The organism is Pseudomonas japonica (assembly GCF_900188455.1).
Classification (GTDB): Bacteria; Pseudomonadota; Gammaproteobacteria; order Pseudomonadales; family Pseudomonadaceae; genus Aquipseudomonas; species Aquipseudomonas japonica.
On the sequence record NZ_FZOL01000001.1, the window covers coordinates 344,479 to 532,373 of the forward strand.

Annotated in this window: 163 protein-coding genes, 1 tRNA gene and 1 pseudogene (1 of these 165 running past the window's edge); 76 read left to right on the forward strand and 89 right to left on the reverse strand. The window is 64.4% G+C overall.

Annotation, left to right across the window (positions count from 1 at the left end; genetic code table 11):
• The 9 genes from CHB99_RS01475 to CHB99_RS01515 form a co-directional block, all read right to left on the reverse strand.
• Window positions 1-50 carry the 5' end (the start) of a thiolase family protein gene (locus CHB99_RS01475; protein ID WP_212555900.1) on the reverse strand. Its footprint begins 1,120 nt before the window's first position, so the window shows 50 of its 1,170 coding nt (coding positions 1-50); its start codon is at window positions 48-50; its stop codon lies off the left edge, out of view.
• Window positions 51-108: 58 nt separating this feature from the next.
• Window positions 109-384 carry a hypothetical protein gene (locus CHB99_RS01480; RefSeq protein WP_042122608.1) on the reverse strand — a complete coding sequence of 92 codons (276 nt, stop codon included), beginning with the start codon at window positions 382-384 and terminating at the stop codon, window positions 109-111.
• Between the two features lie 48 nt (window positions 385-432).
• A complete protein-coding gene (locus CHB99_RS01485; protein ID WP_042122609.1) occupies window positions 433-1,218 on the reverse strand; it encodes an enoyl-CoA hydratase/isomerase family protein in 786 nt (261 codons plus the stop codon).
• Between the two features lie 636 nt (window positions 1,219-1,854).
• Window positions 1,855-4,590 (reverse strand): lipase-like domain-containing protein, encoded by a 2,736-nt coding sequence (locus CHB99_RS01490; protein ID WP_084702610.1) that lies wholly within the window; start codon window positions 4,588-4,590, stop codon window positions 1,855-1,857.
• 1,086 nt (window positions 4,591-5,676) lie between these two features.
• A tRNA-Gly gene (locus tag CHB99_RS01495) sits at window positions 5,677-5,750 on the reverse strand.
• Window positions 5,751-5,897: 147 nt separating this feature from the next.
• Entirely contained in the window at window positions 5,898-6,782 is an 885-nt protein-coding gene (locus CHB99_RS01500; protein ID WP_042122611.1) for an alpha/beta fold hydrolase, read from the reverse strand.
• A 324-nt stretch (window positions 6,783-7,106) separates the two neighbouring features.
• The gene (locus CHB99_RS01505) at window positions 7,107-7,799 is read right to left on the reverse strand and encodes a pseudouridine synthase (RefSeq protein ID WP_042122613.1); all 693 of its coding nucleotides are present in this window, start codon (window positions 7,797-7,799) and stop codon (window positions 7,107-7,109) included.
• 33 nt (window positions 7,800-7,832) lie between these two features.
• Window positions 7,833-8,054, reverse strand: a complete 222-nt coding sequence (locus tag CHB99_RS01510) for a cysteine-rich CWC family protein (protein WP_042122700.1) — start codon at window positions 8,052-8,054, stop codon at window positions 7,833-7,835.
• Window positions 8,047-9,531 (reverse strand): sensor domain-containing diguanylate cyclase, encoded by a 1,485-nt coding sequence (locus tag CHB99_RS01515; RefSeq protein WP_042122615.1) that lies wholly within the window; start codon window positions 9,529-9,531, stop codon window positions 8,047-8,049. The genes CHB99_RS01510 and CHB99_RS01515 overlap by 8 nt, the downstream gene beginning before the upstream one ends.
• A 214-nt stretch (window positions 9,532-9,745) precedes the next feature.
• Between CHB99_RS01515 and CHB99_RS01520 the strand changes: the two genes are divergently transcribed.
• Window positions 9,746-10,156, forward strand: a complete 411-nt coding sequence (locus CHB99_RS01520; protein WP_042122617.1) for a hypothetical protein — start codon at window positions 9,746-9,748, stop codon at window positions 10,154-10,156.
• An 81-nt stretch (window positions 10,157-10,237) separates the two neighbouring features.
• Here the strand turns inward: CHB99_RS01520 and CHB99_RS01525 are convergent, their stop codons facing one another.
• Window positions 10,238-11,344 carry an enoyl-CoA hydratase/isomerase family protein gene (locus CHB99_RS01525; RefSeq protein ID WP_042122618.1) on the reverse strand — a complete coding sequence of 369 codons (1,107 nt, stop codon included), beginning with the start codon at window positions 11,342-11,344 and terminating at the stop codon, window positions 10,238-10,240.
• A 128-nt stretch (window positions 11,345-11,472) separates the two neighbouring features.
• Between CHB99_RS01525 and ung the strand changes: the two genes are divergently transcribed.
• From ung to CHB99_RS01560, 6 genes are all read left to right on the forward strand, one after another.
• Complete coding sequence (gene ung / locus CHB99_RS01530; RefSeq protein ID WP_042122619.1) at window positions 11,473-12,165, forward strand: uracil-DNA glycosylase; 693 nt, start codon at window positions 11,473-11,475, stop codon at window positions 12,163-12,165.
• A 131-nt stretch (window positions 12,166-12,296) separates the two neighbouring features.
• Window positions 12,297-14,207, forward strand: coding sequence for a hypothetical protein (locus tag CHB99_RS01535; RefSeq protein WP_042122621.1), 1,911 nt, complete (start codon window positions 12,297-12,299; stop codon window positions 14,205-14,207).
• A 124-nt stretch (window positions 14,208-14,331) separates the two neighbouring features.
• Window positions 14,332-15,018, forward strand: coding sequence for a hypothetical protein (locus tag CHB99_RS01540; protein WP_042122623.1), 687 nt, complete (start codon window positions 14,332-14,334; stop codon window positions 15,016-15,018).
• 334 nt (window positions 15,019-15,352) lie between these two features.
• Window positions 15,353-16,177, forward strand: a complete 825-nt coding sequence (locus CHB99_RS01545; protein ID WP_042122625.1) for a hypothetical protein — start codon at window positions 15,353-15,355, stop codon at window positions 16,175-16,177.
• 330 nt (window positions 16,178-16,507) lie between these two features.
• Window positions 16,508-18,442 (forward strand): hypothetical protein, encoded by a 1,935-nt coding sequence (locus CHB99_RS01555; protein WP_141137231.1) that lies wholly within the window; start codon window positions 16,508-16,510, stop codon window positions 18,440-18,442.
• Between the two features lie 614 nt (window positions 18,443-19,056).
• Complete coding sequence (locus CHB99_RS01560) at window positions 19,057-20,937, forward strand: autotransporter outer membrane beta-barrel domain-containing protein (protein WP_245655586.1); 1,881 nt, start codon at window positions 19,057-19,059, stop codon at window positions 20,935-20,937.
• Window positions 20,938-21,151: 214 nt separating this feature from the next.
• Here CHB99_RS01560 and CHB99_RS01565 read toward each other — a convergent pair whose 3' ends face one another.
• The 5 genes from CHB99_RS01565 to CHB99_RS01585 form a co-directional block, all read right to left on the reverse strand.
• A complete protein-coding gene (locus CHB99_RS01565; protein WP_042122634.1) occupies window positions 21,152-22,198 on the reverse strand; it encodes an AbrB family transcriptional regulator in 1,047 nt (348 codons plus the stop codon).
• Window positions 22,191-23,705, reverse strand: a complete 1,515-nt coding sequence (locus CHB99_RS01570; protein WP_042122636.1) for a tripartite tricarboxylate transporter permease — start codon at window positions 23,703-23,705, stop codon at window positions 22,191-22,193. Before CHB99_RS01570 ends, CHB99_RS01565 begins: the two co-directional genes overlap by 8 nt.
• 1 nt (window position 23,706) lies before the next feature.
• A complete protein-coding gene (locus CHB99_RS01575) occupies window positions 23,707-24,165 on the reverse strand; it encodes a tripartite tricarboxylate transporter TctB family protein (RefSeq protein WP_042122638.1) in 459 nt (152 codons plus the stop codon).
• Window positions 24,166-24,301: 136 nt separating this feature from the next.
• A complete protein-coding gene (locus CHB99_RS01580; RefSeq protein WP_042122640.1) occupies window positions 24,302-25,282 on the reverse strand; it encodes a Bug family tripartite tricarboxylate transporter substrate binding protein in 981 nt (326 codons plus the stop codon).
• Window positions 25,283-25,317: 35 nt separating this feature from the next.
• Window positions 25,318-26,604 carry an OprD family porin gene (locus CHB99_RS01585; protein ID WP_042122642.1) on the reverse strand — a complete coding sequence of 429 codons (1,287 nt, stop codon included), beginning with the start codon at window positions 26,602-26,604 and terminating at the stop codon, window positions 25,318-25,320.
• Window positions 26,605-26,807: 203 nt separating this feature from the next.
• On the opposite strand from CHB99_RS01585, the gene CHB99_RS01590 reads away from it, so the two are divergent.
• Together CHB99_RS01590 and CHB99_RS01595 are read left to right on the forward strand one after the other, a co-directional pair.
• Window positions 26,808-27,479, forward strand: a complete 672-nt coding sequence (locus CHB99_RS01590) for a response regulator (RefSeq protein WP_042122643.1) — start codon at window positions 26,808-26,810, stop codon at window positions 27,477-27,479.
• Complete coding sequence (locus tag CHB99_RS01595; RefSeq protein ID WP_042122645.1) at window positions 27,472-28,854, forward strand: sensor histidine kinase; 1,383 nt, start codon at window positions 27,472-27,474, stop codon at window positions 28,852-28,854. Before CHB99_RS01590 ends, CHB99_RS01595 begins: the two co-directional genes overlap by 8 nt.
• 133 nt (window positions 28,855-28,987) lie before the next feature.
• Here the strand turns inward: CHB99_RS01595 and CHB99_RS01600 are convergent, their stop codons facing one another.
• Window positions 28,988-29,791: an HDOD domain-containing protein gene (locus CHB99_RS01600; protein WP_042122647.1), complete on the reverse strand. Its 804-nt coding sequence runs from the start codon at window positions 29,789-29,791 to the stop codon at window positions 28,988-28,990.
• Window positions 29,792-29,850: 59 nt separating this feature from the next.
• Window positions 29,851-30,780 carry a CAF17-like 4Fe-4S cluster assembly/insertion protein YgfZ gene (ygfZ, locus tag CHB99_RS01605; RefSeq protein WP_042122649.1) on the reverse strand — a complete coding sequence of 310 codons (930 nt, stop codon included), beginning with the start codon at window positions 30,778-30,780 and terminating at the stop codon, window positions 29,851-29,853.
• Between the two features lie 144 nt (window positions 30,781-30,924).
• On the opposite strand from ygfZ, the gene CHB99_RS01610 reads away from it, so the two are divergent.
• Together CHB99_RS01610 and CHB99_RS01615 are read left to right on the forward strand one after the other, a co-directional pair.
• On the forward strand, window positions 30,925-31,179 hold the full coding sequence (locus tag CHB99_RS01610) for an FAD assembly factor SdhE (protein ID WP_016498168.1): 255 nt from the start codon (window positions 30,925-30,927) through the stop codon (window positions 31,177-31,179).
• Window positions 31,163-31,615 (forward strand): protein YgfX, encoded by a 453-nt coding sequence (locus CHB99_RS01615; protein ID WP_042122651.1) that lies wholly within the window; start codon window positions 31,163-31,165, stop codon window positions 31,613-31,615. The genes CHB99_RS01610 and CHB99_RS01615 overlap by 17 nt, the downstream gene beginning before the upstream one ends.
• Here the strand turns inward: CHB99_RS01615 and nadB are convergent.
• Entirely contained in the window at window positions 31,584-33,200 is a 1,617-nt protein-coding gene (gene nadB, locus CHB99_RS01620) for an L-aspartate oxidase (RefSeq protein WP_042122653.1), read from the reverse strand. The two genes, CHB99_RS01615 and nadB, sit on opposite strands and share 32 nt — an antisense overlap.
• Before the next feature lie 456 nt (window positions 33,201-33,656).
• On the opposite strand from nadB, the gene rpoE reads away from it, so the two are divergent.
• The 14 genes from rpoE (at window position 33,657) to pdxJ (ending at window position 51,527) form a co-directional block, all read left to right on the forward strand.
• A complete protein-coding gene (gene rpoE / locus CHB99_RS01625) occupies window positions 33,657-34,238 on the forward strand; it encodes an RNA polymerase sigma factor RpoE/AlgU (protein ID WP_010220971.1) in 582 nt (193 codons plus the stop codon).
• Window positions 34,239-34,271: 33 nt separating this feature from the next.
• The gene (locus tag CHB99_RS01630) at window positions 34,272-34,865 is read left to right on the forward strand and encodes a sigma-E factor negative regulatory protein (RefSeq protein WP_042122657.1); all 594 of its coding nucleotides are present in this window, start codon (window positions 34,272-34,274) and stop codon (window positions 34,863-34,865) included.
• A 25-nt stretch (window positions 34,866-34,890) separates the two neighbouring features.
• Window positions 34,891-35,856: a MucB/RseB C-terminal domain-containing protein gene (locus tag CHB99_RS01635; RefSeq protein WP_042122659.1), complete on the forward strand. Its 966-nt coding sequence runs from the start codon at window positions 34,891-34,893 to the stop codon at window positions 35,854-35,856.
• A 312-nt stretch (window positions 35,857-36,168) separates the two neighbouring features.
• Window positions 36,169-37,548, forward strand: a complete 1,380-nt coding sequence (locus tag CHB99_RS01640) for a DegQ family serine endoprotease (RefSeq protein WP_245655587.1) — start codon at window positions 36,169-36,171, stop codon at window positions 37,546-37,548.
• A 200-nt stretch (window positions 37,549-37,748) separates the two neighbouring features.
• Window positions 37,749-41,774, forward strand: a complete 4,026-nt coding sequence (locus CHB99_RS01645; protein ID WP_141137232.1) for an RCC1 domain-containing protein — start codon at window positions 37,749-37,751, stop codon at window positions 41,772-41,774.
• Window positions 41,775-41,836: 62 nt separating this feature from the next.
• Entirely contained in the window at window positions 41,837-42,718 is an 882-nt protein-coding gene (locus CHB99_RS01650; RefSeq protein WP_052419388.1) for a hypothetical protein, read from the forward strand.
• A 62-nt stretch (window positions 42,719-42,780) separates the two neighbouring features.
• Window positions 42,781-44,088 (forward strand): hypothetical protein, encoded by a 1,308-nt coding sequence (locus tag CHB99_RS01655; RefSeq protein WP_042122665.1) that lies wholly within the window; start codon window positions 42,781-42,783, stop codon window positions 44,086-44,088.
• A 16-nt stretch (window positions 44,089-44,104) separates the two neighbouring features.
• Window positions 44,105-45,418 (forward strand): hypothetical protein, encoded by a 1,314-nt coding sequence (locus CHB99_RS01660; RefSeq protein ID WP_042122666.1) that lies wholly within the window; start codon window positions 44,105-44,107, stop codon window positions 45,416-45,418.
• Window positions 45,419-45,573: 155 nt separating this feature from the next.
• A complete protein-coding gene (gene lepA, locus CHB99_RS01665) occupies window positions 45,574-47,373 on the forward strand; it encodes a translation elongation factor 4 (RefSeq protein WP_042122667.1) in 1,800 nt (599 codons plus the stop codon).
• 5 nt (window positions 47,374-47,378) lie between these two features.
• Entirely contained in the window at window positions 47,379-48,233 is an 855-nt protein-coding gene (gene lepB, locus CHB99_RS01670) for a signal peptidase I (RefSeq protein ID WP_042122668.1), read from the forward strand.
• 180 nt (window positions 48,234-48,413) lie between these two features.
• A complete protein-coding gene (rnc, locus tag CHB99_RS01675) occupies window positions 48,414-49,103 on the forward strand; it encodes a ribonuclease III (protein ID WP_042122669.1) in 690 nt (229 codons plus the stop codon).
• Window positions 49,096-50,001: a GTPase Era gene (gene era, locus CHB99_RS01680; RefSeq protein ID WP_042122670.1), complete on the forward strand. Its 906-nt coding sequence runs from the start codon at window positions 49,096-49,098 to the stop codon at window positions 49,999-50,001. Before rnc ends, era begins: the two co-directional genes overlap by 8 nt.
• 54 nt (window positions 50,002-50,055) lie before the next feature.
• On the forward strand, window positions 50,056-50,739 hold the full coding sequence (gene recO, locus CHB99_RS01685; protein ID WP_042122671.1) for a DNA repair protein RecO: 684 nt from the start codon (window positions 50,056-50,058) through the stop codon (window positions 50,737-50,739).
• Window positions 50,740-50,783: 44 nt separating this feature from the next.
• Complete coding sequence (gene pdxJ / locus CHB99_RS01690; protein WP_042122672.1) at window positions 50,784-51,527, forward strand: pyridoxine 5'-phosphate synthase; 744 nt, start codon at window positions 50,784-50,786, stop codon at window positions 51,525-51,527.
• Between the two features lie 132 nt (window positions 51,528-51,659).
• On the opposite strand, the gene CHB99_RS01695 is transcribed toward pdxJ, so the two are convergent.
• The 6 genes from CHB99_RS01695 to lon all read right to left on the reverse strand — a co-directional run bounded on the left by CHB99_RS01695 (window position 51,660) and on the right by lon (window position 58,621).
• Window positions 51,660-53,039 carry a heavy metal sensor histidine kinase gene (locus tag CHB99_RS01695; protein ID WP_042122673.1) on the reverse strand — a complete coding sequence of 460 codons (1,380 nt, stop codon included), beginning with the start codon at window positions 53,037-53,039 and terminating at the stop codon, window positions 51,660-51,662.
• On the reverse strand, window positions 53,036-53,710 hold the full coding sequence (locus tag CHB99_RS01700) for a heavy metal response regulator transcription factor (RefSeq protein ID WP_042122674.1): 675 nt from the start codon (window positions 53,708-53,710) through the stop codon (window positions 53,036-53,038). Before CHB99_RS01700 ends, CHB99_RS01695 begins: the two co-directional genes overlap by 4 nt.
• Window positions 53,711-53,916: 206 nt before the next feature.
• The gene (gene cmoB, locus CHB99_RS01705; protein WP_042122675.1) at window positions 53,917-54,873 is read right to left on the reverse strand and encodes a tRNA 5-methoxyuridine(34)/uridine 5-oxyacetic acid(34) synthase CmoB; all 957 of its coding nucleotides are present in this window, start codon (window positions 54,871-54,873) and stop codon (window positions 53,917-53,919) included.
• Window positions 54,870-55,613: a carboxy-S-adenosyl-L-methionine synthase CmoA gene (cmoA, locus tag CHB99_RS01710; protein WP_042122676.1), complete on the reverse strand. Its 744-nt coding sequence runs from the start codon at window positions 55,611-55,613 to the stop codon at window positions 54,870-54,872. The genes cmoB and cmoA overlap by 4 nt, the downstream gene beginning before the upstream one ends.
• A 72-nt stretch (window positions 55,614-55,685) precedes the next feature.
• Window positions 55,686-56,084, reverse strand: a complete 399-nt coding sequence (locus tag CHB99_RS01715; RefSeq protein ID WP_042122677.1) for a protease inhibitor I42 family protein — start codon at window positions 56,082-56,084, stop codon at window positions 55,686-55,688.
• Window positions 56,085-56,194: 110 nt separating this feature from the next.
• Entirely contained in the window at window positions 56,195-58,621 is a 2,427-nt protein-coding gene (lon, locus tag CHB99_RS01720; RefSeq protein WP_042122678.1) for an endopeptidase La, read from the reverse strand.
• Window positions 58,622-58,801: 180 nt separating this feature from the next.
• On the opposite strand from lon, the gene CHB99_RS01725 reads away from it, so the two are divergent.
• Entirely contained in the window at window positions 58,802-59,251 is a 450-nt protein-coding gene (locus CHB99_RS01725; protein WP_042122679.1) for a ubiquitin-conjugating enzyme E2, read from the forward strand.
• Between the two features lie 126 nt (window positions 59,252-59,377).
• Here CHB99_RS01725 and CHB99_RS01730 read toward each other — a convergent pair whose 3' ends face one another.
• From CHB99_RS01730 to CHB99_RS01740, 3 genes are all read right to left on the reverse strand, one after another.
• The gene (locus CHB99_RS01730) at window positions 59,378-61,786 is read right to left on the reverse strand and encodes a glucose/quinate/shikimate family membrane-bound PQQ-dependent dehydrogenase (RefSeq protein ID WP_042122681.1); all 2,409 of its coding nucleotides are present in this window, start codon (window positions 61,784-61,786) and stop codon (window positions 59,378-59,380) included.
• 44 nt (window positions 61,787-61,830) lie between these two features.
• Window positions 61,831-63,168 carry a carbohydrate porin gene (locus CHB99_RS01735; protein WP_089266395.1) on the reverse strand — a complete coding sequence of 446 codons (1,338 nt, stop codon included), beginning with the start codon at window positions 63,166-63,168 and terminating at the stop codon, window positions 61,831-61,833.
• Between the two features lie 306 nt (window positions 63,169-63,474).
• Window positions 63,475-65,532 carry a TonB-dependent receptor gene (locus tag CHB99_RS01740; RefSeq protein WP_042122683.1) on the reverse strand — a complete coding sequence of 686 codons (2,058 nt, stop codon included), beginning with the start codon at window positions 65,530-65,532 and terminating at the stop codon, window positions 63,475-63,477.
• A 153-nt stretch (window positions 65,533-65,685) separates the two neighbouring features.
• On the opposite strand from CHB99_RS01740, the gene CHB99_RS01745 reads away from it, so the two are divergent.
• Window positions 65,686-65,919, forward strand: a complete 234-nt coding sequence (locus tag CHB99_RS01745) for a VF530 family protein (protein ID WP_042122684.1) — start codon at window positions 65,686-65,688, stop codon at window positions 65,917-65,919.
• A gap of 4 nt (window positions 65,920-65,923) precedes the next feature.
• On the forward strand, window positions 65,924-66,565 hold the full coding sequence (locus tag CHB99_RS01750) for a Pr6Pr family membrane protein (protein ID WP_042122685.1): 642 nt from the start codon (window positions 65,924-65,926) through the stop codon (window positions 66,563-66,565).
• A 9-nt stretch (window positions 66,566-66,574) separates the two neighbouring features.
• Here the strand turns inward: CHB99_RS01750 and CHB99_RS01755 are convergent, their stop codons facing one another.
• The 3 genes from CHB99_RS01755 to CHB99_RS01765 all read right to left on the reverse strand — a co-directional run bounded on the left by CHB99_RS01755 (window position 66,575) and on the right by CHB99_RS01765 (window position 71,295).
• Complete coding sequence (locus CHB99_RS01755) at window positions 66,575-67,342, reverse strand: siderophore-interacting protein (RefSeq protein ID WP_042122687.1); 768 nt, start codon at window positions 67,340-67,342, stop codon at window positions 66,575-66,577.
• On the reverse strand, window positions 67,339-67,905 hold the full coding sequence (locus CHB99_RS01760) for a PadR family transcriptional regulator (protein WP_042122688.1): 567 nt from the start codon (window positions 67,903-67,905) through the stop codon (window positions 67,339-67,341). Before CHB99_RS01760 ends, CHB99_RS01755 begins: the two co-directional genes overlap by 4 nt.
• A 225-nt stretch (window positions 67,906-68,130) precedes the next feature.
• Window positions 68,131-71,295 carry a transglycosylase domain-containing protein gene (locus tag CHB99_RS01765; RefSeq protein WP_042122690.1) on the reverse strand — a complete coding sequence of 1,055 codons (3,165 nt, stop codon included), beginning with the start codon at window positions 71,293-71,295 and terminating at the stop codon, window positions 68,131-68,133.
• Between the two features lie 429 nt (window positions 71,296-71,724).
• Here CHB99_RS01765 and CHB99_RS01770 point away from each other — a divergent pair, with 429 nt between their 5' ends.
• Complete coding sequence (locus CHB99_RS01770; protein WP_042122691.1) at window positions 71,725-73,146, forward strand: amino acid permease; 1,422 nt, start codon at window positions 71,725-71,727, stop codon at window positions 73,144-73,146.
• A 136-nt stretch (window positions 73,147-73,282) separates the two neighbouring features.
• On the opposite strand, the gene CHB99_RS01775 is transcribed toward CHB99_RS01770, so the two are convergent.
• The 3 genes from CHB99_RS01775 to CHB99_RS01785 form a co-directional block, all read right to left on the reverse strand.
• Window positions 73,283-74,407: an OpgC domain-containing protein gene (locus CHB99_RS01775; RefSeq protein WP_042122692.1), complete on the reverse strand. Its 1,125-nt coding sequence runs from the start codon at window positions 74,405-74,407 to the stop codon at window positions 73,283-73,285.
• Window positions 74,408-74,553: 146 nt separating this feature from the next.
• A complete protein-coding gene (locus tag CHB99_RS01780) occupies window positions 74,554-76,170 on the reverse strand; it encodes an FMN-binding glutamate synthase family protein (protein ID WP_042122693.1) in 1,617 nt (538 codons plus the stop codon).
• Between the two features lie 66 nt (window positions 76,171-76,236).
• Window positions 76,237-80,526, reverse strand: coding sequence for a DEAD/DEAH box helicase (locus CHB99_RS01785; protein ID WP_042122695.1), 4,290 nt, complete (start codon window positions 80,524-80,526; stop codon window positions 76,237-76,239).
• Window positions 80,527-80,629: 103 nt separating this feature from the next.
• On the opposite strand from CHB99_RS01785, the gene CHB99_RS01790 reads away from it, so the two are divergent.
• Window positions 80,630-81,028 carry an NUDIX hydrolase gene (locus CHB99_RS01790; RefSeq protein ID WP_042122696.1) on the forward strand — a complete coding sequence of 133 codons (399 nt, stop codon included), beginning with the start codon at window positions 80,630-80,632 and terminating at the stop codon, window positions 81,026-81,028.
• A 162-nt stretch (window positions 81,029-81,190) separates the two neighbouring features.
• Entirely contained in the window at window positions 81,191-81,829 is a 639-nt protein-coding gene (locus CHB99_RS01795) for a LysE family translocator (RefSeq protein ID WP_042122710.1), read from the forward strand.
• A gap of 3 nt (window positions 81,830-81,832) precedes the next feature.
• Here CHB99_RS01795 and metR read toward each other — a convergent pair whose 3' ends face one another.
• Window positions 81,833-82,750 carry a transcriptional regulator MetR gene (metR, locus tag CHB99_RS01800; protein ID WP_042122712.1) on the reverse strand — a complete coding sequence of 306 codons (918 nt, stop codon included), beginning with the start codon at window positions 82,748-82,750 and terminating at the stop codon, window positions 81,833-81,835.
• Window positions 82,751-82,786: 36 nt separating this feature from the next.
• Here metR and CHB99_RS30750 point away from each other — a divergent pair, with 36 nt between their 5' ends.
• Complete coding sequence (locus CHB99_RS30750; RefSeq protein WP_487379627.1) at window positions 82,787-83,074, forward strand: WhiB family transcriptional regulator; 288 nt, start codon at window positions 82,787-82,789, stop codon at window positions 83,072-83,074.
• Window positions 83,075-85,578: 2,504 nt separating this feature from the next.
• Here CHB99_RS30750 and CHB99_RS30755 read toward each other — a convergent pair.
• A pseudogene (locus CHB99_RS30755) lies at window positions 85,579-88,074 on the reverse strand (dermonecrotic toxin domain-containing protein); the annotation flags it as partial.
• Window positions 88,075-88,305: 231 nt separating this feature from the next.
• Here CHB99_RS30755 and CHB99_RS01810 point away from each other — a divergent pair.
• Window positions 88,306-89,301 carry an alpha/beta fold hydrolase gene (locus CHB99_RS01810; protein ID WP_042122829.1) on the forward strand — a complete coding sequence of 332 codons (996 nt, stop codon included), beginning with the start codon at window positions 88,306-88,308 and terminating at the stop codon, window positions 89,299-89,301.
• Here CHB99_RS01810 and CHB99_RS01815 read toward each other — a convergent pair.
• From CHB99_RS01815 to CHB99_RS01865, 11 genes are all read right to left on the reverse strand, one after another.
• Window positions 89,298-89,633 (reverse strand): GlpM family protein, encoded by a 336-nt coding sequence (locus tag CHB99_RS01815; RefSeq protein WP_042122714.1) that lies wholly within the window; start codon window positions 89,631-89,633, stop codon window positions 89,298-89,300. The genes CHB99_RS01810 and CHB99_RS01815 overlap by 4 nt on opposite strands.
• A 10-nt stretch (window positions 89,634-89,643) precedes the next feature.
• Entirely contained in the window at window positions 89,644-90,969 is a 1,326-nt protein-coding gene (gene aauR / locus CHB99_RS01820; protein WP_042122716.1) for a two-component response regulator AauR, read from the reverse strand.
• Window positions 90,966-92,873 (reverse strand): two-component sensor histidine kinase AauS, encoded by a 1,908-nt coding sequence (aauS, locus tag CHB99_RS01825; protein ID WP_042122718.1) that lies wholly within the window; start codon window positions 92,871-92,873, stop codon window positions 90,966-90,968. Before aauS ends, aauR begins: the two co-directional genes overlap by 4 nt.
• Before the next feature lie 63 nt (window positions 92,874-92,936).
• Window positions 92,937-93,671 (reverse strand): amino acid ABC transporter ATP-binding protein, encoded by a 735-nt coding sequence (locus CHB99_RS01830; protein ID WP_042122720.1) that lies wholly within the window; start codon window positions 93,669-93,671, stop codon window positions 92,937-92,939.
• Window positions 93,668-94,339, reverse strand: coding sequence for an amino acid ABC transporter permease (locus CHB99_RS01835; protein WP_042122722.1), 672 nt, complete (start codon window positions 94,337-94,339; stop codon window positions 93,668-93,670). Before CHB99_RS01835 ends, CHB99_RS01830 begins: the two co-directional genes overlap by 4 nt.
• The gene (locus CHB99_RS01840; protein ID WP_042122724.1) at window positions 94,339-95,085 is read right to left on the reverse strand and encodes an amino acid ABC transporter permease; all 747 of its coding nucleotides are present in this window, start codon (window positions 95,083-95,085) and stop codon (window positions 94,339-94,341) included. The genes CHB99_RS01835 and CHB99_RS01840 overlap by 1 nt, the downstream gene beginning before the upstream one ends.
• A gap of 98 nt (window positions 95,086-95,183) precedes the next feature.
• Window positions 95,184-96,104, reverse strand: coding sequence for a glutamate/aspartate ABC transporter substrate-binding protein (locus tag CHB99_RS01845; protein WP_042122726.1), 921 nt, complete (start codon window positions 96,102-96,104; stop codon window positions 95,184-95,186).
• A gap of 348 nt (window positions 96,105-96,452) precedes the next feature.
• Window positions 96,453-97,973, reverse strand: coding sequence for a glycerol-3-phosphate dehydrogenase (glpD, locus tag CHB99_RS01850; RefSeq protein ID WP_042122728.1), 1,521 nt, complete (start codon window positions 97,971-97,973; stop codon window positions 96,453-96,455).
• Between the two features lie 185 nt (window positions 97,974-98,158).
• Window positions 98,159-98,914 (reverse strand): DNA-binding transcriptional repressor GlpR, encoded by a 756-nt coding sequence (gene glpR, locus CHB99_RS01855; RefSeq protein ID WP_042122731.1) that lies wholly within the window; start codon window positions 98,912-98,914, stop codon window positions 98,159-98,161.
• Between the two features lie 139 nt (window positions 98,915-99,053).
• Window positions 99,054-100,553: a glycerol kinase GlpK gene (gene glpK / locus CHB99_RS01860; protein ID WP_042122732.1), complete on the reverse strand. Its 1,500-nt coding sequence runs from the start codon at window positions 100,551-100,553 to the stop codon at window positions 99,054-99,056.
• Window positions 100,554-100,610: 57 nt separating this feature from the next.
• Window positions 100,611-101,462: an MIP/aquaporin family protein gene (locus tag CHB99_RS01865; protein ID WP_042122734.1), complete on the reverse strand. Its 852-nt coding sequence runs from the start codon at window positions 101,460-101,462 to the stop codon at window positions 100,611-100,613.
• A 305-nt stretch (window positions 101,463-101,767) separates the two neighbouring features.
• Between CHB99_RS01865 and ybaK the strand changes: the two genes are divergently transcribed.
• The 3 genes from ybaK to CHB99_RS01880 all read left to right on the forward strand — a co-directional run bounded on the left by ybaK (window position 101,768) and on the right by CHB99_RS01880 (window position 102,833).
• On the forward strand, window positions 101,768-102,238 hold the full coding sequence (gene ybaK / locus CHB99_RS01870) for a Cys-tRNA(Pro) deacylase (RefSeq protein ID WP_042122736.1): 471 nt from the start codon (window positions 101,768-101,770) through the stop codon (window positions 102,236-102,238).
• A gap of 78 nt (window positions 102,239-102,316) precedes the next feature.
• A complete protein-coding gene (locus CHB99_RS01875; RefSeq protein WP_042122738.1) occupies window positions 102,317-102,559 on the forward strand; it encodes a CopG family ribbon-helix-helix protein in 243 nt (80 codons plus the stop codon).
• Window positions 102,549-102,833 carry a type II toxin-antitoxin system RelE/ParE family toxin gene (locus CHB99_RS01880; protein WP_042122740.1) on the forward strand — a complete coding sequence of 95 codons (285 nt, stop codon included), beginning with the start codon at window positions 102,549-102,551 and terminating at the stop codon, window positions 102,831-102,833. The genes CHB99_RS01875 and CHB99_RS01880 overlap by 11 nt, the downstream gene beginning before the upstream one ends.
• Window positions 102,834-102,898: 65 nt before the next feature.
• Here CHB99_RS01880 and CHB99_RS01885 read toward each other — a convergent pair whose 3' ends face one another.
• Window positions 102,899-104,008: an ABC transporter ATP-binding protein gene (locus CHB99_RS01885; RefSeq protein ID WP_042122742.1), complete on the reverse strand. Its 1,110-nt coding sequence runs from the start codon at window positions 104,006-104,008 to the stop codon at window positions 102,899-102,901.
• Window positions 104,005-104,925, reverse strand: a complete 921-nt coding sequence (argF, locus tag CHB99_RS01890) for an ornithine carbamoyltransferase (RefSeq protein WP_042122744.1) — start codon at window positions 104,923-104,925, stop codon at window positions 104,005-104,007. Before argF ends, CHB99_RS01885 begins: the two co-directional genes overlap by 4 nt.
• Window positions 104,926-105,370: 445 nt before the next feature.
• Between argF and CHB99_RS01895 the strand changes: the two genes are divergently transcribed.
• Both CHB99_RS01895 and grxD read left to right on the forward strand, forming a co-directional pair.
• A complete protein-coding gene (locus tag CHB99_RS01895; protein ID WP_042122745.1) occupies window positions 105,371-107,479 on the forward strand; it encodes a molybdopterin oxidoreductase family protein in 2,109 nt (702 codons plus the stop codon).
• 92 nt (window positions 107,480-107,571) lie between these two features.
• Window positions 107,572-107,901, forward strand: coding sequence for a Grx4 family monothiol glutaredoxin (gene grxD, locus CHB99_RS01900; RefSeq protein WP_042122747.1), 330 nt, complete (start codon window positions 107,572-107,574; stop codon window positions 107,899-107,901).
• 120 nt (window positions 107,902-108,021) lie between these two features.
• On the opposite strand, the gene bfr is transcribed toward grxD, so the two are convergent.
• Window positions 108,022-108,498: a bacterioferritin gene (gene bfr, locus CHB99_RS01905; RefSeq protein ID WP_042122749.1), complete on the reverse strand. Its 477-nt coding sequence runs from the start codon at window positions 108,496-108,498 to the stop codon at window positions 108,022-108,024.
• A 208-nt stretch (window positions 108,499-108,706) separates the two neighbouring features.
• Complete coding sequence (locus tag CHB99_RS01910) at window positions 108,707-108,928, reverse strand: bacterioferritin-associated ferredoxin (RefSeq protein ID WP_042122752.1); 222 nt, start codon at window positions 108,926-108,928, stop codon at window positions 108,707-108,709.
• 229 nt (window positions 108,929-109,157) lie between these two features.
• Between CHB99_RS01910 and CHB99_RS01915 the strand changes: the two genes are divergently transcribed.
• Window positions 109,158-109,760: a peroxiredoxin gene (locus CHB99_RS01915; protein WP_042122754.1), complete on the forward strand. Its 603-nt coding sequence runs from the start codon at window positions 109,158-109,160 to the stop codon at window positions 109,758-109,760.
• Between the two features lie 60 nt (window positions 109,761-109,820).
• On the opposite strand, the gene rnt is transcribed toward CHB99_RS01915, so the two are convergent.
• Both rnt and pyrC read right to left on the reverse strand, forming a co-directional pair.
• Entirely contained in the window at window positions 109,821-110,495 is a 675-nt protein-coding gene (gene rnt, locus CHB99_RS01920) for a ribonuclease T (protein ID WP_042122755.1), read from the reverse strand.
• Window positions 110,492-111,538: a dihydroorotase gene (pyrC, locus tag CHB99_RS01925; protein WP_042122756.1), complete on the reverse strand. Its 1,047-nt coding sequence runs from the start codon at window positions 111,536-111,538 to the stop codon at window positions 110,492-110,494. Before pyrC ends, rnt begins: the two co-directional genes overlap by 4 nt.
• Window positions 111,539-111,670: 132 nt before the next feature.
• Between pyrC and CHB99_RS01930 the strand changes: the two genes are divergently transcribed.
• Window positions 111,671-112,645 (forward strand): flagellar protein MotY, encoded by a 975-nt coding sequence (locus CHB99_RS01930; RefSeq protein WP_042122757.1) that lies wholly within the window; start codon window positions 111,671-111,673, stop codon window positions 112,643-112,645.
• A 128-nt stretch (window positions 112,646-112,773) separates the two neighbouring features.
• Window positions 112,774-113,991, forward strand: coding sequence for an argininosuccinate synthase (locus CHB99_RS01935; protein ID WP_042122758.1), 1,218 nt, complete (start codon window positions 112,774-112,776; stop codon window positions 113,989-113,991).
• A 45-nt stretch (window positions 113,992-114,036) separates the two neighbouring features.
• On the opposite strand, the gene CHB99_RS01940 is transcribed toward CHB99_RS01935, so the two are convergent.
• A complete protein-coding gene (locus CHB99_RS01940; RefSeq protein WP_084702612.1) occupies window positions 114,037-114,537 on the reverse strand; it encodes a hypothetical protein in 501 nt (166 codons plus the stop codon).
• Between the two features lie 472 nt (window positions 114,538-115,009).
• Between CHB99_RS01940 and CHB99_RS01945 the strand changes: the two genes are divergently transcribed.
• A complete protein-coding gene (locus tag CHB99_RS01945; protein ID WP_042122760.1) occupies window positions 115,010-115,636 on the forward strand; it encodes a response regulator transcription factor in 627 nt (208 codons plus the stop codon).
• Between the two features lie 65 nt (window positions 115,637-115,701).
• Here CHB99_RS01945 and CHB99_RS01950 read toward each other — a convergent pair whose 3' ends face one another.
• From CHB99_RS01950 to metG, 7 genes are all read right to left on the reverse strand, one after another.
• Window positions 115,702-115,881: a PA3496 family putative envelope integrity protein gene (locus CHB99_RS01950; RefSeq protein WP_042122761.1), complete on the reverse strand. Its 180-nt coding sequence runs from the start codon at window positions 115,879-115,881 to the stop codon at window positions 115,702-115,704.
• Window positions 115,882-115,985: 104 nt separating this feature from the next.
• Window positions 115,986-116,624 carry an endonuclease III gene (nth, locus tag CHB99_RS01955; RefSeq protein ID WP_042122762.1) on the reverse strand — a complete coding sequence of 213 codons (639 nt, stop codon included), beginning with the start codon at window positions 116,622-116,624 and terminating at the stop codon, window positions 115,986-115,988.
• On the reverse strand, window positions 116,621-117,187 hold the full coding sequence (locus CHB99_RS01960) for an Rnf-Nqr domain containing protein (protein ID WP_042122763.1): 567 nt from the start codon (window positions 117,185-117,187) through the stop codon (window positions 116,621-116,623). The genes nth and CHB99_RS01960 overlap by 4 nt, the downstream gene beginning before the upstream one ends.
• Window positions 117,180-117,791 carry an RnfABCDGE type electron transport complex subunit G gene (locus CHB99_RS01965; RefSeq protein ID WP_042122764.1) on the reverse strand — a complete coding sequence of 204 codons (612 nt, stop codon included), beginning with the start codon at window positions 117,789-117,791 and terminating at the stop codon, window positions 117,180-117,182. Before CHB99_RS01965 ends, CHB99_RS01960 begins: the two co-directional genes overlap by 8 nt.
• Window positions 117,788-118,768: an RnfABCDGE type electron transport complex subunit D gene (locus CHB99_RS01970; protein ID WP_042122765.1), complete on the reverse strand. Its 981-nt coding sequence runs from the start codon at window positions 118,766-118,768 to the stop codon at window positions 117,788-117,790. The genes CHB99_RS01965 and CHB99_RS01970 overlap by 4 nt, the downstream gene beginning before the upstream one ends.
• A 42-nt stretch (window positions 118,769-118,810) precedes the next feature.
• A complete protein-coding gene (locus tag CHB99_RS01975; protein WP_042122766.1) occupies window positions 118,811-119,392 on the reverse strand; it encodes an Rnf-Nqr domain containing protein in 582 nt (193 codons plus the stop codon).
• Window positions 119,393-119,482: 90 nt separating this feature from the next.
• Complete coding sequence (metG, locus tag CHB99_RS01980; RefSeq protein ID WP_042122768.1) at window positions 119,483-121,525, reverse strand: methionine--tRNA ligase; 2,043 nt, start codon at window positions 121,523-121,525, stop codon at window positions 119,483-119,485.
• Between the two features lie 155 nt (window positions 121,526-121,680).
• Here metG and apbC point away from each other — a divergent pair, with 155 nt between their 5' ends.
• Entirely contained in the window at window positions 121,681-122,775 is a 1,095-nt protein-coding gene (apbC, locus tag CHB99_RS01985; protein WP_042122769.1) for an iron-sulfur cluster carrier protein ApbC, read from the forward strand.
• A gap of 176 nt (window positions 122,776-122,951) precedes the next feature.
• On the opposite strand, the gene CHB99_RS01990 is transcribed toward apbC, so the two are convergent.
• Window positions 122,952-123,164 carry a cold-shock protein gene (locus CHB99_RS01990; RefSeq protein ID WP_042122771.1) on the reverse strand — a complete coding sequence of 71 codons (213 nt, stop codon included), beginning with the start codon at window positions 123,162-123,164 and terminating at the stop codon, window positions 122,952-122,954.
• 11 nt (window positions 123,165-123,175) lie between these two features.
• Between CHB99_RS01990 and CHB99_RS29385 the strand changes: the two genes are divergently transcribed.
• The 3 genes from CHB99_RS29385 (at window position 123,176) to CHB99_RS02000 (ending at window position 124,403) form a co-directional block, all read left to right on the forward strand.
• Window positions 123,176-123,370 (forward strand): hypothetical protein, encoded by a 195-nt coding sequence (locus tag CHB99_RS29385; protein ID WP_141137233.1) that lies wholly within the window; start codon window positions 123,176-123,178, stop codon window positions 123,368-123,370.
• 129 nt (window positions 123,371-123,499) lie between these two features.
• Window positions 123,500-124,066: a dCTP deaminase gene (dcd, locus tag CHB99_RS01995; RefSeq protein WP_042122772.1), complete on the forward strand. Its 567-nt coding sequence runs from the start codon at window positions 123,500-123,502 to the stop codon at window positions 124,064-124,066.
• A gap of 112 nt (window positions 124,067-124,178) precedes the next feature.
• Complete coding sequence (locus CHB99_RS02000) at window positions 124,179-124,403, forward strand: hypothetical protein (protein WP_042122773.1); 225 nt, start codon at window positions 124,179-124,181, stop codon at window positions 124,401-124,403.
• A 39-nt stretch (window positions 124,404-124,442) separates the two neighbouring features.
• Here CHB99_RS02000 and CHB99_RS02005 read toward each other — a convergent pair whose 3' ends face one another.
• From CHB99_RS02005 to CHB99_RS02025, 5 genes are all read right to left on the reverse strand, one after another.
• Entirely contained in the window at window positions 124,443-125,207 is a 765-nt protein-coding gene (locus CHB99_RS02005) for an ABC transporter ATP-binding protein (RefSeq protein ID WP_042122775.1), read from the reverse strand.
• A gap of 10 nt (window positions 125,208-125,217) precedes the next feature.
• A complete protein-coding gene (locus tag CHB99_RS02010; protein ID WP_042122776.1) occupies window positions 125,218-126,333 on the reverse strand; it encodes a succinylglutamate desuccinylase/aspartoacylase family protein in 1,116 nt (371 codons plus the stop codon).
• 8 nt (window positions 126,334-126,341) lie between these two features.
• Window positions 126,342-127,052, reverse strand: a complete 711-nt coding sequence (locus CHB99_RS02015) for an ABC transporter permease (RefSeq protein ID WP_042122777.1) — start codon at window positions 127,050-127,052, stop codon at window positions 126,342-126,344.
• Complete coding sequence (locus tag CHB99_RS02020; RefSeq protein ID WP_042122778.1) at window positions 127,049-127,777, reverse strand: ABC transporter permease; 729 nt, start codon at window positions 127,775-127,777, stop codon at window positions 127,049-127,051. The genes CHB99_RS02015 and CHB99_RS02020 overlap by 4 nt, the downstream gene beginning before the upstream one ends.
• Before the next feature lie 65 nt (window positions 127,778-127,842).
• A complete protein-coding gene (locus CHB99_RS02025) occupies window positions 127,843-128,625 on the reverse strand; it encodes a transporter substrate-binding domain-containing protein (RefSeq protein ID WP_042122780.1) in 783 nt (260 codons plus the stop codon).
• Window positions 128,626-128,989: 364 nt separating this feature from the next.
• Between CHB99_RS02025 and CHB99_RS02030 the strand changes: the two genes are divergently transcribed.
• The 9 genes from CHB99_RS02030 (at window position 128,990) to CHB99_RS02070 (ending at window position 140,071) form a co-directional block, all read left to right on the forward strand.
• Entirely contained in the window at window positions 128,990-129,658 is a 669-nt protein-coding gene (locus tag CHB99_RS02030) for a LuxR C-terminal-related transcriptional regulator (RefSeq protein WP_052419391.1), read from the forward strand.
• A gap of 378 nt (window positions 129,659-130,036) precedes the next feature.
• A complete protein-coding gene (locus CHB99_RS02035; RefSeq protein ID WP_042122782.1) occupies window positions 130,037-131,467 on the forward strand; it encodes an FAD-dependent oxidoreductase in 1,431 nt (476 codons plus the stop codon).
• Entirely contained in the window at window positions 131,464-132,309 is an 846-nt protein-coding gene (locus CHB99_RS02040; RefSeq protein WP_052419392.1) for a N5-glutamine methyltransferase family protein, read from the forward strand. Before CHB99_RS02035 ends, CHB99_RS02040 begins: the two co-directional genes overlap by 4 nt.
• Complete coding sequence (locus CHB99_RS02045; protein WP_052419393.1) at window positions 132,306-133,574, forward strand: aminotransferase class I/II-fold pyridoxal phosphate-dependent enzyme; 1,269 nt, start codon at window positions 132,306-132,308, stop codon at window positions 133,572-133,574. Before CHB99_RS02040 ends, CHB99_RS02045 begins: the two co-directional genes overlap by 4 nt.
• A 16-nt stretch (window positions 133,575-133,590) precedes the next feature.
• Window positions 133,591-133,923: a chorismate mutase gene (locus CHB99_RS02050; RefSeq protein ID WP_042122784.1), complete on the forward strand. Its 333-nt coding sequence runs from the start codon at window positions 133,591-133,593 to the stop codon at window positions 133,921-133,923.
• Between the two features lie 3 nt (window positions 133,924-133,926).
• A complete protein-coding gene (gene pabB, locus CHB99_RS02055; RefSeq protein WP_042122785.1) occupies window positions 133,927-135,936 on the forward strand; it encodes an aminodeoxychorismate synthase component I in 2,010 nt (669 codons plus the stop codon).
• A 3-nt stretch (window positions 135,937-135,939) separates the two neighbouring features.
• Window positions 135,940-136,929: a prephenate dehydrogenase dimerization domain-containing protein gene (locus CHB99_RS02060; protein WP_084702616.1), complete on the forward strand. Its 990-nt coding sequence runs from the start codon at window positions 135,940-135,942 to the stop codon at window positions 136,927-136,929.
• A complete protein-coding gene (locus tag CHB99_RS02065) occupies window positions 136,826-138,316 on the forward strand; it encodes an MFS transporter (RefSeq protein ID WP_042122787.1) in 1,491 nt (496 codons plus the stop codon). The genes CHB99_RS02060 and CHB99_RS02065 overlap by 104 nt, the downstream gene beginning before the upstream one ends.
• A gap of 147 nt (window positions 138,317-138,463) precedes the next feature.
• Window positions 138,464-140,071: a mechanosensitive ion channel family protein gene (locus CHB99_RS02070; RefSeq protein WP_042122789.1), complete on the forward strand. Its 1,608-nt coding sequence runs from the start codon at window positions 138,464-138,466 to the stop codon at window positions 140,069-140,071.
• A gap of 44 nt (window positions 140,072-140,115) precedes the next feature.
• Here CHB99_RS02070 and CHB99_RS02075 read toward each other — a convergent pair whose 3' ends face one another.
• From CHB99_RS02075 to CHB99_RS02095, 5 genes are all read right to left on the reverse strand, one after another.
• A complete protein-coding gene (locus tag CHB99_RS02075; RefSeq protein ID WP_042122791.1) occupies window positions 140,116-142,539 on the reverse strand; it encodes a penicillin acylase family protein in 2,424 nt (807 codons plus the stop codon).
• Between the two features lie 115 nt (window positions 142,540-142,654).
• The gene (locus CHB99_RS02080; protein ID WP_042122793.1) at window positions 142,655-143,296 is read right to left on the reverse strand and encodes a glutathione binding-like protein; all 642 of its coding nucleotides are present in this window, start codon (window positions 143,294-143,296) and stop codon (window positions 142,655-142,657) included.
• Window positions 143,297-143,415: 119 nt separating this feature from the next.
• Window positions 143,416-143,622: an SEC-C metal-binding domain-containing protein gene (locus CHB99_RS02085; RefSeq protein ID WP_042122794.1), complete on the reverse strand. Its 207-nt coding sequence runs from the start codon at window positions 143,620-143,622 to the stop codon at window positions 143,416-143,418.
• A 78-nt stretch (window positions 143,623-143,700) separates the two neighbouring features.
• Window positions 143,701-144,177: a YchJ family protein gene (locus tag CHB99_RS02090; RefSeq protein WP_042122796.1), complete on the reverse strand. Its 477-nt coding sequence runs from the start codon at window positions 144,175-144,177 to the stop codon at window positions 143,701-143,703.
• Window positions 144,178-144,181: 4 nt separating this feature from the next.
• A complete protein-coding gene (locus CHB99_RS02095; protein WP_042122798.1) occupies window positions 144,182-144,676 on the reverse strand; it encodes a DUF6231 family protein in 495 nt (164 codons plus the stop codon).
• Window positions 144,677-144,825: 149 nt separating this feature from the next.
• Here CHB99_RS02095 and CHB99_RS02100 point away from each other — a divergent pair, with 149 nt between their 5' ends.
• The 4 genes from CHB99_RS02100 to CHB99_RS02115 all read left to right on the forward strand — a co-directional run bounded on the left by CHB99_RS02100 (window position 144,826) and on the right by CHB99_RS02115 (window position 147,446).
• Window positions 144,826-145,521, forward strand: a complete 696-nt coding sequence (locus tag CHB99_RS02100) for a PA1041 family peptidoglycan-binding anchor lipoprotein (protein WP_042122800.1) — start codon at window positions 144,826-144,828, stop codon at window positions 145,519-145,521.
• Window positions 145,522-145,612: 91 nt separating this feature from the next.
• Complete coding sequence (locus CHB99_RS02105) at window positions 145,613-146,335, forward strand: PA1041 family peptidoglycan-binding anchor lipoprotein (RefSeq protein ID WP_042122802.1); 723 nt, start codon at window positions 145,613-145,615, stop codon at window positions 146,333-146,335.
• Window positions 146,336-146,419: 84 nt separating this feature from the next.
• Window positions 146,420-146,695: a DUF1145 domain-containing protein gene (locus CHB99_RS02110; protein ID WP_042122804.1), complete on the forward strand. Its 276-nt coding sequence runs from the start codon at window positions 146,420-146,422 to the stop codon at window positions 146,693-146,695.
• On the forward strand, window positions 146,688-147,446 hold the full coding sequence (locus CHB99_RS02115) for a hypothetical protein (RefSeq protein ID WP_042122806.1): 759 nt from the start codon (window positions 146,688-146,690) through the stop codon (window positions 147,444-147,446). The genes CHB99_RS02110 and CHB99_RS02115 overlap by 8 nt, the downstream gene beginning before the upstream one ends.
• Before the next feature lie 51 nt (window positions 147,447-147,497).
• Here CHB99_RS02115 and CHB99_RS02120 read toward each other — a convergent pair whose 3' ends face one another.
• Window positions 147,498-147,962 carry a CopD family protein gene (locus tag CHB99_RS02120; protein WP_042122808.1) on the reverse strand — a complete coding sequence of 155 codons (465 nt, stop codon included), beginning with the start codon at window positions 147,960-147,962 and terminating at the stop codon, window positions 147,498-147,500.
• A gap of 99 nt (window positions 147,963-148,061) precedes the next feature.
• On the opposite strand from CHB99_RS02120, the gene dinG reads away from it, so the two are divergent.
• The 5 genes from dinG (at window position 148,062) to pdxH (ending at window position 155,656) form a co-directional block, all read left to right on the forward strand.
• Window positions 148,062-150,206: an ATP-dependent DNA helicase DinG gene (gene dinG / locus CHB99_RS02125; protein WP_042122810.1), complete on the forward strand. Its 2,145-nt coding sequence runs from the start codon at window positions 148,062-148,064 to the stop codon at window positions 150,204-150,206.
• A 174-nt stretch (window positions 150,207-150,380) separates the two neighbouring features.
• Complete coding sequence (locus CHB99_RS02130) at window positions 150,381-152,642, forward strand: beta-galactosidase (protein WP_042122811.1); 2,262 nt, start codon at window positions 150,381-150,383, stop codon at window positions 152,640-152,642.
• A 106-nt stretch (window positions 152,643-152,748) separates the two neighbouring features.
• On the forward strand, window positions 152,749-153,894 hold the full coding sequence (locus tag CHB99_RS02135; protein ID WP_042122813.1) for an EstA family serine hydrolase: 1,146 nt from the start codon (window positions 152,749-152,751) through the stop codon (window positions 153,892-153,894).
• A gap of 88 nt (window positions 153,895-153,982) precedes the next feature.
• Window positions 153,983-154,987: an OmpA family protein gene (locus tag CHB99_RS02140; RefSeq protein ID WP_042122815.1), complete on the forward strand. Its 1,005-nt coding sequence runs from the start codon at window positions 153,983-153,985 to the stop codon at window positions 154,985-154,987.
• A gap of 21 nt (window positions 154,988-155,008) precedes the next feature.
• Complete coding sequence (pdxH, locus tag CHB99_RS02145; RefSeq protein WP_042122818.1) at window positions 155,009-155,656, forward strand: pyridoxamine 5'-phosphate oxidase; 648 nt, start codon at window positions 155,009-155,011, stop codon at window positions 155,654-155,656.
• On the opposite strand, the gene CHB99_RS02150 is transcribed toward pdxH, so the two are convergent.
• Entirely contained in the window at window positions 155,653-155,889 is a 237-nt protein-coding gene (locus tag CHB99_RS02150) for a hypothetical protein (RefSeq protein ID WP_042122820.1), read from the reverse strand. The genes pdxH and CHB99_RS02150 overlap by 4 nt on opposite strands.
• A gap of 145 nt (window positions 155,890-156,034) precedes the next feature.
• Between CHB99_RS02150 and CHB99_RS02155 the strand changes: the two genes are divergently transcribed.
• The gene (locus CHB99_RS02155) at window positions 156,035-156,499 is read left to right on the forward strand and encodes an outer membrane lipoprotein (protein ID WP_042122822.1); all 465 of its coding nucleotides are present in this window, start codon (window positions 156,035-156,037) and stop codon (window positions 156,497-156,499) included.
• Between the two features lie 68 nt (window positions 156,500-156,567).
• On the opposite strand, the gene nhaA is transcribed toward CHB99_RS02155, so the two are convergent.
• A complete protein-coding gene (gene nhaA, locus CHB99_RS02160; protein WP_042122823.1) occupies window positions 156,568-157,749 on the reverse strand; it encodes a Na+/H+ antiporter NhaA in 1,182 nt (393 codons plus the stop codon).
• A 205-nt stretch (window positions 157,750-157,954) separates the two neighbouring features.
• Here nhaA and CHB99_RS02165 point away from each other — a divergent pair, with 205 nt between their 5' ends.
• Window positions 157,955-159,049: a PLP-dependent cysteine synthase family protein gene (locus tag CHB99_RS02165; RefSeq protein ID WP_089266397.1), complete on the forward strand. Its 1,095-nt coding sequence runs from the start codon at window positions 157,955-157,957 to the stop codon at window positions 159,047-159,049.
• 103 nt (window positions 159,050-159,152) lie between these two features.
• On the opposite strand, the gene CHB99_RS02170 is transcribed toward CHB99_RS02165, so the two are convergent.
• The 7 genes from CHB99_RS02170 to CHB99_RS02200 form a co-directional block, all read right to left on the reverse strand.
• The gene (locus CHB99_RS02170; protein WP_042122834.1) at window positions 159,153-160,769 is read right to left on the reverse strand and encodes an NAD(P)/FAD-dependent oxidoreductase; all 1,617 of its coding nucleotides are present in this window, start codon (window positions 160,767-160,769) and stop codon (window positions 159,153-159,155) included.
• A gap of 105 nt (window positions 160,770-160,874) precedes the next feature.
• Entirely contained in the window at window positions 160,875-161,549 is a 675-nt protein-coding gene (locus CHB99_RS02175) for a COG3650 family protein (protein WP_042122835.1), read from the reverse strand.
• A gap of 203 nt (window positions 161,550-161,752) precedes the next feature.
• Entirely contained in the window at window positions 161,753-162,454 is a 702-nt protein-coding gene (locus CHB99_RS02180) for an ABC transporter ATP-binding protein (protein ID WP_042122837.1), read from the reverse strand.
• Window positions 162,455-163,222, reverse strand: coding sequence for a high-affinity branched-chain amino acid ABC transporter ATP-binding protein LivG (gene livG, locus CHB99_RS02185; protein WP_042122838.1), 768 nt, complete (start codon window positions 163,220-163,222; stop codon window positions 162,455-162,457).
• Window positions 163,219-164,475, reverse strand: a complete 1,257-nt coding sequence (locus CHB99_RS02190) for a high-affinity branched-chain amino acid ABC transporter permease LivM (protein ID WP_042122840.1) — start codon at window positions 164,473-164,475, stop codon at window positions 163,219-163,221. Before CHB99_RS02190 ends, livG begins: the two co-directional genes overlap by 4 nt.
• Entirely contained in the window at window positions 164,472-165,395 is a 924-nt protein-coding gene (gene livH, locus CHB99_RS02195) for a high-affinity branched-chain amino acid ABC transporter permease LivH (protein WP_042122842.1), read from the reverse strand. Before livH ends, CHB99_RS02190 begins: the two co-directional genes overlap by 4 nt.
• Before the next feature lie 227 nt (window positions 165,396-165,622).
• Entirely contained in the window at window positions 165,623-166,750 is a 1,128-nt protein-coding gene (locus tag CHB99_RS02200) for a branched-chain amino acid ABC transporter substrate-binding protein (protein WP_042122844.1), read from the reverse strand.
• A 366-nt stretch (window positions 166,751-167,116) separates the two neighbouring features.
• On the opposite strand from CHB99_RS02200, the gene CHB99_RS02205 reads away from it, so the two are divergent.
• Entirely contained in the window at window positions 167,117-167,422 is a 306-nt protein-coding gene (locus CHB99_RS02205; RefSeq protein ID WP_042122846.1) for a DUF2288 domain-containing protein, read from the forward strand.
• 190 nt (window positions 167,423-167,612) lie between these two features.
• On the opposite strand, the gene CHB99_RS02210 is transcribed toward CHB99_RS02205, so the two are convergent.
• Window positions 167,613-169,796 (reverse strand): hypothetical protein, encoded by a 2,184-nt coding sequence (locus tag CHB99_RS02210; RefSeq protein WP_042122848.1) that lies wholly within the window; start codon window positions 169,794-169,796, stop codon window positions 167,613-167,615.
• Window positions 169,797-169,993: 197 nt separating this feature from the next.
• On the opposite strand from CHB99_RS02210, the gene CHB99_RS02215 reads away from it, so the two are divergent.
• Window positions 169,994-170,884 (forward strand): NAD(P)-dependent oxidoreductase, encoded by an 891-nt coding sequence (locus CHB99_RS02215; RefSeq protein WP_042122849.1) that lies wholly within the window; start codon window positions 169,994-169,996, stop codon window positions 170,882-170,884.
• Here the strand turns inward: CHB99_RS02215 and CHB99_RS02220 are convergent.
• Window positions 170,784-173,042 carry a bifunctional diguanylate cyclase/phosphodiesterase gene (locus tag CHB99_RS02220; protein ID WP_042122850.1) on the reverse strand — a complete coding sequence of 753 codons (2,259 nt, stop codon included), beginning with the start codon at window positions 173,040-173,042 and terminating at the stop codon, window positions 170,784-170,786. The two genes, CHB99_RS02215 and CHB99_RS02220, sit on opposite strands and share 101 nt — an antisense overlap.
• A 280-nt stretch (window positions 173,043-173,322) precedes the next feature.
• Between CHB99_RS02220 and CHB99_RS02225 the strand changes: the two genes are divergently transcribed.
• Window positions 173,323-174,678 (forward strand): spinster family MFS transporter, encoded by a 1,356-nt coding sequence (locus tag CHB99_RS02225; protein WP_042122851.1) that lies wholly within the window; start codon window positions 173,323-173,325, stop codon window positions 174,676-174,678.
• A gap of 75 nt (window positions 174,679-174,753) precedes the next feature.
• Here the strand turns inward: CHB99_RS02225 and rapA are convergent, their stop codons facing one another.
• Window positions 174,754-177,600, reverse strand: a complete 2,847-nt coding sequence (gene rapA, locus CHB99_RS02230) for an RNA polymerase-associated protein RapA (protein ID WP_042122852.1) — start codon at window positions 177,598-177,600, stop codon at window positions 174,754-174,756.
• Between the two features lie 17 nt (window positions 177,601-177,617).
• Between rapA and CHB99_RS29725 the strand changes: the two genes are divergently transcribed.
• From CHB99_RS29725 to ccoM, 4 genes are all read left to right on the forward strand, one after another.
• Window positions 177,618-177,794, forward strand: coding sequence for a hypothetical protein (locus CHB99_RS29725; RefSeq protein ID WP_156994709.1), 177 nt, complete (start codon window positions 177,618-177,620; stop codon window positions 177,792-177,794).
• A 16-nt stretch (window positions 177,795-177,810) separates the two neighbouring features.
• Window positions 177,811-178,155 carry a hypothetical protein gene (locus tag CHB99_RS02235; protein WP_042122853.1) on the forward strand — a complete coding sequence of 115 codons (345 nt, stop codon included), beginning with the start codon at window positions 177,811-177,813 and terminating at the stop codon, window positions 178,153-178,155.
• 44 nt (window positions 178,156-178,199) lie between these two features.
• Window positions 178,200-178,370: a hypothetical protein gene (locus CHB99_RS29730; RefSeq protein WP_089266401.1), complete on the forward strand. Its 171-nt coding sequence runs from the start codon at window positions 178,200-178,202 to the stop codon at window positions 178,368-178,370.
• A gap of 134 nt (window positions 178,371-178,504) precedes the next feature.
• On the forward strand, window positions 178,505-178,621 hold the full coding sequence (gene ccoM, locus CHB99_RS30305; RefSeq protein ID WP_042122864.1) for a cytochrome c oxidase subunit CcoM: 117 nt from the start codon (window positions 178,505-178,507) through the stop codon (window positions 178,619-178,621).
• 104 nt (window positions 178,622-178,725) lie between these two features.
• On the opposite strand, the gene CHB99_RS02245 is transcribed toward ccoM, so the two are convergent.
• Window positions 178,726-179,454 carry an SDR family oxidoreductase gene (locus CHB99_RS02245; RefSeq protein WP_042122865.1) on the reverse strand — a complete coding sequence of 243 codons (729 nt, stop codon included), beginning with the start codon at window positions 179,452-179,454 and terminating at the stop codon, window positions 178,726-178,728.
• Window positions 179,455-179,554: 100 nt separating this feature from the next.
• Here CHB99_RS02245 and CHB99_RS02250 point away from each other — a divergent pair, with 100 nt between their 5' ends.
• Complete coding sequence (locus CHB99_RS02250; RefSeq protein ID WP_042122856.1) at window positions 179,555-180,376, forward strand: LysR family transcriptional regulator; 822 nt, start codon at window positions 179,555-179,557, stop codon at window positions 180,374-180,376.
• On the opposite strand, the gene CHB99_RS02255 is transcribed toward CHB99_RS02250, so the two are convergent.
• Window positions 180,340-181,098 (reverse strand): SDR family NAD(P)-dependent oxidoreductase, encoded by a 759-nt coding sequence (locus CHB99_RS02255; protein WP_042122857.1) that lies wholly within the window; start codon window positions 181,096-181,098, stop codon window positions 180,340-180,342. The two genes, CHB99_RS02250 and CHB99_RS02255, sit on opposite strands and share 37 nt — an antisense overlap.
• A 120-nt stretch (window positions 181,099-181,218) precedes the next feature.
• Between CHB99_RS02255 and CHB99_RS02260 the strand changes: the two genes are divergently transcribed.
• Window positions 181,219-182,136, forward strand: coding sequence for a LysR family transcriptional regulator (locus CHB99_RS02260; protein WP_042122858.1), 918 nt, complete (start codon window positions 181,219-181,221; stop codon window positions 182,134-182,136).
• On the opposite strand, the gene CHB99_RS02265 is transcribed toward CHB99_RS02260, so the two are convergent.
• Window positions 182,075-183,289, reverse strand: coding sequence for a GAF domain-containing sensor histidine kinase (locus tag CHB99_RS02265; protein WP_042122860.1), 1,215 nt, complete (start codon window positions 183,287-183,289; stop codon window positions 182,075-182,077). The genes CHB99_RS02260 and CHB99_RS02265 overlap by 62 nt on opposite strands.
• A 199-nt stretch (window positions 183,290-183,488) precedes the next feature.
• On the opposite strand from CHB99_RS02265, the gene CHB99_RS02270 reads away from it, so the two are divergent.
• On the forward strand, window positions 183,489-183,812 hold the full coding sequence (locus tag CHB99_RS02270; RefSeq protein ID WP_042122861.1) for a DUF2025 family protein: 324 nt from the start codon (window positions 183,489-183,491) through the stop codon (window positions 183,810-183,812).
• Here the strand turns inward: CHB99_RS02270 and CHB99_RS02275 are convergent.
• Complete coding sequence (locus tag CHB99_RS02275; RefSeq protein ID WP_042122862.1) at window positions 183,809-186,391, reverse strand: bifunctional diguanylate cyclase/phosphodiesterase; 2,583 nt, start codon at window positions 186,389-186,391, stop codon at window positions 183,809-183,811. The two genes, CHB99_RS02270 and CHB99_RS02275, sit on opposite strands and share 4 nt — an antisense overlap.
• Window positions 186,392-186,447: 56 nt before the next feature.
• On the reverse strand, window positions 186,448-187,524 hold the full coding sequence (locus CHB99_RS02280; RefSeq protein ID WP_042122863.1) for a diguanylate cyclase: 1,077 nt from the start codon (window positions 187,522-187,524) through the stop codon (window positions 186,448-186,450).
• Window positions 187,525-187,895: the final 371 nt, after the last annotated feature.

A 187,895-nucleotide genomic window follows, 5' to 3' on the forward strand; every position in this document is an offset into this window, starting at 1 on the left:
TCGTTGTAGTTGACTTGGGCCATCGCGACGATGGCAACGCGGTTGGACATGTTGATTCTCCGTTGCTTAGATGGGGATTAACTCAGACGCTGAAGGCAAGCTCTCCACCTATCCCAGACAGGTCACGGACAGGGTTGCAGGGGCCGTGGCTAGTTCACTCTGCGCTGTTGTCCCGACCAGTACTTGTCGCGCACTGTCCGGCGCAGCACGTTGCCGATCAGCCGCCAGGTAAAGCCGCTGTTTGACCATGTGCGCAATTCGATTGGTGAGCCGGTGAAGCTCCAGGTGCGTGTAGCGACGCCCTCGCTCGACATTGACCAGAGCCTCGCGCTGGGCAGAGCGCGACGCCGCGTCGAGCGACCACCTCGAGAAATCGACTTTCATATCCGCCTCTTTTCACGAATTCTTGTTTTTGTTGTTCCTGCTTGGCGCTCAGGCGCCGCGCCAGGCCGGCTCGCGCTTTTCGCCATAGGCGGCGAGCCCTTCCTGGAAGTCGTGGGAGCGCGTGTGGTTCAGGCACTCCAGCAGTTCATCGCGCAGCGCTACTTCCATGGACTGGTCTATCGACCTGTTGGCAACCGCCTTCATACGGCGCAACACCAGACTGCTCTTGGTTGCCATTCGCGTAGCCAGTGCCGCGACGACCGGGTTTAGATCCTCGTCTGCAACTACGTCGTTGAGGAGGCCCCAGGCCTGCATCTGCGTCGCGCTGAGCAGGTCGCCGCTGAAGAGAAGTTGCTTCGCCCGATTGAGGCCGATCTTGCGAGGCAGTACTGCGGCACCGCCTCCGCCGGGGAATACGCCAAAGTTCGCATGGCCATCGCCGATCTTCGCGCTCGCAGCGCCGATCAGGACGTCGCAACACATCGCAAGCTCCAGTCCCCCGGCAATCGTCAGGCCGTTCACCGCGCCAATGACCGGCTTGGGCATGTTTCGCAGCAAGGAGAGTGTTTCCAGAGTCAGGTCGGAAAAGTTCCGCTCGCCCGGGGTGGCATCCAGGCTGCCGAGCAGGGCTTTCAAGTCGGCGCCGGCACAAAAGGCCCGACCGGAACCGGTCAGCACAATCACTCGCTGAGATGCGTCCGTCTTGATCGCGGTAAGCACATCCGACAGTTCTTCCAGCATCCGCTGGTTTACTGCATTCAGCTCAGATGGACGATTGAGCGTAATCCACGCAACGGATTCCTTTCGCTCATAGATGATGGTCTCGTAGTTCATTGCGATCACGTTCCTGACAGTCTTCGCCAATGTGCGGATTCGATTTGCCGTCCGGGCCGCCGAGCTTCTTGCGGAGTGGAATCGCCGTTGCCCCGGGCCAAGGATCGACCTGATGTGATGTTGCTAGCGTCACTCACCAACTTCACCCCTCGTGGCGAGTGGCGCCCTTGCTAAAAGCTGAGTGGCTAGCCAAGGCCGGGCGCGGTGCGACGACCTCCCGTGGCGTTGATCCGGGTAGAGTCGCCGCCGTGATTGGGCGCGTATGGCGTGGTCGGTGAATCCGCAGCGGAGCTTCATCGAGCGTCTGTCTGGCGGGCCGGCAGAGCGTCGGAGGATCGGCACTCGCAATAACGGGCCCTTGCATCGCGGCAAATAGCGGTGTTTTGCGGTCCGAAACTGGATAGCTGCAGAGGGCGTTCTGCATGTCGCTGATGACGTCGAGCTAATCAAGGCGATCACGGGAGCGACAAAACGCCGGTTTGGGTGGGGGTTCCTGCCTGGCACGGACCGCATTCGCCTCATCGATGCGGCCGTGCACAACTGACAGGATTGATCGAGACGTACCTACCTCAGGCTGGCACATTCATGCCGTGCGGCCCCATGGAATCACTGTCGGGTGGTGGGCAGTCGCCACACTCAGTTGTCCAGAGCACGTAGTCGCCTGGCCTGGTCAAGGTAGAGCGCGTTGACCGAATCGGCGCTCTTCTCCGACAGCAGGCCAACGACATCACCATGGTCCCAACCCTGGAGAATCCCCATGTAGTTCCAGGTGCCGGATAGGGACGTACCGTCAAAGTCGCGCCAGGGCGCGCCCTCCGGCTCGCGCATGCTGCGCGAGTTCAGCAGACCGTCATTGGGCCAGTAGCTGCTGTCGATCACGGTTTTTCCGGGCTCGTTGGCGGTATAGGATCCGGCGATCAGCGAAAACGGCTGCAGGATCAGGTTGGTGGCCAGGATCGGATAGTGGTGCCCGGTCAACCATCCTGCCCATGTGGTCTGTGCAGAGTAGCTGTAGTAATAGACGTCGCCGTAAGTCTGGATCCTGGTGTTCCAGTCCTTGATACCTCCATCGGGAGCAAGTTCCCAGGTCGCGGTGTTGCGCGATTCACTGAAGATCGGCGACGTCCGCACGCGGTTGAAGTAGTCGGAGAAGCTCTCGCCTGGATTCCTCTGAATACCCCACTGCTGCAGCTTCAGGTCGTAAACCGGGTTCGGACTGCCTGCAATACCGGCTCCGGCGGCGGCGGCCTGCACGGCGCCATTGGCGAACTTGAACAGGAAGTCTGCCGACGGAATGGCTGCGACAGATACGCCTTGTTGACCGCCCGTCATGCTGGTAATGCTGGCCACCCAGTTCTTGCCGCCGGTGTAGGGGTTGGTTTGCGCCGATTCATCCAGCAGCCCTGGGTCGGCTGCCGTTTCCTCGGGCATACCCTCGCGCAGCATGTGGACCATGGCGCGGATTGTGGGCGGGCCAAGACTGTGGCCGACCAGATGGATCTTGCGGACCTTGCCGGTGGCGGGGTCAACGGTGCCCCACTGCGGGTAGAGCGCCAGTGGATCGTTGTGGGGGTTATTGGCCGGATTGGCGGCCCAGCACTTGCGCGGTCTTTGCTTGCCGTCCGGACCGGTGCCACCGTCGAGTGTGCGGATCAGTGTACGGCTGTCGGGCGTACCGTCGAGCTTCAGGAGGTGGGTACTGTGATGAGGGCCGTAGTCCACGCAACCTCCCTTGATCTGGTAGAACAGTTCGACAGCGCGGTCCTGGACCGAGGAAAATGGTCCCACAGCCGCGGTGAAGGTCATGTGACCATTGGTCTTGAGCACCTCCTGCAGGTCGCGCGAACCGCCGCTACCCAGTCCTCCCCCCCAGTACTTGAGCCCGAACATCTCGTCGCGCCCCCAGCCGGCAAAGCCGTGCACCAGGATGATGGGATAGTCATTGTTGACAGTCTGTGGGGGCAACGGCGGCAATTCAGGCCCGTTTTCCAGGGCAAAGCTCTGTGCGCTGCTGCCATCGCAGAGGTATTGCTGAAGCGTGGCCCCGTTCCAGCCATTCCAGGAATTCCCCCCTCTCGGCTCAATGCACATTTTGGAGTGCCTGGGCCGTAGCCGGTAGCCACTGTCGTAAGGCTCAATGCGGAACAGTTGATTGTCGCCAGCGTGAGCTTCCTGCTGTTGGATTTTCGCGCCGTTCTCGGTAGTGATGAACTGCTCGACGTGCAATGCCAGACGACTATTGACATTGGTCAGGCGGTAGTAGCCGTCGGTGATGTGGGTCAAGGTGAAGCGCTGGGCATTCGTACCGTTGCAGGTATATTGCTGGAGCTGTACGCCGGGGGTGGTGCTGGAACTGGGTACGTCCACGCATTTGCTGCTCTTGAGATTGCGCAGCGTGTACTCGCCGTCGGTCAGGTTGGCACTGGCTGATACCGGCTCCATTCTCCAGCGTTTATTGGAAGCGCCGCTGTTCAGATTCCAGATCTGCACCTTGGCTTCGGGGGCGGTAGATGCATCGGTAACGTCCCAGACCCTGTTGGTGTCCAGTGCCGTCTTGAAGAACACCGAGCCGTCGGCGTAGCCGTCGATCTTCCAGCGCTGGGCGTTGCTGCCGTTGCAGCTGTATTGCTGTACCTCGTTACCCTCGTGGGTCCAGCCCCCCTTCAAATCAACACATTTGCCGCTGTGCGTGGCACGCACCTCATACAGGCCGTTGCCGGTATAGGACACGTCGAATTGCTGATTGCTGCCGCCGTGACAGGTCCATTGCTGCAGTTGTACGTAGTTGGACGTGCTCGAGCCGGGCACGTCCAGGCAGAGGTTACTGTGAGCTGTGCGCAAGATATAGCGGCCTTCCGGGATGTTGGCGCTTTCGGCGCTGACCGGAATCAAGCGGTAAGTCTGGTTGGAGGCGCCGCTGCAGGTTTTTTGTTGCACCGGACCACCGTCGTCGGCGCTGAAGCCCGCGATATCCACGCACTTGCCGGAGTGGGCTGCCTTGAACAGATAGCCCACCCCATTTCTGAGTGCCAGGAATTTCTGGTTACCGTCGCCCTGATAGGGTCTGCTAACGATGGGCGCGCCATCGGCGGATGATTGGCTGCTCACATCCAGCGCATTGCCGGTTTCGGTGTTGATTATCCTGGTGTAGCCGCTGCCAGCAGATGAGATGTCGAACTGCTGCCGCGCTGCATCAGTGACGCAGGCGCGTTGTGTGACCTGATCGGTCCCTTGGGTTTCCAGGCAGAGGTCGCTGTGCAGCGCCTTGATGACATAACGGCCTTCCGACACCACTGCGGCATGCGCTGCAGCTATTGCGTATAACGTCGCTGGGACGATGAGAAAACCTGTCCATATGTTTCTCTTTATCATGGCAAAACACTTCCTTTCTATTTTTTATTATGGCGTCTGCTCAGCATGAGTCGTGGAGTTGTGACGCCCACGTTACCCTTTCAAACATCTTCAACTCGATAACGGGCGTCTGGAGACTGCTGGCTCGTGCCAAACCCAAGCACTGCTTATCCGGCACCCGCTTACGGGCTGGCCCCACATATCTGAAGTACCTCGCGGAACTCGATGCCGAGCGGGCATTTGCCAATGCCATCGTTCGTGGCGATCACGTGCCTGGCTACTTCTGCCAATGTGAGTTCTCGAATGGCCGTCCAGGCCAGCGGTCTCTTGGAGTGAAGTCACCGCCGTCCCTGGCTATAGCCCGCGTGATGGTGCTGATGAGGCTCACTGAGCGCACCCCTCATTACGAGTGGCGTCGATGCGAAAGATACGGCGGCCAACGTGGCCGATGTCAGCAACCTCATGCGCCGTCCAAGCACCGGGGAAATAGTTTGGAGCGACCCGCTGTTTGGTGCCTCCTATCTTCCAGATGGACCGGGGCTTGAGCGAATGGTGTCAATGCGCAAGGACGTTGAGCTCGCGGCCATCTCCCCGTCTTTAGGTCCAACGTGATAAGCGTTATCGGGATTCTCGAACAACAAGGCGAGCCGACATCGAGAGCTCGAAAGTTGGTGGCGCCTGAGATTGCCAATCGAAGCGCACCTTGCGGTTCTGCCGAAGAGGCGGGCGTGCTTGGCGTTGTTCTGCCGTTCGTTCACTTGCTCCACGTACTTGAGAAAAACCCATGGCCAACAGAGCCTGGGGGATGGGCAGTTGCTGGCGCCGAGTTTGTCGAGCGGGGCGTCGAGGGCGGCGAAGTACTGCTCAAGACCACTGGCAGGATCTCCAGGCGGTGATAACCCGCCGTGAGCGGCTGGAGCGCCAGTTGCTATGGGGTGGGCAGCGAGCCGAGGGGGCCTAAACCCGAGGTGAAGACCAGAGGGGGATGCGTTGCGTGCGTTTAGACATGGGTTCGTCCTCAGAAATGGAATTTCTTGGACTGACAGCTACCCATTTACCTCAAGGCCGTCTCGGAAGGCCCATGCTAGAGCGGTTCCGCGAGGAATATGGAGCGGGTGAAGGGAATCGAACCCTCGTTATCAGCTTGGGAAGCTGGAGTAATGCCATTATACGACACCCGCTTGCAGGGCCACTTTGTACCAGAACCGCGAAACGATTTGAAGCTTTTATCGAGAGAACCTGCGTGCGACCTGTAGCGCCAGGGCGGTGATCCTGTTACCCGCTCGGGGCGTCGATACCGCTGACCGGGCTACAGGCGCCCGTTTCCTTCAGATAGCCAGTGCATGCTGGCCCTGCACGTACTGGTAACGCGGACGTTGTTCACGTTGCGCCGGCTTCAGAAAACCCATCAGCGCGTCGCGGGTATCGCGGCAGGCGGACTTGTTTTCCATGTCGAGGAAGTGCCCGGCGCTGCGGATCTCGCTGAACTGCGAGTTGCGCACGTGCCGGCTGAACTGCCGCGCATCGGCGATGGTGGTGTATTCGTCCCACTCGCCATTGATGAACAGCACCGGAATGTCGATGACCCTGGCCGCGTTCAGCGCATTCTCCAGGTCGTGATCGAGCACCTGGTGGATGTGGAAGTGCATCTGCGCGTACTCGTGGTTGTCCAGGCTGCTGACGTGCCGGTAGTTGAAGCGCTTGAACAGCGGCGGCAGGTATTTGCCGATGGTGTCGTTGACCAGGTTGCCGACCTGGTAGCGATCGCATTCGCTGAGGTATTTCGAGCCGCGCTCAAGGTAGTCGCGCATCGGTTCGTTGATCACCGGCGAGAACGAGCTGACCACCGCACGCTCGATGCGCCGTGGCTTGTGGGCCAGGGCCATGAGGGTGCAGGCACCGCCCCAGGAGAACGACATGACCTGGTCGGCGGCGAAATGATCGATCAGTTCGAGGAGGATCTGCCCCTCGGTTTCCTTGGTCAGCAGACGCTCGTGCTGGTTGTGCGGCTTGGATTTGCCAGCGTACGGCTGATCGTAGAGGACCACGTTGAATTGCGGATGAAGATTGCGCACCGCCTGGGCGAACGACGCCGTGGTGGCGAGCGAGCCGTTGATCAGGATGATCGTCTTCTCGGCTTCCTGCGAACGGTAGAACTCCGTGTAAACCCGGTACTGCCCCTGTATATCCAGCACAGCAATTTCTGGCCTCATGTCATCGACTCCTGGCGCAAAAAGGGTATCCGTCCAAGCAAGCTTGCACGATCTATGTGACAGGTAGGCATACGCCTTGAAGTGAATCGAGGGGCCCTTGTCGATCCGTTGCAGCCTTGGTCGACGGGTGTTGTTCTTGGCGGGCGATTTCGCCGGACGCCCGCGCTTCGAGGCTCGGGTCACCGGCGAAAAGGTGTCTTGGACTACGAGAGTGACTGTAGAGTCACATGAAGACCGACGATTCGATTCAAGCAGCCGATCGCCGATGCTGCAAGTGCCATTCGGGCAATTGGCGAAATTTTTCTGTCGACAGGCCCTGGCGACTCAGATCGGCTGGATTTCGTCCGCGCGCAGTGCCCGGTACTGCCCCGGGGCGAGCTGCGGGTCAAGGCGCAGCGGCCCCATGCTTTCCCGATGCAGGCGCACGACCTTGTTGTCGTAGTGGCCGAACATGCGCTTGACCTGGTGATAGCGCCCCTCGACGATGCTCAGCCGCGCGCTGTGGCTGCCGAGCGGCGTCAGCTCGGCGGGCTGGGTGGTGAGGTCTTCGAAGGCGAAATAGAACCCCTCGCGAAAGCGCGCGACGTAAGCGGCCTCGATCGGCTGTTCGGTCTCGACGTAGTAGACCTTGGGCAGTTTGGTCTGCGGCTGGGTCAGGCGCCGCGACCACTGGCCGTCGTTGGTCAGGATCAGCAGGCCGGTGGTGTTGAAGTCGAGGCGGCCGGCGATGTGCAGCTCGTCCTTGTCCGGCTCGTCGATCAGGTCGAGCACTGTCGGGTGCTGCGGGTCGCGGGTGGCGCTGACGCAGCCGGCCGGCTTGTGCAGCATGAAGTAGCGCGCTGGACGCCCGGCCTGGAGCAACTGGTCGTCGACCTCGACGCGGCTGAAGGCACGCACCTCGTGCCGCGGGTCGTTGATCGTCACGCCATCCACCCGCACGCGGCGTTCCACCAGCAGCAGGCGCACTTGCTGGCGATTGAAGCAGGGCAGGTTGGCGAGGAAACGATCGAGACGCATGACGGCAACGGGGTGATGGAAAGGGCGCGCAGTTTAGCGCTTCGCGGGGGCGTCGGCAGCCTTCAGTCGTTCGTCGACCCGTGCGCACGACGGACACAGGCAGGCGGCATTGCGCAGTGCGTCGGGCAGCGCCGCGAGCACCGCCGGGTCGATGCTCACGCTGTAGCACCAGCAGGCGCGATCCGCGGTGCGCGGATCGGCGAGGGTGCACTGGTTGCTGGCGCCACAGGCGGGGCAGCGACTGGGATCAGGCATGGGCATGGCTCGGCTCGCGGCAGACACGGTTGCGCCCGCTCTGCTTGGCTCGGTACAGCGCCCGGTCGGCGCGGGCGATCAAGGGTTGCAGGGTATCGCCGGGGGCGAGCTCGCTCAAGCCGATGCTGGCGGTCAGGGCAATGCGCTTGCCCTCGAAGGTGTACGCGTGCTCTTCGGTGCGCTGGCGGATCTTTTCCGCGATGCTCAGGCCGTGGGCGGCATCGGTGTCCTTGAGCAGCACGATGAATTCCTCGCCGCCCCAGCGACAGAGAATGTCCGCCTGGCGCAGGCTGTTTTCGAGTACACGGGCGAACTGGCGCAGCACTTCGTCGCCGGCGAGGTGGCCGTGGGTGTCGTTGAGTTCCTTGAAGTGATCGAGGTCGATCAGCAGCGCGGTCAGCGGCGCGGGCGCGCGTTCCGCCTCGATCAGTGCCTGGGCGGCGAGCAGGTCGAAGGCGCCGCGGTTGTGCAGGCGGGTCAGGCTGTCGAGGGTCGCCAGTTCCTGGATCCCGTCCTGGTGACGGCGGATCATGGCGTTGATCAGCGCCAGCACCACCGCCGAGATGATCGCGCAGATCGCCAGGTTCAGGTACAGCGAGTGGCGCAGCTCGTCGAGGCTGTCGCCAGCCGGCTTCTCGACGAACAGGTACAGGTCCAGTTCGGGAATGAAGCGCACGTTGAGAAAGTGGCTCTGGCCGTCGCGCGGGTACTCGCGGCTGCCGGTGCTCGGGGTGGGCATGCGCGCCAGCAGTCCGGCCATCGACGGCACCTGTTCCAGCAGGGTGCCGGCGCGTGCGCCGTCGGGGCCGCCGGAGGCGCCGGTCAGGACGATGCGGCCGCGCGGATCGACGAAGTACACCGAGCGCTGATAACGCAACTGATAGGTGTCGATCAGCTTGACCACCGAATCCACCGTCAGGCCGACACCGGCGGCGCCGATGAAGTGCTCGTCGTAGTCGAACACCCGGTAGTTGATGAACACGGTCAGGCGGTCCTGGTTGGCCATGTCCAGGTCGACGTTGATCTCGTAGGGCTCCTGCATCTGTCGGACCCGCGCGTACCAGCGGTCGCGCTCGCTGTTCAGGTCGATCTGCTTGAGGATGCCCTTGGCGTGGTAGTAGGTGTGGCTGTTCTCCGAGACGAAGAACGCGGTGTAGGCCCGCTGCTGACGCGCCACTTCGCCCAGATAGCGGGTGATCTGCGCCGGGTCGCGTTCGCCGGCGATGGCCCAGTCACGCAGGAAGGTGTTCTGCGCCAGCATCGCCGACACGGTGATGGGGCGGATCAGGTCCTTCTGGATTTCCGAGTAGACCGTGTCCGAGGTCAGTGGCAACTCGGTATTGACGATGCTGTCGCGGATCGAGCCGAGCGAGGCGTAGTAGCTGATCAGCGTGGTCGAAAGGAAACCGCAGCCGAGGAGAACCAGCAATGTCAGCAGCAAGGAGCGTTGCGAAAACAGGGCGGAGCGAAGGGGCATGGCAATCCCGGGGGCGGCGGACCAATGGCTCTTATTCTAGAGGCGGCGGGAAAAAATAACTGGATGATTTTTGCGGGCATAATCCATGTTACAAAATATTGCCAAATCGCACCGCACGCGCTTTTCACTGTCTGATTCCATGTCGATGAACGCTTGCCGATCGACGCCGTCCAGCGCCGCTGGAAACGGCAGTTCCGCGGTCCGGGAGGCCGCCATGTATCGCCGACTTGCTCTGCTTGCCGTATTGGGTTCGTTGATCACCGCCTGTGTGCCGTATGGAGGCTCCAGCTACTATCGCACCGATGTCTATTCCGCCGACCGTTACGCCTATCCCGGTTACTACGACCGTTCGTACAACCGCGGTTATTACGTGGTGCCGCAGCCACGGCGCTACTACGCACCGGCACCGCGCTACTACCCGCCGGCGCCCTCGTATCACCGGCCTTACCCGGTACCGGATCAGCGCTACTACGATGGCCGTGGCCGGCATGACGGCCCGGGTCGCCCCGGCAACCGCGGCTGGGACCGCGGTCGTGATCGCGGCAACCGCGACGACTGGCGTGGTCACCAGCGCCAGTGGGGCGACCGCGATGGTCGGGAGCGGGGCCGCGATCGCTATCACTGATCTCTTCTCACCGCCTGGGGCTGCTTTGCAGCCCTTCGCGAGCTCGCTCCCACAAGGTTTTGCACGGCCCCTGTTGTTTGATCAGAGCAGATCCGCCAGCGGATGCCGGCCTTCCCAGGCCTTGCCGAAATGCGCCTGCACCACCGCCGCCGGCACCTGGGCGACATCCGGCCAGTGCCAGCGCGGGGCGTTGTCCTTGTCCAGCAGGCGGGCGCGCACGCCTTCGCTGAATTCCGGGTGACGACAGCAGTTCAGGCTCATCGCGTACTCCATCTGCAATACCTGCCCGAGTGACAGGTAGCGCGCCCGCGCCAGTTGTTCCCAGACCAGGTGCGCGGTCAGCGGACAACCCTTGAGCAGATTGCGCGCGGCACTCGCCAGCACGGTGTCCTCCTGCTGCGCCAGAGGCGCGATGGCGCGCCAGGCGCAGGCCGGATCGCTGACGTCGAGCAGCCGGTCGATGCGTTCCCTTCGTGGCAGCCATTGCGCCGCCGGCAACGCGTCGCGGGCTTCCTGTTCCAGGGCCTTGAGCAGACTGCCAAGCTGCATGGCGGTCTGTTCCTGCCAGTTCAACTGCAGCAGGCCGTCGATCAGTTCGTCCTGCGCCTCTTCCTGCATGAAGCGATCCGCCAGGCCCAGGTCGAGGGCGTCGCGGGCATTGATCGGCGCGCCGGTCAGGCCGAGAAACAGACCGAGGCGCCCGGGCAGGCGCGAGAGAAACCAGCCGCCGCCGACGTCCGGGTACAGGCCGATGCTGATTTCCGGCATCGCCAGGCGGCTCGACGGCGTGACGATGCGCACCCCGGCGCCCTGCAGCAGGCCCATGCCGCCGCCGAGCACATGCCCGTGGCCCCAGCACAGCAGCGGTTTGGGATAGTGATGCAACAGGTGATCGAGCCGGTATTCGGCCGCGAAGAAGGTCGCCGCCAGCGGCGGCACCTCGCCGGGATGCGCGCGGCAGGCCTCGACTAGGCTGCGCACCTCGCCACCGGCGCAGAAGGCCTTGGCGCCATTGCCGCGCAGCAGCACGCAGACGATCGCCGGGTCCTGCGCCCAGGCGCGCAGGTGGCTGCTCAACTGCTCGATCATCGGCAGCGACAGCGCGTTCAGGCTTGCTGGCGCATCCAGGGTGGCGATGGCCAGGCGCGCGCCATCGACACCGGTGAGTACTTCGAACTGCACGGACATGGACAACCTCGCGATCAAGACCCGACAAGTATGGTCGCTGCGCAGGATCGTGCCGGTCGCCGGTCGGATCGATTGACAAGCGCGGACAGCTTTCCTAGTGTCCGCCCCATTGTTCAACGGATGCCCCCATGACCGACGACGACCGTATCAAGCTCGAACCCAGCTGGAAGGAAGCGCTGCGCGCTGAATTCGACCAGCCCTACATGCACGAACTGCGCGAATTCCTGCGCCAGGAAAAGGCCGCCGGCAAGGAGATCTACCCGCCCGGCCCGCTGATCTTCAATGCCCTGAATTCCACGCCGCTGGACCAGGTCAAGGTAGTGATCCTCGGCCAGGACCCGTACCACGGCCCGGGCCAGGCCCATGGCCTGTGCTTCTCGGTGCAGCCCGGGGTGCCGACGCCGCCGTCGCTGGTCAACATCTACAAGGAACTGCAGCGCGACCTCAACATCGAGATCCCGCGCCACGGCTACCTGCAGTCCTGGGCCGAGCAGGGCGTGCTGCTGCTCAACACCACCATGACGGTCGAGCGCGCCAACGCCGCGTCCCACGCCAACCGCGGCTGGCAGCACTTCACCGACCGGATCATCCAGGTGGTCAGCGAGCAGCAGCCCAACACCGTGTTCCTGCTCTGGGGCGCGCATGCCCAGAGCAAGCGCAAGCTGATCGATGCCACCCGGCACCTGGTGCTGACCTCGGTGCATCCGTCGCCGCTCTCGGCCTACCGCGGCTTCCTCGGTTGCGGGCATTTCAGTCGCACCAACACCTTCCTCGTGCAGCACGGCCTGAGCCCGATCGACTGGCGCATTCCCCCCCTGTAAAACACGCGGTACCTGATATTTTTGTCAGTTTCGCAATCGTCGCCTTGAGCATTAAATGATCCGAGTGTCTTTGCCCATGTGCCCCCGAGCCGGTGTTCCGGGGGGCGCAGGGCCACTTGGAGAGTTCGCTCATGGTGGGAAAAACCTGTTGTGCAAGTTGTGCCGCGGCAACCAGTCTGCTGAAGGCCCCTATCGTTCCCGATGCGCTGCCGCCGCTGCCGGGTGAAACCACCTGGCTGGTGCCGGTCGAGTTCCAGGGCGAGGCGCTGGTCGTCGAGGTAACCGAAGCCTGGGGCGGTTATGAAGAGACCTTCGCCCGTTGGCTCGATATGGAGCTCTACTGGGGCGAGCAACGGGTCGACGTTATCAGGCTGGAGAAACCCTACGATGCCGTAGCGGATTTCCCGCTGCATTTTTCGGTGCCGACCGATCAGTTCAACCTGCCAGGCACGACGGCCCTGTGGTACAGGGCGTTCGGCGAGGACGGCAACTTCGCGCTCTCGGAAGAGGTGCTGGTCGAGATCGACCACCGCGCGCCCAATGGCAACAACCCGGGCGCTAAACTGATCTTCCCGGACGATGTGGTGAACAAAGGCCTGACCGCAAAGTGGCTGTCAGAGAATGGCAACCACTTGCCGGTGGAAGTGCCGCGCTGGACCGACATGAAGGTCGGCGACATCGTGCATTTCTACTGGGGCACGCTCATCGATGCCGCGGCGGTGGACACGCTGGTGATCACGCCGGAGCACCTGCAACCGGGCACGCCCATCGAGTTCGCCTATTCGGCGGACATCCTGCATCTCAAGGGTAACGGCACCCAGCACGGTTACTACGTCCTCAGCGATCGTTCGGGGAATCGCAACGACCCGTCCATCCCGGTGCCGATCGATGTGATCGACCTGCCGGCGATCCCCGACGACTTCCCGGCGCCGGTGGTGCCCGCGGCGACACTCGACAACCTCGTCGACCTGGAAGACGTGCGCGCCGGTGTCGTGGTGGAAATCGGCCAGATCAGCGATACCCAGGCCGGCGACACGCTGCAGGCCTGGTGGAACGGCCGACCGCTGCCGCTGGTGACCCTGGGCGATCCACCCGGCTGGCCGGAGCGCATTCCGGTCAGTTGGGACATTCTCTCGGCCGACGGCTTCGCCGCACCGGTGCCCTGTGAAGTGCTCTATCGCTGGCAGCGCGGCAGCGCTCCAGGCGTCGACTCGCCCGTCACCCGTTTCACCGTCGACCTGACGGTGGCGGGGCCCGACCCGATCGGTCCGGATCCGATCAACCCGACGCTGGACCTGGCGGTGGTCAAGGGCCTCACGGGTGACAACGTCCTGGTCGGTGTCGACCATGGCCAGGACGCGCGGGTGGTGGTCGATCTCTACGCCAACCCGGTAGCCGGGGAACGGCTCGAACTGTACTGGGGCGATCATCCGCAGGTGGCGGCGAGCTACCGTGTGCAGCCCGGCGACCAGCCGCGCCAGGAGATCGAATTCAGCGTGCCCTGGGAAATCATCGAGGCGGTGGGCAACAGCGCGGCGCTGCCGGTCTGGTACTGGGTTTCCAACGGCGTCAACGGACAGCGCTCGGGGGACACCCTGGTACGGGTGTCGGTGCGCCCGGTGGAGGGGTTGCAGCCGGTGTCGTTTCCCGATTCCTCGATCTTCGGCTGGATCGCCTGTGAGGATGAGCCCTGGAACGGCATTCGCGTGATGATTCCAGGCAACCCTGAAGTCCTGGAAGCGAACGATGTCATCGAGATGAGTTGGGAATTGTCCCGCGGCACCACCGGCGAGCAGCCGATTACCGAAGTGGTGTGGTTCCCCCCCAGGACGTTGACGGCCGAGGACGCGCGGGACGGGTTCGAGGTGCTGATGGAGCGCTTCACCGACCTGGTGTTGCCCCTCCAGCTCGAAGACGGTTCGGCCAACGTCGCTTATCGCCTGAGCAAAGTCGACGGCACGCCAGGTTTTCCCCCGAATAAAGTCATCAAGATATCCCTGGTGCGACCCGGCAATGACAAACCCTGCGATGGAACTTCCTGACGGAGCGGAAGGGGCTACCTGATATTTTTGTCAGGTGCGGACTTTGCAAATTTGGAATTTACTGAACGGCAGGAAAGTTTCATTTGGAACGCCACTTCGTGGCACTTGAAGAAGGACCAATAGCATGAAATCGAAACAGCTCGACCCTCTCTTGATCATCAATGCACTGCCCGATAACGGTGACGGACAGGAAAATACCCTGGCGCGTCTCGAACTGCCCAAGGGCGTGAAAGTGCTGGTGCGGCCCTGGGATGAGATGGTCACTCCGCGGTATGAGTTATCGTTCAGAATCGATGATGATGACTATGGTTATGAGATCGAGGTTCCCGCCGATTTCGAACCGCTGGAACTCAGCATTCCACTGGTTGACCACATGTTCGCGCATGGACGCCACACGCTCGGTTGGAGATCAATGGACCTGGACACTGGGAATATCGCGGTGGGCGAACCGACCAACTTCTACGTCGATATCATCGATCCCAATGTCTATCAGCAACCCGATCAGCTCCTGCTCCCCGCGGATCTGCCCGACGGTGACATCACCCAGGACTACCTGGAGCAACATGGCGGCGTGACCTTCACCCTGCCGGCGTTCCTCGATCCGAAGCCGGGAGATTCCTTTCGCTTCTTCATCGACGATGAACTGATTCTGGATCGGCCGGCAGTGGCGCCGTACAGCTTTCTTGTCGATAAAACGGTGTTTGCCGGGCTGCAGGGCGGTGAACTCGTCCTGACCTATTCCATCAGCGATCGTGCTGGTAACCGCACGATCAATGCCGTGCCGAAACGGGTCGACTATCACACGTCCTGACTTTCATCGGAACAGCGTGTCGATCTTGAGTCCTGCCCGGCTACGGGGGTGTGAAAGTTGTCGAAACTCATCGGAAGTACCTCGGTCGTTCGGAAAGTATCGTTTCGATGCTTGTGCAAGGAGCGATCTGACGAAGTGAGTTATGGCGAGTTCCTGTTCGGGGGCAATGGCCTGACGGGATAACAACAGGCATTCATTGAAGTGCTGGTCGTGCGGTTTCCCTGAATGTTTTCGGGGTAGGGAGTCTTGACGGAAAGTTACCGGGCCCGGTTCTTCCGCGGCGGCCTTTCGCGAGAAAGGTCAACAGTGAACGTTTCAACAAGGAGTCTCGATCATGAACGATATCGAGAAACTGTCTTCGGACATTAAAAAACTACGGGCAACCCAGGCCAAGCAAGCCGGTGCAGAGCAGACCCGCGCGGCCAGAAACAAGCGCCTGGCGCCGAAAGTGGGTATCGCGAGCGGAGTTCTCGAACAGCTCGATCCGGCGGAGATTGTGAATGCGCTGCCGGATAATGGCGATGGTCAACACAATACGTTGCAGCGTGCCGATCTGGTTACCGGTGTGGTTGTTCGCGTCAGTGCCTGGGATGGTATGCGGGGAGAAGATTATGATTTGACCTTCGCGGTCGATAATGATCCCTACGGTTATCTGGTCACAGTCCCGACCGGTTTCACTCCGCCTATCGAGGTGACACTGGCGCTTGGAGATCATCAGTTCGAGCACGGTGTTCACACCGTAATATGGAGTGCCTTTTACCACGGCGACGCGAATTCCTCGGAAAGTATCCCCGCGCCTTTCTTCATCGATATCATCGATCCCAACGTACAGCAACAGCCCGAGCCGGTATTACTTCCAACGGGGCTACCCAACGATGAAATTACACAGGAGTACCTGGAACAGCATGGTGGTGTGATTTTCACTCTGCCGCCTTTCCTCGATCCGAGACCGGGAGATACGTTTCAGTTCTTCATCAATGACACATTGATTTTGGACCAGGCAGCAGTGGCACCGTATTCCTTTGTTGTCTACAAGCCGACGTTCGATGGGCTGGAGCAAGGTGAATTGGTTCTGACTTATTCCATCAGCGATCGTGCAGGTAACCGCACTATCAATGCGCTTCCAAAGCGAGTGTATTATCGAAAGTTCGTGCCTTGATGGGCGAGGCGTGTGTAGCTGATGTTTCTGTCTGGTGCGACTTTTCTTGAGTAGTTTATTTGCTGAATAAAGATGCTTCGACGGGGAAAATCAAGCAGTAACTTTTCGAAGCTTCTGCAGGGAGCGATCTGATGATGGTTATTGACAGGAAGTCATCGTTTCAGGGTACGTTGACCAAGCGGGAAGCAAGTCGAAACTTTTTGGTCTCGAGATCTCCCTGTCATGGCTATTGGGGTATGCAATTTAAATAGGAGTGCCAGATACGGTACTTCCGAGGCGGCCTTTTGCAAGAAAGGTCAACAGTGAACGCTTCAACAAGGAGTCTCGATCATGAACGATATCGAGAAACTGTCTTCGGACATGAAAAAACTACGGGTGATCCAGGCCAAGCAAGCTGGCGCAGAGCGGACTCGCGCGGCCAGAAACAAGCGCCTGGCGCCGAAAGTGGGTATTGCGGGTGGCGTTCTCGACGAACTCGATCCGGCTGAGATCGCGAATGCGCTGCCGGATAATAGCGATAATCAGCAAAATACGCTGCGGCGTGTCGATCTGGCCACCGGTGTGGTTGCCCGCGTCAGTGCCTGGGATAGTATGCGGGGAGAGGATTACAGTCTGAGCTTCGCGGTCGATGATGACCCTTTCGGTTATCTGGTAAGAGTGCCGTCCGGTTTCACACCGCCTATCGAGGTGACACTCGCGCTCGGAGACCATCAGTTCGAACACGGTATTCACACCGTAACATGGATGGCCTATTACCACGGCGACGCGAATTCCTCGGAAAGTATCCCCGCGCCTTTCTTCGTCGATATCATCGATCCCAACTCCGATCAGCAACCGGATGCGATCCAGCTGCCCGCCGACCTGCCCAATGGCAAGGATATTACCCAGGAATACCTGGATGAGCATGGGGGTGTAATTTTCACCATCCCACCGTTTTCCGCGCACAGGGAGGGTGACACCTTCACCTTCTATATCAATTCTGAGGTGGTAGTGGCGGACGAGCCCGCCCTGCCCCCGTTCGGGTTCACGATTAGCAAGGCCTTTTTCGATACCCTGCAGCCAGGCGAGCTCGAGCTGACCTATACCCTCAGCGATCGCGCGGGCAATCGCACGACCGAGTCGCTGGAGGAAACGGCCCGTTACCACAAAGCGCCGGCCCCGGTCCTCAACCCGCCCGATATTCCCGAAGCACCGACGATCACCCTGGACGATGCCCGTGATGGGGTGGCGGTGTTCCACAACTACACCGAGCCCATGGATGGCGATTTCTTCACCGTGCACTGGCAGGGGCGGGCGCAGGATTCCCACTGGTTTCCGGATACCTTCGACGACGTGCCATTCGACGAGATCGCCATGCACGGCGACGTGTACACCGCCACCGTGTATTACGAAGTGAACCGTGGGGGTGCGGTGTTCGAATCGGGCGAGATCACCGTCGACGTCGACCTGCAGTCCACCGGACCGGTCAACCCGGAAGAGCCGGATATCGTCAACCCGATGCTCGAGCTGCTGGAATTGACCAGTTTCTCGGGGCAAACCAACGCGATCGTTACCGCGGACAAAACCCAGGACGCCACGATCGTCGTACCGATGTTCACTCCGGCCAATGTCGGGGACATGATCCAGGTGTATTACGGGAGCCTCGACAATCCCGTGGGGGCAGCGGTTGCGATTGCTCAAGGAGATATCGACGCGGGCGAGGTAACGGTAACGCTGCTCTGGGCACTGATCAATACCGTCGGCAACGGTACTATCCAGGCGTTCTATCGCATCTATCCCACCGGCAAACCGGAAAACGCCCAACAGTCGCCGAATACCGATATCGTCGTGACGGTGAACAATCTGGAAGATCTGCCGGTGTGCGAATTCCCTGATCGGGACTTGGAGGTCGACGTCATCAACTGCAACAACGAGCCATGGAAGAACGGGGTCAACGTTCTACTGACCTATCCCTTCCTTGAAGACGATGTGATCTCCCTGGACTTCGTTCTGGACTCGACTTATCCCCCCCTGGGCAGTCCTGTTCCGACCACTCCCGTCGAGGACAGCCGCCGTGAGTTCCGCCACCGGGTGAGCATCGAGGAGCAGGATGCCGGCGCCGCTATCGTCAACGTGCCGTGGGGTGACCACCTCCTGTCCGTGGAAACGGGCGCGATCGTGGTCGGATGGAGTCTCGAGCGGGGTGACGTGAGCGGGACCTCCGCGCTGCACTACGTTCGCTACAGCCGGCAGAAACCAGGCCCGGGCAACCCTCTCTGCCCTTGATCGCTGCACCTGTACAGGCCCGGAACTTTGTTGTCGGGCTTGTCTGAAATGAAACGCGTCGTACTGGATAGACGATTTTTCGTATGTGCCTTGTTGAAAATCCCTACAGACGTTTCTGTAGGATAATTACTAGTCTACGTTCCCGAAAAATGGATGTCGCTCGGAGCAGGTTTTTCTCAATTGTTTGATGGACCCTTCGAATAATCAACGTAGGTATTAATTGTATGGCTACTCAAGTTTGTATGTCCGGGCGACGCGCTCTTCGTGTTGCACCACTGTTTCTATTGATTCCATTGTTGCTGCACGTTCGGCTGGCCAATGCGGAAACCGTCGATGGTGTTGTTCTGGATATCGACTCGAGTACGCTAGCGACCACATATAATGTGGACAACGGCGGCACTTTGAACGCTACGGGGGCAAATACTTTCGATATTTTCGCGGATGCTAATTCCACCATCAACCTAAATGGTGGTTCGGTTACGGATAAGCAGTTCACGGGAGGTGGGGCCATTACTTTGGCGGGTTCTACCCTGAACATGACGGGTACCCAGGTTACCAGTGCTAACAGGCTAGGAATCGCGATTGGTGTTGATGCCACAACCGGGGAAGGTTCCTTGGCCCTGGTCACGGACAGCGTCATTACCGGTGCTATCGCCGGTGCGCACGTCAGCGGGGCCAGTACCCTGGAACTGACTGACAGCACGCTGACCGCCACCAACGCTGACGGTATCGGTCTGATGACCAATTCCGGCGTTATACGCGCGCAAGGGGGCAGCATTACCGGTGGGGGCGAGGGCATTTCCATTCGCCAGGACGACCTTGACACGACCCGCGTCGGCACCCTGGTCCTCAACGGCACCCAGGTCACCGGCCAGGCCGGCTCGGCCATCGAACTGATCCGTGGCGCCACCGCCAACATCGACCTCCTCAACGGCACCACCCTCACCGGCGGCAACGGCACCATCATCGACGTGCTCGAGGGTTCCATCGCCACCGTCCAGGTCGGGCAAAGCAACCTCAGCGGCAATATCAACGTCGATGCCACCAGCACCGGCACCTTCGACTTCGACAGCGGCAGCCTGACCGGCGACCTGATCGTCGCCGAGGGCGGCACCGCGAACGTTGGCTTGGCCAACAATTCGCAGTTCACCGGGCGCATGCAGAACGTCCAGGCCGCCACTATCGACAGCACTTCGCAGTGGATGATGACCGGCGACAGCAGCGTCGGCAGCCTGACCCTGAATGGCGGCCGGGTGACCATGGGCGATACCGACGCCTTCTACACCCTCAACCTCGAATCGCTGTCCGGCAACGGCACCTTCGTCATGGGTTCGAACTTTGCCAGCAATGCCACCGACTTCCTCAACGTCACCGGCGCCGCGAATGGCAGCTATGACCTGCTGATCAGCGCCAGCGGCACCGATCCGGCCGCGGGCAACCCGCTGCACGTGGTGCACACCGGTGGCGGCGACGCGGCGTTCAGCCTGGTGGGTGGTCAGGTCGACCTCGGTACCTATTCCTACAAGCTCAAGCAGGAAGGCACCGACTGGTACCTCGATCCGGAAAGCCGCGAAATCAGCCCCGCCACCAAGACCATCATGGCCCTGTACGGCGTGGCGCCGACCGTGTTCTACGGCGAGCTGACCACCCTGCGCACGCGCATGGGTGAACTGCGCTACAGCGAAGGCCGCTCCAGCGGGCTCTGGGTGCGCGCCCACGGCAGCCAGCACAATGTCGCCGATGCCTCTTCCGGGGTCGGCTACACGCAGAACCAGCAGGGCATGTCCTTCGGTGCCGACGCGCCGCTGCCCTACGGCGACGGTCAATGGCTGATCGGCGCCCTGGCCGGCTACAGCAAATCGGACCTGAACCTGGCCCACGGTACCTCCGGCACCATCGACAGCTACTACCTGGGCGGCTATGCCACCTGGCTGGATGCGGCGAGCGGCTACTACGTCGATACCGTGATCAAGTACAACCGCTACCAGAACCACGCCAAGGTCGGTCTGAGCGACGGCGAGCGGACCAAGGGCGACTACGACAACCACGGTATCGGTGGTTCGGTGGAAGTGGGCCGGCATATCAAGCTGAACGACGGTTTCTTCGTCGAGCCTTACGCGCAGATCGCCGGCACCGTGATCCAGTCCAAGGACTACCGCTTCGACAACGGCATGGAAGCCGATGGCGACGCCACCCGCTCGCTGCTGGGCAAGGTCGGTGCCACCGTGGGCAAGACCTACGACCTGGGTCAGGGCCGTATCGTCCAGCCGTACCTGAAGGCCGCCGTGGCCCACGAGTTCGTCAAGAACAACGAGGTCAAGGTCAACGACAACAGCTTCAACAACGACCTGTCCGGTTCGCGTGGCGAGCTGGGCGCCGGGGTGGCGCTGTCGCTGTCGAAGGACTTCCAGGTGCATGCCGACTTCGAGTACAGCAATGGCAAGAATATCGAGATGCCTTACAGCATGAACGTCGGGCTGCGGTATTTCTGGTAAGGCTGACTCGCTTGGGATGACCCCCTCGTAGGAGCGTGGCTTGCCCGCGAAAGGACCGCGCCAGCGGTCCCAGGTGTCGGGCGCCGATCGGGACCGCTGGCGCGGTCCTTTCGCGGGCAAGCCACGCTCCTACGAGTCATCCGCGATACGAGTCATCCGTGATACGAGTCATCCGCGGTACGAGATATCCACGATACGGGCCATCCACAAGCCATCAAAGAGCGGAAGGACGATTCACCTCGCCGTGCCAATGCCGAAACAACGGCTCGGCCAGAAACAGCACGAACAACAACCGCATCATCTGCAACGCCGTCACCAGCGGCACCGACAGCTGCAGCGTCTCCGCGGTCAAACTCATCTCGGCGATGCCGCCGGGCATCATGCCCAGGGTCAGCGAGCGCAGGTCCAGGTTGGTCGCCGCGCTCAATGCCAGGGCGGCAATGGCGGCGATCAGCATGGTCAGCACGGTGGCCGCCAGGGTCCTGGCCAGGAACGACGGCGCGCGTCGGAAGAACGCGCGGTTGAAGTGACAACCCAGACCGCTGCCGATCAACCACTGGCCGATCTGGCTGGCGCCATCCGGCAGGCCCAGGTGCAGGTTCCAGCCGATACTGGCCACCCCCGCCACCAGCAACGGTCCGAACAGCCACGGATTGGGCTGCTTCAGACGCTGCCAGATCCACGCCACCAGCGCGCCGAGGGGAAACACCACGGCCAGCCAGGCCCAATCCACGCTGCCCGGATGCACCAGCGGCACGCCATCGCCGAGCAGGTACTTGAATGCCGCCGGCACGCACAGCACCACCACCAGCACCCGCAGGCTCTGCCCGGCCGCGACGCGGCTGAGGTTGGCGCCGTTGCGCGCGCCAAGGTTGACCATCTCCCCGGAACCGCCCGGCATGCTGGAGAAGAACGCCGTGGCGCGGTCCTCGCCGGTGCGTCGCAGCAGCCAGACCCCGACCACGCTGGACAGGCTGGTGATCAGCGCACCGAAGAAGATCAGGCCGAAGTGACTGGCGACCTGCTCGGCCACCTGCGGGGTGAAGTGCAGGCCGATGCCGATGCCGACGATCCACTGCCCGCACTTGCGCCCGTTGGGGATTTCGGCGAGCTGCCACGGGGTCAGGCAGCGCACCAGGATGATCGCCAGCAGCGACCCGACCATGAACGGCAACGGCCAGCCGATGGCGCTGGCCGCGAACCCGCCGGCCAGGCCGACCAGCGGGGTTGCCCACCATTGCCTGAACGATGCCTCAGACATTGGCCAGGGCGCGGCGCTGCTGGACGCGCCGACGCCAGATGCGCAGCAGCGGCAGGGTCAGCATCAGCGCGGTCAGGACCCACACACCCAGGCTGATCGGGCTCGACCAGAGGATCTGCAGCTCACCGTTGGAGATCGACAGCGCGCGACGCAGGTTCTGTTCCATCAGGCCGCCGAGGATGAAGCCCAGCAGGATCGGCGACAGCGGGAAGTCGAGCTTGCGCAGGATGTAGCCCATGATGCCGATGCCGACCATGAGGAACAGGTCGAAGGTGGTGGCGTGCACCGCGTAGACGCCGATCGCGGTGATGATCGCGATCACCGGCACCAGCGCCCAGTTCGGCACGGCGAGGATGCGGGTGAAGAGGCGGATCATCGGGATGTTGAGGATCACCAGCATGATGTTGGCGATGAACAGCGAGGCGATCAGGCCCCAGACGATGTCCGGTTGCTGTTCGAACAGCAGCGGGCCGGGGGTGATGTTGTACAGGGTCAGCGCGCCGATCATCACCGCGGTGGTGCCGGAGCCGGGGACGCCGAGGGTCAGCATCGGCACCAGGGCGCCGCAGCAGGAGGCACCGATGGCGGTTTCCGGCGCGGCCAGGCCGCGGGCGTCGCCCTTGCCGAACTTGCCCTTGGCACCGGCGATGCGTTTCTCGGTCATGTAGGCCACGGCACTGGCCAGGGTCGCGCCGGCGCCGGGCAGCACGCCCATGACGAAACCGAGCAGACCGCAGCGCAGGTTGACGAGGAATACCGAGGCCGCTTCCTTGAAGTTGAACAGCATGCGCCCGGTGGCTTTCACCGCCTCGTGGCCGTGGTGGGTCTTCTCCAGCAGCAGGAGGATCTCGCTGATGGAGAACAGGCCCAGGACCAGCACGACGAACTGGATGCCGTCGGCCAGGTGCACGCTGTCACCGGTGAAGCGGTACACGCCGCTGTTGGCGTCGATGCCGACACTGGAGAGGAACAGGCCGATCAGCGCGGCGATGAAGGTCTTCAACGGCTTGTCGCCGGCCATGCCGCCGAGGGCGACGATGGCGAACACCATCAGCACGAAGTACTCCGCCGGTCCGAAGGCGATCGCCCATTTCGCCAGGAGCGGCGCGAACAGGACCATGCCGCAGGTGGCGATGAAGGCGCCGATGAACGAACTCCACGCCGACAGCGACAGCGCCACCCCGGCCAGGCCCTGGCGGGCCATGGGGTAGCCGTCGAGGGTGGTCATCACGGTGGAGGCTTCGCCGGGGATGTTGAGCAGGATCGAGCTGATCCGCCCGCCGTACTCGCAGCCCAGGTAGACCGCGGCCAGCAGGATCAGCGCCGACTCCGGTGGCAGGCCGAGGGCGAAGGCGATGGGGATGAGCAGGGCCACGCCGTTGATCGGGCCCAGGCCCGGAAGCAGGCCGACCACGGTGCCGATCAGGGTGCCGGCGAGGGCGGTGACCAGGTTGTACGGGCTGAGGGCCACGCCGAAGCCCTGGCCCAGATAACTCAAGGTATCCATGTCAATTCTCCAGAACGTCGAGCAGGCCGAGGGGCAGGGGGACATCCATCACGCGGTCGAAGAGCACGTACAGGGTGATGCTCATGCCTCCGATGATCAGCGCGCTGGGCAGCCAGCGGCCGCCGTAGAGGCGCGCCATCGGCAGGCCGACGAGGATGCTGGCGACGATGAAGCCGAGGGGTTCGAAGGTGGCGGCGAAGACCAGCAGCAGGCCGACGCACAGGCCGATCTTGTTCAGGGTTTCCCGGTCCAGTTCCGGCTCGTCCTCGCCGCGCACGATGGGTGTCGGGCGGAAGGCCAGGTAGGCCAGGGCCAGGCCCATCAGGCCGAGCATCAGCAGGGGGTAGGCACGCGGGCCCACCGGTTCGTAGGAAAACGCGGCCTGGTAGGGCCAGGCCATCACGGCCAGGGCGGCGCAGACCGCCAGCAGGGCCAGGGCGAAGAGGCGTTGCAGGATCATCAGAGAGTCCTCTGTGGGGCAGGGGACTGCTTTGCAGTCCTTCGCGGGCAAGCCACGCTCCTACGGTGGAATACATCACTTCCGTAGGAGCTGGCTTGCCTGCGAATGGACCGCAACGCGGTCCCGGAGAATGGGCTTACTGGATCAACCCGAATTCCCGGGCCAGCGACTTGTAGTCGGCGACCTGCTTCTTGACGTAGGTGTCCAGCTCTTCCCCGGTCATGGCGAACGGGAACAGCTCGCGCTGGTCACGCAGCTTGGCGAAGTCTTCCGACGCCAGCAGCTTGTCGAACGAAGCCTTCCACCACTGGTAGTCCTCGTCGCTGACCTTCGGCCCCACATAGAAGCCGCGCACCACTGGCCAGACGATGTCGTAGCCCTGTTCCTTGGCGGTCGGGATGTCCTTCATCTCCGGCTCGTCCAGGCGCTTGTCGGCGAACACCGCGAGCAGGCGCATGTCGCCGCTCTGGATGTGCGGCATGGAGTCGGAAATGTCGGTACTGCCGACCTGGATGTGCCCGCCGAGCAACGCGGTGGCGATCTCGCCGCCGCCTTCCAGGGCAACGTAGCGCAGGTCGCGCGGGTTGATCCCGGCGGCCTTGGCGATCAGCGCGGTCTGCATCCAGTCCTGGCTGCCGACGGTGCCGCCGGAACCGATCACCACCTTGCTCGGGTCCTTCTTCAAGGCCGCGACCAGGTCGTCGAGGGTCTTGTAGGGCGAGTCCTTCTTCACCGCGATGGCACCGTAGCTGGTGCCCACCGCCGCCAGCCAGCGCACGGCGTTTTCGTCGAAGCGGCCGAACTTGCCCTGGGCCAGGTTCAGCAGCGAGCCGCTGGACCAGGCCACCAGGGTCCCGGCATCGCCCGGACGCTGGGCGACCACGGCGTTGTAGGCCACCGCGCCGACACCGCCGGGCATGTAGGTGACGCGCATCGGCTTGGTCAGGATCTTCTCGTTGACCAGGGCGCTCTGCACCAGTTTGCAGGTCAGGTCGAAGCCACCGCCCGGCGAGGCCGGGGCGATGCATTCAGGGCGTTTCGGTTCGCCGGCCAGCACTTGGCCGGCGAGCAACAGGCAACCGGTGGCGAGGGCGATTCGGCGCAGTGAAAAGGTCATCGTCAGTCTCCGTAGCTTTAGTTGTTATAGGCGGATTACCACAGGGCCACGCTGTAGCTCACCAGCACCCGCACCTCGTCCGCGTCGCGGGCGAAGTTCGAGCGGTAGGTCGCGTTGCGCAGACGGACGGCGACGTTCTTCAGCGCGCCGCTCTGCACCACGTACTTGAGCTCGGTGTTGCGTTCCCATTCCTTGCCTTCGCTGCCGTTCGCCAGGCTGACGTTGTCCCCGTTGACATAACGGGTCATGAAGCTCAGCCCTGGAACGCCAATCTTGGCGAAGTCGTAGTCATAACGCACTTGCCAGGAGCGCTCGTCGGCCCCGGCGAAGTCGTTGATCTGGACGAAGTTGACCAGGTACGGGTCGGAGCCATCCACGTAGGGGAAGGCGCTGTCGCCGGACATGCTCTGGTAGGCGGCGCTGAACTTGTGGCCATTGAGGCCGTAGCTGAGCATGCCGTTGAGCGAGGTGTTGTCGATCTTGCCGCCGCGGGCCTGGCCCTGGTCGTCGCTGAGCGCCAGGCGCAGGTCGGCGCCGAAGGTGCCCGGGCCGAACGGCTGGGTCGCCACCAGGCCTGCGAAATGCTGGCGGTAGACGTCGTCGAGCTGGGCGAAGTGATAGCTGCCGGTGATGCGGTCGGTGAACTTGTAGTCGACGCCGGCGAGGTCGAAGTGGTTGCCGGTCACGGTGCCGAGGAAGCGACCGTTCTTGTTGTTCAGTGCGATGTCTTCCTTGTTGCTGTCATCGCGATCCTTGGCCTTTTCCAGGCGCCCGCCGGTGAAGGTCAGGTTCTTCAGTTCCTTCGAGGTCAGCAGGCCGCCTTCGAAGGTCTGCGGCAGGATGCGCCCGTCGTTGGGCTTGAGGATCGGCAATTCCGGGATCAGGGTGCCGATCTTCAGCTCGGTGGCGGAGATCTTGACCTTGCCGGTCAGGCCGAGCTTGGAGTATTCGTCGGCGGCGCGGCCGTCGTCGTGGGTCGGCAGCAGGCCGGTGCCGGTACGGTCGGGGCTGGAGTCGAGCTTGACCCCGAGCATGCCCAGGGCATCGACACCGAAGCCGACGGTGCCTTCGGTGTAGCCGGATTCCAGGTTGAGCATGAAGCCCTGGGCCCATTCGTCGCGCTTGGATTGCTGCGCGCTGGTGCCGTCGCGGAAATCGCGGTTGAAATACATGTTGCGGGTTTCGAAGGTGGCGGAACTGTCCTTGATGAAGTCCGCCTGGCTCAGCGGCGTGACGCTGCAAAGGGCGATGGCGCTGGCGATCTGATGGCGAGAGAAAGGACGACGGATAGGCGCGAACGCCCGCGGCTGTGCTGACAGCATCGTGGAATGACCCCGTTTATTGTTCTTATCGGTACGAACACTGCGGTTCGTTCATTCGGCTCCCGGAGAGGGCCGTGAAGCGATGCTAGGGGCTCAACCTTTCGCTAACCTTTCAATCGACTTTCATTCTCGCGGCGGCTTCACAGGACCTGCTTCCTCTGTAAACTCCGCGCCACTGAACGCGATGCGACCGGGAGAAACCGATGCGAGTGCTGCTCGTCGAAGACCATCTGCAGTTGGCCGAAAGCGTGGCCCAGGCCCTGAAAAGCCAGGGCCTGACCGTCGATGTGCTGCACGACGGGGTAGCCGCCGACCTGGCCCTGGCCAGCGAGGACTACGCGGCGGCGGTGCTCGACGTGGGCCTGCCGCGGATGGACGGCTTCGAGGTGCTGGCGCGGCTGCGCGCCCGCGGCAAGACCCTGCCGGTGCTGATGCTGACCGCGCGCAGCGACGTCAAGGACCGGGTCCACGGCCTCAACCTCGGCGCCGACGACTACCTGGCCAAGCCGTTCGAACTCACCGAGCTGGAAGCGCGGGTCAAGGCCCTGCTGCGGCGCAGCGTGCTCGGTGGCGAACGCCAGCAGCGCTGCGGTCCGCTGGTCTACGACCTCGACACCCGGCGCTTCACCCTCAACGACGAGCTGCTGACCCTGACCTCCCGCGAGCAGGCCGTGCTGGAGGCGCTGATCGCCCGTCCCGGGCGGGTGATGAGCAAGGAACAGCTGGCTTCGCAGGTGTTCGGCCTGGACGAGGAAGCCAGCGCCGACGCCATCGAGATCTACATCCATCGCCTGCGCAAGAAGCTCGATGGCCATGCCGTGGCCATCGTCACCTTCCGCGGCCTCGGCTACCTCCTGGAACACCGCGATGCGTAACGCCGGCAGCCTGCGTGGGCGCCTGCTGGGGAACCTCGCGCTGCTGCTGGTGGTGCTGATGATCGCCAGCGGCCTGAGCGCCTACTGGAACGGGCGCGAGGCCGCCGACACCGCCTACGACCGCACCCTGCTGGCGTCGGCGCGGACCATCGCCGCCGGCCTCTCGCAGCGTGACGGCACGCTCAGCGCCGATGTGCCCTACGTGGCCCTGGACACCTTTGCCTACGACAGCGCCGGGCGCATCTACTACCAGGTCAACGACATCCACCAGAAGCTGATTTCCGGCTACGAGCACATTCCCGCGCCGCCGCCGGGTACCCCGCGCACCGACGACTACCCGGCGCTGGCGCGCTTCTACGATGCCCGTTACCTGGGCCAGGACGTGCGCGTGGTCAGCCTGCTCAAGGCGGTCAGCGAGCCGAACATGAATGGCATGGCCGAGATCCGTGTCGCCGAGACCGAGGAGGCGCGGGTGCGCATGGCCCGCGGCCTGATGGCCGATACCTTGCTGCGCCTGGGGATGCTGGCGCTGGGCGCGTTGCTGCTGGTGTGGTTCGCCGTGAGTGCGGCGCTGCGCCCGTTGGAGCGTCTGCGCGGCGCGGTGGAAGAGCGCCAGCCGGATGACCTGCGGCCCCTGCCGACGGTGGAGGTGCAGCAGGAACTGAGCCCGCTCGTGGGGGCGTTGAACCACTTCACCGAGCGCCTGCGCGAGCAGTTCGAGCGTCAGGCGCAGTTCATCGCCGATGCCGCGCACGAACTGCGCACGCCGCTGGCGGCGCTGAAGGCACGGGTCGAACTGGGCCTGCGGGCGAAGGAACCGGAGGTCTGGCACGACACCTTGCAAGCCACGGCGCAGAGTACCGACAAGCTGACTCACCTGGCCAACCAGCTGCTGTCCATGGCCCGGGTGGAAAATGGCGCGCGGGCGATCGCCGAGGGCGGCGCCGAACTGCTCGACCTGAGTCAACTGACCCGCGAACTGGCCATGGCCATGGCGCCCCTGGCCCATGCCCGCGGCATCGCCCTGGCCCTGGAGGCCGAGGCCGCGGTGTGGGTGCGCGGCGAGCCGACCTTGCTCAACGAACTGCTCAGCAACCTGGTGGACAACGCGCTGGCCCATACGCCCAAGGGCGGCAACGTGATCCTGCGGGTCAGCGCGCCGTGCGAACTGGAGGTGGAGGATGATGGCCCGGGCATTCCGCCGGACGAGCGCGACAAGGTGTTCGAGCGTTTCTACCGGCGCAGTGCCCAGGGCACCGGGCTGGGGCTGGCGATCGTCGGCGAGATCTGTCGCGCGCATTTGGCGGCGATCAGTCTGCATGATGGCGAGAGGGGTGGCTTGAAGGTCAGGGTGAGTTTCAATCCCGCGGTCTGATGCGCATGCCCCCGTAGGAGCGCGGCTTGCCCGCGAAAGGACCGCAACGCGGTCCCAGAATTCAGCGTTATCGGGGACCGCGTTGCGGTCCTTTCGCGGGCAAGCCACGCTCCTACGGGGCGGTAGAAGGCTTCTATCTGAACATCCGCTGCGCATCCAGCAGATCCTCGTCGGACAGCAAGCCGCCCGCCGGCACCGTCAGGTGGCGCAGCGCCAGCATGTCGCGCAACGGGCGTCCAGCGCTTTCGCTCAACGCCTGGGCGATCTGCACGATGTCCACGTAGTCGATCCGCGCCGAACGCCGTTCCAGGTTCTGCACCTCTCCCGGCAGGTTCGCCAGTTGCTCGGGGAACTCCCAGACACTGAGGATCTTGTCGCCCAGCTCCGGATGGATCTGCTCGATCACATGGTTCAGGCAGACCGGGTCCGAGAGCAGTTCGTTGTGCTCCTCGGCATAGGTCAGGATCGGCAGCACGCCGATCTGGTGGACCAGCCCGGCCAGGGCCGCCTGGTCCGGTTTGAGGTCGGTGTAGCGCGAACTCAGTTCATAGCTGATGCCGGCGATTTCAAGGCTTTTTGCCCAGATTTCCCGCATCTTCTGCCCCACCGCTTCCGAGCGGGCATGGAAGATCTGCTCGATCACCAGTCCGATCGCCAGGTTGCAGCTGTAGTTCACCCCGAGGCGGGTGATCGCGGTCTGCAGGTCGGTGACCTCGGTGATCGCCCGCAGCAACGGACTGTTGACCACTTTGATCAGGCGCGCGGCCAGGGCGGCGTCGCGGCCGATGACCTTGCTCAGGGTGGCGACGCTGATCTCGGTGTCTTCCGCGGCCTCGCGGATGCTCATGGCGACCTCGGGCAGGGTCGGCAGGACCAGGTCGTCATTGTCGATGGCGCGCAGCAACTGCGTTTGCACCATCCTGGCCAGCGTGTTCATGGTGTTTCTCTCCCGCGTTCAGGGATGGCCCCGCCGGTACGCGGCGGGGCAGGGCGGGCTCAGCGCTGGATCTCGCGGTCGCGGTCCAGTTCGTAGGGCAGGTCCAGCAGGCTCAGGCGCGGGCCTTCGAGGCTGCCCAGGTGCAGGTTGCCGTCTTCCACCGAATCGGCGGTCAGTACCGCGAGCAACTCGCCGCGGGCGGCCAGCACCACTTCACCCACCGATGACGCGTGGGTCGGCGAGAAGATCTCGCTGCCTGGCGCCGGCATCTGCCCTTCGCTCAGGGCCAGGCGGTACAGGCGACGCTTGAGCTTGCCCAGGTACTGCATGCGCGCGACGATTTCCTGTCCGGTATAGCAGCCTTTCTTGAAGCTCACGCCACCGACCGCCTGCAGGTTGATCATCTGCGGGATGAACAGCTCGCGGGTCTGCTCCATGACCTGGCCGATACCGGCGCGGATCTGCCCCAGCAGCCAGTCGTCCAGCTCGCCCTGCGCCAGGCTGGCGGCGAGCTGCGCGCGCACGGCGTCGGCGCGTTCGGCGGGAACCCAGAGTTCGACACGCCGCGGCGACACGTTGATGGCGATCAGGCCGTCATGGCGCACGGTGGCACCGGCTTCGTCAGGGACTTCGATGCCCTGCGCGGCGAGGGCGGCTTCGCCCCGGTCGAGGCCGAAGCGGACCCAGGCGGCGCTCTCGTCGGTCAATTTGGCCTTGGAGAACACCGCGTACTTCTTCAGGTCGGCCAGTTGTGGTTCGAGCAGTTCGCGGGTCATGGCCAGGAGGAAACCGTCGCCCTCCGGCAGGATGCGAAAACTCGACTGCATCCGGCCCTTCTGCATGCAGCGCGAGCCAAGACTGGAGGTGTGTTCGTTGAGATAACCGATATGGCAGGTCAGCTGACCTTGCAGGAACTTGCCGGCGTCGGAACCGCGCACGGCGAGGATGCCTTCATGGGACAGGGTGCAGAAAAAAGCGGAATCGGCCATGGTTCATCGCAGGTAATCAAGACTGGCGGCCATCATAGAGTGCCATCGGCAAAATAGGTAGCAGCCTCACCACCCACTCGACCAACGCCGTGTGCCCATCGCGGGTTCCGTCTGTATACTGGCCGCCTATTCGAGGAGGGCCCCATGGTCGAACAAACTGAACTCAACCGCCTGTTCTGGCACAGCCGTCGCGGCATGCTGGAGCTGGACGTACTGCTGGTACCTTTCACCCAGGAGGTCTACTCGACCCTGAACGAGACGGATCGCGAGCTGTACGTACGTCTGTTGAGCTGTGAAGACCAGGACATGTTCGGCTGGTTCATGGAGCGCACCGAATCGGAAGACCCGGAGCTGCAGCGCATGGTCCGCATCATTCTGGACCGTGTCCAGCCCAAGTGATCGCTTCGAGTGCCGCTGGCGGGGCTCGAAGGTCCTGCTGGCGGTTTACCTCGCCTGTCTGACACTGGCCAGCGCGGCATCGCTGCTGCTGGCGGTGCCTCTGTTTCTCTCCTGCGTTGGCCTCGCCCTGTGCCTGGTCCATGCGATCTGGATCATCCCCCGGCACATCCTGTTGACCCATCCCGAGGCCATTACCGGTCTGCGCCGCGATGCCCATGGCTGGCACCTGTGGAGCACTGCCCGGGGCTGGCATCAGGTGCAGCTGCGCCCCGACAGCGTGGCGCTGCCGGGGTTGGTGATCCTGCGTTTTCGACGGCCCGGGCAGTTTTTCGCCCGCAGTCAGTGCATCGGCCATGACGCGCTGGAACCGGTGCAGCACCGGCGCCTGCGCGTGCGCCTGAAGTTCAGTCGGCGAAGGTGGGCGGCTGCAGGATAGTGTCCAGCGCCTCGGGCAGCAGCCCCGGATAGTCGAGGGTGTAGTGCAGGCCGCGGGATTCCTTGCGCTGCATGGCCGAGAGAATCATCAGTTCGGCGACCTGGGCCAGGTTGCGCAGCTCGATCAGGTCGCGGCTGACTTTGTAGTTGCTGTAGAACTCGTCGATCTCGTCGAGCAGCAGGCGCACGCGATGCTGGGCCCGCTGCAGGCGCTTGCTGGTACGCACGATGCCGACGTAGTCCCACATGAATCGCCGCAGTTCGTCCCAGTTGTGCGCGATGATCACATCCTCGTCCGAGTCGGTGACCTGGCTCGCATCCCAGCAGGGCAGGGCTTGCGGCATGTTCACCCGGTCCAGTTGGGCGACGATGTCGGCGGCGGCGGAGCGGCCATAGACGAAGCACTCCAGCAGCGAGTTGCTGGCCATGCGGTTGGCACCGTGCAGGCCGGTGAAGCTGGTCTCGCCGATGGCATACAGGCTGGGCACGTCGGTGCGGCCATCCTGATCGATCATGACCCCGCCGCAGGTGTAGTGGGCCGCCGGTACCACCGGGATGGCCTGGCGGGTGATGTCGATACCGAAGGTCAGGCAGCGTTCGTAGACGGTGGGGAAGTGGTTCTTGATGAAGTCCGCCGGCTTGTGGCTGATGTCCAGGTACACGCAGTCGACGCCCAGGCGCTTCATTTCATGGTCGATGGCCCGGGCCACGATATCCCGCGGTGCCAGTTCGGCGCGCGGGTCGAAGCGTTCCATGAAGCGTTCGCCGTTGGGCAGCTTGAGCAGTCCACCCTCGCCGCGCAGGGCTTCGGTGATGAGGAAGCTCTTGGCCTGCGGGTGATACAGGCAGGTCGGGTGGAACTGGTTGAATTCCAGGTTGGCGACCCGGCAACCGGCGCGCCAGGCCATGGCGATGCCGTCGCCACAGGCGCCGTCGGGGTTGCTGGTATAGAGGTAGACCTTGGCCGCGCCGCCGGTGGCCAGCACGGTGAAGCGCGCGCCGTAGGTATCCACTTCGCCGCTGGCGCGGTTGAGCACGTAGGCGCCGAGGCAGCGCTCGCCGGCAAGACCCAGGCGCCGCTCGGTGATCAGGTCCACCGCCACGCGCTGTTCCAGCAATTCGATGTTCGGCCGCTGGCGCGCCTGGTCGAGCAGGGTCTTGAAGATCGCCGCGCCGGTGGCGTCGGCGGCGTGGATGATGCGTCGGTGGCTGTGACCGCCCTCGCGGGTCAGGTGGAACTCGAAACCGCCGTCGTCGACGCTGGCGTGTTCGTCGCGGGTGAATGGCACGCCCTGGTCGATCAGCCACTGGATCGCCTCGCGGCTATGCTCGACGGTGAAACGCACGGCGTCTTCGTGGCACAGGCCGCCGCCGGCATTGAGGGTGTCTTCGACGTGGGACTGTACGGTGTCGGTGTCATCCAGCACCGCGGCGACCCCGCCTTGCGCCCAGAACGTCGAGCCGTTGGCCAGATCGCCCTTGCTCAGGACGGCGATGCGCAGGTGCGAAGGCAGGTTCAGGGCCAGGCTCAGGCCCGCGGCACCGCTGCCGATCACGAGGACGTCATGTTGGAATTGTTGGCTCATGTCTTGGATTTTCCGCGCGGGGCGACCACGTAGGACACTGGAATAAGGGCAGTGGACTCGGCACAATGGTCAAGCGTTTATGGCATTGTGAAACTATCGTGAATCTGGGTGGGCTGCCTTTATAGCAGTCTCGATGCCCTGATTTCCATGTCATACACGGTTCTGCCTGCCGCGTGTGGGAACTTTCCGGGAATCGTGCGTATCCATAGGGGGTTGCCTGTGAGTCAGCAGCCGTGATGGCAGGAGGCAACAGCCGGTTTGAGCGGTTGCCCATGTATAGAAGACTGATTTATCGACGCAGCCGGTCAGGACCGTGCTGCGTTTTCGTGCGAGTCGTTCAAGGGCCGCAGGAAACTTGTCTGGAGGGGGAGAACTTTTGCAAAAAGCCCGAGTCTATGGTTGCAAGCCTGAACGCTGGCAGATGCGAGACTCCTCCAGGTTCACCGAGGAGTGTTCATGCTAACCCAGGAAGAGGATCAGCAGCTTGTCGAGCGCGTGCAGCGCGGCGACAGGCGAGCGTTCGATCTGTTGGTGCTGAAGTATCAGCACAAGATTCTCGGGTTGATCGTGCGATTCGTGCACGACACCCATGAGGCCCAGGATGTTGCGCAGGAAGCGTTCATCAAGGCCTACCGTGCACTTGGCAATTTTCGTGGCGACAGCGCCTTCTACACCTGGCTGTACCGCATTGCGATCAACACGGCGAAAAACTATCTGGTGTCCCGCGGTCGGCGGCCACCGGACAGCGATGTAAGTTCCGAGGATGCAGAGTTTTACGACGGCGATCATGGCCTCAAGGATCTCGAATCCCCCGAACGCGCGCTGTTGCGCGATGAGATCGAAGGCACCGTCCATCGAACCATCCAGCAACTGCCAGAAGATTTGCGTACGGCGTTAACTTTACGTGAATTCGATGGTCTGAGTTACGAGGACATTGCCAGCGTCATGCAGTGTCCGGTGGGTACCGTGCGCTCTCGAATCTTCCGCGCTCGGGAGGCCATAGACAAAGCCCTGCAGCCGTTGTTGCAGGAAACCTGAGACAGCGGCGACAGCCAAGAGAGGAACACCGCCATGAGTCGTGAAGCTTTGCAGGAATCGCTGTCCGCGGTGATGGATAACGAAGCGGACGAACTGGAGTTGCGTCGGGTATTGAATGCCGTCGACGACCCCGAAACCCGTGCCACCTGGTCGCGCTATCAGGTTGCCCGTGCAGCGATGCACAAGGAACTGCTGCTGCCCCAGCTGGACATCGCCTCGGCAGTCTCCGCCGCGCTGGCCGACGAGGCCACGCCGGTCAAGGTCGCTCGCGGCCCATGGCGCAGCGTAGGCCGCCTGGCGGTTGCCGCGTCGGTCACCCTGGCGGTACTGGCGGGTGTGCGTCTGTACAACCAGGACGAGATCACCGGTGCGCAACTGGCGGCGCAGCAACCGACCCCGCAGGGCCTGGTCGCACCGCAAGTTCAGGGCCCGGCGGTTCTGGCAGGCTATAGTGAAAGCTCCGAGCAGGCCCCTGGCCCGATGGCCAATGGCGTGCTGCAAGGTCAGAGCGGCTGGCAGGACCAGCGTCTGCCGGGCTACCTGCGCCAACATGCCCAGGAAGCTGCCGTGAAAGGTACTGAAAGCGCGCTGCCCTATGCCCGCGCGGCCAGCCTGGAAAACCGCTAGGACCCAGAACACCTGAAGGAGGATCATGCGCGCGCTACCTCTCATACCGCTCTTGCTCAGCGGCTTCATGACCTTGCCGGCTCACGCCGCCAATTCGTCGACCGATGCCGCCGACTGGCTCAATCGTCTGGCCAGGTCCGAGCAGGAGCAGAGTTACCAGGGCACTTTCGTCTACGAACGCAATGGCAGTTTTTCCACTCACGATATCTGGCATCGAGTCCAGGATGGGAAGGTCAGCGAGCGGTTGTTGCAGCTCGATGGTCCGGCTCAGGAAGTCGTGCGCGTGGATGGCCATACCCAGTGCGTGAGCGGGGCCCTGGTGTCGGGAGTCGGCAATGCGACGCAATCGTCGGCACGTGTGCTCGATCCTCTGAAGCTGATGAGCTGGTATGACCTGGCAGTCGCCGGGCAGTCCAGGGTAGCCGGGCGTGATGTGGTGATCATCACCCTGCGCCCCCGTGACCAGCACCGCTATGCCTTCGAGCTGCACCTGGACCGGGAAACCGCGCTGCCGCTGAAATCCCTGTTGATCAACGACAAGGAACAGCTGCTGGAGCGCTTCCAGTTCACCCGTCTGGACACCCGCGACATCCCCGAGGAAAGCCAGCTCAAGCCAAGCAGCAACTGCCGGCCCGTGGCCCAGGTCAGCGCGCAGGCCCCCGAGGCCGTGGCCGGTTGGCGTTCGGAATGGCTGCCGCCGGGTTTCGAACTGGTCAACAGCAATGTACGCAAGGATGTCGACGGCAAGCACAATGTCAGCAGCCTGATGTATGACGACGGCCTCGCGCGTTTCTCGGTGTTCCTGGAGGCGCTGGATGGCGGTGGCGGTCTCGACACCCGCACCCAGCTGGGGCCGACGGTCGCCGTGTCGCGGCAACTGACCACGCCCAGGGGTGAAGTGATGGTGACGGTGGTCGGCGAGATTCCCATCGGTACCGCCGAGCGCGTGGCCCTGTCGATGCGCCCGCAGGACGCTCAGGCCAGCCAGTGACGACCGGTGTTGCAGTGTACAAGGATGACAAAGGATGAAAGGCATGTCCCAGAGCCGCTGACATGATTGGTAAGCCTTCAAGTTTGCAAAACCATCAAGAATTTTCTATAGGTCAGGCCCTCGCGGGTCTGGCCTTTCCTGCTGTTGCAGCCTCAAGAGATGCCGATGTTCCAGGCCTGGTCGCAGCCTTCGGGTTGCCGCCGGGCCTTTTTCATTGGCAGGTCCCTACCGCTTAACCACGCTCGTTGTGACGGGAGCCGTATGTCGATACCACGCTTGAAATCCTATCTATCGCTGTTCGCCGCCGTGCTCATGCTCGGTCAGATGGCGACCGCGCAAGCCGAAGCCCTGCCGGACTTCACCACCCTGGTCGAGCAGGCCTCGCCGGCGGTGGTGAACATCAGCACCAAGCAGAAGCTGCCGGATCGCAAGTACGCCCAGGGGCAGATGCCTGACCTCGAAGGCTTGCCGCCGATGTTCCGCGAGTTCTTCGAGCGCAGCCTGCCGCAGCAGCCTCGCTCGCCACGCGGTGACCGCCAGCGTGAAGCGCAGTCGCTGGGCTCGGGCTTCATCATTTCCGATGACGGCTATGTCCTGACCAACAACCACGTGATCGCCGACGCCGACGAGATCATCGTCCGTCTCTCCGACCGCAGCGAGCTGCAGGCCAAGCTGGTCGGCACCGACCCGCGCACCGACGTGGCCCTGCTCAAGGTCGAGGGCAAGAACCTGCCGACCGTGAAACTGGGTGACTCGTCGAAGCTGAAAGTCGGCGAATGGGTCCTGGCCATCGGCTCGCCGTTCGGTTTCGACCACTCGGTGACCAAGGGTATCGTCAGCGCCAAGGGCCGCACCCTGCCGAACGACACCTATGTGCCGTTCATCCAGACCGACGTGGCGATCAACCCGGGCAACTCCGGCGGCCCGCTGTTCAACATGAACGGTGAAGTGGTCGGCATCAACTCGCAGATCTTCACCCGCTCCGGCGGCTTCATGGGCCTGTCGTTCGCCATCCCGATCGATGTGGCGCTGGACGTGTCCAACCAGCTGAAGAAAGACGGCAAGGTCAGCCGCGGCTGGCTCGGCGTGGTGATCCAGGAGGTCAACAAGGACCTGGCCGAATCCTTCGGTCTGGACAAGCCGGCCGGTGCCCTGGTGGCCCAGGTCCTGGAAGACGGCCCGGCGGCCAAGGGCGGCCTGCAGGTGGGTGACGTGATCCTCAGCCTGAACGGCCAGCCGATCATCATGTCGGCCGACCTGCCGCACCTGGTCGGTGGCCTGAAGGACGGTGCCAAGGCCAAGCTGGAAATCATCCGCAACGGCAAGCGCCAGAACCTCGACGTGACCATCGGCGCGCTGCCGGACGAAGACCAGGAAGTCACCACCAGCCCGAGCGGCTCGGTCGAGCGCAGCAGCAACCGCCTCGGCGTGACCGTGTCGGACCTGACCGCCGAGCAGAAGAAGACCCTCGAACTGCAGGGTGGTGTAGTGATCAAGGACGTCCAGGACGGTCCGGCTGCCCTGATCGGCCTGCGTCCGGGCGATGTCATCAGCCACCTGAACAACCAGGCGATCACCTCGGCCAAGGAATTCACCGAAATCGCCAAGGACCTGCCGAAGAACCGCTCGGTATCCATGCGCGTTCTGCGTCAGGGCCGTGCCAGCTTCATCACCTTCAAGCTCGCCGAATAACCTTCGGCAACTCGCATGGAAAAGGGCAGCTTCGGCTGCCCTTTTTTGTGACCGCTGCAATCCCTTGAATTGCCTGGCTTTGCCCGGCTACCTGTTATTTCTGTCAGTTGTGCCGCCCCGGCACTTGGCTCTTCAATCAGCTCAACCTCATCCGTGCCGCGAGGCACGTCCACCGGGTTCGACATGATCGGAGAATGCCCATGGCCAGTTCCCAACACCCCACCGACCCATCCGTCCTGACTATCCGTCTTCGCCAGTACAACGAGGATGCCCGCGCATTCCTTGCGGCGACACCTTCGCGCCGCGACAGCAATGTCCAGTCCCTCGACCCTGTGAATATCCCCAACCTTATCCGCCCGGTACAGACGGAAGGTGCCTTTGGTGGCGTCAACGAGGCCATGCTCACCTCCAATGTCTCGGGCCTGCTGGTGATTATCCAGGCTTACCAGAACATGGCGGAGAACGACTGGATCAAGGTGTTCTGGGGTGATGACAGCTTACCGGTGACATCCGGTCTGGTGGGGCAGGGGGACGTAGGCGAGAACTTCCCGATCTTCGTGCCGTCGGACCGTGTGCCGGAAGGGCTCCATGACCTGTATTGCACGGTCACCCGCGAGGGCGGTGGCAACGGTGGCGAGTCCGAACCGCTGGGGATCCTGGTGCGCACCGAAAAGCCGGGCGGCATCGATCCCGAGCCGGATGCGCCCGGCCACCAGAACCTGCTGCCGCCAGAGCCCGACCTGCCGCCGGGTGGCATCGTCGACGAGGAGGCGGCCAAGAACGGGATCGCCGTGACGATCCCGGGCTACCCGAACATGCGTGTGTACGACGTGATCACCCTGAGCTGGGGCGGCGTGTTCCTCCAGCACGAAGTGACCCAGACCGAGGCAGGGAACGGCTCGGTGGTGATCCTGGTGACCGAAGAGACGATCCTGGAGGCGGGCGACTCCGATGAACTGATACTGACCTACCGGGTCCACGACGAGGTACAGAACCAGTCCAGCGACTGGTCGATGCGCCGTATCATCGAGGTCGAGGTCGGCGAGGGACTGTTCCATGCCCCGAATATCCTGAACCCCGATGAAGAGGCCGATCCCTACGACGTCATCGATCTCGACAAGCTCGGCGAAAACGATCTGCAAGTGGAAGTCTATGCCGCGAACGAGGGGGATCTGCAGATCGACGATGTGATCAGCCTGAAGTGGGTGGGCACCAGCGGGCAGGGTGAGTCGGTGACCGTCGAGCCGCCGCCGAAAACGGTGACGCGGATTCCCATGAGGCTGCTCTTCGACATTCCCAATGCCGACGTGCGCAACCTGGCTCAAGGACGTGGCGTCGCTTCGTTCAGGGTCGCCCGTGAAGGCAGTCCCGAGGGTGTGTCCAAGCGCGATTTCGTGACCTTCCTCGGCACCGAGAAGGGGCTGCCGAAACCCTACACGGAGGATTCGGTCAACGGCGTGCTCGACCCGACCCTGGCGCAGACCATCGTCACCGTTCCCGGCGAGGCCCTGGGGGCGGGCGACGTGGTATTCCTGACCTGGCTGGGTACCCGCTCCAACGGCAGCGCGGTCTTGCATGAAGACAGCCTGGGCGTGAGCGGTAGCGGTGCCGGCAAGCCGATGCACTTCACCGTCGATGGCGCCAAGTTCATCGCGCCGTTGAATGGCGGTCGCGTCACGATCTCCTACCGGCTGGCCAAGTTCCAGGGGCCGACACTGAACTCCGAGTCCGAACTGCTGCAGGTGGGCGAAGCCCAGTTCGAACTGCCGGCGCCGTCCACCCGGCCGCCGGTGGACAGTGGCGTGCTCGATCCCGAGGCCCTGCCGGGGTACCTGGAAATCGTCATTTCACCCTATCCGGGGATGAGGGACGGGCAGACGGTTCGCATGATCTGGAGCGCCAGCAGCGGTGACGGCTTGACTGACTACATGCCGATCAGCCCGCCAATGGAGGGCAAGGAGGTGGTGTTCCGTCTGGAAAGCAGCAAGGTCGAGGAATACCTGGGCCAGGACATCGAACTGTCGTACCGGGTGGAAAGCCCGGGCGATCCGGACCGGATCTCGGCCGTCACCTTTTTCAGCGTCGGCGCCAGCGCGGGTGACCTGCCGTTGCCGATCGTGGTGGAGGCGGTCAACGACATCCTCAACCCTGCCGATGCCCTGGACGGCGCGACAGTGCGGATTCCGGTCGAGGCCGAACTGTTGAACGGTGATGAGGTGGAGGTGAGCTGGCAGGGCGACAAGGCGGGAGGCGTTACCAAGGTCAACAGGTGGGTACTCCCGGAGCATGTTGGCAAGCCCTTCGACCTGACCGTCGACTACAAGTTCGTCGAGGCCAATGCCGAAGGCACCGTGGTGGTGACCTACCAGGTATTCCGGCAGGCTGGCGGCGCACCGGTTTCCGGCGCGGTGACCCTGAGTGTGCAGCGCGCGGTGCTGCCGTTGCCGTCCATCCTCCAGGCCGAGGGCGATCAGCTCAATCCGGACGATGTCCTGGACGGGGCCACTGTGCGTATCAGTGCCGCCGCCCAGCTCAAGGCGGACGACACCGTGACCGTGATCGTCACCAGCACCGTCGCGGGTGGCAGTACCAGCATTCCCTATCCCGTGCCGCCTGGAGGTGACGGGCAACCGGTGCAGGTCACCATTCCGTATACGGTGATCAACGCCAGCGAAGGTGTCGACTTCGACCTCGCCTATGAGATCCAGCGCAAGGGGGGTGGGCCGGTGGAGTCTTCCGGCTCCGTCACTTACTACGTCAACCGCGAGGTCGGCTCCGGGCCGTTGCGGGTCATGGGCGCGCGCTACAACGCCAATACCTACCGGGCGTCCAGCGCGCCACGGATGATCAGTGCCTTCCACGACACTACCTTGCGGCCGCTGCTCGCCGAGTGGCGCTACGAGGACGAGGACCACTGGACAGCGCGCACCCATTGGTTCGACAACAAGCCGTGGCTGAAGCTCTACGTGCGTAGTGACAGCCAGACCGTCGAAGTGCGCCCGTGCAATGTCGTCGGTACCGGCATCGACACCACCGCCAACGGCGACGCGGCCTTCGCCTGCATGCGCGACGAGGTCAGGGTCGGTGCCGAGGACGAGGTGGACATGCGCGCCTGGGGTAATCCCGCCTTTGGCGGCGACCTCTCGGCGACGCAGATCACCATCAAGAACGTCGTCGAGATCACCGCCAGCAGCAATGGCTGCGTGGCGCGCCTGCGGGATGGCTACGCGACGCGCTGGGGCGGTGCGCCGAATCTGGATATCAATGGCGACTTCACCCTGATCCGCTGCAACGCCCTGGCCTTCGTCGGCCAGTTGAGCGACGGCTCGCTGCATGCGTGGGGGCCCACTACCCATGGCGTGCCGGTGACGGACGCGGTCAAGGCGCACAAGGACTACGTCGACGTGACCGGGGCCGCCTTGGCCTTCGCCGCGCGGCGCGCAACGGGCCATGTGGTGGCGTGGGGGGATCCGGCCATGGGCGGCGAGATGAAGGAGGGCCAGGAAGCGCTCGGCAACATCAAGCAGGTGGCGGGCAACTACGGGGCGTTCGCCGCGCTGCGTGACGCGGGTGGGTCGAAGACGGTGATCGCCTGGGGTCACGAAAGCTACGGTGGCAATGCCGAGAAGGTCGCCGGGCTGACCAATGTCAAGGCGCTGGGCGGCGCCACGGCCCAGGCGTTCAGCGTTCTGCTCGATGACGGTGGCCTGCAGGCCTGGGGCGCGGATTCCCATGGTGGCAATCCGGACTCCGACATCACGGCGATCAAGGACTACGTCGAGATCACCAGCACCTGGCATGCCATGTGCGCCCGGCGCGCCAACGGCCACGTGGTGGCCTGGGGCAACCCAACCAACGGCGGCGACCTGGGGGACGACATTCCCACGCTCTCCGACATCGTCTCGGTGGTGGGCAGTGCCTGGAGCTTCGCCGCGTTGCGGCGCAACGGCACGGTGGTCGCCTGGGGCGCGCCGGCCACGGGCGGCGATACCTCGGGCGTGGTTGCGCAGTTGACCAACGTACGGGCGATCTACGCCAACAGCCATGGCTTCACTGCGTTGACCAGCGACGGCCGGGTGGTCACCTGGGGCGTGCCGAAGGGGGGCGGCGACAGCTCCGACGTCCAGCCGGACCTGACCGGCAAGCTGACCTACAGCCGTGTGCTCTCGGCCGAGGAGGCCGAGCGTCTCGACCCGACTGCCGCCAGCCGGCAGCGCAAGGCCTGAGCTTCGGGCGCCCGCGGCCCCGGTGCCTGCCGCACCGGGGCCGCGCTTGGAGGAACGAACAGATGAATACGCGAAATTTGGATTTGGCCGCGCCCAGCGTCGAAGGTGTGCTCGATGGCGAACTGGACCCCAACAGCGTGCCCGAGGCTGGCGCCAATGTGCATGTCCTCGAGGTGAGCACGGACTGGGCCGACGAAACCCTGACCGTGTACCTGCGTGACGACGCCGACACGGTTCTGTTTTTCATCGAACGGCTGCTTGGCCCCCACGGCCGGCCCGTCACGGTGCAGATTCCCAAGGACATCCTGGTGGACAACACCGGCAAGGACGTCACGGTGAGCTACAGCGTGACCAACGTCGGCGACTCCCACCCCATGAGTTTCACGCTCGCGGAAGGCTTCTCCGGTGTGGTGGAGTTCGACCTGTCGCCGCACAACTACCTGGTCGCCTACACCAACTCGCAGGCCCGGCCGCCCGAGGAACTGCCGGCCTTCACCCGCATGCAGCGGGTCTTGCCCGGTGCGACCGGCTACGGCAGCAGTGACGAGACGATCGCCCGGGTGGATCACCTCGGCATCGTCACCGCGCTGAGCAATGGCGCGGTCTCCATCACCGCCAGCGGCGCGCCTTCGGGACCGTCCAGCTACCAGCTGACGATCAAGGGCATCGACGAACTGCATGTGCTGAGCAGTGCGGCGGACTGGTCCGGGGCCGACCGGCTGTGCCGGGATACCGGCCTGACCCTGCCCTCGGTGGCGGATTTTGCCCGGCTGAAGGTGTTCTACCCGCTGCCGATCGGTTTCTACCTGAACCTGCCGGACTATCCGGTCTGGGGCACGGTCATCGGCGCGGGTACCGCCAATACCTACGACCTCAACAGCGGCGCCGCCGAGGGCATGGACATCACGTCCCTGCTGCAGGTGGTGGGGGTGCTGCACGGCTGACCCTTCAACATTTTCGCGGATGGCTGCCGTGAACTGACGGCGGTCACCCGGGAGACAGGAACATGAGCAAATTTCTGCTGCATCTGTGCGGCACGCTATCCCTTTGCCTGCTGCTCGGTCTGGGTGGACTGCAGGCCCATGCCCTGAGTGGGCCGGAAGTCGCTCAACGGCTGAACCAGGCCTATGTCAGCACCCCGGATCGTTGCGTGAACAATCGTGCCGCGTATTACTGCAGCGGAGTGATGTTCAAGCAGACCCTGGCCACCGACCCCGTGCCGTTCTGGAGCCATGGACCGGATGCGATCGGGCGTGGTGCCGAGCGTTTCGATTTCCTGCGCAGCGATATCACGCCGGGGCCTCTGGCCCAGGACAGCGGCTATATCTTCGCCGACCGCTTCACCGCGATCGGCCAGGACAAGGACTACCAGTTGCAGGGCGACGATGGCATGAACCGGCCGCCGGAGTTGCTGGTGCTCAATTGGGCGGCATTGCCGCCCACGCTGTTGCCGGTGCAGGCCCTGTATTACCGCTCGATGGCGGGGTTGAAGCTGGCACTGCGCAATCAGCTCGACTGGTTCGAGGCCACCGGTGACTGGTTGCCGGTACTGCGTTTCGACGCCGCCGGGAGTCCGGGGCAACAGTTCGGTTTCGAGCTGCGGGACCAGCTGTACTACGGCTACCAGGTGGCGGACCGGATCAACCGGCGCTTCGCCGATACCGCTTCGACCTGTCCTGGCGGGCGTTCGGCGCTGTACTGCAACGGTGTGATCATTCGCGGGACCGGCTTCGGCGCCGCCTTCCACTCGTGGAATCCCAGCCCGAACTCGGTATCGCGCGACGGTGTGTCGTTCACCCTGGTGCGCAGCGACGTCGGCACCACCGGGGTGGTCGGCACCGAGGGCCTGATCTTTCACGAACTGGGCAGGCCGGCTGCCCATTCCGTGAGGTTTCGTTGCGCCTACCCGGCCAATGCCGGTACCAGCACCATTCCCAACAGCTGCCGGGCCAGTTGCAAGTCGGAGAACATCACCACGGTCGCGGCGTGGAGGGCCAAGTACAACTCCGGCCCCGGAGGGAGTTGCACGTTCCTCGATACACCGGCCGAAATCCAGCTCAATACCGACGTCCGGGTCGGGCAGAGCTGGGCCAATGGGCACAACGAACTGATCATCGGCGCCTGGCCGCAGGACATTCCGAGCCAACTGCCGATCGAGGCGTTCTTCTGGGAGGGCGGCAGCGGGTTGAACGGTGCGCGCTACATCCAGAACGACTTCCTTCAGGAAACCGTGCGTTTCATGCCCATCGTGCGGGTCGACCTGAGCGCGGCAGGCGCGAAGTTCGTCTACGTGCCGGCGGACCAGAGCTACTGAGCGAGAGGAGTACCCCATGCGCGGACCATTCTGGCGGCGTTGCCTGGCGCTGCTTTGCCTGTACCTGGCTGCCCAGCCGGGCTGGGCCCTCACCGGGCCGGAACTGGCCCTGCGCCTGAACCAGTCCTGGAACAGCACGCCCGATCGGTGCGTGGACAATCACTCGGCGTACTACTGCAGCGGCGTGATGCTCAAGCAAGTCCAGGCCAGCGATCCCGAACCGTTCTGGACCCATGGCCCGGAGGCCGTCGCCCGAGGGGCGGAGCGTTTCGACTACCTGCGCCGCGATATCACGCCCGGCCCGCTGACGCAGATGAGCGGCTACCTGTTCGCCGACCGCTTCACCGCCATCGGCCAGGACAAGGACTACCAGTTGCAGGGCGACGACGGCATGAACCGGCCACCGGAACTGCTGGTGCGCAACTGGAATGCCACGCCGCCGGGGCAGTTGCCGATCGTCGCGGTGTATCACGATGTCCGCCAGCCCGGCGGCCTGGTCGCGGCGCTGCGCGACCAGCGGGCGTGGTTCCAGGCCACCGGGGAATGGCTGCCGGTACTGCGCCTGGACAGCAGCGACGGGCAGACCCCCTTCGGTTTCGATCTCCGCGAGCAGGTGTACATCGGTTACCAGGTGGCGGCGCGGCTCAATCAGCGTTACCAGGATGACGCGGCGGCCTGCCCCGGCGGCGAGGCCTCGCACTATTGCAACGGCGTGCTGATCCGCGGCACCGTGCCCGGCCCGCCGCCGTCGTGGAACCCCAAGCCGAATGCCATTGCCGACAAGGGCGTGTCGTTTTCCTACCTGCGCAAGGACCTCGGTTCGCGGCGCATCTATTACGCACAGGGCTTCATCGTTCGCGAACTGAACTACCCGGCCGTCCATCCGCTGACCCTGCGCTGCGAATACGCCGGTGACGCCGGCACCGGCGCGCCCGACCGCTGCCGGCCGGATTGCAGCCTGAAGGGCATCCACACCCTGGACGACTATCGGCGCCATTACCCCAACAATACCTATGCCCGTGATTGCAGCCTGGGGCCCAGTGCCCAGGCGTTTCACCTGAACAACCAGGTACGTTTCAACCAGAACTGGACGGCCACCAACTGGAACGAACTCATCATCACGCCCTGGCCACTGGACATACCGCTGCAACTGCCGCTGGAAGCCTTCTTCTATAACTGGGAGCAGCCGGCCGGGGTGGCGGGCGCCCAGTACATCCAGCGCGACTACGCCCAGGTTACCGGCAGGTTTCTGGTCATCGTGCTGATCGACCTCAGCGCGCCGGCGGGCTCGGTATTCTCGTTCGATCCCGCGGTGCAGGCGCTGCCCTGAGCCAGCGTGTGACCGGCCGCCCGTGCAAAGCGGGCGGTCGTCGCGGCGCGGTGGTGTCCGGCTAACGGAATCTCCCATAACCCTTCGGCATCAGGTACAATTCCCGGCTATTTTTCGGCGGGCGTCCGGCCCGCGGCCTTTTTGAGTGTTGATCCGTGAGTGATTTGAGTCATATCCGCAATTTCTCCATCATCGCCCACATTGACCACGGCAAGTCGACCCTGGCTGACCGGTTCATCCAGATGTGCGGTGGCCTGAGCGACCGCGAGATGGAAGCGCAGGTCCTCGACTCCATGGACCTGGAGCGTGAACGCGGGATCACCATCAAGGCCCACAGCGTCACCCTGCATTACAAGGCCGGCGACGGCAAAACCTACCAGTTGAACTTCATCGACACCCCCGGTCACGTCGACTTCACCTATGAAGTCAGCCGTTCCCTGGCCGCCTGCGAAGGCGCGCTGCTGGTGGTCGATGCCGGTCAGGGCGTCGAGGCGCAGTCGGTCGCCAACTGCTACACCGCCATCGAGCAGGGCCTGGAAGTCATGCCGGTCCTGAACAAGATGGACCTTCCGCAGGCCGATCCGGACCGCGTGAAGGAAGAAATCGAGAAGATCATCGGCATCGACGCCACCGACGCCGTGGCCTGCTCGGCGAAGAGCGGCATGGGCGTGAACGAGGTGCTGGAGCGCCTGGTGCAGACCATTCCGGCGCCGGAAGGCGAGATCGATGCGCCGCTGCAGGCGCTGATCATCGACTCCTGGTTCGACAACTACCTGGGCGTCGTGTCCCTGGTCCGCGTGCGTCACGGCCGCGTGAAGAAGGGCGACAAGATCCTGGTCAAGTCCACCGGCAAGGTGCACCTGGTCGACAGCGTCGGCGTGTTCACGCCGAAGCACACCGCCACCGCCGACCTCAAGGCCGGTGAAGTAGGCTTCATCATCGCCAGCATCAAGGACATCCACGGCGCGCCGGTAGGCGACACCCTGACCCTGTCCTCGACCCCGGAAGTCGCTGTGCTGGACGGCTTCAAGAAGATCCAGCCACAGGTTTATGCCGGCCTGTTCCCCGTCAGTTCCGACGATTTCGAAGATTTTCGTGATGCGTTGCAGAAACTGACCCTGAACGACTCGTCGCTGCAGTACACCCCGGAAAGCTCCGATGCCCTGGGCTTCGGCTTCCGTTGCGGCTTCCTCGGCATGCTGCACATGGAGATCATCCAGGAGCGCCTGGAGCGCGAATACGACCTGGACCTGATCACCACCGCGCCGAGCGTGATCTTCGAGGTCAAGCTCAAGACCGGCGAAACCATCTACGTCGACAACCCGTCGAAGCTGCCGGACGTGTCCTCGGTCGAGGACTTCCGCGAGCCGATCGTCGCCGCGACCATCCTGGTGCCGCAGGAGCACCTGGGCAACGTCATCACCCTGTGCATCGAGAAACGCGGCGTGCAGCGCGACATGCAGTTCCTCGGTTCGCAGGTGCAGGTGCGCTATGACCTGCCGATGAACGAAGTGGTGCTGGACTTCTTCGACCGCCTCAAATCCACCAGTCGTGGCTATGCTTCGCTGGATTACCATTTCGACCGTTATCAGTCGGCCAACCTGGTCAAGCTCGATGTACTGATCAACGGCGACAAGGTCGATGCCCTGGCATTGATCGTTCACCGTGACAACGCGCACTACAAAGGTCGCGCGTTGACCGAGAAGATGAAGGAACTGATCCCTCGGCAGATGTTCGATGTGGCGATCCAGGCAGCCATTGGCGGCCAGATCGTTGCCCGGACCACGGTCAAGGCACTCAGAAAGAACGTACTGGCCAAGTGCTACGGTGGCGACGTGAGCCGTAAGCGCAAACTGTTGGAGAAACAGAAGGCTGGTAAGAAACGCATGAAACAGGTGGGCAACGTGGAGATTCCACAGGAAGCCTTCCTCGCCGTGCTCCGCTTGGATAGCTAGGTCCTATGTCACTAAATTTCCCGCTGTTGCTTGTCATTGCAGTCGCTGTCTGTGGGCTGTTGGCGCTGCTCGATCTGCTGTTCCTGGCACCGCGCCGGCGGGCAGCGATCGCCACCTACCAGGGCAGCGTCAGCCAGCCCGAGATGGCGGTGGTCGAGCAGTTGAACAAGGAGCCGTTGCTGGTCGAGTACGGCAAGTCGTTCTTTCCGGTGCTGTTCATCGTGCTGGTGCTGCGTTCGTTCCTGGTCGAGCCATTCCAGATCCCTTCGGGATCGATGAAACCGACCCTGGAAGTGGGCGACTTCATCCTGGTCAACAAGTTCTCCTATGGCATTCGCCTGCCGGTGATCGACAAGAAGGTCATCGAGGTCGGTGATCCGCAACGCGGCGATGTGATGGTGTTCCGCTACCCGAGCGACCCGAACGTCAACTACATCAAGCGCGTGGTCGGCCTGCCGGGCGACCAGGTGCGCTACACCAGCGACAAGCGCCTGTACGTCAATGGTCAACTGGTCGCCGAGCAACTGGTCGGCGCCGAGCCGGGCACCCTGGGCAGCGCGGAGCTGTACAAGGAGAAACTCGGCGAGGCCGAGCACCTGATCCGCAAGCAGATGAGCCGCTACAACGTACCGGCCGACCAGCAGTGGACGGTGCCCGCCGGGCACTACTTCATGATGGGCGACAACCGCGACAACTCCAACGACAGCCGCTACTGGGACGATCCGTCGATTCCCAAGGAGCTGCTGGGCATGGTTCCTGACCAGAACATCGTCGGCAAGGCCTTTGCCGTGTGGATGAGCTGGCCGGAGCCGAAACTCAGCCACTTCCCGAGCCTGTCGCGGGTAGGGCTGATCAAGTAGCACCTTCACGGCGCTGTCCCTCGGGACGGCGCCGAATGCTTTTCTGGCATAGGCTGTATCGAGGGGCCCGGCAGCGGCTCCCGGCCCTGCAGGCCAGCAGGCATGATTCCATACCGTTTTTCAGGATCTGCATTTGAACAACGCTTTTCTGAACCACCAAGAACATCGCGTGGGTACACCGTGAGCCCTTCCCTGAGTCGCCTCGAGCGCAAGCTCGGCTACACCTTCAAGAACCAGGAGCTGATGCTGCTGGCCCTGACCCATCGCAGCTTCGCCGGGCGCAACAACGAGCGCCTGGAGTTTCTTGGCGATGCGATCCTCAACTTCGTCGCCGGCGAAGCCCTGTTCGAGCGTTTTCCCCAGGCCCGTGAAGGCCAGCTGTCGCGCCTGCGCGCGCGTCTGGTGAAGGGCGAGACCCTGGCCCTGCTGGCCCGCGGCTTCGAGCTGGGCGACTACCTGCGCCTGGGCTCGGGCGAGCTGAAAAGCGGCGGTTTCCGTCGCGAGTCGATCCTCGCCGATGCCCTGGAGGCATTGATCGGTGCGATCTACCTCGACGCCGACATGCAGACCGCCCGCGAGCGCGTGCTGTCCTGGCTGGCCGGCGAGTTCGACAGCCTGACCCTGGTCGACACCAACAAGGACCCGAAAACCCGTCTGCAGGAATTCCTCCAGTCGCGGGCCTGCGAACTGCCCCGCTATGAAGTGGTGGATATCCAGGGCGAGCCGCACTGCCGGACGTTCTTCGTCGAGTGCGAAGTGACCCTGTTGACCGAAAAGAGCCGGGGGCAGGGTGTCAGCCGGCGTATCGCCGAGCAGGTGGCAGCCGCCGCGGCACTGATCGCCCTGGGCGTGGAGAATGGCAATGACTGAAGAACTGAACACCACCCGTTGCGGCTACGTCGCCATCGTCGGCCGTCCCAACGTGGGCAAGTCGACGCTGCTCAACCATATCCTCGGGCAGAAGCTGGCGATCACTTCGCGCAAGCCGCAGACCACCCGTCACAACATGCTCGGGATCAAGACCGAGGGCGATATCCAGGCGATCTACGTCGATACCCCGGGCATGCACAAGAGCAACGAAAAGGCGCTCAACCGCTACATGAACAAGACCGCCTCGGCGGCGTTGAAGGACGTCGACGTGGTGATCTTCGTGGTCGACCGCACCCGCTGGACCGATGAGGACCAACTGGTGCTCGAGCGCGTGCAGTACGTGCAGGGCCCGGTGATCCTGGCGATCAACAAGACCGACCGCATCGAGGAGAAGGCCGAGCTGATCCCGCACCTGCAATGGCTGCAGGAGCAACTGCCGAACGCCGAGATCGTGCCGATTTCCGCGCAGCAGGGGCACAATCTCGACGCCCTGGAAGGCCTGATCGCCAAGCACCTGCCGGAGAACGAGCACTTCTTCCCGGAAGACCAGATCACCGACCGCAGCAGCCGCTTCCTCGCCGCCGAGCTGGTGCGCGAGAAGATCATGCGCCAGCTCGGCGCCGAGCTGCCGTACCAGATCACCGTGGAAATCGAGGAATTCAAGCAGCAGGGCCATGTCCTGCACATCCACGCGCTGATCCTGGTGGAACGCGACGGACAGAAGAAGATCATCATTGGCGACAAGGGCGAGCGCATCAAGCGCATCGGTTCCGAGGCGCGCAAGGACATGGAAGTGCTGTTCGACGCCAAGGTCATGCTCAACCTCTGGGTCAAGGTCAAGGGCGGTTGGTCCGACGACGAGCGCGCCCTGCGTTCGCTGGGCTACGGCGACCTGTAAGCCCCCGCGCCCGGCGGCGTCCGCTGCCGGGCCAACTTTTCTCCGAAGCCGATCATGGAACAGCCAGACGCCCAGCCGGCCTACGTCCTGCACAACCGCGCCTACCGCGAAACCAGCGCCCTGGTGGATTTCCTCACCCCGCAGGGACGGTTCCGCGCGGTCATGCGCCGGGCCCGTGGCAAGGGTGGCAGCCTGGCGCGGCCGTTCGTGCCGCTGGAAGTGGAACTGCGCGGACGTGGCGAACTGAAGAACGTCGGTCGCCTGGACAGCATCGGCGTCGCCGCCTGGCTGCATGGCGATGCACTGTTCAGCGGGCTGTACCTGAATGAGCTGCTGATCCGCCTGTTGCCGGCGGAAGATCCCCATCCCGTGCTGTTCGAGCACTACGCCGCGACCTTGCAGGCGCTGGGTGCCGGGCGGCCGCTGGAACCGCTGCTGCGCAGCTTCGAATGGCGCCTGCTGGATGAACTGGGCTATGCCTTCGCCCTCGACCAGGACATCAATGGCGATGCCCTGGTGCCGGATGGCTGGTACCGCCTGCAGGTGGATGCCGGGCTGGAGCGGGTCTACCTGCTGCAGCCGGGGTTGTTCAGCGGTGTCGAGCTGGCGGCCATGGCCAGCGCCGACTGGGACGCACCCGGCGCCTTGAGCGCGGCCAAGCGCCTGATGCGCCAGGCCCTGGCCGTTCATCTGGGCGGCCGGCCCCTGGTCAGCCGGGAACTGTTTCGCAAGCGTTGAGCTCGTCGTATGCTGTCGGGCTCAACTTTCAGGAGAGCTTCTTCGTGACTCACAGCAACCGCATCCTTCTCGGCGTCAACATCGACCACGTGGCGACCCTGCGCCAGGCCCGTGGCACCCGATACCCCGACCCGGTCAAGGCCGCGCTGGATGCCGAAGAGGCGGGTGCCGACGGCATCACCGTGCACCTGCGCGAAGATCGCCGGCATATCCAGGAGCGCGACGTGCTGGTGCTCAAGGACGTGTTGCAGACCCGCATGAACTTCGAGATGGGCGTCACCGAGGAAATGATGGCGTTCGCCGAGCGCATCCGTCCGGCGCATATCTGCCTGGTGCCGGAGACCCGTCAGGAACTGACCACCGAGGGCGGCCTCGACGTGGCGGGCCAGGAGGCACGGATCAAGGCGGCGGTGGAACGCCTGTCGCGTCTGGGTTCGGAAGTCTCGCTGTTCATTGACGCAGACGAGCGCCAGATCGAAGCCTCGCGCCGGGTCGGTGCGCCGGCGATCGAGCTGCATACCGGGCGCTATGCCGACGCGCACACCCCGGCCGAGGAAGCCGACGAACTCAAGCGCATCGCCGACGGCGTGGCCTTTGGTCTGGGCCAGGGCCTGATCGTCAATGCCGGACATGGCCTGCACTACCACAATGTCGAGGCCGTGGCGGCGATCAAGGGGATCAACGAACTGAACATCGGCCATGCGCTGGTGGCCCATGCGCTGTTCGTTGGCTTCAAGGGTGCCGTGGCGGAGATGAAGGCGCTGATCCTGGCGGCAAGCCGCGGCTGACTGACTTCGGCGTGGCGCTGTAGGAGCGGGCTTGCCCGCGAAAGGACCGCGCAGCGGTCCCCGATGGCGGTGAAGTCTGGGACCGCTGCGCGGTCCTTTCGCAGGCAAGCCAGCTCCTACAGGCTCACCCGCTCACCCCGGAAAGACCAGACTGAACCGCGTCGGCCCTTCCAGCGAACTGCTCACCTCGACCCGTCCGCCATGCACCTGCATGATCGAGCGCACGATCGCCAGTCCCAGCCCGGTCCCGCCATCCAGCCGCGAGCGGCCGCTGCCCACCCGATAGAAACGCTCGAACAGATGGGGCAAGTGCTCCGTGGCTATCCCCGGTCCGCCATTTTCCACCCAGCAATGCAGGCCATCGTCCCGCGCGCCGATACCGATACGCACCACGCTGTCCTCGGGCGCATGCCTGATGGCATTGCTCAACAGATTCGATAACGCCCGCTGCACCATCAGTCGATCGCCACTCACCATGCCCCAGCCGCTGACCTTCAAGGCGATCCCGCGGCTTTCCGCGCTGATATCGAACAGCTCCGCCACCCGCCGCGCCTCGTCGTCCAGAGCGACCGGGTTGAGCTGCATCTTCATGAGGGGTTGCTCGACCTGAGCGAGAAACAGCATGTCGGTGATGATCCGGCTCAGGCGGGTCAGTTCCTCGATGCTGTCTTCCAGGGCTACCTTGTAATCCGTCGTCGGCCGCTCGCGGCTGAGGGTGACCTGGGCCCGACCCATCAGGTTGCTGATTGGCGTGCGCAGCTCGTGGGCGAGGTCGTCGGAGAACTGGGACAACTGCTGGACGCCGTTTTCCAGGCGATCGAGCATGACGTTGATGCTCCGCGCCAGGGTCTGCAGTTCCTGCGGCAACCGGGTTTCCGGCAGGCGGTGGCCGAGGTCCTGGGCGGACACCTGCTCGGCGATGCGGCGAAACCGGCGCAGGGGCGACAGGCCGCGCTGCACCAGCTTCCAGGCGCAGACGCCGATCAGCAGCAGCAACAGCGGCAGGGCGAACAGGGTGGAGCGCAGGTAGGCGTGGAGCAGGTCGAGGTCTTCGCTGCGATTGAGGGTCAGCAGCACCTGCACCGCCGTGCCGTCTTGCAGGCGCATGCTGCGGGTAGCGCTCAGCAGCGAGTTGTTGCGGCTGTCGGTCCACTCGCTGAAGGCCAGGCGCGGGCCGATTGGCAAGGGCTTGCTCGGTGTCTCCAGCGCCGGGCCGAGGCTGAGCCGGGCCGGATGGCGCGGGCTGAGTTCGACCACACTCAGGCTCAGGTTGTCATGGCCCATCACCACGTCCAGCAACGGGTGGAGGCGGGCACGCAGGTCGCTGACCCGCAGATCGACGTTCAGGCTGTGTTCGATCTGTTCCATCTTGCGTTCGAGGTGGTCGCGGGCGCGCCGATCCAGTTCGCGATCCAGGGCCATCACCGCCAGCGCTGCCAGCAACAGCACCAGTGCCGCGCCCATCAGGATCACGCTCAGGCCCAGGCGCAGCGACAGGCGCGCAGGCCTCATGGACGGGCTTCCAGGACGTAGCCGACACCGCGCAGGGTGTGGATCAGCTTGTCCTCGAAGGGATCGTCGATCTTCGCCCGCAGGCGGCGGATGGAAACCTCCACCACATTGGTGTCGCAGTCGAAATTCATGTCCCAGACCAGCGAAATGATCTGCGTGCGCGACAGCACCTCGCCGCTCTGGCGCATCAGCAGATGCAGCAGGGCGAACTCCTTGGCGGTCAGGTCGATGCGCTGGCCGGCGCGCCAGGCGCGGTGGCGACCGGGGTCGAGTTCGAGGTCGGCGACCTTCAGCGTCGACGGCTGCAACGACTGCTCGCTGCGCCGCAACAGGCTGCGCACCCGTGCCAGCAGTTCGGGAAACTCGAAGGGCTTGAGCAGGTAGTCGTCGGCACCCAGGTCGAGGCCCTTGACCCGGTCCGACAGGCGCCCGTGGGCGGTCAGCATCATGATCCGCGTGGCCGACTGCGCGCGCAGGCGCTGCAGCACGGTCCAGCCGTCCAGTTGCGGCAGGTTGACGTCGAGGATGACCAGGTCGTAGGTCTGTTGCAGGGCCAGGTGCAGGCCGTCGGCGCCGTTGCGGGCACAGTCGACCACGTAGCCGTTTTCGCTGAGGCCCTGCTGCAGGTAGTCGGCGGTACGGACTTCGTCTTCGATGACAAGTAGACGCATGAAAGTCTCGAACTGAAGAAAAGCGGCGATTCTCGACCTTGAAGCAACTTCAGGGTCAAGGGTGGGGGAGGGAATGGTATGACAGGGTGTTGCGAAGGAGGGGTAAGTTACAGATTTGTAATGTTTCAGCCATTTGGGGGTTAGGTGATCCAGCGGGCTTGTTGTGTGAGCGAGCAAGCTCGCTCCCACAAGGGGCGTGTTTCCCCCTATTTTCTGGCCACCAGCACCGCCCGGCGTGGCGCCGGCAGGCCCTCGACGGTCCGGCTGTGATCCTGCGGATCGAGGAAGTCGCTCAGCGACTGGTACTTCATCCACTCGGTGCTGCGTTGTTCCTCGATGCTGGTCAGGCTGACGTCGACGCAGCGCACATCGCGGAACCCGGCGCGGCGCAGCCAGCGCTCCAGCGCCGGCACCGACGGCAGGAACCACACGTTGCGCATCTGTGCGTAGCGGTCCTCCGGGACCAGCACCTGGTTCTCGTCGCCTTCGATCACCAGGGTCTCCAGCACCAGCTCGCCGCCCTTGAGCAGGCAGTCCTTGAGCGCCAGCAGGTGCTCGATGGGCGACCGACGGTGATAGAACACGCCCATGGAAAACACCGTGTCGAAGCCTTCCAGGGCCGGCGGCAGGTCTTCCAGGGCGAACGGCAGGTGCCAGGCCGGCAGGTCCGGCAGGTAGCGCTGGACCGCCTGGAACTGGCAGAAGAACAGCCAGTTGGGGTCGATGCCGATCACGCTGTCGGCGCCGGCGCCGAGCATGCGCCACTGGTAGTAGCCATTGCCGCAACCGACATCCAGCACGCGCTTGCCGCGCAGGTCCAGGTGCGGTGCGACCCGCGACCATTTCCAGTCCGAGCGCCATTCGGTGTCGACATGCACGCCGAACAGGTCGAACGGGCCCTTGCGCCATGGCGACAGGCCCATCAAGGCGGCGCGCGCCTGTTCGCGGGTGGCGTCGTCGCAGGCGAAGTCCAGGCGCAGGCCGTTGACCAGGTCGACGCCGCTCGGTGTCAGGGCCGGGAGGCCATCCAGCGCGCTCTGCCAGCGTTCCAGGTCGCCATGACCCTTTTCCAGCTTGGCATCGAGTTGCGCCTGCAGGCCTTGCGACCATGGGGCCAGGGGAGTGCCCGCCAGACGGCGGACCAGGGGAGACAGATCGATCATGGCAGGGCAATCAGAGAGGCGAAGTTCAGGCACTGGAACCACGGCACCACCTTGGAGAATCCAGCGGCCTCGAGGCGGGCGCGGTGTTCTTCGAGGCTGTCGGGTTTCATCACGTTTTCGATGGCGCTGCGTTTCTGGGCGATTTCCAGTTCGCTGTAGCCGTTGGCGCGCTTGAAGGCGATATGCAGGTCGGTGAGCAGGGCCTGCTCATCGGCGTCTTCGAAGCGCAGTTTTTCCGAGAGGATCAGCGCACCGCCGGGCACCAGGGCCTGGCGGATCCGCGCGAGCAGGGCCAGGCGCGCCGCCGGTTCGATGAACTGCAGGGTGAAGTTCATCGCCACCACCGAGGCCGGTTGCAGTTCCAGGGCGGTGATGTCGGCGTCGATCACCTGCACCGGGAGCAGCTCCTGGTACATGGCGTCCTGGGCCTTGAGGTACTCGGTGCAGCGCTCGACCATGGCCGGCGAGTTGTCCACCGCCAGCACCCGGCAGCCTTCGCTGCGCACATGGCGGCGCAGGGCCTGGGTCACGGCACCGAGGGAGCTGCCGAGGTCGTAGAGCAGGGTATCCGGGCGGGCGAACTGCGCGGCGAGCACGCCGATGTTCTCGACGATGGTCGGGTAGCCGGGCACCGAGCGCTTGATCATGTCGGGGAAGACCCGCACGACATCTTCGTTGAAGGTGAAATCGGGAACCTGGGCCAGGGGAGTGGCGAACAGGCGATCGGGCTCTTTGCTCACGGCGTCATCACGGGGCAGTCGGACAGGGCGGGCATTTTAGCCAAGTTGCCCTGTCGATGCATGCCGCTTCGATCAGCGTACCTCGATGTCGCAGTCGAAGGTGCGCGCGGGTTTCTCTTCCGGGGCCCAGGGTTGCTGGTAGACCAGCAGCAGATGGCCGCTGCCGGCCTGGCTGGCACGCAAGCGCCAGGTGGACTGCCCGGCGCTGCCGACCGTGCCATCGCTGTCGGCGCTGCTGTAGACCTCGGGGCCAAGTGGGGTGAGCACGGCGTTGGCGGGGTTCTGCAGCAGCCAGCGGTAGCCGGTGCTGGGGTTGCTCGGCAGGCTCAGGGTCAGGGCCTGGCCGACAGCGAGGTGGACGGGGCACTGGCTCTGCGCTTCCACGACCACCGGTTCGGTGCGGGTGGTGTCGTGGGAACAGGCGGCCAGCAGGCTGACGCCCAACAGCAGGGCGGCACGGCGGATGGTCATGGGCACTCCGGGTCGCAGGATGGGATGCGGCGGGAGCTTAAACCGGAACGGTGATGTGGTTCTAGCGGATTGCAGATTGGGCCGCGTTCCCGTGGGAACGCGGCAAGGCATCAAGGCTGGAACAACACCTTCGCCACGTCCGCGAAGCGCTTGGCGAAATGCACCGTCAGCCCCTGCTTCAGGTAGTCCGGCAATTCGAGGAAATCACCCCGGTTCGCTTCCGGCAGGATCAGTTCGAAGATCTTCTGCCGGCGCGCCGCGATGACCTTCTCGCGCACCCCGCCAATCGGCAGGACATGCCCGGTCAGGGTCATTTCCCCGGTCATCGCCACGCCTTTCTTCGGCACCTGGTCGCGGGCCAGGGAGAGCAGGGCGCTGGCCATGGTGATGCCGGCGCTCGGCCCGTCCTTCGGCGTCGCGCCTTCCGGCACGTGCAGGTGGACGAAGGCTTCGTTGAAGAAGGTCGGGTCGCCGCCGAACTGCTTGAGGTGCGAGCTGACGTAGCTGTAGGCGATCTCCGCGGATTCCTTCATCACGTCACCCAGTTGCCCGGTGAGCTTGAAGCCGCGATTGAGCGTGTGGATGCGTGTCGCCTCGATCGGCAGGGTGGCGCCGCCCATGCTGGTCCAGGCCAGGCCGGTGATCACGCCCTTGCCGGCCAGTACCTGTTCGCTGCGGAACACCGGCATGCCCAGCGCGGCTTCGAGGTCCTTGGGCCCGATCCTGATGACCGCCTCCGGCTCGTCGAGCAGCCGCACCACGGCCTTGCGCACCAGCTTGCCCAGCTGTTTCTCCAGCTGGCGCACGCCGGACTCGCGGGCATAGCCCTCGATCACCGTGCGCAGGGCGGCGTCGCTGATGCTCAGGCTGGTCTTGGCCACCCCGGCTTTGTGCAACTGCTTGGGCCACAGGTGGCGCTTGGCGATGGCCAGCTTTTCCTCGGTGATGTAGCCGGACAGGCGGATCACTTCCATACGGTCGAGCAGCGGCCCGGGAATCGAGTCGAGGGTGTTGGCGGTGCACACGAACAGCACCTTGGACAGGTCCAGGCGCAGGTCGAGGTAGTGGTCGAGGAAGTCGACGTTCTGCTCCGGATCGAGGGTCTCCAGCAGCGCCGAGGCGGGGTCGCCCTGGTAGCTCTGGCCCATCTTGTCGATCTCGTCGAGCATGATCACCGGGTTCATCACCTCGACATCCTTCAGCGCCTGGACCAGCTTGCCCGGCTGGGCGCCGATGTAGGTGCGGCGATGCCCCTTGATCTCCGCCTCGTCGCGCATGCCGCCGACGCTGAAGCGATAGAACGGTCGTCCCAGCGACTCGGCGATGGATTTGCCGATGCTGGTCTTGCCCACCCCGGGCGGTCCTACCAGCAGGACGATGGAGCCGCTGATCTCGCCCTTGTAGGCACCGACCGCGAGGAATTCGAGGATGCGTTCCTTGACGTCCTCCAGCCCGGAGTGGTGCTGGTCGAGGACTTTGCGCGCGTGCTTGAGGCTGAGCTTGTCGCTGCCGTACACGCCCCAGGGCAGGGCGCTGGCCCATTCCAGGTAGTTGCGGGTGACGGCGTACTCCGGCGAGCCGGTTTCGAGGATCGCCAGCTTGCCCATTTCCTCATCGATGCGTTTCTGCGCGGCGGCCGGCAGGGTCTTGCCCTCCAGGCGCTGCTTGAACTGTTCGAGGTCGGCGCTGCGGTCGTCCTTGGTCAGGCCCAGCTCCTGCTGGATGACCTTGAGCTGTTCCTTGAGGAAGAACTCGCGCTGGTGCTCGCCGATCTGCCGGTTCACCTCGGCGGAAATCTCGTTCTGCAGGCGCGCCACCTCGACTTCCTTGCGCAGCATCGGCAGGACTTTCTCCATGCGCTTGAGCATCGGCACGCAGTCCAGCACTTCCTGCAGCTGGTTGCCGGTGGCCGAGGTCAGCGCCGCGGCGAAGTCGGTAAGCGGCGACGGATCGTTGGGGCTGAAGCGGTTGAGGTAGTTCTTCAGCTCTTCGCTGTACAGCGGGTTGAGCGGCAGCAGTTCCTTGATCGCATTGATCAGGGCCATGCCGTAGGCCTTCACCTCGTCGGTGGGCTCGGCGGGCTGGTGCGGGTATTCGACTTCCACCAGGTACGGCGGGCGATGGTGCTTGAGCCAGGTGCGGATGCGCACCCGGGTCAGGCCCTGGGCGACGAACTGCAGCTTGCCGTTCTCGCGGCTGGCGTGGTGCACCTTGACCAGGGTGCCGTACAGCGGCAGGGCCGAGGTGTCGAAATGGCGGTGGTCCTGCGCCGGCTCGTCCATGAAGAACAGCGCCAGGCTGTGGTGCTCGGTCTTGGCCACCAGGTCGAGGGTTTCCGCCCAGGGTTCTTCGTTGACGATCACCGGCAGCACCTGGGCCGGGAAGAACGGACGGTTGTGGATCGGGATCACGTAGACCTTGTCCGGCAACTGCTGACCTGGCAGGGCCAGGTGGCGGCCGGTGGGGTCGGCATCGTCGAGATGCTCGACTTGCGCGTAGTCGTCGGGATGTTCCGGGAGATCCTGCTGGTCGCTCATGGGGCACCTGCGTGAATGACTATGGTGCTTAGATGGGGCGGTAGGAGGGTGGTTTCAATGCTTGACGGCTTTTGTCGGGTAGCCCTGTACGAAAGCCGTGTCGATCCAGCGTAGTGCAAGGTCGCGGTGGATGATTGCCAAGTGCTACTGTGGCCAACTCATCCGCACAGGAAGTCACCCATGCCGACGGCATTGAAACGTATCGATCACGAATTGCACGATTTCAGCAAGAATCCGCCGGAGAACTGCAGCGCCGGGCCGGTGGGCGACGATCTGTTCCACTGGCAGGCGACGATCATCGGGCCGCGTTATTCGCCGTACGAGGGGGGCGTGTTTTTCCTCGATGTGCAGTTTCCCGAGGATTACCCGTTCAAGGCGCCGACGGTGAAGTTCTTCACCCGGATCTATCACCCGAACATCGCTGAGGACGGCGAGATCGGCCTGGATATCCTGGGTGAGAACTGGTCGCCGGCGCTTACCCTGGCCAAGGTGCTGCTGAGCGTCACCTCGTTGTTGTCCGAGCCGGAGGGGCGGGAGGCGTTGCGGCCGGAGATTGCGGCGCAGTTCCAGCGCACCCGGGCGGAGTTCGACAAGCGGGCGCGGGAGTGGACGGAGCGGTACGCCAAGTAGGGATTGGGACCGCTTTGCGGTCCTTCGCGAGCAAGCTCGCTCCCACAAGGCCCCGCTCTCACCGGAGAGCCTCTGTGGGAGCGAGCTTGCTCGCGAAGGGCTGCAAGGCAGCCCCAAACGGCACGCTTAGTTCGGCAGCTTGTAGGCGATGATGTAGTCGCCCATCGTCGTCCCCAGCGAGCCATGCCCACCGGCGGTGACCAGCACGTACTGCTTGCCATCCTTGCCGGTGTAGGTCATCGGCGTCGCCTGGCCGCCAGCCGGCAGGCGGGATTTCCACAGTTCCTTGCCGGTGTTGACGTCATACGCGCGCAGGTACTGGTCCAGGGTGCCGCTGAGGAAACCCAGACCGCTGGCGGTGACGATCGAGCCACCCATGCTCGGCACGCCGATCGGCAGGCCGATGGGGATCGGCGAGCTGTCGCGGCTGGTGCCGTTCTTGTGTTTCCACACCACCTTGTTGCTCAGCAGGTCGATCCCGGCGACATAGCCCCAGGCCGGCGCCTGGCAAGGTACGCCCAGTGGCGACATGAACGGGTGCATGGTCACCGCGTACGGCGCGCCGGTGTTCGGCTGCACGCCGCTGGTCTCGCTCTCGCGCTTGCTGCCTTCGGCCACGTCGGCCCGCGGCACCATCTTCGAGACGAAGGCCATGTAGTTCGGGCTGGTGAACAGCAACTGGCGCACCGGGTCCACCGACACGCTGCCCCAGTTGAATACCCCGACGTTGCCGGGATAGACCAGCGAGCCCTGCACCGACGGCGGGGTGTACTGGCCTTCGTAGCGCAGTTGGCGGAACTGGATGCGGCAGAGCATCTGGTCGAACGGACTGGCGCCCCACATGGCCTGTTCGCTGAGGTCCGGGCCGAGCAGGTTGAGGTCGGAGCGGGCCTGGGTCGGCGCGGTATGGTCGCCTTCCACCGCGCCTTGCGGCGCCGGTACTTCACGGATCGGCACGATGGCGCTGCCGTCGCGACGGTCGAGGACATACAGGCTGCCCTGCTTGGTTGGGGCGATCAGCGCCGGCTTGATGCCATCGGCGGTGCGCAGGTCGAGCAGGGTAGGCTGGCTGCCGACGTCCATGTCCCACAGGTCGTGGTGGGTGAACTGGTAGTTCCAGCGCACCTTGCCGGTGGCGAGATCCAGGGCGACGATGCCGGCGCTGAACTTCTCCGCGCCCGGGGTGCGGTCGGCGCCCCACTGGTCCGGGGTCTGGTTACCCAGGGGCAGGTAGACCATGCCGAGCTTCTCGTCGACGCTGGCCAGCGACCACATGTTCGCCGAGTTGCGGCTGTAGGTCTGGCCGGGGGCCAGCGGCTTGGTGTCGTCCGGTCGGTTGCTGTCCCAGTTCCACACCAGGCGGCCATCGTGGACGTCGTAGGCGCGGATCACGCCGGACGGTTCGTTGGTCGATTCGTTGTCGGTGACATGGCCGCCGATGATCACCAGGCTGCGGGTGATCGCCGCCGGCGAGGTGGAGTAGTAGCCGCCGGCGGTGAACGGGCCGATGCCCTGGGTCAGGTCGATCGTGCCCTGGTTGGCGAAGCCTTCGCAGACCTTGCCGTTGTCGGCGTTGAGCACGATCAGGCGGGCGTCGGCGGTGGGCAGGTAGAGACGCCGCGGGCAACTGCGGGCCACGGCCTGGCCGGCTTCGGAGATCTTCGGTGCCGGGCTGCCGTCGGTGTTCAGGTAGTTGTTTTCGTCATAGTAGGAAACGCCGCGGCAGGTCATGTGGGCGAAGCCCTTGAAGCTGCCGACCGGGCTCTTGATCTGCGGGTCGAAGCGCCAGATTTCCGCGCCGGTGTCCGGGTCCAGGGCCAGCACCCTGCTGTGCGCGGTGCAGGCGTAGAGCATGCCGTTGACCTTCAGCGGGGTGTTCTGGTTGGTCAGTTCCACCGGGTCGTCGGCGCTGGGCAGGTCGCCGGTGCGGACGCGCCAGGCTTCTTCGAGCTGGTAGATGTTGGTCGGGGTGATCTGCCGCAGCGGCGAGTAGCGGTCGCCGAACTCGGTGCGACCGTAGGCCTGCCAGTCGCCGTCGGGCATGTCCGGAGCGGTGTTGAACAGGGTGGTGGTGTCACGGCCCAGCTCGCCCTTGATCTCGCCCGGATGGGTGAACTGGCTGCCGATGGCGCTGGCGCCGGACGCGACCACGGCGACGCCGAGGATCGCCAGGTTGACCCGTGCCGGCTGACCGGCCAGGCCGCGCAGCGGACGCCGGGCCCAGGGCAGCAGGAGGATCACGCCGAGGGCGAACCACAGGGCCAGGCGCGGCACCAGTTGCCACCAGTCCAGGCCCACCTCCCACAGCGCCCAGGCCGTGCTGCCGAGCAGGACCAGGCCATACAGGCCCAGCGCATGCTTGCGCAGCGCCAGCAGGAGGATCCCGGAGACGGCGAAACCGAAACCGGCGATCAGGTAATACAGCGAGCCCCCCAGGTTCATCAGCTTGATGCCCCCGGCCACCAGGGCCATGCCCATCAGCAACAGCAGGACACCGAGCAGTCTCGGTAGCCAGCGGGTTCCTTCAGTGCGCATTGAATGTTCTCCATCAGGTTGAAAGCGTCAGGCCCGCGGGCCGGTTAAAAGTGGCTCTGGATCTTCAGGCCGCCGACCAGTGCGTCATCGACCCGGCCGACGCCGCCCGGATGGCGGATGTACTGCAGGTTCGGGCGCAGGGTGAGCCAGTCGGCCAGGTGGATGCCGTAGTACAGCTCGGCGCTGTACTCGGTGTCCTGGACCGGCAGGTAGGCGGGATCGTCGAAATCGCTGACACCGGCGGCGCGGTTGTGCGCTTCGGCGTTCTTGCGGTAGGCGGGATTGACGTGCACGCGGGCCAGGGCGAAACCGATATCGTCCTTGGCGCGAGCGTCGAACGGCCCCCTGTACACCACCCCTGCCTGAACATAGTTGTCGATGACATTGGTCTTCTTGTCGTGCAACGTGGCGTTGGCGAACACGCTCAGGCCACGGGAATGATCGCTGGCCAACGATGTCACCTGCTGCTGTGCCCCCAGCCAGAAACCGTGCTTGCTCGAACGGCTGCGGTAGTTCTGGCCGCTCAGCGCGGCGGACTGGTCGTTGTCGTCGCGGTAAACATCCTTGGCATTGGCATTACTGTAGTAGTAGCCCGCCCGATATTCCCCCTTGAGGCCTCTGATTGCCGGACTCCAGACCAGTTCAAGCGGGAACATCGCGCCTTGCGTGCCGCTGCCGCTGAGCTTGAAGCCGTTGTGCCGCTCAAGGTTCGACGGGTTCTGTTCGAAGGCCCCGACCTGGGCGTACAGCTCGGGCGTCAGGTTGTAGCGCAGGCGCGCGGCCCACTGGCTGACCGGCCAGTTGTACCAGCTGTCGCCGACCCAGTTGCCGACCTGCGAGCCGCAGAAGGCCAGGTTCTGGAAGTCGCAGGGGAAGCTGTTGAAGTCCTCGCCTTCGCCGAAGCGACCGACCTTGAGGTCCAGCGCACCGTCGAAATACGTCTGCTTGAGCCACATCTGCGTCAGCCGCCAGGTCTGGCCGCGGCCCCAGACTTCCTGGGCCGAGGTGAAACCGCCGACCCGCGGGTCGTTGATGCGGTCGTTGCTGATGTTGTTGCCGTGGCGCTCGGTGACGGTGAGCTGGAATTCGGTGGCGTCCCAGCCGAGGATTTTCTCCAGGTCCAGATGGCTGCCGAAGGCGAACTGGTCGCTGTAGCGCGCGGTGCGGTCGTGATCATGCCCGCCATGCAGGTTGCTGCCCATTTCGCCGGTGTAGTCGAGGTTGAAGCGGTAACCGCGCTCGGCCAGTTCGCCGCGGGTGCCGTTCCAGTCGCCGAGCATCCACGGCGAGTCGGATTCGAACGGCGCCGCGCCGTGGGCAGCGGCAGTGAAGGCGCACAGCAGCGGCGCGGTGAAAGGGCGAAGGGCAGGAAAACGGGGCATGAGATAGCGCTATCTTTTGAGGGTGTGAAAAAACGGCAAATGTCCCGGCGTCGGGGAATCTCGCCAGGATCGGTTGGTTGGTTTGGGTAAGTGAAGCGTTTCAGCTTGCGGCGCGGAGGATACAGGGGGATGGCGGGGAGGGGAAGGTTGGGTGTGGTGAGGGTGTGTTGTCGGTTCGGTAACAATCGGTGCTCTTGAGGGGCTCATCGCGGGCAACGCCCGCTCCCACAGGGACCGCATGCACCGCCGGACATTGTGGGAGCGGGCCGGGCGGCGTTCCGATTGCCCGCGATGGGTTCACCCGGATCAGAAGGTCGTGCGCAACCCGACCTCCACACTGCGCCCCGGCGCCGGCGCGATATCGCGCAGGATCGAGCTGGCATAACGCACGGTCTGGTCGGTCAGGTTCTCGCCGCGGACGAACGCCAGCCATTGGCTCTCCCCCATCTCGAAGCGATAGCCGACACTCGCCCCCAGGGTGGTATAGCCGGCGGTGGCGGTCTCGTTCGCCGGCTTGCGATGCTGTGACGCGGCGTGCTGCACGTCGATCCGTGCCTGCCAGTTGTCCAGGTTCCACAGCAGCCCGCTGTTCAGGCGCAACGGGGCGATGCGGGGCAGGTCCTCGCCGCTGTCGAGATTCTTCGCCCGGGTGTAGTCGCCGGACAGTTCCAGAGCGAAGCTGCCGTAGCGGTTTTCCAGCAACTGCCAGCGGTCCTGCGCCTCGATGCCGTAGAACCGCGCGCGCACCCCGCGGTACAGATACTCCGGCACGCCTTCGGCCGCGTGGTCGTGATCGTGGTCATGGTCATGATCCTCGTCGTCATGGTCGTGATCGTGACCTTCGCGCATCTCGCCGCTGGCCAGCAGCCCGATGTAGTTGCGGAAGTGGCTGTAGAACACGCCGACGCTGCCCTTGTGCGTGCCGTTGTCGAAGCGCAGGGCCAGGTCGCTGGCGATGGCTTTTTCCTTGGACAGGTTCGGGTCGCCGACTTCATAGCTGCCGGTGGCAACGTGGGCGCCGTTGGCATACAGCTCGTAGAAGGTCGGCGCGCGCTCGGTGTAGCCGAGGCTGGCGGCCAGGGACCAGACCGGGGTCAGCTGATACAGCGCCGCGGACGACAGGCTGGCGGCGCTGAAGCTGCTGGCGCGATCGGCGCCGGCGAAGCGTTCGCTGCCCTTGCTGTCCGGGTCGACCCGGGTGTGTTCCAGGCGTCCGCCGAGGCTCAGGTTCAGGCGCTCGGTGGCTTGCCACTGCTCCAGCAGAAACAGGGCGACGCTGTCGGTATCGGTCTGCGGTACGAAGGCTTCCTCGCCGAGGGCGGAGAATTCGTTGCGGCTGACCTGGGCACCGATCACCCCTTCCAGCGGCCCCAGCGGCTGGTGCCGGGCTTCGACGCGGGCCTCGTAGCCTTTGTTCTTGAAGGTGGTGTGGACTTCGCCTTGTTCCAGTTCGCGATGCTCGTAGTCGGTGTAGCCGAGATCGATCTTCAGCGAGCTGAACGGACCCTGCAGATCGCGGATCTCCGAGGCGAAACCGTAGTGATCCTGCTCCATCGCCAGGCGCACGCCGGGCTCGGCCACGGAGCCGTAGTTGGCGTCGTAGCGGCTGTAGGAAACCCCCGTGTAGCCATGCTCCCAGGTGTAGGAACCACCAACGGCGCCGCCGTCCTGGCGCCCGTCGCTGTTCTCCAGGCGATGGCGGCTGCCGGGCGCGTCGGCATCGCGGACCTTCGCGCTCTGCGCGTAACCGGGAATGCGCAGGTCGTTGAACTGGCGGCTGTTGGCGTCCAGGTGCAGGGCGAAGGTGCCGTCGCCGGCTTCCAGCTTGCCGGCGCTGCTGCGGGTGGTGTCGGCACCGCCGTAGCGTAGCTCGCCGGCACCGTGGATGCCTTCGATGGCGGCAGTGGGGATGCGGTTGTCGAAGGTGTTGACCACGCCGCCGATGGCGCTGCCGCCATAGAGCAGGGCGGCGGGGCCGCGGACGATTTCCACGCGTTCGACATTCACCGGATCCAGCGGCACGGCGTGGTCGTAGGACAGCGACGACGCGTCCAGGGCGCCGACACCGTTGCGCAGCAGACGGATGCGGTCGCCGTCCAGGCCGCGAATGATCGGCCGGCTGGCACCCGGGCCGAACCAGGTGGACGACACCCCGGGCTCACCGTTGAGGGTTTCGCCGAGGCTGCCTTTCTGCTCCAGCAGCAGGCGGTCGCCTTCGAGCACGCTGCTCGGGGTCGCCAGTTGTGCGTTGCCCAGCGGGTTGGCGGTGATCACCTGGGGTTGCAGTTCCAGCGCCTGGCTCGGCGTCGAAGCGAGCCAGAGGGCGACGGCAAGGGGGGAAAGGGGGAGGGGCAGGTAACGCATGCAGGGTCCTTGGCAGAGGTCATGAATAGTTACACTATAACATTTCAATGAGATCAAAATGCAATCCTCCCCCGGCGCAGGCCGCCGACTAGACTGCTGACAGCACCTGGCCACTGGGCTAAGGTGCGCACCTTCGTTTGGCTGGAGACAGGCATGAGTGCCGCTGACAAGAACCCGCTGCATGGCGTGACCCTGGAACAGATCGTCACCGCGCTGGTGGCTCACTACCAATGGGACGGACTGGCGCAACGCATCGATATCCGCTGCTTCAAGAGCGACCCGAGCATCAAGTCGAGCCTGACCTTCCTGCGCAAGACGCCCTGGGCCCGGGAGAAGGTCGAGAGCCTGTACCTGAAGATGCTGCGTGACCTCAAACGCGGGCAGTGAAGCGATGACCCCGCGCAGCCTGACCGGCGCGGCGGCCGTGCTCGGCTGGTTCGCCCTGGCGGTGCAGATGTACCTGATTCTTCTGGCGCGCTGGCAGGACCAGGCCAGCCTGCTGGGCGGGCTGGTGAATTTCTTCGGTTTCTTTACCGTATTGAGCAATGTGCTGGTGGCCACGGTACTGACCCAGGCGGCCTTCGGTCGCGCCGCGTCGGCGTGGCGGTTCTGGCTGGTGCCGTGGGTCGCTTCCGGGGTGCTGGTGAGCATTCTGTTCGTGGCGATCGCCTACAGCCTGCTGCTCCGTCATCTCTGGCAACCCCAGGGCTGGCAATGGCTGGCGGACGGTCTGCTGCACGACGTGATGCCGGCGCTGTTCGCGCTCTACTGGTGGCGGCGGGTGGCGAAGGGGACGTTGCGGCTCAGGCACCTGCTGGCTTGGGTGCTGTATCCGCTGGGTTATTTCGGCTATGCGCTGCTGCGTGGCCACTGGGTCGGTTTCTACCCGTACCCGTTCATCGATGTGCCGACGCTGGGCTATGCGCGGGTGCTGGGCAATGCCCTGGTGATGCTGCTGGCGTTCGTGCTGCTGGGCCTGGGCATCATCGCTCTCGATCGCTGGCAGGGCAGGCGCGTGGCGCGCCTGCCATAAGTCCCTGAGTCAATCGTCGTCGTTCGGGTCGAGGCGCCAGTAGGCGGCGGCCTTGATGCGATCGTCGGCGATGCCTTTGTGTTCCAGCAGCAGCGCCTTGGCCTTGCGGGTCAGGGCTTTTTCCAGCGCGACCCAGGCGTACAGATCGCCGGGTGGCAGGCTGAGGTCGGTCAGCACTTGCAGCAGGTCGTCGCGGTGCCGCTCGATCCAGATCACCTCGACATCGGCCTTGCTCGGCAGCGGCTGGCGCTCCTGTTCGTCCTCGATCTCGATCAGCGCCAGGACCTTGCGCCCGGCCGGCAATTCCTCCAGACGCCGGCCGATGGCCGGGATCGCGGTTTCGTCACCCACCAGCAGGTAGCTGTCGAAGATATCCGGTACCACCAGCGAGCCGCGCGGCCCGGCGATGTTCAGCTTGTGGCCGGGTTCGGCCTGGGCCGCCCAGGTCGAGGCGGGGCCATCGCCGTGGAGGACGAAGTCCAGGTCCAGTTCGTTGTTGGCCAGGTCGATGCGCCGTGGGGTGTACTCGCGCATGGTTGGCTTGATGCCTTCCCTGGGCAGGTCGAGGGCGTCCATGGCCGCCTGTTCCTCGGCGTTGTTGGCGAACAGCAGTTTGACGTGATCGTCGCTGCCGAGGCTGATGAAGCCTTGCAGCTGCGCGCCGCCGAGGGTGATGCGGCGCATGCGTGGGGTCAGCTCGGTCACCCGCAGCACGCTCAACTGGCGGTGACGGATTTCGTGCATGACGCGGTGGATGGTGGTTTCGCTGGCTGTCATTCGGATGGCTCCTGGGAAGGTTGATGTGCCGGGCCGGCAACGATGGCTCTGGCGGTGTCGTTGAGCAGCTTGCGCACCCGCTCGATTTCTTCTGGGTTCCAGCGTCCGCTGTGCATCTGCAGGGCGTGACGCAGGTTGTGCACGGCTTCGTGGATCTCTGGCGGACGGTCGTGACCGCGCAGCGAGCGCTTGCTCACTTCGATGCGGGTACGCACGCCGTCGAGGGCCACGGCCTGTTCCTTGAGGAACGCGCGACCGGCGTCGGTGGCCTGGTAGCGCTTCTTGCTGCCGTGGGTTTCGCCGCTGATGAGTTCGCTTTCTTCGAGAAAGGTCAGGGTCGGGTAGATGACCCCGGGGCTGGGGCTGTAGTTGCCGTCGAACAGGGTTTCGATCTGGCGGATCAGGTCGTAGCCGTGGCACGGCTGTTCGGCCAGCATCGACAGCAGCAGCAGCTTCAGGTCGCCGGGGGCGAATACCCGCGGCCCACGGTCGCCGCGTTCGCGACGGCGTTCGAAGCCCTCGGTGTCTCGATGGCCATGGTGGCCGTGGTGGTGATCGCGCATGGGATGTCTCCTGGGTTGCTTGCGATATGTCTTAAGATATTACTCAAGATATATCTTATTGCAACCCCAACCCCCAGAGACCTCCCGCCGTAGGAGCGCGGCTTGCCCGCGAAAGGACCGCGAAGCGGTCCCACAACGCTAATCAGAAATTGATCGGATTTGGGGACCGCTTCGCGGTCCTTTCGCGGGCGAGCCGCGCTCCTACGAGGGATGCCGCCAACGGTTTCAATGCGTCTGGGTCACGCTCGACCCCGGCTCCGCCATCAGCGGCACCGCGCACTGGGTGTTGCCACCCGGCTTGAGATACGGCAGCAGGATCGGCGCCATGCCCTTGAGCACCTGCACCGGCAGCGCCGAGGTGAATTTGAACGATTCCGCCGCGCGTCCCGGCACGAAGGCGGTGAGGGTGCCGAAGTGGTTGTCGCCCAGGTAGAACACGAAGGTCGCTGTGCGGTTCAGCGAGCGCGAACCGATCAGCCGGCCACCGGCGCCGAAGCTTTCGATACGGTTGTCACCGGTCCCGGTCTTGCCACCCATGGTCAGCACCGTGCCGTCATCCAGCTTGAAGGTACCGGCCACGCGCCGCGCGGTACCGGCATCCACCACTTGCGACAGGGCTCCACGCAGGGCCCGCGCGACTTCCACCGAGAGCACCCGCTCACCACGGTCCGGATCACCGGCGAGGCTCACTTCGTAAGGCGTGCCGGCGGCGAAGTGCAGGGTGTCGATACGCAGCACCGGCAGGCGCACGCCGTCGTTCTGGATGATCCCGATCAGCTCGGCGAGGGCCGCCGGACGGTCGCCGGAGCTGCCGATGGCAGTGGCCAGCGACGGCACCAGGTGATCGAAGGGGTAGCCGACGCGTTTCCAGCGCTGGTGGATATCGAGGAAGGCCTCGACTTCGACCAGGGTGCGGATCCGGCTGTCGCGGGCGCCCTGGTGCTTGCTCTTGAACAGCCAGCCATACACCTCCTGGCGCTCGAAATGACTGGCCAGCACCGCTTCCTGGAAGCTCGCGCTGGGGTGCTTGAGCAGGTAGCCGAGCAGCCACAGGTCCAGCGGGTGGGCCTTGGCGATGAAGCCCTGGTCGGGCAGGTCGTATTTGCCCGGGCCATAGGCGTAGTACAGGGTGTCCAGGCGTTCCTCGCTGAGCGGGTCCTTCTTGCCGCTGACGGGTTTGCTCACCAGGCCCTCTTTTTTCATGTGGGCCCGCACGAAGGCGTTGAAGGTGCTCTGGTCGGCCTCGGGGAACAGGTAGCGATGCACCGCCGCCAGGCGGATCGGCGTGACATGCATGCCGTCGAGGAAGGTGTCGAGACGCTCCTGGGAGGTCTTGCGCTGGTACTTTTTCCAGAACCGCCGAAGGTAATCGGTCCCTTCGCGATCGGCGAAGCGCGCCAGGTATTCCTGACGGCGCGGTTCGGCATCGTCGCGCAGCAGCGCCGCGCTGTTGCCTGGCGCCTGGTAGGTGCTGTAGCGCACCAGGTCGCGCATCAGGCGGATGAAGGGCAGGTTGATCGACTCGCGCAGGGAGTCCTTGAGCGTCGGGATGCGGCTGTTGTCTTCCTTGCGGAAGTTGTTGAACACATGCAGGCCGCCGCCGGTGAAGAAGGCTTCGCCGGGGCTGGCGGAATACTTGCGCTCCAGCGCCGCGTCGAGCATCGCGTTGATATCGCGGTCCTTGTTCTGGATCAGCCAGTCGATGGACCAGCGGGTGATGAAGTCGAGTTCGGCCACCTCGACCTTCTTCAGTTCCGGCACCGTCATGTTGCCGTAGCGGTCATGCAGCTCGGAGATGATTTCCAGGTAGCTGGTCAGCACCCGCAGCTTGGCGGTGGAGCCCAGTTCCAGCTTGCTGCCTTCGTTGATGTCGAACGGCTGGTCGGTGCTGTCGGTCTGCACCCGCACCCGCGAACCGTCGGCGGTACGCTCCATCAGGGTGAAGCTGTAGCGCACCTGGGTGGTGCTGGTGGGCGTCAGCAGGCGTTCGCCGAACAGGCCCATCTTGGCGGCGAACTCCGGGTTGGCGAGGTTCTTCAGGTAATCGCTGATCTGGTTCTGCAGGCCCGACTGCAAGGTACTGGTGGCCGACAGGTCGAGGCGGTCGAGATCGTACAGCGGCCGCGCGAGCATGCTCGACAGGCGGCTGCGGGCGACGCTGATGCCCTTGTTGGTGACGATCGGCACGATGGTCGGCTGCGCCACCCAGTCGCGGTAGATCGCCTTGCTGGCCAGGGCGGCGTCGGCCAGCGGCTGGTCGACGATGTTGTTGGCGGCGAGCAGGCGGATATGGCTGTCGGTCAGGATCGCCAGCTCGTTGCGCCCCTTGGCCAGGAAGTGCGAGGGGCGTCGCTGGGCGATCATCAGCGAGAGCACCTGGCGCAGGGCCAGGCCGCGGGCGGCGAGGCTCTGCGCATCGCTGGCATTCGATGCCAGCAGGCGGTTGACCTCGGCGAAATCGGCGCCGTACCAGACGCGCAGGCCTTCGGCCATGCCGTGCACTTCGCCATGTCCGGGGACCGCCGACAGCGGCACGCTGTTGAGGTAGTCGCGGACGATGCGCTGGCGCGCGTCCAGGGTCTGCGGGCCGTCCTGATAGGCGCGCACGCTGGCGGAAATCATCTGGCGGATCTTCTCCGCGCCCGACACGGTCAGGCCGTCAGGCGAGTGGCGGTACTTTTCCAGCTGGGTCGCCAGGGTACTGCCCCCCGCCGACTGGCCGGGCAGGGCCAGGTACTTGGCGACCTGGGTGTAGGCGGCCTTGGCGAACCGCGGCCAGTCCACCGCCGGGTTGGCGTTGGGGTCGTTGGGGTCGAGCAGGTCGCGGTTCTCGATGAACAGCAGGCTGTGCACGATCACCGGCGGAATCGAGGTGAAGTCCGGATACAGGTGTTGCGGATACTGGTACTGGTAGAGCATGTCGCCCTTGCAGTCGGTGATGCTCAGGCCGCTCTGGATCTTCTCGGTATAGGGTACGAAAAAGCCGCGATCGACGTAGTTCATCAGCGCAGGCGAGAAGCGCGTCTGCTGGACTACCACGTAGTCCCGCTTCAGCAGACGCGGAATGAATTCTCCCAGCGAGCTGTAGCCCAGGCGCTTGTCGAACGGCCCTTCACCGGGATAGACCATGGCGTCGGTCGGGCCCTTGTCCAGGGAGTAGGTGAGGGTACTGGCGAGCTTGCTGAATTCGCGGGATTGCAGGGCGGAGGTCTGCATCTCCTTGCTCGCGGCGTAGGCGAGCAGGGCCAGGGTAGCCAGCACGATCAGCAGGATCAGCCACCACAGGTAGCGCAGGGGGGAACGGCGGCGAGGCGATGACGGCGACGGTTGTTCCGTTGTCTCAGCGGGAGCCAGATTTTTGTCGTGATCCGAGTGCCACTGTGCGCCCATAGTCTTAAGCCTGATTTCGTTATTTCTCTTGCTTTGTCTGAAGCTTAGACGCTGGCCGGACATGGTGAAAAAATTGTTGAGAGCTGCCAGCTATTTCATAAAACCATGTGCGAAAAGCACTCATTTTCCCGTTTTCATCTCTCTGCCCCTTTTTGGTGCCTACGCCACGCCAGCCGTGGTTTCCTGGGAAATGCCACTCCGTAAAGGGCATTTCTGCCGAGACTTATCGCCAAATATCACTACTTTTATAGTGGAAAGCCCTGCTTACGCCTCCCTATACTGCACGCCCTTCGCTCTGCTGGCACCTTGACTGCCCGCGGACGGTTTCACCCACAAGGTCGAAGCCGGCGAGGCGTCGCGTCCTGCCTATCGGCGATGCGTGCGTCTGCACGATTGCTCATATCCAATAACAAGATGAGGTTGTATCTCATGCCAGTCGGCAATCCCTCCAATCACGACGGGACCGTTCAGGGCGGCCCGCTGAAACGTGAACTCGGCGAACGGCACATTCGTCTCATGGCCCTTGGCGCCTGCATCGGCGTCGGTCTGTTTCTCGGTTCGGCCAAGGCCATCGAAATGGCCGGTCCGGCCATCATGCTCTCCTACATCATTGGCGGCCTGGCGATCCTGGTGATCATGCGCGCGCTTGGCGAAATGGCCGTGCACAACCCGGTGGCCGGCTCCTTCAGCCGCTACGCCCAGGACTACCTCGGCCCGCTGGCGGGCTTTCTCACCGGCTGGAACTACTGGTTCCTGTGGCTGGTGACCTGTGTCGCCGAGATCACCGCGGTGGCCATCTACATGGGCATCTGGTTCCCCGACGTCCCCCGCTGGATCTGGGCCCTGGCCGCCCTGGGCAGCATGGGCGCGGTCAACCTGGTCGCGGTCAAGGCCTTCGGTGAATTCGAATTCTGGTTCGCCCTGATCAAGATCGTCACCATCATCGCCATGGTCATCGGCGGCATTGGCGTGATCGCCTTCGGCTTCGGCAACGACGGGGTCGCGCTGGGGATTTCCAACCTGTGGAGCAACGGCGGCTTCATGCCCAATGGCGTGACCGGCGTGCTGATGTCGCTGCAGATGGTGATGTTCGCCTACCTTGGCGTGGAGATGATCGGCCTCACCGCCGGCGAAGCGCGCAACCCGCAGAAGACCATCCCGCACGCCATCGGCTCGGTGTTCTGGCGCATTCTGCTGTTCTATGTCGGCGCGCTGTTCGTGATCCTCTCGATCTACCCATGGAACGGCATCGGCAGCGCTGGCAGCCCGTTCGTCATGACCTTCGAACGCCTGGGCATCAAGACCGCCGCCGGCATCATCAACTTCGTGGTCATCACCGCCGCGCTGTCGTCGTGCAACGGCGGCATCTTCAGCACCGGGCGCATGCTCTACAGCCTGGCGCAGAACCGTCAGGCCCCGGCAGTGTTCGCCCGTACCGCGAGCAACGGCGTACCGCGCAATGCCCTGCTGCTGTCGATCGGCGCGTTGCTGCTGGGCGTGCTGGCCAACTACCTGGTGCCGGAGAAAGTGTTCGTCTGGGTGACGTCGATCGCCACCTTCGGCGCGATCTGGACCTGGGCCATGATCCTGCTGGCGCAACTGAAGTTCCGCGCCGGGCTGAGCAATGCCGAGCGTGACCGTCTGCAGTTCCGCATGTGGCTGTGGCCGCTCAGCTCGTACCTGGCGCTGGGCTTCCTGATCCTGGTGGTGGGCCTGATGGCGTACTTCGAGGACACCCGTGTGGCCCTGTATGTCGGGCCGGCGTTCCTGGTGCTGCTGACGGCCCTGTACTACGGGCTGAAGCTGGCGCCGAAAGGGGACGAGGCTGGAGTGGTACGAACCGCGTCCTGACCGCGCGGTCCATTGACCTGTAGGAGCTGGCTTGCCTGCGAAAGGACCGCATAGCGGTCCCAGAGCGCAATGAAATCTGGGACCGCTATGCGGTCCTTTCGCAGGCAAGCCAGCTCCTACACGGATTTGGGTAGCCCTACACGGTCTGCACCGCCCCCACCCGATTCAACCGCCTGTTCCAGTCCAGCCAAACCGCCAGCCCCATCATCAAACCCACCCCCGCCAGCGCCGTCAGCACCTGCATCGGCCACTGATCGTCGCCCAGCGCATTGGCCATGTCCGCCAGCGGCGCCAGCAGCACACCGAAGCAGAACACCTCCAGCGAATAGCGCCCCATGCGGCAGCTCTGTCGCGCCAGCCAGCTTTCCACCCACGGCCCGCTCGGCAGCAAACGCGCGGTGCAGTAGGCCAGGGCGAGGAAATGCAGCAAGCGCGCCGGCGACAGGTTGGTCTTGCTGATCGGATACAGCCACTCGGCCAGCACCTTCGGCATCAGCGCGTCATGCACCTGCGGCCAGCGCCAGGACAGGGCGATCGCCGCGCACACCAGTAGATACCCCGCCGCCACCAGGAACAGCGGCTGGCGCCACACCGGTCGCACCCGCGGCGGCTGCTCGCGCTGGGCATGGATCGCCACCGCGCCGCCGAGGATGAACAGCAACTGCCAGGCCAGTGGATTGAAGAACCACACGCCGCCTTCCTGCGCCGCCAGGTTCCACTGGAACATCGGCGCCATCAGGTACAGCGCCGCGGAAAACCCCACCACGTATTCAGCCCGGCGCAACAGCAACGGCAGCACCAGCGGCAGGCCGAGCAGCAGGAGGATGTACAGCGGCAAGGGGTCCATCAGGTTGGGCTTGAAGCGCAGGAGCAATTCGTCCACCAGCGCCTGCTGCGGGTTGCCGAGGAAATAGTAGAGGCCCATGTCCTGGATCATGTCGCGGGTTTCCACATGGTTGTTGGCGACGAAGACGATGCCCATCAGCAACACCAGCAGGAAAATGTGCACCACGTACAGCACCCAGGCGCGGCGCAGGATGCGCACGCAAGCCACCACCCAGCCATCGCGCAGCGCCACCTTGCCGTAGGCCAGCACCGCGGCGTAGCCGGCAAGGAAGACGAAGATCTCCGCGGCATCGCTGAAGCCGAAATTGCGCACGGTGAGGTTGGCCAGCGGGTTGCCGGGAATGTGGTCCCAGAAGATGAAGACCAGCGCCAGGCCACGGAAGAAATCGATTCGATGGTCACGGGCGTTGGTCATGATCGGCGCTCTTGCACAGGTGTGTTTCAGTAGAGGATCGGGATCGGCGCCTGGCGGTTCCACGCCACGGATCTTTGCCGATCAGTGGCGCGGAGGGTGGGGAGTTTTACCGGACATTGCAAAGTAACGATGTTACCGAATGTCTCTCAGGCCGCCTCGGTCCGCGGTTCGAAACTGTCGGCCCGCGCCATCGCCCACATGCGCTGGTAGAACTCGCCGCTGATCTCGCCGCTGAGCAGTTCACCCGGCTTGAGGAACACATGGGTCTGGGAGAACAGCTTGATCTCGGTGGCCGACATGCGCCGCACCAGATGCCTGGCCTCCAGTTGCGAGGGGTGCTTGAGGCCGGCGGCGGCGAGCATTTCGGCGAGGGTCTTGAGGGTGTTGCGATGGAAATTGAACACCCGCTGCGCCTTGTCCGGCACCACCAGGGCGCGCTGGCGCAGGCCGTCCTGGGTGGCCACGCCGGTCGGGCACTTGTTGGTGTGGCAGCTCTGCGACTGGATGCAGCCGATGGCGAACATGAAGCCGCGCGCGGAGTTGGCCCAGTCGGCGCCGATGGCCAGCACGCTGGCGATATCGAAGGCGCTGACGATCTTGCCGCTGGCGCCGAGCCTGATCTTGTCGCGCAGGTTGAGGCCGACCAGGGTGTTGTGCACGAACAGCAGGCCTTCGCGCATCGGCACGCCGATATGGTCGGTGAATTCCACCGGCGCCGCGCCGGTCCCGCCTTCCTTGCCGTCGACGACGATGAAGTCCGGAAGGATCCCGGTTTCCAGCATGGCCTTGGCGATGCCCATGAACTCCCAGGGATGGCCGAGGCAGAACTTGAAGCCCACCGGCTTGCCGCCGGACAGCTCACGCAGTTGCGCGATGAAGTGCATCATCTCGATCGGCGTGGAGAAGGCGCTGTGCGCCGATGGCGAAATGCAGTCCTCGCCCATGCGCACGCCGCGGGTCTCAGCGATCTCGCGGGTGACCTTGTGCTTGGGCAGGATGCCGCCGTGGCCGGGCTTGGCGCCCTGGCTCATCTTGATCTCGATCATCCGTACCTGCGGGCTGCGGGCCTGCTCGGCGAAGCGCTGCGGATCGAAATGGCCGTCGGCGGTGCGGCAACCGAAATAGCCGCTGCCCAGCTCCCAGGTCAGGTCGCCGCCGTGTTCGCGGTGGTAGGGGCTGATGCTGCCCTCGCCGGTGTCATGGGCGAAATTGCCCAGCTTCGCCCCCTGGTTCAGGGCGCGGATGGCGTTGGCGCTGAGGGAGCCGAAGCTCATCGCCGAGATGTTGAACACCGAGGCCGAATAGGGCTGGGTGCACTGCGGCCCGCCGACGGTGACGCGGAAGCTGTCCGGGTCGCTCAGCGGCGCCGGGCGCATGGAATGGCTGATGAACTCGAAGCCGGACTGGTAGACATCGATCAGGGTGCCGAAGGGCTTGTCCGACTGCTCGTTCTTGGCCCGCGCGTAGACCAGCGAGCGCTGCGCGCGGGAGAAGGGCAGGGCGTCGCTGTCGGCTTCCAGCAGGTACTGGCGGATCTCCGGGCGGATGCCTTCGACCAGGTAGCGGATATTGCCGAGGATCGGGTAGTTGCGGCGTACCGCGTGGCGGGTCTGCAGCAGATCGAACAGACCGATCAGGCTGAGCACGGCGGTCAGCAGGGTGAACGGCCACAGCCAGTCGTAACGCAGGAACGGCAGGCTGGCGAAGGTGAAGAGGACGCAGGCGACGAAGAAGGCGTAGCGGCTCAGGAGTGACAGGCTCATACGGTTTCCTTGGTGGAGTCGTCGGGCAAGCCATAAACCATATAGCGGATGGGGGCTTGAAGCCAGTCAGACGCCCCGTATCAGACGCTCGCGCAGCAAGCTTTCATCTTTCTCCGGCACCTCTGGCCAGAACTGCACCGCCCCCGCCACCAGCGCCGCCACCGGCACCCCGTCGCGATACAGCAGGCGATTGCCCGCCAGCGCCGGCACCCTGGCCCCCGGCAGCAGGCTGCCGGCGAGATTGAGCGGGTCGCTGCCGCTGACCACGACCAGATCACCCTCCACAGGCCGGCGCCTTACGCCGCGCAACACGGCGATGGCGTCCGGCAGGGCGAACTGTTCCCCGGCCAGGCCGCTGACGAAGCGCCCGCCACGGATCTCGCCGCGGGCCTCCAGGCGGTGGAAGGTGCGCAGCAGTTCGCGCCAGCTCGGCAGCCAGTCGGCCTCCCGTTCCAGCAGGCGCCAGAACACCACGCCATAACGACGCAGCAGGGTGCGGGCGATGTGTTCGTGGACCGCTTCGCGATCATCGCCGCTGCCGCCGCGGCGCAGCAGGGCCCAGCGCCCGGCGTCGTCCATGCCGCCGAACAGCGGACCACGTCCGCGCCGGCTGCCATGGGCCTGGCGCTTGCTCGCCGGGGTGATCAGGGCGCGCAGGCCGGCGAAGCTGTCGGCGCTGACCAGGCCGGCGGCGACCAGTTCCTGCAAGGCGTTTTCCAGTTCGCTGGGCAGCAGGCGGGCTTCGTCGCGCAGTTCGTCGAAGAACAGTGCGCCGTGCTGGCTCAAGGCGGTATGCACCTTCTGCGCCCTTGGCGACAGGGCGTCGCTGTCGAATGGCTGTCCCAGGCCCTGCCACAAGCCCAGGCGACTGCGCGGCAGCAACACCAGCGGCGTGCTGCGCAAGGTACTGGCGGCGGCTCTGCCGGTCGGCGCCAGGCGCGCCCAGACGAACTTGCCGGCACGGCAGGCTTCGTCCAGCCAGCGCGGGCTGTAGTCGCCCAGGCGCGCCGGCAGCAGATCGCTTTCCCAGGCCCCGGCGGCCGCGGCATAGCCTTCGAACTGTTCCAGCACTTCACCGAGGGCGGCGTTGCCCCGCAGGCGACCGGTGCTGGACAGGTGCTGCCAGTCGCACAGGAAACGCATGAAGTCCCGCAGGCTGACCGGCTCGATCTCGCGGCGCAGGCGTTTGAGGGTGTAGCGGTGGATGCGTGCCAGCAGGTGGCGTTCGCACCACTGTTCGTCGGGCTGGTCGGGATGGAACTGGCCGCGCAGCACGTAGCCTTCGCCTTCGAGGCGGACCAGGGCCTGCTCGATCGACGTGCTGCGCAACCGCAACGGCGCGGCGAGCTGTTGCGCGGTCGAGGGGCCGAGGCCGCCGAGGCGGGCGCGGACCAGTTCCAGCAGGGCGTCGTCCTCGTCCACGGCGGCGTCGAAACCCGGCAACGGCGCCAGGGCCGGTGCCAGCGGCGCGTCGGGATACACCGCGCGCAGGCCATTCAGGCGTTCCCGCGCCAGCCACAGGCCGCCGCCCTGCAGTTGCAGGCGGCAGGCGCGACCGCCTCTGGCCAGCTCCTCCAGCCACGGCGCCCAGGTGCTGTCCGTGGCCACCTCGTCATCGCTGATCGCGGCCAGGGTCATCAGCGCTTCGTGCATTTCATCGCTGTTCCCCGGCGTCGGCCAGGCTTCGGCGGCCACCGCGGCAATCGCCTCGCGGTCCAGCGCGCCGAGGTCGTCGCCGGGCTGGACGTCGTTCCAGCGCCGGTTGAGCACGGCCTGGGTGCGCCGCTCTTCCAGCGGGGCGTCGTCGAGGAAGGCATAGGGGCGGGCATTGAGGATGGCCGCGGCCAGCGGCGAGGGCGCCGGCAGGTCGCGGCAGATCAGGCGGATCGCGCCGCTCTCGATCCGGCCCAGCAGGGCCAGCCAGCCTTGCGTGTCCATGGCGTCGTGCAGGCAGTCGTCGAGGGTCTGTTCCACCAGCGGATGATCCGGCACCTCGCGCTCGCCGACGATGTTTTCCAGGCAGGCCAGCTGGTCGGGAAACACCGCGGCGGTCAGGTCTTCGCTGCGCATGCGCTGGATCTGCGGGGCGATGCGCTTGCCGCCGGCGAAGCGCGGCAGGGCCAGGGCGATCCCGGCGGCCCAGCGCCAGCGTACGCCGAACAGCGGGGCGTCGAGCACGGCCTGGATCAGCAGGTGCTCGGCGCTGGCACTGGGCAGGTAGCGCCACACCTCTTCCAGCGGGAAGCTGTGGCCGGCCGACAGCGACAGGATGATCGCGTCCTCGCTGGCCGCCGCCTGCAGTTCGAAATTGAAGGTGCGGCAGAAGCGCTTGCGCAGGGCCAGGCCCCAGGCGCGGTTGATACGGCTGCCGAACGGCGAGTGGATGATCAGTTGGGTGCCGCCGGACTCGTCGAAGAAACGCTCCATCACCAGGGTGTCCTGGGACGGCAGGGCGCCGAGCGCCTGGCGCGTGCGGCCCAGGTAATCGAGCAGTTGCCCGGCGCTGTCCGGACCGAGGCCGAGGGTGCTTGCCAGCCAGTCCAGCAACGGCTGTTCGCGGCCGTCGCTGGCGGCCAGGCGCTGGTCTATCTGTGCCTGCAGACGCGCCACCGCACGGGACAGCTCGTCGCTGCGCCCCGGCGCTTCGCCGAGCCAGAACGGAATGTTCGGTGGCTGGCCCTGGGCATCCTCGACCCGCACCCGGCCCGGTTCGACGCGCAGGATGCGGTACGAGGCATTGCCGAGCTGGAAGATATCGCCGGCGATGCTTTCCACGGCGAAGTCCTCGTTGACGCTGCCAATGTTCAGCGCCTGCGGCTCCAGCAGTACGGCGTAGTCGGCATTGTCGGGAATGGTGCCGCCGCTGGTCAGGGCGGTCAGCTGGCTGCCGCGGCGGCCGCGCAATTCGCCACTCACCGCGTCGCGATGCAGGTAGGCGCCGCGCACGCCCTGGCGCCCGCTGTAGCCTTCGGCAAGCATGCGCAGCAGGGCCTGGTAATGCTGTTCATCGATCCGCGCATAGGGCTGGGCGCCACGGAAACAGTCGAGCAGCGCCCGCTCCGGCCAGGCCTGGCAACTGACTTCGGCGATGATCTGCTGCGCCAGTACGTCCAGCGGTGCCTGGGGTATCCGCACTTCATCCAGCTCGCCGCGGTTCACGCAGTCGAGCAGGGCGACGCATTCGATCAGGTCGTCGCGACTGGTGGGAAACAGGCGGCCCTTGGGCGTGCCGTCGACCTTATGCCCGGAGCGCCCGACTCTTTGCAGAAAGGCGGCGATGGAGCCCGGCGAAGCGATCTGGCAGACCAGCTCCACCTCGCCGATATCGATGCCCAGCTCCAGCGAGGCGGTGGCCACCAGCACCTGCAGTTCGCCGCGCTTCAGGCGTTGCTCGGCCTCCAGCCGCGCCTCCTTGGCCAGGCTGCCATGGTGCGCCGCCACCGCTGCGCGGCCGAGGCGTTCGCTCAGGTGGCGGGCCAGGCGTTCGGCCAGGCGCCGGGTGTTGACGAAGATCAGCGTGGTGCGGTGTTCGCGGGCAAGGATGGCGAGGCGATCGTAGACCCGTTCCCAGACATCGTTGGCCATCACCGCGCCGAGCGGTTGCGGCGGTACTTCGATGCCCAGGTCGCGCTGGCGGGCATGGCCGATATCGACGATGGCGCAGGGGCGGTCGTGGCCCGCCAGAAAGCGCGCGACCCGTTCCACCGGGCGCTGCGTCGCCGACAGGCCGATACGTCGCAGCGGCCGTCCGCACAAGGCTTGCAGGCGCTCCAGGGTCAGGCTCAGGTGACTGCCGCGCTTGTTGCCGGCCAGGGCGTGGATCTCGTCGACGATCACCGTGTGCGTCGTGGCCAGGCCCTTGCGCCCGGATTCGGAACCGAGCAGCACGTACAGCGATTCCGGGGTGGTCACCAGGATGTGCGGGGCCTGCCGGCGCATGGCCGTGCGTTCTTTCTGCAGCGTGTCGCCGCTGCGCACGGCGGTGCGGATGCGCGGTACCGGCAGGCCTAGTCGTTCGAGTTCGGCACTGATCCCGGCCAGCGGATCCTGCAGGTTGATCTGGATATCGTTGGACAGCGCCTTGAGCGGCGAGACGTAGACCACCAGGGTGGCGTCCGGCAACTGGCCGTCATGTTCCAGGCCCTGCACGAACAGCTCGTCGAGCACGGCGAGAAAGGCGGTGAGGGTCTTCCCCGACCCGGTGGGCGCGGCCACCAGCAGCGATTCGCCAGCGTGGATCAGCGGCCAGGCGCGGGCCTGGGCGCTGGTGACCGTGGCGAAGCGACAGCGGAACCAGGCGCGCAGCGCGGGGTGGAAGGCGTCCAGTACCGGATGATCGAGGGCGGGGAGGTTCATGGTCTGTTTATGCGTCCGCGGGCCGATGGTTGCAAGAGGCCACTGGTCAGCTGGTCGGTGGCGTGTGATCCTTCCCCGTCTTTTTTCGTCACGAGTCGCGTTCATGAGCAAGACCATCCGTATCGCCGCTGCCCTGCTGATCGACCCGCGCGGCCAGACCCTGCTGGTGCGCAAGCGTGGCACCCTGGCGTTCATGCAGCCGGGTGGCAAGATCGAGGCGGACGAATTGCCGGTGACGGCGCTGGCGCGGGAGCTGTTCGAAGAGTTGGGCTTGCGCATCGACGAGACGCAGGCCCGTTATCTCGGCAATTTCAGCGCGCCGGCGGCGAACGAGCCGGGCTTCGAGGTGGTCTGCGAGCTGTTTCGGGTGGAGACCGCCGAGGCGGTGGTGCCGGCGGCGGAGATCGAAGAGGCGGTGTGGGTGGATGCCGCTGCCGCGCTCGAACTGGAACTGGCGCCGCTGACTCGGGATCGGATTTTGCCTATATACCGCGGTGCCTGATGTCTTGCTCGCGTTTCGTGTAGGAGCTGGCTTGCCTGCGAAAGGACCGCGCAGCGGTCCCCGACAGCGGTGAGGTCTGGGACCGCTGCGCGGTCCTTTCGCAGGCAAGCCAGCTCCTACAAGTGCATGGCCGATAATCACTGCAAAGGAGTGCCCTCTGAAATGATCCCCCTCAACGACTGGCTGCTGTTCACCGGCGCCGCCCTGCTGATGGTCCTCACCCCCGGACCGAACATGATCTACCTGATTTCCCGCTCCATCTGCCAGGGGCGCGTGGCCGGAATCACGTCCCTGCTGGGTGTGGTCGCCGGTTTCCTGGTGCACATGACCGCGGCGGCGGTCGGCCTGACCGCGCTGTTCATGGCCGTGCCGCTGGGCTACGACCTGCTGCGCTGGGCCGGTGCCGGCTACCTGCTGTGGATGGCCTGGCAGGCGGTGAAACCCGGGGCGCGCTCGCCCTTCGAACCCCGCGAACTGACCCCGGACTCGCCGCGCAAGCTGGTGCTGATGGGCTTTCTCACCAGCCTGCTGAATCCCAAGGTGGCGATGTTCTATCTGTCGATCCTGCCGCAGTTCATCACCCCCGAACACGGCTCGGTGCTGGCCCAGAGCCTGATCCTCGGCATCACCCAGATCAGCGTGAGCTTCACCGTCAACCTGCTGATCGCCCTGTTCGCCGCCGGCATTTCCGCGTGGTTCGTGCGCTATCCGCTGTGGCTGATGCTGCAGCGCTATGTGATGGGCTTCGTTCTCGCGGCCCTGGCGCTGCGCCTGGTGCAGGAGCAGCGCAAGCTGGCCTGAGCCTCAGCGCACGGCACTGACGCCGTCGAGGGTGGAGAACGAGGTGTCCTTGGCGGTGAGGAGGAAATCACGCATGTACGGCGCGTCCAGCATGTCGCTGCGCACCGCGGCGTACAGCGTGGCGAACAGGCCTTTCTCGCCGAGGCGCTTGGCCTTCACGTAGCCCCGCGAGCTGTATTCGTGCAGTGCCCAGTGCGGCATGCCGCAGACGCCACGGCCGCTGGCGACGAGTTGCATCATCATCACCGTCAGTTCCGCCGTGCGCACCTGCGCGGGTTCGACATCGGCCGGTTCGAGGAAGCGGGTGAAGATATCCAGGCGGTCGCGTTCCACCGGGTAGGTGATCAGGGTTTCCGTGGCCAGGTCTTCCGGCACGACATAGGGCTTGCTCGCCAGCGCGTGCTGGTTGGCCACGGCGAGCATGGCTTCGTAGGTGAACAGCGGGACGTAGGTGATGCCGGCCAGGTCCACCGGGTCGGAGGTCACCACCAGGTCGAGGTCGCCGCGGGCCAGGGCCGGCAGCGGGGCGAAGGCGAAACCCGAGGCCAGGTCCAGCTCGACTTCCGGCCAGGCATCGCGGAACTGGTCGATGGTCGGCATCAGCCACTGGAAGCAGCTGTGGCATTCGATGGCCATGTGCAGGCGTCCGGCGGTGCCGCCGGCGAGACGGGCGATATCCCGTTCGGCGCCGCGCAGCAGAGGCAGGGTCGCGTCGGCCAGTTGCAGCAGGCGCAGGCCGGCGCTGGTGAAGCGGATCGGTTTGGTCTTGCGCACGAACAGCGGCATGCCCAGGCGTTCCTCCAGTTCCTTGAACTGGTGGGACAGTGCTGATTGGGTCAGGTGCAGGCGCTCGGCGGCTTCGACCAGGCTGTCGGCCTCGCGCAGGGCGTGCAGGGTTTTCAGGTGGCGGATTTCGAGCACCCGGGTTCTCCATGAGAGTAATTTGACGAAAACGCAATGTCGTTGAGTTTGTCTCATGCAGCCGTGGCTGTCGACCCGCGGCCTGGAGAACGCCGGTACTGCCGTGGGCCACGGCAATACCGGCGGTGCCGTCAGTTGTCGGCGGGTTGCCGGAACAGCTCGGCGAAGTGCTTTTTCGCCATCGGCTTGCCGATCTCGCCACGCCAGATGCGTTCGGCGGCGTCACCCTGCGCCAGTTGCCATTGCAGGCCCAGGCGGCGCTGCTCGGCGGTCTTCAGGTGGGCCTTGGTGAAGCGCTCGAAACCCGGTGTCTGGTTCGGGTAATGGAAGTGCACATACCACAGCACCTGTGGCTCGCCCTGGGTCAGGTCGCGCACCTCGTACTCCTGGAGAAAGTCCGTGCGGCCCTCGATGCGCTTCGGCAATGGGGTCAGGCTGCCGAGCTTGCGCAGCTCCACCGCCTGTTGCTCGATCAGGTAGTCGAGCATGCCTTCGCCGGGGGTCTTGCTGGCCAGCGACTGGCGGATGCGCAAGGTCCGTCCGCTGCTCACCAGCTCGTCAGCCTTGCTGCGCAGGGTCGCGATCAGCTCGGCGCGCGGATTCTGTTCGGCGATGCGCTTGGCGCGCACGCGCAACTCGTCGGCTTCACTGAGCAGCAGGTGCTCCAGATTGCGCGGCAACATGTCCTGGTGGGCATAGTTGCGCACTTTTTCCTGATAGGCCGGCAGCTTGTCCAGTCGCGCCCGGGCTTCGCCCAGCAGGCGATGGATGTCCACCGGGGCTGCGTCAACCGGTGTCCCTGGCGCGTTCATCAGGCGCCAGCGGCCGGACTCGCCCGGCACGTAGACTTCGGTACGGTTGTTGACCCGGTTGATGGTGATGCGCCGCTGCGGTCCGCCGAGGTCTTCCTCGACGCCGATGAAGAACTGGTTGTCCTCGGTCTCGAACAGTTTCCTGGCCACCGACGGGCCGCGTTGGGGACTGGTCTTGACCGGTGCCTGGGGAATCTTCTGCTTCCAGCGTTCGGCCAGGTCGCTGACCGACTCCAGGTGTTCCAGCAACGGCTCGACGAAGTCCTGGTCGAAGCAGTGCGCATAGCTCGTGGACCAGGCTCGCAGGTTGTAGCTGTAGCGCTCGACGGTGTCGATACAGGCTTCGAGCATGCGCTTGCGCTGTTCGGCGTTGCTGTGCACTTCGGGCAGGTGGAACAGGTTGTTCAGGCAGCGGTCCACCTCGACCCGGGCCTTGGCGACCGGCACCTGCAGGTAGAACCAGGACTCGTCGGTGGCGGTCTCGTAGCGGTTGATGACCTCCAGGTAGTTGCGCACCTTGAGAATGTCGCAGGTCGCCTGGTTGAAATTGCGCCGGGCGTATTCGATGTCCGCGCCGACCTTGGATTTCTGCGTGGCGTTGGTGATGCGCCGGCCCCACAGTTCGATGGCATGGGTGTAGTTGGCCACCGCCTGGAGCTTGCCGATCACCTGGACGCGCAGGACCTTGCGCCGCTTCATGATGTCCAGGTGGCGGACCACCTCGGTGGCGGGGGTGTTGGCGGTCTGTTCGACCAGTTGGTCGACCTGGTCGAGGAGTTCCGTGGCGCTGCGCTTGAGCGCATTGAGTTCGTTGACCAGGCGATTGACCTGCAGCCAGGAAACCCGGCTCATCAGGTCGCGGGCGCGGGTGCGGTTGTTGCCGGCGCTCAGTTGCGCCAGTTCCTCCAGCTCCGGGTAGATCTTGTCGGCGAGCTGGCGTTCGTAGGCAAAGTGGTTGGCCAGTTTCTCGGCCTGGTGATAGCGCTGCTGGTCGTCGGTCATGCGGTTGAACAGGCGCTGCTGGTCCGCCGTCTGCCGATTGAGGCGGTCCAGTTCGCGCAACTGGTAGTCGGTGCTGCTGCGCAGGGCGCGCAGGCGGCGCAGGGCCGGATCGGTCCACCAGCGCGGCAGGCGTTCACGGATCGCGGCGGGCCAGAGCGGGTCCAGGCCTTCGGCGAGCACCCCGAGCACACCACCGCCACCACTGACCGGGCTGACGATATTGACGCCGAAGAGCGCGCCATGGGTGTCCCACTGCCCCTGTTCGTCGAGTGCGATCGGCTGGCGATAGCCGCTGCCCTTGCCCAGCAGGCGCCAGGTATGCCGGGCCTGGTCGAAGGTCACCTGGTACAGGCGGCCGTGGTTGAGAATGAAGTCGCCTCGTTCCAGCCGATAGATGTTGCGCAGGATGCCCTCGCTACCTGGCGGCACGCCGGCCAGCGAGAGTGGCTCGGGGTATTCGTAGCCGCTGAAGCGCTGCACCGCGCCGTGCCTGCCCGGGTTCGCCGAAGACAGGCTGCCGAGGCGGCCCAGCTGCCGCTGGCGTATTACCCGACGCAGGGCGGTCGGGTTGATCCCCGCACCCGGCAGCACATCCATCATCGCGTCGATGACGCACATCAGCACCGACTCCAGGTGCTCCAGGGCCTCGCCCGGCTCGCCCCGCTGCAGCGCCGACGCTGCCTCGCCGATCGCGAGCCAGCCATCGAGCGCGGCGATCGCGGCACCGACGAAGGGAATCGCGCCCAGGGCCATCTTGATGTAGTTGAACACCATGCCGCTTTCCAGGGCATAGCGTTCCATGAACAGGTCGTGGCGGGAACGCGAGGTCGAGCGATGCGCGACGATCAGTCGTCCTTTGTGCGCATCGCACAGATGGCGGGCCAGGGAAGTGGTCGCCGGCCAGGCCAGGCCGACGCCGATGATGCCGTCGAAGTGGCGGATGCAGGCCTGGGCGATGCGGCTGACATGGACACTGACCTCGCCGTCCAGGGCCCGGCCGCCGAGGTATTCGGCCATGCGGCTGTCGAAGCAGAGCAGGTACAGCGCCTTGCGCGCGCTTTCCAGGGTGTCGTACTGGCGCAGGAACTTGCCGTCCGGGCTGTCCGGCAGATAGAGCAGGGTGATGCCCAGGGCCGCCGAATGGATCAGGGTGACACCGGACAAGCCGGCGCTGTGGCCCCCGGTATCGTCGCCGCCGCTGGTCAGCAGCACGGGCAGCAGGCTGACCTGCATGGCGTGGCGGTTGTACGCCTGCGGCGAGTTGGCGTCGATGGCGATGTCGAAGATCGCCCGCCCGCGCTCGTCGATGCGCTGCTGCTGCAATGCGGCTTCGCCCTGGATGCGCAGCATCAGGCGCAGCGGTTGCAGCAGACATTCCTCGCGGTACTCGGCGGCAAATGGCGATTCGCCGGTGACGCCCATGAAGGCGTCGACGATGCATTGCTCGTAGCGCCCGCCCATGTTCAGCGCCTCGACCGTGTCGCGTAGCCAGGCCAGGGTCACGCCCGCCAGGACGCGGGGATGCTCGGCACTGTCGCCACCGCTGACCAGTACGCGCATGAAGCACAGGCGTTGTTCCACGGTTTCGTCGATCTGCTGCAGCGCCAGGTCTTCCAGACTCAGGCGGCTGCGCTCCGGGCTGGGCACCGGCACCAGCTTGACCGGGGTGCCCGGTGCGCCGGAACCGGGGATGGTCTCGCGGCGTTGCGTCACGCTGTCCGGCAGGTCCAGTTGAATCTGCACGTTGTGGTCAAGGGCGAACGCCTGGCGTACGTGACGGGCGACCTGCTGGCGGACGAACGCACTGCGGTTGGGCAGGGTACCGGCCAGGTAGCTGCGGGAACGCTGCAGGGCCTCCAGGTAGTCTTCGATCGATTGCCGCAGGCGCCGGCGGCCCTGGTCGTCGAGGTGCGTCAGCCAGGTCGGCGACTGCTGCGCGAGCTGCACGCCGCGTTGCTGTTCCCGCCACTGTTGGCGGGCCAGTTCGCGGGCGGCATGGGCGGGAACCAGCAGGCCGTCGCGGGCGTCCTCGCGCAAGGCCTGCAACGCGGCGTCGAGTACCTGTGGGGTGGCGCTGGCGTGCTCTTGGTGCAACGCGCGCAGGCGGGCTTCGTAGTCGGACAGTTGCCGGGCGAGGCTGTAGGCGAAGGCATCTTCTTCCAGTGTCAGGGTCTGCAGGCGCTGGTCACCGGGGCTGGCCTTGAGGAACGCCCGCTCCAGCACCGGAAGCGAGGCGAACCCCTGCAGGCCACCGCTCGCGCCCGGCCAATAGAGCAGTACCGGCTGGTCGGTGGCGAGGTTGCCGGCGGCGTCGCTGTGGCCGATCAGCAGCACGCCGGGCAGTTCCTGCGTGTCTTCGGCGCACTGCAGGTGCAGGGTCGCGACACTGACCGCGTCGGCACGCTGGCTGGCCAGCGGCGCCTGCAGCACGGCGTCGAGCAGGGCGCGCTGGGCGTCGTCGAGCAGGCGCAGGGCCTGCCGGGCCTGCGCTTCGGCATGCAGGCCGGTGACCCGCGCTTGCAGCAGGCGTTGGTAAGGCGCGCTGGTCCGATCGGGAAACTCCGTCGCGAGCAGGGCCGAGGCGGCGCTGAAACTGTCGTTGCGGGCGCCGTCCAGTGCATCGAGTGCCGCCAGCAGCGTGTCCGGCAGTTGTGTCCCCGCGGCGACGCTCTCGAAGGCGGCGAGTTGCTGGCGGACCTTGTTCAGGCGTGTGCTGAACGGCAGGTCGCGATAGAGACCGCCGAAACCATCGGTCACCTGCGGATCGGCATCGACGACCGGTTCCGGGGGCGCCTCGGCGAGCAACGGGGTGCGGGTGCGCCAGGTGTCGAAGCGGCTTCCTTCCTCCAGGCGACGGTTGCGCAGGTCGTTCATCAGGCGCTTGCCGGTGCTGTGCAGCCCAGCGGCAACGCTTTCGTAGTCGATGGCGATACAGTCGGGCAGCAGGTCCTGGCGTTGCAGCAGGTAGCGTTCCAGTTCGGCCTGGCTGGCGAACGCCTGCACGACCGGGTTGTGGCTCGGCAGGTAGAGCAGGTGAGAGGTGTCCTGATCGACGACCAGAGCGCCGGGCAAGCCTTGCTGGCTGCCGGAGGCGAGGCGCCCGTGGGGAATGCGCGAGCGTGGGCTGGCGTCGCCGTCGAGTTGTGCGAGCAGCGCCTGGCACTGCAACGCGCTGAGCTGGCCCATGGCGAAGGCCCGCTCGCTGGCGGCCTGGAAGTGCAGGCGCAACTGCCGTGCGGCATCGTCCTGGCGTGACAGCGCGGTGCCCGGGGCGCGAGCGCGCCAGTAGGCGAGCCATTCGCGGTCGAGCTGTTCGCGCAGGTCGGGGTCCGTGCCGGTGCGGGTCGCGGGCGCGTCGCGCAACAGGTCGAACAGGCGCTGGCGGCTCTGGCGCCAGGTGCGGGTCGCGGCGAGGAAGAGGTTCTCGTCTTCGGGAAGGAGGCTGTCGAGCTGGCGGGTGAAGTCGAAGTCGACCACATCCATCAGGGATTGATCCGGGGTATCGAGCATGCTGGCTTGTCCTTGCTGAGGGCGGCTGGAAGCACCGTGAAGGGCGGATTTCAGGGCAAGCGTTGGTGGCAGGGGCGGTAGATAGGTATTTTTCGGCTGACAGCGCTTCTGGGGAGGGGCGATGTGCCCATTCAGCGGTGTTCATGAAATTGTCATCGAACTGTGGCAGCGCGCTCGCATGAACATCATCACACTCGCGCTCTACTGGGGATTTCGTTTTCGGTGTTTTTCATGCGGGCTTATTTATTTCTCGTCGCGCTGTTCTGCGCGTTTCCGTCGTTCGCCGCGTCGCGCTGCGATGTCCATGCGCCTGTCCAGCAGGTCCGGCTCAAGCAGGTCAGCCTGGCCTACCAGAGCGTCGGTCGCAGCACTGATCCGGCCCTGCTGCTGGTGATGGGCCTGGGCGGGCAATTGATCCACTGGCCCGACGAAGTGGTCGAGGCACTGTGCCGCCAGGGCTTTCGGGTGATCCGCTACGACAACCGCGACGTCGGCCTGTCGCGCTGGAACCAGGCGCCGGCGGAGGCCAGCCTGACCTACGAACTGCTGCGCTATCGCCTCGGTCTGTCGGTGAGCGCGCCCTACACCCTGGAAGACATGGCCGAAGACGGCCTGGAACTGATGGACCGGCTGGAGCAACGTCGCTTTCATGTCCTGGGGGTGAGCATGGGCGGGATGATTGCCCAGCACCTGGCGGCCATGGCGCCGCAGCGGGTCGAGAGCCTGACGTTGATCATGTCCAGCTCCGGCGCCCAGGGCCTGCCGGCACCGAGCCCGGCGCTGATCCGTCAGCTGGCCCGGCGCAGCGCGCCGAACCGTGACGTCGCCATCCAGCAGCAGGCCGACCTGCTGGCTGCACTGGGCAGTCCGCGAGTAACGGACGATCGTCAGGTCTTGCTGGAACAGGCGGCAGTTTCCTACGACCGCGCTTTCAATCCTGAAGGGGTCAAGCGGCAGATCCTGGCGATCCTCGCCGAACCGAGCCGGGTCGAGCTGCTCGATCGCCTGCGCGTGCCGACCCTGGTGGTCCACGGTACCGCCGATCCGCTGCTGCCGGTCATGCACGGGGTGCATCTGGCGGCGCATATCCAGGGCAGCCAGCTGAAGCTGATCCCCGGCCTGGCCCATCGTTTCCAGGAGCCGTTCAAGGCGGCGCTGCTGGCGGCGGTGCTGCCCTACCTGCAGTCACACCGCGCGGATGATGTCGGCCATATCGCCCAGCGTTAGTGCAGGCGGACCCAGACGCTGACCAGAATCCCCGCCGCCACCAGCCAGGCCAGCGCGGCCAGGGCCAGCGAGGCTTCCAGGCGCAGGCGATCGACCAGCAGATACAGCGCCGCGAGGTAGATGAAGTAGGGAATGATCGACCACATGCCGAAGACGATGGTGGTCTTCAGGTCGTCGAGGGAGCGGCCCTTGCCGACGATGTAGTGGGCGATCAGGGCGAAGGTGGGGAACAGCGGCACCAGGCCGGCGATGTAGTAATTGCGGGTCTTCGCCAGCATGGCGAGGATCACCACCACGGCGGCGCCGAGGCAGGCCTTGAGTAGCAGGTCCATGCGCGTCTCCTCAACCCAGACCGTATTTCTTCACTTTGTCGAACAGGGTGGTCTTGGCCATGCCCAGCTCCTGGCTGGCCTGGCTGAGATTGCCGCCGGTGCGCTGCAGGGCATCGCTGAGCAGGTTGCGTTCGAAGGCCTCCACGGCCTCGGCGAAGCCCACGCCCTGGGCGGTGGCGGCCCCGGCTTTCTTGAATGCCGGCAGGCCGAGGGCGAAGCGCTCGGCGACATTGCGCAGCTCGCGCACGTTGCCCGGCCAGTCATGGCTCATCAGCCGCGACAGGGTCTGGCTGTCCAGTTGCGGCGTCTCGCGGTCGAAGCGCAGCGACGATTGCTGAAGGAAGTGTTCGAACAGTTGCAGGATGTCCTCGCGGCGTTCGCGCAGCGGTGGCAGTTCCAGGGTCACCACGTTGAGGCGGTAGTACAGGTCGCTGCGGAACTGGCCGCTCTGGCCCAGGGATTCCAGGTCCGATTTGGTCGCCGCGACCACCCGGCAATCCACCGCAATGCTCTGGTTCGAGCCGAGGCGTTCCAGGGTGCGCTCCTGCAGCACCCGCAGCAGCTTGATCTGCAGGTTGATCGGCATGCTCTCGATCTCGTCGAGGAACAGCGTGCCGCCGTTGGCGTGCTCGATCTTGCCGATGCGGCGCTTGCCGGCGCCGGTGAAGGCGTTCGCCTCATGGCCGAAGATCTCGCTTTCGAACAGGTTCTCCGGCAGGCCGCCACAGTTCAGGGCGACGAAGGGCTGGCCCTGGCGCCGGCTGAAGTCGTGCAGGCAGCGCGCGACCAGTTCCTTGCCGGTGCCGGTCTCGCCTTCGATCAGGACGTTGGCCGAGGTGTCGGCGACGTTGGCGATCAGCTCGCGCAGATTCTGCATGGCCGGCGAGCGACCGATGATGCGCCCCTCCAGGGTGCTGCGCTCGGCCAGCTGGCGGCGCAGGGCGAACACTTCCCGGGCCAGGCCGCGTTGTTCCAGGGCGCGGCGTACCACGTCCACCAGGCGCTCGGGCGAGAAGGGCTTCTCCATGAAGTCGTAGGCGCCGTTGCGCATGGCACCGACCGCCATGTCGATGTCGCCATGACCGGTGATCAGCACCACCGGCAGGCTGCTGTCGCGGGCCTTGAGACGGCTCAGCAGTTCCAGGCCGTCGATGCCGGGCAGGCGGATATCGCTGACGACGATCCCGGCGAAGTCGTCGCCGATGCGTTCCAGCGCCTGCTCGGCGCTGCCCACGCCTTCGCTGACGATATCTTCCAGGGCCAGCGCCTGCTGGCAGCCGAGCAGCACATGCGGGTCGTCTTCGACGATCAGGACGGTAAGGGGCGATGTGTTCATAGGGACTCGGCGGATTCGGTGGGGGCGGGCAGCAACGGCAGGCTGATGACGAACGCGGTGCCGCCGCTGGCGGGGTGTTCGACGTTCAGGCTGCCGCCGGCGGCGGCGGCGAGGCTGGCGGACAGGGTCAGGCCGAGGCCCAGGCCGTGTTCACCTGGCTTGGTGGTGAAGAAGGGTTCGAACAGATGCTTGCGCGTCTCGTCGTCGATGCCGTGGCCGTTGTCGCGCACGCGCAGGCGGTACTTGCCGTCCTGTACCTCGCCTTCCAGCCACAGCTCCGGCAGCGGCACCGCGGCCATGGCGTCGAGGGCGTTGCCGATCAGGTTGACGAGGATCTGCTCCAGGCGGGTCTGGTCGATGGCCAGGGTCTGCTCGCTGTAGTTGCTGTGCAGTTTCAGGTGGCAGCCGTCGATACGCGCGGCCAGCACCTGCAGGGTAGCGTCCACCGCCTTGCCCAGCGAGGCCTGGCCGCGGTCGTCGCCACGCCGGGCGAACGAGCGCAGGCTGGCGGTGATGCGGCCCATGCGGTCGATCAGGTCGTTCATGGTGCGCAGGTTGGCGCTGGCCACTTCCAGCGAGCCGCGCTCAAGGAAGCGCACGGTGTTGCCGGACAGGGTGCGCAGCGCCGCCAGCGGCTGGTTCAGCTCGTGGGCGATGCTGGTGGACATCTGCCCGATGGCCGCCAGCTTGCCGGCCTGGACCAGTTCGTCCTGGGCGTGGCGCAGGGTCTGTTCGGCCTGGCGCCGTTCGCGGATCTGCGCCTTCAGGCGTTCGTTGCTGGCGCGCAGGTCGGCGGTGCGTTCGGTGATCCGCCGTTCCAGCTGATTGTTGGCTTCTTCCAGCGCCTCGCGAGCGGCGAGGCGGGTGGCGATCACCTTGCGCCGTTCGTTCCAGGCGATGGCGAGGATGGTCAGCAAGGCGAAGGCCACGGCCACCAGCACGCCCTGGATGATCGATTCGCGGCGCAGGTCCTGCAGCGGGGTGAGCAGGGTGAAATGCCAGGGGGTGTCGGCAAGGCGGCGGGTCTGGGCCAGGTAGCTGACCTGGCGGGCCCCTTCGTCGAGCCGGGCATTGGCCGGGAAGGTGAGTTTCTCCAGGCCGTCGCCGAGCTTTTCGCGGTCCAGCGGTTGCAGCTCGTTGAGCGAGAACCAGTAGTACTGCAGGCTGCGCGCCAGGCGTTCCTTGACCTCGGCGGTCAGCGGCCGCACCGACTTCAGGCGCCGCGCCGGGTCGCTGGAGAGGATGATGATGCCGTTCTCGTCGCTGACGAAGGCTTCCAGGCGGGCGCGCTGCCAGCGCTCCTCGAGGTTTTCCAGGCGCACCTTGATCACCGCCACGCCAATGATCTTGCCGTGTTCTTCCAGGCCGTGGGCCAGGTAGTAGCCCGGTTCGCCGGTGGTGCTGCCGATGCCGTAGAAACGTCCCGGCTGGCCGCGCACGGCGTCCTGGAAATAGGCGCGGAACGACAGGTCTTCACCGAGGAAACTGTCGACGTCGCGCCAGTTGCTGGTGGCCTGGACCCGGCCGGTGGTGTCGAGGACGAAGATCGCCCGGCTGCGGCTGCGCCGGTTCAGGCCCTCGAGGTATTCGTTGACCATCTGGCGGTGTTCGCCATCGGGTTCGGTGAGCAGCTTCGACACGCTGTCTTCCAGCTCCAGCAGGCTGGGCAGGTAGGTGTACTTGCTGATTTCGCTCTCGACCGTGCGCGCGTGCAGTTCGAGCTGGCGCTCGCCGTTGTCGCTCAAGGTGCGGATGCCGTTGTGTTCGCTGACCAGGTAACCGCCGACACCGAGACCGATGGTCAGCAGCAGGATCAGCGGCGGAATGAGCAGTTGGCGGATCAGACGGGGTTTCACGGCAAGGGCAGGCTTGGCTGGGCGAAGGAGCGTGGGATCGCATTTCATCACAGAGGCCTTGTAACGACCAGCGCCCCGCGTCCGCCGAAGCGGAGACGGGGCGCCAGTTGCTTAGTGCTGCAGGATTTTGCTGAGGAAGTGCTGGGTGCGCTCGTGGCGGCCCGACGGGTCACCGAAGAACGCTTCCTTCTGGCAGTCCTCGATGATGCTGCCCTTGTCCATGAAGATCACCCGGTTGGCGACCTTGCGGGCGAAGCCCATTTCGTGGGTCACGCACATCATGGTCATGCCTTCGTGGGCCAGTTCGACCATCACGTCCAGTACTTCGTTGACCATTTCCGGGTCCAGCGCCGAGGTCGGTTCGTCGAACAGCATGACGATCGGGTCCATGGACAGCGCCCGGGCGATCGCCACGCGCTGCTGCTGGCCGCCGGAGAGCTGGCCAGGGTGCTTCTTGGCATGGGCGCCGAGGCCGACGCGGTCGAGCAGGGCCAGGCCTTTCTTGGTCGCTTCCGCTTCGCTGCGGCCGAGCACCTTGCGCTGGGCGATGGTCAGGTTCTCGGTGATGCTCAGGTGCGGGAACAGCTCGAAGTGCTGGAACACCATGCCGACCCGGGAGCGCAGCTTGGGCAGGTTGGTCTTCGGGTCGGCGATCGAGGTGCCGTCGACGATGATGTCGCCCTTCTGGAACGGCTCCAGGGCATTGACGCACTTGATCAGGGTCGATTTGCCCGAGCCGGACGGTCCGCAGACCACCACCACCTCACCTTTCTTGACCTCGGTGTTGCAGTTGGTCAGCACCTGGAAGTCGCCGTACCACTTGCTGACGTTCTTGATGGAAATCATACGGTTATCCTTTTCTGCAGACGCTTGACCAGGAAGGAAGCGGAGAAGCTGATGACGAAGTAGACGGCGCCGGCGAAGAGCAGGAACTCATGGGAGCGTCCGATGATGTCGCCGTTGGCGCGGGCCGAGTTGAGGAAGTCCACCAGGCCGACGGTGTAGACCAGCGAGGTGTCCTGGAACAGGATGATGCTCTGCTGCAGCAGCAGCGGGGTCATCTTGCGGAACGCCTGGGGCAGGATGATCAGACGCATGGTCTGTCCGTAGTTCATGCCCAGGGCCTGGGCCGCGCCCATCTGGCCCTTGGAGATCGATTGCACGCCGGCCCGGACGATTTCGCAGAAGTAGGCCGCCTCGAACATCATGAAAGCCACGACGCAGGAGGTGAAGGCACCGACCGGGGTGTCCTCGCCGGTGATCCAGCGCAGCACGAACGGCACCGCCAGGTAGAACCAGGTGATCACCAGCAGCAGCGGGATCGAACGGAAGTAGTTGACGTAGGCACCGGCCACGTTGGCCAGCAGCTTGTTCGACGACAGGCGCATCAGGGCCAGGACGGTGCCCAGCGCGATACCGCCGATGACGCCCATGACCATCAGTTGCAGGGTCATGAGCATGCCGTCCCACAACGCGGGCAGGGCCGGGATGATTTCGCTGAAGTCCAGTTCCATCATTTACCTCCCACGGAAATCAGGCCGGGCACCGCGACTTTCTTCTCGACCATGCGCATGAACAGCATCAGGCCCATGTTCAGGGTGAAGTAGATCAGCGTCGCCAGGGTGAAGGCTTCGAACAGGTTGGCGGAGAACTCGGCGGTCTGCTTGGTCTGCGCGAGCAGTTCCATCAGGCCGATCAGCGAGGCCACCGAGGAGTTCTTGAAGACGTTGAGGAATTCCGAGGTGAGCGGCGGAATGATGATCCGGTAGGCCTGGGGCAGCAGAACGTTGCTGTAGATCTGCGTCAGGCTGAAGCCCATGGCGCGGGCGGCGGCTTCCTGGCCGCGGGGCAGCGCCTGGATACCGGTGCGCACCTGTTCGCAGACCCGCGCGGCGGTGAACAGGCCCAGGCAGATGACCACGCTGATCAGCGCCGAGGTGGTCGGGTTCAGGTCCTGCTTGAACCATTCCTGCACGCCTTCGGGCAGCAGGTCGGGGACCAGGAAGTACCAGACGAACAACTGCACCAGCAGCGGTACGTTGCGAAAGAGTTCCACGTAGCAGGTGGCGATACCCGATACCACGCGGTTCGGCACGGTGCGCATCACGCCGAGCACGGAGCCCAGCAGCAAGGCGATGATCCAGGCGGCGATGGCAATGGCGATGGTCCAGCCCAGGCCGGTGATGTACCAGTCCAGATAGGTTTCGTCGCCCACGCCGGTGGACTTGAAGAATACGCCCCAGTCCCAGTTGTAATTCATCGGGGTCTCCCCTCGGATAGGTTGTTTCACGGGCACCTTCGAGCATCCGGGGGCGCGAGCGCCCTCGGATGAAAGGTTAGACACTAACTAGATGGGGTTCAGGACTTCTTTTCGTCCGCGGCTTTGTCGGTCGGCTCGGCGATCAGCTTCTTCAGTTCGTCGCTCATCGGGAACTGCAGGTTCAGGCCTTTTGGCGGGACCGGCTGCTGGAACCACTTGTCGTAGATCTTGTTGATCTCGCCGGACTTGTACAGGGCGACGATGGCGTCATCCACGGCTTTCTTGAACGCCGGATCGTTCTTGCGCACCATGCAGCCGTAGATCTCGTAGGACTGCGGGGTACCGGTGATGACCCAGTCGGACGGCTTCTTGGCCTTGGCCATTTCGCCGGCGAGGAGGGCGTCGTCCATCATGAAGGCGACGGCGCGATTGCTTTCCAGCATGTTGAAGGCTTCGCCGTGGTCCTTGGCCGAGATCACGTTCATGCCCATCTGCTTGTCGGCGTTCATCGCCTTGAGCAGGCGCTCGGAGGTGGTACCGGCGGTGGTCACCACGTTCTTGCCTTTCAGGTCTTCGAAGTCCTTGAAGGCCGGCTGGCCGTCCTTGACCTTGGTCAGCAGGCGGGTACCGACTTCGAAGATGCCGACCGAGAAGGCGACCTGCTGCTGGCGCTCGACGTTGTTGGTGGTGGAGCCGCACTCGACGTCGACGGTGCCGTTCTGCACCAGCGGGATACGGGTCTGCGAGGTGACCAGGTTGTAGCGGGTCTTCAGGTCCGGTGCGTTGAGCTCCTTCTTCAGGTGCTCGACGATGGCCAGCTGGATGTCGTGGGAGTAGCCGATCGGCTCGGGCTTGCCGGCCAGGTAGGAGAACGGGATGGAAGAGTCGCGGTGACCCAGGGTGATGGTGCCCTGGTCCTTGATCTTCTTCAGGGTGCCGGTCAGTTCTTCGGCCATGGCCGGGGAAGCGATCACGGCTGCCGTGATGGCGGCGCCCAACAGATGACGAACGATACGCATCGAATTTTCCTCGAGGTGTGTTTGTTTTTTTTATGAGGCCGTTGATCGGCCGTTCGTTCAGCGACCGGCGCGTTCAAGCGCTGGCGCATCCGGGTTTTGAGTGTAGAGCATGAGTCGTGCCAGGCCGTGATTTCGATCAGCAAGGCCCGTGCTAAAGGGGTAGCAGGGTTTTTTGACGGGATAATTTCAGGAGCGTTCGGTCGGCTGGCCGAATAGTGGCGTTGCTTGCTGTTCGGAAAACCGAATGAAGAGGCTGGCGGCTAGCCGCTGCAGGAACGCGGCTTGTCGGAATGCCGCACCACCGCGAAAGGACCGCAAAGCGGTCCCGGTATTCATGGGCAGCCTGGATCAGGCCGCGTGGCTCAGTTCCCGGCGCTGCAGATAATCGCGCAACCCCTGCTGCTCCGCCGCGCTGAGGAACAGCCCCAGCTTGGTCCGCCGCCACAGGATGTCGTCCGCCGACAGCGCCCACTCTTCGCGGCAAAGGTAATCCACTTCCCGGCTGAACAGCCCGCCGCCAATGGCCTCGCCCAGATCCTCCGGCCCCTGCACGCCGTCCAGCAGGCGCCAGGTGCGGCTGCCGTAGGTCAGCGCCCAGCGCTTGGCCAGTGCACTCGGCAGCCAGCCATGACGGGCGAGGATCTCGTCGCACAGGGCCTGCGCCGTGCTCATGCCTTCGCCACCCGGCAGCGGTGCGCTGGCGGTCCAGCTGCCGCTCATCTGGGTGAACCAGGGCGCCAGTTCACCCATCGCCGACTCGGCCAGCTTGCGGTAGGTCGTCAGCTTGCCGCCGAACACCGACAGCAGCGGCGCCTGGCCAGCTTCGGAGGACAGCGCCAGGGTGTAGTCGCGGGTCACCGCCGACGGGTTGTCCGACTCGTCGTTGCACAACGGGCGCACACCGGAGTAGGTGTGGAGGATGTCGGCACGGCTCAGTTGATGGTTGAAGTGCTGGTTGACCACGTTCAGCAGGTAGTCGGTCTCGGTCTCGGTGATCGCTACCCGGGCCGGGTCGCCGCTGTATTCGCGGTCGGTGGTGCCGATCAGGGTGAAGCGCTCCAGGTACGGAATGGCGAAGACGATGCGCTGGTCTTCGTTCTGCAGGATGTAGGCATGCTCGCCGTCGTACAGCTTCGGCACGATCAGGTGGCTGCCCTGGATCAGGCGGATGCCGTAGGGGGCGTCGAGCTTGAGGTCGTCCTCGATGAACCGCGCGACCCACGGACCGGCGGCGTTGACCAGGGAACGGGCCTGGAGGGTCTGCTGGCTGCCGTCGGCACGCTCGATCCGCACCTGCCACAGGTCACCGCTGCGACGGGCGCTGACGCAGCGGGTGCGGGTCAGGATATGCGCGCCGCGTTCGCGCGCGGCCATGGCGTTGAGCACCACCAGGCGGGCGTCGTCCACTGCGCAGTCGGCGTATTCGAAACCGCGGCTGATCGCGGGTTTCAGCGGGTTGCCCGGGCCGAAGCGCAGGCTGCGCGACGCACCGAGCTTCTTGCGCTTGCCCAGGTGGTCATAGAGGAACAGGCCGGCGCGGATCATCCAGGCCGGCCGCAGGTGCGGGCGGTGCGGCAAAACGAAACGCATCGGCTTGACGATGTGCGGCGCCTTGGCCAGCAGGACTTCACGCTCGGCCAGGGCTTCACGGACCAGGCGGAATTCGTAGTGTTCGAGATAGCGCAGGCCGCCGTGGATCAACTTGCTGCTCGCCGAGGAGGTATGGCTGGCGAGGTCGTCCTTTTCGCAGAGGAACACCGACAGGCCGCGTCCGGCAGCATCGGCGGCGATGCCGACACCATTGATGCCGCCACCGATGACGGCGACGTCATAGACCTCGGCAAGGATGGGAGAGCTGGATTGGGACACGGCGCGGCCTCTCGAAAAGTCGTTCTGATATCTTTTATGAACATTAATGTTCGTATTCGAAAATGTTAGCTGAACGAAAAGGCCACGACCAGTGACTTTTCATAGAAAATACTGATCAGGTTACAAACAAATGAAAAATTACGAACATTCACGCCGCCAGCCTTGCGCTGGCGGCGGCGCTGGGATCAGACCACTTCGAGGCGAATCTTGTGCTGGTTGAGCAGTTGGGTCAGGGCGCTGACCGGCGCCTGGTCGGTCACCAGGCAGTCGATCAGGCTGATCGAGCCCAGGCGCACCATGGCATTGCGCCCGAACTTGCTGGAGTCGGCGGCGAGGATCACCTGGCGCGCGTTGGCGATGATCGCCTGGGACACGCGCACTTCCTGGTAATCGAAGTCCAGCAGACTGCCGTCCTCGTCGATGCCGCTGATACCGACCAGGGCGAAATCCACCTTGAACTGGTTGATGAAGTCGACACTGGCCTGGCCCACCACGCCGCCGTCGCGGCGCACGTTGCCGCCGGCCAGGAGGACTTCGAAGTCGTCCTTGGCACTGAGGATCGAGGCCACGTGCAGGTTGTTGGTGATGATCTTCAGGTGGTTGTGGTTGAGCAGGGCGCGGGCGATGGATTCGGTGGTGGTACCGATATTGATGAACAGCGAGGCGTGGTCGGGGATCTGCCGCGCCACGGCGTCGGCGATGCGCTGCTTCTCGTCGCGCATCTGGTCGGCACGCATGGCGTAGGCGGTGTTTTCGATACTGGAATCGTAGGCCGCGCCACCGTGATAACGGCGCAGCAGATTGACTTCCGCCAGCTGGTTGATATCGCGACGGATGGTTTGCGGAGTGACGACGAACAACTGCGCCATTTCCTCGATACTGACGTAGCCACGCTCACGGACCAGTTCGAGAATTTGTTGTTGGCGGGGAGGCAGATTCATGGGCGTCCTATGGGGCGGCCGAAAAATGCCTGCAATGATGCCGGAGGAAGGCGCGGGGGACCAGTCCGAGGGCGGCACCGGCATGGCGTTTGGCGCAGCCGTCCCCGGACGGGGAGGGCCGCGCCTGGCCGCTGAAACGTTACTCCTCGTGCGGCTCCCAGTCGCGAGTGCGATCCACGGCCTTGAGCCAGCCGCTGTAGAGCTTCTCTTTCGCCGCTTCATCCAGTTGCGGCGTGAATTCGCGCTCGATCAGCGCTTTGCCGCGCAGTTCGTCCAGGCCGCTCCAGAAACCGCAGGCCAGGCCCGCCAGATAGGCGGCGCCGAGCGCGGTGGTTTCACGCATCTGCGGACGTTCGACACAGGTGCCGAGGATGTCCGCCTGGAACTGCATGAGGAAGTTGTTGGCCACCGCACCGCCGTCCACGCGCAGGGCGCTCAGGCGCTGGCCGCAGTCCTGCTGCATGGCATCGAGGACGTCGCGGGTCTGGTAGGCGATGGACTCCAGCGCGGCCCGGATGATGTGGTCGACCTTGACCCCGCGGGTCAGGCCGAACAGCGCGCCACGGGCATACGGGTCCCAGTACGGCGCGCCGAGGCCGGTGAAGGCCGGCACCAGGTAGACGCCGTTGCTGTCCTTGACCTTGCTGGCGAAGTACTCGGTGTCATGGGCGTCGTTGACGATCTTCAGTTCGTCGCGCAGCCACTGCACGGTGGAGCCGCCGTTGAATACCGCGCCTTCCAGCGCGTAGGCCACTTCGCCGCGCGGACCGCAGGCGATGGTGGTGAGCAGGCCGTGGGACGACTGCACGGCCTTGTCGCCGGTGTTCATCAGCAGGAAGCAGCCGGTGCCGTAGGTGTTCTTGGCCTGGCCCGGTTCCACGCACATCTGGCCGAACAGCGCGGCCTGCTGGTCGCCGGCGATGCCGGCGATGGCGATGTTGCTCTTGGTGTGGCCGTAGATTTCCGAGGACGGGCGCACCGGCGGCAGCATCTGCTTGGGGATGCCCAGTACGTCGAGCAGCTTTTCATCCCACTGCAGGGTATGAATGTTGAACAGCATGGTCCGCGAGGCGTTGGTGTAGTCGGTGACATGCACCTTGCCGCCGGAGAATTTCCAGATCAGCCAGGTGTCGATGGTGCCGAACAGCAGTTCGCCGCGCTCGGCGCGCTCACGCACGCCGTCGACGTTGTCGAGGATCCACTTGAGCTTGGTCCCGGAGAAGTACGGGTCGGTGACCAGACCGGTGGTTTCGCGGATGTAGTCCTGCAGGCCGTCGCGCTTGAGCTGCTCGCAGATCTCGGTGCTGCGGCGGCACTGCCAGACGATGGCGTTGTACACCGGGCGCCCGGTTTCCTTGTCCCAGACCACGGTGGTTTCGCGCTGGTTGGTGATGCCGATGGCGGCCACCTGGTCGTGGCTGATACCCGCCTGGGCCAGGGCCTCGACCATGGTCGCGCTCTGCGTGGCGAAGATCTCCATCGGGTCGTGCTCGACCCAGCCGGCTTGCGGATAGTGCTGGGCGAACTCGCGCTGGGAGGTGCCGACAACGTTTGCGTCGCGGTCGAAGATGATGGCCCGCGAACTGGTCGTGCCCTGGTCGAGGGCGATGATGTAGTTCTTGTTCTGAAGGTCTGTCATGTCGTTGGCCTTGCAGTGAAATAGGTTGAAGTCAGGGCTCGGTGATTCGCGCACGAATCAGGAGGTTTGGGTCTTGCCCTGAGCGCTGTCGTCGGTCTGCGCGGCGGTCGCGGCGGCATTGGGCAGGCTGCGGGCGAACACGCCACGGTACAGGGCGGCACCCACGCTGGCTCCCATGATCGGCGCGAAAACCGGAACGAGGAAGTAGGGAATATCGCGACCACCGGTAAAGGCCACTTCGCCCCAGCCGGCGAGGAAGGTCATCAGCTTGGGCCCGAAATCCCGTGCCGGATTCATCGCGAAGCCGGTCAGCGGCCCCATGGCGCTGCCGATCACCGCGATCAGCAGGCCGATCAGCAGCGGTGCGAGAGGGCCGCGGGGCAGGCCGTTGTTGTCGTCGGTCAGGGCCATGATCACGGCCATGAGGATGGCGGTGATGATCACTTCGACGAGGAAGGCCTGGCCGGTGGACAGCGCCGCATGCGGGTAGGTGGAGAACACCGAGGCCAGTTCCAGGCTGGCCTGGCTGCCGCGGACCATGGCGTGGGTCTGTTCGTAATCGAAGAACAGGCTGCTGTACAGCGCGTAGACGAGCGCCGCGCCGCAGAAGGCCCCGGCGATCTGGGCGAGGATGTAGAAGGGCAGTTTGCCTTTTTCGAATCCGGCGAACAGGCACAGGGCGATGCTCACGGCCGGGTTCAGGTGCGCGCCGGAAATTCCCGCGGTCAGGTAGATCGCCATGCTGACACCGACACCCCAGATGATGCTGATTTCCCACAGGCCGAAGCTGGCACCCGCGACCTTGAGCGCGGCGACGCAACCGGTGCCGAAGAAGATCAGGAGCGCGGTGCCGAAGAATTCGGCCATGCATTGGCTGGACAACGTCGGTTGTTGTAGAGCAGTCGTCATTCGATACCTCGGTTCTTGTTGTTGTGAGGCGCACTGAGCGCTCGACGGAAACCCGGCAGAAATCCCCATTTCGGCCAGGCGGACGGTGTTGATGCACTTTATAAGGGCATCGCCATATTCAGATTCGAAAAAATATAGACAAGAAACGCTTATGTCAAAGGTCGAAAGCGAACCGTGATTCACAAACTGACTGATGGCCCACGCTCTGTCTCACCTTGTCCTACAAGACAATGGTTGCGGACTAGGTTTTGTCCTACAGTAGCCAGCGAACGGAAACCGAACTCAGTTGTTGGAGCCCCCACCGCATGACCCCTGCCCTGGATCTGTTGAAGAAGGTTCGCGCCGAACATCGTATTCACAGTTATGAACATGACCCGAAAGCCGCGTCCTATGGCCTGGAAGCCGCGGAAAAGCTCAACCTGAACCCCCAGCAGGTGTTCAAGACCCTGCTCGCGGCCACGGAAAAGGGCGAGTTGCTGGTGGCGGTGGTACCGGTGGTGGGGACGCTGGACCTGAAGGCGCTGGCCCAGGCGGCGGGGGTGAAGAAGTGCGAAATGGCCGATCCGGCTGCCGCCCAGCGTTCGACTGGCTATCTGGTTGGCGGAATTAGCCCACTAGGTCAGAAGAAACGTCTGAGGACTTTTATCGATCAGTCTGCGGAAGGTTTTCCTACCATCCACGTGAGTGCCGGCCGTCGCGGACTGGAGGTGGAGTTGGCGGCAGCGGTGCTGGCTGAGCACACTCAGGGCAAGTTCGCTGATATCGGGCGGGAGTAGCATCCCGCGACGACTTGCTGATTCCAGGAAACCGTCAAGGGTGTAAGCTTTCCGGCAGACTTCACTATCGAGGCTGCCATGAGCGGAATATCCCTGACTCTGCCAGAAGACTTGTCGAATTTGCTCGCCGACCTGGCCAAGGCCAATGGTCAAAGCGTGAGCTATCTGGCCGAGGACGTCCTTCGTGATTATATCGAGCACGAGAAAAGCCTCATTGCCCAAATCGAAGTTGCAGTGAGGGAGGCTGATGAAGGGAAATTCGCTACGAATGAACAGGTAGCGGCCATGCGTGCGCGGCGCTGGAGCAGGAATGCGGATTGAGTGGCTTGAGAAGGCACTCGACAACCTGCAGGAAGAAGCCAGTTACATCGCCCTTGAGAACCCGAAAGCAGCTGATGACTTTGTTGATGCCATCTTCGCCAGTGTGGACAATCTGGCTCAATTTCCCGCTATGGGACGTGAAGGCCGGGTCAGACACACACGTGAATGGGCTGTGCCCAATTGGTCGTATCTGATTCCCTATCGCATTCGAGGGGATCGGCTTCAGATACTGGGTGTGTTTCATACTCGGCAGCGGCCACGCTCCAGTTGGTAGGAGGGCGAGGTCCGGCTTGTTTTATCAGTAAAGAAGGCCGTCACGATTGTGACGGCCTTTTTCGTTCAGTGCGCCACGCTGTGGCGGCGAACGCCGTTGTCTGCGGCGGGCAGCCTGGCTTCGACGCTGCCCGAGGCGGCGAACAGCACCAGGTGATCCGCCGCTACGGTGATGCCGACGTCCTGGCCGATCTGGTAGTCCAGATGGCTGGGGAAGATCGCTTCGAGCTGGGTGCCCGTGGCCAGTTGCAGGCGGTACAGGGTCGAGGCGCCCTGGAAGCTCTTGCCGCTGACCCGCGCGGTGAGGGCGCTGTCGGGGGCATGCACGATATCGTCGGGACGCAGCAGGACATCCACGGCGCCGCCCACCGGCAAGGTGTAGGCGCGGTTGCCACGCAGCTCGCCGAGTTCGGTCTGCACCGTTTCCGGGCTGAGCAACTGACCGCGAATGAAGTAACCCTGGCCGATGAAGCTGGCCACGAACGGCGTGGCCGGTTCGTGATAGAGGTTGTAGGGCGTGTCCCATTGCTCCAGGCGGCCTTCCTTGAACACGCCGACATGGTCGCTGACGGCGAAGGCTTCTTCCTGGTCGTGCGTGACCAGGATCGCGCTGGTGCCGCGGCTCTTGAGGATGTCGCGAACCTCATGGCTGAGACGCCGGCGCAGTTCCACGTCGAGGTTGGAGAAGGGTTCGTCGAGCAGCAGCAATTGCGGCTCGGGTGCCAGGGCACGGGCCAGGGCCACACGCTGCTGCTGGCCGCCGGACAGTTCGTGCGGGTAGCGCGCGCCAAGGCCGTCGAGCTTGACCAGCTCCAGCATGTCCTTGACCACGTCATGCCGGCGCGGGTGCTTGCCGAGGCCGAAGGCGACGTTTTCCGCCACGCTCAGATGGGGGAACAGCGCGTAGTCCTGGAAGACCATGCCGATCCGGCGTTTTTCCGGGGCCAGGGTGAACCCGGCTTTGGAGATGACTTCGCCCGCCAGCTGGATCTCGCCGCCATGCACCGGCTCGAAGCCGGCGATGGCGCGCAGGGTGGTGGTCTTGCCGCACCCGGAGGAGCCCAGCAGGCAGCCGATGTCTCCGGCGTTGAGGTGCAGGTTGAGGTTCTGGACGATGCGCGCCTCGCCGTAGCCGCAGGCGAGGTCGCGCAGGTTGAGCAGTAGAGGTTGACTCATGCGTGGTGGTAGGCCGGTTCGACAAGGAATTCGAGAAGCGCCTTCTGTGCATGCAGGCGGTTTTCCGCCTGGTCCCAGGCGACCGAACGTGGGTCGTCGAGCAGATCCATGCTGATTTCCTCGCCACGGTGGGCGGGCAGGCAATGCATGAACAGGGCATCGGGGGCGGCCAGGTCGAGCAGTTCGCGGGTGACCTGGTACGGCGCGAAGCGCTCCAGGCGCCGCGCGGTTTCTTCTTCCTGACCCATGGAGGTCCAGACATCGGTGCTGACCAGGTGGGCGTCGCGTACCGCTTCTTTGGGATCGCGGACGATCCGCACGCGGTCACCGGCCTGGGCGACGAACTTCGCGTTGGGCTCGTAACCTTCGGGGCAGGCGATGCGCAGCTGGAAGTCGAACTGGATGGCCGCCTCTATATAGCTGTTGCACATGTTGTTGCCGTCACCGATCCAGGCCACGGTCTTGCCCTGGATCGAGCCGCGGTGTTCGAGGAAGGTCTGCATGTCGGCCAGCAGTTGGCACGGGTGCAGGTCGTCGGACAGGCCATTGATCACCGGAACGCGGGAGTTGGCGGCGAATTCGGTCAGGATGCTGTGGGCAAAGGTACGGATCATCACCGCATCGAGCATGCGCGACATGACGATGGCGCAGTCGCCGATCGGTTCGCCACGTCCCAGCTGGGTGTCGCGCGGGGAGAGGAAGATCGCCTGGCCGCCGAGCTGGATCATGCCGGCTTCGAAGGACAGCCGGGTGCGGGTCGAGGATTTCTCGAAGATCATGCCCAGCACGCGATTCTTCAGGGGTTCGAAGAGTACGCCGCGGTTACGCAGGTCTTTCAGCTCGATCCCTCGGCGGATCACACTGACCAGTTCTTCGGCGGTGAAATCCATCAGGGAGAGAAAGTGCCTAGCGCTCATCATTGACTACCTTTTTTGCAACAGACCGCAGATCAGCAACAACCGGTTTTTCGGAAACACGGATGAGACCTGCGGCGTAAGCCGCACGGGGCGACGAAATAGGGGAAGGCGCAATACTATAATTAAATGTCGCGTCTTACCAAGTGGGGTTGCGCCGTGACGCGAGTGGCGCAGTGGAGGTCGCTTTGCGACCTTTCGCTGGCGAAGCCCGCGCCTACGGAGCGCGCGGCATGCCATTGGTCTGCTTTTTTCGCAGAGCAAGCGACCTTTGTACACCGCCCGCGAAGGGCTTTGCAATCGACGGGCGGCGCTTTGTGGCTCGATTGGAACCATCGTCCGAACTGATGCCGTGGAATTCACGCGACGAACATCGCTGGCGGCGTGCCAGAGTCGCGGCCATAGTCGGGAACGGCACTCCCCCCCGATCGCAGAACAAGAGGCGGCCATGACCAAGACCGTGCACCACCGAGCCTGTCACCTGTGCGAGGCCATTTGCGGCCTGACCTTCGAACTGGAAGCCGACGACGGCGCCGTGCCGCGCATCGCCTCGATCAAGGGCGATCCGCAGGACAGTTTTAGTCGCGGCCACATCTGTCCCAAGGCGGTGGCGCTGCAAGACATCCAGAACGACCCCAATCGCCTGCGCGGCCCGGTCATGCGGGCCGGCGAGCAGTGGCTGCCGATTTCCTGGGACGAGGCCTTCGAACTGGCCGCGCGCAAACTGCACGACATCCAGCAGCGGCACGGCCAGAACGCCGTGGCGGTCTATCAGGGCAATCCCAGCGTGCACAACTATGGGTTGATGACCCACAGCAATTACTTTCTCGGCCTGCTGAAAACCCGCAATCGTTTCTCGGCCACGTCCGTCGACCAGTTGCCCCATCACCTGAGCAGCTATCTGATGTACGGCCACGGCCTGCTGCTGCCGATCCCGGACATCGACCACACCGATTTCATGCTGATCCTGGGAGGCAATCCATTGGCCTCCAACGGCAGCATCATGACCGTGCCGGACGTGGAGAAGCGCCTCAAGGCCCTGCAGGCCCGCGGCGGCAAGCTGGTGGTGGTCGATCCGCGGCGCAGCGAAACCGCGGCGATGGCCGACCAGCATCTGTTCGTCCGTCCGGGGGGCGACGCGGCGCTGCTGTGCGGGGTGCTCAATACGCTGTTCGAGGAAGGCCTGAGCCGCGCCACGCACCTGCCGGTCAGCGGCCTGGATGAGGTCCGCGCGGCCTTGCGGCCGTTCACGGCGGAAGTCATGAGCCTGCTCTGCGGCATCGAGGCCGGACTGATCCGCCAGTTGGCGCGGGACTTCGCCGCCGCCGACAAGGCCGTGTGCTATGGGCGAATGGGCGTTTCCACCCAGGCCTTCGGCACGCTCTGCCAGTGGCTGGTGCAACTGATCAACCTGGTCAGCGGCAATCTCGACCGGGTCGGCGGGGCGCTGTGCACGGAGCCGGCGGTGGATCTGGTGGCGATGACCAGCGGCGGGCATTTCAATGTCTGGCAGAGCCGTGTTTCCGGGTTGCCGGAGTATGGCGGTGAATTGCCGGTGGCGGCCTTGGCCGAGGAGATGCTCACCGAGGGCGAAGGCCAGGTCCGCGCCCTGGTTACCGTGGCCGGCAACCCGGTGCTGTCGACGCCCAACGGGCGGCAGTTGGAGCAGGCGCTGGATGGCCTGGAATTCATGCTCAGCGTCGATCTGTACATCAACGAGACCACGCGCTACGCCGATCTGATCCTGCCGTCGACTTCAGCCCTGGAGAACGATCACTACGACACCACCTTCAACCTGTTCGCGGTGCGCAACGTCAGCCGTTTCAACCGCGCCATCCTGCCCAAACCGCAGGGGGCGCTGCATGATTGGGAGATCTTCGTCGGCCTGGCCGAAGCCTTTGCGCGGGTCGCCGGGAAACCGCTCAAGCCGACCCTCGCGCCAGCGCAGATGATCGATCTGGGCCTGCGTGCTGGCCGCTATGGCGAGGGTTCGCCGTTCAACCTGTCGCTGCAGACCCTCGACCAGCATCCCCACGGCATCGATCTGGGGCCCCTGCGGCCGAATCTGGCGACGCGCCTGAAGACCGAGAGCCATGCCATCGAGGCGGCCCCGGCGGCGCTGCTCGCCGATCTGCAGCGTTTTGCCGCGCAACAGCCGCCGAGTGCCGCGCAACTGCTGCTGATCGGCCGTCGGCATGTGCGCAGCAACAATTCCTGGATGCACAACTTTCATCGACTGGTCAAAGGCAAGCCGCGTCATCAGTTGCTGATGCATCCCGAGGACCTGGCCGGACGCCAGTTGCAGGATGGCCAACGGGTGCGGGTGACCTCTCGGGTCGGCAGCGTCGAGGTGGAGGTGCAGGCCAGCACCGACATGATGCCCGGCGTGGTCAGCCTGCCCCATGGTTTTGGTCATGCCCGCCCTGGCGTGTTGCTGGATATCGCCCGCGCTCAGTCCGGCGCCAGCGCCAACGACCTGACCGATGACCGACTGATCGATGCCCTGTCCGGCAACGCGGTGCTCAATGGCGTGCCGGTGGAAGTGGTTGCCGCATGAATGTCGGCAATGCCGAGCGCCGTGCTCGGCTTTCCGATACAATGCGCCACCGTGCCGACAAACCAGGTCGGAAAGTTCAGCCGAGGTGCTTCATGGATATCATTGAAACAATCAAAGAGCAGATCGCCAACAACACCATTCTGCTTTACATGAAAGGTTCGCCGAATGCCCCGCAGTGCGGCTTCTCGGCCAAGGCAGCGCAGTGCGTGATGGGTTGTGGCGAGAAGTTCGCTTACGTCGACATCCTGCAGAACCCGGAAATCCGCGCCAACCTGCCGAAATACGCCAACTGGCCAACCTTCCCGCAACTGTGGGTCGCGGGTGAACTGGTTGGCGGCAGCGACATCATGACCGAGATGTTCCAGAACGGTGAGCTGCAGACCCTGATCAAGGACGCCGCGGCCAAAGCTGCCGAAGCCTGATTGCCTGTTGTTGTCGAAGAGCCCCGCGATGCGGGGCTTTTTCGATTCTGTCGGGCTGAAATGCAAAAACGCCGCGCTTCGGGTAGAGGCGCGGCGTTTTCGTGTGCTGGACAGTGTGGCTTATTCGCCGTCGCCCATCTGCGATTGCAGGTAGTTTTCCAGGCCAACCTTGTCGATCAGGCCCAGTTGGGTTTCCAGCCAGTCGATGTGTTCTTCTTCGGATTCGAGGATGTCTTCCAGCATTTCACGGCTGCCGAAGTCGCCGACGGTTTCGCAGTGGGCGATGGCGGCTTTCAGGTCGATCAGGCCTTTCTGCTCGATCTTCAGGTCGCACTCGAGCATTTCCCGGGTGTGTTCGCCGATCAGCAGTTTGCCCAGGTCCTGGACGTTGGGGATGCCCTCGAGAAACAGAATCCGCTTGATCAGTTTGTCAGCGTGCTTCATCTCGTCGATGGATTCTTTGTATTCGTGCTTGCCGAGCTTATCCAGACCCCAGTCTTCATACATGCGGGCATGCAGGAAGTATTGGTTGATCGCGACCAGCTCGTTTCCGAGGATCTTGTTGAGATGCTGGATGACGCTTACGTCGCCTTTCATGGTGGGGTCCCGCCCTGTCAGAGTGTCAATGAGCGGAAGTTTGAGCCTGACAACTTTCGCTGTCAAACCTAAGTTATTGAATAATAAATAAAAATTAATCGGAATAAGAATGTTTTTAGTCCGCGTTCGATACCTAACTGTTTGAATTCTGGGCATAAAAAAACCGGACACTGGGTCCGGTTCTTCAGGAATGCGGGAAAATTATTTTTCAGGCCGCGGTGAATTCCACAGGATAGGGCAGGGCTGCGGCCTGGCTGATCTGGATCTCGGCGAGGGTTTCGCGTACTACCTGTTTGGCAACGCACGCACATTTGCCACACTGGCTGGCCACATTGGTGGCGGCGCGGACTTCCTTGTAGCTACAGCATCCTTCATAGATCGCATCGCGGATCTGTCCGTCGGTTACACCAACACAAAGACACACATACATAGAAGAAAACCATCAGGGCGTTAGGCTCGAATGAAGAGAAGCCTAATGGTAATGAGAATGCTTGTCAAAGCACTTTCTTCAAGCTGCGAAATAGAGCGACCGCCGGTAGGAAAAAGAGTCGAATCGCCATGACTCGGCGTCCCGCCCGGGGCCGTGTATGATGCTCAACCCATGTCAGGCGGATTCTCACGCCTGCGTAGTCAAATTCAACACCATCAGGAGATATCGAATGAGCGTGCTCGTTGGCAAAAAAGCCCCGGACTTCACCGTCGCCGCTGTACTGGGCAATGGCGAAATCGTCGACAGCTTCAACCTGGCTTCGGCTATCAAGGGCAAGTACGGCCTGGTGTTCTTCTACCCACTGGACTTCACCTTCGTCTGCCCGTCCGAGCTGATCGCCCTGGACCACCGCATCCCTGAGTTCCAGGCGCGCAACGTCGAAGTCATCGGCGTTTCGATCGACTCGCACTTCACCCACAACGCCTGGCGCAACACCCCGGTCAACAACGGCGGTATCGGCCCGGTCAAATACACCCTGGCCGCCGACATCTCCCACGAGATCTGCAAGGCCTATGACGTCGAGTCCGAAGGTGGCGTGGCCTTCCGTGGCGCCTTCCTGATCGACACCAACGGTGTCGTACGTTCGCAGATCGTCAACGACCTGCCGCTGGGCCGCAACATGGACGAGCTGCTGCGTCTGGTCGACGCCCTGCAATTCCACGAAGAGCACGGCGAAGTCTGCCCTGCCAACTGGAAAAAAGGCGACAAGGGCATGACCGCTTCGCCGGAAGGCGTTGCCGCTTACCTGAGCGAGAACGCTGGCAATCTGTAATCGCCAGGCATAAAAAAACCGGCCTCGATGGCCGGTTTTTTTATGCGCGGGATAACGCCTTCAATCGTTGAAGTCGTGCCAGCCGCCCATTTCCTTCCAGCGGTTGACGATGCCGCAGAACAGCTCGGCGGTCTTCTCCGTGTCGTAGCGGGCGGAGTGCGCCTCGCGTCCGTCGAAGTCGATGTCGGCGCTCTGGCAGGCCCGCGCCAGTACGGTCTGACCATAGGCCAGGCCCGCCAGGGTCGCGGTGTCGAAGCTGGAGAACGGGTGGAACGGGTTGCGCTTCATGTCGTTGCGCGCCACCGCGGCGTTGAGGAAGCCGAGGTCGAAGCTGCTGTTGTGGCCGACCAGGATCGCCCGCTTGCAGCCGTTGGCCTTCAGGGCCTTGCGTACACCGCGGAAGATGTCGGTCAGCGCCGCTTCCTCGCTCACCGCCATGCGCAGCGGGTGATCGAGCTTGATCCCGGTGAACTCCAGGGCCGCCTGTTCGATGTTGGCGCCTTCGAACGGCTCTACACGGAAGAAATAGGTGTGTTCCGGGAACAGGAAGCCCTTTTCGTCCATGCCGATGGTGACCGCGGCGATTTCCAGCAGCGCATCGGTGGCGCAGTTGAAACCGCCGGTCTCGACATCCACCACAACCGGCAGGTAGCCGCGAAACCGCTCCGCCATCGGGTGGCGCGAACCACCGCCGCCCAGACCTTCCTGGTCGTCGTCGAACTGATCGTCACTCACGCGTTGTCCTCCAGCAGGCGCCAGCGCATCTGCTCACCGGCGCGCAGCGGAACGACGGTCTGCTCGCCGAACGGCAGGCTGTCGGGGGCGGTCCAGCTTTCGCGGACCAGGGTGATGGTGTCGGTGTTCGCCGGCAGGCCATAGAAGGCCGGGCCGTGCAGGCTGGCGAAACCTTCCAGCTTGTCCAGCGCATTGCGCTGCTCGAAGGCCTCGGCGTACAGCTCGATCGCCGCGAAGGCGGTGTAGCAGCCGGCGCAGCCACAGGCGGCTTCCTTGGCGTGACGGGCATGCGGGGCCGAGTCGGTGCCGAGGAAGAACTTGCTGTTGCCGCTGGTGGCGGCGTCGAGCAGGGCGACCTGGTGGGTGTTGCGCTTGAGGATCGGCAGGCAGTAGAAGTGCGGGCGAATGCCGCCGACCAGCATGTGGTTGCGGTTGTACAGCAGGTGCTGGGCGGTGATGGTCGCGCCGACGTTGGCCGGGGCTTCCTTGACGAATTGCGCGGCATCGGCGGTGGTGATGTGTTCGAACACCACTTTCAGGGTCGGGAAGCGTTCCACCACGCGACGCAGGTGTTCGTCGATGAACAGCTTCTCGCGGTCGAACACGTCGATCTCGCTGCGCGTCACTTCACCGTGGACCAGCAGGAGCATGCCGACTTCGGCCATGGCTTCGAGGGCCGGGAAGATCTTGTCGATGCTGGTGACGCCGGAATCCGAGTTGGTGGTGGCGCCGGCCGGGTACAGCTTGGCGGCGTAGACGAAGCCACTGGCCTTGGCCGCGCGGATGTCTTCCGGCTGGGTGCGGTCGGTGAGGTACAGCACCATCAGCGGCTCGAAACGGCTGCCGGCCGGCCGGGCATCGAGGATGCGCTGGCGATAGGCGCCGGCTTCGGCGGCATTGCGTACCGGCGGCACCAGGTTGGGCATGATGATGGCGCGGGCGAAGGTGCGCGCCACGTCGCCGACGGTATGAGGCAGGACGGCTCCATCGCGAAGATGGATGTGCCAGTCATCGGGACGCAGAAGGGTCAGGCGATCGGACATTGGGCTTTCCAGGCGGTTCGAACTCTGGGCGAATGCTACCGGAAAAGCCTGTTCCGAGCACTCGCTATCAAGTTTTGCCGATGCCGTCCGATAGCCTGCAGGTAAGTCGAGAGAATTTTGTGGAGCCGCCCCGTGCGCCAGCGTTATCTAGCCCTGCTCAGCCTGTTCGCCAGCCTTCCGGCCGCCGCGCTCACGTTTCAGACGCGCGTGGAAAACATCGAGTGGAAGGTCGAAGGCGATCAGTTCGAGTGCCGACTGATCCAGCCCATTGCCGACTTCGGCAGCGGTGAGTTCGTGCGGCGCGCCGGCGAGCAGGCGACCTTCCGCCTGCGCTCGAGCAACAACGTGCTCGGTGCCGGCTCGGCGACCCTGCTGGCCGCCGCCGCGCCGTGGCAGCCGGGGCGCGGCGACATCAACCTCGGTTCGATCCGCATGGCCCGCACCGGTGTGCTGTTCAACAGCTCCCAGGGCCAGGCCAGTCGCCTGATCAACGGCCTGCTCGATGGTCGCAGCACAGTGGTGCGCAACTATGCCGGCGAGGCCGGACAGAGCATGGAAGTGCGCCTGCTGCCGGTGAAGTTCAACAAGGCCTATGCCGATTACCAGGCGTGTTCGGTCAAGCTGCTGCCGATGAACTTCGACCAGATCCGCCAGACCCGTGTCGGTTTCCCGGGCAACGGCATCGACCTGGATGCCGACGCCCGCGCGCGGCTGGACGTGCTGCTCGATTTCCTCAAGGCCGATCCCACGGTCAATCACATCGAGCTGGACGGTCACTCCGACAACAGCGGCAACCGTCTGACCAACCGCGACCTTTCTCGGCGCCGTGCCCTGGCGGTGCAGGATTACCTCAAGGCGCATGGCGTGCCGGAGGAGAACATCGTCGTGCGTTTTCACGGCGAGCGTTATCCGCTGGCGGCCAACAACTCCTCGGCCAACCGCGCGCGCAACCGCCGGGTGAACATCCAGCTGGACCGTGTCACTCCCGTGGAGAAGCCCGCCGCGGAAAAACCGGCTGAGCCCGCGGCACCGACACCGCCGCCGTCTGGCGCTCCGGCGAGTCCCGCGGCCCAGGCCCAGCCGGGCAAACCCGCGATCAAATCCTGAGTGCGACTGTCCGTCGCGCTCACGACAGTTCCTGTCGCTTTGTCGTCACAAGCTGTCGCCCCACTGTAAATTCATCGGCGGGATCGGTAGACTCTACGGTTTTCCGTACAACCCCGTGGAGTGATGGCATGGCGGACGTAAAAAAGGTCGTACTGGCGTATTCCGGCGGCCTTGATACTTCGGTGATTCTCAAGTGGCTGCAGGATACCTACAACTGTGAAGTGGTGACTTTCACCGCCGATCTGGGGCAGGGCGAAGAGGTCGAGCCGGCCCGCGCCAAAGCTCAGGCCATGGGCGTCAAAGAGATCTACATCGATGACCTGCGCGAAGAGTTCGTGCGAGACTTCGTGTTCCCGATGTTCCGCGCCAACACCGTCTACGAAGGCGAGTACCTGCTGGGTACTTCCATCGCCCGTCCGCTGATCGCCAAGCGTCTTATCGAAATCGCCAACGAAACCGGCGCCGATGCCATTTCCCACGGCGCCACCGGCAAGGGCAACGACCAGGTCCGCTTCGAGCTGGGCGCCTATGCGCTGAAGCCGGGCGTCAAGGTCATCGCGCCATGGCGCGAGTGGGACCTGCTGTCCCGCGAGAAGCTGATGGATTACGCCGAGAAGCACGGCATCCCGATCGAGCGTCACGGCAAGAAGAAGTCGCCGTACTCGATGGACGCCAACCTGCTGCACATCTCCTACGAGGGCGGTGTCCTGGAAGATACCTGGACCGAGCACGAGGAAGACATGTGGCGCTGGAGCGTTTCCCCGGAAAACGCCCCGGACCAGGCAACCTACCTGGAACTGACCTACCGCAACGGTGACATCGTCGCCATCGACGGCGTCGAGATGAGCCCGGCCACCGTCCTCGCCGAGCTGAACCGCATTGGCGGCGCCAACGGCATCGGCCGTCTGGACATCGTCGAGAACCGTTACGTCGGCATGAAGTCCCGTGGCTGCTACGAGACCCCTGGCGGCACCATCATGCTCAAGGCCCACCGCGCCATCGAGTCGATCACCCTGGACCGCGAAGTCGCTCACCTGAAGGATGAGCTGATGCCGAAGTACGCCAGCCTGATCTACACCGGCTACTGGTGGAGCCCTGAGCGTCTGATGCTGCAACAGATGATCGACGCTTCCCAGGTCAACGTGAATGGCGTGGTACGCCTGAAGCTGTACAAGGGCAACGTCATCGTCACTGGCCGCAAGTCCGACGATTCGCTGTTCGACGCCAACATCGCGACCTTCGAGGAAGATGGCGGCGCCTACAACCAGGCCGACGCCGCGGGCTTCATCAAGCTCAACGCCCTGCGCATGCGCATTGCCGCGAGCAAGGGCCGTTCGCCGCTCTGATTCGGCGGCGTCACTGAAAAAACCCGGCATCGATGCCGGGTTTTTTTATTCGCGGATCGGCGGGGAATGATTTTGTGGCGTCTCGGCGACGATGCTGATGCGTTTCCCCGTTTCCAGATTGTGCAGCGTCAGTGTTCCCGTCGTGGTGTTCTGTAGGGCATGTCGCGCGATAACTTCCAGAAGCGCTTGTGAACCGGGGCCGGATAGCGTCACCGTGGCCAGTGTTGTTGCGTGTGAAAACGGAAGTGCAAGTGTCGGAGAACTTTCCAGGTTGCGTGTATTCGCTGGCGGGAATGAAGTTGCCGTTGTTTCCGTTGTCGTGTTTTCCGCTGCTTGATCCTCCGGGCCATAAAGACTTTTGGTGTTGAAGTTCAGGGTAAGAAAAAACAGCAATGTCAGAAACGGCGGAAAGCCAACCAGGAACCAGGTGTAGATACTCTGGCTGCTTTCATCCAGAAACGGCAGCGACGCCAGCGCCGACGCTTCGATGATTCCGGCGAAGATGGCGATGATGGTCAGTGGGCTCTTCGGTTCTGAGCTGCTCATGGGCGGTGTTCTCTGCGCTGTCGCGCGTCTGCTCGAGGCTAACTGGGCCTTGCGGTCCGGGGGCTTTGCCGGGAGTCTGGCGCACAATGCGCGGGCTCATCACCGGGTGATGGCTCTTGCCGAGGAAGTTTTTCGGGGGGCGCCTTGGGATCGCAGGCGACAGGTGCCAGGTGGATCGGACTTGTTTCGTGCTTATTAGGGAAATTTCCTTCAAGTAGTCAGTCGTTATTCGTAGCGATATTTTTGATGTGCATGGCTAGCATCCTTTGATGCCTTGGTTGCTTCGCTCAAGGCGCGCGAGAACGGTCAAACAAAACAGCCTGTAGGAATATTCTGTAAGAGCATTCCCTTATTTATGTAGTACTTGTCTTTGCGTGCAAGTGTTCACCACAGACATCATGCATTGCACGGACTGACTGGGCTATTGTTGCGGGCCTCTAATAAGTCGAATAGTTAATAATGGATCTTGCCCATGAATAAAGTGCTGATCGTCGATGACCATCCGGTCATTCGCTTGGCCGTACGCATGCTGATGGACCGGCATGGTTATGAAGTGATTGGGGAAACGGACAACGGTGTGGATGCGCTGCAGCTGGCGCGGGAGCATCTGCCGGATATCGTCATTCTGGATATCGGGATTCCCAAGCTCGATGGTCTGGAAGTCATTGGCCGGCTGACGGCCAACGGCATCGTCATCAAGGTCCTGGTGCTTACCTCGCAGGCGCCGGGGCATTTCTCCATGCGCTGCATGCAGGCGGGTGCGGCAGGCTACGTGTGCAAGCAGCAGGACCTCACCGAACTGCTCAGTGCGATCAAGGCGGTGCTGTCCGGCTACAGTTACTTCCCCAACCAGGCGTTGCATTCGGTGCGTTCGAACCTGGGCGGATCCAGCGAGGCGGATATGGTCGGACGCTTGTCCGGAAGGGAGATGATGGTGTTGCAGCAACTGGCCCGCGGTAAATCCAACAAGGAGATCGCCGATGGCATGTTTCTCAGCAACAAGACGGTAAGTACCTACAAGACGCGCCTGTTGCTCAAACTCAATGCCCGCTCACTGGTCGACCTGATCGAACTGGCGCAACGCAACGGTCTGGTCTGATGTCGGCACAAAACGCAAAAAGCCTCCCGTAATGGAGGCTTTTGTTTTTTCAGGCCCATGACGTTTCAAAGATCGAAGTCGTAATCAGCCAGTTGCTTTTGCAAACGGCGCTCTTCCAGCAGATTGTCGATGGTACGACGCTTGCTCAGGTTGGTTTTCGCCGCTTCTACGGGAGTATCGGAAGCAAACTCTTCAGGCGCTGCGGATTCATCATCAATATCAAGGTCTTCTTTATCAGTGCTCATGTGTCACTCCGTTCCAAGAGGGCCATTGGCGCCCCTTATAACGATATTCCAGACACGGGTAAAAAAGATTTTTTCAATCAATGGGGCAGGATTTCCCTATTTCGTCAATCGTCGGAGGTCTTCTGCTTGTATTCGCACAAGTCCTCGATCCGACAACTTCCACAGCGTGGCTTGCGGGCCTGGCAAACATAGCGTCCGTGCAGGATCAGCCAGTGGTGGGCGTCCAGCAGATAGGCCTTGGGCACGAACTTCAACAATGCCTTTTCCACGTCGACGACATTCTTCCCGGGGGCGATTCCGGTGCGGTTGCTGACGCGGAAAATGTGTGTATCCACCGCCATGGTCAATTGCCGGAAGGCTGTGTTGAGGACGACGTTGGCGGTCTTGCGTCCTACCCCGGGGAGGGCTTCCAGCGCCTCGCGGGTTTCCGGGACCTGACTATCGTGCTGCTCGACGAGGATGCGGCAGGTCTCGATGACGTTCTTCGCCTTGCTGTTGTACAGGCCGATGGTCTTGATGTACTCGGACAGGCCTTCCACGCCCAGGGCATGGATGGCCGCCGGGGTGTTGGCCACCGGGAACAGTTTCGCGGTGGCCTTGTTGACCCCGACGTCGGTGGCTTGTGCCGAGAGGATCACGGCGATCAGCAACTCGAAGGGTGAGCTGTAGGCCAGTTCGGTTTTGGGTTCGGGATTGTCTTCATGCAGCCGGCGGAAAATCTCCAGGCGTTTGGCGGCGTTCATTGATCAGCGGTTTCCTTCACGGTCTTGGGTGGCCTGTTGCGACAGGCTCGATTGATCAGGGCCAGCAGCAGGCCGAGCAGCAGCAGGGCGCCCGGAGCGAGGCTGGCGAGACGCAGGCCGGTGCTGGCCGGCCCGCCGGTAAATGAGAGGTGCAGTGTGCCGCTGGCCAGCAGTTCGCGGCTGCTCCCCAGCAGCAGGAACAGCGCGCTGTAGCCACCCAGCAGGATGGCCACGCGTCGCCACTGCGCGGCGTTGCCGAGGCTTTGTTCGAACAGCAGGCAGCTCACGGCGATGAGTTCCGGGTAGATGCCCAGCGCCTGGCGCAACTCAAGGGCCCAGGCTTGCAGGGCCAGGGTCTGGCAGGTGACCACCAGGGCGGCCAGCAGAATATTGGCGAGCCCGTTGCAGGTCGGATCCAGGCGGCCGCGCAGCGGAGTCATCAGGCCGCGATGGATGCCGATCGCCAGTACGCTGAGCAACGTCATGCTGGCGCCCTGGACCAGCGTCTGGCTTGCGCCCAGCAGCGGCGCCAGGCTCAGGGCGGCGAGCCAGGATCTATTCATGGCTGCCAGCCTCCGTCAGCCACAGCCGCGCATGCTCGTCGAAGTAGCGCAGGGCGTCCTGGATCGCCTGGATCACCGCCCGCGAGGTCACGCTGGCTCCGGCCAGTTGATCGAACTGGCCGTTGTCGCGCTTCAGCGCCCAGGCGCCTTCCGGGGTATTGCCCTGGCTGCGGCCGTTGAAGGCCAGCAGCCAGGAATTGCCCGGCTCCGCCAGACGCGCGCCCAGGCCTGGGGTCTCCTGTTGCTGCAACACCCGGCTGGCGAGCAGGCGGCCTTCGCGGTCGATGGCGACCAGCAGGTCGATCGGGCCCCCGTAACCCTGGAAACGGCTATGCAGCACCACCGCACTGGGGCGGTCCCGCAGTGTGGCGAGATAGCCGGCCTGCAGGCGGCTGTGCGGCAATTGGGGATCGGGCAGGGTCAGTGGCTGTTGCAGTGGCTGGTTGTCGTAGCTGCCTTCGGGTAGCACGCTGAGCCAGGTGCGGGCCTGCAAGCGCTGCTCTGCCGCGCTGATCCGCGGCGCGCAATAGCGCTGCCAGGCAACGCTGACACTCACCGCCAACACGGCGAGGAGCAGCACCAGCAACAGTCCACGATGCTTCATGTCGCCTCCGTTTGCCGACGTTCGCCCCAGCGATCCAGCGCCGGCACGCAGAGGTTCATCAGCAGCACGGCGAAGGCCATGCCGTCGGGATAGTTGCCCCAGGTGCGGAGCAGGTAGACCAGCACGCCGACGCCAGCGCCGAACAGCAGGCGGCCCCCTGGGGTTTTCGCGCCGCTGACCGGCTCGGTGACGATGAAGAAGGCGCCGAGCAGGGTCGAGCCGGCCAGCAGGTGCAGGAGCGGCGAACCGTTGGAGTCGGAGCCCGATCCGTTCCAGCAGAACAGGCTGATGAGGAACAGGCTGCCCAGCATCGCCAGCGGTGCGTGCCAACTGATCACCTTGCGTTGCAGGAGGAACAGGCCGCCCGCGAGAAAGGCGAGACTGGCCCATTCGCTACCGCGCCCGGCGAAATGGCCGAAGCCGGGGTGACTGGCGAACAGTTCATCGATGGTCAGGCTGCGGTTCTGCCGCAGACCGTCGAGCACGGTGGCCTGGGCCCAGGCGTCGGGTCGCTCGCCGAGGCCGAACAGGGCATCGAGGCTGTGACCGAGATCCGGCGCTTGTGGCGCTGGCCAGTGGGTCATCTGCAAGGGGAAGGACAGCAGCACCACGGCATAGCCGAGCATCGCCGGGTTGAACGGGTTGCGCCCGACTCCGCCGTACAGCTGCTTGCCAAGGGCGATGGCGCTGCTGGCGGCGATCAGGGGCAACCACCACGGCGTTTGGGCGGGCAGGGCGATGGCCAGCAGGGCCGCACTGACCAGTGCGCTGCCGTCATTCAGTGCTGGCCGTACCGGGCGCTGGCGCAGTCGCAGCAGCGCGGCTTCGGTCAACAGCGCGCCGGTGGCGGTGAGCAGCAGATTGAACAGAACGCCCCAGCCGTAAATCCAGAACAGCGCCAGAAAACCGGGCAGACAGGCCAGCAACACCAGTTGCATGGCGCTGCGCAGGCGAACGTCGGTATCAACCGCGGACATGGCCGTCGACCGGTTGCAGGGCGTCGATGCGTTGAATCAGATTCATGATGTGAACAATCCGTTGAACCCGAGAAAAGCCATGGCCATGATCCCGGCACTCATCAGCTCGATGGGCAGGCCGCGGAAGGCCAGGGGGACATCGTCATGCTGGCTGCGCTGGCGCAGATCATCGAACAGTGCCAGCACCAGCCAGAAACCCAGGCCGCTGCCGAGTCCGACCAGTAGCGCATGGAGCACACCGCGGTCTTCGTCACTCAACTGCAGGCATAGCCCCAGCAGCGCGGCATTGCCACTGAGCAGCGGCTGGAGGCCGTCGAAGCGCCAGTGTTTCAGGGCGCGGCGCAGCCCCGCGAGAATCGGCGCGGCGCTCAGCACGCCCAGGGGCAGGAAGACGAACAGACGCAGGTAGTCGAGTTGCAGCGGGCGCAGGCCGTACTGGTAGAGCAGTTGCCCGAGCGTGCTGACCAGCAGCATCGCCACCAGCGTGGCCAGCCCCAGCGCGTGGACCCGGGGCCGGGTCGGCGCGGCGTCCTCGCGCAACAACGGATCGAGCGCCAACGTGTGCTGCAGGACGATGTTGTTGATCAGGGCTGCGCCGATCAGCGCGAGGATCAGTTCGGTCATGACGGTGCCAGCGGCAAGGTGCAGGAGGCCATTATCCGGCAATGACGAGGCAATGAGAACGCCCCGGCGGATGAGGCCGGGGCGTCGGGCTTACTTGATGCGCTGACCCGGCTTGGCGCCGCTGTCAGGGCTGAGCAGGTAGATTTCCTCACCACCAGGGCCGGCGGCCATGACCATCCCCTCGGAAACGCCGAAACGCATTTTCCGTGGCTTGAGGTTGGCGATCATCATGGTCAGGCGACCTTCCAGCTTGGCCGGGTCCGGGTACGCCGACTTGATCCCGGAGAACACGTTGCGCTGCTCGTCACCGATGTCCAGGGTCAGGCGCAGCAGCTTGTCGGCACCTTCCACGGCTTCGGCCTTGAGGATCAGGGCGACGCGCAGGTCGACCGCGGCGAAGGTATCGAACTCGATTTCCGGCGACAGCGGATCCTTGCTCAGTTCGCCGTTGCCGGCAGGAGCCGGTGCGCTCTGGCTGGCGGCCAGGTCTTCCCGGGAGGCTTCGACCATGGCTTCGATCCTGGCCGGCTCGATACGGGTCATCAGCGCCTTGAACGGGTTCAGCTTGTGGTTTTCCAGGCGAGTCAGGTGGTCGTTCCAGGTCAGCGGCGCGACGTTGAGGAAGCCCTCGGCCTCGGCGGCCAGTACCGGCAGCACCGGCTTGAGGAAGATCACCAGTTGGCGGAACAGGTTGATGCCCTGGGCGCAGATGGCCTGGACTTCGTCCTGCTTGCCTTCCTGCTTGGCCAGCGACCACGGAGCCTTGTCGGCGATCCAGGCGTTGGCACGGTCGGCCAGGGCCATGGTTTCACGCATGGCGCGGGAGAAGTCGCGGGCCTCGTAGGCTTCGGCGATGCCCGGGGCGGCGGCGAGGAAGGCCTCGGTCAGCTCCGGCGCGGCGTCGCCGGCGACCATCACGCCATCGTTGCCCTTGTGGATGAAGCCGGCGCAACGGCTGGCGATGTTGACCACCTTGCCGACCAGGTCGGAGTTGACCTTCTGCACGAAGTCCTCGAGGTTCAGGTCGAGGTCATCGACGCCGCGGCCCAGCTTGGAGGCGTAGTAGTAGCGCAGGTATTCCGGCGCCAGGTGGTCCAGGTAGGTGCGCGCCTTGATGAAGGTGCCGCGGGACTTGGACATCTTCTGGCCGTTGACGGTCAGGTAGCCGTGCACGTTGATTGCGGTCGGCTTGCGGAAACCCGCGCCCTGGAGCATGGCGGGCCAGAACAGGGCGTGGAAGTTGACGATGTCCTTGCCGATGAAGTGGTACAGCTCGGCCGTCGAGTCCTTGTTCCAGAACGCATCGAAGTCCAGTTCGGGACGGCGCGCGCAGAGGTTCTTGAAGCTGGCCATGTAGCCGATCGGCGCATCCAGCCAGACGTAGAAGTACTTGCCCGGCTCGCCCGGGATCTCGAAGCCGAAATACGGCGCGTCACGGGAGATGTCCCATTCCTGCAGGCCGGAGTCCAGCCATTCGGCCAGCTTGTTGGCCACGGCGTCCTGCAGGGTGCCGCTGCGGGTCCACTCCTGGAGCATGGCCTGGAAGTCCGGCAGCTTGAAGAAGAAGTGCTGCGAGTCCTTCAGTACCGGGGTGGCGCCGGAAATCGCCGACTTCGGGTTCTTCAGCTCGGTCGGCGCGTAGGTGGCGCCGCATTTTTCGCAGTTGTCGCCGTACTGGTCCTCGGCCGCGCATTTCGGGCAGGTGCCCTTGATGAAGCGGTCGGCGAGGAACATTTTCTTGTCCGGGTCGAAGTACTGGGTGACCGAACGGGTGGCGATGTGACCGGCGTCGCGCAGGGCCAGGTAGATCTGGTTGGACAGTTCGCGGTTTTCTTCGGCGTGGGTCGAGTGGAAGTTGTCGAAATCGACGAGGAAGTCGGCGAAGTCGCCGGCATGTTCCTTCTGTACGCCGTCGATCAGTTGTTCCGGGGTGATGCCTTCCTTTTCCGCGCGCAGCATGATCGCCGAGCCGTGGGCGTCGTCAGCGCAGACATAGATGCACTGGTTGCCACGGTGCTTCTGGAAACGCACCCACATGTCGGTCTGGATGTACTCGAGCATGTGGCCAAGGTGGATGGAACCGTTGGCATAGGGCAGGGCACTGGTAACGAGGATCTGGCGTGGCTCGGACATGGGGGCTCGGCTACTTTAATTCGGCTATCGAGGGAAAAACGGTGATCGGCCACTATAAAGGGCTGGCAACTATTTTTCACCCCGTGGACGTCCCGGCGCTGACACACGGGTTAGCATAGCGGCCTGTTCGATCCAGTCTTTTATCGGGAGTCTCCATGAGCGCCGTCACTCGCGCAGCGGTTGAAGCCGTCCTTCGCCAATACACCGACCCTTACCTGAACCAGGACCCTGTCAGCGCCGGCTGCGTGCGCGCCATCGTCATCGAGGGCGATCGGGTCGGCGTGCTGTTGCAACTGGGGTATGCCGCCGGCCTGTTCAAGAACGGCTGGGCACAGGTGCTGCAGACCGCTATCGAAGGGCTCGACGGCGTCAGCGCCGCCAAGGTGACCATCGACTGCGTGATCGACGCGCACAAGGCCCAGGCGCAGGTGCCGGGGCTGGCCAACGTGAAGAACATCATCGCCGTGGCCTCCGGCAAGGGCGGCGTGGGCAAGTCCACCACCGCGGCCAACCTGGCCCTGGCCCTGGCCCGCGAAGGTGCGCGGGTCGGCATCCTCGACGCGGACATCTACGGCCCGAGCCAGGGCGTGATGTTCGGGATCGCCGAAGGCACCCGGCCGCAGGTCAAGGAGCAGAAGTGGTTCGTGCCGATCAAGGCCCATGGCGTGGAAGTCATGTCCATGGCCTTCCTCACCGACGACAACACGCCGATGGTCTGGCGCGGTCCGATGGTTTCCGGCGCGCTGCTGCAACTGGTGACCCAGACCGCCTGGGACGATCTCGACTACCTGGTGATCGACATGCCGCCGGGTACCGGCGACATCCAGCTGACCCTGGCGCAGAAAGTCCCGGTGGCCGGCTCGGTGATCGTCACCACGCCCCAGGACCTGGCCCTGCTCGACGCGAAGAAGGGCGTGGAGATGTTCCGCAAGGTCAACATCCCGGTGCTCGGCGTGGTGGAAAACATGGCCGTGCACATCTGCTCCAACTGCGGGCACGCCGAACACCTGTTCGGTGAGGGTGGCGGCGAAAAGCTGGCGACGCAGTATGGGGTCGAGCTGCTGGCGTCGCTGCCACTGTCGATGCTGATTCGCGAGCAGGCGGACAACGGCAAGCCGACGGCGATCGCCGAGCCGGAGAGCCAGATCGCCATGGTCTACCAGGAGCTGGCGCGCTCGGTGGGCGCGCGGCTGGTGCTGCAGGAAGCGGCGGCACCGGCGATGCCGAACATCACTGTCAGCGACGACTGAGTCCCGCGCGGGGCAGTAGGCGCGCGGCTTGCCCGCGAAAGGACCGCAACGCGGTCCCGGGGGTCGTCCGCTGCGCGATCCTTTCGCGGGCAAGCCGCGCTCCTACGGGAGGGCACCGCGCAGGCAATAAAAAACCCCGCCGAGGCGGGGTTTTTTGAAGCGCGAAACGAGGGCGATTAGCCTTCTACGCGAACTTCTTCAGCTTGCATGCCTTTCTGGCCGCGGGTAGCGACGAAAGAAACTTGCTGGCCTTCTTTCAGGCTCTTGAAGCCGTCAGCCTGGATGGCTTTGAAGTGTACGAACAGGTCGTCACCGGATTGTGGGGTGATGAAGCCGAAGCCTTTTTCATCGTTGAACCACTTGACGGTACCGGTTTGGCGATTGGACATGGTCTGTCTCCTTGGACAAAGTTGATTACGGCTCAGGAACGCCCTGGCCGGGACTGAGTGCAAAAAGACAGAAAATTCATGGATGGTTGATCGAAATCATGCATCAAGTAGAGATTCTCAGTGACAACGTGCAGCACAGTGGCGGCACCTTAACCCTTTTTTTCCAAGGTGCCAATGGTCTCGACGGCCTTTTGCGCAATTCATGACTGACGGCGGCATTCGTGGCCTCCACCGGTCCGTCCGGCGAGCGGATGCAGGCTAAATCTTTGAAGCCGGCGCGTGTCCCGGTAAGATGCGCGTCACCTTTTTCACCCCGCTATTTCAGGACCCCCGCCATGAGCATCAAATCGGACAAGTGGATTCGCCGCATGGCGCAGGAACACGGCATGATCGAGCCGTTCGTCGAGCGCCAGGTGCGCAACGACGGCAACGACAAGCTGATCTCCTTCGGTGTCTCCAGCTATGGCTACGACGTGCGCTGCGCCGACGAATTCAAGGTGTTCACCAACATCAACTCGGCCACCGTCGATCCGAAGAACTTCGACGCCGGCAGCTTCGTCGACGTCAAGAGCGATGTCTGCATCATCCCGCCGAACTCCTTCGCCCTGGCCCGTACCGTCGAGTACTTCCGCATCCCGCGCAACGTCCTGACCATCTGCCTGGGCAAGAGCACCTACGCGCGCTGCGGCATCATCGTCAACGTCACCCCGCTGGAACCGGAGTGGGAAGGTCACGTGACCCTCGAGTTCTCCAACACCACCACCCTGCCGGCGAAGATCTACGCCAACGAGGGCGTGGCGCAGATGCTTTTCCTCGAGTCCGATGAGGAGTGTGAAGTCTCCTACAAGGATCGCGGTGGCAAGTACCAGGGCCAGCGTGGCGTGACCCTGCCTCGCACCTGATACGAAGCGCCTGATCCGACGAAGCGGGGGAATTCCCCCGGCATTCGGCACTCCAACGAGATGAACCGTCCCGACGCGCACGAGGCGCGCCGGCTCTCGTCAGGAGCAGCCAATGAAACTCGACCCAACCATCAGCGCCAAGCTGGCCCTGCTGCAGCCCAACCAGATCGGGCTGCCGGCATGGTCGCTGCTGGCGCATCCGCCCATGCAGGTCGGTGGCGTGCCAGGCCAGCCCGACCCCGACACCCCGCAACCGCCGCAGCCCGGTGAAACCCCGCCCATGGAGCCGGGGGAGCCGACTCTGCCGGACGAACCACCGCCTGCCCCGGTCGCCTGATTCCGCGCGGCGACAGACCTCCGGCGACGGCCATCGGTGTTACTTCAGGTTGCCCCGCAGGAACTGCTGCAGGCGTTCGCTCTTCGGTTGGCCAAGGACTTCGGCGGGCGGGCCCTGTTCTTCCACCAGGCCCTGGTGAAGGAACATCACCTGGCTGGAGACCTGGCGAGCAAAGGCCATTTCATGGGTGACCATGATCATGGTGCGGCCTTCCTCGGCCAGCCCCTGGATCACCCGCAGCACTTCGCCGACCAGTTCCGGGTCGAGGGCCGAGGTGGGTTCGTCGAACAGCAGGACTTCCGGCTCCATGGCCAGGGCGCGGGCGATGGCGACGCGCTGCTGCTGGCCGCCGGACAGGAACGCCGGATACTGGTCGGCGACCCGCGACGCCAGGCCGACCTTGTCCAGGTAGCGCCGCGCCCGTTCCTCGGCGTCCTGCTTGCTCACCCCGAGCACCCGTCGCGGCGCCATGCAGATGTTTTCCAGCACGCTGAGGTGGCTCCACAGGTTGAAGTGCTGGAACACCATGGCCAGCCGCGTGCGCAGGCGCTGCAGCTCGTCGGCGTCGGCCACGTGCATGCCGTGGCGGTCGTGGGCCATGCGGATGTCCTTGCCATCCAGGGTCATGCGCCCGTCGTCGGGCTGTTCGAGAAAGTTGATGCAGCGCAGGAAAGTGCTCTTGCCCGAGCCGCTGGCGCCGATCAGGCTGATCACGTCGCCGGTCTTCGCCTGCAGCGAGACGCCCTTGAGCACTTTGTGCTCGCCGTAACTCTTGTGCAGGTCTTCGATGGTCAGTTTGTACACGCACGATCCCTCATGGCGACAGCAGATAACCGCTACGGTAGGCCTCGCGCCCGGCGACATGGGCAATCACCATGCCGGCGCTGGCCATGCGCCGCAGCGAGCGGGCGTAGAGCAGGCCGGCCTGGGTGTTGCGCACCGGCGTGACGCGGTCGTTCAGCGGGTCGATGACCTCGGCCACCAGTTGCCCGGCCTCCAGGTATTCGCCCGGCGCGACATGGAACACCAGCAGCCCGCCCAGCGGCGTCGCCACCGGTTCCACCGCGGCCAGCGGCGTGGCCGGGTAGAGCAGCGGCGGCAGCGGCGCCGGCTCGCCTTCGATGGCGCCGAAGCGGGTCAGGTACTGCAGGATCGCCTCGCAGTCGGCCTGGGCCAGCGGATGGCTGACATCGCCCTGGCCACGCAGCTCGACGGTCACCGAGAAGCTGCCCATGGGGATCGGGAACTGCTTGCCGAAGCGCTGTTGCAACTGCCACCAGACCAGGGTGAAGCACTCGTCGAACGACTGCCCGCCGGAGTCGGTGGCGAGCAGGCTGGCCTGCACGCCGAGGTAGCGCGACAGCGGTTCGACCTGGGCCCAGGCTTCCGGCGTGGTGTACAGGTGTTCGACGGCCTCGAAGTCGCAGTGCAGGTCGAGGACCATGTCGGCGTCGCAGGCCAGGCGCTGCAGGGTCAGGCGCTGCGACTGCAGTGGCGTGGCCGCCGGGTGGGCGTCGAGGCCGCGGCGCAGGTACTCGCGGATCAGGTCCAGGTTGTGCTGCGGGTCCTGGGTCAGGTGGTCCTCGATCTGGTCGCCGATCTGGTCGGTGAGGTCGACGAAGCGGCGGTTGAAGTTTTCGCCGCTCTGCATTTCGTAGCGGCCCAGGGGTACGTCCATCAGCACCTGTTCCAGGCCCACCGGGTTGGCCACCGGCACCAGAACGATCTCGCGGCGCAGCAGGCCCTGGGTCTCCAGCTCGGCGAGACGTTGCTTGAGGTGCCAGGCCACCAGCATGCCGGGCAGTTCGTCGGCGTGCAGCGAGGCCTGGATGTAGATCTTGCCGCCGGCGCGCGGGCCGAAGTGGAAGCTGTGGATCTGGCGGGCGATGCCGGGCACCGGGGCCAGCAGGTCGTGGGTCTTGTGATGCATGGAAAGTCCTAGTGAGCGGGGCCGAGGAAGGCCAGCCAGCGCCGTTCGGCGAGGCGGAACAGGCCGACCAGGGTGAAAGTGACGCACAGGTAGATCAGCGCCGCGATGCCGAACGACTGGAAGGTGAGGAAGGTCGCCGAGTTGGCGTCCCGCGCCACTTTCAGGATATCCGGCACGGTGGCGGTGAAGGCCACGGTGGTCGAATGCAGCATCAGGATCACCTCATTGCTGTAGAACGGCAGCGAGCGGCGCAGTGCCGACGGCATGATGATGTAAGCATAGAGTTTCCAGCCGTGCAGCCCGTACGCCCTAGCCGCCTCGATTTCGCCATGGTGCATGCTGCGGATCGCCCCGGCGAAGATCTCCGTGGTGTAGGCGCAGGTGTTCAGGGCGAAGGCGAGGATGGTGCAGTTCAGCGCATCGCGGAAGAACGCATCCAGCAGCGGTTGTTCGCGCACCGCGGCGATGCTGTAGATCCCGGTGTAGCAGATCAGCAACTGGATGTAGAGCGGCGTGCCGCGGAACAGGTAGGTGTAGAACTGTACCGGCCAGCGTATCCAGAAACGCCGCGAGACGCGGGCGATGGACAGCGGGATCGAGGCGACGAAGCCGAACGCCAGCGACGCGCTGAGCAGCCACATGGTCATCGCCAGGCCAGTGATGTTGCTGCCGTCGGTGTAGAGGAAGGCGCGCCAGTATTCCTGCAGCAGTTCGATCATCGCAGCGCCTCCCGGGTGCCGACGTTATAGCGCCGTTCCAGCCAGCGCAGGACCAGGTTCGAGGCACTGGTGATCAGCAGGTAGATCAGCGCCGCCACCACCAGGAAATAGAACAGTTGATAGGTGCTCTTGCCGGCGTCCTGCGCGGCCTTGACCAGATCGGCGAGGCCGATGATCGAAACCAGCGCGGTGGCCTTGAGCATGACCATCCAGTTGTTGCCGATGCCCGGCAGGGCGAAGCGCATCATCTGCGGGAAGACCACGAAGCGGAAGCGCTGCATGCGCTTGAGGCCATAGGCCGTGGCCGCCTCGACCTGGCCGCGCGGCACGGCGAGGATGGCGCCACGAAAGGTCTCGGTGAAATAGGCGCCGTAGATGAACCCGAGGGTGATGACGCCGGCGGCGAACGGGTCGATCTCGATGTATTCCCATTCCATGTAGTCGGTGAGGCTGGTGAGCCAGGTCTGCAGGCTGTAGAAGATCAGCAGCATCAGCACCAGGTCCGGCACGCCGCGGATCAGCGTGGTGTAGACCTGCGCCGGCAGGCGCAGCAGGCGGATCGGCGAGAGCTTGGCACTGGCGCCGATCAGGCCGAGGCCGACCGCCACCAGAAGGGACACGAAGGACAGTTTCACGGTCATCCAGGTGCCCTGCCAGAGCAGTGGGCCGAAGCCTTTCAGACTGAAGGCGGAAAGCCCGAGCAGGGCGAGCAGGTCGTCGAGCATTGACGCGAACCCCAAGGCAGAAAGAAGAAGTGCCCGCCTTTGCAGGGCGGGCACCGGTTGCGCGGTTATTTGCCGCTGTAGAGGTTCAGGTCACCGAAGTGCTTCTTCTGGATTTCGGCATAGGTGCCGTCGTCGTGTAACGCTTTGATACCTTTGTTCAGGAGCTCCTTCAGCTCGGTGTTACCTTTGCGGATGCCGACGGCGGTCTTCGATGGCAGCAGTTTGTCGTCCACCGGCTCGCTCACCTCGTAGCCCGCGCCTTTCTCGGATTTCAGGAAGCCGAGCTCGGCCTGGAGCATGTCCTGGATCGAGGCATCGAGGCGGCCGGAGAGCAGGTCGGCATAGACCTGGTCCTGGTTCTGGTAGGCCTGGGTCTTGACCCCGGCCTTGTCCAGCACGGCCTTGGCGTAGGCCTCCTGGATGGTGCCTTGCTCGTAGCCCACGGTCTTGCCCTTGAGCGAGGCCAGGTCGGCGCTCAGGCCCGAGCCTTTCTTGTAGACCAGCGAGGTTGGGCCGGAGAACAGCTCACTGGAAAAGTCGATGACTTTCTCCCGCGCGTCGGTGACGGTCATGGACGAGATCACGCCGTCGAACTTGTTGGCCTTGAGGCCCGGAATCATGCCGTCGAAGTCACTTTCGACCCATTTGCAGGTGACTTTCAGTTCCTTGCAGATGGCGTTGCCCAGATCGATATCGAAGCCCACCAGGCTGCCGTCGGCGGCCTTGGATTCGAAGGGGGCGTAGGACGGATCGACGCCGAAGCGCAGCTCTTTGTATTCCTTGGCCAAGGTACTGCCGGCAGCCAGACACAGAGCAACAGCGGAAAGCGTCAGCCATGCTTTTTTCATCGTGTAGTCCTTGAGATGCGGCGAATGTTGGAGTTGGCCGTGCACCGTTACCGGTCGCGGCCTGACCTCACAGTGATAGCAAGTTCCGCACCAGTGTGCCTGGGCCGCTGATTGTGTTGATTGACGTGGTCTTGCCGATCAAGCCGCATGCCCCGTGGCAGGGCGGCTGCGCTCGGCGCATGCGTGGTGTCGGTGCGGCCTGGGTCAAATGCTGAAACATTTGCATCGGGGGGAAGCGTTGCCGGTGCCGGGGTCGGCTGGGTAGGGTCCGGGCCTTGCGGCGTCTTTGCCGGCCTCGTCGCCGCGGCGCTGGATCTGGAGGGCACAGGAGCGTGCCCGACATGCACCCGACAAGGATCAGCCAGTGAGCGCCACCCCCGACATCCTGCAATGGTGGCTCACCGCCAATTCGCGCTTCGACGATTGCCGCACTCCCGAAGAACTGCTCGCCGAAACCGCCCGTCAGGTGCGCAGCCTGGGCTTCGAGCGCTTTGCTCATGGCCGCCGCCCGCGGCTGCCGTTCAGCCAGGCACGCACGCGCTTCAACGGCAACTATCCCGCCGACTGGCGCAACGACCCGGGCGACGGCATCAACCTGCGTCCGGGCCTGCTGATCTGGGACCGCTACGGCGAGGCCCCCGGCGACCTGCGCGAGCACGGCTATGCCAGCGGCGCCACCTGCATCCAGCGCGACGCCGAGGGTGCCTGGCAACTGCTGTGCGTGGCACGGCGCAAAGGGCCGATAAAGTCCCGGGAACTCCTGCCCCTGAAGTTGCAACTGCGCAGTTTGCTGGAGTTGCTCGACGAGCATCTGCAACGTGTCGAAGGCATTCCACCGAAAATCATCCTCAGCGAGCGGGAAACCCAGATATTGCGCTGGATCGCCGATGGCAAGTGCTCCAAGGGCATCGCCGGGATCCTGCAGCTTTCCGAACATACGGTGAACTTCCACATCAAGAGCATCCTGCGCAAGTTCGACTCGCCCAACCGCGTGCTGGCGGCCGCCCATGCCGCGGCACTGGGCCTGATCTGACGCTCCGTTCGTCATGTCGTGGCGACCGCCGGACGGCAATGTTTAGGCCTGGGTCGACCACGGCAAACGTCACTGTTGTAGAGCGATTGCGCGGCGAACGATGGCGAACTTCGTCTATCGGGAAATATTGGCAGGGATATTTCCTACAGCGTGCAACCTACCTGTTCCGGCAGTTGTTGTTGACCTCCATTGCCCCTAGTGTCTGCGCCGTGCTGTCGAGTGGACGAACAGCGAGCGAACAATCCCACCCTTTGTTCGCTCACTGTTCCCCCCCTGACATTTCGGACGGGTTCGAGACAAGCCGGCAGCTTGTCTCCTGGCACTGCCCCCGCGTGCCAGCCGTCCCGTTTTTCGCTTTCGCAATTGCTGGAGACAACCATGATTCATGACGTTGTTGTGGTCGGCAGCGGTGCTGTCGGCGCGTCCATCGCATTCGAACTGGCGAGCCGCGGGCTGAAGGTGTGCCGGGTTGGCGAGGTCAGCCGGCGCAATGCCGCCTCGCGCGCCGCGGGCGCCATGAACGGCTGTTTCGGCGAGGTGACCCGCGGCTTGCTGGCCAGCGAGCCTGGTCGCCTGAAACTGGCGATGGATATCCAGGCCAAGGGCCTCTGGGCGCACTGGAGCGAGCGCCTGAGCCGCGCCAGTGGCAATCCGACCGGCCTGCTCAGCGCCTGCGGCACCCACGTGATCCTCAATTCCGCCGGCCTGGGCGAGATCGACAGTGGCAACTACGCGGCCATCGAGCAGGCCCTGCGCGACTACCAGACCTTCTACACCCCGCTGGCGCCGGAGCAACTGGAGTGGGTCAGGGCCAACGAACTGGTGCGGCCGATGCAGGCCTTGCTGATCCCCGACGAGAACGCCATCGACGCGCCCCTGCTGCTGGACAAGCTCGACGCCGCGCTGCTCGGCTGCGGTGGCGAGATCATCGACGGCAATGCCCGCGCGGTGCTCAGCGAAGGCTGGAGCGCCACCGGCGTGGCCCTCGACGATGGCCGGCATCTGCCGGCCCGGCATGTGGTGGTGGCCGCGGGCGTGCACTCGCTGGAACTGCTCGAGGGCCTGGAGGAAATCCATCGGCACATTCCGCCGCTGTTCGCCGGCTACGGTGTGTCCATCCTCCTGCGCCAGCGGCCCGGGCAGAGCCTGCCGCGAACGGTGGTCCGCACGCCGAACCGGGCGTTCGCCTGCGGGCTGCATTGCGTCCCGCGTGGCGACGACCTGCTGTATATCGGCGCGACCAATATCCTCGCCGAGCGACCGCGCAGCCATGCCCAGGTGTCCGATGTGCAGTTTCTCCTCGATTGCGCGGTCGACCAGCTCAACCTCGATCTGCATGACGCGGCCATCGTCGATATCCAGGTCGGCAACCGGCCGATCAGCGCCGATGGCTTCCCCCTGATCGGGCCCTGCGAGTACGACGGCCTGTGGCTGGCCACCGGCACCTACCGCGACGGTCTGCACCAGTCGCCGCTGTTGGCCGGCTGGATCGCCGACCGTATCGAAGGGCTCGACAACAGCCTCGACCTGAGCTGCTTCACCCCGCTGCGCGAACCCCTGGCCGGGCTGCCGCGGGACGAGGCGGTGGCGGAAACGGTGCGGCAGATGTTCGCCACGGGCTACGAGTACCGCTGGAACATCAAACCGTACTGGATGCCGCTGCTCGATCAGGGCATGAGCGAGAACTACACGCGCCTGATCACTTCGCTGCACCCACGCTACACCCCACCGCCTGAGCTGGTGGCCTTCTCCTGGCTGTACCGCTCGATGTACGAGCGCCTGGCCCGCTACTACGAGGCCTGGTCATGATTCTCTGTGCGTTCGAACACCATCAGGCCATGGCCCTGCGCAAACTCGACGGCGCCGGGGTGTGGGATCCGCTCGGTGACCTGCGGGCCCTCACCGACAAGCACTTCAGCCCCGACCGGGCCCTCGACGCACAGCGTCTGGACAGTTTTCGCAGCGATGTGGCCGAGCGCTGCGCGCGCATTCCGCTGGGCCACATCCTCGGCTACGTCGACTTCGGCGAGCAGCGTCTGCTGGTCGGCAGCGGCACCTTCGTGCCACGCCGACAGAGCCTGGCCATGGTGCGCTGGATCGAGCGCAACCTGGCCCTGAGTCGCGAATCGACGGTCTACGACCTGTGCGCCGGGGTCGGCGCCATCGGCCTGGCGATCTGGGCTGGCAGCGCCGCGCGCACCGTCTGCGTCGACAGCGACAGCACCGCGCAAGCCTACCTGCGCCGCAATATCCAGCGTCTCGATGCGCGGCACGAAGTCAGCCCGCTGGCGGCGGACATCACCTGCCTGGAGGCTTTCGAGCACGCCCGTGGGCGCGTCGATGTGGTGGTCAGCAATCCGCCCTACGTGCCCCATGGCACCGAGTTGTTGCCCGAATGGAGCGGGCATCATCCGCCGGGTGCCATCTTCGCCGGGCAGCGGGGCGGCGAACTGATCGCCGCCAGCGCACGCCTGGCCGCGGCGCTGCTGCGCCCGGGCGGGGTGCTCCTGGTCGAGCACGGCGAGGCGCAATCGGCGCAGGTCGGCAGTCTGCTCGAAGAGCACGGCTTCCACTCGATCCGGCACTGCCACGACGACGATTTCAGCGACGCGACGGGGCCTTCCGTCTTCACCGCGGGGAGAACGGCATGAACGACTACACACGGGTGCCCGCCGGCACCGATGACAACTGGATGAACATCCGCCGCCAGCGCACCAGCGAGGCGCTGGGCAGCGCGCTGGCCGAGGGCCTCACCGGCTTCGAGGTGATCGCCCGCAACGGCAAGCAGCTGACCCTGGTGGACGGCAGCACCTGCACCGAGTTCGTTTCCTGTTCCTACCTCGGCCTGGAAAGCCATCCGGCGCTGATCCTTGCCGCCCAGGTGGCGCTGGAGCGCATCGGCGTGCACCTGTCGTCCAGCCGCGGGGCGATGAGCCCGGTGTACCTGCGCCAACTGGAGCAACTGCTCGGCGATATCTACGCCGGTTGCAGCGTCACCGTGTTCAGTTCCACCAGCAATGCCCATCTCGGCGTGCTGCCATTGCTCGGCAGCGGCGGCATGGACGGCTATGTCACCCGCGAGGGTGGGGTGATGTGGCTGGTGGACCGTACCGCCCATGCCTCGATGCAGGTACTGCGTGGCGTACTGGCGCAGTTCGGCCCGGTGCAGCGGGTCGACAGCGCTGACGGCGATGCGCTGGACGAGGCCCTTGCCCATTGCGACCGCGAGCGCCGGACCCCGGTGCTGCTGATCGATGGCGTCGGCTCGATGTCCGGCCTGCTGCCGGTGGCGGCCCTCGCCGAGCGCCTGCGCGGGCACGGCGGCTACCTGTACGTCGACGATGCCCACGGCATCTCCATCACCGGTCGCCATGGCGCCGGCTATGCCTTCGAGAACCTCGGGCATGAGCTGCCGGCCAATACCCTGATCGCCGGCTCGCTGAGCAAAGCCTTCGGTGGCGCCGGCGGCTTCATCGTGCTCAAGCCCGGGGCCAATGCCGGGCAACTGCGCGCCCTGGCCAATCCCCTGGTATTCGGTCACAGCATCCCGGTGCCGCTGATGGCGGCCAACGTCGCCGCCGCGCAGATCCACCTGTCCTCGGAGATCCAGCCGCTGCAGCAGGCGTTGTGGGGCAATCTGCGGCGTCTCGACGAGCGGGTCGGGCAGCCCCTGCTGAACAGTGGCCTGCGCGCGCCGATCCGCGGCGCGCTGTTCGACAACGAACGCCAGGGCAGCATCGCCGCCAGTGCCCTGCGCGCCTCGGGGCTGGTGGTGTTCCCGGTGTTCTACCCGATCGTCGAGAGCGGCCGCGCCTTGCTGCGCTGCGCGGTTTCGGCGACGCACAGTCCGGAGCAGATCGACTGCCTGGCACGCAAGCTCAACCTGCAACTGAGCCGGGCGCCCGGCCAACGTTGAACGCGGAGGCAGCGATATGTCAGGCATTCCTTTCGATCCGGCGTCCGCGGGCTTCCAGGACCTGCGGCCCTGTCGCGAGCAACTGGACCGGATCAACCTGCTGCTGGTCGATCTGCTCGCCGAGCGCATGACCATCTGTCGGGTCATCGCACTCATCAAGGCGCGTCGCGGCATGCCGGTCATCCAGCCGCAGCGTGTCTTGTCGACCCTGGAGCGGGTGCGCGAACTGTCGCGAACACGGCAGTTGCGCGCGGAATACCTCGAAGACCTGTTCCAGTTGATCATCGAGGAGACCTGCGACGAGGAACTGCGGGTCATGGCCGATCTGCAGCGCTCGGGCGAGGGCTGAAACATGCGCGTGCTGATCGTCGACAACTTCGATTCCTTCACCAACAACATCGCCCAGTATCTCTACGAAGTCTGCGGCGAGCAGCCGGTGGTGGTGCCCAACACCCGGCGTTTCGAACAGCTCGACCTGGCGCGCTTCGATGCCGTGGTGCTGTCGCCGGGACCGGGGCATCCGGCGCGGGCCGCCGACTTCGGGGTCTGCCGCGAGGTGCTGGAGCGCGCGACCGTGCCCCTGCTCGGGGTCTGCCTGGGCCACCAGGGCATCAACTGCTTTTTCGGCGGCAGGGTGGAGCGCGCACCGCGGCCGGTACACGGCTATCGCACGCGCATCCGCCATAGCGCCGACGACCTGTTCGCCGGCATCGAGCAGGATTTCGAGGTGGTGCGCTATCACTCGCTGGTCTGCACCGAAGTGCCGGACTGCCTGGCGATCACCGCGCGCTCGGCCTGCGGCCTGGTCATGGGCCTGGCCCATCGCGAACGGCCGATCTGGGGTGTGCAGTTCCATCCCGAATCCATCGATTCGCAGTTTGGCCAGCAGATCCTGCGCAACTTCGTTCGCCTGGTTGACGAAGGGCGCGGACAGCCCGGGCAGGAGGCGATCGCCGCAGCCCTGGCTGCCGCTGGCGGGCCAACCCGGCTGCAGGTCGATTACCAGGCGCTGGCGCCGCTGCCGGCGCCGTTTGACGCCTTCGCCAGCCAGTTTGGCGACGCTGCCGCGGCCTTCTGGCTGGACAGCGAACTGGCCGACCCGGGCCAGGCCCGCTATTCGCTGATGGGGGCCTGCGATCCGGGTTCGGCGCTGGTTTTCCGCTATGACGTCGAGCGTCGCCAACTGCGCATCGAGGGCCCCGGAGGACACAGCGTGCTGCGCGGCGATTTTTTCGCGCTGATGAGCGGCATTGTGGCGCGCCTGCGTCCCGCGAGCGGGGTGCCGGCGCCGTTTCCCTTCACCGGTGGCCTGGTGGGCTACCTGGGCTACGAGCTCAAGGCGCTGACCGGTGCGGACAACATCCATGTTTCGGACCTGCCCGACGCGCTGTTCTACCTGCCGCAGAACTTCCTGGTGTTCGATCACCATCGCGACCAGGCCTGGCTCTGCCACCTGTGGGGTGAGCGCCTGAGCCTGCGCCCGTCGCGCCAGGCCGAGCCGGGCAAGGTCCCCGAGTACTTTCCGGGGCCGGTGGCCGAGGCCGCCCTGGGACTGGCCGATTGTTCCAGCACCTACCAGGCCAAGGTGGATGCCTGCCTGCAACAGATCGTCGATGGCGAGTCCTATGAAATCTGTCTGACCAATCGCGCGCGCATGCCCTGTACCGAAGCACCGCTGCGCGTCTACCAGCGCATGCGGGCGATCAGCCCGGTGCCCTATGGTGCGTTCATCGACACGGGTGACTTCGCCATTCTCAGCGCTTCGCCGGAGACCTTCCTGCGCATCGACCGCGATGCTCGGGTCCAGTCGCGGCCGATCAAGGGCACCCGCCCGCGTGGCTGCACCCCGGAGATCGACCGGCTGCTGCGCGAAGACCTCGCCGGCTCGGCCAAGGACCGTGCGGAGAACCTGATGATCGTCGACCTGGTGCGCCACGACCTCAACGGCATCTGCGTGCCGGGAACGGTGCGGGTGCCGAAGGCTTTTGCCATCGAAAGCTATTCCTCGGTGCACCAGTTGGTCTCCACCGTGGAGGGGCGGCTGCGCGCCGACGTCGATGTCTTCGCGGCGATCCGCGCCTGTTTTCCCGGTGGTTCCATGACCGGCGCGCCGAAGCGCCGGACCATGCAGATCATCGACCGTCTGGAAGCTTCGGCGCGTGGCGTGTACGCCGGTGCCCTGGGCTGGATCGGCCTCGACGGGCACACCGAACTGAGCATCGTCATACGCACCGCGGTGCTCCGCGACGGCATCGCCTGCTTCGGCATCGGTGGCGCCATCGTCGCGGCCTCGGACCCCGAGCAGGAAATGCACGAGACGCTGGTCAAGGCCAGCGTTCCGTTCCACAGCATCAGGAGGTGAGACATGGACAAGTATCTGATCGTCGGCGGCGCCGGCATCGTCGGGCGCTTCATCGCCGGCCTGCTGGCCGACGCCGGGCATGCACCGATCGTCATCGACCGGGAGCCGGCGGGACGGGCCTTCGACCAGCGGGTCATGGATGCCATGGAGTTGCCCGAAGAGGCTCCGGAATTGCTCCAGGCCGCCACCGTGCTGATCCTGGCGCTGCCGGAGGAGGTCGCTCTGCAGGTGCTGGAGCGTTATGCGCCGCGCCTGCCTTCGCTGCGTCTGCTGATCAACACCTGCTCGGTGCAGCAGCCTTTTCAGGCCCGGGCGATACGGCTGTTGCCCCACTTGCCGTCGCTGGGGATCAACCCGATGTTTTCGCCGACCCTGGATTGTCGCGGGCGCCCGCTGCTGCTTTGCGAGCGCGAGCCTGGCGCGGCGGGCGATGACTTCGCCGGGCTGCTGCAAGCGTGCGGGATGCGGGTCAGCCGCTTGCGGCCGGACGAACATGACCGCCTGATGGCGGTATGCCAGACCCTGCCGCACGCCGCGGTGCTGGCGTTCGCCCTGGCCGTGCAGCGCAGCGAATGCGACCCGGCGCTGCTCGCGGCGCTGGCGCCGCCGCCGATGCAGGCCCTGCTCGGCCTGTGCGCGCGCATCCTCGACAACCCGCCGCAAACCTACTGGGACATCCAGCGCCACAACCGCCACGGCGCGCGGCAGCGCGAGTACCTGGCGGCGGGCCTGGATCTGCTGCATCAGTTCTGCCGCCAGGACACGCCGGACGCCTTCGTCGCCGAACTCGACGCGGTGCGCGACTACCTCGGCGCCAGCCACGACCACCACGCACGGATGTGCGCCCGGCTTTTCAGTCTGTTGAACACCACTCAGGGAGAGACCCACGATGCAGCAAGCGGCAAGCCCTCTGTTCTCGATGCTCAGAGACCGCAGCAAGGGGGCGGCGTTGCTGGTGATCATGCTGCCGGTGCTGCTGGTCACCATCGATAACACCATCCTCAATTTCGCCCTGCCACGCATCGCCGTGGCGCTCAACCCTTCCGCCGCGGCCCAACTCTGGATGATCGATGCCTACTCGCTGGTGCTGGCCGCACTGCTGGTGACCATGGGCAGCAGCGGTGATCGCTTCGGCCACCGCCGCCTGCTGTTCATCGGCTGCGGCGGCTTCGCCGTGGTGTCGCTGTTGCTGGCCCTGTCCTGGCAGGACTGGCAGTTGATCGCCGGGCGGGCCTTGCTCGGGGTGTTCGGGGCGATGATCCTGCCCGCGACCCTGGCCCTGATCCGCAGTGCTTTCGACGACCGCGAGGAGCGCCGTCTCGCCGTGGCGGTGTGGGCCACCTGCCTGACCCTTGGCTCGGCCCTGGGGCCGTTGCTCGGCGGGGTGCTGCTGCAGTTCTTCGACTGGCCGGCGGTGTTTCTGGTGGCCCTGCCGTTTCTCCTGCCGGTTCTGCTGCTGGCGCCTTCGATCAACGACACCGAGCGACAGGCGGGCGGGTCGGTGGATGTGCCGAGCATCCTGCTCAGCCTGGCGGCCATGACCTGCGTGATGCTGGCGCTCAAGCAGGCCGCCACCCGTGGTTTCGACGCCCAGGCGTTGCTGTGCCTGCTGGCGGGGGTGGCCTGGGGGCTGTCGTTCGTGCGCCGGCAGTTGCAACTGGAGCAGCCGCTGCTCGACCTGCGCCTGTTTCGGCACCGCGCGTTCAGCGTGTCGATCCTGGTCAATCTGGTGAGTCTGGGGTTGCTGGTTGGCTTCATCTTCTTCGCCACGCAACTGCTGCAACTGGTGTTCGGCCTGTCGCCGCTGGCGGCGTGCCTGATTCTGGTGCCGGGCCAGGTGCTGGCGCTCCTGGCCGGGATGGCGGTGGTCACGGTCGCCCGTCGGGTTGCGCCCAACCGCCTGATCAGCGCCTGCCTGCTGCTGGCGGCGGGGGCCTTCGCCGTGATGGCGCTGGTCGAGGCCAGCGTGCCGAGCCTGGGCATCGCCTTCCTGCTGCTGAACGTCAGCGTGGCGGCGATCACCAGCGTGTCCAATGACCTGGTGCTGTGCAGCGTGCCGGCGGAGCGGGCGGGGAGTGCCTCGTCGGTCAGCGAGACGGCGTACGAGATGGGAGTGGTGCTGGGCACCACCCTGATCGGTGGGGCGGTGGCGGCCCTCTATCGTCTGTCGCTGGTGTTGCCGGAGGGCGTGTCCGAGGAGGTGGTGCGGGCCGCCGAGACGCTGGGTGGGGCGCATGCGTTGCAAGAGGGCGGCGGCGTGCTGTCGGCGGTGAACGCCGCGTTTCGTGACGGCGTGAGCTCCACCAGCGGGGTGGTGGCGTTGGGGGTGGTGCTGTTTGCGCTGTTTACCTTGCGAGGGTTGCGTGGAACACGCATGTGACATTGGAACCCTGCCTCGCAAGGGCTGATCCTGTTGTAACCCGCGGGCGCTGGAAAAGTCCGATTCGCGTCGCCCGGACAATGACTATGGTTAGTGCAGGCAGCCGTAATGCCGGGATCGATTGTCATTGTCCAGGGAGCCTTCACCATGACGCGGTTGCCCAGAGTCCTGCTGTGGTTGTGCCTGCTCGTGCCGACGCTGGGGCTGGCCGGCGAAACCCTGGAAACCGCCGACAGCGGCACGACGGCCGACCTGCGTGTCGCCAATCGCACCCTGTTCACCTTCCGCGCCACCCTGCTCGGCGAGACGCCGGCGGTGCGCGTGCAACGCGCTGCCGCGGTCATCGATGAAGCCCTGCATGGCGACGATGAGCCGCGCGTCAGCGTCGATCCGATCTTGAACAGCCAATTGGTACTGCTGGGTGGGCGACGTGCGTTCATCGTCTCGGAGCGCGACCTGGGGCCGACCGACAGCGACACCCGCACCCTCGCGGAGCAGGCCGCGGGCAAGTTGCGCCAGGTCCTGGCGGAAACCCGCGAGGCGCGCAGCCTGCGTTTCCTGGCCAAGGCCCTGGCTTGGTCGGCGTTGGCGACGTTGCTCTATCTGGGGCTGATGAAGGCGTTGGGCCATGGCCGCAACAGATTGTCCGCACTGCTGCCCCGGTTGATGCATGACCGCACCCGGCAGATCAAGGTGGGGCAGATGCCACTGTTCGACCTGCATCATGTCTATGTGCTGATGGACGGCCTGCTGCGGCTGTTCTACTGGCTGCTGCTGTGCCTGCTCAGCTACCAGTGGCTGAGCTACGTGCTGTCGCGCTTTCCCTACACCCGGCCGTGGGGCGAAAGCCTCGACCTCTACCTGCTGGAGCTGCTGCGCTATCTGTTGAATGGCGTGCTTGAGGCGATTCCCGGCATCGTCGTCGCACTGGTGATCTTCTTCATTGCCCGTGCGTCCAGCAGCTTCTGCCGTCATCTGCTGGTGCGCCTGGCACGCCCCGGCACCCTTGGCTGGCTCACCACGGAAACCCTGCAACCGACCACGCGCCTGACTTCCCTGGCGATCTGGCTGTTCGCGCTGGTCATGGCCTATCCCTACCTGCCGGGCTCCGGCACCGATGCCTTCAAGGGCCTGTCGGTGCTGCTGGGGCTGATGATTTCCCTCGGTGCGTCCAGCGTCGTGGGGCAGGCCGCGGCGGGGCTGATCCTGACCTACTCGCGCACGCTGCGCAGCGGCGAGTACGTACGGATAGGCGACCATGAAGGTACGGTGACCGAGGTCGGGGTCTTCAACACCACCATCCGCACCGGTTTGGGCGAGGTGCTGACATTGCCCAACTCGCTGATCACCGGCTCGGTGACGCGCAACTATTCGCGGGTGGTCCAGGGGGTCGGCTACATCGTCGATACCACGGTGACCATCGGCTACGACACGCCGTGGCGGCAGGTCGAGGCGATGCTGCTGGAGGCCGCGCGGCGCACCGATGGCGTGCGCGACGATCCACCGCCACAGGTGTTCCAGACCGGTCTGTCGGACTTCTACCCGCAATACCGCCTGGTGGCCCAGGCGATACCCAGCGAGCCGCGACCGCGGGCGGAGTTGCTGAGCCTGCTGCACGCCAATATCCAGGACGTGTTCAACGAGTACGGCGTGCAGATCATGTCGCCGCATTACTACGACGATCCCGAAAAGGCCAAGTGGGTGCCACGCGAGCAGTGGTTTACCGCACCGGCGCGGGATCCGGACAAGACCTAGATGTCCGCGTCGGTTTTAGGCCGCAGCAGGCGTTGCCCCGTGGTTTATTTGCCAGGCACCAGGGTCAGGCGTTTGCTGCCATACACCCGCTCGTAGTTCTGTCCCTGCAGCGGCACGCTCTGGTACTGCCCGCGGAACCAGGCATCCAGGCCGTTGGCGAACTGCGGGCTGGCCGGGTTGCCGGACTGGCCGCTGCTGCTCAGCAACTGCAGCGGTTCGGCCTGGCCGAAATCCACCACCATGCGCTGCGCTGGCGCCAGGCTGGCCTTGAAGTCCTGACCCCAGGCGAAGGGTGAGGCGCTCAGGGTGCTGTGGTCGCCACCGCTGGCCTGGGCGCGGCGGTCGAGCTTGTCGCCGATGCCGAACAGATTGGCCACCGGCCACTGGTACTGGTGCAGCTTGCCCCACTGCCAGCCACGCCGGTCGCTGCCCAACTGCTGCTCGCCGGCGCTGATCGCCGCGGCCAGGCTGCGGGCGAGGACGGTCGGTTTGTCTTCCACCGTCGGGGTCGTGCGGTCATCCCAGAACGGGCTGTCGTCGCGGCCCAGCAGGTGGTCGGCCTGGGCCGAGTAGGACAGCCGGGCATTGGCGACGAACGCCTGCCATGCCGGGCTGGACTCCGGTCCCAACTCGTCGAGGAAGGTCAGCCGCGCACTCTGCTGCAGGAACAGCTCGTAGATGGCGGCGTCGGCGGAGGTCTGGCTCAGGCGACCGTCGAAGGCCATCAGCCGGGTATAGGCTTCGCGGGCCCTGGCCTTCTGTTCGGCGGGCAGGGCATCGATGGCCTTCTTCAGCGCCTGGGCCATGCCCGGCGCTTCGAACATCGCCTTGAGCTTGCCGGCGAACAGGGTGGTCTGGTCGTTCTGCATGGCGATCAGGCTGCGCGCGTCGTGCTTGCCGTTGCCGGCCAGTTGCGCCAGGCGCTCGGCGCGCTCCGGGTAGGACCAGCTGTTGGACAGCTGCATGCCGTAGCCCCGCGGCGCGCTGCGCTGGGCGGCATTGCCCAGCCAGCCTTGCGCCGGGTCCTGGTCGTAGGGGTGGAGCATGGCGTCGGCGTAGCCGTCCCAGTCGTAGCGGCTTTCCCAGCCCGGCGAGGGCACCAGGCCCTGGCCTTCGCGGCGGTTCGGGTAGCGACCGGTGACCTGCCAGCCGACATTGCTGGCATCGGCGATGACCATGTTCAGCGGCACCGCGCCGATCTCGCGGCTGGCCTCGAAAGCCCGTTCGACGTTGCGTGCCCGCGACAGGTCGAAGAACGCATCCAGGCTTTTGTCGCCCGCCAGGGAAGGCATCTTCAGGGCCAGGCCGAGACTGCCCTTGTCGCCGGTGAGCAGGGCGCCGTGGGCGGTTTCGTAGATCACTTCGCGCTGCGCCCCGCGACCCTTGATGAAGTAGGTCTCGTTGCGCACCCGCGCGTTCTGCCAGCGACCATCGGTTTCGTACTGCAACTGGCTGCCCTGGCGGCGCAGTTTTTCCAGGTACAGGTCCTGGTTGTCGCCCATGGCGGTGCTGCCGCTCCAGGCGAGGGCGCCGTTGAAGCCGGAGAGGATCATCGGCAGGCCCGGCAGGCTGAAGCCGGCGGCCTGGTACTTGGTGGTGCGGATCTGCACCGGGCTGAGCGCCCAGGCGCCCTGGTTGTCGCTGGCCAGCAGGCTCTTGCCGTTGCGGCTGCGTTGCGCGGTGATGGCCCAGCTGGCCGAGTTGGCGCTGCCCAGCACATTGAATGCCGCCAGTTGTTCGCTGACCGCCGCCACGGGCGCCAGGCCGCTGAGCTGGCTGGCGAGGTTCAGCCCCTTGAGCTTGGCCGCCTCGGCATCGTTGAGCGGTTCGTCCGGGTAGTTCGGCAGCAGCCAGGCGAGTTTGTCGGCGCCGACTTTCTGCGCCAGGGTCAGGGCGGCGATCTCTTCCTGCAGGTTGACCGACTGGCTGAAGCTGTACAGGGCGAAGAGCAGCGCCGAGTCCTCGGCCTTCCAGTATTCCGGCCGGTAGCCGGCCACCGGCGATGGCAGCTTGTCGCGGTAGCGGAACAGGTAGGCGTTGACCCCGCGGGCGTAGACCTCGAAGAAGCGCTTCAGGCGTGGCGAAGCGTCGCTGTAGAGCTGGTTGGCGCTCTGGCGCAGGTTGGCCGCGCGCATGAAGCGGTCGACTTCCAGCGCATCGGCGCCGGCCATCTCGGACAGGCGCCCCTGGGCCAGCAGGCGCATGCCGAGCATCTGCCCGATGCGGTCGGAGGCATGCACGTAGCCAAGGCTGAACAGGGCATCGTGGAACGAACTGCTTTCGATCAGCGGCATGCCCTGGGCATTGCGCCGTACCGAGACGTTCTGCGCCAGGCCTTTGAGCGGTTGCACCCCGACCGTGGGCGGTACGCTGTCGGCGTAGTTGCCGGTCTGGCAACCCGCCAGGCCGAGCGCGGCCGCGACGACGCCGAGGCGAAGACGGGAAAGGGAAAAGGCTGGCGAGGCCATGGCAAGGCTCCTGCAAGGGGGTGGCGGCTGAAAGGCGCTACGTTAGTGAGCGCTCGCACGCCGTGCAAGCAGGGGCGGGCGCTTTATTTTCAAAGCGCCGCGCTGGCCATGGTGCTTAGTTCTGCGGCGGATTGATCCTGTCGACCAGGGCGTAGGCGCGCTGGGTCGCCGGACGCGCCTGAATTCGCTCGAACCAGGCCTTCAGATGAGGGAAGTCGGCAAGATCCTGCTGCTGGAAGGTGTGCGGCACGATCCACGGGTAGATCGCCATGTCGGCGATGCTGTAGGCCTCGCCGGCGACGAACGGTCGGTCGCTCAGGCGTTTGTTCAGCACGCCGTACAGCCGCGCGGTTTCGTCGACGTAGCGCTTGATCGCGTAGGGCACCTTCTCCGGTGCGAAGCGATTGAAGTGATGGTTCTGCCCGGCCATCGGGCCGAGGCCGCCCATCTGCCAGAACAGCCACTGCAGGGTTTCCTGGCGGCCGCGCAGGTCCCTGGGGATGAACTGGCCGGTCTTTTCCGCGAGATAGAGCAGGATCGCGCCGGATTCGAACAACGCCAGCGGCTGGCCGTCCACGGCGTCGTTGTCGACGATGGCCGGGATGCGGTTGTTGGGGGCGATTTTCAGGAAGTCGGCGGCGAATTGCTCGCCCTTGCCGATATTGATCGGATGGATCCGGTAGGGAAGGCCGGTCTCCTCAAGGAACAGGCTGATCTTGTGGCCGTTGGGGGTGGTCCAGTAATACAGATCGATCATGAGGCGCTCCGTCAGGAGACGGCAGCAGGATGAGCGCTGCCGTCGGTCTGCCGCGCTGGCGCGCAGCGGTCGGAGCAATGGATATCACAAAGCCAGACCGCTGTTACAGGGCGGCGCGCTCAGGCGCCGTGGCACTTCTTGAATTTCTTCTCGCTGCCGCACGGGCAAGGGTCGTTGCGGCCGACATCCTTCAGCGCGTTGCGCACCGGCTCCTGTGGGCCGTGGTTGCAGTGCGGGCCATGCACGTGGCCGTGGTCATGGTGATGATGGTCGTGATCGTGGTCGTGATTGCAGTCAGGACCGTGGACGTGGGGTTGCTGGCTCATTGCGGGTTGCTCCGGGAAAAAATCGCCGGGGATTATCGCACCACTGCGCGACGAGCGCAGCCCGCCGCGCATCGCCGTTCAGGCACCGACGTAGCTCGAACAGCACTTCTTGTACTTCTGTCCACTGGCGCAGGGGCAGGCGTCGTTGCGTCCGGCCTTGAGGCCCACGGTCGGGTCGATGAAGTACCAGCGGCCCTGGTTCTGCACGAAGGCCGAGCGTTCGCGGTGGCTGTGTTCGCCGTCGAGGTCGTGCCAGCGCGCGGTGAAGGTGACGAAGGCATGCTCGGGCTGGCCGCCGAAGACCTCCGCCGATTCCACCTCCAGGCCGAGCCAGGTGCTTTGCGCGCTCCAGGCGGCGATGCTCTGCCGATCGAGGCCGGCCTGCTGCACCGGCAGGGTGGTGGCCACCAGGTAGTCCACCAGGCCCAGCACATAGGCGCTGTAGCGCGAACGCATCAGGGTCTGCGCATCCGGGGCCGGCTGGCCGGCGTGATAATGCCCGCAGCAGGCGTCCAGCAGATCGCCGCTGCCGCAGGGACAAACCGAAACACTCATCGCGTCACCACCAGTACTTGCCGAAGTTTTGCGGATTGGCCCAGAACTTGGCGTTGAGCCAGTCCGGGACCTGCTTGTAGTCGCGCAGATCGTAGGTGTACAGGCCGAGCACCTGTTCCTCGCGCTGGAAGCGTTCGTTGGCCTGCAAGGCCAGCGCGTAGAAATCGGTGTCTTCCCAGCCGCTCGCGGCGAGGTCGGCGAGCACCGCGATGCGGCTCGCGTTGAGATTGCGGATGCCGCCGAGCAGTTCCAGGCCACTGCGCTTGGCCAGGTGCTCCAGACAGTCCACCAGCAGGGCCAGGTCGTAGCGCTTGCCGGCCAGTTCGGTCGGCAACGGCCCGGGGGCGGCGACGTCGATACTGGACTGCGGGTGCGCGGCGGCGAAGGCCTCCAGGGCGGGGAAACGCGCGCCGACCAGCAACAGGCGTTGCGGCGCATGGTGTTCGAGCAGCGCCGCCAGAGCCTGTTGCGGCGTGCGCGAAGAAAAGCTGTCGGTCATCGAAGGTCCTCATCTGATCCCGCCAAGACTAGCGGGCAACCACGCCCAGGCAAAGGGGCGCCATGGCTTATTGCTGGCGGAGATGGTTTCAGCGGTCTTTACTCCCATTGATCGGTTCCCACCGAGTTCCCCCCATGGAGACGCAACAAATGAGCATAGTTCGCACAGTTTTACCTCTGGTTCTGCTGACCAGCGTTTTGACTGGTTGCGCAGGTTTGCAAAAAACCGACTGGCCGAAGTGTGCTGCCGTCGGGGGTGTAGGCGGCGCCGCGCTGGGCGCTATCGAGAGCAGCAGTTGGGCCGGCTGGGGCGCCTTGGTCGGTGGCACCATGGCCGCCGCCTATTGCTGGGTCCACGGCGATGGCGACGAAGACGGCGATGGTGTGCCGGACAGCCGCGACAAGTGCCCTGGCACCCCGCGTGGCGTACAGGTCGATGCCAACGGTTGCCCGCCTGAGCCGGCCGCGCCAGTGGTCGAGGAAGTCGTGGTGGTCAAGGAAGAAACCATCGTCATCCGCGACGTGCACTTCGCCTTCGACTCCGACAAGCTCACCGCCAGCGACAAGCAGCGCCTCAACGTCATCGCCGAGCGCCTGCGTCAGGAATCGGCGAGCGCCCGTCTGACCGTCACCGGGCATACCGACAGTGTCGGCACCGATGCCTATAACAAGCAGCTCTCCGACAAGCGAGCGCACTCGGTGGTGCGTTATCTGGTCGAAAGCGGCGTCCCGCAGGCCAGCTTCGTTTCGGTGAGCGGCATGGGTGAAAGTCAGCCTGTGGCCGACAACAGTACCGCGGATGGTCGTGCGCAGAACCGTCGTACCGAGATCAAGATCCAGCGTTGAAACCTCGCGGCCCGTGGCTTGTGAAGTGCCATGGGCCGGTCTTTACTCCTGTGTGACCGGTAATGGCCGGTAACACAGGAGGCATTTCCCCATGACCGCACTTACCAAGGTCGCGCTGCCCATGTTGCTGGCGGCGGGCCTTCTTTCAGGATGTGCAACCCACAGCGATGGCAGCGCGCCGCTCAACCAGCGGACCTGGCCGATCTGCAGCCTGCTCGGCGGCCTGCTTGGTGGCGGTCTCGGCGCCATCGAAAGTTCGGCCTGGGCTGGCGGTGGCGCGGCGGCCGGGGCGATCGCCGGTGGGTTGATCTGTTATGCCCAGGATGGCGACGAGGACGGTGATGGGGTGTTCGACCGCCGCGACCGCTGCCCGGATACGCCGGCGAACACGCCAGTGGAGCACAACGGCTGCCCGGCGCCGCAGTATCCGCCCTCGCAGAAACCCGCCGAGCCGCAAGCGACCCCTCCGGAGGTGATCACCCTGAGTGATCAGGGCAACGTGCTGTTCGCCTTCGACTCCGCTGAGCTCACGGCGGCCGCCCAGCAGCAGTTGCAGGGGCTGGTCGAGAAACTGAGCAATCCGCAGGTGCGCACCATTCGTGTGGTCGGGCACACCGACAGCCAGGGTAGCGATGCCTACAACCAGGGCCTGTCCGAGCGCCGCGCCGGCAGTGTCGCGACCTACCTGATCAATGCCGGGATCACGCCGCAGAAGGTCAGCAGCGAGGGGCGTGGCGAAAGCGATCCGGTGGCCGACAACCAGAGCGATGCCGGTCGTGCGCAGAACCGCCGGGTAGACCTGCACCTCAATTGATCGAGGGGACGCCAGCGGCTATGGTGGCAGTCTGTCTCCGGGCGGGCTGCCACGGCTGACGCGAACCATTGAAGAGGTAAGGCAATGAAAGGCTTGCTGGGATTCTTCAAGGCCCTGACCGTGGTGTTCTGGTGGGTGGTGCTGGTGAATCTGCTGATTCCCGCGGAAAAACCCTTCCATCAGATGATCAACCTGGCCGGGGCGGCGTTGCTGGGGCTGCATTTTCTCGAAGTACTGTTCTACAACGGTCGCCTGCGCGAGCGCAGTCACCGCTGGTTCGACCGCCTGCAGATCCTGCTGGTGGGCATCTTCCATATTCTTTCCATCCCCGCACCCCGCAAGGAAGTTCCGCATGCGTAAGCTGATGCTGTTGACCGCGTTGTTCAGCCCGCTGGTCCTGGCCGATTCCCTGAGCGTGGCACCGCATTCGGTGTTGCGTCTGGCGAGCAAGGCCAGTGTCGTTCACCTGGAACGCCTCGAGGTGGCGGAGGCGGCCAGCCTGGTGCTGCCGGCGAGCCTGGTGGAGCTGAAGATCGATCAACTGACGCTGGGGCGCGATGCGCGGATTTCCGTGGTATCGGCCGAAGAAACCCTGCGTATCGAAGTGGCCCGGGCGCAGTTGGCCGAAGGCAGCCTGATCAGCGCCACCGGCGCGGCGGGCAACTACGAGCGTGCGGCCAGGCCGGGGCGCAGCCTGGACCTGCGTCTGCGGCAGGTCCAGGCACCGTTGCTGTCGATCGATGCCCGCGGTGGCGCGGGTGCGCCGGGGTATGTCGGCCTCGATGGGGCCAACGGCAAGGCCGGTGGCTGCACCTGGGGTTCGGCGAGTCGCGGGGCCAATGGCGACGATGGCGGCAATGGCCATGACGGCGCCGCGGGTGGTCGGGTGCATTTGGTGGTGCCGGCCGATTATCCGGCGGAGCAGATCAAGGTGCGCCTGGAAGGCGGTGCGCCGGGCGTCGCGGGTGCGGCCGGCAAGGCGGGGCAGGGTGGTGCGAGCAAGGGCTGCCTGGTGTATCGCACCGAGGCCGGGGCCAATGGCCGGCCCGGGGCGGCCGGTCAGCCGGGGATGGCGGGGGCGGCTGGAGAACTGAGCGTCCAGCGCCTCTGATCTTCTTTGTTCTCGATGGCCTCATCGCTTGCCAGCGATGAGGCCATCGAGTCAGAAAGACAACCTCGAGGTCGCCACCAGCACCACGGCAATCCCCAGCAGCAGATTGATCCCCACCAACCGGCGAATCCGTCCCAGCACCGCGGCGCCCGCGGCCCAGTCACCGGCTTCCACCGCCTTGCGCAATTCCGGCAGCAGCAGGCTCTGGATCCGCATGAACAGGGCGAACATCGCGATCCCGCCGCCAATCATCACCTGCACATGCCGCGGTGCGCTGTCCAGCGTGCCGAAGTGCATGTGCAGCATGCCGACGCCACTGATCGCCAGGACGAGGATCGCGATCCACACCCAGCTGAAAAAACGCGGAAACACTTCCAGCCACAACTGCAGGCGGGCGGGGCCTTCGAGGACGCTGGCGGCCGCCGGGCGCAGGACCATCCAGGCGAAGAACATGCCGCCGACCCAGACCAGGGCGGCCAGGACATGCAGGCTGTAGGGAAGGGCAAAGGCGGTCATCGGGCACTCCGTTCGGCGCAAAGGACAATAGCGGGGTATGATAGCCGGCTCATCGAAAACACTGAAAATATATCCAGCCCTCCGCGGGCGCCCGAGACCATGATCAGCAACGAACTCAAGTCCCAGATTCAGGGCGCCTATTCGCGTTTCCTCGAAGCCAAGAGCCTCAAGCCGCGCTATGGCCAGCGCCTGATGATCGCCGAAGTCGCCAAGGTGCTCGGCGACATCGACGTCGACGACGAAGGCCGGCGCAGCGGCGATCCCGCGGTGGTCGCGGTGGAGGCCGGCACCGGTACTGGCAAGACCGTGGCCTACAGCCTGGCCTCGATCCCCGCGGCCAAGGCCGCCGGCAAGCGCCTGGTGATCGCCACCGCCACCGTCGCCCTGCAGGAACAGATCGTGTTCAAGGACCTGCCGGACCTGATGCGCAACAGCGGCCTGAACTTCAGCTTCGCCCTGGCCAAGGGCCGCGGTCGCTACCTGTGCCTGTCCAAGCTCGACCTGCTGCTGCAGGAAGGCCACGCGCAGAGCGCCACCGCGCAGTTGTTCGAGGAGGAAGGCTTCAAGATCGAGGTGGACGAGGCCAGCCAGAAGCTGTTCAACAGCATGATCGAAAAGCTCGCCGGCAACCGCTGGGACGGCGATCGCGACAGTTGGTCCACCGCCCTCGAAGACCAGGACTGGGCGCGGGTCACCACCGACCACAGCCAGTGCACCGGGCGCCATTGCCCGAACTTCGGCCAGTGCACCTTCTATAAGGCCCGCGAGGGCATGGGCAAGGTCGACGTGATCGTCACCAACCACGACATGGTCCTCGCCGACCTGGCCCTGGGTGGCGGCGCCGTGCTGCCGGACCCGCGCGACACCATCTACGTGTTCGACGAAGGCCATCACCTGCCGGACAAGGCCATTGGCCACTTCGCCCACTACAGCCGCCTGCGTTCCACCGCCGACTGGCTGGAACAGACCGCGAAGAACCTGACCAAGCTGCTGGCCCAGCACCCGCTGCCGGGCGACCTGGGCAAGTACATCGAACAGGTGCCGGAGCTGGCACGGGAGATCAAGACCCACCAGCAGTTCATGTTCAGCGCCTGCGAGCAGGTCGCCGACTTCCGTCCCAGCGAGGACATGGAGGGCCGCGAGCGTCCTCGTCACCGCTTCGTCGGTGGCGTGGTGCCGGAGCATATCCGCGAGATCGGCATCGAACTGAAGAAGGGGTTCGCCCGCCTCAACGACCTGTTCACCCGTCTCGCCGACCTGCTCAAGGAAGGCATGGACGGCGAGGTCAACATCGGTATCGCCAGCCATCAGGCCGAGGAATGGTATCCGCTGTTCGGCACCCTGCTGACCCGGGCCCAGGGCAACTGGGAACTGTGGACCGCGTTCACCGCCGAAGACCCGGAAGACAGCCCGCCGATGGCGCGCTGGCTGACCCTGGCCGAGAGCGGGGCGCTGTTCGACATCGAAGTCAACGCCAGCCCGATCCTGGCCGCCGAGATGCTCCGGCGCAATCTGTGGAGCGTCGCCCACGGTGCTCTGGTGACCTCCGCGACCCTGACCGCGCTGGGGACCTTCGATCGTTTCCGCATGCGCTCGGGCCTGCCCAAGGCAGCGATCACCGCGGTGGTGCCGAGCCCGTTCCACCATACCGATGCCGGCGTGCTGCGGGTGCCCGACCTGCGCGCCGACCCGCGCGATGCCGCCGCCCACACCGCGGCGATCATTCGCGACCTGCCGGACCTGGTGGAAGGCTCGCGCGGGTCGCTGGTGCTGTTCTCCTCGCGCAAGCAGATGCAGGACGTGTTCGACGGCCTCGACCGCGACTGGCGCCGGCAGGTCTTCATCCAGGGCAACCTGTCCAAGCAGGAAACCCTCAACAAGCACAAGGCGCGGGTCGACGGCGGTGAGTCCAGCGTGCTGTTCGGTCTGGCCAGTTTCGCCGAGGGCGTCGACCTGCCGGGTGCCTACTGCGAACACGTGGTCATCGCCAAGATCCCCTTCGCCGTGCCGGATGATCCGGTGGAGGCGGCGCTGGCCGAGTGGATCGAGGCCAGGGGCGGCAATCCGTTCATGGAGATCGCCGTGCCGGATGCCTCGCTCAAGTTGATCCAGGCCTGCGGTCGGCTGCTGCGGACCGAAGAGGACCGCGGGACCATCACCCTGCTGGATCGCCGGGTGGTCACTCAGCGTTATGGCAAGGCTATTCTCAATGCGCTGCCGCCGTTCAGGCGGGAAATCTCTTAGTCTTCCGGGCCTGCTTTGCAGGCCTTCGCGGGCAAGCCACGCTCCTACAGAAGACGCGCGCGTTTCGTAGGCGCGCGGCTTGCCCGCGAAAGGACCGCAACGCGGTCCCGAATTCGTTGTCTACTCGTCGGAATCAAGGCCGAACCCGGCCCTCTCAAGGAGAACCACACCCCCATGCTGCGCCGTACCCTGCCTGCCGTTATCGCACTGTTGATCAGCCAGCCCCTGCTGGCCGGGCAACAGACGCTGTTCAACTTCGTGCGTCCGACCTCGGTGGTCACGGTGGCGACCGGGGATGCCAGCCTGCCGCAGTACAACGCGGAGCAGACGGCCGAAGGCGAGGTGCTGCGGCGGGTGGTGTTCAACCCGGCGCAGCGGCCGAACCTGCGCATGAGTCCGCAGGCTGGCGTGTGGGACTGGTCGGCGCAGAAGGCCCTGACCCTGCGCCTGCAAAGCGGCATGGACTGGGCCCTGACCGTCGATGTCAGTATCGAGAGCGCCGACGGCAAGACCCTCACCAGCCGCATCGACCTGCCCGCCGGTCCGGCGCAGACCGTGGTGGTTCCGCTGCAGGCCAGCTCGCCGCTGAGCCAGGGCATGCGCGCCGGCCCGCCGATGCCCTGGACCTTCGAAGGCCAGCGTGTGCTGGTCGGCAGCAGCAGCGGTGAGCTGGACTTGAGTCGGGTCAGCGCCGTGACCCTGTCGATGAACCAGCCGAATGTCGCCCAGAGCGTGCTGATCGAACGGATCAACGTGCAGGACGACGATCGCCTGCAAAAGGCCGCCTACGCCGGGCTGATCGATGGCTACGGCCAGTTCTCCCGTGGTCGCTGGCCGGAAAAGGTCGGCAGCGACGAACAACTGAAGAGCGCCGCGGCCAGGGAGCAGCAACAGCTGAAGACCTGGCTGGCCGAGCGCCAGAAGCAGCCACTGGACCGCTTCGGCGGCTGGACCGGCGGGCAGACCTTCGATGCCAAGGGCTTCTTTCGCACGGTCAAGCGCGATGACCGCTGGTACCTGGTGACTCCGGAAGGCCATCCGTTCTACTCCCTGGGGGTCAACGCGGTGAACGACGAGCCGGGCCGCACCTACGTGGCCGGCCGCGAGCAGATGTTCAGCGAACTGCCAGCCGCGGATTCGCCCCTGGCGACCTTCTACGGCGAGGGCAACAACAACGACGGCAATGCCTCGTCGCGGGGGCGCGCCTTCAATCAGGGCCGCTGGTTCGACTTCTATGCCGCCAACCTCGAACGTGGCCATGGCCAGCCCTGCGCAAAACCGGCCGCGGAACAGCCAACCGCGCCTTGCCCGGTGCCGGCCTTCGACGCCGCGCGCTGGCAGAGCCACAGCCTCGATCGGCTGCAGGCCTGGGGCTTCAACACCCTCGGCAACTGGAGCGAGGCCAGCCTGGGCCAGGCGCAGCGGGTGCCCTATACCCTGCCGCTGGCCATCGTCGGCGACTACGCCAGCATCAGCACCGGCATGGACTGGTGGGGCGCCATGCCCGACCCGTTCGACCCGCGCTTCGCCATGGCCACCGAGCGTGCCGTGGCCATCGCCGCCCGCGACCACCGCGACGATCCCTGGCTGATCGGTTACTTCGCCGACAACGAACTGGCCTGGGCCGCGCCCGGCGACGATCCCAGGTCGCGCTACGGCCTGGCCTACGGCACCCTGCGCCTGACCACCGACGTGCCGGCCAAACGGGCCTTCCTCAAGCAGTTGCGCGACAAGTACCGCAACCAGGAGGGCCTGTCCAAGGCCTGGGGGATCCAGCTCACGGCCTGGGAACTGATGGAGGATCCAGGCTTCGAACCGCCGCTGCCGAGCGCCGAGCACCCGCAGATCGAAGAGGATTTCAAGCACTTCCAGCGCTCGTTCGCCGACGCCTATTTCAAGACGATCTCCGATGCGCTCAAGTGGCACGCGCCGAATCACCTGCTGCTCGGTGGCCGCTTCGCCGTCACCACACCGGAAGCGGTGGCGGCCTGCGCCCAGTATTGCGACGTGCTGAGCTTCAACTTCTATACGCCCAAGCCCCAGGACGGCTACGACTTCGCCCGGTTGCGCGCGCTGGACAAGCCGATCCTGGTCTCCGAGTTCCATTTCGGCTCCCGCGATCGCGGGCCGTTCTGGCCGGGACCGATGGAGGTCGCCCGCGAGGAAGACCGCGGCCCCGCCTATGCGGCCTTCCTCAAGGCAGCCCTGGCCGAGCCGGCGATCGTCGGCGCGCACTGGTTCCAGTTCTTCGACCAGCCGGCCAGCGGGCGCCTGCTGGATGGCGAGAATGGTCATTTCGGCTTGGTGGCCATCACCGATCTGCCCTACCAGGGCTTCATCGAGCAGGTGCGCAAAGCCAACCTGCAGGTGGAGAAAGCTATCGTCGGTACGCCGCCGGCACCTCGTGAGGCGAAGAGTGAAGCGGTCAAACCCTGAATCCCAGATGAATAAAGACGCGGTCTGACCCGCGTCTGTTCCCAAATCCCTCGCGGGCTGAAACAATGCCCGCCACTTTCCAGACAGGTTGCGCAGGAGTCGCCGGGTGCAGATTCAGGGTCATTTCGAGCTCGAGTTCGAGGCGGTACGCGAGGCCTTCGCGGCCCTCTTCGACGATCCCCAGGAACGCGGCGCGGCGTTGTGCATCCAGGTCGGTGGCGAAACCGTGCTGGACCTCTGGGCCGGCAGCGCCGACAAGGACGGCCAGGAGGCGTGGCACAGCGACACCATCGCCAACCTGTTTTCCTGTACCAAACCTTTCGCCGCGGTTACCGCCCTGCAACTGGTGGGCGAAGGCAAGCTGCAACTGGATGCGCCGGTGGCCCGCTACTGGCCCGAGTTCGCCCAGGCCGGCAAGGAAGCGGTGACCCTGCGTCAGTTGCTCTGCCACCAGGCCGGTCTGCCGGCGATCCGCGAGTTGCTGCCCGCCGAAGCGCTGTACGACTGGCAGGCCATGACCGACGCGCTGGCCGCCGAAGCGCCGTGGTGGACGCCGGGTACCGCCCATGGCTACGCGGCAATCACCTATGGCTGGCTGGTCGGCGAGCTGATCCGCCGTGTCGATGGTCGCGGTCCGGGGGAGTCCATCGTCGCGCGCACGGCCAAACCCCTGGGGCTGGATTTCCATATCGGTCTGGACGACGCGGAGTTCCACCGTGTCGCCCACATCGCCCGGGGCAAGGGCAACCTTGGCGACGAAGCGGCGCAGCGCCTGTTGCAGGTGACCATGCGCGAACCCGAGGCCCTGTCGACCCGCGCCTTCACCAACCCGCCGGCGATCCTCACCAGCACCAACAAGCCGGAATGGCGCCGCATGCAGCAACCCGCGGCCAATGGCCACGGCAACGCCCGCAGCCTCGCTGGTTTCTACGCCGGCCTGCTCGACGGCAGCCTGCTGGAGTCGGAACTGCTTGACGAACTGACCCGCGAGCACAGCCTGGGCGACGACAAGACCCTGCTGACCCGCACCCGTTTCGGCCTGGGCTGCATGCTCGACCAGCCGGACGTGGCCAACGCTACCTTCGGCCTCGGTGCCCGTGCCTTCGGTCACCCGGGGGCCGGCGGATCGGTGGGCTTCGCCGACCCGGAGCACGATGTCGCCTTCGGTTTCGTCACCAATACGATGGGCCCTTACGTCCTCATGGACCCTCGCGCGCAGAAACTGGTGCGGGTCCTGGCAAGCTGCCTTTGATCGGTTGCCGCTGTGCGCGGCGCCGTCATTGGCTATTCTGCAACCACTTTGTTCGTATTTTTTCTTTCATTTTCATGGTGTATCGCTGATGTCTTCACATAAAACCTTAGCTCTCGCTCTGTGCCTGGCCATCACTGGTTGCGCCCAGCATCCCCAGAACGATAGCGCCGCCGGCGGTAGCAGTTGGTGGCCGTTCGGCTCGGACAAGGTGGCCGACCAGGACGTGAAGGATGCCGTGAACGAGAAGGTGGCCAAGGTCGAAGCCAAGTCGGAAGCCAAGTCCGAAGGCGGTAACTGGTGGTGGCCGTTTGGTGGCAGCGACGACAAGGCCGCCGCGAAGACCGCCGCGGTACCGAAGATCGACGTCAAGGCGACCCAGGCCTGGCTGGACAGCTACGAGCCGAAGCTGCGCGAGGCGATCAAGGACAGCAAGCTGGAACTGGAACGCCGCGAAGACGTGCTGGTGGTGACCCTGCCGGTGGACAGTGGCTACAACCCGGACCGTCCGGCCATGCTCCTGCCGATTTCCCTCGGCCCTATCACCCGGGTCGCCAAGATCGTCGAAATCGACAGCAAGACTGCCGTGCTGGTCCTCGGCCATGCCGACAGCAGTGGCGCCGCCGTGGCCAATCAGAAGTTGAGCCTGGAGCGTGCCCAGTCGGTGTCGGCGATCTTCCGCCTGAGCGGCCTGCAGCGTGACCGCCTGAACCTGCGCGGCATGGGCGCGGTGGCACCGCGCGCGGCCAACGACAGCGCCCAGGGCCGTTCGCTGAACCGTCGGGTGGAAATGATCCTGACCCCGCAGGCGACCATGGTCGCGCTGCTTGCCAAGTACCAGCAGCCGACGCCGAGCCCGGCCGAACTGGTCGCCGTGCAGGACGCCAAGCCGGCCACCGCGGCCAAGCCAGCCGCCAAGGCCGCCGCCAAGCCAGCGGCGAAAGCCCCGGCCAAGGGCGCTGCTGCGAAGAAAGCCGCGCCGGCGAAAACCGCCGCGACCCCGAAAAAAGCGGCTCCAGCCAAACCGGCTGCTAAAAAAGCCGAGCCCGCGGCGAAGAAAGTCGCGGCCAACAACAGCCCTGCGAAGACCAACTGATACTCTCAAGGAACGCTGTAGATGACTCAATCCCTGGCTGATATGCGCCGTGACTACACCCGCGATGGCCTGGCCGAGGCCCAGGCCCCGACGGAGCCCTTCGCGCTGTTCCACCAATGGTTCGCCGACGCGGTGAAGACCGAGCAGGCCCCGGTGGAAGCCAATGCGATGACCCTCGCCACCGTCGACGCACAAGGTCGGCCGCACTGCCGCGTCCTGTTGCTCAAGGGCCTCGACGAACAGGGCTTCACCTTCTTCACCAACTACGAGAGCGCCAAGGGCCAGCACCTGCAGGCCAACCCGTTCGCCGCCATGACGTTCTTCTGGCCGGCGCTGGAGCGCCAGGTGCGCATCGAGGGGCGGGTGGTCAAGGTCTCGGCCGAAGAGTCCGATGCCTATTACCAGGTGCGACCGCTGGGCAGTCGCCTGGGCGCCTGGGCCTCACCGCAGAGCCGGGTGATTGCCGACCGTGGCGAACTGGAAGACCTGCTCAAGGCCACCGAGCAGCGTTTCAGCGACAGTCAGCCGCACTGCCCCGAGCACTGGGGGGGCTACCGCCTGCTGCCGGAGCGTGTCGAGTTCTGGCAGGGGCGCGCCAGTCGCCTGCATGACCGCCTCAATTACCGCCTGCAAGATGGCGCCTGGCTGCGCGAGCGGCTGGCGCCTTAACCGCCCTGATAGCCGGCGGCCTCGCGTTCCAGCCAGGTCGCCAGCTCCTTCCTCTTGACCTTCTGCGTCCGTGCGGCCTCCAGCCGTTGCAGCATGAATGCGCGCTTGCCCTCGTCCTTGCCGGCGAACGACAGGGCCAGGTCGCGGTCGGTCCAGCGTCTGATCCGCACATACAGCCAGCCGTGGAAATACAGGCCGGCCACGGTGGTGATGGCGATGATGAAGTAATCCATGTCTATTCTTGTTTCCCAAGTCTTCTGATGATTCAGGGTCTGCTGCCTGTACTGAAGCTGAATGGAAGCAATTTTTCCCTGGGTGCATCGTGACAGTCGTCAATGCGCGCAGTCTAATGAGCACCTGTCTTGAGGAGATGATCCTATGCGTAAGTCTGTACTGCTGGTCGCGTCGTTCACCACGATGTCGCTGTTGCTGGGCGGTTGTGCCTCCAACCTGTCCGGCGATTCCTATTCCCGGGACGAGGCGCGTCGCGTGCAGACCGTTCGCGTGGGCACTATCGAATCCCTGCGCCCGGTGAAGATCGAAGGCACCAAGACCCCGATCGGCGGTGGCGCCGGTGCGGTCGTCGGTGGTGTCGCCGGTAGCGCCATCGGTGGCGGCCGCGGCAGCATCGTCGCCGCGGTGATCGGTGCGGTAGCCGGTGGCCTGGCGGGTTCCGCCGCGGAAGAGGGCCTGACCCGTACCCAGGGCGTGGAAATCACCGTGCGCGAGGACGACGGCAGCATGCGCGCCTACGTGCAGCAGGTTCAGGAAAACGAGATTTTCCGGGTCGGCGAGCGCGTACGCATCATGACCGTCAATGGCACCAGCCGCGTCAGCCACTGAGCGATAGCGCCAGAAAGCGAAAACCCCGAGCCGGCTCGCGCCGCTCGGGGTTTTTTCTTGCCTGCGAATCAGCTGGCCGGCTGTTTCGGGCTGGACAGCGCGGTGATGGTGTAGCCGATGATCGCGGCGAGGATCGAGCCGGTGAGGATGCCCATGCGGTCCATGCCTGCGTACTCGCTGGCGCCGGGCACGAAGGCCAGGGAGCCGACGAACAGGCTCATGGTGAAGCCGATGCCGCAGAGGATCGCCACGCCGAGGATCTGCCCCCAGTTGGCGCCGGCGGGCAGGGCGGCAAGACCGAGCTTGATGGCGATCCAGGTCAGGCCGAACACGCCGATGGTCTTGCCCACCAGCAGACCGACGGCGATGCCCAGGGGCACCGCGTGGGTGAAGCTCTCGAGGGTTACCCCGGCCAGCGATACGCCGGCGTTGGCGAAGGCGAACAGCGGCAGGATGCCGTAAGCCACCCACGGGTGCAGCGCATGCTCCAGCGTGAGCAGCGGCGAGGTTTCGGCGTTGCGCGTGCGCAGCGGGATGCACAGGGCCAGAGTGACGCCGGCGAGGGTGGCGTGGACGCCGCTCTTCAGCACGCAGACCCAGAGGATCAGGCCGACCACCAGGTAAGGTCCGAGCTTGACCACGCCGAACCGGTTCATGGCGATCAGCGCCACCAGGCAGGCCGCCGCCAGCATCAGCGACAGGGTGGACAGCGCGCCGGAGTAGAACAGGGCGATGATGATGATCGCGCCGAGGTCGTCGATGATCGCCAGGGTCATCAGGAACAGCTTCAGCGAGACCGGCACGCGCTTGCCGAGCAGGGCCAGCACGCCGAGGGCGAAGGCAATGTCGGTGGCGGTGGGAATCGCCCAGCCGGCGATGGCGGCGGGATTGTCGCGGTTGAGGAACCAGTAGATCAGCGCCGGCACCAGCATGCCGCCGACGGCCGCGGCACCGGGCAGGACCACCTGGGACGGCTTCGACAGGTGGCCTTCCACCAGCTCGCGCTTGACCTCCAGGCCGATGAGCAGGAAGAACAGGGCCATCAGGCCGTCGTTGATCCACAGCAGCAGCGGCTTGGCGATGCTCAGCGCACCGATCTGTACCGCCACCGGGACTTCGAGCAGGCCGTTGTACAGCCAGGAAAGGGGGGAGTTGTTGACGATCAGGGCCAGTACCGCAGCGGCGATCAGTAACAGACCGCTGGCGGCTTCCAGCTGGAAGAATCGGGTGAATGTGCTACGCAGAGGCAAGGTTGCTCCTCCATCGAATTGCAAAAAGGCTGACCACCCTAACCGGTTGTGTTATTCAATAAAATAAAAATTATATTCTTTTTTGTTATAAGCTGTTTCAAGTTTTCCATGGCTATCGGGCTTTTCTGGCAAGCGTGTAGGGATTTGCTTGTAAGGACGGTAGTCGCTTCTACTGTCTTTCGCCCCCAACCCCGGAGAACCGCCTATGAACCATCACCGCACCTGGGTTCGTGAAGCCATCCGCATCATCGAAGCCGATTTCCAGCGCAGCGCCGATACCCATCTGATTCCGCTGTCGATGGCCGGCTTTGCGGATGTCGACCTGTATTTCAAGGACGAGTCCAGCCATCCCACCGGCAGCCTCAAGCACCGTCTGGCCCGCTCGCTGTTTCTCTATGCCCTGTGCAATGGCTGGCTGCGTCCCGGTGCGCCGGTGATCGAGGCGTCCAGTGGCTCCACGGCGATTTCCGAAGCCTATTTCGCCCGTCTGCTCGGCCTGCCGTTCATCGCGGTGATGCCGGCGACCACCTCGCGGGAAAAGATCGCCCAGATCGAGTTCTATGGTGGCAGGCCGCACCTGGTGCAGGACCCGACGCAGATCTACGCCGAGTCCGAGCGTCTGGCGCGGGAAAGCGGCGGGCATTTCATGGACCAGTTCACCTACGCCGAGCGCGCCACCGACTGGCGCGCCAACAACAACATCGCCGAGTCGATCTTCAGCCAGATGCATTTCGAGCGACATGCCGAGCCGGCGTGGCTGATTTCCAGTCCGGGCACTGGCGGTACCACCGCGACCCTGGGCCGCTACGTGCGCTACCGCCGGCATCCGACCCGGGTGTTGTGCGCCGATGCCGAGCGTTCGGTGTTCTTCGACTGCTATCGCACGGGCGACCGCGAGCTGCGCCTGGACTGCGGCTCGCGGATCGAGGGCATCGGCCGGCCGCGGGTCGAGGCGTCATTCCTGCCGGCGGTGATCGACGCCATGGTCAAGGTGCCGGATGCCCTGTCGCTGGCGGCCATGCACTACCTGGCCAGGCGCCTGGGGCGCAGGGTGGGGGGATCGAGCGGGACCAACCTGGTCGGCGCATTGCAGGCAGCGTTGCATATGCAGTCGGCGGGGGAGTCGGGGTCGATCGTGGCGATCCTGTGCGACAGCGGCGAGCGCTATGCGACGACCTATTACGATGAGCAGTGGCTCAAGGCCCAGGGGTTCGATCTGGAGCCGTTGATTGCGCTGGTGGCCGGGTGTGTGGAGCGGGGGGAGGCGTTGCCGGAGAGTGTGCTGCGCGAAGGGATCTGATAACAGCAGTGGCCTCATCGCGGGCAACGCCCGCTCCCACAAGGTCCGTGTGCGCCGCGGATCCTGTGGGAGCGGGCGTTGCCCGCGATGAGGCCCGGGAGATTTACTCGGAAATCCCGAGCATGCTCTTGGCCACGGCCTCGGCGATACGAATGCCATCGACACCCGCGGAGAGAATCCCTCCGGCATAACCCGCCCCTTCACCCGCCGGGAACAATCCCTTCAGGTTCAGGCTCTGCAGGCTCTCGTCACGGGTGATCCGCAGCGGCGACGAGGTACGCGTCTCGATGCCGGTCAGCACCGCATCCGCCAGGTTGTAGCCCTTGATCTGCCGATCGAAGGCGGGGATCGCCTCGCGCAGCGCCTCGATGGCGAAGTCCGGCAGGCTCGGTGCCAGGTCGCCCAGGCTGATGCCCGGCTTGTACGATGGTTCGACGCTGCCCAGCGCGGTCGACGGCCGTCCGGCAACGAAGTCGCCGACCAGTTGCGCCGGCGCCTGGTAGTTGCTGCCACCCAGCACGTAGGCGTGGGCTTCCAGGCGCTCCTGCAGCTCGATACCGGCCAGCGGGCCACCCGGATAATCCTGCTCGGGGGTGATGCCGACGACGATGCCGGAGTTGGCGTTGCGCTCGTTGCGCGAGTACTGGCTCATGCCGTTGGTGACCACGCGCCCCGGCTCGCTGGTGGCGGCGACCACGGTACCGCCCGGGCACATGCAGAAGCTGTAGACCGAACGACCGTTCTTGGCGTGGTGCACGAGCTTGTAGTCGGCCGCGCCGAGTTTCGGGTGGCCGGCATATTTGCCCAGGCGCGCCTTGTCGATCAGCGACTGCGGGTGTTCGATACGGAAGCCGATGGAGAAGGGCTTGGCTTCCATGTACACGCCACGGCTGTGGAGCATGCGGAACGTGTCGCGGGCGCTGTGGCCGAGGGCCAGCACCACGTGGCGCGAGTGCAGTTCCTCGCCGTTGTGCAGGACCACGCCGTGCAACTGACCGTCTTCCATCAGCAGGTCGGTGACCCTGTGCTCGAAACGCACCTCGCCGCCCAGGGCGATGATTTCCTCGCGGATGTTCTCGACCATGCCGGTCAGGCGGAAGGTACCGATGTGTGGCTTGCTGACGTAGAGGATCTCTTCCGGCGCGCCGGCCTTGACGAACTCGTGAAGAACCTTACGGCCGTAGTGTTTCGGGTCCTTGATCTGGCTGTACAGCTTGCCGTCGGAGAAGGTCCCGGCGCCGCCTTCGCCGAATTGCACATTGGACTCGGGGTTGAGCACGCTCTTGCGCCACAGGCCCCAGGTGTCCTTGGTGCGCTGGCGCACTTCCTTGCCGCGTTCGAGCACGATCGGACGCAGGCCGGCCTGGGCCAGGATCAGACCGGCGAAGATGCCGCAGGGGCCGAAGCCGACCACGATCGGCCGCTCGGCCAGGCCACCTTGTGGGGCATTGCCCACCGGCTTGTAGCTGACATCCGGAGCGATGACGACATTGTGGTCGTCGGCGAACGTGCGCAGTACCGCCGCCTCGTCACGCACGTTGAGGTCGATGGCATAGATGAACAGCAGTTCGGTGTTCTTCTTCCGCGCGTCGTAGCTGCGCTTGAAGATGGTGAAGTCGAGCAGCTCGGCGTCGTCGATGCCCAGGCGTTGCACGATGGCGTCGCGCAGGGCTTCGTCGGGATGATCCAGCGGCAGCTTCAGTTCGGTGATTCGTAGCATGACAGGGTCCAGTATCCCGGCCATGAAGGGGCCGGCGGCGTTACACAAACCGCCGAGTATAAAGGTTTCGTCAGCTCGACAGGCAGACTGAATGCGCGCCGGTGGTCAGTCGTTGCGCGAACCGCCGTAGTAGCCGCAGCCTTGCAGGGTCTGGCCATCCAGGCGCAGTTGCGCGGTCAGGTGGCTGACGCCGCCCGTGGCGACGTCGACGCAGCGTTGCGGGGCAAGCCACAGCTCGACCTTCTGGCCGTTGGCTTCGCTGCTGACACTGATGCCGCCGCCGGGCATCTGTTCTTCCAGATAGGGCAGGGCCAGCGGTGGCTGCTCGGGGCGGTTGAGAACCATGCCCTGGCCGCTGACGTTCAGGTTCCAGAACGGCTCCTGGCCGAAGGCGCGCAGGGTCATGCGCTTGAAGTTGGGGTCGGTGCAGGCACTCGCCGAGTGTTCGACGCGGTACAGCTGGTGCACGTTGAACTGGCCGTCGGCGCTGTTGCCCTGGCTGGCTGACAGGGTGCCGCGCAGGTCGGCGAACAGGGTGCCGGGGGTGGCGGCCAGGGTCGCGGCTTCCTGCAGCAGACCGGTATTACCGCTGTCCTGGATGACGAAGCGCCGGCTTTCCGTGCACGGTTTGAACAGCAGTTGGCCATTGGCGGCGCTGAGTTCGCCTTGCAGGCGGGTCATGCCGGCGGTGGAGACGGTTTCCGGCTGGTCGGCGAGCAACTGGCAGCCGGCGAACAGCGGCAGCAGGGCGGCGACGAACAGGGAAGGGACGATACGCATCGAGGAAAACTCCGAGATCTCGGCCAGAAAGTTTTCAACGGTACGCAGGGTGGGGTGGGATCACAAGTTAAGTTATGTCAGAAAAATCTGTGGTCGTTGTGCGCCCTTTCGCGGTCAAGCCGCGCTCCTACGCTGTGCATGCAACCCGTAGGAGCGCGGCTTGCCCGCGAAAGGGCTGCAAAGCAGCCCCGGAAACAGAGGACTCAACCGCCCAGATAGGCGTCGCGCACCTTCGGATCGGTCAGCAGTGCTTCACCCGTGCCCTGCATCACCACCCGGCCGTTTTCCAGCACATAGGCGCGGTCGGCGATCTTCAGCGCCTGGTTGGCGTTCTGCTCCACCAGGAACACGGTCACGCCGTCGCGGCGCAGCTGTTCGATGATGTCGAAGATCTGCTGGATGATGATCGGCGCCAGGCCCAGCGACGGCTCGTCGAGCAGCAGCAGCTTGGGCTTGCTCATCAGCGCCCGGCCGATGGCGAGCATCTGCTGCTCGCCGCCGGACATGGTGCCAGCACGCTGAGCAAAGCGTTCCTTCAGTCGCGGGAACAGATGCAGCACCTTGTCCATCAGGTCCGGGATCTCGCGCTTGTCGGTGAAGAAGGCACCCATCGCCAGGTTTTCCTCGACCGTCAGGCGCGAGAACACCCGACGGCCTTCCGGCACCACGGCAATGCTCTTGCGCATGATGTGCGAAGAACTCTGGCCGACCAGCTCTTCACCCAGGTACTTGATGCTGCCGCTGTGAGCCTGTGGCGAACCGCAGAGGGTCATCAGCAGGGTCGACTTGCCGGCACCGTTGGCACCGATCAGGGTGACGATCTCGCCCTGGCGGATTTCCACGTTGACCGAGTGCAGCGCCTGGATCTTGCCATAGAAGGTGGAAACGTTTTCGAACTGCAGCATTTACGCTTCCCCCAGGTAGGCTTTGATCACGTCAGGGTTGTCGCGGATCTGTTCCGGCGTGCCATCGGCCAGGGGCGTGCCCTGGTTGATCACGACGATATGGTCGGAAATGCTCATGACCAGCTTCATGTCGTGCTCGATCAGCAGCACGGTGACGTCGTGGGATTCACGCAGGTACGCGATCAGCGCCTTGAGGTCCTCGGTTTCCTTGGGGTTCAGGCCGGCCGCGGGCTCGTCGAGCATGATGATGCGCGGTTGGGTCATCATGCAGCGGGCGATTTCCAGGCGGCGTTGCTGACCATAGGCCAGGGTGCCGGCGGTGCGGTTGGCGAATTCGGTCAGGTTGACCTTCTCCAGCCAGTACTGCGCCCGCTCCATGGCTTCCTTCTCGCTGCGACGGAATGCCGGAGTCTTGAACAGACCCGCGAGGAAGTTGGTGTTGAGATGGCGGTGCTGGGCGATCAGCAGGTTTTCCAGGGCGGTCATTTCCTTGAACAGACGCACGTTCTGGAAGGTCCGCACCACGCCCTTGCGGGCAATCTGGTGACCGGCCAGGCCCTGGATCGGTTGGCCGTCGAGGAGGATGGTGCCGCCGCTGGGCTTGTAGAAGCCGGTCAGGCAGTTGAACACGGTGGTCTTGCCGGCGCCGTTCGGACCGATCAGGGCAACCACCTGTTTTTCCTTGACGGTCAGGGCCACGCCGTTGACCGCCAACAAGCCGCCGAAGCGCATGCTCAGGCCGCTGACTTTCAGAATTTCGCGGCTCATCGACGCAGCTCCATGTGTGGACGTTGCATAGGCAGCAGGCCCTGCGGACGCCAGATCATCATCAACACCATCAGGGCGCCGAACATCAGCATGCGGTACTCGCTGAAGTCGCGCATCAGCTCAGGCAGCAGGATCATCACGATGGCCGCGAGAATCACGCCCAGCTGAGAGCCCATGCCGCCGAGCACGACGATGGCGAGGATGATCGCCGATTCGATGAAGGTGAACGACTCCGGTGTCACCAGACCCTGGCGAGCGGCGAAGAAGCTGCCGGCGAAACCGGCGAAGCAGGCACCCAGGGTGAACGCCGAGAGCTTGATCACGGTCGGGTTCAGGCCCAGCGCGCGGCAGGCGATCTCGTCTTCACGCAGCGCTTCCCAGGCACGTCCGATCGGCATGCGCAGCAGGCGGTTGATGACGAACAGCGCGAGCAGCGCCAGCAGCAGGGCCACCAGGTAGAGGAAGATCACCTTGTTGATCGAGTTGTATTCCAGCCCGAAGAACTCGTGGAAGGTCTGCATGCCCTCGGCGGCCTTGCGTTCGAAGGTCAGGCCGAAGAAGGTCGGTTTCTCGATGTTGCTGATGCCGTTCGGACCGCCGGTGAGGTCGGTCAGGTTGCGCAGGAACAGACGGATGATCTCACCGAAACCGAGGGTCACGATGGCCAGGTAGTCACCGCGCAGGCGCAGTACCGGGAAGCCGAGAAGGAAGCCGAAGGTGGCGGCCATCAGGCCGGCGATCGGCAGGCAGACCCAGAAGCTCAGGCCGAAGTAGTGCGAGAGCAGCGCGTAGCTGTAGGCCCCGACGGCGTAGAAACCGACGTAACCCAGGTCGAGCAGGCCAGCCAGACCGACCACGATGTTCAGGCCGAGGCCGAGCAGGACGTAGATCAGGATCAGGGTGGCGATGTCGACCGCGCCGCGCGAGCCGAAGAACGGCCAGACCAGGGCGAGCACGATCAGGCCGAGGATGATGTAGCGCTGGGTCTTCGGCAGGGTCAGGTAATTGCTGACCTTGGGCGGGATCAATGGGCCGCGGTCACGCGAACGCATCGCCGCGCTCCACTGCTTGTCGAACAGCACGCGCAGGAACATCAGCACCGAACACAGGGCGATCACGCCGAGGGTGAAGGGACCCTGGCCATGCACTTCCAGGTTGATGCCGACGATGCTGAGTTTCAGGCCAAGCACCGGGAAGGCCACGGCCCAGACCAGCAGGGCGCTGAAGAACGCCGCTTTGAGATGTCTGTTCATACTTTCTCAACCTCCGGACGGCCGAGGATGCCGGTCGGACGGAACAACAGGACGAGAACCAGCAGGCCGAACGCCACGACGTCCTTGTACTGGTCACCGAAGATGTCAGCGCCGAAGGCTTCGGCCACACCCAGCACCAGGCCGCCGAGCATGGCGCCCGGGATACTGCCGATGCCGCCGAGCACTGCCGCGGTGAAGGCTTTGAGACCCACCAGGAAGCCCGCGTTGGGGTTGATCACGCCGTACTGCATGCTCAGCAGCACCGCGGCCACGGCTGCCAGGGCGGCACCGATGACGAAGGTCAGGGCGATGATGTTGTTGGTGTTGATCCCCAGCAGGTTGGCCATCTTGATGTCTTCGGCACAGGCCCGGCAGGCCCGGCCCAGACGCGAGCGGGAGATGAACAGGGTGAGACCGGTCATGGCGATCAGGGTGACCACGAAGACCAGGATCTGCATGTAGGAAATCAGGACTTCTTCCGCGCCGCCCGGGCCGAAGGAGATGCTCCCCGGGATCAGGTTGGGAATGGATTTGTCCTTGGAGTCCTGGGAAAGCAGGACGGTGTTCTGCAGGAAGATCGACATGCCGATGGCGGAAATCAGCGGGATCAGGCGGTTGCTGTTACGCAACGGCCGGTAGGCGACCCGTTCGATACTGTAGCCATAGGCACTGGTAACGACGATCGTCGCGAGGAACGCGGCGGTCATCAGCAGCGGCAGAGAGTGGATACCCATCATGGCCAGTCCGGCAAGGACGATGAAGGCCACGTAGGAACCAATCATGTACACCTCGCCATGGGCGAAGTTGATCATTCCAATGATGCCGTAAACCATTGTGTAGCCAATGGCTATCAAGGCATAGGTGCTGCCAATGGTCAGACCATTAACCAGCTGTTGGAAAAAGTGATAGATCTCAGGCATTACAGCGCTCCTAAAAACCTGATACGCATTTCGCTGGTGGGTCTGTACCCGGCACGGTCTTGTGGTCTGGGGCCACTTCGACGCATGCGCTGCCAGGGAACCGCTGGTGACGGTTTTAAGATTTTCAGGTGAACCCGATCCCGGATCGCGGGAAACGGGTCCATGAACCTCGTAAAACAAAGCCCACTGCTCGCACAGTGGGCTTTTCGGTCATGTGTCAGACGGTATTACTGAGGGGAGACTTCGGTTTTCGGTTTGCCGAAATGCCATTCGTAGACCACGAATTTGAAGTCTTTCAGGTCGCCTTTTTCGTCGTAGGACAGTTCGCCGGTCGGGGTCTTGAAGGTACCGGCATGGATGGCCGCGGCTACCTTGTCGGTGTCCTGGCTACCGGCTTTCTTGATGCCCTGGGCGATCAGCTCGACAGCCGAGTAGGCCGGGAACACGAACGGACCGCTAGGATCCTTGCCGTCGGCCTTGATGGCGTCGACGATCTTCTTGTTCTCCGGGTCGGTGTCGAAGGACTTCGGCAGGGTGACCAGCAGGCCTTCGGAAGCGTTCTGGGCGATCTGCGAGATGGAGTCGTTGCCGACGCCTTCCGGACCCATGAACTTGGCGTTCAGGCCTTTTTCCTGCGCCTGACGCAGGATCAGACCCAGTTCCGGGTGGTAGCCGCCGTAGTAGACGAAGTCGACGTTGTTCTGCTTGAGCTTCTGGATGATCGAGGAGAAGTCCTTGTCACCGGCGTTCAGGCCTTCGAAGACGGCAACCTTGGTGCCTTTCTTCTCCAGGGTGGACTTGACTGCGGTGGCGATGCCTTCACCGTACTGCTGCTTGTCGTGCAGGACCGCGACGACTTTCGGCTTGACGTGGTCGGCGATGTAGTTGCCGGCGGCAGGGCCCTGGGCGCTGTCCAGGCCGATGGTGCGGAAGATCAGCTTGTAGCCGCGAGTGGTGATTTCCGGGCTGGTGGCAGCCGGGGTGATCATGATCACGCCTTCGTCTTCGTAGATGTCGGACGCTGGCTGGGTGGAGCTGGAGCAGAGGTGACCGATGACGAACTTGACGCCGTCGTTGACCACCTTGTTGGCTACGGCCACGGCCTGTTTCGGATCGCAGGCGTCGTCGTATTCCTTGGCTTCGAGCATCTTGCCATCCACACCGCCGGCGGCGTTGATGTCCTTGATGGCCTGTTTTGCACCGATGAACTGCATGTCACCGTATTGAGTCACCGGACCGGTCTTCGGGCCGGCGATGCCGATCTTGATGGTATCGGCGGCGAAGGAATGGCTGGCGACGCCGGCCAGAACCATCGCGGCGAACAGCTTGGAAATCTGTTTAGTAGCCTTACTCATAGTGCTCCACTCATTCTGTTGTAATTTTTATCGTCCTTGCGCCAGGGCAGAGGACCTGACAGACCCGGTACGGCCACGCCGTATCGCAGCCTGACTTTCCGGTTTCGCCCCCGGTGAATGCCCTGGCAACTGTACCGGTACAGTGTAGAGCGCTGCTTCATCGCTTGAAAAGCAGGCCCGCCGAGGCAAAAACCGCGGGTGTCGCCTGGTCGACATAAAGATACAAAAAAGCGTCTTCTGCTCGTCCGGAAGTGTCCGGAAACGTTTGGCTTCGTTGATCCTGCCGACCAATTACTTATTTGAAACTGGGTTTTTCTGCAAAAATAACGGCCTTTCATTTGAGCCGGATTATTTTTGGTGGAACCCATGACTGATGAACCAAGCACCCTCTATGCCAAATTGCTCGGCGAGACTGCGGTAATCGAGTGGAAAGCCTTGGAGCGTTTTTGGGCAAAGGGTGACCTGATTTGGGTCGACCCTTGCCTCGACCTGATCGAAGTCGCACAGGCAATGGCCGAGAATCGTGCCGAAAGCGTGGCCCTGTGGCGTAATGCTGGCACTGTCGGAGCGGTCAGCTCGGAGCAGGCACTTGACCTGCAGAACCGCGATCCAGAGATCTGGGCGGTGGTGGTTTCGCCGTTCATCGTGATCCAGGAACGCAAATCGCTGTAAGCCGGCTCTTATTTGGTGCGCAAAAACGCACAGCCAGACCATTTTGGTGCGTGAGACCGTTCAAGCAGGGTGACGGTTGGTAACAGTCCCCTCGCACCCTGATCGGGCGGTAACAGTCGGCACGGGTAAAAAGCGGCACCAATGAAAACGGGGCGTCCGATGGACGCCCCGTTTCTGTCTGCGCGAAAACTTAGTAGTCGACTTTCCCGGTATGGCTATTGAGGGAAATGACCTTGGTCTTGCCGATGCGGTGCCGATAAATTTCACGCAAATATTTCACCGCCTTCTTCACGCACTCCCGCGACAGGCGAATATCGTTGATCGACACGAACTTGTTCTTGTCATTGATCAACTCGCGGTACTTCTTCTCGTACATCGGTTTGATCGCGTACCAGTTGGTATCGAGGATCTTCGCTGGATTCTCGAATTCGTTGAGCAACTCGTCGATGCGCTCGTCCTCGAATTCCTCGCGGGTGATGAAGTCGAGGATGGCGTTGTCCAGCGTCTCGTCGAAGCGGTAGGGCGCCCTGGCGAAGCAGCGCTTGATGAAGGCCACGATCAGGGTCAGGAAATCATCCGACAGGCACGGGCTCTTGGCGATCAGGGTGGTCAGCGACAGGTTGGCCGAGGCGCCGATCACCAGGGCGTAGCGTTTCAGGGTGGTGTTGGGGAACAGGTTGTTGAGGTGGGTCTTGAGCCGGTTCAGGTCCATGTAGGACAGCTTGTAGTCCTTGGGCAGCGAGACGATCGAGACCACCGACGAACAGTTCTTGAAGAAATGCAGGTCATGCAGCGCCGCGGCGTCGCAGCCGGAGTTGCGGTACTGCTCCAGGGCGGCGCGGTAGCGTTTCGACTCGATCGGCAGCAGGCTGATGCCCTCGATGGCCTGGGTGTCCTTGTTGAAGTGCGGCAGGTCGATGGAGCGGAAGAACAGGTCGTCGATGTTCAGGCGTGGCTGTTCCTTCTCGAACACCTTGAAACCTTTTTCCGAATTCTGCCCCGGGGTTTCCGGGACTACGGATTCGGCGTAGGCGATTGCCACGGGGCCGGCCAGGCTCATGAACAGGTCGTTGGCGTCGAGGCGGATGGTCTCGCCGATGTCGATGCCGGCGCGGCGGAAATAGTTCTGGTCGTAGTCGGTGGTCACCGCCTGGGCGGTGAGGATGTTGAAGATCTGCTGGGAGATGTACTGGTTGGCGTGCTTCTCCATGGCGTTGACGTCGATGTTCTGGATATTGCCGTCGTCGCTTTCTTCGGCGTAACGCATGATGTCGTTGGAAATCAGCATCATCGCGTTCCATGGACGGATACGCCCCATCACGCTGGCTTCGCTGCTGTCTTCGTTATCGAAGTTGTAAGAGAAGTCCCATTCTTCCGACAGGTATTTGCACAACAGGCGGCCGGCGTTGATGTGCAGGGCTTCGGACATCTCGCTGCGATGATCGGAAATGTTCGGCAGCACGCAGATGCCGCTGGTGAAGATCGGCTCGAAGACGAACGAATGACCCGCCTCGCCATCCTGCTCGTCGGCCGGCTTGGTGTCGAAGGTCTTGTTCATGTAGGAGAACTGCTGGGCCAGACCGAATTCCGAGGCCATGCCCGAGCCGGTGCCGCCGCCGGCGCTGAAGATATAGAAGTACAGCCGCGACTGGTTGGCCTTGATCCCGCAGGAGTCGATCAGGTACGAGTGGATCAGTTTCCAGTCGGCGCTGGAGAAGCGATGGGTTTCCTTGTTGAGGATGATCTTCGCCAGATACTGGCCGAGGATCGGCGCGTTACCGGCACCACCGGCGTGGACCTCGGACAGGTCCATGATCTTCATCTTGCTGTAGTCGCGCAGAAAACCGCTCTTCTCACCCTTGCGGGAAAAACGAATGCGCCCGGCGATGTCCTTGTCCAGGTCGCCGAGCATCACCAGCGGCTCGACGAGAAACACCGGCTTGGCGCTCTTGGCCTGGACCAGACGCAGGTTGTTGCGGATCCAGTGCGCGGGATTCCAGGTCGGATCGTTGCCGGCGCGGTCGTCGTTGTTGAATTCGTTGAGGTAGAAGGTCCGCGCGTTGTAGACCAGCTCGGCGACGTCCAGGGCGATGTTCGAGCCGCAACGACCCAAGCCGATCAGGCACACCGAAGGGAACTGCTGATCCAGGCGCAGTTGCGCATCGTCCTCGACATGCAGGCTCGGCGGAAACACCAGGTCACGCAGGCCGTCGAGGTTGTCGAGGATGCGCTGGGTGTCGGGTTCGGTGAAGTACAGGTATTGCTGTGGGCTCAGCGTGGGCTGGCTGTAATAACTGCGGGTCCCGTAAGAAGTGGGCGCGGTGGCTGAAAGCAGCTCGGAAATCACGGTGGCAGGAGTATTCTTGGAGGTCATTTTGCGCCATGTGCCTGGGGGGAAGGCCTTTCAACAGTCGATATCATTGAGCCATCCCTGGATAAGTTTCGCGACTGTATCAGCGCGTCTCTGGCGTGAGCGATAGGGTTTTACCCTATAAACCCTAGGGGTTTTCCCGTCGTGCCAGTTTCTGAATCGTCCAACCCGTCAACTTCTTTAATTGTCTGGAGCTGTAGATGAGCAATTCACTGCCTTTGTCCCTGGGGTTCGCCGGTATCGGCCTGATGGGCCTGCCCATGTGTCGCCGGCTGCTGGCGGCCGGTCATCAGTTGACCGTGTGGAACCGCTCGCCGGACAAATGCGCGCCACTGGTCGAGGCGGGCGCCCGTCAGGTCGAGACCCCGGGTGAACTGTGCGATGCCGCCGATGTGGTGATGCTGTGCCTGGCCGATACCGGCGTGGTGCGCGAGGTCGTCTTCGGCGATGCCGGCATTGTCAGCAAGGCCAGGGCCGGTCAGTTGCTGGTGGATTTCTCCAGCCTCGAACCCACGGCCACTCGGGACATGGCCGCGCAGTTGAAGGCCGCCACGGGCATGAGCTGGCTGGATACGCCGGTATCCGGTGGCACCCCGGGAGCCGAGGCGGGCACTCTGGCGATCATGGTCGGTGGCGAGGCGACGGACCTTGAGCGCGTACGTCCGGCGCTATTGGCGCTCGGTCAACGGGTGACCCATATGGGGGGCGTGGGCGCGGGGCAGGTGACCAAGGCCTGCAACCAGATGATCGTGGCCTGCAATGCCCTGGTGATCGCCGAGGTGGTGGCGCTGGCCGAACAGTCCGGAGTCGATGCCAGCCTGATCGCCGAGGCCCTGGCCGGTGGCTTCGCCGATTCGAAACCGTTGCAGATCCTCGCTCCGCAGATGGCCGAGAGTCGCTTCGAGCCGGTGAAGTGGCATGTGCGCACCTTGCTCAAGGATCTCGATACCGCGGTGAAATTTTCTCGGGAGCAGGGCTCGGCGACGCCACTCAGCGGCCTGGCCGCGCAGCTGATGCGCCTGCATGGCAGTCAGGGTTATCTGGAAAAAGATCCTGCGACGCTGATTGATCTGTATCGCAGCAAGCCATGAGGCTGTCCTCGCGGTGGTTCAGGGTCGTGAGCACACCGCGCAGGTCCTCCAGCGGCACCGGGCGGCTGAGCAGGTAGCCCTGGATCGCATCGCAGCCCAGTTGCTGGAGGAAATCGTACTGTTCTTCGGTTTCCACCCCCTCGGTGATCACCTTCAGGTGCAGGGTGTGGGCCATGACCATGATCGCCTGGACGATGTTGTTGTCGGCCCGTGAGCGCGGCACGTCCTGAATGAACGAGCGATCGATCTTCAGGGTGTCCAGTGGCAGGCGCTTGAGGTAGGCCAGGGAGGAATAGCCGGTGCCGAAGTCGTCGATGGACAGCGACACGCCCTGTTCGCGAATGCGTCGCAGCAGGGCGATGGTGCTGTGGATATTGGCCATCAGGGCGTTCTCGGTGACTTCCAGCTCCAGGCGCCAGGCCGCCAGCCCGGCGCCGTGCAGGGCGTCCTCGACTTCCTGGGCTAGTTCCTCGCGACCGAGGGTGAGGGCCGAGCAGTTCACCGTGACCTTGAGGTCGCCGAAGCCGTGCTGGCTCAGTTCCGCCAGGTCGTGGCAGGCCCGTCGCAGCACCCACAGGTCGAGCTCGGCGATCAGGCCGTTGGTTTCGGCGATGCCGATGAAGCGGTCGGGACTGAGCAGGCCATGCTGCGGATGCTGCCAGCGGATCAGCGCTTCCAGCTTGCTCACCTTGCCGCTGGCGAGCTCGTAGATCGGCTGGTAGTGCAGGCACAGGCCGAGGTCTTCGTGCAGGGCAATGCGCAGTTCCTCTTCCAGTTGCAGTTCGAGCGTGGCGCGGGTCTTGAGGTTGTCGCTGAAGAAATGCGCCTTGTTGCGCCCGCTGCCTTTGGACTGGTACAGCGCCAGGTCGGCGTGCTTGAGCAGTTCGTCACAGGTGCTGCCGTCGGTGGGGTACAGGCTGATGCCGATGCTGGTGGTCATCACCATGCGCCGTCCGCCCAGGTCGATGGGGTCGCGGACTTTCTGCAGGATGCGCAGGGCGAGGCCGCGAGCCTCTTCCGGATGTTTCAGATAGAACAGGATGCAGAATTCGTCGCCACCCAGGCGCGCCACCACATCCTGGGCGCGGGTGGCGGAGTTGATGAGATGGGCGATGGCCTTGAGCAAACGGTCGCCGGCGTCGTGGCCGAGGCTGTCGTTGATGCGCTTGAAGTGATCGATGTCGAGGAACATCACCCCCAGCATGCCGCCGGCCTGGGCCCGTTCGGCGAGGCGTTCGGCGAAGATCTGGTTGAAGCCGCGACGGTTGACCAGGTTGGTCAGGGCGTCGTAGTGCGCCGCCTGCTGCAGCGAGACCCGGGCCTGATCCAGTTGGCTGAGCAGGGTGTTGACCCGGCGCAGGTCCTGTTCCTTGCTTTGCAGCTTCTTGTCCGACAGCGCCGCACTGATGCAACTGCCACTGATCAGCAGGGTGATCACGGCGATGGTCAGGCTCAGTTGCAGGCTGTTGTCGGTGACGGTCATCTGCGGTGCGGTCCCGCCCGGGAGAATCAGGCTCAGGGCGCACATGCCGGTGTAGTGGGTGGCGATGATACCGGCGGCCATCACCACGGCGGCGCTGTACTTGAACAGCAGCGGGGAGGCGCTGCGTCCCTGGCGCAGGTAGCGTGCCATCAGCAGCGGCAGCAGTGCGGCGACCAGCGCCACCACCACCGAGGCCAGCACCAGGGTCGGGTCGTAGTACTGCTGGGCGTTGGAGCGCATCGCGGCCATGCCGGTGTAGTGCATGATCGCCACCCCCGCAGCGACGCACAGCGCCGCCATGCAGTAGTGACGGGTGCTTGGCAATGGTTGGCCGAGAAAACTCATGGCCAGCAGCGCGGCGAACAGCATGATCAGCAGCGACACGCCGGTGAGGAACATGTCGTAGTGGACGTCCAGTGAGGTCTCGAAGGCGAGCATGCCGATGTAGTGCATCGCCCACACGCTGCACGCCAGGCAACAGGCGCCGAGGACTTTCCAGCGCCGGCGCGCGCTGGCCTGTTCCGCATCGCCGATGCGCTCGATGATGTCGAGGGTGGCGAAACTGCCCGCGCACATCACCAGATAGGCGAGCAGGATCAGGTAGGGATTGTGGTGAGCCTCGATGGCGAAGTGTCCGGCCGGGTGTGCGGCGAGCAGCCTGTGGAGCCAATCCATAGCGCGCCTCTCAGTTCAGTCGAGTTTGCACTCGTCCCCCAAACCGCCTGGAGACTCTTTTGGAATTGAGTATAGAAAGACCGACTGATGCCATCGGAGTTAATGGCAGATTGATTTCAATGATTGGGGTATAAGCGTTATCGCCGATAGTTCTAATGGCGCAAATAGTTACAATTGCCCGTCCTCAGCCCGATGGATGATGGCAGACAGTGCCCGGATTGCCCTCTAGATTCTCAGCGGCGTGCAGCGCACACCAAGAAAAACGACGAGGGATCGAACGATGCACAGCCCCACCCAAGCGGCCAATGCCTGGCGCATTCTGTTCCTGCTGTTCCTGGTCAACCTGTTCAATTTCTTCGATCGGACCATTCCCGCCATCGTCATCGAGCCGATTCGCCTGGAGTGGCACCTGAGCGATCTGCAGATCGGTCTGATCGGTACCGCCTTCACGCTGGTCTACGCCATCGCTGGCCTGCCGCTGGGACGCCTGGCCGATACCGGGTCGCGGCGCAAGGTGATGGGGTGGGGGCTGACGGTGTGGAGCGGGCTGACCGCGGTCAATGGCATGGTCGGCAGTTTCTGGAGCTTCCTGCTGGTGCGCATGGGTGTGGGGATCGGCGAGGCCAGCTATGCGCCGGCGGCCAACTCGCTGATCGGCGATCTGTTTCCCGCCGAGCGTCGCGCACGGGCCATGGGGATCTTCATGCTCGGCCTGCCGCTGGGGTTGCTGCTGGCCTTCTTCAGCATTGGCGCGATGGTCCAGTACTTCGGCAGCTGGCGCGCGCCGTTCTTCATCGCCGCGGTGCCGGGGCTGCTGCTGGCGGTGTTCGTGTTCTTCATCCGCGAGCCGGCGCGGGGTGCCGCGGAAACCGTGGCCTCGTCGCAGGCACCGCTGGACCGGCCGCTGCGTCGGGTACTGAGCATTCCCACGTTTGGCTGGCTGGTGCTGGCGGGGCTGGCCTACAACTTCGCCAGTTATGCCTGCAACTCGTTCATGGTGCCGATGCTGCAGCGCTATTTTCAGTTGCCGCTGCAGCAGGCGGCGGTGGCGACCGGGGTGATCGTCGGCGTGACTGGCCTCATCGGCCTGACCCTGGGTGGCTGGATCGCCGACAAGGTTCATCAGCGCAGGGCCAATGGACGCCTGCTGTTCGGCGCTTTCAGCATGCTGGTGGCGACGCTGGGCACCGGCATCGCGCTGTATGCCGGGCGGGTGGAGATCGGCGTGTTCGTGGCCCTGTTCGGCATCGGCTGGCTGTTTGCCTACAACTTCTACACCTGCGTCTACACCGCCATCCAGGACGTGGTCCAGCCGCGTCTGCGGGCGACGGCGATGGCGCTGTTCTTCGCCGGACTGTATCTGCTGGGCGGTGGGCTGGGGCCGGTGGTGGTGGGGTCGTTGTCGGACCATTACGCCAAGGCGGCGATGCTGGAGGCGGGGGCGGTGGAGATGTCCGAGGCGTTCAAGGCGGTCGGCCTGCATGATGCCATGGGGCTGATTCCGCTGGCGCTGCTGATGACCCTGGTGTTCCTGCTGCTGGCGGCGCGGAGTTTTGCCCGGGATGCGCAGCGGATGAAGGCGGGGATGCTGGAGGAGGGGCAAATGGAGGCAGGCAAGGCAGCCGAGGCCACTTAGTTTTGCGTGGACCCTGCGGGAGCTGGCAAGCCAGCTCCCGCAGGGTTTTGTGTTGCTGGCGGGATCAGGTCGGAATCAACCGGCGACCAGAACCCGAATCGCCTCCAGCCGCAGCGCCGCCTTGTCCAGCATTGCCAGACCATCCTCGCGCAGCTTGCGCAGCGCCACGATCTCGCTGTCGCGTACCGTCGGGTTGACCGCCTGCAGCGCGGTCAGGCGCGCCAGTTCCTCGTCGGTTTCCGCCGCCAGGCGTCGTTGCGCTTCAGCCACGCGCTCGTCATGACGCGGCATGACCTTGGCTTCGCCGGCATTGATACGGGGCGTCAGCACGTCGCGCTGGGCCTGGATGAACTTGTTGGCGCTGGCTTTCGGCACGCTTTCCAGCTGGTCGTTGAGGGTTTCGAAGGCCACCCGCGGTGCCAGGTCGTTGCCGTTGGTGTCGAGCAGGCAGCGCAGTGCCGCCGGTGGCAGGTAGCGACCCAGTTGCAGCGCCCGCGGGGCGACCACTTCGCTGACGTAGAGCAGTTCCAGCAGCACGGTGCCCGGCTTGAGCGCCTTGTTCTTGATCAGCGCGACGGCGGTGTTGCCCATCGAGCCGCTCAGCACCAGGTCCATGCCGCCCTGCACCATCGGGTGTTCCCAGGTCAGGAACTGCATGTCCTCGCGGGACAGCGCCTGGTCACGGTCGTAGGTGATGGTCACGCCCTCGTCGTCGCCCAGCGGGAAACTGGCGTCGAGCATCTTCTCGCTCGGCTTGAGGATCAGGGCGTTTTCCGAGTGGTCCTCGCTGTCGATGCCGAAGGCGTCGAACAGGGTTTCCATGTAGATCGGCAGGGCGAACTGGTCGTCCTGTTCGAGGATCGCCTCCACCAGCGTCTGGCCTTCGCCGGCACCGCCGGAATTGAGCTCCAGCAGACGGTCGCGACCGCTGTGCAGCTCGGTTTCGAGACGCTCGCGCTCGCCGCGGGCCTCGTCGATCAGCGCTTGCCACTGGCCGTCATCGGTGTCTTCCAGCAGCGGCAGCAGGCGTGGGCCGAACTGGTGCTGCAGGGCGTTGCCGGTCGGGCAGGTGGCGAGGAACGCGTTCAGGGCCTGGTCATACCACTGGAACAGACGCTCCTGCGGGCTGTTCTGCAAGTGCGGAACGTGCAGTTCGATGGTGTGCTTCTGGCCGATCCGGTCAAGACGACCGATGCGCTGCTCCAGCAGGTCCGGGTGCGCCGGCAGATCGAACAGCACCAGATGGTGGGCGAACTGGAAGTTGCGACCTTCACTGCCGATTTCCGAGCAGATCAGCACCTGGGCGCCGAATTCCTCGTCGGCGAAGTAGGCCGCCGCGCGGTCGCGTTCGAGGATGCTCATGCCTTCGTGGAATACCGTGGCCGGGATGCCGGAACGCACGCGCAGGGCGTCTTCCAGGTCCATGGCGGTTTCGGCGTGGGCGCAGATGACCAGGACCTTGACCCGCTTGAGCATCTTCAGGGTATCGATCAGCCAGTCGACCCGCGGGTCGAAGCGCCACCAGCGGTTTTCCTCGTCGCTGTCACCCTGGGCCTGGAAGCTGACTTCCGGGTACAGCTCGGCGTGCTCGCCGACCGGCAGTTCCATGTATTGGTCGGGGCAGGGCAGCGGGTAGGCGTGCAATTGACGATGCGGGAAACCCTGCACCGCGGCGCGGGTATTGCGGAACAGCACGCGGCCGGTGCCGTGGCGGTCCAGCAGTTCGCGGATCAGGCGGGCGCTGGCCTGGGTGTCGCCATCGTTGACCGCGGCCAGCAGCGCTTCGCCCTCGGCACCGAGGAAGCCCTGGATGGTGGCGTGAGCCTTGTCTGAAAGGCGGCCGTTGTCGAGCAGTTCCTGAACGGCTTCGGCCACTGGGCGATAGTGCTCGCTCTCGGCGCGGAAGGCGGCCAGGTCGTGGAAACGGTTCGGGTCGAGCAGGCGCAGACGGGCGAAGTGACTGTCCTGGCCCAACTGTTCCGGGGTCGCGGTCAGCAGCAGGACGCCGGGAATGACCTCGGCGAGCTGTTCGACCAGCGCGTACTCCGGGCTGACCTGGTCTTCATGCCAGACCAGGTGATGCGCTTCGTCCACCACCAGCAGGTCCCAGCCCGCGGCGAACAGCGCGTCCTGGGCCTTGTCGTCCTCGGTCAGCCATTCCAGGGCGACCAGTGCCAGTTGCGCGTCCTCGAACGGATTGCTGGCGTCGCTCTCGATGAAACGCTCGGCATCGAACAGGGCGACCTGCAGGTTGAAGCGCCGGCGCATTTCCACCAGCCACTGGTGCTGGAGGTTTTCCGGAACCAGGATCAGCACGCGGCTGGCACGGCCGGAGAGCAGTTGGCGATGGATCACCAGGCCGGCTTCGATGGTCTTGCCCAGGCCTACTTCGTCGGCCAGGAGAACCCGAGGGGCGATACGGTCGGCCACTTCACGGGCAATGTGCAGCTGGTGCGCGATCGGCTGGGCGCGCACGCCGCCCAGGCCCCACAGCGACGACTGCAACTGGCGGCTGGTGTGTTCCAGGGTGTTGTAGCGCAGCGAGAACCACGAAAGCGGGTCGATCTGCCCGGCGAACAGGCGGTCGCTGGCCAGGCGGAACTGAATGAAGTTGGACAGTTGGGTTTCCGGCAGGGTGCGCGCCTGGTTCTGCGCGTCGAGGCCGTGATAGACCAGCAGGCCGTCGATCGTCTCGACTTCGCGAACGGTCAGTTTCCAGCCTTCGAAATGGGTGATCTGGTCACCTGGCGAGAAGCGCACCCGGGTCAGCGGGGCGTTGCGCAACGAGTACTGGCGTGTATCGCCGGTAGCCGGGTAGAGCACGGTCAACAAGCGGCCGTCCTGTGCCAGAACGGTACCCAGACCCAGCTCGGCTTCGCTGTCGCTGATCCAGCGTTGTCCCGGTTGATACTGCTGCGCCATACTGCCTGACTCCCGCCATGAAAAAGCTGACTATCTTAACGGATAGCGGCATCCAGGCCAAAGATTCCGGCTATCGAGCGGCCGAGCGGGCGTCGATACCCGTTCGTCGAGCACTGCGCGGCATCCTGCAATATTGCTTGTGGACGCTGGTCGAAGGCTCAAGCCTGGATAGAACGAGCCGATATAACGGGTGACAGGAGACCGAACGCCATGCTGCCACCGCTGATTCCGCTGAGCGCTGCCCCCATCACGCAGCAAATGGACCCGGTCAAGCCGACCCCGGACATCAAGCCCGTGGTGCCGACGCAACCTTCCTCCAGCGAGGGCGCCATCGACCTCAAGCACCGCGACCCGGAGCAGGCCGCGCTGTTGCTGCGCGAGGAGCAGCGTCGCCGTCAGGGCCAGCGCCATGGCCAGCAGGCCGCCGACGAGTCCCCCGACGATCCGTACCATCCGCTGCCCGGCGATGACCTGAACGCCGACAAGACCGTGCCGGTCGCCCCGCTGATGGGGGGCGAGAACCGCCAGGGCCTGCTGGTGGACATCGAAGTCTAGTCGGCTTCATCATGATGCCTTCGCTGTCCGCCTCCGAGCCCACCATGAGCCAAGACGACAACCTGATCGATTTCGGCGCCGAGCGCGCCCGTCGCATTCACGACCTCAACGACAAACGCCTGAACGAAGTGCGCAAGGCCTTCGAGCAGGCCATGCCGATCGCCAGCGCGAAAAAGCCGAAGAAAAAGCCCAAGGGCAAACCCGGCAAGCGCTGAAAATCTTGATGCAGGTCAAACCTGCACCCGCCTTCGGCGCCCGCTCGTGGCGCCATTGATTTCGGTCAATTTTCCCTCCCGGCACATTCGCTACTGTTCACTCATCGGACAGGCACAGGCAAATGGAGGCCGACATGTTCTTCGATAATGTGGTTGTCGCTGGCGTCGTCACGGTCGGATTGATGTTTGTTTTCTTCGCCGGTTTTGGACTTTTCATCTGGAAGGACTCGCAGAAGCGCAAAGACCGCTGATCCTTCCCGATACAACGAGCACGCAAGGCATTTAGGGCGACTTCGGTCGCCCATTTTTTTTGCCTGCGATTTTTCCTGTCCGGCACCGCACCCCGGTTTCCCGCTCAGGGTTGCTGGCGCGTCGCCGCCAGGACGATTTCACGAATGCACACGTGCTGCGGCTGCTGGTAGGCATAGGCGATGGCACTGGCCACATCGTCGGCCGCCAGTACCTGGCCGCCCATGTCCTGCTGCTTCCATTGCTGGTAGCCCTGCTTGATGCCCTCGTCGGTGGTGTGGCCGAGCAGCTCGGTTTCCACCGCACCCGGGGCGATGGTCACCACCCGCACGTTGTGCGGCGACAGCTCCTCGCGCAGGTTCTCGGAAATCCCGTGCACGGCGAACTTGGTGCCGACGTAGGCCACGTGGTTGGGGAAGGTCTTGCGTCCGGCCACCGAACTGACGTTGATCAGGGTGCCGTGGCGGCGCTCGATCATCCCGCCCACCAGCAGGTGGATGCCGTTGAGCAGGCCCTTCACGTTGATGTCGAGCATGCGCTCCCATTGCTCCGGGTCCTGTTCGTGCATATGACCGAGGAGCATCACCCCTGCGTTGTTGATCAAGGCATCGGCCGGGCCGAAGGCGGCCTCGGCTTCGCGCACGGCGGCGGCGAAGGACTGGCGATCGCGGATGTCCACGGCGCGGCACAGGCTGTTGGGCAGGTTCAGCGCCTGCATCCGTTCCAGGCGCCGGGCCAGCAGCAGGAGCGGATGGCCGGCGGCGGCGAACAGGCGGGCGCAGGCTTCGCCGATGCCGGAACTGGCACCGGTGATGATGATCAGGGGCTTGAGCATGATGACCTCCAAGGCATAATCGAATTGAATGACTGAATTCTATTGAGCGCGGAAAGGCTTGAGAAACGGCTTATTCCGCTGGCTGGCATCGGAAAAGACTATGGATATACGACACCTGAAAGCGTTCATCGCCGTCTTCGAGGAACGCAACATCACCGCCGCCGCCCAGCGCCTGTGCGTGGCGCAGCCATCGCTGTCGGTGACCATCCGCCAGTTGGAAGACGAACTGGGCGTGCAGTTGTTCCGGCGTCAGGCCCGTGGCGTGGAGGTCAGCGAGCCGGCGCGGGTCCTGTATCCGCAGGCGCAGCGCATGGTGGCCGAGGCCGAAGCCCTGGGCAGGCAGTTCCGCGAAGGGCGCCGGCAGATTTCGCTGCAGTTGGGGATCGAGGCGGATATCGCCGCGGCTCATGTGGAGTCGTTCATTCGCATGGCGAGCGCGGCGCTGCCGCCATTGCAACTGACCCTGCTCGACGGTTGCGCCGGCGATGCGCGCCTGGGCGTGGAGACCCTGTGCTGCGAGGACGAACTGTTCCTGCCGTTGTGGGAGGAGCCGTTCGTCCTGGCGCTGCCGGTGGCCGGCAGCGGACAACGCTGGATCATCTGTCCGCGGGACGCTTCTCACCAGCGCCTGCTCGGTTTCTACGGCGAAGCGGCGCAGGACGCGGTGGGGCAGGCGGCGACCCTGCAGCAGGCGGTGTATCTGGTCGCGGCGGGGCTGGGCCAGGCGCTGCTGCCGCAATCCCTGGTGGAGCACCATCCCGGTGTGCAGTGGCGCCCTTGCCCGGGCGCCGCGCCGAGTCGTCGGGTCGGCCTGTGTTATGCCGCCCAGGCCCTGCAACTGCCGGCACTGGCGCAGTTGCAGGCGGTCCTGGGCGAGCCCGGCACTCAGAGGAACATGCCGCCGGAGACCTCCAGACGCTGACCGGTCACCCAGCCGGCACCCTCGCTGGCCAGGACGGCGATGGCCGCACCGATGTCGTCCGGCAGGCCGACCCGGCCCAGTGCTGTATTGCCGGCGATGAAGGCGTTGACCCCTTCGTTGTCACGCACCACGCCGCCACCGAAATCGGTCTCGATCGCCCCAGGCGCGAGGATATTCACGCGGATGCCGCGGGCCCCCAGTTCCTTGGCCTGGTAGCGGGTCAGCACTTCCATGGCGCCTTTCATCGCGGCGTAGGCGGCATAGCCGGGCAAGGCGAAGCGAGTCAGGCCGGTGGAGATGTTGATGATCCGGCCGCCGTCGGCGAGCAGCGGCAGCAGGTGCTGGGTCAGGAAGAACGGACCTTTGAGCTGGATGTTCAGCAACTGGTCGAACTGCGCTTCGCTGGTCTCGGCGAAGGGCACGTTGATGCCGATCCCGGCGTTGTTCACCAGCACATCCAGGCTGTTCCGGCCAAAGTCGTTCTCCAGGGTGTCGCGCAGCCTGCTGGCGAAGGCGGCGAAGCTGGCGCTGTCGCCCACGTCCAGTTGCAGCATGGCCGCGCGGGCGCCGGACTGTTGCAGGGTGCTCACCAGCGTCTGCGCCTCGCCGGCCTTGCTGTGGTAGGTGCCGATAATGTCGAAACCCTGTTTGGCCAGATGCAGTGCGGCGTTCTTGCCCAGGCCACGGCTGGCGCCGGTGATGAGTGCGATCTTGCGGGACATGTGCGGTACCTCGTTGGGTGACATTGACGTTGAGGGAAGTCTATTGGTCGTTGTTTTCCTGATAGATCCACGAATTTCGGAAATACTGTTCGCCATCCTCGAACAATAAGGTGTCCGCCCATGCTCAAGCCGGAACTGTTGCGTACCTTCATCCGGGTCAATGAACTGGCCAGCTTCACCCTGGCCGCCGAGCAACTGGGCCTGCCGCGCTCCACCGTCTCCGAACAGGTCCGCACCCTGGAAAGCCAGCTCGGCGCGCGCCTGTTCAATCGCTCGACGCGGCGGGTGCAGGCGACCCAGGACGGTCTGCAACTCTACGAGCGGAGCAAGGAACTGCTCTCGCGCCTGGAGGAAATCGAAGGCCTGTTTCGCGCCGATCCGGCCGATCTCAGCGGCTGTTTGCGGGTCGACCTGCCAACGCGCATGGCCCGGCGCATCATCCTGCCGCGTCTGCCGGAGTTCCTGGCGCGCCATCCGGGGCTCAGCGTCGAGGTCAGTTGCACCGATCGCCAGGTCGACCTGCTGCGCGAGGGTTTCGACTGTGTGCTGCGCATCGGTGCGCTCAGCGACCTGGCGGTCGTGGCACGGCCACTGGGACGTCTGGCGATGGTCAACTGCGCCAGTCCCGCCTACCTCGAGCGTTATGGCACGCCGACATCGCTGGCGGACCTGGGCCATCACCAACTGGTGCACTACGTGCAAACCCTCGGTACTCGCAGCGCCGGTTTCGAGTATCAGCACGGCGGTACGACCCACTTCGTGGAAATGGCCGGTGCGATCACCGCGAACAACACCGATGCCTATGAAAGCGCCGCGCTGGCCGGATTGGGGATCATCCAGGTGCCGCATGTCGGCGTGCGCGACTACCTGGCGTCCGGGCGCTTGCGCGCTTTTCTGCCGGCACACGTACCGCCGAGCATGCCGATTTCACTACTCTACGCCCGCCAGCGCTACCTGCCGCCACGTGTGCGTTCGTTCATGGATTGGCTGGCGCAGTTGCTGACGGCGCAGCTCGATCCAGTGGCAGATACAGACTGAACAGGGTTCCGGCCTCGGCGGACGAGCGCACTTCCATGCGTCCGCCATGGGCCAGGGCGATCTGCTTGGCGATATACAGGCCCAGCCCGAGACCGACCTGCGGCGCATCCGAGGCGGGATGGGAGAACGGCTCGAACATCTGCGTCATGATCGCGGGGGCGATGGGCTCGCCGGTGTTGTGCACGCTGAGGATGAACTGATCGTCGAGGATGCCTGCGCGAATCCTGATCGGCCCGCTTTCGTCGCCATGCTGCAGGGCATTGGCGATCAGGTTGGAGAGCACCTGGCAGATGCGCTCGCGATCGCAATTCAGTTCCGACAGGTCGCCGATGTCCAGTTCGATCACGCGCAGCGGATGCACCCGCTGCAGTTCGGCGGCGACGTGCCGCAGTGCCTGGTCGAGGTCGGGGCAGGGCTGGATGTTCAGGGTGATGCCGTCGCCCAGGCGACCACGGGCGAAGTCGAGGACATCGCGGACCAGTTGGGTGGCGCGATGGCCGGAGGTGAGGATGTGCTCGGCAATGGTTCGTGAGCGCTCATCGGTCAGGCGCTTGCTCAGCAACTCGGCGCCGGCGGTGATGGCGAACAGCGGGTTGCGCAGGTCGTGACCGAGCACGGCAATGAACTTCTCCCGCAGACCGGCGATTTCACGCTCCTTTTCCAGGGCAATTTCAGTGCGCTGGGCACTTTCCTCGCTCTCGATCTGGATCGACAGCAGGCGCGCGAAGGCCTCCATCATCGGTTGGATCGCGCTACCCCTGAGCGCGTGCGGCAATGGGTCGAGGGCACAGATGGTGCCGAAGAAACTGCCGTCGCTACGCAACAACGGTACCGCGATATAGCTTTCGAAACCGTACAGGCGCGGTGTCGGGTGTTCGCAGTACTCGTGGTCTTCGCTGGCGCGGTCGATGACGATGGTCTTTCGCGCCAGGCGGATCTCGTTGCACAGAGTGGTGGACACATCCAGCTCGCCGCCCACGGTCACCCCGAATCCCAGTGTGTCGAGCACCGCCAGGGCCGTCCAGCGCGCTTCGGTGACCCGGGCGACGGCGGCGAAGCGCAGCCCGGTGGTTTCGCTGATGACCTGCAGAATGGCCGGAATCACGCTGATCCGGCCAATGGTAGCGCTGTCTGAAAGGGGGGCATTTTTCATCAGGAATCGAACACCGGACACAAGCGTGGATGCCTAGTGTAGCGAGCATCCACAGCTTGGAAGAAAATTCGGCACAAGCGGTAGGCAATTTCCAGTACCCTTGGAACATTCGAGCATTCCCATCAGAGGACTGCCCCTTCTCTTGCGTGCCAACTCCTTTCGACCTGCATCCAGTCGGGTGTTTTCAGCGAGGTTTGACATGCACATCACTTCCCAGGCCATCTGCGCCGCCGCCGACCAGCTCAAGGGCTTCGTCGGTTTCCACCGCAAGCTCGGCAAACACATCGTGCGTTTCAGCGAGGACTCGTTCGGCATGGACGTGGCCGACGACAGCATCACCCCCAGCAGCGAGTTCGTCTGGCAGGCCGGCGAGGGCGAGGTCATGACCCTCAGTCGCGAACTGATCGATGTGTTGCTGGAGCAGAACGTCGATGACCGCCTCAATGTCAGCGAGCCGCTGCGGGTCTATCAGCGGCGTCGCGACCTGCCGGAGATCATGGCCCAGCGTCGGCGCCTGGCCTAGCCGGCCCGGTCGTGGCTTAGCGGATGGCGTTGCAGCAGTGCCTCGAACGCTTCCTGCTCCAGCGGCCGGCTCAGATAGAAGCCTTGCACTTCGTGGCATTGCTCCATGCCGAGGGCGAGCAGTTGCTGCTCGTTTTCCACGCCCTCGGCCGTCACCGTCAGGCCCATGGCCTTGCCCAGGTTGATGATGGCCTGGACCACGGCGCGGTCGTTGTTGTCGCTGCTGAGTCCGGCGACGAAGCGCTTGTCGATCTTGATGCTGTCGAACGGGTAGGTGCGCAGGTAGCCCAGCGAGGAGTAGCCGGTACCGAAATCGTCCATGTTCAGGCGCACGCCGAGCTCTTTCAGGGCATTCATGGTACCCAGCGCACCTTCGATGTCGTTGAGCATGACGTTCTCGGTGATCTCCAGTTCCAGGCGTTGCGCGGCGAAGCCGGTCTCGACGAGGATCTGGCGGACATCGGCGACCACATCGCTGCGCGAGAACTGCGCGGGTGACAGGTTGACCGAGACCAGCAGCGGCGCTGGCCAGTCCCGGGCGATCTCGCAGGCGCGGCGCAGCACCCAGAGCCCCAGGGGGACGATCAGGTCGGTCTGTTCGGCCAGGGGAATGAACGTGTCCGGGCCGAGCAGACCTTCGACCGGGTGCTGCCAGCGCACCAGCGCTTCGACCGAGACGATTTCCAGGGTCTGCAGGCGGTAGCGCGGCTGGAAATGCAGAACGAATTCGTGATTCTTCACCGCCCGGCGCAGATCGTTCTCCAGTTGTCGGCGGTACTGGATCTGCTGGTTCATCTCCACCGAGAAATAGCGCCAGGTGTTCTTGCCCTCGGCCTTGGCCTGATACAGGGCGACATCGGCACAGCGAATCAGCTCGCCGGCATCGAAGCCCTGCACGCGGGTCTGCGAGATGCCCAGGCTGGCGCCGATGTGCAAGCCATGCTCTTCATAGTGGATGGGCTGGTGCAGGCTTTCGATCAGGCGTGCGCAGAAGCGATCGATTTCGTTGCGATTGTCCATATTGGCGATGACCAGGACGAACTCGTCGCCGCCCAGGCGCGCCACCAGGTCACCATCGCGGGTGCTTTCCCGCAGGCGTGCGGCCACCTCCAGCAGCACGGCGTCGCCGGCGGTGTGGCCGAGGGAGTCGTTGATCGGTTTGAAACTGTCCAGATCGAGCAGGATCAAGGTCAGTGGCGTCGCCTCCTGGCCTTTGAGCAGGGCCTGTTCGAGGAAGCGCGAAAGTTTGTTGCGGTTGGCCAGGCCGGTCAGGGCGTCGTGCATGGACAGGTGCTGGATGCGCGCATGGGCGGCGACTTCGTCGGTGATATCGCTGGCGGTGCCGCGAAATCCCGCGGGTTTGCCGTTTAATCGAATCGGCCGCGCCGAGAGTCGGCAGAAACGCAGCACATTGTGCTGGTCGCGGTAGGCGCAGCGCAGGTGGGACGTCTGTTGGCCGGTGGGGTCGTCGAGGTCGTCGAGCCAGGCGCCCAACGGGGTGGTATCGCCGCTGAGCAGCAGGTTCAGCGGCTGGCCGAGCCAGTCGCTGGTTTGGTAGCCGGTGACGTCCACGAAGCGTTGCGAGAGATAGGTCAGGCGTTGTTGTCGGTCGGTTTCCCAGATCCAGTCGGACGCCGCTTCGGCGACCGCGCGAAAACGCTGTTCGCTGGCTTCCAGCGCCTGATTGCTGGCCTGCAGATGGTTCAGGTTGTCGTCGATCTGCCGCGAGGTGCGCAGCGCATAGCGGAAGAACCACACCATCAGCAATGCCAGCACCAGCATGGCGCCGAGCAAGGGCGGCAACATGGCCCAGAGCAGATGATCACCCGGGCGCGCCGTAGTCCACTGCAGGCTGTAACCGAGCGGATCGAGGGACAGCGATGGCGTATCCGCGAATTGCTGGTCCTGCCTGACGATGTGCATGCCGCTGAGGCCGGCGTCGTCGGCCAGGTTGTCCAGTTTGGACTGGGTCAACTGGTCGACGAACAGCAACACCGACGTGGTTTGCGGATCGACATCGAGCACCTTGTTGTCCGGGCGGATCGCTGCCGCGGTGAGGATGGCGGGCCAGCCGTTGAACAGTACGTAGCGGCTCAGTTGCCCACGCTCCGCGGCCAGGGCGCGGGCTTGCGCGATGATCGCCGCCAGCGGGGCGTCGAGATAGGCGCTGACCGCTGCTTCGCTCGGTTGCCCCTTGAAAAGAGCGTACTTGGTGCGCTGGTCATCGACGACGAAGACCCCTTCATAGCCGCTGGCGCGGTACAGCGATTCGCCGATGTTCTTCTCTATATACGCCCAGTGCCGGTCGGCTTCCCCATCGAGGTGCTGATAGGCGGCATCCCACACGGCATAGCTGGAAAGAAACTGCCGGGAAGCGTCGAGTCGCTGCTGCAGGGCCTTGTCGGCGTAGAAGGTACTCTTGCTGCTTTCGCCCTGATTCAACTGATAGGCGATCTGGAACAGCGCGCCCAGCGCGACGGCGCAAGCGAGGGTGAACAGCAGCGCAATGGCGGCAATCAGTTTGCGTGCGTGCAGCCTTGGACGCGAACTGCTGGAAGGGGTACTGGCGTTCCTGTCCATGGTGTGCCGATCCTGTCGGAAAAACACCCGCGGCACAGGCGTCGCGCGGGCGAACTTCACTCAGGATAGGCGACTCTCGCGGCGCTGCTGTCCGCGCTGGCGAAATTGACCTGATCGCGGCCATTGTTCTTGGCGGTATACAGGGCACGATCGGCTTCATTGAGCCAGGCGACCGGATCATCGAAGTCGGTGCGGCAGAGGGCGAGCCCGATGCTCAGGCTGATTCGCAGCGCCGGCTGGGATTCGTCTCGGTAGCTGGCGACCCGCTGACGCAGGCGCTCCATGATGCGCATGGCCTGTTCCAGGGTGGTTTCGGGGAGGATCACGCAGAACTCGTCTCCTCCGTAGCGCCCGGCCAGATCGTCCTCGCGCAGGTTGCCTTTCAGTTCCTTGCTCAAATGACGCAGCACGGCGTCGCCGACCACATGTCCGTAGCTGTCATTGATGCCCTTGAAGTGATCGATGTCGATGATGGCGATCACTGCACTGCGACGTTGCTGCTGGCAGGTCTGGAACTTGAGTTGCAGCAGATCTTTCCATGAGCCGTGGTTGAGCAGGCCGGTGAGGCTGTCGGTACGGCTCAGGGCGCTGAGGCGGCGTTTGTGCTCGGCGAGCTGGATCGCCAGGCGATAGCACACCCAACCCAGGGCCAGCGGGTAAAGCGTCAGCATCGGCAGGCAGGCATAGACCTGCTGGGTCGTGCTGACCAGTTGCAGACCCGGGCCGAATATCGCCAGGCCCAGCAGGATGCCGGCAACCTGGGCGAACAAGCCGCGCAGGAACAGGCGCTGTCCGCCGGCGGCAACGTTGTTCATGGTCATCATCGACAGGATGGTGACGCTCGGCAGCGGATTGAACTGCATCGCGGCGGCCCAGAAGCCGCCGGTCATGGAGTCGATCAACAGGCTGCGCTGCTCGGTCTGGTAGGGCGTCGGTGATCGGAGTCCGAGCAGATAGGCGACATGGGGCCAGGCCAGCCCGTTGAAGAACATGGCGATCCAGACCCAGGTGGGTGGGTCGAGGGGCGCCATACCGGTGTAAACGCCGAGCAAGCCGATGCCCATGCCGATGGTGCGCGGTGCATGGATCCTTCTGACAAATGAAAGTCCCTTGCCTCGTTTGTTGTCCGTCATGGTGGTCGTATTTTCCAGGGGGCGCCGTTTATCGCATAAAGCGTCGGACATTGTTGAATAATCGCACTGGCTCAAGAATGGCCTTGTGAGCCATTTGAACGGTGATCGGGCACTCGCTTGTCGGCTTCTATATAGAAGAGCGATTTCGTGCTGGAAGGGGCGTGAAGCCAAGTACGTGAAATTTTTGAAAATTTTCGAAATATTCCCTTGACGGGGTTTTCTGAATCGGTAGAATGCGCCCCCACAGACAGCGAGCAATCGCCGATGTAGCTGAAGCAAGTGTTTGAAGTTGAACGAGAAATTCTGAAAAACTTCAAAATAAACGCTTGACAGACTTAGAGGAAAGCGTAGAATGCGCGCCTCGGTTGAAG

Coding starts and splice junctions, on each gene's coding strand:
- CHB99_RS01480 (WP_042122608.1), bottom strand. CDS start 384: ATGAAAGTCGATTTCTCGAGGTGGTCGCTCGACGCGGCGTCGCGCTCT.
- CHB99_RS01485 (WP_042122609.1), bottom strand. CDS start 1,218: ATGAACTACGAGACCATCATCTATGAGCGAAAGGAATCCGTTGCGTGG.
- CHB99_RS01490 (WP_084702610.1), bottom strand. CDS start 4,590: ATGATAAAGAGAAACATATGGACAGGTTTTCTCATCGTCCCAGCGACG.
- CHB99_RS01500 (WP_042122611.1), bottom strand. CDS start 6,782: ATGAGGCCAGAAATTGCTGTGCTGGATATACAGGGGCAGTACCGGGTT.
- CHB99_RS01505 (WP_042122613.1), bottom strand. CDS start 7,799: ATGCGTCTCGATCGTTTCCTCGCCAACCTGCCCTGCTTCAATCGCCAG.
- CHB99_RS01510 (WP_042122700.1), bottom strand. CDS start 8,054: ATGCCTGATCCCAGTCGCTGCCCCGCCTGTGGCGCCAGCAACCAGTGC.
- CHB99_RS01515 (WP_042122615.1), bottom strand. CDS start 9,531: ATGCCCCTTCGCTCCGCCCTGTTTTCGCAACGCTCCTTGCTGCTGACA.
- CHB99_RS01520 (WP_042122617.1), top strand. CDS start 9,746: ATGTATCGCCGACTTGCTCTGCTTGCCGTATTGGGTTCGTTGATCACC.
- CHB99_RS01525 (WP_042122618.1), bottom strand. CDS start 11,344: ATGTCCGTGCAGTTCGAAGTACTCACCGGTGTCGATGGCGCGCGCCTG.
- ung (WP_042122619.1), top strand. CDS start 11,473: ATGACCGACGACGACCGTATCAAGCTCGAACCCAGCTGGAAGGAAGCG.
- CHB99_RS01535 (WP_042122621.1), top strand. CDS start 12,297: ATGGTGGGAAAAACCTGTTGTGCAAGTTGTGCCGCGGCAACCAGTCTG.
- CHB99_RS01540 (WP_042122623.1), top strand. CDS start 14,332: ATGAAATCGAAACAGCTCGACCCTCTCTTGATCATCAATGCACTGCCC.
- CHB99_RS01545 (WP_042122625.1), top strand. CDS start 15,353: ATGAACGATATCGAGAAACTGTCTTCGGACATTAAAAAACTACGGGCA.
- CHB99_RS01555 (WP_141137231.1), top strand. CDS start 16,508: ATGAACGATATCGAGAAACTGTCTTCGGACATGAAAAAACTACGGGTG.
- CHB99_RS01565 (WP_042122634.1), bottom strand. CDS start 22,198: ATGTCTGAGGCATCGTTCAGGCAATGGTGGGCAACCCCGCTGGTCGGC.
- CHB99_RS01570 (WP_042122636.1), bottom strand. CDS start 23,705: ATGGATACCTTGAGTTATCTGGGCCAGGGCTTCGGCGTGGCCCTCAGC.
- CHB99_RS01575 (WP_042122638.1), bottom strand. CDS start 24,165: ATGATCCTGCAACGCCTCTTCGCCCTGGCCCTGCTGGCGGTCTGCGCC.
- CHB99_RS01580 (WP_042122640.1), bottom strand. CDS start 25,282: ATGACCTTTTCACTGCGCCGAATCGCCCTCGCCACCGGTTGCCTGTTG.
- CHB99_RS01585 (WP_042122642.1), bottom strand. CDS start 26,604: ATGCTGTCAGCACAGCCGCGGGCGTTCGCGCCTATCCGTCGTCCTTTC.
- CHB99_RS01590 (WP_042122643.1), top strand. CDS start 26,808: ATGCGAGTGCTGCTCGTCGAAGACCATCTGCAGTTGGCCGAAAGCGTG.
- CHB99_RS01595 (WP_042122645.1), top strand. CDS start 27,472: ATGCGTAACGCCGGCAGCCTGCGTGGGCGCCTGCTGGGGAACCTCGCG.
- CHB99_RS01600 (WP_042122647.1), bottom strand. CDS start 29,791: ATGAACACGCTGGCCAGGATGGTGCAAACGCAGTTGCTGCGCGCCATC.
- ygfZ (WP_042122649.1), bottom strand. CDS start 30,780: ATGGCCGATTCCGCTTTTTTCTGCACCCTGTCCCATGAAGGCATCCTC.
- CHB99_RS01610 (WP_016498168.1), top strand. CDS start 30,925: ATGGTCGAACAAACTGAACTCAACCGCCTGTTCTGGCACAGCCGTCGC.
- nadB (WP_042122653.1), bottom strand. CDS start 33,200: ATGAGCCAACAATTCCAACATGACGTCCTCGTGATCGGCAGCGGTGCC.
- rpoE (WP_010220971.1), top strand. CDS start 33,657: ATGCTAACCCAGGAAGAGGATCAGCAGCTTGTCGAGCGCGTGCAGCGC.
- CHB99_RS01630 (WP_042122657.1), top strand. CDS start 34,272: ATGAGTCGTGAAGCTTTGCAGGAATCGCTGTCCGCGGTGATGGATAAC.
- CHB99_RS01635 (WP_042122659.1), top strand. CDS start 34,891: ATGCGCGCGCTACCTCTCATACCGCTCTTGCTCAGCGGCTTCATGACC.
- CHB99_RS01640 (WP_245655587.1), top strand. CDS start 36,169: ATGCTCGGTCAGATGGCGACCGCGCAAGCCGAAGCCCTGCCGGACTTC.
- CHB99_RS01645 (WP_141137232.1), top strand. CDS start 37,749: ATGGCCAGTTCCCAACACCCCACCGACCCATCCGTCCTGACTATCCGT.
- CHB99_RS01650 (WP_052419388.1), top strand. CDS start 41,837: ATGAATACGCGAAATTTGGATTTGGCCGCGCCCAGCGTCGAAGGTGTG.
- CHB99_RS01655 (WP_042122665.1), top strand. CDS start 42,781: ATGAGCAAATTTCTGCTGCATCTGTGCGGCACGCTATCCCTTTGCCTG.
- CHB99_RS01660 (WP_042122666.1), top strand. CDS start 44,105: ATGCGCGGACCATTCTGGCGGCGTTGCCTGGCGCTGCTTTGCCTGTAC.
- lepB (WP_042122668.1), top strand. CDS start 47,379: ATGTCACTAAATTTCCCGCTGTTGCTTGTCATTGCAGTCGCTGTCTGT.
- era (WP_042122670.1), top strand. CDS start 49,096: ATGACTGAAGAACTGAACACCACCCGTTGCGGCTACGTCGCCATCGTC.
- recO (WP_042122671.1), top strand. CDS start 50,056: ATGGAACAGCCAGACGCCCAGCCGGCCTACGTCCTGCACAACCGCGCC.
- CHB99_RS01695 (WP_042122673.1), bottom strand. CDS start 53,039: ATGAGGCCTGCGCGCCTGTCGCTGCGCCTGGGCCTGAGCGTGATCCTG.
- CHB99_RS01700 (WP_042122674.1), bottom strand. CDS start 53,710: ATGCGTCTACTTGTCATCGAAGACGAAGTCCGTACCGCCGACTACCTG.
- cmoB (WP_042122675.1), bottom strand. CDS start 54,873: ATGATCGATCTGTCTCCCCTGGTCCGCCGTCTGGCGGGCACTCCCCTG.
- CHB99_RS01715 (WP_042122677.1), bottom strand. CDS start 56,084: ATGACCATCCGCCGTGCCGCCCTGCTGTTGGGCGTCAGCCTGCTGGCC.
- lon (WP_042122678.1), bottom strand. CDS start 58,621: ATGAGCGACCAGCAGGATCTCCCGGAACATCCCGACGACTACGCGCAA.
- CHB99_RS01725 (WP_042122679.1), top strand. CDS start 58,802: ATGCCGACGGCATTGAAACGTATCGATCACGAATTGCACGATTTCAGC.
- CHB99_RS01730 (WP_042122681.1), bottom strand. CDS start 61,786: ATGCGCACTGAAGGAACCCGCTGGCTACCGAGACTGCTCGGTGTCCTG.
- CHB99_RS01735 (WP_089266395.1), bottom strand. CDS start 63,168: ATGCCCCGTTTTCCTGCCCTTCGCCCTTTCACCGCGCCGCTGCTGTGC.
- CHB99_RS01740 (WP_042122683.1), bottom strand. CDS start 65,532: ATGCGTTACCTGCCCCTCCCCCTTTCCCCCCTTGCCGTCGCCCTCTGG.
- CHB99_RS01745 (WP_042122684.1), top strand. CDS start 65,686: ATGAGTGCCGCTGACAAGAACCCGCTGCATGGCGTGACCCTGGAACAG.
- CHB99_RS01750 (WP_042122685.1), top strand. CDS start 65,924: ATGACCCCGCGCAGCCTGACCGGCGCGGCGGCCGTGCTCGGCTGGTTC.
- CHB99_RS01755 (WP_042122687.1), bottom strand. CDS start 67,342: ATGACAGCCAGCGAAACCACCATCCACCGCGTCATGCACGAAATCCGT.
- CHB99_RS01760 (WP_042122688.1), bottom strand. CDS start 67,905: ATGCGCGATCACCACCACGGCCACCATGGCCATCGAGACACCGAGGGC.
- CHB99_RS01765 (WP_042122690.1), bottom strand. CDS start 71,295: ATGGGCGCACAGTGGCACTCGGATCACGACAAAAATCTGGCTCCCGCT.
- CHB99_RS01770 (WP_042122691.1), top strand. CDS start 71,725: ATGCCAGTCGGCAATCCCTCCAATCACGACGGGACCGTTCAGGGCGGC.
- CHB99_RS01775 (WP_042122692.1), bottom strand. CDS start 74,407: ATGACCAACGCCCGTGACCATCGAATCGATTTCTTCCGTGGCCTGGCG.
- CHB99_RS01780 (WP_042122693.1), bottom strand. CDS start 76,170: ATGAGCCTGTCACTCCTGAGCCGCTACGCCTTCTTCGTCGCCTGCGTC.
- CHB99_RS01785 (WP_042122695.1), bottom strand. CDS start 80,526: ATGAACCTCCCCGCCCTCGATCATCCGGTACTGGACGCCTTCCACCCC.
- CHB99_RS01790 (WP_042122696.1), top strand. CDS start 80,630: ATGAGCAAGACCATCCGTATCGCCGCTGCCCTGCTGATCGACCCGCGC.
- CHB99_RS01795 (WP_042122710.1), top strand. CDS start 81,191: ATGATCCCCCTCAACGACTGGCTGCTGTTCACCGGCGCCGCCCTGCTG.
- CHB99_RS30750 (WP_487379627.1), top strand. CDS start 82,787: ATGTCGTTGAGTTTGTCTCATGCAGCCGTGGCTGTCGACCCGCGGCCT.
- CHB99_RS01810 (WP_042122829.1), top strand. CDS start 88,306: ATGCGGGCTTATTTATTTCTCGTCGCGCTGTTCTGCGCGTTTCCGTCG.
- CHB99_RS01815 (WP_042122714.1), bottom strand. CDS start 89,633: ATGGACCTGCTACTCAAGGCCTGCCTCGGCGCCGCCGTGGTGGTGATC.
- aauR (WP_042122716.1), bottom strand. CDS start 90,969: ATGAACACATCGCCCCTTACCGTCCTGATCGTCGAAGACGACCCGCAT.
- aauS (WP_042122718.1), bottom strand. CDS start 92,873: ATGAAATGCGATCCCACGCTCCTTCGCCCAGCCAAGCCTGCCCTTGCC.
- CHB99_RS01830 (WP_042122720.1), bottom strand. CDS start 93,671: ATGATTTCCATCAAGAACGTCAGCAAGTGGTACGGCGACTTCCAGGTG.
- CHB99_RS01835 (WP_042122722.1), bottom strand. CDS start 94,339: ATGGAACTGGACTTCAGCGAAATCATCCCGGCCCTGCCCGCGTTGTGG.
- CHB99_RS01840 (WP_042122724.1), bottom strand. CDS start 95,085: ATGAATTACAACTGGGACTGGGGCGTATTCTTCAAGTCCACCGGCGTG.
- CHB99_RS01845 (WP_042122726.1), bottom strand. CDS start 96,104: ATGCGTATCGTTCGTCATCTGTTGGGCGCCGCCATCACGGCAGCCGTG.
- glpR (WP_042122731.1), bottom strand. CDS start 98,914: ATGAATCTGCCTCCCCGCCAACAACAAATTCTCGAACTGGTCCGTGAG.
- glpK (WP_042122732.1), bottom strand. CDS start 100,553: ATGACAGACCTTCAGAACAAGAACTACATCATCGCCCTCGACCAGGGC.
- CHB99_RS01865 (WP_042122734.1), bottom strand. CDS start 101,462: ATGACGACTGCTCTACAACAACCGACGTTGTCCAGCCAATGCATGGCC.
- ybaK (WP_042122736.1), top strand. CDS start 101,768: ATGACCCCTGCCCTGGATCTGTTGAAGAAGGTTCGCGCCGAACATCGT.
- CHB99_RS01875 (WP_042122738.1), top strand. CDS start 102,317: ATGAGCGGAATATCCCTGACTCTGCCAGAAGACTTGTCGAATTTGCTC.
- CHB99_RS01880 (WP_042122740.1), top strand. CDS start 102,549: ATGCGGATTGAGTGGCTTGAGAAGGCACTCGACAACCTGCAGGAAGAA.
- CHB99_RS01885 (WP_042122742.1), bottom strand. CDS start 104,008: ATGAGTCAACCTCTACTGCTCAACCTGCGCGACCTCGCCTGCGGCTAC.
- argF (WP_042122744.1), bottom strand. CDS start 104,925: ATGAGCGCTAGGCACTTTCTCTCCCTGATGGATTTCACCGCCGAAGAA.
- CHB99_RS01895 (WP_042122745.1), top strand. CDS start 105,371: ATGACCAAGACCGTGCACCACCGAGCCTGTCACCTGTGCGAGGCCATT.
- grxD (WP_042122747.1), top strand. CDS start 107,572: ATGGATATCATTGAAACAATCAAAGAGCAGATCGCCAACAACACCATT.
- bfr (WP_042122749.1), bottom strand. CDS start 108,498: ATGAAAGGCGACGTAAGCGTCATCCAGCATCTCAACAAGATCCTCGGA.
- CHB99_RS01910 (WP_042122752.1), bottom strand. CDS start 108,928: ATGTATGTGTGTCTTTGTGTTGGTGTAACCGACGGACAGATCCGCGAT.
- CHB99_RS01915 (WP_042122754.1), top strand. CDS start 109,158: ATGAGCGTGCTCGTTGGCAAAAAAGCCCCGGACTTCACCGTCGCCGCT.
- pyrC (WP_042122756.1), bottom strand. CDS start 111,538: ATGTCCGATCGCCTGACCCTTCTGCGTCCCGATGACTGGCACATCCAT.
- CHB99_RS01935 (WP_042122758.1), top strand. CDS start 112,774: ATGGCGGACGTAAAAAAGGTCGTACTGGCGTATTCCGGCGGCCTTGAT.
- CHB99_RS01940 (WP_084702612.1), bottom strand. CDS start 114,537: ATGAGCAGCTCAGAACCGAAGAGCCCACTGACCATCATCGCCATCTTC.
- CHB99_RS01945 (WP_042122760.1), top strand. CDS start 115,010: ATGAATAAAGTGCTGATCGTCGATGACCATCCGGTCATTCGCTTGGCC.
- CHB99_RS01950 (WP_042122761.1), bottom strand. CDS start 115,881: ATGAGCACTGATAAAGAAGACCTTGATATTGATGATGAATCCGCAGCG.
- nth (WP_042122762.1), bottom strand. CDS start 116,624: ATGAACGCCGCCAAACGCCTGGAGATTTTCCGCCGGCTGCATGAAGAC.
- CHB99_RS01960 (WP_042122763.1), bottom strand. CDS start 117,187: ATGAATAGATCCTGGCTCGCCGCCCTGAGCCTGGCGCCGCTGCTGGGC.
- CHB99_RS01965 (WP_042122764.1), bottom strand. CDS start 117,791: ATGAAGCATCGTGGACTGTTGCTGGTGCTGCTCCTCGCCGTGTTGGCG.
- CHB99_RS01970 (WP_042122765.1), bottom strand. CDS start 118,768: ATGTCCGCGGTTGATACCGACGTTCGCCTGCGCAGCGCCATGCAACTG.
- CHB99_RS01975 (WP_042122766.1), bottom strand. CDS start 119,392: ATGACCGAACTGATCCTCGCGCTGATCGGCGCAGCCCTGATCAACAAC.
- metG (WP_042122768.1), bottom strand. CDS start 121,525: ATGTCCGAGCCACGCCAGATCCTCGTTACCAGTGCCCTGCCCTATGCC.
- apbC (WP_042122769.1), top strand. CDS start 121,681: ATGAGCGCCGTCACTCGCGCAGCGGTTGAAGCCGTCCTTCGCCAATAC.
- CHB99_RS01990 (WP_042122771.1), bottom strand. CDS start 123,164: ATGTCCAATCGCCAAACCGGTACCGTCAAGTGGTTCAACGATGAAAAA.
- dcd (WP_042122772.1), top strand. CDS start 123,500: ATGAGCATCAAATCGGACAAGTGGATTCGCCGCATGGCGCAGGAACAC.
- CHB99_RS02000 (WP_042122773.1), top strand. CDS start 124,179: ATGAAACTCGACCCAACCATCAGCGCCAAGCTGGCCCTGCTGCAGCCC.
- CHB99_RS02010 (WP_042122776.1), bottom strand. CDS start 126,333: ATGCATCACAAGACCCACGACCTGCTGGCCCCGGTGCCCGGCATCGCC.
- CHB99_RS02015 (WP_042122777.1), bottom strand. CDS start 127,052: ATGATCGAACTGCTGCAGGAATACTGGCGCGCCTTCCTCTACACCGAC.
- CHB99_RS02020 (WP_042122778.1), bottom strand. CDS start 127,777: ATGCTCGACGACCTGCTCGCCCTGCTCGGGCTTTCCGCCTTCAGTCTG.
- CHB99_RS02025 (WP_042122780.1), bottom strand. CDS start 128,625: ATGAAAAAAGCATGGCTGACGCTTTCCGCTGTTGCTCTGTGTCTGGCT.
- CHB99_RS02035 (WP_042122782.1), top strand. CDS start 130,037: ATGATTCATGACGTTGTTGTGGTCGGCAGCGGTGCTGTCGGCGCGTCC.
- CHB99_RS02040 (WP_052419392.1), top strand. CDS start 131,464: ATGATTCTCTGTGCGTTCGAACACCATCAGGCCATGGCCCTGCGCAAA.
- CHB99_RS02045 (WP_052419393.1), top strand. CDS start 132,306: ATGAACGACTACACACGGGTGCCCGCCGGCACCGATGACAACTGGATG.
- CHB99_RS02050 (WP_042122784.1), top strand. CDS start 133,591: ATGTCAGGCATTCCTTTCGATCCGGCGTCCGCGGGCTTCCAGGACCTG.
- pabB (WP_042122785.1), top strand. CDS start 133,927: ATGCGCGTGCTGATCGTCGACAACTTCGATTCCTTCACCAACAACATC.
- CHB99_RS02060 (WP_084702616.1), top strand. CDS start 135,940: ATGGACAAGTATCTGATCGTCGGCGGCGCCGGCATCGTCGGGCGCTTC.
- CHB99_RS02065 (WP_042122787.1), top strand. CDS start 136,826: ATGCAGCAAGCGGCAAGCCCTCTGTTCTCGATGCTCAGAGACCGCAGC.
- CHB99_RS02070 (WP_042122789.1), top strand. CDS start 138,464: ATGACGCGGTTGCCCAGAGTCCTGCTGTGGTTGTGCCTGCTCGTGCCG.
- CHB99_RS02075 (WP_042122791.1), bottom strand. CDS start 142,539: ATGGCCTCGCCAGCCTTTTCCCTTTCCCGTCTTCGCCTCGGCGTCGTC.
- CHB99_RS02080 (WP_042122793.1), bottom strand. CDS start 143,296: ATGATCGATCTGTATTACTGGACCACCCCCAACGGCCACAAGATCAGC.
- CHB99_RS02085 (WP_042122794.1), bottom strand. CDS start 143,622: ATGAGCCAGCAACCCCACGTCCACGGTCCTGACTGCAATCACGACCAC.
- CHB99_RS02090 (WP_042122796.1), bottom strand. CDS start 144,177: ATGAGTGTTTCGGTTTGTCCCTGCGGCAGCGGCGATCTGCTGGACGCC.
- CHB99_RS02095 (WP_042122798.1), bottom strand. CDS start 144,676: ATGACCGACAGCTTTTCTTCGCGCACGCCGCAACAGGCTCTGGCGGCG.
- CHB99_RS02100 (WP_042122800.1), top strand. CDS start 144,826: ATGAGCATAGTTCGCACAGTTTTACCTCTGGTTCTGCTGACCAGCGTT.
- CHB99_RS02105 (WP_042122802.1), top strand. CDS start 145,613: ATGACCGCACTTACCAAGGTCGCGCTGCCCATGTTGCTGGCGGCGGGC.
- CHB99_RS02110 (WP_042122804.1), top strand. CDS start 146,420: ATGAAAGGCTTGCTGGGATTCTTCAAGGCCCTGACCGTGGTGTTCTGG.
- CHB99_RS02115 (WP_042122806.1), top strand. CDS start 146,688: ATGCGTAAGCTGATGCTGTTGACCGCGTTGTTCAGCCCGCTGGTCCTG.
- CHB99_RS02120 (WP_042122808.1), bottom strand. CDS start 147,962: ATGACCGCCTTTGCCCTTCCCTACAGCCTGCATGTCCTGGCCGCCCTG.
- dinG (WP_042122810.1), top strand. CDS start 148,062: ATGATCAGCAACGAACTCAAGTCCCAGATTCAGGGCGCCTATTCGCGT.
- CHB99_RS02130 (WP_042122811.1), top strand. CDS start 150,381: ATGCTGCGCCGTACCCTGCCTGCCGTTATCGCACTGTTGATCAGCCAG.
- CHB99_RS02140 (WP_042122815.1), top strand. CDS start 153,983: ATGTCTTCACATAAAACCTTAGCTCTCGCTCTGTGCCTGGCCATCACT.
- pdxH (WP_042122818.1), top strand. CDS start 155,009: ATGACTCAATCCCTGGCTGATATGCGCCGTGACTACACCCGCGATGGC.
- CHB99_RS02150 (WP_042122820.1), bottom strand. CDS start 155,889: ATGGATTACTTCATCATCGCCATCACCACCGTGGCCGGCCTGTATTTC.
- CHB99_RS02155 (WP_042122822.1), top strand. CDS start 156,035: ATGCGTAAGTCTGTACTGCTGGTCGCGTCGTTCACCACGATGTCGCTG.
- CHB99_RS02165 (WP_089266397.1), top strand. CDS start 157,955: ATGAACCATCACCGCACCTGGGTTCGTGAAGCCATCCGCATCATCGAA.
- CHB99_RS02170 (WP_042122834.1), bottom strand. CDS start 160,769: ATGCTACGAATCACCGAACTGAAGCTGCCGCTGGATCATCCCGACGAA.
- CHB99_RS02175 (WP_042122835.1), bottom strand. CDS start 161,549: ATGCGTATCGTCCCTTCCCTGTTCGTCGCCGCCCTGCTGCCGCTGTTC.
- CHB99_RS02180 (WP_042122837.1), bottom strand. CDS start 162,454: ATGCTGCAGTTCGAAAACGTTTCCACCTTCTATGGCAAGATCCAGGCG.
- livG (WP_042122838.1), bottom strand. CDS start 163,222: ATGAGCCGCGAAATTCTGAAAGTCAGCGGCCTGAGCATGCGCTTCGGC.
- CHB99_RS02190 (WP_042122840.1), bottom strand. CDS start 164,475: ATGAACAGACATCTCAAAGCGGCGTTCTTCAGCGCCCTGCTGGTCTGG.
- livH (WP_042122842.1), bottom strand. CDS start 165,395: ATGCCTGAGATCTATCACTTTTTCCAACAGCTGGTTAATGGTCTGACC.
- CHB99_RS02200 (WP_042122844.1), bottom strand. CDS start 166,750: ATGAGTAAGGCTACTAAACAGATTTCCAAGCTGTTCGCCGCGATGGTT.
- CHB99_RS02205 (WP_042122846.1), top strand. CDS start 167,117: ATGACTGATGAACCAAGCACCCTCTATGCCAAATTGCTCGGCGAGACT.
- CHB99_RS02210 (WP_042122848.1), bottom strand. CDS start 169,796: ATGACCTCCAAGAATACTCCTGCCACCGTGATTTCCGAGCTGCTTTCA.
- CHB99_RS02215 (WP_042122849.1), top strand. CDS start 169,994: ATGAGCAATTCACTGCCTTTGTCCCTGGGGTTCGCCGGTATCGGCCTG.
- CHB99_RS02220 (WP_042122850.1), bottom strand. CDS start 173,042: ATGGATTGGCTCCACAGGCTGCTCGCCGCACACCCGGCCGGACACTTC.
- CHB99_RS02225 (WP_042122851.1), top strand. CDS start 173,323: ATGCACAGCCCCACCCAAGCGGCCAATGCCTGGCGCATTCTGTTCCTG.
- rapA (WP_042122852.1), bottom strand. CDS start 177,600: ATGGCGCAGCAGTATCAACCGGGACAACGCTGGATCAGCGACAGCGAA.
- CHB99_RS29725 (WP_156994709.1), top strand. CDS start 177,618: ATGAAAAAGCTGACTATCTTAACGGATAGCGGCATCCAGGCCAAAGAT.
- CHB99_RS02235 (WP_042122853.1), top strand. CDS start 177,811: ATGCTGCCACCGCTGATTCCGCTGAGCGCTGCCCCCATCACGCAGCAA.
- CHB99_RS29730 (WP_089266401.1), top strand. CDS start 178,200: ATGAGCCAAGACGACAACCTGATCGATTTCGGCGCCGAGCGCGCCCGT.
- ccoM (WP_042122864.1), top strand. CDS start 178,505: ATGTTCTTCGATAATGTGGTTGTCGCTGGCGTCGTCACGGTCGGATTG.
- CHB99_RS02245 (WP_042122865.1), bottom strand. CDS start 179,454: ATGCTCAAGCCCCTGATCATCATCACCGGTGCCAGTTCCGGCATCGGC.
- CHB99_RS02250 (WP_042122856.1), top strand. CDS start 179,555: ATGGATATACGACACCTGAAAGCGTTCATCGCCGTCTTCGAGGAACGC.
- CHB99_RS02255 (WP_042122857.1), bottom strand. CDS start 181,098: ATGTCCCGCAAGATCGCACTCATCACCGGCGCCAGCCGTGGCCTGGGC.
- CHB99_RS02260 (WP_042122858.1), top strand. CDS start 181,219: ATGCTCAAGCCGGAACTGTTGCGTACCTTCATCCGGGTCAATGAACTG.
- CHB99_RS02265 (WP_042122860.1), bottom strand. CDS start 183,289: ATGAAAAATGCCCCCCTTTCAGACAGCGCTACCATTGGCCGGATCAGC.
- CHB99_RS02270 (WP_042122861.1), top strand. CDS start 183,489: ATGCACATCACTTCCCAGGCCATCTGCGCCGCCGCCGACCAGCTCAAG.
- CHB99_RS02275 (WP_042122862.1), bottom strand. CDS start 186,391: ATGGACAGGAACGCCAGTACCCCTTCCAGCAGTTCGCGTCCAAGGCTG.
- CHB99_RS02280 (WP_042122863.1), bottom strand. CDS start 187,524: ATGACGGACAACAAACGAGGCAAGGGACTTTCATTTGTCAGAAGGATC.